The 230686-nt window shown below is 70.6% G+C and carries 202 protein-coding genes, 1 tRNA gene and 2 pseudogenes (2 of these 205 cut by a window edge); 123 read left to right on the forward strand and 82 right to left on the reverse strand.

Annotation, left to right across the window (positions count from 1 at the left end; translation table 11 throughout):
• The 3 genes in view from AMIS_RS07740 to AMIS_RS07750 are tightly spaced (at most 42 nt apart) and all read left to right on the forward strand, a layout consistent with a single transcriptional unit that may run on beyond the window.
• Positions 1-376 carry the 3' portion of a MinD/ParA family ATP-binding protein gene (locus tag AMIS_RS07740; RefSeq protein WP_014441654.1) on the forward strand. 1268 nt of this gene lie to the left of the window's left edge, so only the last 376 of its 1644 coding nucleotides appear in the window; the start codon falls outside the window, past its left edge; it ends in the stop codon at positions 374-376.
• 34 nt (positions 377-410) lie between these two features.
• Positions 411-3944, forward strand: a complete 3534-nt coding sequence (dnaE, locus tag AMIS_RS07745; protein WP_014441655.1) for a DNA polymerase III subunit alpha — start codon at positions 411-413, stop codon at positions 3942-3944.
• Positions 3945-3986: 42 nt separating this feature from the next.
• The gene (locus AMIS_RS07750) at positions 3987-4688 is read left to right on the forward strand and encodes a DUF2567 domain-containing protein (protein ID WP_157434766.1); all 702 of its coding nucleotides are present in this window, start codon (positions 3987-3989) and stop codon (positions 4686-4688) included.
• On the opposite strand, the gene AMIS_RS07755 is transcribed toward AMIS_RS07750, so the two are convergent.
• Positions 4620-5327: an LON peptidase substrate-binding domain-containing protein gene (locus AMIS_RS07755; protein WP_014441657.1), complete on the reverse strand. Its 708-nt coding sequence runs from the start codon at positions 5325-5327 to the stop codon at positions 4620-4622. The genes AMIS_RS07750 and AMIS_RS07755 overlap by 69 nt on opposite strands.
• Positions 5328-5435: 108 nt before the next feature.
• Here AMIS_RS07755 and hisD point away from each other — a divergent pair, with 108 nt between their 5' ends.
• The 7 genes from hisD to priA are packed head-to-tail and all read left to right on the forward strand — an operon-like array spanning position 5436 to position 10333.
• Positions 5436-6746 carry a histidinol dehydrogenase gene (gene hisD / locus AMIS_RS07760; protein WP_014441658.1) on the forward strand — a complete coding sequence of 437 codons (1311 nt, stop codon included), beginning with the start codon at positions 5436-5438 and terminating at the stop codon, positions 6744-6746.
• Positions 6743-7819 carry a histidinol-phosphate transaminase gene (locus AMIS_RS07765; RefSeq protein WP_014441659.1) on the forward strand — a complete coding sequence of 359 codons (1077 nt, stop codon included), beginning with the start codon at positions 6743-6745 and terminating at the stop codon, positions 7817-7819. The genes hisD and AMIS_RS07765 overlap by 4 nt, the downstream gene beginning before the upstream one ends.
• Positions 7816-8427 (forward strand): imidazoleglycerol-phosphate dehydratase HisB, encoded by a 612-nt coding sequence (gene hisB / locus AMIS_RS07770; RefSeq protein WP_014441660.1) that lies wholly within the window; start codon positions 7816-7818, stop codon positions 8425-8427. Before AMIS_RS07765 ends, hisB begins: the two co-directional genes overlap by 4 nt.
• Positions 8424-8585, forward strand: coding sequence for a hypothetical protein (locus AMIS_RS42345; protein ID WP_014441661.1), 162 nt, complete (start codon positions 8424-8426; stop codon positions 8583-8585). The genes hisB and AMIS_RS42345 overlap by 4 nt, the downstream gene beginning before the upstream one ends.
• A complete protein-coding gene (gene hisH / locus AMIS_RS07775) occupies positions 8586-9251 on the forward strand; it encodes an imidazole glycerol phosphate synthase subunit HisH (protein WP_014441662.1) in 666 nt (221 codons plus the stop codon).
• The gene (locus AMIS_RS07780; protein ID WP_014441663.1) at positions 9248-9568 is read left to right on the forward strand and encodes a hypothetical protein; all 321 of its coding nucleotides are present in this window, start codon (positions 9248-9250) and stop codon (positions 9566-9568) included. Before hisH ends, AMIS_RS07780 begins: the two co-directional genes overlap by 4 nt.
• Before the next feature lie 39 nt (positions 9569-9607).
• On the forward strand, positions 9608-10333 hold the full coding sequence (priA, locus tag AMIS_RS07785; RefSeq protein WP_014441664.1) for a bifunctional 1-(5-phosphoribosyl)-5-((5-phosphoribosylamino)methylideneamino)imidazole-4-carboxamide isomerase/phosphoribosylanthranilate isomerase PriA: 726 nt from the start codon (positions 9608-9610) through the stop codon (positions 10331-10333).
• Here the strand turns inward: priA and AMIS_RS07790 are convergent.
• Complete coding sequence (locus tag AMIS_RS07790; protein WP_041829613.1) at positions 10279-11220, reverse strand: LysR substrate-binding domain-containing protein; 942 nt, start codon at positions 11218-11220, stop codon at positions 10279-10281. The two genes, priA and AMIS_RS07790, sit on opposite strands and share 55 nt — an antisense overlap.
• 73 nt (positions 11221-11293) lie before the next feature.
• Here AMIS_RS07790 and AMIS_RS07795 point away from each other — a divergent pair, with 73 nt between their 5' ends.
• Both AMIS_RS07795 and hisF read left to right on the forward strand, forming a co-directional pair.
• Complete coding sequence (locus AMIS_RS07795) at positions 11294-12178, forward strand: EamA family transporter (RefSeq protein WP_014441666.1); 885 nt, start codon at positions 11294-11296, stop codon at positions 12176-12178.
• Positions 12175-12936 carry an imidazole glycerol phosphate synthase subunit HisF gene (gene hisF, locus AMIS_RS07800; protein WP_014441667.1) on the forward strand — a complete coding sequence of 254 codons (762 nt, stop codon included), beginning with the start codon at positions 12175-12177 and terminating at the stop codon, positions 12934-12936. Before AMIS_RS07795 ends, hisF begins: the two co-directional genes overlap by 4 nt.
• Positions 12937-13006: 70 nt before the next feature.
• Here the strand turns inward: hisF and AMIS_RS07805 are convergent, their stop codons facing one another.
• Both AMIS_RS07805 and yczE read right to left on the reverse strand, forming a co-directional pair.
• On the reverse strand, positions 13007-13435 hold the full coding sequence (locus tag AMIS_RS07805; RefSeq protein WP_014441668.1) for a hypothetical protein: 429 nt from the start codon (positions 13433-13435) through the stop codon (positions 13007-13009).
• A gap of 91 nt (positions 13436-13526) precedes the next feature.
• Positions 13527-14168 carry a membrane protein YczE gene (yczE, locus tag AMIS_RS07810; protein WP_014441669.1) on the reverse strand — a complete coding sequence of 214 codons (642 nt, stop codon included), beginning with the start codon at positions 14166-14168 and terminating at the stop codon, positions 13527-13529.
• A gap of 59 nt (positions 14169-14227) precedes the next feature.
• Between yczE and yczR the strand changes: the two genes are divergently transcribed.
• Positions 14228-15682 (forward strand): MocR-like transcription factor YczR, encoded by a 1455-nt coding sequence (yczR, locus tag AMIS_RS07815; RefSeq protein WP_014441670.1) that lies wholly within the window; start codon positions 14228-14230, stop codon positions 15680-15682.
• 75 nt (positions 15683-15757) lie between these two features.
• Here yczR and AMIS_RS07820 read toward each other — a convergent pair whose 3' ends face one another.
• On the reverse strand, positions 15758-17581 hold the full coding sequence (locus tag AMIS_RS07820) for an AMP-dependent synthetase/ligase (protein WP_014441671.1): 1824 nt from the start codon (positions 17579-17581) through the stop codon (positions 15758-15760).
• Positions 17582-17876: 295 nt separating this feature from the next.
• Positions 17877-18503, reverse strand: coding sequence for a TIGR03085 family metal-binding protein (locus AMIS_RS07825; RefSeq protein ID WP_014441672.1), 627 nt, complete (start codon positions 18501-18503; stop codon positions 17877-17879).
• A 113-nt stretch (positions 18504-18616) separates the two neighbouring features.
• Between AMIS_RS07825 and AMIS_RS07830 the strand changes: the two genes are divergently transcribed.
• Entirely contained in the window at positions 18617-20389 is a 1773-nt protein-coding gene (locus AMIS_RS07830) for an ABC transporter ATP-binding protein (protein WP_172666570.1), read from the forward strand.
• A complete protein-coding gene (locus AMIS_RS07835) occupies positions 20386-22146 on the forward strand; it encodes an ABC transporter ATP-binding protein (RefSeq protein ID WP_014441674.1) in 1761 nt (586 codons plus the stop codon). The genes AMIS_RS07830 and AMIS_RS07835 overlap by 4 nt, the downstream gene beginning before the upstream one ends.
• Positions 22147-22263: 117 nt before the next feature.
• Here the strand turns inward: AMIS_RS07835 and rpsD are convergent, their stop codons facing one another.
• Positions 22264-22872, reverse strand: coding sequence for a 30S ribosomal protein S4 (rpsD, locus tag AMIS_RS07840; protein WP_014441675.1), 609 nt, complete (start codon positions 22870-22872; stop codon positions 22264-22266).
• A 70-nt stretch (positions 22873-22942) separates the two neighbouring features.
• On the opposite strand from rpsD, the gene AMIS_RS07845 reads away from it, so the two are divergent.
• On the forward strand, positions 22943-23698 hold the full coding sequence (locus AMIS_RS07845; protein ID WP_014441676.1) for a DUF2470 domain-containing protein: 756 nt from the start codon (positions 22943-22945) through the stop codon (positions 23696-23698).
• Between the two features lie 191 nt (positions 23699-23889).
• On the opposite strand, the gene AMIS_RS42350 is transcribed toward AMIS_RS07845, so the two are convergent.
• Positions 23890-25758 (reverse strand): hypothetical protein, encoded by a 1869-nt coding sequence (locus AMIS_RS42350; RefSeq protein ID WP_157434767.1) that lies wholly within the window; start codon positions 25756-25758, stop codon positions 23890-23892.
• Between the two features lie 205 nt (positions 25759-25963).
• On the opposite strand from AMIS_RS42350, the gene hisI reads away from it, so the two are divergent.
• Genes hisI through AMIS_RS07865 form a run of 3 tightly spaced genes read left to right on the forward strand, consistent with a single transcriptional unit; the run spans position 25964 to position 28367 of the window.
• On the forward strand, positions 25964-26329 hold the full coding sequence (hisI, locus tag AMIS_RS07855) for a phosphoribosyl-AMP cyclohydrolase (protein WP_014441678.1): 366 nt from the start codon (positions 25964-25966) through the stop codon (positions 26327-26329).
• Positions 26326-27834 (forward strand): anthranilate synthase component I, encoded by a 1509-nt coding sequence (locus tag AMIS_RS07860; RefSeq protein WP_014441679.1) that lies wholly within the window; start codon positions 26326-26328, stop codon positions 27832-27834. Before hisI ends, AMIS_RS07860 begins: the two co-directional genes overlap by 4 nt.
• Complete coding sequence (locus AMIS_RS07865; RefSeq protein ID WP_014441680.1) at positions 27831-28367, forward strand: Trp biosynthesis-associated membrane protein; 537 nt, start codon at positions 27831-27833, stop codon at positions 28365-28367. Before AMIS_RS07860 ends, AMIS_RS07865 begins: the two co-directional genes overlap by 4 nt.
• 19 nt (positions 28368-28386) lie before the next feature.
• On the opposite strand, the gene AMIS_RS07870 is transcribed toward AMIS_RS07865, so the two are convergent.
• A complete protein-coding gene (locus AMIS_RS07870) occupies positions 28387-28656 on the reverse strand; it encodes a hypothetical protein (RefSeq protein WP_014441681.1) in 270 nt (89 codons plus the stop codon).
• Between the two features lie 335 nt (positions 28657-28991).
• On the opposite strand from AMIS_RS07870, the gene trpC reads away from it, so the two are divergent.
• From trpC to AMIS_RS07895, 5 genes are all read left to right on the forward strand, one after another.
• Positions 28992-29852: an indole-3-glycerol phosphate synthase TrpC gene (gene trpC, locus AMIS_RS07875; RefSeq protein WP_014441682.1), complete on the forward strand. Its 861-nt coding sequence runs from the start codon at positions 28992-28994 to the stop codon at positions 29850-29852.
• On the forward strand, positions 29849-31090 hold the full coding sequence (gene trpB, locus AMIS_RS07880) for a tryptophan synthase subunit beta (protein ID WP_014441683.1): 1242 nt from the start codon (positions 29849-29851) through the stop codon (positions 31088-31090). The genes trpC and trpB overlap by 4 nt, the downstream gene beginning before the upstream one ends.
• A 32-nt stretch (positions 31091-31122) precedes the next feature.
• Complete coding sequence (gene trpA / locus AMIS_RS07885; RefSeq protein WP_041829614.1) at positions 31123-31926, forward strand: tryptophan synthase subunit alpha; 804 nt, start codon at positions 31123-31125, stop codon at positions 31924-31926.
• Positions 31927-32016: 90 nt separating this feature from the next.
• Positions 32017-33132: a prolipoprotein diacylglyceryl transferase gene (gene lgt / locus AMIS_RS07890; RefSeq protein ID WP_014441685.1), complete on the forward strand. Its 1116-nt coding sequence runs from the start codon at positions 32017-32019 to the stop codon at positions 33130-33132.
• Between the two features lie 15 nt (positions 33133-33147).
• Positions 33148-33369 (forward strand): NAD(P)-binding protein, encoded by a 222-nt coding sequence (locus AMIS_RS07895; RefSeq protein WP_014441686.1) that lies wholly within the window; start codon positions 33148-33150, stop codon positions 33367-33369.
• Positions 33370-33640: 271 nt separating this feature from the next.
• Here AMIS_RS07895 and AMIS_RS07900 read toward each other — a convergent pair whose 3' ends face one another.
• Entirely contained in the window at positions 33641-34513 is an 873-nt protein-coding gene (locus AMIS_RS07900; RefSeq protein WP_014441687.1) for a GNAT family N-acetyltransferase, read from the reverse strand.
• A gap of 204 nt (positions 34514-34717) precedes the next feature.
• On the opposite strand from AMIS_RS07900, the gene gltB reads away from it, so the two are divergent.
• The 4 genes from gltB (at position 34718) to AMIS_RS07920 (ending at position 43362) form a co-directional block, all read left to right on the forward strand.
• The gene (gene gltB / locus AMIS_RS07905; RefSeq protein WP_083888588.1) at positions 34718-39247 is read left to right on the forward strand and encodes a glutamate synthase large subunit; all 4530 of its coding nucleotides are present in this window, start codon (positions 34718-34720) and stop codon (positions 39245-39247) included.
• On the forward strand, positions 39240-40709 hold the full coding sequence (locus AMIS_RS07910) for a glutamate synthase subunit beta (RefSeq protein ID WP_014441689.1): 1470 nt from the start codon (positions 39240-39242) through the stop codon (positions 40707-40709). The genes gltB and AMIS_RS07910 overlap by 8 nt, the downstream gene beginning before the upstream one ends.
• A 338-nt stretch (positions 40710-41047) precedes the next feature.
• Positions 41048-42487, forward strand: coding sequence for a pyruvate kinase (gene pyk, locus AMIS_RS07915; protein WP_014441690.1), 1440 nt, complete (start codon positions 41048-41050; stop codon positions 42485-42487).
• On the forward strand, positions 42484-43362 hold the full coding sequence (locus AMIS_RS07920; protein ID WP_014441691.1) for an acyl-CoA thioesterase: 879 nt from the start codon (positions 42484-42486) through the stop codon (positions 43360-43362). The genes pyk and AMIS_RS07920 overlap by 4 nt, the downstream gene beginning before the upstream one ends.
• 92 nt (positions 43363-43454) lie before the next feature.
• Here AMIS_RS07920 and AMIS_RS07925 read toward each other — a convergent pair whose 3' ends face one another.
• Both AMIS_RS07925 and AMIS_RS07930 read right to left on the reverse strand, forming a co-directional pair.
• A complete protein-coding gene (locus AMIS_RS07925; RefSeq protein WP_014441692.1) occupies positions 43455-44327 on the reverse strand; it encodes an HdeD family acid-resistance protein in 873 nt (290 codons plus the stop codon).
• A 283-nt stretch (positions 44328-44610) separates the two neighbouring features.
• Positions 44611-44687, reverse strand: a tRNA-Leu gene (locus AMIS_RS07930).
• Between the two features lie 144 nt (positions 44688-44831).
• Between AMIS_RS07930 and AMIS_RS07935 the strand changes: the two genes are divergently transcribed.
• The 5 genes from AMIS_RS07935 to AMIS_RS07955 all read left to right on the forward strand — a co-directional run bounded on the left by AMIS_RS07935 (position 44832) and on the right by AMIS_RS07955 (position 49730).
• Positions 44832-45446, forward strand: coding sequence for an ANTAR domain-containing response regulator (locus AMIS_RS07935; protein ID WP_014441693.1), 615 nt, complete (start codon positions 44832-44834; stop codon positions 45444-45446).
• A gap of 165 nt (positions 45447-45611) precedes the next feature.
• On the forward strand, positions 45612-46901 hold the full coding sequence (locus AMIS_RS07940; RefSeq protein ID WP_197537996.1) for a branched-chain amino acid ABC transporter permease: 1290 nt from the start codon (positions 45612-45614) through the stop codon (positions 46899-46901).
• A 10-nt stretch (positions 46902-46911) separates the two neighbouring features.
• The gene (locus tag AMIS_RS07945; protein WP_014441695.1) at positions 46912-47904 is read left to right on the forward strand and encodes a branched-chain amino acid ABC transporter permease; all 993 of its coding nucleotides are present in this window, start codon (positions 46912-46914) and stop codon (positions 47902-47904) included.
• Positions 47894-48955, forward strand: coding sequence for an ABC transporter ATP-binding protein (locus tag AMIS_RS07950; protein ID WP_014441696.1), 1062 nt, complete (start codon positions 47894-47896; stop codon positions 48953-48955). Before AMIS_RS07945 ends, AMIS_RS07950 begins: the two co-directional genes overlap by 11 nt.
• Positions 48948-49730: an ABC transporter ATP-binding protein gene (locus AMIS_RS07955; protein ID WP_014441697.1), complete on the forward strand. Its 783-nt coding sequence runs from the start codon at positions 48948-48950 to the stop codon at positions 49728-49730. The genes AMIS_RS07950 and AMIS_RS07955 overlap by 8 nt, the downstream gene beginning before the upstream one ends.
• Before the next feature lie 323 nt (positions 49731-50053).
• Here AMIS_RS07955 and AMIS_RS07960 read toward each other — a convergent pair whose 3' ends face one another.
• A complete protein-coding gene (locus tag AMIS_RS07960; protein ID WP_014441698.1) occupies positions 50054-51322 on the reverse strand; it encodes an ABC transporter substrate-binding protein in 1269 nt (422 codons plus the stop codon).
• Between the two features lie 211 nt (positions 51323-51533).
• Here AMIS_RS07960 and polA point away from each other — a divergent pair, with 211 nt between their 5' ends.
• Positions 51534-54227, forward strand: coding sequence for a DNA polymerase I (gene polA / locus AMIS_RS07965; RefSeq protein ID WP_014441699.1), 2694 nt, complete (start codon positions 51534-51536; stop codon positions 54225-54227).
• Between the two features lie 183 nt (positions 54228-54410).
• Entirely contained in the window at positions 54411-54704 is a 294-nt protein-coding gene (locus AMIS_RS07970) for an ArsR/SmtB family transcription factor (RefSeq protein ID WP_051042415.1), read from the forward strand.
• A 4-nt stretch (positions 54705-54708) separates the two neighbouring features.
• Here the strand turns inward: AMIS_RS07970 and AMIS_RS07975 are convergent, their stop codons facing one another.
• The 3 genes from AMIS_RS07975 to AMIS_RS07985 all read right to left on the reverse strand — a co-directional run bounded on the left by AMIS_RS07975 (position 54709) and on the right by AMIS_RS07985 (position 56444).
• Positions 54709-55029, reverse strand: a complete 321-nt coding sequence (locus tag AMIS_RS07975) for a DUF3140 domain-containing protein (RefSeq protein ID WP_041829617.1) — start codon at positions 55027-55029, stop codon at positions 54709-54711.
• Complete coding sequence (locus AMIS_RS07980) at positions 55022-55240, reverse strand: hypervirulence associated TUDOR domain-containing protein (protein WP_014441702.1); 219 nt, start codon at positions 55238-55240, stop codon at positions 55022-55024. Before AMIS_RS07980 ends, AMIS_RS07975 begins: the two co-directional genes overlap by 8 nt.
• A 406-nt stretch (positions 55241-55646) precedes the next feature.
• Positions 55647-56444 (reverse strand): class I SAM-dependent methyltransferase, encoded by a 798-nt coding sequence (locus AMIS_RS07985; RefSeq protein WP_014441703.1) that lies wholly within the window; start codon positions 56442-56444, stop codon positions 55647-55649.
• 345 nt (positions 56445-56789) lie between these two features.
• Between AMIS_RS07985 and rpsA the strand changes: the two genes are divergently transcribed.
• The 3 genes from rpsA to uvrB all read left to right on the forward strand — a co-directional run bounded on the left by rpsA (position 56790) and on the right by uvrB (position 62208).
• Positions 56790-58301: a 30S ribosomal protein S1 gene (gene rpsA / locus AMIS_RS07990; RefSeq protein WP_014441704.1), complete on the forward strand. Its 1512-nt coding sequence runs from the start codon at positions 56790-56792 to the stop codon at positions 58299-58301.
• A gap of 148 nt (positions 58302-58449) precedes the next feature.
• Entirely contained in the window at positions 58450-59634 is a 1185-nt protein-coding gene (gene coaE, locus AMIS_RS07995; RefSeq protein ID WP_014441705.1) for a dephospho-CoA kinase, read from the forward strand.
• 456 nt (positions 59635-60090) lie between these two features.
• Positions 60091-62208, forward strand: coding sequence for an excinuclease ABC subunit UvrB (gene uvrB / locus AMIS_RS08000; protein WP_014441706.1), 2118 nt, complete (start codon positions 60091-60093; stop codon positions 62206-62208).
• Between the two features lie 387 nt (positions 62209-62595).
• Here uvrB and AMIS_RS08005 read toward each other — a convergent pair whose 3' ends face one another.
• Positions 62596-62925 (reverse strand): antibiotic biosynthesis monooxygenase family protein, encoded by a 330-nt coding sequence (locus AMIS_RS08005; RefSeq protein WP_041830611.1) that lies wholly within the window; start codon positions 62923-62925, stop codon positions 62596-62598.
• A 637-nt stretch (positions 62926-63562) separates the two neighbouring features.
• On the opposite strand from AMIS_RS08005, the gene AMIS_RS08010 reads away from it, so the two are divergent.
• Positions 63563-64558 (forward strand): TerC family protein, encoded by a 996-nt coding sequence (locus AMIS_RS08010; RefSeq protein ID WP_014441708.1) that lies wholly within the window; start codon positions 63563-63565, stop codon positions 64556-64558.
• Positions 64559-64736: 178 nt separating this feature from the next.
• Here the strand turns inward: AMIS_RS08010 and typA are convergent, their stop codons facing one another.
• Positions 64737-66599: a translational GTPase TypA gene (gene typA, locus AMIS_RS08015; RefSeq protein ID WP_014441709.1), complete on the reverse strand. Its 1863-nt coding sequence runs from the start codon at positions 66597-66599 to the stop codon at positions 64737-64739.
• Positions 66600-66749: 150 nt separating this feature from the next.
• Between typA and AMIS_RS08020 the strand changes: the two genes are divergently transcribed.
• Complete coding sequence (locus AMIS_RS08020; protein ID WP_014441710.1) at positions 66750-67568, forward strand: lytic transglycosylase domain-containing protein; 819 nt, start codon at positions 66750-66752, stop codon at positions 67566-67568.
• A 184-nt stretch (positions 67569-67752) separates the two neighbouring features.
• Positions 67753-68175: an uL11 family ribosomal protein gene (locus tag AMIS_RS08025; protein ID WP_014441711.1), complete on the forward strand. Its 423-nt coding sequence runs from the start codon at positions 67753-67755 to the stop codon at positions 68173-68175.
• Positions 68176-68231: 56 nt separating this feature from the next.
• On the opposite strand, the gene AMIS_RS08030 is transcribed toward AMIS_RS08025, so the two are convergent.
• From AMIS_RS08030 to AMIS_RS08040, 3 genes are all read right to left on the reverse strand, one after another.
• Entirely contained in the window at positions 68232-68861 is a 630-nt protein-coding gene (locus AMIS_RS08030; protein ID WP_014441712.1) for a ClpP family protease, read from the reverse strand.
• Between the two features lie 239 nt (positions 68862-69100).
• Positions 69101-69493, reverse strand: coding sequence for a roadblock/LC7 domain-containing protein (locus tag AMIS_RS08035; RefSeq protein WP_014441713.1), 393 nt, complete (start codon positions 69491-69493; stop codon positions 69101-69103).
• Positions 69490-69831 carry a hypothetical protein gene (locus AMIS_RS08040; RefSeq protein WP_041829618.1) on the reverse strand — a complete coding sequence of 114 codons (342 nt, stop codon included), beginning with the start codon at positions 69829-69831 and terminating at the stop codon, positions 69490-69492. Before AMIS_RS08040 ends, AMIS_RS08035 begins: the two co-directional genes overlap by 4 nt.
• Before the next feature lie 380 nt (positions 69832-70211).
• Between AMIS_RS08040 and AMIS_RS08045 the strand changes: the two genes are divergently transcribed.
• Positions 70212-70721, forward strand: coding sequence for a SigE family RNA polymerase sigma factor (locus AMIS_RS08045; RefSeq protein ID WP_014441715.1), 510 nt, complete (start codon positions 70212-70214; stop codon positions 70719-70721).
• An 11-nt stretch (positions 70722-70732) separates the two neighbouring features.
• Positions 70733-71425 carry a hypothetical protein gene (locus AMIS_RS08050; RefSeq protein ID WP_041829619.1) on the forward strand — a complete coding sequence of 231 codons (693 nt, stop codon included), beginning with the start codon at positions 70733-70735 and terminating at the stop codon, positions 71423-71425.
• A gap of 65 nt (positions 71426-71490) precedes the next feature.
• Here AMIS_RS08050 and AMIS_RS08055 read toward each other — a convergent pair whose 3' ends face one another.
• Together AMIS_RS08055 and AMIS_RS08060 are read right to left on the reverse strand one after the other, a co-directional pair.
• A complete protein-coding gene (locus AMIS_RS08055; protein ID WP_014441717.1) occupies positions 71491-72087 on the reverse strand; it encodes an MBL fold metallo-hydrolase in 597 nt (198 codons plus the stop codon).
• The gene (locus AMIS_RS08060; RefSeq protein WP_014441718.1) at positions 72084-72785 is read right to left on the reverse strand and encodes a maleylpyruvate isomerase family mycothiol-dependent enzyme; all 702 of its coding nucleotides are present in this window, start codon (positions 72783-72785) and stop codon (positions 72084-72086) included. The genes AMIS_RS08055 and AMIS_RS08060 overlap by 4 nt, the downstream gene beginning before the upstream one ends.
• A 172-nt stretch (positions 72786-72957) precedes the next feature.
• Between AMIS_RS08060 and rsgA the strand changes: the two genes are divergently transcribed.
• The 13 genes and pseudogenes from rsgA (at position 72958) to AMIS_RS08125 (ending at position 89269) form a co-directional block, all read left to right on the forward strand.
• Positions 72958-73977: a ribosome small subunit-dependent GTPase A gene (gene rsgA, locus AMIS_RS08065; RefSeq protein ID WP_014441719.1), complete on the forward strand. Its 1020-nt coding sequence runs from the start codon at positions 72958-72960 to the stop codon at positions 73975-73977.
• Between the two features lie 261 nt (positions 73978-74238).
• Positions 74239-76044: a glycosyltransferase family protein gene (locus AMIS_RS08070; protein WP_231859257.1), complete on the forward strand. Its 1806-nt coding sequence runs from the start codon at positions 74239-74241 to the stop codon at positions 76042-76044.
• Between the two features lie 110 nt (positions 76045-76154).
• Positions 76155-79097 (forward strand): excinuclease ABC subunit UvrA, encoded by a 2943-nt coding sequence (gene uvrA / locus AMIS_RS08075; protein WP_014441721.1) that lies wholly within the window; start codon positions 76155-76157, stop codon positions 79095-79097.
• A 172-nt stretch (positions 79098-79269) separates the two neighbouring features.
• Positions 79270-79806, forward strand: a complete 537-nt coding sequence (locus tag AMIS_RS08080) for a Rieske (2Fe-2S) protein (RefSeq protein WP_014441722.1) — start codon at positions 79270-79272, stop codon at positions 79804-79806.
• A gap of 100 nt (positions 79807-79906) precedes the next feature.
• Positions 79907-81958: pseudogene (uvrC, locus tag AMIS_RS08085) on the forward strand (excinuclease ABC subunit UvrC); the annotation flags it as partial.
• 177 nt (positions 81959-82135) lie between these two features.
• A complete protein-coding gene (gene rapZ / locus AMIS_RS08090) occupies positions 82136-83050 on the forward strand; it encodes an RNase adapter RapZ (protein WP_014441724.1) in 915 nt (304 codons plus the stop codon).
• Positions 83047-84054 (forward strand): gluconeogenesis factor YvcK family protein, encoded by a 1008-nt coding sequence (locus tag AMIS_RS08095; RefSeq protein ID WP_014441725.1) that lies wholly within the window; start codon positions 83047-83049, stop codon positions 84052-84054. Before rapZ ends, AMIS_RS08095 begins: the two co-directional genes overlap by 4 nt.
• 65 nt (positions 84055-84119) lie before the next feature.
• Positions 84120-85100 carry a DNA-binding protein WhiA gene (gene whiA, locus AMIS_RS08100; RefSeq protein ID WP_014441726.1) on the forward strand — a complete coding sequence of 327 codons (981 nt, stop codon included), beginning with the start codon at positions 84120-84122 and terminating at the stop codon, positions 85098-85100.
• A 280-nt stretch (positions 85101-85380) separates the two neighbouring features.
• The gene (gene gap / locus AMIS_RS08105) at positions 85381-86382 is read left to right on the forward strand and encodes a type I glyceraldehyde-3-phosphate dehydrogenase (protein ID WP_014441727.1); all 1002 of its coding nucleotides are present in this window, start codon (positions 85381-85383) and stop codon (positions 86380-86382) included.
• A gap of 6 nt (positions 86383-86388) precedes the next feature.
• The gene (locus AMIS_RS08110) at positions 86389-87585 is read left to right on the forward strand and encodes a phosphoglycerate kinase (RefSeq protein WP_014441728.1); all 1197 of its coding nucleotides are present in this window, start codon (positions 86389-86391) and stop codon (positions 87583-87585) included.
• Positions 87585-88370, forward strand: a complete 786-nt coding sequence (tpiA, locus tag AMIS_RS08115; RefSeq protein ID WP_041829621.1) for a triose-phosphate isomerase — start codon at positions 87585-87587, stop codon at positions 88368-88370. The genes AMIS_RS08110 and tpiA overlap by 1 nt, the downstream gene beginning before the upstream one ends.
• 98 nt (positions 88371-88468) lie before the next feature.
• Entirely contained in the window at positions 88469-88720 is a 252-nt protein-coding gene (gene secG, locus AMIS_RS08120; RefSeq protein ID WP_041829622.1) for a preprotein translocase subunit SecG, read from the forward strand.
• 207 nt (positions 88721-88927) lie between these two features.
• Positions 88928-89269, forward strand: a complete 342-nt coding sequence (locus tag AMIS_RS08125) for an RNA polymerase-binding protein RbpA (protein ID WP_014441731.1) — start codon at positions 88928-88930, stop codon at positions 89267-89269.
• Positions 89270-89299: 30 nt separating this feature from the next.
• Here AMIS_RS08125 and AMIS_RS08130 read toward each other — a convergent pair whose 3' ends face one another.
• The 6 genes from AMIS_RS08130 to tkt form a co-directional block, all read right to left on the reverse strand.
• Positions 89300-89890 (reverse strand): GNAT family N-acetyltransferase, encoded by a 591-nt coding sequence (locus tag AMIS_RS08130; protein WP_014441732.1) that lies wholly within the window; start codon positions 89888-89890, stop codon positions 89300-89302.
• Between the two features lie 26 nt (positions 89891-89916).
• Positions 89917-90636: a 6-phosphogluconolactonase gene (gene pgl / locus AMIS_RS08135; RefSeq protein ID WP_014441733.1), complete on the reverse strand. Its 720-nt coding sequence runs from the start codon at positions 90634-90636 to the stop codon at positions 89917-89919.
• Positions 90637-90701: 65 nt separating this feature from the next.
• A complete protein-coding gene (locus AMIS_RS08140; protein WP_041830613.1) occupies positions 90702-91688 on the reverse strand; it encodes a glucose-6-phosphate dehydrogenase assembly protein OpcA in 987 nt (328 codons plus the stop codon).
• Between the two features lie 70 nt (positions 91689-91758).
• Positions 91759-93276 carry a glucose-6-phosphate dehydrogenase gene (zwf, locus tag AMIS_RS08145; protein WP_014441735.1) on the reverse strand — a complete coding sequence of 506 codons (1518 nt, stop codon included), beginning with the start codon at positions 93274-93276 and terminating at the stop codon, positions 91759-91761.
• Between the two features lie 75 nt (positions 93277-93351).
• Positions 93352-94464 carry a transaldolase gene (gene tal / locus AMIS_RS08150; RefSeq protein WP_014441736.1) on the reverse strand — a complete coding sequence of 371 codons (1113 nt, stop codon included), beginning with the start codon at positions 94462-94464 and terminating at the stop codon, positions 93352-93354.
• Positions 94465-94488: 24 nt separating this feature from the next.
• Complete coding sequence (gene tkt / locus AMIS_RS08155) at positions 94489-96603, reverse strand: transketolase (protein ID WP_014441737.1); 2115 nt, start codon at positions 96601-96603, stop codon at positions 94489-94491.
• Between the two features lie 258 nt (positions 96604-96861).
• On the opposite strand from tkt, the gene AMIS_RS08160 reads away from it, so the two are divergent.
• The 3 genes from AMIS_RS08160 to AMIS_RS08170 all read left to right on the forward strand — a co-directional run bounded on the left by AMIS_RS08160 (position 96862) and on the right by AMIS_RS08170 (position 99221).
• The gene (locus AMIS_RS08160; protein WP_041829623.1) at positions 96862-97812 is read left to right on the forward strand and encodes a heme o synthase; all 951 of its coding nucleotides are present in this window, start codon (positions 96862-96864) and stop codon (positions 97810-97812) included.
• 216 nt (positions 97813-98028) lie between these two features.
• Entirely contained in the window at positions 98029-98322 is a 294-nt protein-coding gene (locus AMIS_RS08165; RefSeq protein WP_014441739.1) for a hypothetical protein, read from the forward strand.
• Positions 98322-99221 carry an ATP-grasp domain-containing protein gene (locus AMIS_RS08170; RefSeq protein ID WP_014441740.1) on the forward strand — a complete coding sequence of 300 codons (900 nt, stop codon included), beginning with the start codon at positions 98322-98324 and terminating at the stop codon, positions 99219-99221. Before AMIS_RS08165 ends, AMIS_RS08170 begins: the two co-directional genes overlap by 1 nt.
• A 426-nt stretch (positions 99222-99647) precedes the next feature.
• On the opposite strand, the gene AMIS_RS08175 is transcribed toward AMIS_RS08170, so the two are convergent.
• Entirely contained in the window at positions 99648-100601 is a 954-nt protein-coding gene (locus AMIS_RS08175) for a COX15/CtaA family protein (RefSeq protein WP_041830615.1), read from the reverse strand.
• A gap of 175 nt (positions 100602-100776) precedes the next feature.
• Between AMIS_RS08175 and AMIS_RS08180 the strand changes: the two genes are divergently transcribed.
• The 9 genes from AMIS_RS08180 (at position 100777) to AMIS_RS08220 (ending at position 108240) form a co-directional block, all read left to right on the forward strand.
• Complete coding sequence (locus tag AMIS_RS08180; RefSeq protein ID WP_051042417.1) at positions 100777-101469, forward strand: helix-turn-helix transcriptional regulator; 693 nt, start codon at positions 100777-100779, stop codon at positions 101467-101469.
• Positions 101466-102887, forward strand: a complete 1422-nt coding sequence (sufB, locus tag AMIS_RS08185; protein WP_014441743.1) for a Fe-S cluster assembly protein SufB — start codon at positions 101466-101468, stop codon at positions 102885-102887. Before AMIS_RS08180 ends, sufB begins: the two co-directional genes overlap by 4 nt.
• A 40-nt stretch (positions 102888-102927) precedes the next feature.
• A complete protein-coding gene (gene sufD / locus AMIS_RS08190) occupies positions 102928-104055 on the forward strand; it encodes a Fe-S cluster assembly protein SufD (protein ID WP_014441744.1) in 1128 nt (375 codons plus the stop codon).
• The gene (locus AMIS_RS08195; RefSeq protein WP_014441745.1) at positions 104052-104384 is read left to right on the forward strand and encodes a non-heme iron oxygenase ferredoxin subunit; all 333 of its coding nucleotides are present in this window, start codon (positions 104052-104054) and stop codon (positions 104382-104384) included. The genes sufD and AMIS_RS08195 overlap by 4 nt, the downstream gene beginning before the upstream one ends.
• On the forward strand, positions 104381-105139 hold the full coding sequence (sufC, locus tag AMIS_RS08200; RefSeq protein ID WP_014441746.1) for a Fe-S cluster assembly ATPase SufC: 759 nt from the start codon (positions 104381-104383) through the stop codon (positions 105137-105139). The genes AMIS_RS08195 and sufC overlap by 4 nt, the downstream gene beginning before the upstream one ends.
• Positions 105140-105150: 11 nt before the next feature.
• Positions 105151-106380 (forward strand): cysteine desulfurase, encoded by a 1230-nt coding sequence (locus AMIS_RS08205; protein ID WP_014441747.1) that lies wholly within the window; start codon positions 105151-105153, stop codon positions 106378-106380.
• Complete coding sequence (gene sufU / locus AMIS_RS08210) at positions 106380-106835, forward strand: Fe-S cluster assembly sulfur transfer protein SufU (protein WP_014441748.1); 456 nt, start codon at positions 106380-106382, stop codon at positions 106833-106835. Before AMIS_RS08205 ends, sufU begins: the two co-directional genes overlap by 1 nt.
• Before the next feature lie 131 nt (positions 106836-106966).
• Positions 106967-107386: a metal-sulfur cluster assembly factor gene (locus tag AMIS_RS08215; protein WP_041830617.1), complete on the forward strand. Its 420-nt coding sequence runs from the start codon at positions 106967-106969 to the stop codon at positions 107384-107386.
• Between the two features lie 119 nt (positions 107387-107505).
• Positions 107506-108240 (forward strand): maleylpyruvate isomerase family mycothiol-dependent enzyme, encoded by a 735-nt coding sequence (locus AMIS_RS08220; protein ID WP_014441750.1) that lies wholly within the window; start codon positions 107506-107508, stop codon positions 108238-108240.
• Here the strand turns inward: AMIS_RS08220 and AMIS_RS08225 are convergent.
• From AMIS_RS08225 to AMIS_RS08235, 3 genes are all read right to left on the reverse strand, one after another.
• Positions 108237-109145: an alpha/beta fold hydrolase gene (locus tag AMIS_RS08225; RefSeq protein WP_014441751.1), complete on the reverse strand. Its 909-nt coding sequence runs from the start codon at positions 109143-109145 to the stop codon at positions 108237-108239. The genes AMIS_RS08220 and AMIS_RS08225 overlap by 4 nt on opposite strands.
• Positions 109146-109169: 24 nt before the next feature.
• Positions 109170-110468 (reverse strand): MFS transporter, encoded by a 1299-nt coding sequence (locus tag AMIS_RS08230; protein ID WP_014441752.1) that lies wholly within the window; start codon positions 110466-110468, stop codon positions 109170-109172.
• Between the two features lie 162 nt (positions 110469-110630).
• The gene (locus AMIS_RS08235) at positions 110631-111320 is read right to left on the reverse strand and encodes a histidine phosphatase family protein (RefSeq protein WP_014441753.1); all 690 of its coding nucleotides are present in this window, start codon (positions 111318-111320) and stop codon (positions 110631-110633) included.
• Between the two features lie 188 nt (positions 111321-111508).
• On the opposite strand from AMIS_RS08235, the gene AMIS_RS08240 reads away from it, so the two are divergent.
• Positions 111509-112111, forward strand: coding sequence for a LysE family transporter (locus AMIS_RS08240; RefSeq protein WP_014441754.1), 603 nt, complete (start codon positions 111509-111511; stop codon positions 112109-112111).
• A gap of 36 nt (positions 112112-112147) precedes the next feature.
• Here the strand turns inward: AMIS_RS08240 and AMIS_RS08245 are convergent, their stop codons facing one another.
• Positions 112148-112828: a DNA alkylation repair protein gene (locus AMIS_RS08245; protein ID WP_014441755.1), complete on the reverse strand. Its 681-nt coding sequence runs from the start codon at positions 112826-112828 to the stop codon at positions 112148-112150.
• 91 nt (positions 112829-112919) lie between these two features.
• Between AMIS_RS08245 and AMIS_RS08250 the strand changes: the two genes are divergently transcribed.
• The gene (locus AMIS_RS08250) at positions 112920-113552 is read left to right on the forward strand and encodes an acVLRF1 family peptidyl-tRNA hydrolase (RefSeq protein ID WP_014441756.1); all 633 of its coding nucleotides are present in this window, start codon (positions 112920-112922) and stop codon (positions 113550-113552) included.
• Here the strand turns inward: AMIS_RS08250 and ypfJ are convergent.
• Entirely contained in the window at positions 113549-114454 is a 906-nt protein-coding gene (gene ypfJ, locus AMIS_RS08255) for a KPN_02809 family neutral zinc metallopeptidase (RefSeq protein WP_014441757.1), read from the reverse strand. The two genes, AMIS_RS08250 and ypfJ, sit on opposite strands and share 4 nt — an antisense overlap.
• A gap of 202 nt (positions 114455-114656) precedes the next feature.
• On the opposite strand from ypfJ, the gene AMIS_RS08260 reads away from it, so the two are divergent.
• The 4 genes from AMIS_RS08260 to AMIS_RS08270 all read left to right on the forward strand — a co-directional run bounded on the left by AMIS_RS08260 (position 114657) and on the right by AMIS_RS08270 (position 119746).
• Positions 114657-116261 carry an ABC-F family ATP-binding cassette domain-containing protein gene (locus tag AMIS_RS08260; protein ID WP_014441758.1) on the forward strand — a complete coding sequence of 535 codons (1605 nt, stop codon included), beginning with the start codon at positions 114657-114659 and terminating at the stop codon, positions 116259-116261.
• Positions 116262-116708: 447 nt separating this feature from the next.
• Positions 116709-116936: a helix-turn-helix domain-containing protein gene (locus tag AMIS_RS41530; protein WP_014441759.1), complete on the forward strand. Its 228-nt coding sequence runs from the start codon at positions 116709-116711 to the stop codon at positions 116934-116936.
• Positions 116933-117721 carry an enoyl-CoA hydratase/isomerase family protein gene (locus AMIS_RS08265; protein ID WP_014441760.1) on the forward strand — a complete coding sequence of 263 codons (789 nt, stop codon included), beginning with the start codon at positions 116933-116935 and terminating at the stop codon, positions 117719-117721. The genes AMIS_RS41530 and AMIS_RS08265 overlap by 4 nt, the downstream gene beginning before the upstream one ends.
• Positions 117722-117817: 96 nt before the next feature.
• Complete coding sequence (locus tag AMIS_RS08270) at positions 117818-119746, forward strand: ABC transporter ATP-binding protein (RefSeq protein ID WP_014441761.1); 1929 nt, start codon at positions 117818-117820, stop codon at positions 119744-119746.
• A gap of 25 nt (positions 119747-119771) precedes the next feature.
• On the opposite strand, the gene mug is transcribed toward AMIS_RS08270, so the two are convergent.
• The 3 genes from mug to AMIS_RS08285 are packed head-to-tail and all read right to left on the reverse strand — an operon-like array spanning position 119772 to position 121818.
• The gene (mug, locus tag AMIS_RS08275) at positions 119772-120443 is read right to left on the reverse strand and encodes a G/U mismatch-specific DNA glycosylase (protein WP_014441762.1); all 672 of its coding nucleotides are present in this window, start codon (positions 120441-120443) and stop codon (positions 119772-119774) included.
• Complete coding sequence (locus tag AMIS_RS08280; protein WP_014441763.1) at positions 120440-121201, reverse strand: SDR family oxidoreductase; 762 nt, start codon at positions 121199-121201, stop codon at positions 120440-120442. The genes mug and AMIS_RS08280 overlap by 4 nt, the downstream gene beginning before the upstream one ends.
• A gap of 38 nt (positions 121202-121239) precedes the next feature.
• Entirely contained in the window at positions 121240-121818 is a 579-nt protein-coding gene (locus AMIS_RS08285) for a TetR/AcrR family transcriptional regulator (protein ID WP_014441764.1), read from the reverse strand.
• A gap of 163 nt (positions 121819-121981) precedes the next feature.
• Between AMIS_RS08285 and AMIS_RS08290 the strand changes: the two genes are divergently transcribed.
• Positions 121982-122629 carry an HAD family hydrolase gene (locus AMIS_RS08290; RefSeq protein ID WP_014441765.1) on the forward strand — a complete coding sequence of 216 codons (648 nt, stop codon included), beginning with the start codon at positions 121982-121984 and terminating at the stop codon, positions 122627-122629.
• Positions 122630-122778: 149 nt separating this feature from the next.
• Positions 122779-123678: a serine protein kinase RIO gene (locus AMIS_RS08295; RefSeq protein WP_386932747.1), complete on the forward strand. Its 900-nt coding sequence runs from the start codon at positions 122779-122781 to the stop codon at positions 123676-123678.
• A gap of 67 nt (positions 123679-123745) precedes the next feature.
• On the opposite strand, the gene AMIS_RS08300 is transcribed toward AMIS_RS08295, so the two are convergent.
• Positions 123746-123991 (reverse strand): DUF2630 family protein, encoded by a 246-nt coding sequence (locus tag AMIS_RS08300; RefSeq protein ID WP_014441767.1) that lies wholly within the window; start codon positions 123989-123991, stop codon positions 123746-123748.
• Positions 123992-124728: 737 nt separating this feature from the next.
• Between AMIS_RS08300 and AMIS_RS43610 the strand changes: the two genes are divergently transcribed.
• On the forward strand, positions 124729-125556 hold the full coding sequence (locus AMIS_RS43610) for a tetratricopeptide repeat protein (RefSeq protein ID WP_041829625.1): 828 nt from the start codon (positions 124729-124731) through the stop codon (positions 125554-125556).
• Between the two features lie 25 nt (positions 125557-125581).
• Here AMIS_RS43610 and acnA read toward each other — a convergent pair whose 3' ends face one another.
• Positions 125582-128359, reverse strand: a complete 2778-nt coding sequence (gene acnA / locus AMIS_RS08310) for an aconitate hydratase AcnA (protein WP_014441769.1) — start codon at positions 128357-128359, stop codon at positions 125582-125584.
• A 201-nt stretch (positions 128360-128560) separates the two neighbouring features.
• Between acnA and AMIS_RS08315 the strand changes: the two genes are divergently transcribed.
• The 3 genes from AMIS_RS08315 to AMIS_RS08325 are packed head-to-tail and all read left to right on the forward strand — an operon-like array spanning position 128561 to position 132726.
• Positions 128561-128950, forward strand: coding sequence for a hypothetical protein (locus AMIS_RS08315; protein WP_041829627.1), 390 nt, complete (start codon positions 128561-128563; stop codon positions 128948-128950).
• A gap of 24 nt (positions 128951-128974) precedes the next feature.
• Positions 128975-132169 carry a pullulanase-type alpha-1,6-glucosidase gene (gene pulA, locus AMIS_RS08320; protein ID WP_014441771.1) on the forward strand — a complete coding sequence of 1065 codons (3195 nt, stop codon included), beginning with the start codon at positions 128975-128977 and terminating at the stop codon, positions 132167-132169.
• Positions 132170-132222: 53 nt separating this feature from the next.
• On the forward strand, positions 132223-132726 hold the full coding sequence (locus AMIS_RS08325) for a hypothetical protein (RefSeq protein WP_041830620.1): 504 nt from the start codon (positions 132223-132225) through the stop codon (positions 132724-132726).
• Here AMIS_RS08325 and AMIS_RS08330 read toward each other — a convergent pair.
• The 4 genes from AMIS_RS08330 to AMIS_RS08345 form a co-directional block, all read right to left on the reverse strand.
• On the reverse strand, positions 132723-133682 hold the full coding sequence (locus tag AMIS_RS08330) for an alpha/beta hydrolase (protein ID WP_014441773.1): 960 nt from the start codon (positions 133680-133682) through the stop codon (positions 132723-132725). The genes AMIS_RS08325 and AMIS_RS08330 overlap by 4 nt on opposite strands.
• Positions 133683-133712: 30 nt before the next feature.
• Positions 133713-136421: an AfsR/SARP family transcriptional regulator gene (locus AMIS_RS08335; RefSeq protein ID WP_014441774.1), complete on the reverse strand. Its 2709-nt coding sequence runs from the start codon at positions 136419-136421 to the stop codon at positions 133713-133715.
• A 57-nt stretch (positions 136422-136478) separates the two neighbouring features.
• Positions 136479-137930, reverse strand: coding sequence for an aminopeptidase P family protein (locus tag AMIS_RS08340; RefSeq protein ID WP_014441775.1), 1452 nt, complete (start codon positions 137928-137930; stop codon positions 136479-136481).
• A 213-nt stretch (positions 137931-138143) separates the two neighbouring features.
• Entirely contained in the window at positions 138144-138791 is a 648-nt protein-coding gene (locus AMIS_RS08345) for a superoxide dismutase family protein (RefSeq protein WP_014441776.1), read from the reverse strand.
• Between the two features lie 166 nt (positions 138792-138957).
• Between AMIS_RS08345 and AMIS_RS08350 the strand changes: the two genes are divergently transcribed.
• Entirely contained in the window at positions 138958-139887 is a 930-nt protein-coding gene (locus AMIS_RS08350) for a carbohydrate kinase family protein (RefSeq protein ID WP_014441777.1), read from the forward strand.
• Positions 139888-139946: 59 nt separating this feature from the next.
• Here AMIS_RS08350 and AMIS_RS08355 read toward each other — a convergent pair whose 3' ends face one another.
• The 4 genes from AMIS_RS08355 to AMIS_RS41535 are packed head-to-tail and all read right to left on the reverse strand — an operon-like array spanning position 139947 to position 142507.
• A complete protein-coding gene (locus tag AMIS_RS08355) occupies positions 139947-140339 on the reverse strand; it encodes a thioesterase family protein (protein ID WP_014441778.1) in 393 nt (130 codons plus the stop codon).
• 9 nt (positions 140340-140348) lie between these two features.
• Positions 140349-141758, reverse strand: coding sequence for a PH domain-containing protein (locus AMIS_RS08360; RefSeq protein WP_014441779.1), 1410 nt, complete (start codon positions 141756-141758; stop codon positions 140349-140351).
• Positions 141755-142276 carry a PH domain-containing protein gene (locus AMIS_RS08365; protein WP_014441780.1) on the reverse strand — a complete coding sequence of 174 codons (522 nt, stop codon included), beginning with the start codon at positions 142274-142276 and terminating at the stop codon, positions 141755-141757. Before AMIS_RS08365 ends, AMIS_RS08360 begins: the two co-directional genes overlap by 4 nt.
• A 9-nt stretch (positions 142277-142285) precedes the next feature.
• Positions 142286-142507 (reverse strand): hypothetical protein, encoded by a 222-nt coding sequence (locus AMIS_RS41535; RefSeq protein WP_083888592.1) that lies wholly within the window; start codon positions 142505-142507, stop codon positions 142286-142288.
• Positions 142508-142833: 326 nt separating this feature from the next.
• Here AMIS_RS41535 and AMIS_RS08370 point away from each other — a divergent pair, with 326 nt between their 5' ends.
• From AMIS_RS08370 to AMIS_RS08380, 3 genes are read left to right on the forward strand one after another with little or no spacing between them, the layout of a single operon-like run.
• Positions 142834-144078: an AAA family ATPase gene (locus AMIS_RS08370; protein WP_014441781.1), complete on the forward strand. Its 1245-nt coding sequence runs from the start codon at positions 142834-142836 to the stop codon at positions 144076-144078.
• Entirely contained in the window at positions 144060-145085 is a 1026-nt protein-coding gene (locus AMIS_RS08375; RefSeq protein ID WP_041829628.1) for a DUF58 domain-containing protein, read from the forward strand. The genes AMIS_RS08370 and AMIS_RS08375 overlap by 19 nt, the downstream gene beginning before the upstream one ends.
• Positions 145082-146032, forward strand: a complete 951-nt coding sequence (locus AMIS_RS08380) for a VWA domain-containing protein (protein WP_014441783.1) — start codon at positions 145082-145084, stop codon at positions 146030-146032. The genes AMIS_RS08375 and AMIS_RS08380 overlap by 4 nt, the downstream gene beginning before the upstream one ends.
• A gap of 398 nt (positions 146033-146430) precedes the next feature.
• Here AMIS_RS08380 and AMIS_RS08385 read toward each other — a convergent pair whose 3' ends face one another.
• A complete protein-coding gene (locus AMIS_RS08385; RefSeq protein ID WP_014441784.1) occupies positions 146431-147078 on the reverse strand; it encodes a response regulator in 648 nt (215 codons plus the stop codon).
• Positions 147075-148283, reverse strand: coding sequence for a sensor histidine kinase (locus AMIS_RS08390; RefSeq protein WP_157434769.1), 1209 nt, complete (start codon positions 148281-148283; stop codon positions 147075-147077). Before AMIS_RS08390 ends, AMIS_RS08385 begins: the two co-directional genes overlap by 4 nt.
• A gap of 39 nt (positions 148284-148322) precedes the next feature.
• Between AMIS_RS08390 and AMIS_RS08395 the strand changes: the two genes are divergently transcribed.
• The 6 genes from AMIS_RS08395 to AMIS_RS08420 are packed head-to-tail and all read left to right on the forward strand — an operon-like array spanning position 148323 to position 152543.
• Positions 148323-149027: a beta-ketoacyl-ACP reductase gene (locus tag AMIS_RS08395; protein WP_014441786.1), complete on the forward strand. Its 705-nt coding sequence runs from the start codon at positions 148323-148325 to the stop codon at positions 149025-149027.
• Positions 149028-149054: 27 nt separating this feature from the next.
• Positions 149055-149822: an enoyl-ACP reductase FabI gene (gene fabI, locus AMIS_RS08400; protein ID WP_014441787.1), complete on the forward strand. Its 768-nt coding sequence runs from the start codon at positions 149055-149057 to the stop codon at positions 149820-149822.
• 20 nt (positions 149823-149842) lie between these two features.
• A complete protein-coding gene (locus AMIS_RS08405) occupies positions 149843-150874 on the forward strand; it encodes a ferrochelatase (RefSeq protein WP_041829629.1) in 1032 nt (343 codons plus the stop codon).
• Positions 150871-151650 (forward strand): HAD-IIA family hydrolase, encoded by a 780-nt coding sequence (locus AMIS_RS08410; protein ID WP_014441789.1) that lies wholly within the window; start codon positions 150871-150873, stop codon positions 151648-151650. Before AMIS_RS08405 ends, AMIS_RS08410 begins: the two co-directional genes overlap by 4 nt.
• Complete coding sequence (locus AMIS_RS08415; protein ID WP_014441790.1) at positions 151651-152139, forward strand: NUDIX domain-containing protein; 489 nt, start codon at positions 151651-151653, stop codon at positions 152137-152139. It begins immediately after the preceding gene.
• Complete coding sequence (locus tag AMIS_RS08420) at positions 152136-152543, forward strand: NUDIX hydrolase (RefSeq protein ID WP_014441791.1); 408 nt, start codon at positions 152136-152138, stop codon at positions 152541-152543. Before AMIS_RS08415 ends, AMIS_RS08420 begins: the two co-directional genes overlap by 4 nt.
• Positions 152544-152774: 231 nt before the next feature.
• On the opposite strand, the gene AMIS_RS43955 is transcribed toward AMIS_RS08420, so the two are convergent.
• Both AMIS_RS43955 and AMIS_RS08430 read right to left on the reverse strand, forming a co-directional pair.
• Positions 152775-153218, reverse strand: coding sequence for an NUDIX domain-containing protein (locus AMIS_RS43955; RefSeq protein WP_014441792.1), 444 nt, complete (start codon positions 153216-153218; stop codon positions 152775-152777).
• Positions 153219-153504: 286 nt separating this feature from the next.
• Entirely contained in the window at positions 153505-154287 is a 783-nt protein-coding gene (locus AMIS_RS08430; RefSeq protein ID WP_014441793.1) for a hypothetical protein, read from the reverse strand.
• 90 nt (positions 154288-154377) lie between these two features.
• On the opposite strand from AMIS_RS08430, the gene AMIS_RS08435 reads away from it, so the two are divergent.
• Entirely contained in the window at positions 154378-155181 is an 804-nt protein-coding gene (locus tag AMIS_RS08435; protein WP_041829630.1) for a DUF3097 domain-containing protein, read from the forward strand.
• On the opposite strand, the gene pdxR is transcribed toward AMIS_RS08435, so the two are convergent.
• Positions 155162-156565: a MocR-like pyridoxine biosynthesis transcription factor PdxR gene (gene pdxR / locus AMIS_RS08440; protein WP_014441795.1), complete on the reverse strand. Its 1404-nt coding sequence runs from the start codon at positions 156563-156565 to the stop codon at positions 155162-155164. The genes AMIS_RS08435 and pdxR overlap by 20 nt on opposite strands.
• Before the next feature lie 66 nt (positions 156566-156631).
• On the opposite strand from pdxR, the gene AMIS_RS08445 reads away from it, so the two are divergent.
• A complete protein-coding gene (locus tag AMIS_RS08445) occupies positions 156632-157678 on the forward strand; it encodes a DMT family transporter (RefSeq protein ID WP_014441796.1) in 1047 nt (348 codons plus the stop codon).
• On the opposite strand, the gene AMIS_RS08450 is transcribed toward AMIS_RS08445, so the two are convergent.
• Together AMIS_RS08450 and AMIS_RS08455 are read right to left on the reverse strand one after the other, a co-directional pair.
• Positions 157654-158760, reverse strand: coding sequence for an SPFH domain-containing protein (locus AMIS_RS08450; protein ID WP_014441797.1), 1107 nt, complete (start codon positions 158758-158760; stop codon positions 157654-157656). The two genes, AMIS_RS08445 and AMIS_RS08450, sit on opposite strands and share 25 nt — an antisense overlap.
• A 30-nt stretch (positions 158761-158790) precedes the next feature.
• Positions 158791-159240, reverse strand: a complete 450-nt coding sequence (locus AMIS_RS08455) for an NfeD family protein (RefSeq protein WP_014441798.1) — start codon at positions 159238-159240, stop codon at positions 158791-158793.
• A 110-nt stretch (positions 159241-159350) separates the two neighbouring features.
• Between AMIS_RS08455 and AMIS_RS08460 the strand changes: the two genes are divergently transcribed.
• Both AMIS_RS08460 and AMIS_RS08465 read left to right on the forward strand, forming a co-directional pair.
• The gene (locus AMIS_RS08460; RefSeq protein ID WP_014441799.1) at positions 159351-160655 is read left to right on the forward strand and encodes a serine hydrolase domain-containing protein; all 1305 of its coding nucleotides are present in this window, start codon (positions 159351-159353) and stop codon (positions 160653-160655) included.
• A 218-nt stretch (positions 160656-160873) separates the two neighbouring features.
• Positions 160874-161551 (forward strand): hypothetical protein, encoded by a 678-nt coding sequence (locus tag AMIS_RS08465; RefSeq protein WP_014441800.1) that lies wholly within the window; start codon positions 160874-160876, stop codon positions 161549-161551.
• Here the strand turns inward: AMIS_RS08465 and AMIS_RS40310 are convergent.
• Positions 161537-161866 (reverse strand): STAS domain-containing protein, encoded by a 330-nt coding sequence (locus tag AMIS_RS40310; RefSeq protein ID WP_014441801.1) that lies wholly within the window; start codon positions 161864-161866, stop codon positions 161537-161539. The two genes, AMIS_RS08465 and AMIS_RS40310, sit on opposite strands and share 15 nt — an antisense overlap.
• A gap of 242 nt (positions 161867-162108) precedes the next feature.
• Here AMIS_RS40310 and AMIS_RS08475 point away from each other — a divergent pair, with 242 nt between their 5' ends.
• Entirely contained in the window at positions 162109-162813 is a 705-nt protein-coding gene (locus AMIS_RS08475; RefSeq protein WP_014441802.1) for a response regulator transcription factor, read from the forward strand.
• Between the two features lie 246 nt (positions 162814-163059).
• Here the strand turns inward: AMIS_RS08475 and AMIS_RS08480 are convergent, their stop codons facing one another.
• Positions 163060-164832 (reverse strand): flavohemoprotein, encoded by a 1773-nt coding sequence (locus tag AMIS_RS08480; protein ID WP_014441803.1) that lies wholly within the window; start codon positions 164830-164832, stop codon positions 163060-163062.
• 117 nt (positions 164833-164949) lie between these two features.
• On the opposite strand from AMIS_RS08480, the gene AMIS_RS08485 reads away from it, so the two are divergent.
• The gene (locus AMIS_RS08485; protein WP_014441804.1) at positions 164950-165744 is read left to right on the forward strand and encodes a TrmH family RNA methyltransferase; all 795 of its coding nucleotides are present in this window, start codon (positions 164950-164952) and stop codon (positions 165742-165744) included.
• Positions 165745-165920: 176 nt separating this feature from the next.
• Here AMIS_RS08485 and AMIS_RS08490 read toward each other — a convergent pair whose 3' ends face one another.
• The 3 genes from AMIS_RS08490 to AMIS_RS43290 all read right to left on the reverse strand — a co-directional run bounded on the left by AMIS_RS08490 (position 165921) and on the right by AMIS_RS43290 (position 168708).
• Complete coding sequence (locus AMIS_RS08490) at positions 165921-166283, reverse strand: cupin domain-containing protein (RefSeq protein WP_014441805.1); 363 nt, start codon at positions 166281-166283, stop codon at positions 165921-165923.
• Positions 166284-166294: 11 nt separating this feature from the next.
• Positions 166295-167338, reverse strand: a complete 1044-nt coding sequence (locus tag AMIS_RS08495) for a serine hydrolase domain-containing protein (protein ID WP_014441806.1) — start codon at positions 167336-167338, stop codon at positions 166295-166297.
• 86 nt (positions 167339-167424) lie between these two features.
• Complete coding sequence (locus AMIS_RS43290; RefSeq protein ID WP_014441807.1) at positions 167425-168708, reverse strand: hypothetical protein; 1284 nt, start codon at positions 168706-168708, stop codon at positions 167425-167427.
• Positions 168709-168799: 91 nt separating this feature from the next.
• On the opposite strand from AMIS_RS43290, the gene murD reads away from it, so the two are divergent.
• From murD to metH, 10 genes are all read left to right on the forward strand, one after another.
• On the forward strand, positions 168800-170152 hold the full coding sequence (gene murD / locus AMIS_RS08505) for a UDP-N-acetylmuramoyl-L-alanine--D-glutamate ligase (protein ID WP_014441808.1): 1353 nt from the start codon (positions 168800-168802) through the stop codon (positions 170150-170152).
• A 764-nt stretch (positions 170153-170916) separates the two neighbouring features.
• Positions 170917-171891, forward strand: coding sequence for a MurR/RpiR family transcriptional regulator (locus tag AMIS_RS08510; RefSeq protein ID WP_014441809.1), 975 nt, complete (start codon positions 170917-170919; stop codon positions 171889-171891).
• 38 nt (positions 171892-171929) lie between these two features.
• A complete protein-coding gene (locus AMIS_RS08515; protein WP_014441810.1) occupies positions 171930-173243 on the forward strand; it encodes an extracellular solute-binding protein in 1314 nt (437 codons plus the stop codon).
• A gap of 56 nt (positions 173244-173299) precedes the next feature.
• Positions 173300-174277, forward strand: a complete 978-nt coding sequence (locus AMIS_RS08520) for a carbohydrate ABC transporter permease (protein ID WP_014441811.1) — start codon at positions 173300-173302, stop codon at positions 174275-174277.
• Complete coding sequence (locus tag AMIS_RS08525) at positions 174277-175134, forward strand: carbohydrate ABC transporter permease (protein ID WP_014441812.1); 858 nt, start codon at positions 174277-174279, stop codon at positions 175132-175134. The genes AMIS_RS08520 and AMIS_RS08525 overlap by 1 nt, the downstream gene beginning before the upstream one ends.
• 19 nt (positions 175135-175153) lie before the next feature.
• A complete protein-coding gene (gene ngcE / locus AMIS_RS08530; protein ID WP_014441813.1) occupies positions 175154-176590 on the forward strand; it encodes an N-acetylglucosamine/diacetylchitobiose ABC transporter substrate-binding protein in 1437 nt (478 codons plus the stop codon).
• Between the two features lie 20 nt (positions 176591-176610).
• Entirely contained in the window at positions 176611-177498 is an 888-nt protein-coding gene (locus AMIS_RS08535) for a carbohydrate ABC transporter permease (RefSeq protein ID WP_014441814.1), read from the forward strand.
• An 8-nt stretch (positions 177499-177506) separates the two neighbouring features.
• On the forward strand, positions 177507-178397 hold the full coding sequence (locus tag AMIS_RS08540; RefSeq protein ID WP_014441815.1) for a carbohydrate ABC transporter permease: 891 nt from the start codon (positions 177507-177509) through the stop codon (positions 178395-178397).
• A gap of 33 nt (positions 178398-178430) precedes the next feature.
• A complete protein-coding gene (locus AMIS_RS08545; protein ID WP_014441816.1) occupies positions 178431-180065 on the forward strand; it encodes a bifunctional 3'-5' exonuclease/DNA polymerase in 1635 nt (544 codons plus the stop codon).
• Between the two features lie 120 nt (positions 180066-180185).
• Positions 180186-183821 (forward strand): methionine synthase, encoded by a 3636-nt coding sequence (gene metH, locus AMIS_RS08550; protein ID WP_157434771.1) that lies wholly within the window; start codon positions 180186-180188, stop codon positions 183819-183821.
• A gap of 245 nt (positions 183822-184066) precedes the next feature.
• Here the strand turns inward: metH and AMIS_RS08555 are convergent, their stop codons facing one another.
• Both AMIS_RS08555 and AMIS_RS08560 read right to left on the reverse strand, forming a co-directional pair.
• Positions 184067-184888, reverse strand: coding sequence for a metal-dependent hydrolase (locus tag AMIS_RS08555; RefSeq protein WP_014441818.1), 822 nt, complete (start codon positions 184886-184888; stop codon positions 184067-184069).
• 110 nt (positions 184889-184998) lie between these two features.
• Positions 184999-185421: a DUF1707 domain-containing protein gene (locus tag AMIS_RS08560; RefSeq protein ID WP_014441819.1), complete on the reverse strand. Its 423-nt coding sequence runs from the start codon at positions 185419-185421 to the stop codon at positions 184999-185001.
• A 378-nt stretch (positions 185422-185799) separates the two neighbouring features.
• Here AMIS_RS08560 and AMIS_RS08565 point away from each other — a divergent pair, with 378 nt between their 5' ends.
• On the forward strand, positions 185800-187104 hold the full coding sequence (locus AMIS_RS08565; RefSeq protein WP_014441820.1) for a sensor histidine kinase: 1305 nt from the start codon (positions 185800-185802) through the stop codon (positions 187102-187104).
• Complete coding sequence (locus AMIS_RS08570; RefSeq protein ID WP_014441821.1) at positions 187101-187778, forward strand: response regulator; 678 nt, start codon at positions 187101-187103, stop codon at positions 187776-187778. The genes AMIS_RS08565 and AMIS_RS08570 overlap by 4 nt, the downstream gene beginning before the upstream one ends.
• Positions 187779-187784: 6 nt before the next feature.
• Here AMIS_RS08570 and AMIS_RS08575 read toward each other — a convergent pair whose 3' ends face one another.
• Both AMIS_RS08575 and AMIS_RS08580 read right to left on the reverse strand, forming a co-directional pair.
• Complete coding sequence (locus AMIS_RS08575) at positions 187785-188279, reverse strand: NUDIX hydrolase (RefSeq protein ID WP_014441822.1); 495 nt, start codon at positions 188277-188279, stop codon at positions 187785-187787.
• Between the two features lie 173 nt (positions 188280-188452).
• Entirely contained in the window at positions 188453-189838 is a 1386-nt protein-coding gene (locus AMIS_RS08580) for a GGDEF domain-containing protein (RefSeq protein WP_172666574.1), read from the reverse strand.
• A gap of 349 nt (positions 189839-190187) precedes the next feature.
• Between AMIS_RS08580 and AMIS_RS08585 the strand changes: the two genes are divergently transcribed.
• From AMIS_RS08585 to AMIS_RS08595, 3 genes are all read left to right on the forward strand, one after another.
• A complete protein-coding gene (locus AMIS_RS08585; RefSeq protein ID WP_014441824.1) occupies positions 190188-192800 on the forward strand; it encodes an MGH1-like glycoside hydrolase domain-containing protein in 2613 nt (870 codons plus the stop codon).
• Positions 192801-192874: 74 nt separating this feature from the next.
• Positions 192875-193408: a SigE family RNA polymerase sigma factor gene (locus AMIS_RS08590; protein ID WP_014441825.1), complete on the forward strand. Its 534-nt coding sequence runs from the start codon at positions 192875-192877 to the stop codon at positions 193406-193408.
• Positions 193395-194582, forward strand: coding sequence for a hypothetical protein (locus AMIS_RS08595; protein WP_041829632.1), 1188 nt, complete (start codon positions 193395-193397; stop codon positions 194580-194582). Before AMIS_RS08590 ends, AMIS_RS08595 begins: the two co-directional genes overlap by 14 nt.
• A 114-nt stretch (positions 194583-194696) precedes the next feature.
• Here AMIS_RS08595 and AMIS_RS08600 read toward each other — a convergent pair whose 3' ends face one another.
• The 4 genes from AMIS_RS08600 to AMIS_RS08615 all read right to left on the reverse strand — a co-directional run bounded on the left by AMIS_RS08600 (position 194697) and on the right by AMIS_RS08615 (position 199323).
• A complete protein-coding gene (locus tag AMIS_RS08600; protein WP_014441827.1) occupies positions 194697-194984 on the reverse strand; it encodes a hypothetical protein in 288 nt (95 codons plus the stop codon).
• A 277-nt stretch (positions 194985-195261) separates the two neighbouring features.
• Entirely contained in the window at positions 195262-196218 is a 957-nt protein-coding gene (locus tag AMIS_RS08605; RefSeq protein WP_014441828.1) for a type IV toxin-antitoxin system AbiEi family antitoxin domain-containing protein, read from the reverse strand.
• Between the two features lie 638 nt (positions 196219-196856).
• Entirely contained in the window at positions 196857-198842 is a 1986-nt protein-coding gene (locus tag AMIS_RS08610; protein ID WP_051041871.1) for a chorismate-binding protein, read from the reverse strand.
• Positions 198843-199092: 250 nt separating this feature from the next.
• Positions 199093-199323 (reverse strand): hypothetical protein, encoded by a 231-nt coding sequence (locus AMIS_RS08615; protein WP_041830627.1) that lies wholly within the window; start codon positions 199321-199323, stop codon positions 199093-199095.
• A gap of 185 nt (positions 199324-199508) precedes the next feature.
• On the opposite strand from AMIS_RS08615, the gene AMIS_RS08620 reads away from it, so the two are divergent.
• On the forward strand, positions 199509-199883 hold the full coding sequence (locus AMIS_RS08620; RefSeq protein WP_014441831.1) for a response regulator transcription factor: 375 nt from the start codon (positions 199509-199511) through the stop codon (positions 199881-199883).
• Positions 199884-199900: 17 nt separating this feature from the next.
• On the opposite strand, the gene AMIS_RS08625 is transcribed toward AMIS_RS08620, so the two are convergent.
• Positions 199901-202120 carry a glycoside hydrolase family 3 C-terminal domain-containing protein gene (locus AMIS_RS08625; RefSeq protein ID WP_014441832.1) on the reverse strand — a complete coding sequence of 740 codons (2220 nt, stop codon included), beginning with the start codon at positions 202118-202120 and terminating at the stop codon, positions 199901-199903.
• A 135-nt stretch (positions 202121-202255) separates the two neighbouring features.
• Between AMIS_RS08625 and AMIS_RS08630 the strand changes: the two genes are divergently transcribed.
• A complete protein-coding gene (locus AMIS_RS08630) occupies positions 202256-202870 on the forward strand; it encodes a TetR/AcrR family transcriptional regulator (protein ID WP_014441833.1) in 615 nt (204 codons plus the stop codon).
• Here AMIS_RS08630 and AMIS_RS08635 read toward each other — a convergent pair whose 3' ends face one another.
• Positions 202871-204121, reverse strand: a complete 1251-nt coding sequence (locus tag AMIS_RS08635) for an NYN domain-containing protein (protein WP_014441834.1) — start codon at positions 204119-204121, stop codon at positions 202871-202873. It abuts the gene before it with no gap.
• A 59-nt stretch (positions 204122-204180) separates the two neighbouring features.
• Positions 204181-204444: a GlsB/YeaQ/YmgE family stress response membrane protein gene (locus tag AMIS_RS08640; protein ID WP_014441835.1), complete on the reverse strand. Its 264-nt coding sequence runs from the start codon at positions 204442-204444 to the stop codon at positions 204181-204183.
• 201 nt (positions 204445-204645) lie between these two features.
• On the opposite strand from AMIS_RS08640, the gene AMIS_RS08645 reads away from it, so the two are divergent.
• Entirely contained in the window at positions 204646-205110 is a 465-nt protein-coding gene (locus AMIS_RS08645) for a hypothetical protein (protein ID WP_014441836.1), read from the forward strand.
• Here the strand turns inward: AMIS_RS08645 and AMIS_RS08650 are convergent.
• Positions 205107-207224 carry a sigma-70 family RNA polymerase sigma factor gene (locus AMIS_RS08650; protein ID WP_051041874.1) on the reverse strand — a complete coding sequence of 706 codons (2118 nt, stop codon included), beginning with the start codon at positions 207222-207224 and terminating at the stop codon, positions 205107-205109. The genes AMIS_RS08645 and AMIS_RS08650 overlap by 4 nt on opposite strands.
• A 201-nt stretch (positions 207225-207425) precedes the next feature.
• On the opposite strand from AMIS_RS08650, the gene AMIS_RS08655 reads away from it, so the two are divergent.
• A complete protein-coding gene (locus AMIS_RS08655) occupies positions 207426-208955 on the forward strand; it encodes a DNA polymerase IV (protein ID WP_014441838.1) in 1530 nt (509 codons plus the stop codon).
• A 230-nt stretch (positions 208956-209185) separates the two neighbouring features.
• On the opposite strand, the gene AMIS_RS08660 is transcribed toward AMIS_RS08655, so the two are convergent.
• Positions 209186-210940, reverse strand: coding sequence for an alpha-keto acid decarboxylase family protein (locus AMIS_RS08660; protein ID WP_014441839.1), 1755 nt, complete (start codon positions 210938-210940; stop codon positions 209186-209188).
• Between the two features lie 197 nt (positions 210941-211137).
• Here AMIS_RS08660 and ctaD point away from each other — a divergent pair, with 197 nt between their 5' ends.
• From ctaD to AMIS_RS44575, 3 genes are all read left to right on the forward strand, one after another.
• On the forward strand, positions 211138-212886 hold the full coding sequence (gene ctaD, locus AMIS_RS08665) for an aa3-type cytochrome oxidase subunit I (RefSeq protein ID WP_014441840.1): 1749 nt from the start codon (positions 211138-211140) through the stop codon (positions 212884-212886).
• A gap of 135 nt (positions 212887-213021) precedes the next feature.
• Positions 213022-214551, forward strand: coding sequence for a hypothetical protein (locus AMIS_RS43615; RefSeq protein WP_014441841.1), 1530 nt, complete (start codon positions 213022-213024; stop codon positions 214549-214551).
• A gap of 130 nt (positions 214552-214681) precedes the next feature.
• Positions 214682-215251, forward strand: coding sequence for a TetR/AcrR family transcriptional regulator (locus AMIS_RS44575; RefSeq protein WP_014441842.1), 570 nt, complete (start codon positions 214682-214684; stop codon positions 215249-215251).
• A gap of 208 nt (positions 215252-215459) precedes the next feature.
• Here AMIS_RS44575 and AMIS_RS43970 read toward each other — a convergent pair.
• Positions 215460-215840: pseudogene (locus tag AMIS_RS43970) on the reverse strand (GtrA family protein); the annotation flags it as partial.
• Between the two features lie 259 nt (positions 215841-216099).
• On the opposite strand from AMIS_RS43970, the gene AMIS_RS08680 reads away from it, so the two are divergent.
• Complete coding sequence (locus AMIS_RS08680) at positions 216100-217266, forward strand: M20 family metallopeptidase (RefSeq protein WP_014441844.1); 1167 nt, start codon at positions 216100-216102, stop codon at positions 217264-217266.
• 184 nt (positions 217267-217450) lie between these two features.
• On the opposite strand, the gene AMIS_RS08685 is transcribed toward AMIS_RS08680, so the two are convergent.
• The 6 genes from AMIS_RS08685 to AMIS_RS08710 are packed head-to-tail and all read right to left on the reverse strand — an operon-like array spanning position 217451 to position 223607.
• Positions 217451-218356 carry an NAD-dependent epimerase/dehydratase family protein gene (locus AMIS_RS08685; RefSeq protein ID WP_014441845.1) on the reverse strand — a complete coding sequence of 302 codons (906 nt, stop codon included), beginning with the start codon at positions 218354-218356 and terminating at the stop codon, positions 217451-217453.
• Positions 218353-219537 (reverse strand): cytochrome P450, encoded by a 1185-nt coding sequence (locus AMIS_RS08690; protein WP_014441846.1) that lies wholly within the window; start codon positions 219535-219537, stop codon positions 218353-218355. The genes AMIS_RS08685 and AMIS_RS08690 overlap by 4 nt, the downstream gene beginning before the upstream one ends.
• Entirely contained in the window at positions 219534-220310 is a 777-nt protein-coding gene (locus AMIS_RS08695) for a glycosyltransferase family A protein (RefSeq protein ID WP_231859258.1), read from the reverse strand. Before AMIS_RS08695 ends, AMIS_RS08690 begins: the two co-directional genes overlap by 4 nt.
• Positions 220311-220363: 53 nt before the next feature.
• Positions 220364-221899 carry a class I adenylate-forming enzyme family protein gene (locus tag AMIS_RS08700; protein ID WP_014441848.1) on the reverse strand — a complete coding sequence of 512 codons (1536 nt, stop codon included), beginning with the start codon at positions 221897-221899 and terminating at the stop codon, positions 220364-220366.
• Positions 221896-222630: a glycosyltransferase family 2 protein gene (locus AMIS_RS08705; RefSeq protein WP_014441849.1), complete on the reverse strand. Its 735-nt coding sequence runs from the start codon at positions 222628-222630 to the stop codon at positions 221896-221898. Before AMIS_RS08705 ends, AMIS_RS08700 begins: the two co-directional genes overlap by 4 nt.
• Positions 222627-223607 carry a 3-oxoacyl-ACP synthase III family protein gene (locus tag AMIS_RS08710; protein ID WP_014441850.1) on the reverse strand — a complete coding sequence of 327 codons (981 nt, stop codon included), beginning with the start codon at positions 223605-223607 and terminating at the stop codon, positions 222627-222629. The genes AMIS_RS08705 and AMIS_RS08710 overlap by 4 nt, the downstream gene beginning before the upstream one ends.
• Positions 223608-223740: 133 nt before the next feature.
• Between AMIS_RS08710 and AMIS_RS08715 the strand changes: the two genes are divergently transcribed.
• A complete protein-coding gene (locus tag AMIS_RS08715; protein WP_014441851.1) occupies positions 223741-225474 on the forward strand; it encodes a hybrid sensor histidine kinase/response regulator in 1734 nt (577 codons plus the stop codon).
• On the opposite strand, the gene AMIS_RS40320 is transcribed toward AMIS_RS08715, so the two are convergent.
• Positions 225438-227138 (reverse strand): serine/threonine-protein kinase, encoded by a 1701-nt coding sequence (locus tag AMIS_RS40320; RefSeq protein WP_051041879.1) that lies wholly within the window; start codon positions 227136-227138, stop codon positions 225438-225440. The genes AMIS_RS08715 and AMIS_RS40320 overlap by 37 nt on opposite strands.
• 380 nt (positions 227139-227518) lie before the next feature.
• Between AMIS_RS40320 and AMIS_RS08725 the strand changes: the two genes are divergently transcribed.
• From AMIS_RS08725 to AMIS_RS08740, 3 genes are all read left to right on the forward strand, one after another.
• Positions 227519-228625 carry a hypothetical protein gene (locus AMIS_RS08725; RefSeq protein WP_231859259.1) on the forward strand — a complete coding sequence of 369 codons (1107 nt, stop codon included), beginning with the start codon at positions 227519-227521 and terminating at the stop codon, positions 228623-228625.
• Positions 228615-229253 carry a class F sortase gene (locus tag AMIS_RS08730; protein ID WP_231859260.1) on the forward strand — a complete coding sequence of 213 codons (639 nt, stop codon included), beginning with the start codon at positions 228615-228617 and terminating at the stop codon, positions 229251-229253. The genes AMIS_RS08725 and AMIS_RS08730 overlap by 11 nt, the downstream gene beginning before the upstream one ends.
• A gap of 271 nt (positions 229254-229524) precedes the next feature.
• Complete coding sequence (locus AMIS_RS08740; protein ID WP_014441855.1) at positions 229525-230538, forward strand: hypothetical protein; 1014 nt, start codon at positions 229525-229527, stop codon at positions 230536-230538.
• On the opposite strand, the gene AMIS_RS40325 is transcribed toward AMIS_RS08740, so the two are convergent.
• Positions 230497-230686, reverse strand: partial view of a PAS domain S-box protein gene (locus tag AMIS_RS40325; protein WP_014441856.1) — the 3' portion only. 2585 nt of this gene lie beyond the right edge of the window; the window shows 190 of its 2775 coding nt (coding positions 2586-2775); the start codon falls outside the window, past its right edge; it ends in the stop codon at positions 230497-230499. The two genes, AMIS_RS08740 and AMIS_RS40325, sit on opposite strands and share 42 nt — an antisense overlap.

Genomic DNA, 230686 nt, shown 5'->3' on the forward strand with positions numbered 1-230686 from the left:
CGACACCGGCAACAACGTGGAAAGCGTGAACTGGCAGACGGTGATGCGCACCGCTGACCAGCTGGTGATCACCACGGTGCCCCGGGAGGACGCGGCGTTCACCGCCGACTGGATGCTGGACGTGCTCGAGGAGAGCGGGATGGGCGACATGGTGGCCAACGCCGTGACGTTGATCTCCTGCCCGTCGCCGGGTCACCTGCCGCTGCTCGAGGACTTCAAGAAGCATTTCGCCACGCGGACCCGTGCGGTCGCGGTCGTGCCCTACGACCCGGCGCTGGAGGTCGGCTCCTCGATCGAGTACGGGGATCTGCAAGCCGACACCCGACAGGCATGGCTTCGTGCCGCGGCGACGATGCTGGAGCCGTTCGCCGAGTAATATTCTCCGGCGGTCGACTTACAGGGGGGTCCGGGTGTCCGACTCGTTCGTGCATCTTCATGTTCACACTGAGTATTCGATGCTCGACGGGGCCGCCCGGATCAAGGACCTGCTGGCGGAGGCGAAACGGCTCGGCATGCCGGCGGCGGCGATCACCGACCACGGCAACATGCATGGCGCCTATGACTTCTACAAGCAGGCGAAATCCGCCGATCTGATCCCGGTGATCGGTGTCGAGGCGTATGTCGCTCCGGAGTCCCGGCTCACCAAGAGCCGGATCAAATGGGGTCGTCCGGAGCAAAAGAGCGACGACATCTCCGGTAACGGTGCGTACACGCACATGACCATGTGGGCGCGGAACGCGGTGGGCCTGAAGAACCTGTTCCGGCTCAACTCGCGGGGATCCATCGAGGGCCAGCTCGGCAAGTACCCGCGGATGGACTTCGACATCATCGCGGAGCACGCCGAAGGGATCATGGGCACCACCGGCTGCCCGTCCGGCGCGGTGCAGACCCGCCTGCGGCTGGGCCAGTTCGACGAGGCGCTCAAGTCCGCGGCGATGTACCAGGAGGCGCTCGGGAAGGACAACTACTTCCTGGAGATCATGGACCACGGTCTGTCGATCGAGAAGCGCGTCCGGGACGGCCTGCTGGAGATCGGCAGGAAGCTCGGCATCAAGCCGCTGGTGACAAACGACTCGCACTACGTCTACGAGTCCCAGTCCGAGGCGCACGACGTGCTGCTCTGCGTGCAGACCGGCAGCAACATCGCCGACCCGAACCGGTTCCGCTTCGACGGCAACGGCTACTTCGTGAAGTCGGCCGACCAGATGCGCGCGGTGGACTCCTCCGAGGCGTGGCAGGAGGGCTGCCGCAACACGCTGCTGGTGGCCGAGAAGGTGGACACCGACGGGATGTTCACGTTCAAGAACCTGATGCCCCGGTTCCCCATCCCGGACGGATTCACCGAGGAGGAGTACTTCCGGCACACGGCCTTCGAGGGCCTGCGCCGGCGCTTCCCGGACGGCATCCCGGACACCCATGTCAAGCAGGCGGAGTACGAGCTCGGCGTCATCATCCAGATGGGCTTCCCGGCGTACTTCCTGGTGGTCGCGGACTTCATCCAGTGGGCGAAGAACAACGGCATCGCGGTGGGACCGGGCCGTGGCTCGGCGGCCGGCTCGCTCGTCGCGTACGCGATGGGCATCACCGACCTCGACCCGCTGCCGCACGGCCTGATCTTCGAGCGGTTCCTCAACCCCGAGCGTGTCTCGATGCCCGATGTCGACATCGACTTCGACGAGCGCCGGCGCGGTGAGGTCATCCGGTACGTCACGGAGAAGTGGGGTGACGACAAGGTCGCCCAGATCGCCACGTTCGGAACGATCAAGGCGAAGGCTGCGATCAAGGACTCGGCTCGGGTCCTGGGGTACCCGTTCGCGGTCGGCGACAAGATCACCAAGGCGATGCCGCCGGACGTCATGGGCAAGGGCATCACGCTCGGCGGCATCTTCAACAAGGACGACAAGCGGTACAACGAAGCCGGTGAGATCCGCGGCCTCTACGAGACCGACCCGGACGTCAAGAAGGTCATCGACACCGCCCGCGGCATCGAGGGACTGATCCGGCAGACCGGTGTGCACGCCGCCGGCGTGATCATGTCGGCCGAGCCGATCATCGACCACATCCCGCTCATGCGCCGGGCCAGCGACGGCGTGATCATCACGCAGTTCGACTACCCGACCTGCGAGACGCTCGGCCTGCTGAAGATGGACTTCCTGGGCCTGCGGAACCTGACCATCCTCGACGACGCCGTGAAGAACATCGAGCTCAATCACGGCAACGGCCTCGACCTGCTGGCCCTGCCACTGGACGACAAGGCGGCGTACGACCTGCTGGCCCGCGGCGACACGCTCGGCGTCTTCCAGCTCGACGGCGGCCCGATGCGCTCGCTGCTGCGGCTGATGAAGCCGGACAACTTCGAGGACATCTCCGCGGTCCTGGCGCTGTACCGGCCGGGTCCGATGGGTGTCGACTCGCACACCAACTACGCGCTGCGCAAGAACAAGCTCCAGGAGATCACCCCGATCCACCCGGAGCTGGAGGAGCCGCTGCGGGAGATCCTGGAGCCGACCTACGGCCTGATCGTCTACCAGGAGCAGGTGCAGCGCGCCGCGCAGATCCTCGCCGGTTACACCCTCGGCCAGGCCGACCTGCTCCGCCGCGCGATGGGTAAGAAGAAGAAGGAGATCCTCGACAAGGAGTTCGTCCCGTTCCGCGACGGCTGCCGCGAGCACGGGTACTCCGACGAGGCGATCCAGGCGGTCTGGGACGTCCTGGTGCCGTTCGCCGGCTACGCGTTCAACAAGGCGCACTCCGCGGCGTACGGACTGGTCTCCTACTGGACGGCGTACCTGAAGGCGCACTACCCGGCCGAGTACATGGCCGGTCTGCTGACCAGTGTCGGCGACGACAAGGACAAGATGGCGGTCTACCTGGCCGAGTGCCGGCGGATGGGCATCCAGGTGCTGCCGCCGGACGTGAACCAGTCCGCCGGGCCGTTCACGCCGGTCGGCACCGACATCCGGTTCGGTCTCGGCGCGGTCCGCAACGTCGGCGGCAACGTGGTGGAGGCGATCGCCCGCTGCCGCAAGGAGAAGGGCGACTACGCCGACTTCTACGACTTCCTGTCCAAGGTCGATGCCGTCGCGTGCAACAAGCGGACCATCGAGTCCTTGATCAAGGCGGGCGCGTTCGACTCGATGGGGCACAGCCGCAAGGGTCTGCTCGCCGTGCATGCCGAGGCCATCGACGCGTACGCGGACGTCAAGCGCAACGAGGCGGCCGGCCAGTTCGACCTGTTCGGCGCGTTCGGCGACACCGACAGCGGGGTCTCGTCGACGGTGGCGATGCCGGTGATCGGCGACTCCGAGTGGGACAAGCGGGACAAGCTGGCGTTCGAGCGCGAGATGCTCGGCCTCTACGTCTCCGACCACCCGCTCGCCGGCCTGGAGGTGCTGCTGCAGAACGCGGCGGACACCAGCATCGCGGCGCTCAACGAGGAGGGCTCGGTCCCGGACGGCCAGGTCGTCACGCTCGCCGGCATCCTCACCGGCGTGCAGCGCCGGATCACCAAGCAGGGCCGGGCGTGGGCCTCGGCCACCCTGGAGGACCTGGCCGGCGGCGTCGAGGCGCTCTTCTTCCCGAACACGTACGAGCTGGTCGGGCAGTACATCGCCGAGGACGCGATCGTGGTGGTGAAGGGCCGGGTGGACCGGCGCGACGACACCCCGCGGATCATGGCGATGGACATGTCCATCCCGGACATCACCAGCAACCCGGACAGCAAGCCGGTCACCCTGACCATGCCGATCACCCGGTGCACGCCGCCGCTCGTGGACGAGCTGAAAGAGATCCTGATCAGTCACCCCGGGGACACCGAGGTGCACGTCCACCTGCAGAACGGCAGCCGTACCACGGTGATGCGCCTCGGTGGGGTACGGGTCGCGCCGACCCCGGCGCTGCGGGCCGACCTCAAGATGATCCTCGGCCCGTCCGCCGTCGCCTGAGCCGTCGCCTGAAGACCAGCGCTGATCTGGAAGGATCGTAGGGTGCAACCGAGTGACAGCGAACCGCCCTACGATCCCGGCACGCCGCCCTGGCGCCCGGCGCCGTGGTGGCGGGTGCAGCGCGGCAGCCGCCGTCCGGTGCGGCGGACCCTGACCGTCACGGTGGTCACGTTCGCCGTGATCGCCGCGCTGGGCGCGCCGCTCGGCCTGCTCTGGGCGTGGCTCGCCCCGGGCGTACCGGTGATCGACGCCGGTGACAACGGGATCGTGGTGAACGACCCGTCACCCGAGCAGTACATCGCGGCCGACGGCTGGTTCACGCTGCTCGGCCTCGCGTTCGGGGTGCTCGCCGCGCTCGGCGCCTGGCTGGTCCTGCGTCGCGACCGCGGGCCGTTTCTGCTGCTCGCGGTCACCGCCGGGACGTTCGTGGCGGGGTACGGCGTGGCGCCCCGGATCGGCGAGATGATCGGCCGGGACGCGTACGAGCAGTGGCGTGCCACGGCGGCGCAGGGCGCCAGTTACCTCTCGCCGCCGGAGGTGCACTCGCTCGGGCCGACGCTGGTCCCGGCGTTCGCGGCGGCGATCGTGCTCACGCTGCTGGCCGGCTGGTCGAACGACCCGGACCTGGACCAGCCAGGCGCCCAGCCCGGTTACGGCCCGAACCACCCGCCGTACTCAGTTGGGGCTGGCGGGCCGAGCGAGGTCGGAGAGCGGGACCGGGACGGCGCGGACCCGCGCCAGTAAGCCCGACTCGCGGTTGAGCAGCCGCAGCTCGGTGCGGAGCCGACTCGCCGTGTCCGGCGTGGCGAGCAGTAGCTGACGCTCCTCCACGGTCAGCTGGGCGGTCGCGGCGACCAGGTGGGACAGCACGGTCGGGTCGTCCGGCACCTGGTCGAGGACCTCGCTGTTCGGCCGCAGCAGCTCCAGGTACGCCCGGAAGGCGGTCAGCACCCGCGGCGCCAGCAGATGGGCGGACTCGTCCGCCTGGTCCTCGTCGGCCAGCCAGCGGACCCGGGCGCACAGGTACGGCTCGGGGCCCTGCTCGACGCCGAGCACGGTGAACCGGCGGCGTCCAACCGTCATGATGTCGAACCGGCCGTCCGGCAGCTCGGTGACGTGTCGCAGCTCGGCGGTGCAGCCCACCTCGTACAGATCCTCGGCACGCACCGGGGGCATCGCCGCCGCCGGACCGTCGCCGGGGTCGGGCGCCACCTCGCTGCCGTGCCGGAGGGTGACCACGCCGAACTCGTGCGGCTCATCCGAGGACTGGGCCACCAGCTCCCGGACGAGCGCGCGGTAACGCTCCTCGAAGATGTGCAGGGGCAGCACCAGGCCGGGAAAGAGCACCGTGCTCAGCGGGAAGACCGGCAGCCGATCGCTCACGCGTTCAGCCTAGTCGCCGACCCACCTTGGTCAACCCGGCGGATCCCAACGCCTGGGCCGGGGGCGTCGCCGTCGGGCATCGAGGTGGGTGCCGCCTAGACTGGACGGGTGCTGAATCGGATCGACCTGCGCGGCTCCTCCCGTGACCCGCGCGGCCTGCTGCCCCGTGCCCAGCTCGACGTCTCGGTTGCCGTCGAGCGGATCCGCCCGGTTGTCGAGGCGGTCCATGAGCATGGGTTCAGCGCGATCCGGGAGGCGACGGAGAAATTCGACGGCGTACGGCTGGATCGCCTGCGCGTTCCGGCCGAGGCGATCGCCGCCGCCGAGGAGACGCTCGACCCCGACGTGCGCGCCGCGCTGCTCGAGGCGATCAAGCGGGCCCGCAAGGTGCACCGTGACCAGCGTCGCACCGACACCACCACCACGGTGGTGCCGGGCGGCACGGTCACCGAGCGCTGGGTGCCGGTCCGCCGGGTCGGTCTCTACGTGCCGGGCGGCCTGGCCGTCTACCCGTCCACCGTGGTCATGAACGTGGTGCCCGCCCAGGAGGCCGGCGTCGAGGGCCTGGTGGTCGCCTCGCCGCCGCAGGTCGCCAACGGCGGCCTGCCGGACGCCCGGGTGCTGGCCGCCTGCGCGCTGCTCGGCGTGACCGAGGTCTACGCGGTCGGCGGCGCCCAGGCGATCGCCATGCTCGGTTACGGCGCCGACGGCGCCGACGCGGCCGACAGGTGCGCGCCGGTCGACGTGATCACCGGTCCCGGCAACATCTGGGTCACCGCCGCGAAGCGCCTGCTCCGCGGCGTGGTCGGGATCGACGCCGAGGCGGGCCCCACCGAGATCGCGATCCTCGCCGACGAGACCGCCGACCCGCGGCACGTCGCGGCCGACCTGATCAGCCAGGCCGAGCACGACCCGCTCGCCGCGAGCGTGCTGGTCACCGACTCGCCGGCCCTGGCCGACGCGGTCGAGGCGGAGCTCGCCGTGCAGGTGACGAAGACCAAGCACGACGAGAGGGTCCGCACGGCGCTGACCGGCGAGCAGTCCGGTGTGGTGCTGGTCGACGACCTGGAGCAGGGTCTGCGGGTCGTGGACGAGTACGCGGCGGAGCACCTGGAGATCCAGACGCGGGACGCCCGGGAGTGGGCCCTGCGGGTCCGCAACGCCGGTGCGATCTTCGTGGGCGCCTGGTCGCCGGTCTCGCTCGGTGACTACGCGGCCGGCTCGAACCACGTGCTGCCCACCGGCGGCTGCGCGCGGCACTCGTCCGGCCTGTCGGTGCAGTCGTTCCTGCGCGGCATCCACGTCGTGGAGTACGACGAGGCGGCCCTCAAGGACGTCGCCGGGCACGTGGTGGCCCTGTCCACCGCCGAGGACCTCCCCGCGCACGGGGACGCTGTGAAGGCCAGGTTCGCTCAGTGACCACTATCGACGATCTGCCGATCCGGGACGATCTGCGCGGGAAGTCGCCGTACGGCGCGCCGCAGCTCGACGTCGCGGTCCGGCTGAACACGAACGAGAACTCGTACCCGGTGCCGGACGACGTGGTGGAGGCGATCGGCAAGGCCGTGCAGGCCGAGCTGCGCGACCTCAACCGGTACCCGGACCGCGACGCGGTAGCGCTTCGCAGCGAGCTCGCCGGGTACCTCGGGCACGGCCTGAGCACGGCGAACGTGTGGGCCGCGAACGGCTCCAACGAGGTGCAGCAGCAGCTGCTGCAGGCGTTCGGCGGCCCCGGCCGCTCGGCGCTGGGCTTCGGCCCGTCGTACTCGATGCACCCGCTGCTGGCGCAGGGGACCGGCACCCGCTGGATCGGCGCGCTGCGCGACCCCGACTTCGGGCTCGCGCCGGAGCACGCGGTGGCCGAGATCGAGAAGCACGACCCGGACCTGGTCTTCGTCTGCTCGCCGAACAACCCGACCGGCACCGCGCTGGACCCGGCGGTGATCGACGCGATCCTGGCGACCGCGCGAGGCATGGTGATCGTCGACGAGGCGTACACCGAGTTCGCCCGACCCGGCACGCCGAGCGCGCTGACGCTGCTGCCCGGCCACCCGCGTCTGGTGGTGAGCCGCACGATGAGCAAGGCGTTCGGTTTCGCCGGAGGGCGGCTGGGATACCTCGCGGCCGACCCCGCCGTGGTCGACGCCGTGCAGCTGGTCCGGCTGCCCTACCACCTCTCCGCGATCAGCCAGGCCGCCGCACGTGCCGCTGTCGTGCACCGGGCGTCGCTGCTCGCCACGGTGGAACAGATCAAGGAGCAGCGCGACCGGATCGTGGACACCCTGCGCGCCCGTGGCGTGCGGGTCGCCGACTCGGACGCCAACTTCGTGCTGTTCGCCACCGGCGACGATCAGAAAGCCGCCTGGCAGGCGTTCCTCGATCGCGGTGTGCTGATCCGCGACGTGGGACTGCCGGGCTGGCTGCGGGTCACCGCCGGCACCGAATCCGAGACCACCGCTTTCCTGACCGCCGCCGAGGAGATCCTGTCGTGACCCGTGCCGCGCGTATCGAACGCGTCACCAACGAGACCAAGGTGCTGATCGAGATCGACCTCGACGGCACCGGCAAGGGCGACCTGAGCACCGGCGTGGGCTTCTACGACCACATGCTCAACCAGCTCGCCAAGCACGGTGGGTTCGACCTGCTGGTGCGTACCGAAGGCGATCTGGAGATCGACTCGCACCACACCATGGAGGACACCGCGATCGCGCTCGGCGAGGCGTTCGCGCAGGCGCTCGGCGACAAGCGGGGCATCCGGCGGTACGGGTCGGCCACCATCCCGATGGACGAGGTGCTGGTGCGGGCCGCCGTGGACCTCTCCGGCCGGCCCTACGTGGTGCACGACGAGCCGCTGCTCACGCCGTACATCGGGCCGGTCTACGCCACCAGCATGACCCGGCACATCTTCGAGGCGTTCGGCCACGCGGCGAAGGTGACGCTGCACGTGGACGTGCTGCGCGCCTGCCGCCCCGGCGGCCACCCGGACGCGCACCACGTGGTGGAGGCCGAGTTCAAGGCGTTCTCCCGGGCGCTGCGCGAAGCCGTGGAGATCGACCCCCGCAACGCCGGTTCGCTGCCGTCCACCAAGGGGGTGCTGTGATCTCGCTGGTCCTGTTCGCGATCGCCGGCATCCTGGTCGGCGGGGTGATCCAGCTGGTCAAGTCGGGCGCCACCCGGTTCAGCATCGGGCTGACCGGTGTGCTGGCGGCGCTCGCCACGGCCGGTGGGCTCGCCTGGTGGCCGATGGGGGACGCGTAAATGTCTGAGCCTTCCCGCAGCGGAAAACAGAATGCAACACCGCGAAAGAATGTCGTAATTCTCGACTACGGCTCGGGGAACCTGCGGTCGGCGGAGCGGGCGGTGGCTCGTACCGGTGCTGATGTGACAGTGACCAGCGATCTCGCCGCCGCCGCCGAGGCGGACGGCCTGGTGGTGCCCGGCGTGGGGGCCTACGCGGCCTGCATGGCCGGGATCGAGGCGCTGAACGCCGGACCGGTGATCGCGGAACGGGTCGCGGCCGGCCGCCCGGTGCTGGGCATCTGTGTCGGCATGCAGATCCTGTTCGACTCCGGCGTCGAGCACGGCGTGGAGTCCAAGGGGCTCGGGCTGCTGCCCGGCTCGGTCACGAAGCTCGCAGCCGAGCGGATCCCGCACATGGGCTGGAACACCGTCGAGGCGCCGCGGGACTCCCGGCTGCTGGCGGGTCTCGCCGGCGACGAACGGTTCTACTTCGTCCACTCGTACGCTGCTCAGGATCTTGATCGGCTGGTGGAAGCCGGCGCCGCGGTGACCACCGCGACCCACGACCTGCCGTTCGCCGCCGTGGTGGAAGCCGGTGCGCTCAGCGCCGCGCAGTTCCACCCGGAGAAGTCGTCGGATGCCGGCTACCTGCTGCTCCGCAACTGGGTCGCGGGCCTGGGGTGAGCAAGGAACGCGCGCGGCGGCGGGCCGAGAGGCTCGCCGTGCTGGAGAAGGAGAAGGCGGTCCGGGCGCGGAAGGTCGCCCGCCGCAGCCGTCTGCGGCAGGTCAAGCGTGACCTGACCCCGCGTTTCGGGCGCAACGGGCGGCTCTACCAGCGCAGCCGCCGCCAGCGGATCGGCATCGCGGTCGTGACGCTGCTGGCGATCGCCGCCGTCTGGACCTTCATCCCGGAACTGGCGCTCCGTGTCATCCTCACCGCACTGCTCGTCCTCGCCGTGCCGGCCCTCGTCGTCGTGGTGCTCGGCCGCCGTTCCGCATAGTCGTTTTTCGTAGTCGTTTTCTCGTAGGGAGAAACCCACGTGACCCTCCAATTGCTGCCCGCCGTTGACGTCGCCGACGGCCAGGCCGTCCGCCTGGTGCAGGGCGCCGCCGGTTCGGAAACCGCCTACGGCGACCCGCTCGAGGCCGCGCTGGCCTGGCAGAACGACGGCGCCGAGTGGATCCACCTGGTCGACCTGGACGCGGCCTTCGGCCGGGGCTCCAACGCCGAGCTGCTCGCCGACGTGGTGCGCCAGCTCGACGTGAAGGTGGAGCTCTCCGGTGGTATCCGCGACGACGAGTCGCTGACCCGCGCGCTCGCCACCGGCGCCACCCGGGTCAACATCGGCACGGCTGCGCTGGAGGACCCCGAGTGGTGTGACCGGATCTGCGCCGAGTACGGCGACCGGGTCGCGATCGGGCTGGACGTGCGGGGCCGTACCCTCGCTGCCCGGGGCTGGACCCGCGAGGGCGGCGACCTGTACGAGGTGCTCGCCCGCCTGGACAAGGCCGGCGCGTCGCGTTACGTGGTCACCGACATCACCAAGGACGGCACGATGCGCGGGCCGAACCTGGACCTGCTGCGTGAGGTCTGCGCCGCCACCGACAAGCCGGTGATCGCCAGCGGCGGCGTCTCCACTCTGGAGGACCTGCGGGCCCTCGCCACCCTGGAGTCGATCGGGGTGGAGGGCGTGATCGCCGGCAAGGCGCTCTACGCCGGCGCGTTCACGGTCCGCGAGGCGCTGACCGCCCTGGCCACTGTCTGATTGGTGGCCGCCTGATCCCAGGCGTCACGCAACGCCTCCTCGGCGGCCTTGATCGCAGGCCGGGCCGCCGAGGAGTCACGCCAGGCGATCACCACGCGCCGGGTGGGCAGCGGGGTGACCTCGACGACCCGGACGCCGTCGGGCAGGGCCGGGCGGGCCAGCCGGGGGATCAGGCCGACGCCGAGGCCGGCCGCGATCAGGGTCAGCTGGGTCTCGAACTCGCCGACCTGGAAGTCGGGGACCAGCCCGGGGAGTTTCCGGACCAGGTACTCGTAGCAGACGTCGCCGGCCCGGACGGCGATCCAGCGCTCGTGGCGAGCAGCCTCAAGGCTTATTTTTCCGCTTAACAGGTGATTCGTCGGCACGATGAGGTCGGCGTGGTCGGCGCCGATCTGGGTTTTCGTGACTGTGTCCGGATATTTCAGCCCCACCTCCGGCCAATCGTCCAGAACGGCCAGGTCCACGTGCCCCCGGCGGAGCAGTTCCAGCCCTTCGTGCGGGTTCACCTCGATCAAACCCGTGGTCAGCTGAGGATGATCGACGGCGAGCCGCCGCAGCGCATGCGGCATCAGCGCCCGGCACGCGGTGGCGAAGGCCGCCACGGTGAGCCGCCCGGTCACCGTGTCCCGGTGCGCGGCCAGCGCCGACTCGGCCTCGTGCACACTCGTCAGCACCCGCTCGGCGTGATCGGCGAGGACCCGGCCGGCGTCGGTGAGGCGCAGCCGCCGGCCGTCCTTCTCGACCAGGACCGCTCCGGTCTCGCGTTCGAGTTTCGCGATCTGCTGGGAGACGGCGGACGGCGTGCAGTGCAGAGCCTCACCCGCCGCGAGCACTGTGCCGTAACTCGCCACCGCGTGCAGCGCCCGTAGCCGGCCCAGGTCAATCATGTAGCGATGCTACATCGTCGGTGTAGGTTATTTTGCTGGTGCTTAACGGTTCTCCGGGTGAACGCTGGAGCGCATGAGACCGCGCCACCTCGCCCTCGCCGTCGCCGTCGCGGCGATCTGGGGCTTCAACTTCGTCGCCATCGACGCCGGGCTCGACCACTTCCCGCCGCTGATGTTCTCCGCCCTCCGCTTCGGTCTCGCGGCCTTCCCGGCGCTGCTCCTCGTCGGCCGCCCGCAGGTGCCGTGGCGCTGGGTCATCGCCGTCGCCCTGATCCTCGGCGTCACCAAGTTCTCGCTGCTCTTCGCCGGGATGGCGGCCGGGATGCCGGCCGGGCTCAGCTCGCTCGTCCTGCAGAGCCAGGCGATCTTCACGATGCTCTTCGCGGTGCTGTTCCTCCGCGAACGCCCGCGCCGGATCCAGATCGCCGGCCTCGCCGTCGCGGTCACCGGCGTCCTCGTCGTCGCCACCCGGATGGGCGCCAACCTCCCCGCGTTCCTGCTGGTCATCGGCGCGGCGGTGGCCTGGGGCCTGTCGAACGTCGCCACCCGCAAAGCCTCGCCGCCGGACAGCCTGCGCTTCATGGTCTGGGTCAGCGCGCTCGCCACCGGCCCGCTCGTCGTGCTCTCGCTGCTGATCGACGGCCCGTCCGCCGATCTTGCCGCGCTCCGCGCGATCAACACCGAGGCCCTGCTCTCACTGCTCTACATCGCGCTGGTCAGCACGCTCGCCGGCTTCGCCGGCTGGGGATTGCTGCTACGGGTGTACGGGGCAGCGACCGTCGCGCCGTTCTCGATGCTCGTCCCCTTCTTCGGGATCGCCTCCGCCGCCGTCTTCCTCGGCGAACCGGTCTACCTGGTCGACGTCCTCGGTGGGGTGCTCGTGGTCGGCGGTGTGCTTCTGGGACTGGTCCGGGGGGATCTCTTCTCCGGAAGACGCCTGGTTAGGGTGGAGGCATGACGGTCGCGGTTCGTGTGATTCCCTGCCTGGACGTGGATGCCGGCCGGGTGGTGAAAGGCGTCAACTTCGTCGACCTGCGGGACGCCGGTGACCCGGTGGAGCTGGCCGCCGCCTATGACGCCGCCGGCGCCGACGAGCTGACCTTCCTCGACGTGACCGCCTCCTCCGACGACCGGGGCACGATGCTCGACGTGGTGCGGCGCACCGCCGAGTCGGTCTTCATCCCGCTCACCGTGGGCGGCGGCGTCCGCTCGGTGGAGAACGTGGACGTGCTGCTGCGCGCCGGCGCCGACAAGGTGGGCGTGAACACCGCGGCGATCGCCCGTCCCGAGCTGATCCGGGAGATCGCCGAGCGGTTCGGCAACCAGGTGCTGGTGCTCTCGCTCGACGTGCGTCGCTCGCCGGACCAGCCGAGCGGCTGGGAGGTCACCACCCACGGCGGCCGCCGCAGCGCCGGTCTGGACGCGATCGAGTGGGCGGCTCGGGTGGCGTCGCTGGGCGCCGGCGAGATCCTGCTGAACTCGATGGACGCGGACGGCACCAAGGCCGGCTTCGACCTGGAGCTGATCGGCGCGGTCCGGGCCGTCGTCGACATCCCGGTGATCGCCAGTGGCGGCGCGGGCGCGGTCGGGCACTTCCCGCCGGCGGTGGACGCCGGGGCGGACGCGGTGCTGGCGGCGAGCGTGTTCCACTTCGGTGACCTGACGATCGGCGAGGTCAAGGGCGCTCTGCGCGAGGCCGGCAACCCGATCCGCTGACCGGTCGCGGCCCCCTCTGCGTGGGAGGCGGGTGGGCTGCGCGCCCCCCGTTCCACACGCTGCGATGGGGTCAGCGGCCGTCGGCGAGGCGCAGGCGGTACTCGCGGAGCGCGGCTGTGTAAGCCTGCTCGGTCAGGGACCAGTCGGTGTCGCCGGGGGCCGGGCCGCGGTTCAGCTGGGCCTGCAAGGTCATCACGGCTGAGGAGAGGCCGCTGAACGGTCGTGTGCGCCAAAGCTGCTCACCGGCCGGAGCGACCTCGATCAGGTCGTCGTCCACGGTGATCAGACCGGCGCCGGCCAGGCGGCGCACCGACTCCTCGATGTCCTCGCGGCTGGGCACGCTGTGGTGCAGGAAGTCGGCCGCCGCCAGCAGGTCGGCCAGGGTGGCCCCGGTGACCGGCAGGGCGGCGTGCATCGCCCGGTCGCGTTCCAAACGCTCGGCGATGACCGCGGAGACGAAGATCCAAGCGTCGTTCCAGTGCCAGTCGCCGACCCCCATGCCGCAATGATGCCGTGTGGTGGCCCGACCCGGAAGCGAATGTGTCCGGATGATCAACGCGCCGTGGACGGCGGCGGAAGTGGATCCATTGCTATGGGACCGGCATCGGGCGCACATCGGGGCCGGCGCCCGCCACGGCGTGGCCGGCACGGGGGCGCACGGTGAGCGCCGGCAGGAAGAGGTGGACCAGGGGACCGATCGTCACGGCGTACGCGATGGTCCCGATCCCTGCTGTTCCGCCGAGCAGGAAGCCGGCGCCGAGCACGCTCAGCTCGAGGCCGGTGCGGATCAGCCGCAGGGAGATCTTGGGAAAGCGGGCGGCGAGGCCGGTCATCAGCCCGTCGCGGGGTCCGGGGCCCATCCGGGAGCCGATGTAGAGGCCGGTGGCGAAACCGTTCAGCAGGATGCCGCCGACCAGGTAGCCGATCCGGGCCGGAAGCGCCTCGCCGGCCGGGAGCACCGCGAGGGCGGCGTCGGCGGAGAAGCCGACCACGACCAGGTTCGCGACGGTGCCGAAGCCGGGCCGCTGGCGCAGCGGGATCCAGAGCAGCAGCACCGGCACGCCGACCAGCAGCACGATCCAGCCGAAGCTGATCCCGGTCACCTCGGAGAGTCCCTGATGGAACACGTCCCAGGGGTTCAGCCCGAGGTTCGACTCGACCATGAGGGCCATCGACACCCCGTAGAGGAAGAGTCCGACGAACAGTTGCGGCACGCGCCGTAAGAGGTCCATGCTTGCCACTCTTAATGCCAATCCGGCTTTGTTAAAGTGCCAATCGAGCGGAGGTGGCTATGACAACGTCGGTACGAGGTGACCAATTGGCCCGGCTGCTGGGGCGGTGGCACTCGTTGCCCGGTCGCCGGCGCAGCCCTGACTACGCCGCGCTGGCCGGCGCGGTCCGCGGTCTGCTCGCCGACGGGCGGCTGGCCCTCGGCGTGCGGCTGCCGGCCGAGCGGGAGCTCGCCGAAGCGCTGGCGATCAGCCGCACCACGGTGTCCGCGGCGTACCGGGCTCTGCGCGAGACCGGCCACCTGACCAGCCGGCGCGGCGCGGGCAGCTGGACCACGCTGCCGCACGGCCACCGGGTCGCCACCTCCGGACTGTGGACGCCGGACGACGATCTCGACATGATCGATCTCGGCTGTGCCGCGTCGGCCGCCCCGGTCGAGCTCGTGCCGGCCGCCCGGGCCGCCGCCGACGACCTGCCGCGATACCTGGGCAGCGCGGGGTACCACCCGACCGGGTTGCCCGAGCTGCGGGCGGCGGTCGCCGAGGCGTACACGGCCCGGGGTGTGACCACCTCACCCGAGCAGATCATGATCACCAGCGGCACCCAGCAGGCCCTCGACCTGGTGCTGCGGCTCTCCGTGCCGGTGGGGTCGCCGGTGCTCGTGGAGACGCCGACGTACCCGAACGCGCTGGCCGCGCTCGCCGCCCGGCGTGCCCGGATCAGCACCCACGGCCTCGACATCGAGACCGGCTGGGACGGCGAGATGCTCCTCGGCGCCCTGCGGCAGACCAGGCCCCGGCTCGCGTACGTCATTCCCGAGTTCCACAATCCGACCGGTCACCTGATGCCTGCCGAGCTGCGGGAACGTCTCGTGGCCGGCGCACACGCGGCAGGCGCCGAACTGGTCGTTGACGAGTCCTTCGTCGACCTGCCGCTGGACGGTCAGGAGATGCCGCCGCCGGTCGCGGTCTTCGACAGGCACTCGCGCGTCACGTCGATCGGGGGGATGAGCAAGGCGTACTGGGGAGGGCTGCGGATCGGCTGGGTCCGCGCCTCGGCGCCGCTCGTGCAGCGGCTCGCCGCGATCCGGGTCGGCGTCGACATGGGCAGCCCGGTGCTGGAGCAGCTGGTCGCCGTCCACCTGCTCCGCGGTGCGCCGGAGATCGTGGCGGCCCGGCGCGCGCAGCTGCGATTCCGCCGGGACGCCGTGGTGACCGCGCTGCGCGAGATGCTGCCGGAGTGGCGGTTCGTGGTGCCGGCCGGCGGGGTGACGCTCTGGGCGGAGCTGGACGGGCCGATCTCCAGTGCTCTCTCCCGGGCCGCCGAGGATCTCGGAGTGCGGCTCGCGCCCGGCCCGCGGTTCGGGCTGGACGGGACGCTGGAACGGTTCCTGCGGGTGCCGTTCACGCTGGCGGCCGACGACCTGGTGGAGGCGGTCCGGCGGATCGCGGCGGTCCGGCACGACCTCGATCATGCGCCACGCCCGACCTGGCGCAGCCCCGTGGTGATCACCTGACCGGCCGTTCGGCGCGCCGGACGAGCGCACGGAAAACGGGGCCGGACAGATCCGGCCCCGTTGCGAATGTCCAGGTCAGAGCTGGGCGAGCGATCCCGCGTACATCTTGTCGATCTGCTCGGCGAAGTTGGTCTCCACGCTGCGCCGCTTGATCTTCATGGACGGGGTGACCTCGCCGGCCTCGATGCTGAGGTCGCGGGGGAGGATCGCGAACTTCTTGATCGTCTCCCAGCGGTTCAGCTTGCCGTTGAGCTCGGCGATGAAGCCCTCGACCAGTTTCTCGGTCTCCGGCGCGGCCACGATCTCCGGGTAGCTCTTGCCGGCGAGCGGGCCGCTCTGCGCCCACGCCGTGATCGCGTCCTCGTCGAGCGAGATCAGCATGGTGACGAAGTTGCGGTTCTGACCGATGACGATCGCCTGCGACGTGTACGGGCAGACCGCCTTGAACGCGCCCTCGATCGCCGAGGGGGCGATGAACTTGCCGCCGGACGTCTTGACCAGGTCCTTCTTCCGGTCCGTGATCTTCAGGTAGCCGTCGGCGTCGAGCTCGCCGATGTCACCGGTGCGCAGGAAGCCGTCCTCGGTGAACGCCTCGGCGGTGGCCTCCGGCAGGTTGTGGTAACCCCGCATGACCGGCGCGCCGCGCAGCAGCACCTCGCCGTCGGTGTCGATGCGCACCTCGAGGTCGCCGACCGGCTGGCCGACCGTCCCGATCTTGAGCTTGCCGCGGCGGTTCACCACGTTCGCCGCGCAGGCCTCGGTCATGCCGTAGCCCTCGAGGATCGGCAGGTTCGCCGCCGCGAAGAACTCCGAGATGTCCCGGCTCAGCGCCGCCGAGCCGCTGACCAGCACCCGCAGGTTGCCGCCGAGCTTCTGCTGGAGTTTCGAGAAGACCAGTTTCTCGGCGATCGAGTACTGCAGGGCCAGGCCCGCCGGGACCGGCTTGCCGGCCTGCTGCAGCGCGACCCTCTTCTTGCCGGTCGCGACCGCCCAGGCGAAGATCTTCGGCTTGAGGCCGCCGCCGGCCGTGCCGCTCGTGACGGTCTTGTTGTAGACCTTCTCGAAGATGCGGGGCGGGGCGCACATCAGCGTCGGCTTGATCACCGCGAGGAGGTCGATCAGCCGGTCCACCCGGCCGTCGACGTAGGTCGGGACGCCCACGTGCACGATGCCGCAGAGCAGCGTCTTGCCGAACGCGTGCGACATCGGCAGCCAGAGGTAGTGCAGGTCGTCCGGGGAGAAGAGGCCCAAGTCCTCCTGCGCCACCCCCTCCCAGGTCCAGCCCTTGTGCAGCAGCTCGACGCCCTTGGGGCGGCCGGTGGTGCCGGAGGTGTAGATCAGGGTGGCGACGTTGTCCGGGCTGAGCTGGGACACCACGTCGTCGATCAGCGACGGGTTCGCCCGCAGGGCCGCGGCGCCGAGCTCCTCGAGCTCGGCCAGGGTGATCTGCGGCGGGGTTGCGCCGGCGTCGGCGGGCCCCTCGATGATCACCACCTTGGTCACGGCCGTCTCCACGCCGGAGATCTTCAGCGCCTGCTTCGCGTTCTCCGCGATCAGCACCTTCGACCCGGAGTCGGAGACGATGAACTGGGTGTCCTCCGGCTCGGTGGTCGGGTAGACGGTGGTCGCGGCCGCGCCGGCCACGTTGATCCCGAGGTCGGCGAGGATCCACTCGAGCCGGGTGTTGGAGAGGATCGCGACCCGGTCCTCCAGGCCGACGCCCAGCTCGCGCAGACCGGCGCCGATGGCTCGGCAGCGGTCGCCGACCTGGCGCCAGGTCAGCCACTCGGGACCGGTGTCGGTCGCGTTCGGCTTCGCCAGCGCCCGGGCATCGGGGGTTTTCGCCACGCGCTGAAAGAGCATGTCCGGAATTGACCGGTAGGGAACCTCGAGAGCCATATCGGGCGCCGCCTTCGACCTGAACGGGGAGCTGGTAACGTCGGTGTTACCGCACAGTAATATGTGTCCGGCACCACGGCTAGACTGCGGGATCAACCAACTTCACCGGCGGAACGCCCTCTATCCTAGTCAGCCCCCATGTGAGGTCCAGAGCGCCGCCGGGCTCACAGCTGTTTGTCAGGGCGCGGTGACGCCGCCGGGATACGCGCTGTGACGAAGCCATGGATCACCGCGCCGGCCGCGATGGCGAGTCAGGCGAGCAGTGAGGCCGGCCCGGGTGGTCGGATCGACCTGTTCACACGCCCAGTTTCGCGGTGCGCAGCCGCTCGGCGACGGCCGGATCGCCCTCGACGGTCACCCGCGCGGCGCGCTGCCGCCCGAAGAAGAAGACCGCCAGCTCACCGGCGTCGCCGCGCACCGAGACCTGCGGGTTGTCGCCGGTCAGCGCGGGCGCGAGGCCGGTCGGCGTGATCTCGGCGGCGATGCCCAGCCGGCGCAGCGAGGCACGGGAGATGAGTTTCACGGTCCGCCACAGCGAGGCCTCGAACCCGGGCGTCAGGGCGCGCGGCTGCCAGCCCGGCGCAGCGCGGCGCACGTCCTCGTGGTGAATGAAGAACTCCAGCGTGTTGGCGAGCGGGTCGACCACCGGGTTGGTCATCAGCCCCCAGGACGGCGGGTTGCGCACCTGGTCGACGAGTTGCTCGTAGGGTAGGGCGGCACGGGACAGGCGGATCCTCTCCCCGTACCCGGCAAGGGGTTTGATCATCATGCCGGCCGAGGCGTCCGGCCGGCGCTCCCGGACGACGAGGTGGGCGGCCAGGTCGCGTGTGGTCCAGCCCTCGCAGAGCGTGGGCGCCTCCGGCCCCGTGCTGAGCATCAGGTCGGCGAGGAGGGCACGTTCCCGACGGGCATAGTTCGTCACCGGTCGATCCTAGTCGGTGTAACGCTGCACACAATGTAAACAAGTTGTTGATTCGGCAGGATGGACAGGTAAGGCCGGGAGCCCCGGCGAACACTTACCAGTCGGGTAGGACATTGAGCGGCAGGGCCAGCAATGACGTGCTGGGACGGGGACTGCGTGTGCTCGGCCAGGCGATCCGGACCGAGCCACGGCTCTTCGTGATCAGCTCGATCGGCAGCAGCGTCTTCGGTTTCTTGATCATTGCCAACTCGTACGTGGTCGGCTTCGTCACCGGCCACGTGATCGTGCCGGCGTTCGCGGCCGGGAGCGTGCGCACCGCCTCGCTCGCGCTTGTCGTGGCGCTCCTGGTGGGCATCAGCGGGCTGCGCGTGGCGAGCATCTTCGGCCGGCGTCTCGGCGCCGGATACATGCAGTTCCGGCTGCAGGCGCGGTATCGGCGGGCGGTGACCCGGCGCTATCTGTCGCTGCCGCCGGCCTGGCATCAGCGGCACGCCACCGGCACCCTGCTCTCCAACGCGAACTCCGACGTGGAGGCCTCCTTCGGGCCGATCGCGCCACTGCCGTTCGCGGTCGGCACGATCGTGATGATCTTCGGAGCGATGATCGCGCTCTTCCTCACCGACTGGGTGCTCGCGCTGGTCGGGGTCGCGCTCTTCCCGACCCTGTTCGCGCTGAACCTGGCCTACTCCCGGCGGATGTCGCCGCGGCAGATCCACGCCCAGCGGATGCGTGCCAAGGTCAGCGCGGTGGCGCACGAGAGCTTCGACGGCGCCCTGGTGGTCAAGACGATGGGCCGGGAGGCGGACGAGTCCCGCCGGTTCGGCGTCTTCGTCACCGAGCTGCGCGACGCGCTGATCTCGGTGGGCCGGCTGCGCGGCGTCTTCGACCCGCTGATGGACAGCCTGCCCAGCGTCGGCACGCTCGCCGTGCTGCTGATCGGCACGTGGCGGCTGCAGAGCGGGGCGATAAGCGTGTCCGAGCTGGTCAGCGTCGCGTTCCTTTTCACCGTTCTGGCGTTCCCGGTGCGCGCGATCGGGTGGGTGGTCGGCGAGCTGCCGCGCAGCGTGGCCGGATGGGAGAGGGTCCAGGCCGTCCTTTCGGCCGAGGGCGACCTTCGGTACGGGGATGCGACAGTCCCCGGCAGCGGCCCCGCCGAGCTCCGCTTCGAGCAGGTGAGTTACCGCTACGCCCAGGGCCCGGCCGTCCTGGAGGACGTGACGTTCACCGTCCCGCCCGGCAAGACCGTGGCCCTGGTCGGCGCGACCGGTTCCGGCAAGTCCACGATCGCCGCGCTCGCCATCCGCCTGGTCGACCCGGACTCCGGCAGCGTCGCCCTGGACGGGGTGAAACTGCCCGACCTGTCCGCCGCCGCCCTGGCCGGCGCGGCCGCGCTGGTACCGCAGATCCCGTTCGTCTTCGACGACACCGTGCGCGGCAACATCTCCCTGGACCGGCCCGGCGTCGACGACGACCGGGTGTGGCACGCGCTGCGGCTGGCGCAGGCCGACCGGTTCACCGCGGGCCTGCCGGACGGGCTGGACACCGAGGTCGGCGAACGTGGCACCTCGCTCTCCGGCGGGCAGCGGCAACGGCTCACCCTGGCCCGCGCGCTCGCTGGACGCCCGCGTCTGCTGGTCCTGGACGACGCGACGAGCGCGGTTGATCCGCGTGTGGAGGCCGCCGTGCTCGGCGCGCTGCGGGACGGGGACGCGGGCGCCTCGATCCTGGTCGTGGCGTACCGGCGGGCCACCATCGCCCTCGCCGACCAGGTGGTCTACCTGCACCAGGGCCGGGTGGTGGCGACCGGGACACATCGTGAGCTGATGGCGGCGCAGCCGGGTTACGCCGACCTGGTCACCGCGTACGAGAAGGCGGAGAACCGATGAGCGCCGACGGAACCGTCGCGACGATCAAGCGGGGGCTGGCGCTCTCCCCGGAGCTGCGCACCGGCATCGCCGGCACGATCGGTCTGGCGATGCTGCAGATGGCCGGCCGGGTGGCCGTGCCGATCGCCATCCAGCAGGGCATCGACCGGGGGATCAACGCGCCGGGCGGCCCGGACCCGGGCGTCGTGCTCACCGTGGTCCTGCTGACGCTCGTCGCGCTGATGATCTCCACGCTCTGCGGGTACCTGATGACCCGGCGGCTCTTCACGGTCAGCGAGACGGCGCTCGGCGCGCTGCGCTCCCGGACCTTCCGGCACATCCACGACCTGTCGATGCTGCACCAGCAGTCCGAGCGGCGCGGCTCGATGGTGTCCCGGGTGACGAGCGACGTCGACCAGATCTCCCAGTTCCTGCAGACCGGTGGCATCCAGTTGCTGCTCGCCAGCGGCCAGCTGATCGTCTCCACCGTGGTGATGGCGGTCTACTCCTGGCAGCTCACCATCGTGGTGCTGCTCGCGTTCGGCCCGGCGGTCGCGGTGATCCGGCTCTTCCAGAAGCGGCTCGCGTCCGTCTACGGCACGGTCCGCGAGCGCACCGGCGTGATGCTGGGCGCCGTCGCCGAGAGCGTGGTCGGCGCCACCGTGATCCGCTCCTACGGGGTGGCGGACCGCACCGGCCGGCGCCTGGACACCGCGATCGACGACCTGCGGGTGGCGCAGCAGAAGGCGCTCAAGACCAGCGTGACCAGCTTCTCCAGTGGTGAGATCGGCGCCGGGCTGGCGCTGGCCGGCGTGGTGGTGGCCGGCACGCTGCTCGGTGTGGACGGCGGCCTCACGGTGGGACAGCTCACCGCGTTCCTGTTCCTGGTGACGCTCTTCATCCAGCCGGTGCAGATCGCCACCGACATGCTGAACGAGGCGCAGAACGCGGTTGCGGGCTGGCGCCGGATCCTGGACGTGCTGGACGTCGAGCCGGACGTGGCCGACCCGGACGACCGGGGTGTGCCGCTGCCGGTGGGCCCGCTGTCGGTGCGGTTCGCCGACGTGTCGTTCCGCTACCCCGGTGGGCCGATCGTGCTCGCCGACGTCGATCTGGAGATTCCGGCCAGGACGAAGGTCGCGGTGGTGGGGGAGACGGGCAGCGGCAAGACCACGTTCGCGAAGCTGCTCACCCGCCTGATGGACCCCGCCGCGGGCGAGGTTCTGCTGGGCGGGACGCCGCTCACCTCGGTGCGGTTCTCGTCGCTGCGCTCGCGCGTGGTGATGGTGCCGCAGGACGGCTTCCTCTTCGACGCGACGGTGGCCGAGAACATCCGGTTCGCCGAGCCGGGCCTCTCCGACGATCAGCTGCGGGAGGCCTTCGGCGAGCTCGGGCTCGGCGATTGGCTCGCCGGCCTGCCGGCCGGGCTCGAAACCCCGGTGGGCGAGCGCGGCGAGGCGCTCAGCGTGGGGGAGCGGCAATTGGTGGCATTGGTACGGGCCTACGTCGCCGACCCGGATCTGCTGGTGCTCGACGAGGCGACCAGCGCGGTGGACCCGGCCACCGAGGTGCGGCTGCAGCACGCGCTTGACCTGGTCACCCGCGGGCGGACCACGGTGGCGATCGCGCACCGGTTGTCGACGGCTCAGGCCGCCGACGAGGTGATCGTCGTGGACGCGGGCCGCGTCGTGCAACGCGGCCCGCACTCACGCCTCGTCGCCGAGGATGGTTCGATCTACGCCAAGCTCTACGCCAGCTGGTTGGAACAGACGCGCTGACCGGTTGTTTCCCGGTGAGATGAGCGCGTCGCCCGCCGCGGCTGCCTCCGGCTTGTTGAACAGCCGGGGCAACCGCGGCGAGAAACCCGCCATCTCAGCGATTCGAGAGCCGCCTCATCAGCGGGCGTAGTACTCCACGACCAGCTGCTCGTCGCAGAGAACCGGGACCTCGGAGCGCTGCGGCGCCCGGACCACGGTGGTGCGCAGCTCCTCGAGGACCGTCGACAGGTACGGCGCGGTCGGCCCATCGATGTGGGTGCCGGTCGCGGCGATCTGGAACGGCGGCTTCGAGCGGCTGGTCTCCTTGACCTCGATGACCTGACCCGGCTTCAGCTTGTAGCCGGGGCGGTCCACCTTCTTGCCGTCCACGGTGAAGTGACCGTGCACGACCAGCTGGCGGGCCTGGTAGATGGTCCGGGTGAAGCCGGCGCGGAACACGGTCGCGTCGAGGCGGCGCTCGAGCAGCGTGACCATCGTCTCGCCGGTCTTGCCCTCGGCCTTGTGCGCGGCGTCGTACGCGGCCCGCATCTGGACCTCGCTGATGTTGTACTGGTGGCGAAGCCGCTGCTTCTCCAGGAGCCGGACCTGGTAGTCCGAGCTCTTCCGGCGTCCCCGGCCGTGCACGCCCGGCGGGAACGGACGACGCTCGAAGTACTTGACGCACTTACGCGTCAGCGGAATTCCGAGAGCTCGCGAGAGCTTCGCCTTGGGTCGAGAGTTGTTCAACAGAGATCTCCTGTTACGGTAAGCCTTGCCTAACTTAGGTAAGCCTAACCGGTGCCCGGAGGTGCTCGTCATGCAACCCAGTCCCGCCGAGATCGCGCGCACGCTTTCCGCCGGTCACCTGCCCGCCGTGGCCCACATCGCCTGCCGTCCCGGACCCGTTCCGGTCCGGCACGTGACAGACGCGCAGGGTCGCGTGCTTCTGCTAGTGCCCAGCGAGGGTACCCTCGCCGCCGCGCTTCGGCCACAGGACGGAAACGACGACACCGCGCTCGTCCTCGACATCCGGGACGTGCCGCCGATGGCGTCCTCTCCGACGCTGGGCCGGGTCTGGGTGTCCGGCTGGGCCGTGCAGCTCACCGGCGAGGACGCCCGGGCCGCGGCGCTCGACTACGCGGACACCGACGCCTGCGGTGACCTGCTCGACATCGGCGAGAGCCAGCTGCTCTACCGGATGGACGTCGCCGAGGTCCGGTACGAGCGCAACGAGAACCTCATCGAGATCGACCCGGAGGACTACGCCGAGGCGACGCCGGATCCGCTGCGGACCGTCGAGTTCGACCTCATCGCCGACCTCGCCGACCACCACGTCGAGGAGATGAGCGACTACGTGAAGAGGCAGCTCGGCCCGGCCGCCAAGCCCGGTGACGAGCCGCGGGTGGTGCGGATGGACAGGTACGGCTTCCTGGTCCGGATGGGCAAGAACCGCAGCGCCCGGCTGGCCTTCCCTCGCCCGGTCACCGACCGGCACGACCTGGCGCACCTGCTGCACCCGATCCTCTGCCGGCGTTGCACGTCGGACAGCGCCGCCGGCCACACGGCCGCCTAGCGCCCCCGGGCGCTCCCTGAGCGGGTGGGATCCCGCAGCCCCCTTCTGCCGCCGTCGGGCTGCGGGATCCCACCTTCGTGCTCTGCCGGCCGGTGCCGCGGACGGCAGAGCACACCAAACCACAGACGACGACGGGCGACACCTTCCGGTGCCGCCCGTCGTTGCCGTTCTCACACTGTTCTTACTCTTGTTCAGAGGGAGAGGATCCGCTCCAGGAACTCCCGGTAGTTGCGCATCGCCATCCGCATGCTCTCGGTGTCCGGCGTGCCGGTGCCGCGCAGCGGGTCCAGGTCGTCCCGCTCCGCGAGCAGCACCTCGGTGAGCTCGTTCACCGCGTCGGTGAGCAGGTCGTGCGCCCGGGTCAGAGCGTTGACCGGGTCGTCGACGAACTCCGCCTTCACCTCGTGCCAGGCCGCCCGGAAGTGCCGCGCCGCGTCCTCGTCCCAGACGGTACGAGTGACCTCGGCCTGGTAGGTGGGCGGCTCCTCGTCCGCAGTGGACCGGCGGCCGGTCCGGCGAATCGGTTCGACGTCCTCCAGGCTGGCCGAGCGGTGCGTCAGCGAGTGCCCGTCCTCCTCGGCGCCGCGGCGGGCGCCGCCCACGGAGAGGCCCGTCACACCGGAGTCCGGGAACGAGAACGAGGTGAACTCGGCCGGGGGCGGTGTCACCGAACCGGCGCCCGGTGCGGCCGGGGTCACCGATGCGACGCCGAACGCCTCACCGCCGGAGCGGCCCAGGCTGTAGCCGCTCGGGCCGAACCCGTACCCGCCGTCGGCGGCCGGCGGCAGCGCCACTGTCTCGCTGGCCCGGTCCGCCGCGAGGTCCGGCGGGGTACGCGTCGCCGGGATCTGCACGGTCGGGTACTGGATCGCCGCGGCGGTCGCGCTGGAGACCGGCGCGCCCGACGTGGGCGCCTCGGCGGCCGGCTCGGTCACCGTCTCCGGAGTCTCCGCGTGCGGCGCGCCGGAGACCGGCTCGAGCGGCGGGTGGTCCGGAGTGAACGCCTGCGCCGGCGGGTACGCGAACCCGGGCGAGACCGGAGCGCCGGAGACCGGCCCGGCAGCCGGGCTGCCCGAGGTCGGCGTGACGGGGTGGTTCGCGCTCGGCACCGTCGCCCAGCCGGCGGCAGCGGCGGGCTTCTCCTCGCCGGTGTCGCCGGAATCGCCGGGCGCCGCCTGGCCGTCCGGGCCCGACGCCTCGCCGGTTTGGGCGTAACCGGGCGCCCCTGCCCGTCCGTTCATGTCTTCACGTCCGTTCTCGTCGCTGGGCCCCGCCCTGTCGGCGGCGTCCTGATCGGCGTCCGGTGGCGTCTCCGCCGCCGGTTCGTCCGCCGGTGTCGCTCCGGACGGCTCGTCGCCGTCCGGTTTTTCAGCGACTAGAGAGTCGCCGGGATCGGCGACTTCCGCAACCGGAGCTTCCGCGGGCCGGTCCTCCGGGAGTTCCGGCGCGGGCTCCGGCGCGGGTGGTGGCTCGGCGGCGGCCGGGGTGCGGCCGCCGAACAGGAACCGCCCGGTCCCGCCGAGTCGGAACCCGCCGAAGGCGCCGTCCCGGTTCGGAGCGGGGTCACCGGCCTCCGGCTCCTGGGACTTTACGTCCTGAGCCGGCCCGGGCTGGTCGTCCGTGGGGACTGAGTGATCAGGATCGCGGGCCGGTGTGCCGGAGAACGGACGGCCACCGGCAGGAGAGCGCTGACCGGACCGCCGGGCCGCCCGGTTCAGTCCGAACGGGTCGGAGGAGGCAGCCGCAGGGACCTGTGCGAGAGGGCCCGGTGCGACCGGGGGGATCTGCGCGACCTGGGGGATCTGCGCGACCTGGGGAACCGGGGCGGTCGGCGGGATCGGCGCGGCCGGCCGCACGAAACCGGCGAGCAGGTCGGCCGGCGTCTCCGGGGGCTCCGGACCGCGGCGGGAGCCGAGCGCCACCATCTCCGCGTCCTCCCCGGCCGGGTACGCCGCCGGGGCCGGGCCGTCCGCATCGGGACGGACCTGCCAGAAGCGGGCGAGGCCGGGTGAGGGCCGGGTGTTGTCGGGGCTGGACGTCGGGTCCATTTCGGTTGTCACCACTCCCGTTCGCGAGTGCGCACCCACCGAAGGCTGTCGTCACGTGCGCAGACTCGCCCAGGGCGGCGGGTGCCGGGTAGTCAGGCACGTACCGCGCTTGGGCGACGGTACCGCTCCGCAAGGCCCAGCACACCCCCGGTTACCGGATCGTGGGCCCCCTGCGGGTCGTTACCGGCGCGCGAACGGATGGGGGAGAATCCAGTCCGTGCCCGTACCCGAAACAGAGACGACCCTCGACCCGGCGATCGCCGCCAGGCTCAAGCGCAACCCGGACGGACTCGTCGCCGCGATCGTGCAGGAGCACGGCACCGGCGACGTCCTGATGCTCGCCTGGATGGACGACGAGGCGCTGCGCCGCACGCTCGCCACCGGCCGCGCCACCTACTGGTCCCGCAGCCGGAACGAGTACTGGGTGAAGGGCGCCACCTCCGGCCACCACCAGCAGGTGCGGAAGGTGTCGCTGGACTGTGACGGCGACGCGCTGCTGCTCACCGTGGTGCAGACCGGCGCGGCCTGCCACACCGGCACGCACACGTGCTTCACCGACGACCTGGCTGTGGAGGAGTCATGACCAGCGGAGCCACCACACCCGGTGAGTCGGAGTTCCTGCGGAGCCGGAAACGGGTCGTGCCGGTCACCCGCAAGCTGCTCGCGGACGGTGAGACGCCGGTCGGCGTCTACACCAAGCTGGCCGGCGGGCCGGGCACCTTCCTGCTGGAGTCGGCGGAGCAGGGCGTCGCCTGGTCGCGGTACTCCTTCGTCGGTGTCCGCAGCGCCGCGACGCTGGTGGAGAAGGACGGTCAGGCGGCATGGCTCGGGACGCCTCCGGAAGGCGTACCGCTGGGGGGTGATCCGGTCGCGGCCCTGCGCGAGACGGTGGCCGCGCTGACCGGTGGGGCCGCGCCCGCGGAGGGTCTGCCCCCGCTCACCGGCGGCATGGTCGGCTATCTCAGCTACGACCTGGTCCGCCGGTTCGAGCGGCTCCCGGCCACCGCGTCCGACGACGTGCCGCTGCCCGAGATCGGCATGATGCTCGCCACCGATCTGGTGGTGCTCGACCACCACGAGGGGTCGGCGCTGCTGGTGGCGAACGCGGTGCTCGGCGAGGACGCCGACGACGCGGCCCGGCTCGCCGCCTACCACCAGGCGGTCGGCCGGCTGGACGCGATGACGACCGCGCTGTCCCGGCCCACCCCGCCGATGGTCTCCACGGTGGACCGGCAACCGGCCGGTGAGCCGGTCAGCCGGACCGGGCCGGGGGAGTACCAGAAGGCGGTGGAGACGGCGAAGGAGGCGATCCGGGCCGGCGAGTGCTTCCAGATCGTGGTGGCGCAGCGGTTCGAGCGGCCGACCGACGCGAACGCGCTCGACGTCTACCGGGTGCTGCGGGCCACCAACCCGAGCCCGTACATGTACCTGCTGCGCTTCGACGACTTCGACATCGTCGGCTCGTCGCCGGAGGCGCACCTCAAGGTCAGCGCGAACCGCACCGCGCTGTTGCACCCGATCGCCGGCACCCGCTGGCGGGGCGCCACCCCGGAGCAGGACGCCGCGCTCGCCGCCGAGCTGCTCGCCGACCCGAAGGAGCGGTCCGAGCACGTCATGCTCGTCGACCTGGGCCGCAACGACCTGGGCCGGGTCTGCGAGCCGGGGTCGGTCGAGGTGCCGGAGTTCGCCCGCATCGAGCGGTACAGCCACGTCATGCACATCGTCTCCACGGTCGTCGGCAAGCTGCGCGAGGACCGCACCGCCTTCGACGCGCTGGCCGCGACGTTCCCGGCCGGCACGCTCTCCGGGGCGCCGAAAGTGCGGGCCATGGAGATCATCGAGGAGCTGGAGCCGACCCGGCGCGGCCTCTACGGCGGCACGGTCGGCTACTTCGGATTCGCCGGTGACATGGACATGGCGATCGCGATCCGGACCGCGCTGCTCAAGGACGGCGTCGCCTACGTCGGCGCGGGCGCCGGCATCGTGGCCGACTCCGACCCGCCCGCCGAGGAGCAGGAGACCCGCAACAAGGCGGCCGCCGTGCTCGCCGCCATCGCCTCCGCCGAGACCCTGCGCGCGGCCCGATGACCACCCGCCGGACCCATCTCACCGCGATCGCCGCCTGCCTGGCCGGCGCCGGTCTCACCCTCTACGCCGTGACCCGGGTCTGGTCGGTCCAGGTCGAGCACCGGACCGGCCTCTCCGACCTGCGCACCGAGCAGACCGGCGCCGAGTCCCAGCCCTGGCTGATCGGGCTGGCGGTGGTCGCGCTGGCCGGGACCGGCGCGCTGCTCGCCACCCGGGGCAGGGTGCGGCGCGGGCTGGGCGTGCTGCTCGCGCTGATCGGCGTGGGCATCGTGGCCGGCGGCGTGCTGGCGCGCGTCACGCTGGACGCCGGTGAGGCCGGCGCCGCAGCCGCGATCTGGCCGGTGGCGTGCGTGCTGGGCGGCGCGGCCGTCGCGGCGGGCGGCGTGCTTGCCGCGCGGCACGGCCATCTCTGGTCGGCCATGTCAGCGAGGTACGAGCGGAGCAGCGCGCCCCCGCCGCAGCCGGATGTCTCGGCGGACAGCAGGACTCTGTGGGACGCGCTGGATCGAGGGGAAGATCCCACCGTTCGCTGAATCACCCATATGGGGTGTTTCAGCGGGCGGCGACCAGTTTCTGCGCGCGGGCGGCGCGCCGCGGGCTCGTCTTGATCATGGCGGCGACGGCGCGGCTGGTCTCGGCGCGAGCCTCGGCACGGGCGCGGTCGGCCTGGATGGCGGCCCACGCGTTGTCCCGCGCGGTGCGGACCTTCTCCGGGCCCACCACCACCTTCTGCACCTCGGTGACGACATCGGCCGCGAGCGCGACCAGGGTCCGGGAGACGGTGGCGAAACCCAAGGGCTGGGTGGGGGTCACAGTGGCCATGAGGTCGACTCCGCAATCATCGTCCGGCTGGCGGCAAACGCGTACGGGACGCACGGGCTGCCGGGACAAGTCTGCCCGAGTCACATGATGGTGGAGTCCTATTTCCGCACGGTGACGTCAGGGTCAACGCGCCGTGGTATCGGCCGTTCGGGGGAAGGGGCCCAGCGCAGCGGCTTGAGGACTTGCCGGAGGATGTGAGGGAGAAAACAGTTTCGCGGGGCAGCCTGGCATTATGCCCCAGCCCAATCCGTGAGGCGCGCCATACCCCGGCAGGGCGGGGGCGGCCGTCACCTCCTAGCATCGGGCCGAAGACACCCGGAGAGGGGAGTCATTACGTGACATCCGATCAGGCGGAAGCGGGCAGTGGCGGCCCCGCGAAAGCTCCGCAGAACGTTCTCGAGGAAATCCTCGCCGGTGTGCGTGAGGATGTAGCGGCGCGCCAGGAGCGCACGCCGCTGGAGAAGGTGCGTGAGCTCGCGGCGGCGGCTCCGCCCGCGATCGACGCGTACGCCGCGTTGCGCAAGCCCGGCGTGGCGGTGATCGCCGAGGTGAAGCGCTCGTCGCCGTCCAAGGGCACGCTCGCCGACATCCCGGACCCGGCCGAGCTGGCCGGGGAGTACGCGGCCGGCGGCGCGCGCTGCATCAGCGTGCTCACCGAGGGCCGCTGGTTCGGCGGCTCGCTGGACGACCTCGTCGCCGTGCGCAAGTCGGTCAAGATCCCGGTCCTGCGCAAGGACTTCGTGGTCTCCAGCTATCAGGTGCACGAGGCGCGGGCACACGGCGCCGACCTGGTGCTGCTGATCGTCGCGGCCCTCGAGCAGAACGTTCTGGTCGGCCTCCTGGAGCGCATCGAGTCGCTGGGCATGACCGCCCTCGTCGAGGTGCACAACGAGGAGGAGGCGGACCGGGCGCTGGAGGCGAACGCGAAGGTCATCGGGGTCAACGCCCGCGACCTGCGCACCCTCGAGGTGGACCGGTCGGTCTTCGAGCGCATCGCGCCGGGCCTGCCGAACAACGTGGTCAAGATCGCCGAGTCCGGCGTGCGCGGGCCGCACGACCTGATCCGGTACGCGTCCGCCGGCGCCGACGCGGTGCTGGTCGGCGAGGGCCTGGTCACCCAGAAGTCGCCGCGGGACGCGGTGGCCGAACTGGTGAACGCGGGCAACCACCCGGCGACGCCCCGGCCGGTCCGATGACCGCGCCCTCGCTTCCCGACCTGGCCGGTCACTTCGGGCGGTACGGCGGCCGGTTCGTGCCGGAAGCGCTGATCAAGGCGCTGGACGAGCTGGACGCGGCGTACCGCTCGGCGAAGGCGGACCCGGAGTTCCAGGCCCGGTTCCAGGACCTGCTGCTCAACTACGCCGGCGTGCCGTCCCTGCTGTACCGGGCGACCCGGCTCTCCGAGGCGCTCGGCGCGGAGATCCTGCTGAAGCGGGAGGACCTGAACCACACCGGCGCCCACAAGGTGCGCAACGTGCTGGGTCAGGCGCTGCTCGCCAAGCGGATGGGCAAGCCCCGGGTGATCGCCGAGACCGGCGCCGGCCAGCACGGTGTCGCGAGCGCCACGGCGGCCGCGCTGCTCGACCTCGAGTGCGTGGTCTACATGGGCGAGATGGACACCGAGCGGCAGGCGCTCAACGTGGCCCGGATGCGGATGCTCGGCGCCACCGTGGTCCCGGTGACGAACGGCTCGCGCACCCTGAAGGACGCGCTCAACGAGGCGCTCCGCGACTGGGTGACGACCGTCGACACCACCCACTACCTGCTCGGCACCGCGGCCGGGCCGCACCCGTTCCCGGAGCTGGTCCGCGACTTCGTCGGCGGCATCGGCGTCGAGGCGCGGGCGCAGTGCCTGGAGCTGACCGGCAGGCTGCCGGACGCCGTGGCGGCCTGTGTCGGCGGCGGCTCCAACGCCATCGGCATCTTCCACGCGTTCGTGCCCGATTCCTCGGTTCGCCTCTACGGCTTCGAGGCCGGCGGCGACGGCGTGGAGACCGGCCGGCACGCGGCGTCGATCACCGGTGGCTCGGTGGGCGTGCTGCACGGCAACCGGACGTACCTGCTGCAGGACGACGACGGGCAGACCATCGAGTCGCACTCGATCTCGGCGGGCCTGGACTACCCGGGCGTCGGCCCGGAGCATGCCTGGCTGCACGACACCGGGCGGGCGTCCTACGAGCCGGTCACCGATGCCGAGGCGATGGCGGCGTTCCAGCTGCTCTGCCGCACCGAGGGGATCATCCCGGCGATCGAGAGCTCACACGCCCTGGCCGGGGCCGCGAAGATCGCGCCGCGGCTGCGCGAGGAGCTGGGCCGGACCCCGACCATCGTGATCAACCTGTCCGGGCGCGGCGACAAGGACGTGCACACGGCCGGCGCCTACTTCGGCATCCTCGACCCGGTCGAGACGGTCGTCCCCGGGGAGAACACGTGAGTAGCTCTGCTAACCCCGCGGCGGAAAACCGAATGCAAAACCGTATTGGGGCGACCTTCGAGAAGGCGAAGTCCGAGAACCGCGCGGTGCTGGTCGGCTGCATGCCGGCCGGCTTCCCGACGGTCGACGACAGCATCGAGCAGATGATCGAGATGCACCGTGCGGGGTGCGACGTCATCGAGGTCGAGATGCCGTACTCGGACCCGGTCATGGACGGCCCGGTGATCCAGAAAGCGAGCGACATCGCGCTCGCCAACGGTGTCCGCACCAGGGACACCCTGAAGATCATCGACGCGGTCTCGTCGGCCGGCGCCACCGTGGTGCTGATGACCTACTGGAACCCGATCGAGAAGTACGGTGTCGACGCGTTCGCCCGTGACCTCGCGGCGGCCGGGGCCACCGGGCTGATCACGCCCGACCTGATCCCGGACGAGGCGGGCGAGTGGATCGACGCTTCAGATCAACACCACATCGACCGTACGTTCCTGGTCGCGCCGAGCTCGACCGACGAGCGCATCGCGATGACCCTCGCGAACTGCCGCGGTTTCGTCTACGCCACCGCGCTGATGGGCGTGACCGGCGCCCGTACCTCGGTCTCCTCCCAGGCTCCGGAGCTGGTGGCCCGGATCCGGGCGACCGATCCCTCGATGCCGATCGGGGTGGGTCTCGGTGTCGGCAACGGCGCACAGGCCGCCGAGGTGGCGGCGTTCGCCGACGGGGTGATCGTCGGCAGCGCGCTGATCCGCTGCGTGCTCGAGGCACCGGACCGCAAGACCGGGCTGGAGCGGCTTCGCGCCCTGAGCGCTGAACTGGCCGAAGGCGTACGCACCCGCTGAGAAAGCGCTGAGACGCCGGGCACGGCTTTATGAAATCGGAGCCCTGCCCGGCACTCATCTCTCAGTATCGCGGCGGTAGCGTGTGCACCCGTGAACATCGCCGCCATCCCCAGCCCGACGACGTCCGTGTGGCATCTCGGACCCTTCCCGCTTCGGGCCTACGCGCTGTGCATCATCGCCGGCATGGTCGTCGCCACGCTCCTGATGGAGAAGCGCCTGCGCAACCGTGGTGTGGCCCCGTGGACCTCGCTGGACATGGTCGTGTGGGCGGTGCCGTTCGGCATCATCGGCGCCCGGATCTACCACCTGATCACCTCGCCGCAGGACTACTTCGGCGCCGGTGGCGACCCGATCCGCGCCTTCTACATCTGGGAGGGCGGCCTCGGCATCTGGGGCGCGGTGGCCGGCGGCGCGCTCGGCGCCTGGATCGCGGCCCGGCAAATCGGCCTGCCGCTGAGCGTCTTCGCCGACGCGCTCGCCCCGGCGCTGCCGGTGGCCCAGGCGCTCGGCCGGATCGGCAACTGGTTCAACAACGAGCTCTACGGCAAGGTCACCACGCTGCCGTGGGGCCTCGAGATCCACGAGATGGACTCGGCCAACCCCGGCCACGCCACCGTGATCGACGGCGAGCCGGTCACCAAGCCGGAGCTCTATCACCCCACCTTCCTGTACGAGGCGATCTGGGACCTCGGCATCGCCGGTGTGGTGTGGCTGCTGGACCGGAAGTTCAAGTTCGGCCGTGGACGGGCGTTCGCGCTCTACGTGATGCTCTACACCGCCGGGCGCGCCTGGATCGAGATGCTGCGCACCGACGAGGCGAACCACTTCTTCGGCATCCGGCTCAACGTGTTCACCGCGATCATCCTGTTCCTGGCGGCGGCGGTGTACTTCGTGGTGGTGCGCGGCCCCCGGGAGTACGTGGTGCCGATCGACGCGCCGTCCTCCGCGGAGGCTGTCGCGGGGAATGCCTCGGAAGATGTCTCGCAGGTGGACGTCACGGCTGGTGGCGGTGCTGCCGCGAAGACGCCGACCGCGTATCAGGTGGTGGACGAGGAGCGGTTCCGGGAGTACCAGCGGACCGGGATCTTGGCGCCCGTCGCCGCGTCCTCTCCCACGGGATCTTCCGCGGAGTCAGCGTCAGGGTCGGAGTCCGGGTCGGAGTCGGAGTCGGTTCCGACCGCCTCCTCGCCGGACGACAAGAACTGACCACCGGCCCGCGTCATGCGTACGGCTGTGGTCGTCGGCGCGGCCATGTCCGGGCTCGCCGCAGCCGGGGCGCTCTCCCGGACCGGTTGGCGGGTCGTCGTCCTGGAACGCGCGGAACGGGTCGCGGCGCCCCGGGCCGCCGTCGTGCTCCGGCCCAACGGCCAGCGCGATCCGGACCGGCTTCGAGGTGACGACCGTGGCGGCCGGCCGGACCGGCGTCCCGCCGCCGAAACCTGAACCCGGCAGCGGACTGGTCCCCGCCGGACTGACGGCCGCGGCGGCGCGGCGGGGCTCCGTGGTGGTGTGCGGCCCGCGGCGACCCGTGGGGCTGGCGATGCCGGCGGGGCGGGAGATCAGATTGTGGGAACGCAAATCACTCGATCGGTGGTGCGGGCGGCAGCGCTGTGAGCGTTCACAATGATCATGAAGGTAAGGATCGAATATGGCCCGACTGCTTACCCCGTACCAGATGGTGGGAAGAGTGAGATAGTCGCCCGGGCCCGGAAGATCACAGGGACGCGGCCGCCGGTGACGCGATGCAGGCGGTGCCCACCCGGCGGAACCCGACGCGGGTGTAGAGGCGGGCCACGTCGTCGTCCCCGGCCGACAGCAGGACGAGATCGACCCCGGTCGCCAGCAGCCGGCCGGTGAGCGTGGCGGTGAGCTGCGACGCGTACCCCCGGTTGCGGGCCGACGGCAGGGTCGCGACGCCGACGATCTCCGCGACGTCGCCGACGCGCTGGCCGGTCGCGGTGGCGAGGATGCCGTCGTCGGGGGACTCGGCGACGGCTGTGATGTAGTCGCCGGTCTCGAACATGGCCCGCGCGTGCCGCACCGCCTCCTCGCTCGGCGCCTCGGCCGCGTCCCGCTCGGCGGGGCCGGCACCGTCGATGACCAGTGTGTTCTCCGCCATCTCCAGGGGCGCGCGGTAGGCCGGCGCGCCGAAGCCGAGGCGGGCGACGGCATGGGAGGCGCCCAGATCGGCGGCGAAGCTGGCGGCTGCCGGGTCCAGATAGCGGATCTTGGCGCCGCGGATCGGCAGGTCGGGGACGAGCGCCGCGGGGTCCAGCACCAGCAGGGGAGCCAGCAACACGTCCAGCCCGGCCGAACGGGCCACCGGGAGCAGGTCCGGCATGCTCTCGTGAACCCACTCGAAAGCCTCGGGAACGCCCAGGTCGCGCTGCCGGCGGCGGGTTTCGACGAGGTCTGCCGCCGAAGGGGTGTGCGAACCCGGCCGCGGACGGGCATAGTAGGGCCAGCCCTCTCCCTCGCGGACGAAGAGAGTCAGCGCACCGATCTCCTCGATCCGCGCCCAGGGGCGGGGCAAAGCGTCGTAGAACCGTTCGAGTCGGTCGAAGAGGCCGGAATCCACTGGCGCCATCGCGCGAGACTACCGGTCCCGGCACCGGCTGTGCTATTCAGTTCCTCCGCCTATCGGTGCGAGGTGTGACCAATCCGCATCTGGCGGAGATCAGTGTCTCTTAACGTAGACTCGAGAGACTTTGCAGGGCCGACGTCGTCCCGACCTCAGAATGAAACACCAGTGACGACAGGAGGCCCGGTGGCATATCCGCACCCCCAGGGGATGTACGACCCGGCGTACGAGCGTGATGCGTGTGGTGTGGCCTTTGTTGCCGACATTCACGGACGTCGCTCCCATGACGTGGTCGCCAAGGGCCTTTCGGCGCTTATTCGCCTGGACCACCGGGGCGCCCGTGGCGCCGAGCAGAACACCGGCGACGGCGCCGGCATCATGATCCAGGTTCCGGACGCGTACTTCCGCGCGGCCGCCGGCTTCGAGCTTCCTCCGGCCGGCGCCTACGCCGCCGGTCTGGTGTTCCTGCCGACGGACCCCGACGACGCGGCCCGGGCTATCAAGATCTTCGAGAAGTACGTGCTCGTCGAGGGCGGTGAGGTTCTCGGCTGGCGTGACGTCCCGGTGGACCCGTCCGACCTGGGCGCCACGGCCGAGGACGCGCGCCCGGCGATCCGCCAGGTGTTCCTCGCCGCGCACCGGCTCTCCACCTCGGCCGCCGGCCCCGCCGGTGAGCAGCTGTCCGGCATCGAGCTGGACCGGGTGGCGTTCTGCATCCGCAAGCAGGCCGAGCGGGAGACGTCGCAGCGTGGCATCGCGATGTACTTCCCGTCGCTCTCCTCGCGGACCATCACGTACAAGGGCATGCTCACGCCCGAGCAGCTGCCGGCGTTCTTCCCGGACCTGACCGACGACCGGGTCGACAGCGCGATCGCGCTGGTCCACTCCCGGTTCTCCACGAACACGTTCCCGTCGTGGCCGCTCGCCCACCCGTACCGGTTGATCGCCCACAACGGTGAGATCAACACGATCCGGGGCAACAAGAACTGGATGGCGGCCCGCGAGGCGCTGCTCTCCTCCCCGAACATCCCGGGCAACATCAAGCGGCTCTTCCCGATCAACTCGCCGGAGGCGTCCGACTCGGCGAGCTTCGACGAGGTGCTGGAGCTGCTGCACCTGGCCGGCCGCAGCCTGCCGCACGCCGTGCTGATGATGATTCCCGAGGCGTGGGAGAACGACCCGGAGATGGAGCCGGCGCGCCGCGCGTTCTACCGGTTCCACGCGAGCCTGATGGAGCCGTGGGACGGCCCGGCCGCCGTGGCGTTCACCGACGGCACGATCATCGGCGCGGTGCTGGACCGCAACGGTCTGCGCCCGGGTCGCTGGTGGCACACCGCCGACGGTCTCGTGGTGCTCGGCTCCGAGGCCGGCGTCATCGACGTCGACCCGGCTCGCGTGGTGGCGAAGGGCCGCCTGCAGCCCGGCAAGATGTTCCTGGTCGACACCGCGGCCGGTCGCATCGTGCACGACGCCGAGATCAAGGAGGAGCTGGCCGCCGCCGAGCCGTACGCGGACTGGCTGCACGCCGGCCTGATCGAGCTCGGCGACCTGCCGGCCCGCGAGCACGTGATCTACACCCACGACTCGGTGACCCGGCGGCAGCAGGTTTTCGGCTACTCCGAGGAGGAGCTGAAGATCCTGGTCGGCCCGATGGCGCGGACCGGCGCGGAGCCGCTCGGCTCGATGGGCACGGACACCCCGATCTCGCCGCTCTCCACCCGGCCGCGGCTGCTGTTCGACTACTTCCACCAGCTCTTCGCCCAGGTGACGAACCCGCCGCTGGACGCGATCCGCGAGGAGCTGGTGACCAGCCTCTCGATGACGATCGGCCCGGAGGCGAACCTGCTCGACCCGGGACCGGCCAGCTGCCGTCAGGTGGTCCTGCCGTACCCGGTGATCGACAACGACGAGCTGGCGAAGCTGCTCTCCATCGACGAGGACGGCGACCTGCCCGGCTTCAAGGCGGTGCGGGTCTCCGGCCTGTACCCGCTGCGGGACGGCGCGGCCGGTATCAAGGCCCGGCTCACGCAGATCTGCCGGCACGTCTCGGAGGCGATCGAGGACGGGGTGCGCATCCTCGTGCTCTCCGACCGCGACTCCAACGCCGATCTGGCGCCGATCCCGTCGCTCCTGCTCACCGCGGCGGTTCACCAGCATCTGGTACGGGAACAGACCCGTACCCAGGTGGCGCTCGTCGTCGAGTCCGGTGACTGCCGTGAGGTCCACCACGTGGCCACGCTGATCGGCTTCGGGGCGGCGGCGGTCAACCCGTACCTCGCCTTCGAGAGCGTGGACGACCTGATCGCGACAGGCGCGCTCGTCGGCGTGGAGCCGCGCACGGCGGTCCGCAACTACGTCAAGGCGCTCGGCAAGGGCGTCCTGAAGATCATGTCCAAGATGGGCATCTCGACGGTGTCGTCGTACTGCGGCGCCCAGGTGTTCGAGGCCGTCGGCCTGGACAACAAGGTGCTCCAGCGGTACTTCGCGGGCACGTCCGGGCGGATCGGCGGCGTCGGTCTGGCCGGCATCCACGCCGAGGTCAAGGCGCGGCACGAGAAGGCGTACCCGGCGAACCCGGCCGAGCGGGCGCACCGGCGTCTCGAGGTCGGCGGCGAGTACCAGTGGCGTCGCGAGGGTGAGCTGCACCTGTTCAACCCGGAGACCGTGTTCCTGCTGCAGCACGCGACGCGGTCCAAGCAGTACGACGTTTTCCGTAAATATACGGAAAAGGTGGACACGCTGGCCGCCGAGGCCGGACACCTTCGTGGTCTTTTCCGGTTCAAGTCGGACAGGCCCGCCATCAGCATCGACGACGTCGAGCCGGCGTCCGAGATCGTCAAGCGGTTCGCCACCGGCGCGATGAGCTACGGCTCGATCTCCGCCGAGTCGCACGAGACCCTGGCCATCGCGATGAACCGGATCGGCGGCAAGTCGAACACCGGTGAGGGCGGCGAGGACGTCGAGCGGCTGTACGACCCGGAGCGTCGTTCCGCGGTCAAGCAGATCGCTTCCGGCCGCTTCGGCGTGACGAGCGAATACCTCGTCAACGCGGACGACCTGCAGATCAAGATGGCGCAGGGCGCGAAGCCCGGCGAGGGCGGCCAGCTGCCCGGCAACAAGGTGTGGCCGTGGGTCGCCAAGACCCGGCACGCCACGCCGGGCGTCGGCCTGATCTCGCCGCCGCCGCACCACGACATCTACTCCATCGAGGACCTGGCCCAGCTGGTCCACGACCTCAAGATGGTGAACCCGGCCTCCCGGGTGCACGTGAAGCTGGTCAGCGAGATCGGTGTCGGCACCGTCGCGGCGGGTGTCGCGAAGCTGAAGGCCGACGTCATCCTGATCTCCGGCCACGACGGCGGCACCGGCGCGTCCCCGCTGAACTCGCTCAAGCACGCCGGCACCCCGTGGGAGCTCGGCCTGGCCGAGGCCCAGCAGACGCTGCTGCTGAACAAGCTGCGGGACCGGGTCACCGTGCAGGTCGACGGTCAGCTCAAGACCGGCCGGGACGTGGTGATCGCGGCGCTGCTCGGCGCCGAGGAGTTCGGTTTCGCGACGGCTCCGCTGATCGTCTCCGGCTGCATCATGATGCGGGTCTGTCACCTGGACACCTGTCCGGTCGGCATCGCCACGCAGAACCCGGTGCTGCGCGAGCGCTACACCGGCAAGCCGGAGTTCGTGGAGAACTTCTTCATGTTCCTCGCCGAGGAGGTCCGGGAGATCCTGGCCGAGCTCGGTTTCCGGAGCATCGACGAGGCGATCGGCCAGGCCGAGGTGCTCGACGTCGTTCCGGCGATCAACCACTGGAAGGCGAAGGGGCTGGACCTGGCGCCGGTGCTCTACGTGCCGGAGCTGCCCGAGGGCGCGTCCCGGCGCGGCATCGTGGCGCAGGACCACGGCCTGGAGAAGGCGCTGGACAACGAGCTGATCGCGCTGGCCCAGCCGGCTCTGATCAAGGGCACGCCGGTCCGCGCCGAGGTCGTCGTCCGTAACGACCAGCGCAGCGTCGGCGCGATGCTCGGCGGCGAGGTGAGCCGGCGGTACGGCGGTAACGGCCTGCCCGACGACACCATCTCGTTCACCCTGCGCGGCACCGGCGGCCAGTCGTTCGGCGCGTTCCTGCCGCGCGGCGTGACCCTGCGGCTGATCGGCGACACGAACGACTACGTGGCGAAGGGCCTCTCCGGCGGGCGGGTGATCGTGCGCCCGGCCGAGGACGCGTCGTTCGTCGCCGAGGAGAACACCATCGCCGGCAACACCATCCTGTACGGGGCCACCGGCGGCGAGGTGTTCCTGCGGGGACGGGTCGGCGAGCGGTTCGCCGTGCGCAACTCGGGCGGCCAGGCCGTCGTCGAGGGCGTCGGCGACCACGGCTGTGAGTACATGACCGGCGGTGTCGTGGTGGTGCTCGGTGCGACCGGGCGCAACTTCGCGGCCGGCATGAGCGGCGGCAAGGCGTTCGTGCTGGACCTGGACGCGTCGCTGGTCAACCCGGAGCTGGTGGACCTGGCGCCGCTGACCGCCGAGGAGCGCGACGTGCTGCGCTCGCTGGTGGAGAAGCACCACGCGGAGACCGACTCGTCGGTTGCCGGCAGGCTGCTGAAGGACTGGGCCGTCGCGGTGGAGCGATTCACCGCCGTCGTGCCGCGCGACTACAAGCGCGTGATGGAACTGATCAGGACCGCCGAAGCCGCCGGTCGCAATGTGGACGAGGCGGTCATGGGGGTTACCAGTGCCTGATCCGAACGGTTTCCTCCGCTACGAGCGGCAGCTGCCGAAGCGCCGCCCGGTCTCGCTGCGGATCATGGACTGGAAAGAGGTGTACCCGCCGGCGGGCGAGGAGCTCATCCGCGACCAGGCCACCCGCTGCATGGACTGCGGCATCCCGTTCTGCCACGACGGCTGCCCGCTCGGCAACCGGATCCCGGACTGGAACGACCTGGTCCGTACCGGGAACTGGGAGTCGGCGATCGAGTCGCTGCACGCCACCAACAACTTCCCGGAGTTCACCGGCCGGCTCTGCCCGGCGCCGTGCGAGGCGGCCTGCGTGCTGGGCATCGCCGACGACCCGGTGACCATCAAGCAGGTCGAGGTGGAGATCGCGAACCACGCCTTCGGGCGCGGTCTCGTGCCGCAGCCGGCCCCGGCGTCGTCCGGTAAGTCGGTCGCGGTGGTCGGTTCCGGTCCGGCCGGCCTGGCGGCCGCCCAGCAGCTGGCGCGAGCCGGTCACGCGGTCACGGTCTACGAGCGCGACGACCGCATCGGCGGCCTCCTCCGGTACGGGATCCCCGACTTCAAGATCGAGAAGGATGTCATCGACACCCGTCTCGCGCAGATGGAGGCCGAGGGCGTCGTCTTCCAGACCGGGGTGAACGTCGGCGCCGACGTCACCGCCGACGACCTGCGGGAGCGTTACGACGCGGTGCTGCTGGCCGCGGGCGCGCTGGCCGGCCGGGACACCCCGGACACGCCGGGCCGCCACCTCAAGGGCGTGCACCTCGCGATGGAGCACCTGGTCCCGGCGAACCGGATCGTCGCCGGCCTGCAGGACACCACGCCGATCGACGCCAAGGGCAAGCACGTGATCATCATCGGCGGCGGCGACACCGGCGCCGACTGCCTCGGTGTCGCGCACCGCCAGGGCGCCGCGTCGGTGACCCAGCTCGACCAGTACCCGCTGCCCCCGGAGGCGCGGACCGGCCTCAACGACCCGTGGCCGACCTGGCCGCTGATCCTGCGCAACTACGCCGCGCACGAGGAAGGTGGCGACCGCGTGTTCGGCGTGGCCGTGCAGGAATTCGTCGGCGACGCCGACGGCAACCTCACCGCCATCCGGATCGCGAACGTCCAGGTGCAGCGCATCGACGGCGTCCGCACGGTGGTCGTCGAGCCGGGTTCGGAGCGCGAGTTGCGCGCCGACCTGGTCCTTCTCGCCATCGGTTTCGAGGGTACGGAGGATCAGCCGCTCCTCGCCCAGTTCGGGCTCGAGCGCAACCGGCGCAACGTGCTGGACGCCAATCGGCAGTGGCAGACCGAGGCGGACGGCGTGTTCGTCGCCGGTGACATGCACAAGGGCGCTTCGCTGATCGTCTGGGCGATCGCCGAGGGCCGGGCCGCCGCCGCGGCGATCCACGATTACCTGGGCGCGGCCGGCGAACTGCCCGCTCCGGTGCGATCGGATTCGCGGCCGCTCTCGGTCTGAGCAATTCCGTCACGACGGCCCGCCGCATTTTCCGCGGCGGGCCGCCGTCATTTCCGGGGCCGCCGGGAAACGCCATTTTGCGCGCTCTCGAAGTAAATTCCGCGGGTGGTTACCGAGCGTTAAGGTGAGCGGCTGTCCGCCCGTACCCGGATGGGGGTCCGGCATGTGCCGACGGACGCCGGAAGCCGACCGATAAGCTGAACCCCGCGGTCGCCGACGCCCGCCGGACGACGCAGCTCACCCGTGTGGACGCGGGTTTGACCTCGCCGTCGACACCCGCAGTTCATGACGTTGCCGGGGGTCGGCCGCCGAGCCGACCGGGGAGAAGGACTAGCCTGATGGCCGTGACACGCCGCGTAAAGATCGTCTGCACGATGGGACCCGCCACCAAGTCGCCGGAGCGCATGCTCGGCCTTGTCGAGGCGGGCATGGACGTGGCCCGGATGAACTTCAGCCACGACACCCGTGAGAACCACAAGGAGATGTACGAGCTGGTCCGCTCCGCCGCGGAGCAGACCGGCCGTGCCGTCGCGATCCTCGCTGACCTCCAGGGCCCGAAGATCCGGCTGGGGAAGTTCGCCGATGGCCCGCACCGCTGGGAGACCGGCGACCGCGTCGTCATCACCAGCGACGACATCCTGGGCACGAAGGACCGCGTCTCCTGCACCTATACGAAGCTGCCGCAGGAGGTCAAGGCCGGTGACCGGCTCCTGATCGACGACGGCAAGGTCGCGGTCGAGGTGACCGGGGTCGAGGACGGCAAGGACATCCAGTGCCTGGTCACCGAGGGTGGCCCGGTCAGCAACAACAAGGGTGTCTCGCTGCCGAACGTCGCGGTCAGCGTCCCCGCGATGAGCGACAAGGACGAGCAGGACCTGCGGTTCGCGCTGAAGCTCGGCGTCGACCTGGTCGCGCTCTCGTTCGTCCGTTCGCCGGAGGACATCAAGCTGGTCCACGCGGTGATGGATGAGGAGGGCCGCCGGGTCCCGGTCATCGCCAAGGTGGAGAAGCCGGAGGCCGTCGAGCACCTCGAGGCCATCGTGCTCGCCTTCGACGGCGTCATGGTCGCCCGCGGTGACCTCGGCGTCGAGCTCCCGCTGGACCAGGTCCCGCTGGTGCAGAAGCGTGCCGTGCAGCTCTGCCGGGAGAACGCGAAGCCGGTCATCGTCGCGACCCAGATGCTCGACTCCATGATCGAGAACTCGCGCCCGACCCGCGCCGAGGCCTCCGACGTGGCGAACGCGGTGCTCGACGGCACCGACGCCGTGATGCTCTCCGGCGAGACCAGCGTCGGCAAGTACCCGGTGCTCACCGTCAGCACCATGGCGAAGATCGTCACCACCACCGAGGCCGGTGGCATGGGCGTCCCGCGTCTGCAGCACGACCCGCGGACCCACGGTGGCGCGCTGACCGTCGCCGCCTCGCAGATCGCCCGCAACATCGGCGCGAAGGCGCTTGTCGCGTTCTCGCAGACCGGCGACACCGTGCGCCGGCTCGCCCGCCTCCACTGCGACCTGCCGCTCTACGCGTTCACCCCGGTCTCCGAGGTGCGCAACACGATGGCCGTCAGCTGGGGTGTCGAGACCTTCCTGACCGACTTCGTCGAGCACACCGACGACATGTTCCGTCAGGTCGACGCCAAGATGCTGGGCCTCGGCCTGGCCAAGCCCGGCGACTACGTGGTCGTCGTGGCCGGCTCCCCGCCGAACGCGCCCGGCTCCACCAACACCCTGCGCGTGCACCAGCTCGGCTCGCTCGTCGACCCGGCCACGGTGTGACCTTGCCGATTCAGGGACAGGCCGCGGTCGACCAGCTTCTGGATCTGCTCGATCTGGAGCAGGTCGACCCGGCCACCTTCCGGGGCGAGAGCCCGCAGACCGGCGCCCAGCGCGTGTTCGGCGGACAGGTCGCCGGGCAGGCGCTGGTGGCGGCCGGCCGGACGGTGTCCCCGGACCGGCAGGTGCACTCCCTGCACGGCTACTTCGTCCGGGCCGGCGACCCGAGCGTCCCGATCACGTTCCACGTGGAGACCATCCGGGACGGGCGGTCGTTCTCGGTGCGCCGCTCGACCGCGAAGCAGCACGACAAGACGATCTTCTTCATGTCGGCGTCGTTCCAGATGCCGGAGGAAGGGCTCGACCACCACACCCCGCCGCCGACCGGCGTGCCGGCACCGGAGGACGTGCCCACCATGCGCGACTGGGTGGAGCGTTACCCGGAGCGGATGGGCATGTTCAAGTCCTCCCCGCAGGCCGTCGACGTCCGGTACCTCGGCGTGCCGGGCTGGGTGCCGCCGGGTGACCGCGAGGTCCAGCCCGAGCAGCGGGTGTGGATGCGGATCAACGGCAAGCTGCCGGACGACCCGCTGATCCACGCGTGCGCGCTGACGTACGCGTCGGACCTGTCCCTGCTCGACGCGGTGCTCTCCACGCACGGCGAGGTGTGGGGCCCGGGCGGAGTGATCGGCGCGAGCCTGGACCACGCGCTCTGGCTGCACCGGCCGTTCCGGGCCGACGAGTGGTTCCTCTACGACAGCGCGAGCCCGTCCGCCAGCGGGGCTCGCGGTCTGGCCAGTGGCCGGATGTTCACCCGGGACGGCCGGCACATCGCCAGCGCCGTCCAGGAGGGCCTGCTCCGCCGCGTCGGGGCTTGACCTCTCATCGGGGCACCCCGCCGGTCGTGGATCCCGGCCCGGCGACTGGCCGTCTGCGGATCCACCACCGGCGGGGCCGGGGAACAGAGTTCTCAGCCTGCTGTCTTGCCGTCGTCGCCGACCTTCCCGGCGGGCGCGATCTCGGTGGCGGTGACACCCTCCGCGGTGTCCGGGACCGCCGGCAGATCGGCCGGCTCGGCGTGCCGGGCACCGGCCCGCGGACCGGTGATGCCCGCCTGCAGCAGCATCGCGTCGAGGTCGGCCGTGGTGCGCAGCACATGGTCGTGGTACGTGGCGCCGGGGATCTCGCCGGTCCCGCCCCGGGGCGTCACCGCCGGGATGTCCGATGCGTCCTCGGCCCGATGCCGGGCCCGCGACGGCGTCGACTCGTAGTCGGTGCGGCCCGCGGTGTACCCGGTGAGGCCGGCCGAGCGTTCCGGCGGCAGCTCCAGGACGTTCTTGCGCATCGTGTGCGCGACCTCCCGCAGCCGCAGCGAGGTGACCAGGTCGGCCACGCCGCGCAGGACGGCCAGGGCGCCGAGCGTCACGATGATCAGATCGGCGGTCCGGGCGAACGGTCCGGCGGAGAAGTAGCCGAGGCCGGTCTCCAGCACGCCGATCGTGACGATCAGGCTCCACACCCGGTCCGAGCCGCGGGTCATGATCCCGACGGCGACGTCCACCGCGCCGCGGACCATGAGGTACCAGCCGACCAGTGAGGCCGGGGTCGCGTACGTGGAGTCGGGCGTGGTCATCAGCACGGCGCCGGTCGCGCCGAAGATCACGGTGAGGGCCGCGTTCAACCACCAGGTACGAGTGCCGGCCAGCGCGCGCAGCATCTCGCAGACCGCACCGAACAGGATCATCGGACCGGCCACCGCGGCGATGTCGATCGGTTCCAGGCGCATCACCGCCCAGCCGACCGCCAGCCACGCCGCGCCCGCGAACATCAGGAAGCCCCACATACTCCCGCGTGCGACGGTCAGAGGCGAAGATCCGGACCACAACATGAGGCCTCCCGCTGAAGCTGTCCCTGTCATGACAGCATCCAGTGCGAGCCGTGGCGCGGCGTTCGCTCAGATTCGCGGTACGGGGGTTCGCGGCCCGTCTCGAAGACCGGTTTTCCGGCCGTTGACAAGTCGGTTGTCGAAAAGGCGTTCTTATTGTTCCGGCCGGAATTCCGGTGAGCCCGCGCGGAACGGGACGCGGCTGATCGACCGGCGTCAGAGCGCCGCTGAAGTGCTGATTTGGTGCCCCCGGTGGGATTCGAACCCACACTGTATGGTGTTTGAGACCATCTTCTCTGCCAGTTGGAATACAGGGGCCAGCCACTCATCGTGGCACGACTGATCAGGACGTGAGATGGTCACGCCCGGATGAGTCCACGACAGCCTACCTACTAGGCTTAGGGAGGCGGTACCCGCATACCGGGGTGTCGCGACTTCGACGTTCTGGGAGTAGGGGTTTCCGTGGCCGACACGCAGGCTGGTGCCGAGCGCAAGCGGGTGCTCATCGCCGAGGACGAGGCCCTGATCCGGCTCGACCTCGCCGAGATGCTGGTCGAGGAGGGCTACGACGTGGTCGGCGAGGCCGGCGACGGCGAGACCGCGGTGCGCCTGGCCGAGGACCTCAAGCCGGACCTGGTCATCCTGGACATCAAGATGCCGATCATGGACGGCCTGGCCGCCGCCGAGCGGATCGCCGCCGGCCGGATCGCCCCGGTGGTCATGCTGACCGCTTTCAGTCAGCGGGAGCTGGTCGAGCGGGCCCGTGAGGCCGGCGCCATGGCGTACCTGGTGAAGCCGTTCCAGAAATCCGACCTGGTGCCCGCGATCGAGATCGCCCTCTCGCGGTACGCGGAGATCGCCGCCCTCGAGTCGGAGGTGGCCGGTCTGACCGATCGCCTGGAGACCCGCAAGTCGGTGGAGCGCGCCAAGGGCGAGCTCATGACGAAGTACGCGATGACCGAGCCGCAGGCTTTCAAGTGGATCCAGCGGACCGCGATGGATCACCGGATGACGATGCGCGAGGTCGCCGACCGGATCCTCAAGGAGTCCGAGGACGAGGCTCCGGCGGCTGGCTAGACAGCTGTCGAGCCACCACTGCCGGATTGGCACTTGACCAAAGATTGAGGCTTCGTAACGGCTCTGTTACGACCGGCTGCAGCGCTCCTGAGCAGGCTATGATCCCCGCCAGTCCTTCGCGAGACGTCTGGCGGGGATTTCTGCTGCTAAACACAAGGAGCATCGTTGCGTAGAGCCGTGATCATCTTCACGGCCGTTCTCGGTTTCCTGTTCACTTCCCTGGGTCTGGGCGCCACGAGTGCCCTCGCCGAGGGCGAGACGTTACAGGGCACTTTGGTCAATGCCGGCCAGCCAGTGGCGGGCGTCGTGATCAAGGTTGCGGACGAGGGCGGCTCTTCGGTCGGTGAGGCGACTTCCAAGGCTGACGGGAAGTGGTCGGTTCCGGTCCCTGGGGCGGGCACCTACAAGGTGGACCTCGACACCGCGACGCTCCCGCAGGGTGTCACCGTCACCACCGGCCGTTCCAGTCTCACATTGAGTGTCTTCGAGGGCGCCGCACGTAACGTGCTGTTCCCGCTCGGATCGGCGGCCGCACCCGGTGCCGAGGAGCAGGAGGAGGCCCCCGGGTCGTCGAACCTGTCCCGGGTTCTCGACCTCGTCTACACCGGTATCCATTTCGGCCTGATCATCGCGCTGGCCGCTCTCGGCCTCTCGCTGATCTTCGGCACCATGGGCCTGACCAACTTCGCCCACGGTGAGCTGGTCACCTTCGGCGCGCTCATGGCGTTCCTGTTCAACGTCTCGGCGAACCTCCCGCTGTGGTTGTCCGTCGTGGCGGCCGTGGTGCTGGGTGGCCTGTTCGGATGGCTGCAGGACCGCTTCTTCTGGGGCTGGCTGCGCGGCCGGCGGACCGGCCTGATCGGGATGATGATCATCTCGATCGGTGCGGCGCTGATGCTGCGCTACCTGTTCCTGTACTTCTTCGGCGGCCAGACCCGGCAGTACGCCGATTACGTCGCGCAGCCCGGTATCGACCTGGGTCTGATCGCCGTCGCGCCGAAGAACCTGATCATGGACGCGGTCGCGATCGTGGTGCTGATCGTCGTCTCGCTGGCGCTGGTCAAGACCCGCCTCGGCAAGGCGACCCGGGCCGTCTCGACGAACCCGTCGCTGGCCGCGGCGTCCGGCATCAACGTCGACGCCATCATCCGGCTGGTCTGGATGATCGGTGGTGCCCTCGCCGCGCTGAGCGGTGCGATGCTCGGCATCTTCCAGGGCGTGAACTACCAGATGGGGTTCCAGATCCTGCTGCTCGTCTTCGCCGCCGTCACCCTCGGCGGTCTCGGTACGGCGTTCGGCGCGCTGCTGGGTAGCCTGGTGATCGGCCTGGCCACGCAGCTGTCGACGCTGATCATCCCGTCCGAGCTGAAGAACGTCGGCGCGCTGGCCGTGCTCATCGTCATCATTCTGGTTCGGCCGCAGGGCATCCTGGGCCGTCGCGAGCGGATCGGCTGAGGGAGGCACGATGAGCTGGGACATCATTCTCGGCGTCTCCCTGGAGTCGCTGATCAACGCCACGATGATCGCCTACGCCTTGGCAGCGATCGGGCTGAATGTGCACTTCGGTTACACCGGCCTGCTGAACTTCGGCCAGTCCGCGTTCCTCGGCGTCGCCGCCTACGGCATGGCGATGATGGTGGCGACGTTCGGTCTGCCGTTCTGGGTCGGCGTCGCGGTCGGCCTGGCCGGTGCGGTGGTGCTGGCGCTGCTGCTCGGTATTCCGACGCTGCGGTTGCGGGCCGACTACCTGGCGATCGTGACGATCGCCGCGGCGGAGATCGTCCGCCTGCTCTTCCGCTCGGTGTCCCTCAGCGAGTGGACGGGTGGCTCCGACGGTCTGCAGGCGTTCTCGGACGACTTCTACGCCGTCAACCCGTACAGCTCCTCGCTGGACATCGGCACCATCATCAGCTTCGACGCTCGTGAGCTCTGGGTGATGACGGTCGGCTGGGTGCTGGTCGCGATCTCGTTGCTGATCGTCTTCCTGGCGATGCGCAGCCCCTGGGGCCGGGTCATCAAGGCGATCCGCGAGGACGAGGACGCGGTCCGCAGCCTCGGCAAGAACGTCGTGTCGTACAAGATGCAGTCGCTGATCCTCGGTGGCGTCCTCGGTTCGCTGGGCGGTTTCATCATCGCCCTGAAGAACGCGGCGATCCAGCCGGACACCTACGGCACCGAGTTCACGTTCTACATGTACACGATCGTGATCCTCGGCGGCGCGGCCCGCGTCTTCGGCCCGGTCGTCGGCTCGATGATCTTCTGGTTCCTGCTGACCTTCGTCAACGCCGTGCTGCCGCCGGCGATCGCGGAGGGTTACATCCCGTCCTGGCTGATGACCAGCACGCAGGCCGGTGCCGTCGGGTACATCCTGGTGGGCCTCGGCCTCATACTCTTGCTGATTTTCCGCCCGCAGGGCATCTTCGGCGACAAGAAGGAGGTCATGCTCGATGGCCGATGACGTCACCGTTCCGCCCGCCGCCGCGTCCGAGGCTTCGGTCGCACCCGGTGTGCTCCGGGCGCGCGAAGCGCTCAAGGACGTCCCGCACGAGCCCGGGGCGGCCAAGCCCGACCCGATCCTGGTCGCCGACTCGGTCGTCCGCCGCTTCGGTGGCCTGACCGCGGTCTCCGTCGACCACATCGAGATCCAGCGTGGTGCGATCACCGCGCTGATCGGCCCGAACGGCGCCGGCAAGACCACGTTCTTCAACCTGCTCACCGGCTTCGACCGTCCGGACGAGGGCGAGTGGAAGTTCAACGGGAGCCCGCTCGCCGGCGTGCCCGCGCACAAGGTCGCGAAGAAGGGCATGGTCCGCACCTTCCAGCTGACCAAGGCGCTGTCCCGGTTGTCGGTCATCGACAACATGCGCCTCGGCGGCACCGGGCAGAAGGGCGAGTCCTTCTGGCGCTCGCTCGTCCCCGGCCTGTGGAAGAAGCAGGAGCAGGAGATCACCGAGCGGGCCGACGACCTGCTCAAGCGGTTCAAGCTCGACGCCAAGCGGGCCGACTTCGCGGGCAGCCTCTCCGGCGGCCAGCGCAAGCTGCTCGAGATGGCGCGGGCCCTGATGGTGCAGCCCGACATGGTCATGCTGGACGAGCCGATGGCCGGTGTTAACCCGGCGCTGACGCAGTCCCTGCTGGGCCACGTGAAGAGCCTGCGCGAGGACGGCATGACCGTGCTCTTCGTCGAGCACGACATGGACATGGTCCGCGACATCAGCGACTGGGTGATCGTGATGGGCCAGGGCAAGGTGATCGCCGAGGGCACGCCGGACACGGTGATGGCCGACCCGCGGGTCATCGACGCCTACCTCGGCTCGCACCACGACGGCACCGAGCACGACTCGGCCGAGGTGGCGGCTGAGGTGCCCGGAGCGTCTTCCGTGGACGAGCCGGCCGCGGCTTCGTCACCGGCGGCGTCGGCTTCGCCCGCGGCCGCGCCGGCGACGGAGAAGGCTGTTTCGGACAAGCCGGCTTCGGACAAGCCTGAAGGAGGTAAGGCCGATGAGTGACGCAGTCTCGAGCAACGAGGTCGAGGGCCGCGACGAGCACCTGACCGCGGCCGAGGGCGCCCTGGTCCGCGTCGACGACGTGACCGCCGGGTACCTGCCCGGGGTCAACATCCTCAACGGCTGTGACCTCTACGCCAAGGAAGGCGAGCTGGTCGGCATCATCGGCCCCAACGGCGCCGGCAAGTCGACCCTGCTCAAGTCCCTCTTCGGCCTGGTGACGATCCGATCCGGCGAGGTCACCCTGCGCGGCGAGAAGATCACCAACGTCAAGGCGAACAAGCTCGTCGCCAAGGGCATCGGGTTCGTCCCGCAGACCAACAACGTCTTCGGCACGCTCACCATCGAAGAGAACCTCGAGATGGGTACGTTCCTGCGGCCGAAGCGCTTCAAGGAGCGTTTCGAGTTCGTGGCGGGGCTGTTCCCGGCCCTGGGAACCCGGCGCAAGCAGCGTGCCGGCTCCCTGTCCGGTGGCGAGCGTCAGATGGTCGCCATGGGGCGGGCGCTGATGATGGAGCCCAGCGTCCTGCTGCTCGACGAGCCGTCGGCGGGTCTGTCGCCGGCCATGCAGGACGAGGTCTTCTTCCGCACCAAGCAGATCAACGACACCGGCGTCACGGTCATCATGGTCGAGCAGAACGCGCGTCGCTGCCTGCAGATCTGCAACCGGGGCTACGTGCTGGACCAGGGCCGCAACGCCTACACGGCGTCCGGCCGCGACCTGATCCACGACCCGAAGGTGATCGAGCTGTACCTGGGCACCCTCGCCCGAGCCTGATCCCCTCACTGCACAGCGGAAGGCCCCGGGAACCGTGTGGTTCCCGGGGCCTTTCCCTGTCCCGGGGTGGTGACTTCACACGCGGCGTGCTGTTCGCCTCCACGTGGGACTGCGGGTGACGTTCACACGCCGGCGGCTTTCGCGTGGGACTCGGGGCGCGGAACAGGCCTGTGATCCACACGCGAGGGAGGGTGGGGAGCGCGGTCACCCCGTACCCCCGGAAGGGCGTCAGCGGCCCTCTCAGGCCGCGGCAGAAAGGGCGAGGGCCCGGCCAGACGGCCGGGCCCTCGCTGAGGTGTGGTGCTGACTACTGTGGACTTGCCTCAGCCGTCGATCTTGCCGTTCTGGTAGCTGACGTTCTTGTAGGTGTTGTCCGGGCCGTACTGGTAGATGCCGATCGTGGCCTCGGCCGGGTCACCGGCGTCGTTCCAGCTGATCGGGCCGCTCACGCCGTCGTAGTCGATGTCCTTGCCGGCGGCCAGAGCTTCCTTGCACTGCTGGAAGGTGGTGCACTTCTCGCCGTCCTTGCTCACCGCGGAGAGCTGCTTCGAGTAGTCACCCGGAGCGTCGCTCTTGGCGGCCTCGGCGGCCAGCGCGGTCAGGATCGCGGCGTCGTAGGACTCGGCGGCGTAGGAGAAGTCCTTCAGCGCCGGGTCGACCTCGAGCAGCTTCTTCTGGAAGTCCTCGCCCGCCTTGGCGCCCGGCAGGGTGCCCTTGGCGCCCTCGAAGGTCCCGTTCGGGAACTCGGAGCCGTAGTTGGAGAGGTTGCCGTCGACGAAGTACCACTTCTTGGACTTCGCGGTCAGACCGGCCTCGACCAGCTTGGGGACGATCTTCTTGGTCTCGTCGAAGCCGATCAGGATGATCGCCGACGGGTTGGCCTGCTTGATCTTGCCGATCTCGGCGGAGAAGTCGGCGGCCTTGGGGTCGTAGACCTCCTCGGCGACGACCTGGCCGCCACCGGACTCGATCGCGGCGCGGGCGCTCTTGGCGAGGCCGGTGCCGTACGCGTCCTGGAGCACCATCATGCCCACCGTCGCGTTGCCGTCGGCGACGACGAGGTCACCGAGGACGCGGCCCTGGAGCACGTCCGGCGGGGCGGTCCGGTAGTAGAGGCCCTTGTCGTTGTACGTGGTGAACTGGTCCGACGTGTTCGCCGGCGAGATCTGGACCACGCCCGCACCGGTGATCTTGTCGATCACGGAGAGGGAGACCGACGAGGAAGCGGCGCCGATGATGACGTCGGCCTTCTCGGCGAGCAGCTTGTTCACGGACTGGCTGGCGATGTCGGTCGTGGTGTCGCCGGAGTCGGTGTCGCTGACGACGACGTCCTTGCCGAGGACGCCACCAGCGGCGTTGATCTCCTTGGCGGCGAGGTCCACGCCGGCGAACTCGGGCGGGCCGAGGAACGCGAGCGAGCCGGTCTGCGGCAGCAGGGTGCCGATCTTCAGCACACCGTCGCCGGCAGCGGCCGCGGGGGCCGAGGAAGAGCCGCTCTCGGGCTCGTCACCGTCGTTCGAGCACGCGCCCAGGGCAAGGCAAGCGGCACCCAGCACGGCGACGCTGCGCCATGCGAAGTTGCGGCGAATCATCAATTCTCCTTTGTCCAGCGCGGTGGGCGCGTTGGTGGGCTCCCACTGCCATGACGCTGATGCTGAGGAAACTTAAAGGGCGGAGGACCGCTGCACTAGGGCTGGACGCGGGCTGCAACAGGACAGTTGCGTATCCGTAACCTTCCGCAAGTGTCAGACGATTGGGAGTGACGGCCGGGACTGTCGTACCCGGCGACTAGAGTTCACCGACGTGAGCGACGATGCCAAGACTCCCCGCCTGCTGCTGCTCGACGGCCACTCACTGGCCTACCGGGCCTATTTCGCGCTCCCGGTGGAGAACTTCAGCACCGCGACCGGCCAGCCGACGAACGCCGTCTTCGGCTTCACGTCGATGCTCATCAACATGCTGCGCGACGAGAAGCCGACGCACATAGTCGTCGCCTTCGACCTCAGCCGGCGCAGCTTCCGCACCGAGAAATACGCGGACTACAAGGCCGGCCGCTCCGAGACGCCGCAGCCGTTCCAGGGTCAGGTGAGCCTGATCAAGGAGGTGCTCGAGGCGCTGCGCATCCCGGTCGTGGAGAAGGAGAACTACGAGGCCGACGACGTCATCGCCACGCTCGCCACCCAGGCCCGCGAGTCGGGCATGGAGGTGGTCATCTCCACCGGCGACCGCGACGCGTTCCAGCTGGCCAACGAGCACGTCACGATCCTCTACCCGGTGCGCGGCGTCTCCGAGGTCTGGCGGATGACCCCGGAGGCGATCGAGGCGAAGTACTTCGTGCCCCCGGCCCGCTACCGCGACAAGGCGGCCCTGGTCGGCGAGACCAGCGACAACCTGAGCGGCGTGCCCGGCGTCGGCGACAAGACCGCGGCCAAGTGGATCAAGGAGTTCGACGGCCTGGACGGCATCATCGCCAACGTCGACAAGATCAAGGGCAAGGCCGGCGAGAGCCTGCGCGCGCACCTGGCCGACGTGATGCGCAACTACGACCTCAACCGGCTGGTCTGCGACCTGGAGCTGCCGCTGCGCCCGGAGGACGTGCGCTGGCACGGGTGGGACCGCGAGGCGGTGCACTCGGTCTTCGACGCGCTGGAGTTCCGGGTGCTTCGCGAGCGGCTCTACTCATACCTGGAGGCCGTCGAGCCGGAGGCCGAGTCCGGCTTCGACGTCGACGGCTCGATCCTGCCCACCGGCGGGGTGTCCGCCTGGCTGCGCGAGTTCGCCGGCACCGACCCGGTCGGCGTCGCGGTGATCGGCCGGTTCGGGCGGGGCGCCGGTGAGCTCACCGGCGTCGCGGTCGCCACCGGCAGCGGCCCGGCCGCCTGGTTCGACCCCTCCACGCTGGACGAGGACGACGAGCGCGCGGTCGCGGCCTGGCTGGCCGAGCCCAGCCGCCCCAAGGTGCTGCACGACGCGAAACCCGCCCTGCTCGCCTTCCAGGCGCACGGCTGGCAGCTGGCGGGCGTCACGACCGACACCGCGCTCGCGGCCTACCTGGCGAAACCCGACCAGCGGGCGTACGACCTGAACGACCTGGCCCTGCGCTACCTCAAGCGGGAGCTGCGCGTCGACGAGCCGTCCGACGGCCAGCTCACGCTGGACGGTCTCGGTGGTGACGACGGCGCCGGCGAGATGAACCTGATGCTGCGCGCCCGTGCCACCCTCGACCTGGCCGAGGTGCTCACCACCGAGCTGTCCCGCGACGGCGGCGAGTCGATGCGCCTGCTCGCCGACGTCGAGCAGCCGCTGTCGGTGGTGCTCGCCGCGATGGAGCGGCTCGGTATCGCCGCCGACACGGATTACCTGTCGGAGCTGGAGTCGCACTTCGCCGCCGAGGTGAAAGCGGCGCAGCAGGCGGCGCACGAGGTGGTCGGGCGGGAGTTCAACCTGGGCTCGCCCAAGCAGCTCCAGGAGATCCTCTTCGTCGAGCGCAACCTGCCCAAGACCAAGAAGATCAAGTCGGGTTACACCACCGACGCCGACGCGCTGCAGAGCCTGTTCGCGCAGACCGGCGACCCGGTCCTGGCCCACCTGCTGCGCCACCGTGACGTGGCGAAGCTGAAATCCACGGTGGACGGCCTGCTCAAGTCGGTCTCCGACGACGGGCGCATCCACACCACCTTCAACCAGACGGTCGCGGCCACCGGTCGTCTCTCGTCCACCGATCCGAACCTGCAGAACATTCCGATCCGTACCGAAGAGGGCCGGCGCATCCGCCGCGCGTTCGTGGTCGGCCCGGGCCTCGAGCAGCTGATGACCGCGGACTACAGCCAGATCGAGATGCGCATCATGGCGCACCTGTCCGGCGACGACGCGCTGATCGCCGCGTTCAACTCGGGTGCCGACTTCCACGCCGCCACCGCGTCGTCGGTCTTCCACGTCGGCCTGGACGAGGTCACTCCCGACCAGCGGCGCAAGATCAAAGCCATGAACTACGGCCTTGCGTACGGGTTGAGCGCCTTCGGCCTGTCGAACCAGCTCACCATCTCCACCGAGGAGGCGCGCGGCCTCATGGAGGAGTACTTCGAGCGGTTCGGCGGGGTGCGCGACTACCTGCAGGCCGTGGTCACCCAGGCCGGCAAGGACGGATACACCGCGACGATCCTGGGCCGCCGCCGCTACCTGCCGGACCTGCTCAGCGACAACCGGCAGCGCCGGGAGATGGCCCAGCGGATGGCGCTGAACGCGCCGATCCAGGGCTCCGCGGCGGACATCATCAAGATCGCGATGCTCCGGGTGGACGAGGCGCTGCGGGACTCCGGTCTCGCGTCCAAGATGCTGCTGCAGGTCCACGACGAGCTGGTGTTCGAGGTGGCGAACGGGGAGCGCGAGCAGCTGGAGGAGCTGGTCCGCCGCGAGATGGGCGGCGCGTACCCGCTCTCGGTGCCGCTGGAGGTGTCGGTCGGCGTCGGCCGCGACTGGAACGGAGCCGATCACTAACGGGTGTCTCGCCCCGCGCATCTTGCGGTGATCTGGGACCCTGGTCCGATGCCGAGTGGATCGATGTCGATGGAGATCGTCGCCCCGGAGGAGGCCAGGCCTTCGCAGAGAGCCGCCACGGAGGATGCTTCCCGCCCTTCCCTGGTGCTCTCGATCATCGCGAGGGCGGGCGGTGTCACGCTGATGCGCGGCCCGGTCGAGGCGGAGCGGGCGGGCGTGATCGCCGGCATGTTCAAGGCTCTCGGCGATCCGGTCCGCCTGCGCCTGCTCTCGATGATCGCCTCGGCGCCGGAGGGCGAGATCTGCGTGTGCGACCTGAGCGGCGAGTTCCCGCTCACCGGGCCGACGATCTCGCACCACCTGCGGATCCTGCGCGAGGCCGGCCTGGTCGACTGCGACAGACGCGGTACGTGGGTCTACTACCGCTCGGTGCCGGACACCCTCACTCTTCTGGCCGACGTGCTCGACGTCACGTGACGGCTCATTTGAGAGGGTCGTGACCCCAGTTCATCAGGGAGTACCGCCACGGTGTCTCGCGCACGTCCCCGTCCGGCCGCTGAGCGGTGTGCCGGTGGACGTACCCGACGACCTTGCGCATGTGCTCCTCGTCGCCGCCGGTCAGGTCGGCCTTCTTCTTCCCGAGGATCGCGACGATCTTCCGGCCGGAGTCGTGTCCGACCGACTCGGCCTTCGCCGACGACTTCTGCCCGACCTGCTGCGATTCGTCGGTGTCGAGCCATGTGCGCAGTTCGGCGGCGGTCATGTTGACCGCGTCGCGGAACTCGGCGTACACGTCAGTCATGCCGCAGCGCCCCCGGCTTGTGCACCGCGTCCCGGCCACTCTTGTCGCTCTTCACCCGATACTGGGGATCGTCCGGTGAAGCGGCGACGGTCCGGCCGGCGGCTTCGGTCCGTTTGGTGATCTTCTGCTGGACGGTGCCGTGGACGTCCTCGCCGTGACTCCGCCAGGTGACCTTGTCACCTTTTTTCAGGCTTTTCTCGCCATCAGTCATGCGTGTGGGGGTACCCGCGTCCCGGTCGAAGAAACGCCATGCCGCAGTAGTGCCACCCTCCGTGCGACCTCAGGCGCGTCTGCCGTTCGGGGATCGTGGAAGCGGCGTGGCCGGCTGGCGCTCAGTGTTCCCCAAACGGCCGCCGGGCAGCACTCAGCGCCAGCCGGACGGGACGAGCTGGCGCACAGTGCTGCCGCACGCCCTCCCGGCCAGCACTCGGGACCGGCCGGTCCGGCTGGTCGTCAGTGTTCGCCTGGCAGCGTTGGGTGCCGGCCGGTCCGGCTGGTCGTCAGTGTTCGCTTGACAGCGTTGGGTGCCGGCCGGTCCGGCTGGTCATCAGCGCTCTCGGGACAGCGCTGAGCACCAGCCGGCCCTCAGCGCCCACGCCGCAACCCCGCCCAACCCCTCAAGCAGGCAGATCACACACGAAGATCGCCGTCCCCGGGAACAGCCGCCCCCGCAGCGGGCTCCACTGCCCCCAGATCTGCTGATGCCCCTCCGGCCACTCCGGCTCGACCAGGTCACGCAGCACGAACCCGGCCCCCACCAGCTCCCGGATCCGGTCCCCAAGCGTCCGATGCTGCTCCAGATAGGTGACCCGCCCCTGCTCGTCACGCTCGACGTAGGGCGACCGGTCGAAATACGAGTTCCGCACGACGAGCCCGTCCTCGCCCGGCTCGTCCCAGAACGCCCACCGCATCGGATGCGTCACCGAGAACACCCAGCTCCCGCCCGGCCGCAGCACCCGGGCCACCTCCCGCATCGCGGCGGCCGAGTCGGCGACGAACGGGATGGCGCCGAACGCGGTGCAGACGATGTCGAACGCGTCGTCCGCGAACGGCAGGGCGAGCGCGTCCGCCTGGACGAGCGGCACGTGCACCCCGCTGCGCCCGGCTGCCTCGCTCGCGTGCCGCAGCATCCCGGCGGAGAGGTCGAGGGCGACGGGCGACGCGCCCTGCACGCGTAACCACCGGGAGGCCGCCGCGGCGCCGGCTCCGAGTTCCAGGATCTTCTTCCCGGGTACGGGTCCGAGCAGTCCCGCCTCCGCCTCGCGCAGCCGTTCCGGGCACCAGACGAAGTCGACGTCACCGAGGAAATTGCCGTGTTCGTCCTGGTAGTCGTCGGCATCGAGGTCCCACCAGGCGCGGTTCGCCCGGCGGGCTTCCGTCTCGGAAACGGTCTTCCTGGTGGCGATCTCTGTCACCCGGCAACCGTACGGCAGTCACCCGGCGGCCCTCCGGCAGGCGTGTCGGCTGTCACGATTCTGTCTAAATGGTGCATCCTGGCTGGTTCCGGGCGAGCAATGTGCCGCGGTCCTCAGGAGGGCTTGCAACCTGTGGTAATGCGCACGGTAAGCTAGTCGATGCGCTCGCGGATCGTGTGCCTCGGCAGGGAGCAGGTTCCGTGGTCGCCGGTCTCGGCATGATCGATTGCAAATGATCAGACTGCTCCACAGCTTGGTCGTCTCCCTCGGTCGTGTCGCTGCCGGCGGCAGTTCCGTCGAGCGCGAGAGACACCACGAATCCATCCGTTCGGAGCAACTGTCCACATGACGAGCAGCATCGAGGCCACCTCGAGCGCCAACAAGGTCACCGTCGACGATCTCGGATCCGAGGAAGCATTCCTCGCGGCCATCGACGAGACCATCAAGTACTTCAACGACGGCGACATTGTCGAAGGCACCGTCGTCAAGGTCGATCGGGACGAGGTCCTGCTCGACATCGGCTACAAGACCGAGGGTGTCATCCCCTCGCGCGAGTTGTCGATCAAGCATGACGTGGACCCCGCGGAAGTGGTGTCGGTTGGTGACCACATCGAAGCCCTCGTCCTCACCAAGGAGGACAAGGAGGGTCGTCTGATCCTCTCGAAGAAGCGCGCTCAGTACGAGCGTGCCTGGGGCACCATCGAGAAGATCAAGGAAGACGACGGCGTCGTCCGTGGTTCGGTCATCGAGGTCGTCAAGGGTGGTCTCATCCTCGACATCGGCCTCCGCGGCTTCCTCCCGGCCTCGCTGGTCGAGATGCGTCGCGTCCGTGACCTGCAGCCCTACGTCGGCCGTGAGCTCGAGGCGAAGATCATCGAGCTGGACAAGAACCGCAACAACGTGGTTCTGTCCCGCCGCGCCTGGCTCGAGCAGACGCAGTCCGAGGTTCGCACCGAGTTCCTCAACAAGCTGCAGAAGGGCCAGGTCCGCAAGGGCGTCGTGTCCTCCATCGTCAACTTCGGCGCCTTCGTGGACCTGGGTGGCGTGGACGGCCTGGTGCACGTCTCCGAGCTCTCCTGGAAGCACATCGACCACCCGTCCGAGGTCGTCGAGGTCGGCCAGGAGGTCGAGGTCGAGGTGCTCGACGTCGACCTGGACCGCGAGCGCGTCTCGCTGTCGCTGAAGGCGACCCAGGAAGACCCGTGGCGTCAGTTCGCCCGGACCCACGCGATCAACCAGATCGTGCCGGGTAAGGTCACCAAGCTCGTTCCGTTCGGTGCGTTCGTCCGCGTCGACGACGGCATCGAGGGCCTGGTCCACATCTCCGAGCTGGCCGAGCGTCACGTCGAGCTGCCCGAGCAGGTCGTCCAGGTCGGTTCGGACGTTCTGGTCAAGGTCATCGACATCGACCTCGAGCGTCGCCGGATCTCGCTGTCGCTCAAGCAGGCCAACGAGAACTTCGTGGAGGGCGAGGAGCACTTCGACCCCACCCTCTACGGCATGGCCGCGACGTACGACAACGAGGGCAACTACATCTACCCGGAGGGCTTCGACCCGGAGACGGGCGAGTGGCTCGAGGGCTTCGACAAGCAGCGCGAGACGTGGGAGAAGCAGTACGCCGACGCCCGCGAGCGCTGGGAGGCCCACACCAAGCAGGTCCAGGCGAGCCGCGAGGCCGACGCCGAGGCTGCGCTCAACCCGGCTCCGGCCGGCGGCGTGACCTCCTCGTCCTCGTCGACCTCCTCGTCCACGAGCTCGTCCGCCCCGGCGCGCTCGAACGAGGAGCCGGCCGGCACGCTGGCCACCGACGAGGCTCTCGCCGCTCTGCGCGAGAAGCTGGCCGGCGGCAAGAGCTGACCCAGCTGGTGACCGGAAGCTAGTTCGACCGGTACCGGTAATACCCGGAAAGGCCGTCCCGACTCAGGTCGGGGCGGCCTTTCGCTTTTCCCGATTCGTTGGTGTCCGGGCAGCGACGCCGATCAAGAGCACCGGGATACTGGTTCCCATGCTGAGGGTGGGTCTGACGGGTGGGATCGGGGCCGGCAAGAGCGCCGTGGCCCAGCGCTTCGCCGAGCGTGGCGCCGTGATCATCGATGCCGACGTGCTGTCCCGCGAGGTCGTCGAGGCCGGCACCGAGGGGCTCGCGGAGATCGTGGAGGCGTTCGGCGCCGGGGTGCTGACCGCGGAGGGCACGCTGGACCGGCCGGCTCTCGGGGCCAAGGTCTTCGGCGACGAGGCGGCCCGCCGGACACTCGAGAAGATCATCCATCCCCGGGTACGGGCGAGGACCGCCGAACTGACCCTCGGCGCTGCCCGGGACGCGATAGTGGTCAACGACGTGCCGCTCCTGGTCGAGGCGGGACTCGCTCCCTCGTACCATCTGGTGGTTGTCGTCCTGGCGGACCGTGACCTGCGCGTTCAGCGTCTGACGCAGCTGCGTGGCATGTCGGCGGCGGAAGCCGCCGCCCGGATCGGGGCGCAGACCGACGACGAGCACCGCCGTGCCACCGCCGACGCGATCGTGACGAACGACGCCGATCTCGCCACCCTGCACGCCCGTGTCGACGAGCTGTGGCGCGACCGGATCGTGGAGTTCGAGCGGAACCTGCGGATGGGCCGCTCGGCGCCGAGGAACCAGAATCTGCGGATCGTGCCGTTCGACCCGGAATGGCCGGCCCGGGCGGACCGGCTGATCGCCCGGATCCGGCACGGCCTCGGTGATCACATCGAGGTGCATCACATCGGATCCACGGCGGTGCCCGGCCTGCCCGCGAAAGGCGTCATCGACCTGATGCTGAGCGTCCGGACCTTGGACGAGGCGGACGCGCTCGCCGATCGGCTCGCGGAGATCGGCTTCCCGCGACGGCCGGGGGAGTGGTTCGACAATACTCGCAAAGTGCCCGGATCGACCTGGCCGAAGCGGTTGCACGGGTGCGCCGATCCGGGATATGAGGTGAATCTGCACGTGCGGGTGGCGGGGTCGCCGGGCTGGCGTTTCGCGCTGCTGATGCGGGATCACCTGCGCGCGGTGCCGGAGGCGCGAGACGCCTATGCCGCGGCCAGGGCCGCGTGGGCGGTGCGCTTCGAGGATCGGGCGGGGTACGCGGAAGCGAAGGAGCCGTGGTTCGCCCAGGAGGCCCAGGCCGCCGACGACTGGGCGCTGCAGACAGGCTGGCAGCCGCCGGTCTGACGGGTGTAGCCGCGGCGTGCAGCTTGTCGTGGCTGCGCGCCTTGCCCGCCGGGCGGCTTGGCTGGCGGGCGGCTTGTCGTGGCTGCGCGCCTTGGCTGCCAGGTGGCTTGGCTGGCGGGCGGCTTGGCTTCCGGGTGGCTCGCCTGCCGGGCGGCTTGGCTTCCGGGCGGCGGGGAATGGCTCTCGCGGCGGCCGGTCGGCGCATGGCACGACCCACCGAGGGTGCGCTGCCCGGAATCGCCGGGGCGCATCGACCACGGTGCGGCACAACGGACGTCGCGAGATGCCCGGTGCCCGCGGCCGCCGCGAGCGGCCTACCCCGCCAAGGGTAGGTGGCCGGTTCAACCCCGGACAGGGCAGCCGCCCGGGGTGAATGTGCACCATCGGCACGCCGCTTCGTTCTCGGCTGAACCGCGGCGGCCGGAAGTTGTCGTACCCCCGACGTACGGTGTGAACATGGCGCTCGACATCCCACGACTCGACGGCCGATTCGAGGTCGTCAGCGAATTCCAGCCCGCGGGTGACCAGCCCGCCGCGATCAACGAGCTCGAGCGGCGTGTCCGCCGCGGCGATCGCAACACCGTGCTGCTCGGCGCCACCGGCACGGGCAAGAGCGCCACGACGGCCTGGCTCATCGAGCGGCTCCAGCGTCCGGCGCTCGTGCTCGCGCCCAACAAGACGCTCTGCGCCCAGCTCGCCAAGGAGTTCCGCGAGCTGTTGCCGAACAACGCGGTGGAATACTTCGTCAGCTACTACGACTACTACCAGCCCGAGGCCTACATCGCGCAGACCGACACCTACATCGAGAAGGACTCGTCGGTCAACGAAGAGGTGGAGCGCCTGCGGCACTCGGCGACGATGTCGCTGCTGACCCGCCGTGACACGATCGTGGTCGCCACGGTCAGCGCGATCTACGGTCTGGGCACCCCACAGGAATATGTGGAGCGTGCCGTCCGGGTCAAGGTCGGTGGCGAGATCGACCGCGACAAGCTGCTGCGCCGCCTGGTCGACATTCAGTACACGCGGAACGACATGGCCTTCCAGCGCGGCACCTTCCGGGTCCGCGGGGACACGCTGGAGATCATCCCGGCGTATGAGGAACTCGCCGTCCGGGTCGAGCTCTTCGGTGACGAGGTGGAGAAGCTCTACTACCTGCACCCGCTCACCGGTGAGGTGGTCCGCGAGGTCGACGAGCTGATCATCTTCCCGGCGTCGCACTACATCGCCGGCCCGGAGCGGATGGAGCGGGCGATCCGCGACATCGAGGCCGAGCTGGCCGACCGGCTCGCCGAGTTCGAGCGGCAGGGCAAGCTGCTGGAGGCGCAGCGTCTCCGGATGCGGACCACCTACGACATCGAGATGATGCGGCAGGTCGGCTTCTGCAACGGCATCGAGAACTATTCGATGCACATGGACGGCCGCTCACCCGGCGAGCCGGCGTACACGTTGCTGGACTACTTCCCCGACGACTTCGTCACGGTCATCGACGAGTCGCACGTGACGATCCCGCAGATCGGCGGGATGTATGAGGGCGACGCCTCCCGCAAGCGCATCCTCATCGAGCACGGGTTCCGCCTGCCCAGCGCCGCCGACAACCGGCCGCTGCGGTTCGACGAGTTCCTCGAGCGGGTCGGCCAGATGGTGTTCCTGTCGGCGACTCCCGGCCCGTGGGAGATGGGGCAGGCCCAGGGCGAGTTCGTCGAGCAGGTGATCCGCCCGACCGGTCTGGTCGACCCGGAGGTCGTGGTGAAACCGACCAAGGGCCAGATCGACGACCTGATGCACGAGATCAAGCTGCGCACCGAGCGCGACGAGCGGGTCCTGGTCACCACGCTGACCAAGAAGATGGCCGAAGACCTCACCGACTACCTCCTGGAGAACGGCATCCGGGTGCGCTACCTGCACTCCGAGGTCGACACGCTGCGCCGCGTCGAGCTGCTGAAGGAGTTGCGCAAGGGCGACTACGACGTGCTGGTCGGCATCAACCTGCTCCGCGAGGGTCTCGACCTCCCCGAGGTCTCACTCGTCGCGATCCTCGACGCCGACAAGGAGGGCTTCCTCCGCAGCGGCCGCTCACTGATCCAGACCATCGGCCGCGCCGCCCGGAACGTCTCCGGCGAGGTCCACATGTATGCCGACAAGATCACCCCGTCGATGCGCGACGCGATCGACGAGACCGACCGCCGCCGCGCCAAGCAGATCGCCCACAACGAGGCCAACGGCATCAAACCGCAGGCCCTCCGCAAGAAGATCCACGACATCCTCGACGACATCTACCGCGAGGCCGAGGACACCGACTCCGCAGTCGCCGGCCCGATGGTCGGCGGCGGCGGCCGCCAGATGTCCCGCGGCAAGGCCCCGGTGCCCGAGACCCGTTCCAAGGCGCGAGCGGGCGCAGGCCCCGCCCGCGAGGGCATGGCACGCGCCGAGTTGGCCCAGCTCATCCAGGACCTGAGCGACCAGATGCTGGCAGCAGCCCGCGAGCTCCAGTTCGAGCTGGCCGCCCGAATCCGCGACGAGGTAGCCGAACTGAAAAAGGAACTCCGAGGCATGGACATGGCAGGAGTGAAGTAGAGAAACTCACGCCCCATGGCCCGGCGACCGGCGGCGGTCGGCGGCACCACAGGCGCAACCCGCGCCAACGAGGTGCCGCCAGCCGCCGGCCGCCGCCAGCCGCCAGCCGCCGGCCGCGCGAGGCGCCGCTCGAACGCTAGCGGCCTGGCCCGGCGCGGGCCGGCCGTCTCGCGCCGGGCGGCTCGGCCCGCGGCGCCCCGCTCGTTCCGACACCACTCCTGTCGCGACCTTGGCGAGGTGTGCTCCCGGTGGAGCCACGTTTCGCCAAGATCTGCCGGGAGCGAGGCGAGCGAGCGGCCTGCCCCCGAGGCGCGGTGCCGGCAAAGCCGCGGCTAGGCGCGATGCCTGCCAAGCCGCGGCGGTCGCTGCGGTTCGGGGCGACGGCGGTCAGTGGGAGAAGAAATTGTTGGTGGGGCTCAGCCCGGCCACGCCCACCTCACCGAAGAACTCCGACAACGGCGGCTGGGCGATGCATGCGGCGATCAGCGCCCGCCACTGGGCGAACCTCTCGGTCCGCCGGAAGCCCTGCTCCTGCGCCTCCATGCTGTCCCATTCCACCAGCAACAGGAACCGCGCCGCGGACTCCATCCCCTGTTTCACCCGCACCGACCGGCACCCCGGGACGCTGGCGAACATCGGGCGTGCGGCCTCGTAGGCGTTCAGGAAGTCGTCCTCCCGGCCGGGCAGAACGTCGATCAGCATGACTTCGAGAACCATGCGGCAAGCGTCCCATACGCGCCACATGGCTGGCTTACGAGGATGCTTCGGGAACTGTGAGGGTTCGCCCCAAAACAAACTGTCACCAGAGTTAGCCTGAACGAAAGCCGCAAACGAAAGAGCAAGCCGACTTGTCGGGGAAGAACCGCAAAAACCCCGAGACGCCCGCTTTAGGCCGCGAGTCCCCTCACTCTTGGGTCTCCCGGTGTGCCGATCCGGGACCTGATGCGCAACAATGGGTCCCGTGGGAGGGGAGTATTCCTCTGCTCCGGTCTCGTCAACACGGAACGCCGCCCCTCGGCGCGCCCGGGGCCGGCGGTCGCGGGTTCGCTCGCGGCGGAAGAGACCTCCGACAGTCGCACGTCGCTGCTTTCGCTCGGACGACGAGTCTCGCTTGACGAGTCTTGCTGACCGAGTCTCCGCAGACGAGCCCCGGGCTCGGGTGTCGGTGACCGGAACGTGTCACCGATTCTCCAGCACGAGACTCGCCGCTGAGGCCCGGTGTCGGGTTCCGGTCAGACGTGGCTCACTCACCCGAGCCCACGCGTCTCGATCTCGGAACTCGGGTAGGCATTCTTGTCATGAGATTCGGCCATGAGTGGGCGCAGCGACGACCCGTGTCTGCCGGAGGTACTCGTTGAACGTTCCTGTCTGGGTCTGGGTCGCCACCCTCGTCGCGCTGGTGGCCGTCCTCGCCGTTGATCTTCTGATCATCGGGCGCAGACCACATGAACCCAGCATGAAGGAAGCGGGTACGTGGGTCGGCTTCTACGTCGGCCTGGCGGTTCTCTTCGGCATCGGTGTCTGGGCGACCGCGGGCGGTCAGTACGCGGGCGAGTTCTACACCGGCTGGCTCACCGAGTACTCGCTGAGCGTCGACAACCTCTTCGTCTTCGTGATCATCATGGCCCGGTTCGCCGTGCCGAGGCATCTCCAGCAGAAGGTGCTGCTGATCGGCATCGTGCTGGCGCTGCTGATGCGTGGCGCGTTCATCGTCGCCGGCGCCGCCCTGATCGCGCAGTTCTCCTGGGTGTTCTACATCTTCGGCGCGTTCCTCGTCTACACCGCGATCACGCTGGTCAAGGGCGGGGAGAACGACGAGGAGGACTTCAAGGAGAACCTGCTGATCCGCTGGGCGAAGCGGGCGCTGCCGATCTCCTCGACGTTCGGTGACGGCCGGTTCAGCGTGGTCACCGAGACCGGCAAGCGGCTCTTCACCCCGATGCTGATCGTGACGATCGCAATCGGCACCACCGACCTGATCTTCGCGCTCGACTCGATCCCGGCGATCTTCGGCATCACCAAGGAGCCGTACCTCGTCTTCACCGCGAACGTGTTCGCGCTGATGGGTCTGCGCCAGCTCTTCTTCCTGCTCGGCGGCCTGCTGCAGCGCCTGGTCTACCTGAACATCGGGCTGGCCGTGGTGCTCGCCTTCATCGGCGTGAAACTCTTCCTCGAGGCCCTGCACACCAACACCCTGCCGTTCCTCAACGACGGCCACGGCTTCCACTGGGCCCCCGAGATCCCGATCTGGCTCTCTCTGCTGGTCATCCTCGGCACCCTGGGCATAGCCACCGTCGCCAGCCTGATCAAGTCCTCCCGCGACCGCAAAAGAGAACTGATCAACAACTAGGACATCACAACCCCGCTTGGGTACGGCCGGAGCACCGCACCCGAGAGGCATCCGAAACACGAACCGGGCCCGGGCGAGTCATTCGCCCGGGCCCGTGTCCGTTCCGCGGCTGCGGTGGCGGGAACGACGCGGCCCGCCCCGTTCTGCGAAGAAGCGGGGCGGGCCGGCGTACGTGGGATTACTGGTGCTTGCGGCGTGCCGCGGCGCGGCCGCGGGCGTTCTGGTCGAGCTCGACCTTGCGGATGCGGATCGCGTTGGGGGTGACCTCGACGCACTCGTCCTCGCGGCAGAACTCGAGGGACTGCTCCAGGGAGAGCTTGCGCGGCGGGATCACCTTCTCGGTGTTGTCCGCGCTCGCGGCCCGCATGTTGGTGAGCTTCTTCTCCTTGGTGATGTTGACGTCCATGTCGTCCTCGCGAGAGTTCTCGCCGACGATCATGCCCTCGTACACCTCGGTGCCCGGTTCGACGAAGAGCTGCCCGCGCTCCTGCAGGTTGATCATCGCGAAACCGGTGACGGCGCCGGCCCGGTCGGCGACGAGCGAGCCGTTCTGGCGGGTGCGCAGCTCGCCGAACCACGGCTCGTGACGCTCGTACAGGTGGTGCATGATGCCGGTGCCGCGCGTCTCGGTGAGGAACTCGGTCCGGAAGCCGATCAGGCCACGGGCCGGGACCAGCCACTCCATCCGGAGCCAGCCGGTGCCGTGGTTGATCAGCTCTTCCATCCGGCCCTTGCGGGTCGAGAGCAGCTGGGTGATGGCGCCCATGTACTCGTCGGGGGCGTCGATGGTGACCCGCTCGACCGGCTCGTGCACCTTGCCGTCGACGACCTTGGTGACCACCTGCGGCTTGCCGACGGTCAGCTCGTAGCCCTCGCGGCGCATCTGCTCGACCAGGATGGCCAGGGCCAGCTCACCGCGGCCCTGCACCTCCCAGGCGTCCGGGCGCTCGGTGTTGAGGATGCGGAGCGAGACGTTGCCGATCAGCTCCTTGTCGAGGCGGTCCTTCACCATGCGGGCGGTGACCTTGGCGCCCTTGACCTTGCCGACCAGCGGCGAGGTGTTGGTGCCGAGGACCATCGAGATGGCCGGCTCGTCGACGCTGATCAGCGGCAGCGGGACCGGGTTCTCGGCGTCGGCGAGGGTCTCGCCGATCATGATGTCGGAGATGCCCGCGATGGCGATGATGTCGCCGGGGCCGGCGCTCTCGGCCGGCTTGCGCTCCAGGCCCTCGGTGATCAGCAGCTCGGAGATGCGCACGTTGCTGATCGTGCCGTCGGTCTTGCACCAGGCGACGGTCTGGCCCTTGCGGATGGTGCCCTCGTGCACGCGGCACAGCGCGAGACGGCCGAGGAACGGCGACGCGTCGAGGTTGACGACGTGCGCCTGGAGCGGAGCGTCCTCGTGGTATTTCGGGGCCGGGATGGTGTCCAGGATCGTGCTGAACAGCACGTCGAGGTTGTCGCTGTCCTCCGGGACGGTGCCGTCCTTCGGCTGGGTCAGCGAGGCGATGCCGTCGCGGGCGCATGCGTAGACGATCGGGAACTCGATCTGGTGCTCGTCGGCGTCGAGGTCGAGGAAGAGTTCGTACGTCTCGTCGACGACCTCCTTGATCCGGGCGTCCGGCCGGTCCACCTTGTTGATGATCAGGATGATCGGCAGCTTGGCGGCGAGGGCCTTGCGCAGCACGAAACGGGTCTGCGGGAGCGGGCCCTCGGACGCGTCGACGAGCAGGGCGACGCCGTCGACCATGGTGAGGCCGCGCTCGACCTCACCGCCGAAGTCGGCGTGACCCGGCGTGTCGATGATGTTGATGATGACCGGCTCGCCCTCGGCGGGCTGGTAGCTGATCGCCGTGTTCTTGGCGAGAATGGTGATGCCCTTTTCCCGCTCCAGGTCCATGGAGTCCATGACGCGGTCGGCCATCTCGCCGCGCGCGTGGGACTGGCTGCCCTGGCGCAGCATGGCGTCGACCAGGGTGGTTTTGCCATGGTCGACGTGAGCGATGATGGCGACGTTGCGTAGGTCGGTGCGGGTCTGCATGGATCCCATTGTCCCCGGCTCAGGTTGCCGTTCGTGACACGGGGTCAAGTCCCAGAACTTGTGGTCTTCTGTCCTGTTTTCCGGCCTGTGTGAATGGTCGGACAACTGTTAACGTCCATCCTCGATGTCTGTCGGGGGAGGGCTTCATCAATGAACGCGCTGTTACGGACCAGGCTTTTCGCCGGTCTTGTGGTGCTTGTGGTGGCCGGTGGATGCGGTCTGGCGGGCGCCTCCGAGGAGGACAAGGCGGTCGCGCCGATCGCCGCGTCGTCGTCGGCTGCCGAGGTCACCGAGTCGCCGTCCCCGGCGCCCGAGCCGACCGAGGACCTGGTGGTGGAGGAGTCACCGTCCCCCTCGAAGAAGCCGGCCTCGAAGAAGCCGAAGCCGTCCAGGACGTCGGCCACGCCGACCGAGGATCCGAACAACTTCCAGCCGCCGGACTGCGCCGAGTTCGAGGGCAAGGAGGTCTCCAAGGCCAAGGCCAAGGCGGCGTTGAACGCGGCCGCGGCCAAGACGTACTGGCCGACCTCGGCGCCGAAGCTCAAGGTGCCCGCCGACCTGGTCCGGGCCGTGGCATGGCACGAGAGCGGCTGGACGTCGAACATCGTGAACTGCGACGGCGGCTTCGGCCTGATGCAGGTGATGCCGGACACCGAGTCGTTCATCAACCAGCGGTTCGAACAGTCCTACGACTCGCACGCCTACCGGCAGAACGCGGTGATCGGCGCGAACTACCTGGCCTGGCTGACCAAGGCCTTCGGTGATCAGTACTTCAAGGGCAACTACAGCCTGAGCGCCGCGAAGTGCAAGTCGGACAGCTCGCTCTGCCTGCTGAACATGGTCATCGCCGGCTACAACATGGGCCGCGGCTCGGTCGACGAGGGCTACGCGAACAAGGAACTGGTCAACCCGGAGTACGTCAGTGTGGTCCGTCACCTGATGCGTGACTGCTACTGCGACAAGTACTGACCAGCCCGGACGCGAGCTGCCCGAGCTCGCGAGCTACACTTGCTGGAGAACCCGAGACCCCTGCGTTCAGCCGTTTTGACCCTTGAGTCGGAGCAGTAGTAGGGTCTCGGGGTTGTCGTGTGTCGTTGATGCTGGCGAGCTGCGTTTGTCTCGGCCCGCAGCTCACCCTAAGGAGCCTTACCCGATGCCTCCCAAGAAGAAGACCCATGAGGTAACCCTCGCGCTTGAGGCGGGTAACGCCGCGATGGTCGACCTCGGTAAGATGCTCGGCCCGACCGGTGCCAACATGCGCGCTGTCAAGGTCGAGTACGACGAGGCCACTTCGAAGAACCGTGGCGAGATCATCCCGGTCATCGTCTCGGTCTACGAGGACCGCAGCCACACGCTGGCCTACAAGACGCCGCCGACCAGCTTCCTCATCAAGAAGAGCCTCGGTATCCCGTCCGGCGCGGCGAACCCGCTCACCACGACCGTCGGCACGCTCAGCGCCGCCCAGGTCAAGGAGATCGCGGAGCGCAAGCTGCCCGACCTCAACGCGAACGACCTCGACGCCGCCATCCAGATCGTCAAGGGCACTGCCCGGTCGATGGGTGTCAAGGTCGCCTGAAGCGCCTAGGAGAACGGGCCCCGGCTGATGCCGGGGCCCGTTCTTCGTTTTCAGGGTCATCGTGGCTTGGGCGTGATGACCTCGGTGATCAGCCCGTACTCGAGGGCCTCGGTGGCGCTGAGGGTCCGGCCGGTGGAGAGGTCGTCCTCGACCCGGCTGCGGGGCTGGCCGGTCACCTCGGCGAGCCGGACCACGACCTCCTCCAGCTCGCGCAGGTGCTGCCCGGCCGCGGCCGCCACCTCGTCGGCGGTGCCCGTCACGCCGGCGGCGCGGGGTTCAGCCAGTTTGAAGCGGGCATGACGGTACGCCGAGCGCTGGTCCGAGGCGGCGAGAACGGCCAGGACCGCGCCGCCCGCCTCGGAGGTGACGAGCGCCTGCACCGGAGCGGTCAGCGAGTCGATCACGTCGATGATGGAGAGCGCGGCGCTCAGGTCGCCGCCGGAGCTCGCCATGTGCAGGTGGATGGGGTCCGGACCGGCCGAGTCGAGGGTGAGCAGCGCCGCCACGGTCCCGGTCGCCACGTCCGGGGTGAGCTGACCGCGGATCATCACGATCCGCTGGTCGAAGAGGCGCTCCTCGAGCCAGCCGGGCAGGCCGGGGCCCGAGCCGGGCAGGTGCGGAGGTTGCCAGTCGGGCTGCGGGTGCGGCGGGAAACCCCACCGGTTCGGATCATGCCGGTTGTACACCGCTACCTCCAGTGCTCGGGGGTTCCCGTCAGCCTAGCCAGCGAGCGGAGGCATCGATGCCTGTTCCGCTCTTGGCCGAAACCGGGCTGAGAAGGGCCGAACACGAGGCCCGACGTGGGGCCGAGGCGGGCCGGGAACAAGGCCGAAGCGGGCCGAGGCGGGGCGAAGCAGGGGCCGCGGTGGGCCGGAGCGGGGTCGAGCGGCGCCCGCCCGCCGGCTGGGCCGGCGGGCGCCGACTGCTACACGCTGCGGATCTGCAGCAGGCCGGCGAGCCGGGCGGTGACCGGCCGGGCCTCCAGGTGCAGACGGGCGATGTTGAGCCCGCCGTCGCCGATCACGGCCAGCAGCGCCAGGTCGCCGATCGCGTAGACCGACAGGTACCCGTTCTGGTTGTGGATCGTGACGTCGGCGAAGCCGCCCTGGCCGAGGACCGCCCCGGTGGTGCGGCTGATGCCGTGCGCGCCGGCGGCGAGGGCCGCGACGTCGTGCGGCTCCGGGCCGGTCGTGTTGTCGTGCAGGATGAGCAGGCCGTCGACTCCGGCCACCACGCAGGCCAGCACGCCGGGCACCTGGTACCGCAGGCCGGCGAGCTCGGCGTAGACCGGCCGGTAGGGGTCGCCCGGGTGGGTCATACGTCCAGTTCCCGCTCGATCTTGCGCAGCTGGTGGCGAGCCAGGCCGAGGTTGGCGCGGCTCTTGTCCAGCGACACGTAGAGGAAGAACGCCTCGCCGTGGCGCTTGTTCTGCAGCAGGCGGATCAGGTGGTACTGGGTGTCGAGCGTGATCAGGATGTCCTCGATGCCGTCCTGGAGGCCGAGCATCTCCAGGGTGCGGACCTTGGCCCGGATCACGTCGGTGTTGCCGGCCGCGGCGATGTTCATGTCCATCGTCTGGCCGCCGCCGAGCACGCCCAGGGTGAGGCCGCTGGTGTAGTCGACCAGCGCCACACCGATGGCGCCCTCGATTCCCATCGCTTCCTTGAGGGCAGTCTCGATATTCACTGCTGGTGCTCCGTTTCACTTCCGAGAGGGGGACGCCGACATGATCGGCGGAGCCAACCCTTGCACGCGCAATTTGCTCAAACCCTGAACTAATGCCAGGTTCGGCCGAAGGGTGTTGATCTCCGTTCGGTCGACCCCCAGGGGGGTCGACCGAACGTCTCGGAACGCGTCGCGTCGACGGATGGACAGCCGAGACCGATGATCAGAACGGTGTGACCGCCGCCCTCGAACCGCGTCTGCCAGGTCACACACTCACGAGCGTGGTGCGACGCGGCACCGTATCCGGGTTTCGTGCAACCTGCGGCGCACGCGGGTCGTCAAGGAGGCGTGAGAGTGAGAGAGGGGCTCGTGTGAAGATCGAGCGTGACGAGCAATTCCACCGATTCGTGGTGACCCGGCGGGCGGCGCTGGTGCGTACGGCGACACTGCTCACAGCGGGCGACGCGCACCTGGCCGAGGATCTGGTCCAGTCCACGCTGACCAAGCTCTACGTTGCCTGGCCGGCGTTCCAGCGAGCCGACAACCCGGACGGTTACGTGCGGCGGACCCTGGTGAACGCGCTGACCGACGAGCGGCGGCGCTGGTGGCGGCGGCGGGAACGGTCGATGGCCGAGCTTCCCGACCGGCCCGCGGCGGAGATTCCCGGCGGGGACATCTCGGACGTGCTGCGCGCGGCCCTGAAGGAGCTGCCACCACGGATGCGGGCGGCATTGGTGTTCCGCTACTTCTACGACCTCGATGTCGCCGACACCGCCGACGCCCTCGGCTGCTCCGAGGGCACGGTGAAGAGCCAGACCGCCCGGGCCCTCGACCGGCTGCGTGCGGTCCTCGGCCAGAACCCGTCCCTAGTACTGCGCTGACAGGAGTTGTGATGACTGATCTCTACGAAGGGCTCAACCGGCTCGCCGGACCGGGTGCCGAGCCGACCCCCGAGCAGGTCGAGGCCGACCTGGCCCGGGGCCGCACCGCGCTGCGCCGCCGCCGGATCTTCCAGACCGGCGGGGCCTCCACGTTCGCCGTCGCGGCGGTGGCCGCGGCCGTCGCGTTCGCCACCGCCGGGACGCCGGCGACCGGCACCTCACCGCTCGCCGACGGGCCGGCCCCGGCGGTGAGCAGCATCGTGCCCACCAAGCTCGTCGCCTACCAGGGCGAGCAGCCGGAGGCGTTCGAGATCGACCGGGTGCCGGAGGGCTGGGTGCTGCAGAACTCCGACGAGGGCGGCCTGGTCCTGGCGCCGGAGGGGCCGCTCGCCGACCCGTCCACCGGCCCGGCCGGCGCGGCCAACAGCGACCCGCACAGCTTCGTCGGCAAGATCGCCGTGATGCTGCAGGACGCCGGCGCCCCGGCCGACCTGGGCGGCAAGAAGGTCGAGGTGGGCGGCAACCCGGGCGTGCTCACCAAGATGCTCGACCAGACCGACGGCTCGACGCTGTTCCTGAAGGTTCCGGACCGCGGTCACCTGGTGATCCAGGTCTGGGACAACCTCGGCTGGGGCGAGAAGCAGGTGCTCGAGTTCGCGGCCGGCATCCACGTCAACGAGAACGCCGCGAAGAGCGTCGGCTGATCAGCCGGCCGCGGTAGGAGGGGAGACCGGAGCAGTTGAGGTGCCCCGGTCTCCCGGTCTCATGTCTACCAGCCCCGCGCTCGCCACTCCGGCAGCTGCGGGCGCTCGGCCCCCAGCGTCGAGTCCTTGCCGTGCCCCGGATAGAACACCGTGTCGTCGCTGAACCGGTCGAAGATCTTGGCCGTCAGATCGTCCATGATCCGCTCGTGGTCCTCGGGCCGGACCGTCTTCCCGTGACCGCCCGGGAACAGGCTGTCCCCGGTGAACAGGTGCTTTCCCTGGTAGGAGAGCACGATCGAGCCCGGCGTGTGCCCGACGATGTGGATCACGTCGAGGGTGACGCCGCCGACCTGCACCACGTCACCGTCGCGCAGCGTGCCGGTCACGACCGGAATGCCGTCGGCGTCGTCCGCGTGCGCCAGCGAGGCCGCGCCGGTGGCCAGGGCGATCTCCTCCAGCGCCATCCAGTGGTCCTGGTGCCGGTGGGTGGTCACCACCGACCGCAGGCCGCCCGAGCCGATCAGCTCCAGCAGGGTCCCCGCGTCGTTCGCGGCGTCGATCAGAATCCGCTCGCCGCCGTGACTCAACAGGTACGCGTTGTTGTCCATCGGGCCGACCGACACCTGGGTCATGGTGAGGCCGCCGCCGAGATCGCTACTCATTTCCACCTCGCTGGCTGGGGTAGCTCGCCGTCCGGCGAGACGGTCAGGTCGGCGCCGTCGCCCCGGCCGGTCAGCCACGCCGCGAGCGATTTCGTCGGGCCGCCGACCACCGGACCGCTCCCGTCGCCGATCGTCAGCGCGTGCTCCAGGCCGAGCGGGCGCAGCACCATGGCGGGCGTGTCCCGCGGCGGGCTCGCCACGAGCTCCCGCAGCAGCCGCAGGGCGAACGCGTCCGACCACTCCAACGGCGTGTAGTCCCGCCCCAGGTCGACCCGGTGCACCTCGACCTCGCGCAGCCGGGCCCACGGCACCCAGGCCGCCGACTGGCCGATCCCCGGCAGCGGGAAGATCCAGGCCGCGGCCGGCATCGCGGCGGCCGCGTCGGCGAACCGCTCGTGCGCGGCCCGCAGGTCGGTCAGCTGCTCGGCGAGCGGGCGGCGGCAGCCCGCCTCGATGTCCCGGTCGCGGGCCTCGGCACTCGCGTACGCCGGTGTCTCCACCCCGGTACGCGCCCACACCAGCAGGTTCGTCAACGCGTCCGCGTTGCGCGCGAGATGCGTGAGGACGTGCCCGGCGGTCCACCCGGGCAGCGCGGACGGCGCCGCGATCACGCCGTCGTCCCAGCCGTCCGCCTCGCGCAGCAGCGCCTCGGTCGACTCTTCCACGTCGGTCATCAGGACCAGCGGATCCATGGTCACCCGACGACCCTATCGGAAATCGCTTTCGTCCCGGTCACGCTGACCGTACCGTCGGTGCCAGCCGCGTAGATCGATCGAATCCCGGCGGAGGAGGTGAGGAACGTGCACTGGGTCGGCGTCGCGTTTTTTCACCCGGGGGCCTTTGCTACCCCACTACCGTAAAGGGTTCACCATGTCGTACGACCTGTCCCAGCTGGGCTGGGACGAGACTTTCGCATCCGCCTACCGGCCGTTCGACCGCGCCGACGCGCTGCCGGGCCGGGTTCTGCGTGCCGACCGTGGCATCTGCACGGTGCTCACCGCCGACGGTCCGACCCGGGCCAGTCTGGGCGGTGGCGTCCTGATCGAGGGCGCCCGCGACCCGGCCGGCCTGCCCAGTTCCGGTGACTGGGTGGTGCTGCGCCAATGGCCGGACCGGCGCACCACCCTGGAGCTCGTGCTGCCCCGCCGCACCACGCTCATCCGCCGCACCGCCGACAAGGACTCCACCGGGCAGGTCCTGGCGGCCAACATGGACCTGGTGGCGGTCGTCGAACCGATCCATCCCGAGCCCGACGACTCCCGGGTCGAGCGCCTGCTCGCGCTGGCCTGGGAGTCCGGTGCCCGGCCGCTGCTCGTGCTGACCAAATGCGACACCACGCCGGACCCGGCCGCGGTGGCCCGCCAGCTCGCCGAGCTGGCGCCGGGCGTCGCGGTGCTGCCGGTCAGCGTCCGGTCCGGCGCCGGCGTCGGCGATCTGCGCTCCCATGTCGGTCCGGGCCGGACGCTGGCCCTGCTGGGCCGCTCCGGCGCCGGCAAGTCGACCCTGACGAACGCCCTGGCCGGCGCGGCCGTCATGCCGGTGCAGGCGATTCGTGACGCGGACGGCAAGGGCCGGCACACCACCGCGTACCGGAACCTGGTGATGCTGCCCGGCGGCGGTGCGGTGATCGACACCCCGGGCATCCGGGGCGTGGGCCTGCTGGACACGGCGGCCGGCCTGGATCGGGCCTTCGCCGACGTCACCGCGCTGGCCGCCCGTTGCCGGTTCGACGACTGCCGGCACGAGTCGGAGCCCGGCTGCGCGGTGCAGGAGGCGCTCGCCGCCGGGGAGCTGGCGGCCCGCCGGCTGGCGAGCTGGCGCAAGCTCCAGCACGAGGTCGCCGTGGAGAGCGGACGCCGATCGGCCCGGCTGGCGCGCCGCGCCCGATGACGCCGGCCCACGGAGGAAGCCCGGTGCGCCGCGCTCGGTGACGCCCGCCCACGGGGCAGGCCCGGCGCGCCGCGCCCGATGACGTCCGCCCACGGGGCAGGCCCGGCGCGTCGCGCTCGATGACGGCTCGGGCGTGCCCGGGGGTGAGGGCACGCCGGGGCCGGCGGCGGGTCGCGCCGGCGGAAGGGGCCGTCAGGTGTCGGCAGGCACGGGACGCCGCTGCGCCCGTACCCGAAAAAGGGCTCTGGCAGAATTGCCCCGGTGCGTGTGGCAGAAGAGATGACCGAGGAGCCGGTGGCGACCGTGGGGGAGGACCCCGCGCGGGCCGGATCATGGTGGCTCCGGCGGATCGATCTCTGGGTGCCGGCGGCCTTCCTGGCGCTGGCGATCGTGGTGCTGCTGCCGCTCTGGATCGACCCGAACGGGCGGGTGCTGGCCAGCAACGACGATGACCACGGGGTCTTCCTGTTCGTGCTGGCGCACGCCGAGCGGGTGGTGTTCGACGGGGCCGCGCCGTTCTTCACCGACCGGCTGAACGCGCCGGTCGGCGTGAACATGATGGCGAACACGTCGATCCTGGCGCTGAGCCTGCCGCTCGCTCCGGTCACGCACTTCCTCGGCGGTGGCGTGTCGGTCGCCCTGCTGATCACTCTCGGTCTCGCCGGCACCGCCTTCGCCTGGTACTGGGTGCTCTCCCGGCATCTGGTCCACAGCCGGGTCGCGGCGGCGATCGGCGGGGCGTTCTGCGGATTCGCGCCGACCATGGTGTCGCACGCGAACGGCCACGTGAACTTCGTCAACCAGTACCTGGTGCCGTTCATCGTGTGGCAGGTGCTGCGGCTGCGTGAGCCCGGCCGGGTCCGGCGCGGCGGGATCATCCTCGGTCTGCTGATCGTGGCGCAGTGCTTCATCAACGAGGAGACGCTGCTCTTCACGGCGCTCACGCTGGGCGTCTTCGTGGTGGCCTACGGGATCATGCGCCCGGATGTGGTCCGTGCCGTGTGGAAGCGGTTCCTGGGCGGTCTCGGGGTGGCCGCGGCGACCGCCGGAGCGCTGCTCGCCTACCCGCTCTGGTACCAGTTCTTCGCTCCCGGCAACTACCACGGTCAGCCGTTCGAACCGGACATGTACGTCACCGACCTGGCCTCGCTGGTCGGCTTCGCCCGCCAGTCGCTGGCCGGGAACGCCGCCCTGACCAGGGAGATGAGCGTCAGCGCGACCGAGGACAACACGTTCTTCGGCCCGATCGGCTTCGTCATGATCGTGGTGTCGGTGGTGATGCTGTGGCGCTCGGCCGCGGCCCGGGCCGCCGCGATCGCCGGGCTGGTGCTGCTGCTCATGTCGTTCGGTCCGGTGCTGAAGGTCTTCGGCCACGACACCGGGATCCCGCTGCCGTTCGGCCTGATCAGCCACGTGCCGGTGATCGACCTGGTGAGTGTGACGCGGTTCGCGATGGTGCCGGCGACGATCGCCGGGGTGCTGCTCGCGCTGGCCGTCGACAAGATCGGGACATATCCGGCCCGGAGGCGGCGGCTGTTCTGGATCGGCATGGTGCTCGCGCTCGTGCCGCTCATCCCCAAGCCGCTGCCCGTGGTCCAGGGCGACCCGCTGCCGGCGTTCCTCACCGAGGGCACCTACAAGCCGTACGTCACCGGCGGCCGCACCCTGATCACCGTCCCGCTCCCGGAGGTCACGACCGGGCGGACCGGGATGCGCTGGGCGACGCTGATGAACCTCGACTACGCCACGCCGCGCGGATACTTCATGGGTCCCGCCGACCCGCCGGACGATGACACCGGATCGTGGAACGCGCCCCGCCGGTTCACCTCCGACCTGCTGTGGCGGGTCCGGGAGTACGGCCAGGTGCCGGTCCTCACCGACGCCGACCGGGCGCGCATCACCGCGGACCTGGTCTACTGGCGTGCGGGGGTGGTGGTGCTGGTCCCCGGTGGCCGCAACCCGGCCGCGCAGCGTGCGGTGCTGGTGGACGCGCTCGGTGAGCCGCAGCTCGTCGGTGGTGTGGAGATCTGGGACATGAGAGGTCTCCCGGTTCCCCCGAAAGACTGACCGGGAATGTTCGCCATCTGCCAGGCGCTTCAACAGGGTCGCCAGAAAATGTCGTACCCCGCGGCTAGCATGGCTGGCTGACTTCAAACACCTGTACGGAGAGGCTGGCAGTGGCCGACCGACTGACTATTCGTGGCGCGCGCGAGCACAACCTGCGCGACGTCAACCTGGACCTGCCCCGCGACGCCATGATCGTCTTCACCGGGCTGTCCGGCTCGGGCAAGTCGAGCCTCGCCTTCGACACGATCTTCGCGGAGGGGCAGCGGCGTTACGTCGAGTCCCTGTCGTCGTACGCGAGGCAGTTCCTCGGCCAGATGGACAAGCCCGACGTCGATTTCATCGAGGGCCTGTCCCCGGCGGTGTCGATCGACCAGAAATCGACGAACCGCAACCCCCGCTCGACCGTCGGCACGATCACCGAGGTCTACGACTACCTGCGCCTGCTGTTCGCCCGGGCCGGCACGCCGCACTGTCCGGTCTGCGGTGAGCGGATCAGCAAGCAGACCCCGCAGCAGATCGTCGACCGGGTCCTCGCGATGGCGGAGGGCACCAAGTTCATGGTGCTCGCCCCGGTCGTCCGCGGCCGCAAGGGTGAATATGTCGACCTCTTCGCCGAGCTGCAGGCCAAGGGTTACGCGCGCGCCCGCGTCGACGGCACGGTGTATCCGCTGACCGAGCCGCCGAAGCTGAAGAAGCAGGAGAAACACACCATCGAGGTGGTGGTCGACCGGCTCAGCGTCAAGGCGTCGAGCAAGCAGCGGCTCACCGACTCGGTGGAGGCGGCGCTCGGCCTGGCCGGCGGCATCGTCCTGCTCGACTTCGTCGACCTGGCGGAGGACGACCCGGAGCGGGAGCGGCGCTTCTCCGAGCACCTGGCCTGCCCGAACGACCATCCTCTCGCGATCGAGGACCTGGAACCGCGGGTCTTCTCCTTCAACGCGCCCTACGGCGCCTGTCCCGAGTGCACCGGCCTCGGGACCAAGAAGGAGGTCGACCCCGAGCTGATCATCCCGGACGAGGAGGCCACCCTCCGGGGCGGCGCGATCCAGCCGTGGTCCGGCGGCACCACCCAGGAGTATTTCCTGCGCCTGCTGGAGGCCCTCGCCACCGCGGAGAACTTCAGCGTCGACACACCCTGGCGGGCGCTCTCCAGCCGGGTGCAGAAAACCATCCTGTACGGGGCGGAGGACCAGGTCCACGTCCGTTACCGGAACAAGTACGGTCGCGAGCGCTCCTACTACACCGGTTTCGAGGGCGTGATCCAGTGGATCGAGCGGCGCCACAACGACACCGAGAGCGACTGGTCGCGCGAGAAGTACGAGGGGTACATGCGCGACGTGCCCTGCAAGGTCTGCGGTGGCGCCCGGCTCAAGCCCGAGGTGCTCGCGGTGACCGTGGCCGGCAAGAGCATCGCCGAGGTCTGCAACCTCTCGGTCGGTGAGTGCGCCGAGCTGCTGGCCGGGCTGGAGCTCGACGACCGGCAGAAGATGATCGCCGAGCGGGTGCTCAAGGAGATCAACGCCCGGCTGCGGTTCCTGGTCGACGTCGGCCTGGACTACCTCTCGCTGGACCGCGGCGCCGGCACGCTCTCCGGCGGCGAGGCGCAGCGTATCCGGCTCGCCACCCAGATCGGCTCCGGCCTGGTCGGCGTGCTCTACGTGCTGGACGAACCGTCGATCGGCCTGCACCAGCGGGACAACCACCGGCTGATCGAGACGCTGGTCCGGCTGCGCAACCTGGGCAACACGCTGATCGTGGTGGAGCACGACGAGGACACCATCCGGACCGCCGACTGGATCGTCGACATCGGTCCGGGCGCCGGCGAGCACGGCGGCGAGATCGTGCACAGCGGCACGGTCGAGGGCCTGCTGGCGAACGAGAAATCGCCCACCGGGGCCTACCTGTCGGGCCGCAAGAGCATCCCGGTCCCGGCCGGCCGCCGCCCGCAGACGCCCGGTCGTGAGGTGGTCGTGCACGGCGCCCGCGAGCACAACCTGCGCAACCTGACGGTCCCGTTCCCGCTCGGCCAGTTCATCGCGGTCACCGGGGTGAGCGGCTCGGGCAAGTCGACGCTTGTCAACGACATCCTGCACACCGTGATGGCGAACCAGATCAACCGGGCGCGCCAGGTGCCGGGCCGGCACACCAAGGTCACCGGCCTGGAGAACGTGGACAAGGTCGTCGGCGTCGACCAGTCGCCGATCGGCCGGACCCCGCGCTCCAACCCGGCCACCTACACCGGCGTCTTCGACCACGTGCGCAAGCTCTTCGCCGAGACCGCGGAGGCGAAGGTCCGGGGGTACGGTCCGGGCCGCTTCTCGTTCAACGTGAAGGGCGGCCGCTGCGAGAACTGTTCCGGTGACGGCACGATCAAGATCGAGATGAACTTCCTGCCGGACGTCTACGTCCCGTGCGAGGTGTGCAAGGGCGCTCGGTACAACCGGGAGACCCTCGAGGTGCACTACAAGGGGAAGACCATCTCCGAGGTCCTGGAGATGCCGATCGAGGAGGCCGCGGAGTTCTTCTCGGCGCTGCCGGCGATCCACCGCCACCTGCGCACCCTGGTCGACGTCGGCCTGGGTTACGTGCGGCTCGGCCAGCCCGCCACGACGCTCTCCGGCGGCGAGGCGCAGCGCGTGAAACTCGCCTCCGAGCTGCAGAAACGCTCCACCGGGCGGACCGTCTATGTGCTCGACGAGCCGACCACCGGCCTGCACTTCGAGGACATCCGCAAGCTGCTGCTCGTGCTCAACGGCCTGGTCGACAAGGGCAACACGGTGATCACGATCGAGCACAACCTGGACGTCATCAAGACCGCCGACTGGCTGATCGACATGGGTCCGGAAGGCGGCAGCAAGGGCGGCGTCGTGGTCGCGACCGGCACACCGGAGGAGGTCGCCGAGGTGGCGGAGAGTCACACCGGGCAGTTCCTGCGGCAGGTCCTCAGCCTCTCCGGGAAAGCGGCCGGTTCCAAGGCGGCCACCAGCCGGGCGGCGAAGGCCAACGCCGTGCCGGCGGCCGGGCGTAAGACCCGCGCCAAGGCGACTGTTTAGGGATTTCTTAGACACCTCTCAGGGAAGCCGCCGGGTCGGGGAACTACTCTCGGCCGGGCGGCGCTGAGGGCGTGAATTCGGCGATGGCAATGAACTGATCAATAGCCCGGCCGCGTACCTAGGGGCGACTCCGCGTGATTGCCGAGCGGAAACCAGTACTGGAGGGCTACACATGACCGACGTGCAGACGAGGACCGAGGCCGAGACCACGCACCAGTGCGCGAGCACGGGCACGACCTCGACGCGGCGCTGCATCCTGGTCGGCGCCGGGGCGCTCGGTGCCACCGCGGTCCTGGCTGCCTGCGGCACCGACGGCACCGGCACCAACCCCAACGGCTCCGACTTCGACGCCAACCCGGCCCCGGCCGGGAGCACCGCGGCGGGCGCCGAGGGCGGCGGCGACAGCGGTGACACCGGCGGCGGCGCGGAGGTCCTGGTGGCGGCCTCCAAGGTGACCGTCGGCGGCGGTGTGATCACCGACAAGCTGGTCGTCACCCAGCCGACCGAGGGCACCTTCAAGGCGTTCAGCAAGGTCTGCACCCACCAGGGGTGCGAGGTCAGCGAGATCAAGGACGGGCAGATCATCTGCCGCTGCCACAACAGCTTCTTCTCGGTCAAGGACGGCGCTCCGACGTCGGGCCCGGCGCAGCAGCCGCTCGCCGAGACCAAGGTGGAGCTGGACGGCGACAACGTGGTCGTCTCGGCCTGATTCCGGGCCCTGGGCACAGGCCGGAGATCCGGCGCCGTGGCGGCGGCACCGGACCTCCGGTCGGGCAATTCTGTCAGTCCCAGGCACTACTGTTGGAGTTGTGCCAGACCCGTCCACTTATCGCCCGGCTCCGGGTACCATCCCGGACTCCCCGGGCGTCTACCGTTTCCGTGACCCGGCCGGCCGGGTGATCTATGTCGGCAAGGCGAAAAGCCTGCGTAACCGGCTCAACTCCTACTTCGCCGACGTCTGGTCGCTGCACGCGCGCACCCAGCAGATGGTCACCACCGCCGGCAGTGTGGATTGGGTCACGGTCGGCACCGAGGTCGAGGCGCTGCAGCTCGAGTTCTCCTGGATCAAGGAGTTCGACCCCCGCTTCAACGTGAAGTACCGGGACGACAAGTCGTACCCGTTTCTCGCCGTCACCCTGGACGAGGAGTTCCCCCGCCTGCAGGTCATGCGCGGGGCCAAGCGCAAGGGCGTGCGCTATTTCGGGCCGTACTCGCATGCCTGGGCCATCCGCGAGACGCTCGACCTGCTGCTGCGGGTCTTCCCGGCGCGGACCTGCTCGACCGGTGTCTTCAAACGGCACGGTCAGATCGGCCGGCCCTGCCTGCTGGGTTACATCGGCAAGTGCTCGGCCCCGTGCGTCGGCCAGGTCGACGCCGAGCAGCACCGCGCCATCGTGGACGACTTCTGCGACTTCATGGCGGGCCGCACCGACGCGTTCGTCAAACGGCTCGAGCGCGACATGATGCAGGCCTCCGAGGAGTTGGAGTTCGAGCGGGCGGCCCGGCTGCGCGACGACATCGCGGCTCTGCGCCGCGCCATGGAGAAACAGACGGTGGTGCTCGGCGACGGCACCGACGCCGACGTGGTCGCCTTCGCCGAGGACCCCCTGGAAGCGGCGGTGATGGTTTTCCATGTCCGCGACGGCCGGGTCCGTGGCCAGCGCGGCTGGGTGGTGGAGAAGGTCGAGGACCTCACCACCGGCGACCTGGTCCACCACTTCTGCACCCAGATGTACGGTGAGTCCTCCGGCGAGACCGACGTGCCCCGTGAGCTGCTCGTCCCGGCCCTGCCGGACGACGCGGACGCGCTCGCCGACTGGCTGACCGCCCGCCGCGGCAGCCGGGCCAGCCTGCGCGTGCCGCAGCGCGGTGACAAGAAATCGCTGATGGAGACCGTGGCGCGCAACGCGGCCGAGTCGCTGCAGCGGCACAAGCTGCGCCGGGCCGGCGACCTGACCACCCGTAACAAGGCGCTCGAGGAGATCGCCGAGGCGCTCGGGATGGACACCGTCCCGCTGCGCATCGAGTGCTTCGACGTGTCGCAGATCCAGGGCACCGACGTGGTCGCCTCGATGGTCGTCTTCGAGGACGGCCTGCCCCGCAAGAGTGAGTACCGGCGGTTCGCGGTCCGTGGCGCCACCGACGACCTGTCCGCGATGAGCGAGGTGCTGCGGCGGCGGTTCGCCCGGTTCAAGGCGGTTCCCGGCGCCGACGCGCCGCGCGACCAGCCGGAGTCGGACGTCGCCGACGACGCGGCGGACGCGAAACTGCACGGGCTCGAGCCGGAGGAGTCCGAGCCGCTGCCAGGCATCGATCCGCTGACCGGCAAGGCGCGCCGCTTCGCGTACCCTCCGCAGCTCGTCGTCGTGGACGGCGGCCAGCCGCAGGTGAACGCGGTGGCCGCGGTCTTCTCCGAGCTGGGCATCACCGACGTGGCACTCTGCGGCCTGGCGAAACGGCTGGAGGAGGTCTGGGTGCCCGGCGACGACTTCCCGGTCATCCTTCCGCGTACGTCGGAGTCGCTCTACCTGCTGCAGCGGGTCCGCGACGAGGCGCACCGCTTCGCGATCACGTTCCACCGGCAGCGCCGGTCGAAACGGATGACGGCGTCCGCGCTGGACGACATCGCCGGGCTGGGCGAGGTGCGGCGCAAGGCGTTGCTGCGGCACTTCGGGTCGTTGAAACGCCTGGCCGCGGCGACCCCGGAGGAGGTCGCCGAGGTGCCGGGCATCGGGCGGCGCACGGCGGAGACGGTGCTGGCGGCCCTCAATCCGGCGGCGACCCCGGCGGCCACCCCGGCGATCCCGGCGGTGACCCCGGCGATCCCGGCGGCCGACCCGGTGGTCATCCCGGACGCCCCGGCGGCCGACTCGGTAGCCGAACCGGCGGCCGACCCGGATCGGTAGCGGACAGGCTGTCCGGCGGTCGGCCCGGTAGGTGTCGGCCTAGGATGTTGTGTCCGCTTGGTTGTGGTGCGAGGCGCCCGGGCGAGGCGCTCAGGTGAGCGGCCGCCGCGGCGCTCGGCCGGGCGGAAATCGATGCAGGAACCGGCGCGGGAGGCGTGCGTGGACGAGATAGTGGAACCCGATGAGGCCGGTACCGACCTGGTGGTGGTCACCGGACTCTCCGGCGGTGGGCGCAGCACGGTGGCCCGCGCGCTGGAGAACGTCGGCTTCTACGTGGTCGACAACCTGCCGCAGGCCCTGATGCTGGAGATGGCGGAGCTGGCGTTCGCGGCCGGTGGCGCGGCCCGCCGTACCGCGATGGTGCTGGACGTCCGCAGCCGCGCGTTCTCCACCGACCTGGCCGGCGCGGTCCGTGAGCTCAAGGAGCGCGGCTTCTCGCCGCGCGTGGTGTTCGTGGACGCCGACGACGAGGTGCTGATCCGGCGGTTCGAGTCGGTGCGGCGCTCGCACCCGCTGCAGGGCGACGGGCGGCTCGCCGACGGGATCGCGGCCGAGCGCAAGCTGCTCGAGGAGGCCCGCGACCAGGCCGACGTGATCATCGATACCAGTCACCTGAACGTGAACCAGCTGCGCCGCCGGGTCGAGGAGCTGTTCAGCGGCGACGACTCGCGCCGGCTGCGGATCACGGTGCTGTCGTTCGGTTTCAAGTACGGCCTGCCGCCCGACGCCGACTACGTGCTGGACGCCCGGTTCCTGCCGAACCCGTTCTGGGTCCCCGAGCTGCGTGAGCACACCGGCCTGGAGGAGGGCGTGAGCAGTTACGTCCTGGGCCAGGAGGGCGCCGGCGAGTTCGTCGGGACGTACGCCGGGCTGATCGCGGCGACCGCGCCGGGCTTCGAGCGCGAGGGCAAGCGGTACCTGACCGTCGCCATCGGCTGCACCGGCGGCAAGCACCGCAGCGTCGCGATCGCCGAGGAGCTCACCGCGCGGCTGAACGGGATGCGTCTTTCCGCCCATACCTCGCACCGCGATCTGGGGCGCGAGTGACGGGGGCGACTCCGACCCGGGTGGTGGCGTTCGGCGGCGGGCACGGCTTGAGCGCCTCGCTGCGGGCGCTGCGGCGCTGTGCCCGGGACCTGGAGCTGGACATCACGGCGATAGTGACCGTGGGTGACGACGGCGGGTCCAGCGGCCGCCTGCGGGCAGAACGCGACGCGCTGCTGCCGCCGGGCGACCTGCGCCAGGCGCTCGCCGCGCTGGCCGACGACCACCCGACCACGCGGCGCACGGCGAGCCTGATGCAGCACCGGTTCGCCGCGATGCCGGCGCAGCGGCGGACGCCGGATGCCGAGCGGCGCGCCGACCGGTCGCCGGACGGCCTGGCCGGGCACGCCGTGGGCAACCTGCTGCTGCTCGGACTGATCGAGATGCTCGGCGACCCGGTGCTGGCCCTGGACCACGCCGCCCAGATGGTCGGCGCGCGCGGCCGGGTGCTGCCGATGGCGCTGCACGCGGTGGGCATCGAGGCGGACATGGTGGGACCGGCGGGCGAGGCGGTGACCGTGCGTGGTCAGCACGCGGTCGCGGTGGCGGACGGCCGGGTGACCGCGCTGCGGCTCCATCCGGCGAACCCGCCGGCCTGTCCGGAGGCGCTCGCCGCGGTCCGCGAGGCCGACTGGCTGATCTTCGGGCCGGGCTCCTGGTACACCAGCGTGCTGCCGCACCTGCTGGTCCCGGACCTGGCCGCGGCGATCGTGGCGAGCCCGGCCCGCCGGCTGGTCACGCTCAACCTCAGCGCGGACAAGGAGACGTCCGGGCTGTCCACCGCTGATCACCTCGCCGCGCTGCACTGGTACCTCCCCGAGCTCCGGGTCGACGCGGTGCTGGCGGACGCCAAGTGGGCGGGGGAACCGGAACCGGTCCGGGCCGCCGCGCAGGCGCTCGGAGCGGAGCTGGTCCTGGCCCCCGTCGCCGTTGCGGACGGCAGCCCACGGCATGATCCTGAGTCGTTGGGTGTTGCACTGGTGCCAGTATTGGGCTCCGCTCGTTAGTTACTGGCGTAGTGCGACACACACTGAGGCTCAGTTCAAGATCCGGCGCATGAGGTGACGAGACGATGGCGATGACGGCAGCGGTCAAGGACGAGCTGAGCCGGGTCGACGTGCCCAAGCCCTGCTGCCGGCGGGCCGAGATGGCGGCCCTGTTGCGGTTCGCCGGCGGCCTGCACATCGTGTCCGGGCGGGTCGTGGTCGAGGCCGAGCTGGACACCGGCGCGGTCGCGCGGCGCCTGCGGCGGGAGATCGCGGACGTGTACGGCTACCCGAGCGAGGTGCACGTGCTGGCCTCCGGCGGCCTGCGCAAGGGCAGCCACTACATCGTGCGGATCGTCAAGGACGGCGAGGTGCTGGCCCGGCAGACCGGTCTGCTGGACGTCCGCGGGCGTCCGGTGCGCGGCCTGCCGCAGCACGTGGTGAACGGCAACGTCTGCTGCTCGGTGGCGGCGTGGCGGGGCGCGTTCATGGCGCACGGCTCGCTCACCGAGCCGGGCCGCTCCAGCGCCCTGGAGATCACCTGCCCGGGCCCGGAGGCGGCGCTCGCCCTGCGCGGCGCGGCCCGGCGGATCGGGATCACCGCGAAGGAGCGCGAGGTCCGCGGGGTGGACCGTGTGGTGATCAAGGACGGCGACGCGATCGCGGCTCTGCTCACCCGGATCGGCGCGCACTCCAGCGTGCTGGCCTGGGAGGAGCGCCGGGTCCGGCGCGAGGTGCGCGCCACCGCGAACCGGCTGGCGAACTTCGACGACGCGAACCTGCGCCGGTCCGCGCGGGCGGCGGTCGCGGCCGCGGCCCGGGTCACCCGCGCCCTGGAGATCCTCGCCGACGACGCGCCGAACCACCTGACCTCGGCCGGCCGGCTGCGGCTGGAGCACCGGCAGGCCTCGCTGGAGGAGCTCGGCGCGCTCGCCGACCCGCCGCTGACCAAGGACGCGATCGCCGGTCGGATCCGGCGGCTGCTCGCGCTCGCTGACAAGCGTGCCCGTGATCTCGGCATTCCGGACACCGAAGCGGCCGTGACCCCGGAGATGATGGCCTGCTAGTGACTTTCGGCCCTCCGCGCGGGGTCCCGATTTAGATAACGTTCAGGTCGCGGCCCCGCTGCGTCACGAGTACCCGCCCTCGGATAGGGTCACTGGCGACGGCGACGGTGCCGGCAGTTCGGCCGAACCCCCGCTGTGACGTCGCCGACTCAGGTCGCGGCGCTCCACGCTTCTTCGGGCGCGGCGGCCGGGCGCCCTTGGACCGCAGCCCGCCACATGGCGGGCGTGCAGACCCTCCGCCGGTCGCAGAACCCGGCGGACCGAAACGAGGAGACCACCTGTGACCATCCGGGTTGGCATCAACGGCTTCGGCCGTATCGGTCGTAACTTCTTCCGGGCGGTTCTCGCGTCCGGCGCCGACATCGAGATCGTCGGCGTCAACGACCTGACCGACAACGCCACTCTCGCCCACCTGCTGAAGTACGACAGCATCCTGGGTCGTCTGGGCCACGAGGTGAAGGCGTCCGCCGACGAGATCACCGTCGGTGGCAAGTCGTTCAAGGCGTTCGCCGAGCGCGACCCGAACAACCTGCCGTGGGGCGACCTGGGCGCGGACGTCGTCATCGAGTCGACCGGCTTCTTCACCGACGCCACCAAGGCGAAGGCGCACATCGACAAGGGCGCCAAGAAGGTCATCATCTCGGCTCCGGCCAAGAACGAGGACATCACCATCGTCATGGGTGTCAACGACAACCTGTACGACGGTGCGAAGCACACGGTCATCTCGAACGCGTCCTGCACCACCAACTGCCTCGCCCCGATGGCGAAGGTCCTGAACGACACGATCGGGATCGAAAAGGGTCTGATGACCACGATCCACGCGTACACCCAGGACCAGAACCTGCAGGACGGCCCGCACAAGGACCTGCGTCGCGCCCGCGCCGCCGCTCTGAACATCGTGCCGACCTCGACCGGCGCCGCCAAGGCCGTCAGCCTGGTGCTGCCGGAGCTCAAGGGCAAGCTGGACGGCTTCGCGCTGCGGGTGCCGATCCCCACCGGCTCGGCCACCGACCTGACCTTCACCGCCGCCCGTGACACCACGGTCGAGGAGGTCAACGCCGCGATCAAGGCTGCCGCCGAGGGCCCGCTCAAGGGCATCCTGGTCTACACCGAGGACGACATCGTGTCGGCCGACATCGTGACCGACCCGGCGTCCTGCATCTTCGACGCCGGCCTCACCAAGGTCATCGGTGGCAACCAGGTCAAGGTCGTCGGCTGGTACGACAACGAGTGGGGCTACTCGAACCGCCTCGTCGACCTGGTCAAGCTGGTCGGGGCCTGATCTACCTTGAAGACTCTCGACGACTTGCTCGGCGAGGGTGTCTCGGGTCGGCGCGTCCTGGTGCGCGCCGACCTGAACGTCCCGTTCGACAAGAACAACCCGGGAGTTATCAGCGACGACGGCCGCGCCCGCGCGGTGCTGCCGACGCTGATCGCTCTGCGTGACGCGGGCGCCCGCGTCATCGTCATGTCGCACCTGGGCCGCCCGAAGGGCGAGCCGGACCCCAAGTTCACCCTCGCGCCGGTGGCCACGCGACTGGGCGAGCTGCTCGGCTCGCCGGTGGCCTTCGCCGAGGACACCGTCGGCGCCTCCGCTTCGGCCGCTGCCGAGGCTCTCGCCGACGGGCAGGTCCTCCTCCTGGAGAACCTGCGGTTCAACAAGGGCGAGACCTCGAAGGACGACGCCGAGCGCGGCGCCTTCGCCGACGAGCTGGCGAAGCTCGCGGACTTCTACGTCGATGACGCCTTCGGTGCGGTGCACCGCAAGCACGCGTCGGTGTACGACGTCGCCGCCCGTCTCCCGCACTACGCCGGCGGTCTCGTCCTCACCGAGGTCGACGTCCTCAAGAAGGTGTCGGAGAGCCCGGAGCAGCCCTACGTCGTCGTCCTCGGCGGCTCCAAGGTCTCCGACAAGCTCGCCGTCATCCAGGCGCTGCTGCCGAAGGTGGACAAGCTGCTCGTCGGTGGCGGCATGTGCTTCACCTTCCTCAAGGCCCAGGGGTACGAGGTGGGCAAGTCCCTCCTCGAGGACGAGATGGTCTCCGTCTGTGCCGACTTGCTGGCACAGGCCGACGGCCGGATCGTCCTGCCCGTCGACGTCGTCGCGGCCACCGAGTTCTCAGCGGATGCCACGCACGATGTCGTCGATGCCTCGGCCATCCCGGCCGACCGCCTCGGTCTCGACATCGGCCCTCGCTCGACGGCGCTGTTCGCCGACGCGATTGCCGGCGCCAAGACGGTCTTCTGGAACGGCCCGATGGGCGTCTTCGAGCTCGCCCCGTTCGCCGCCGGCACCCGCGGCGTCGCCGAGGCGATCACCAAGATCGACGGCTTCTCGGTCGTCGGCGGCGGTGACTCGGCCGCGGCGGTGCGCACCCTCGGCCTGGACGAGTCGGCGTTCGGCCACATCTCCACCGGCGGGGGCGCGTCCCTGGAGTACCTCGAAGGCAAGACGCTGCCGGGCGTCGCCGCACTGGAGAAGTGATGACGACCCGTAAGCCGATCATTGCCGGCAACTGGAAGATGAACCTCAACCACTTCGAGGCCATCCTCCTGGTCCGCAAGCTGGCCGAGCACCTGAACGCCGCGCAGCTCGACGCCGTCGAGACCGTGGTGCTGCCGCCCTTCACCGACCTGCGCAGCGTGCAGGCCGCGGTCGAGGACGACAAGCTGAACATCAAGTTCGGCGCTCAGGACGTCTCGCAGCACGTGTCCGGCGCGTACACCGGGGAGATCTCCGGCGGCATGCTGGCGAAGCTGGGCTGCTCCTACGTGGTGATCGGGCACTCCGAGCGCCGCGAGTACCACAACGAGACCGACGAGCTGATCAACGCGAAGATCAAGGCGGCCTTCGCGGCCGGCCTCACCCCGATCTTCTGCGTCGGCGAGGGTCTTTCGGTACGCGAGGAGTCCGCGCACGTGGGCCACTGCACGGCGCAGGTCGACGCGGGCCTGGACGGGCTCAAGGAAGACCAGATCAAGCAGATCGTCATCGCGTACGAGCCGGTCTGGGCGATCGGCACCGGCAAGACCGCGACGCCGGACGACGCTCAGGAGGTCTGCGGCGCGATCCGTGCGCGGCTCGCCGAGAAGTTCGGCGCCGACGTGGCCGACGCGGTCCGCATCCAGTACGGCGGCTCGGTCAAAGCAGGCAACATCGCCTCGATCATGGCGCAGCCGGACGTGGACGGCGCTCTGGTCGGCGGCGCGGCCCTGGACGCCGAGGGCTTCGCCTCGATCGTGCGCTTCCCGGAGCACGTGGCACGCTGACAGTCAGGAACAACGTGCGTGCCCGGCCGTAACAAACGGCCGGGCACCCGCTATTGTGGGACGGCTTGCTGTGCCCTTCGAGAGGAATGATCCCGACCATGCCGATCGCGTTCGCTTACACGTTGATCGTGTTGCTGATCATCACCAGCATTCTGCTGACCCTGCTGATCCTGCTGCACCGCGGCAAGGGCGGCGGCATGTCGAGCATGTTCGGTGGCGGCGTGACCTCGAGCCTGGCCGGTTCCTCGGTCGCCGAGAAGAACCTGGACCGGTACACCGTGCTGGTGGGCATCATCTGGTTCGCCTGCATCGTCGGGCTCGGCTTCTGGCTCAAGCTTCAGCTGGCATGACAGCACACGGGGCGCTGGCTTCCTGACTCGCGCCTTCAGTCGTACAATCTGCCGCGCGGCCGGTTTTTCCGGCCGCGCGGTTTTTTGTCCTCGCCGTCCGTTTTTCATCTGTTTGTTTCGGGTGATCTCTGTTTGCCTTGAGCGATCTCGAAACAAGACCCCCGCAGGGACGGCTCTCAGAGGCCCCTCGAGACAGGAGTGACGTCCGTGTCCAGTGGCAGCGCTATCCGCGGCAGCCGGGTCGGGTCCAGCCCGATGCGGCCCGACGAGCGCACCGAACCAGCACCGCGCCGGCAGATCACGTATTTCTGCGCGGCCGGTCACGACAGCCAGATCTGGTTCGCGGCCGAGGCCGCGACACCGGAGACGTGGGACTGCCCGCGCTGCGGGCAGCCGGCCGGCCTCGACGGGGCGAACCCGCCGGGCCGCTCGCGCGTCGAGCCGTACAAGTCGCATCTCGCGTATGTGAAGGAGCGCCGCAGCGAGGAGGACGCTCAGGCGATCCTCGCCGAGGCGCTCGCCAAGCTCCGCCAGCGACGCGGAGAGTGATCCTCGAGCCGGCCGCACGGGGGCGGCCGGCTACATAGCGGTGTCCCTGCCCAGGAAGAGGGCGCCGGTGTCCTGGGTCGGGATGTCGTGGAAGCCGAGCCGCTGGTAGAACGCGTAGGCGCCGTGGTTCTCCGGCGCCATGCCGAGGTGCACCCGCGGCACGCCCGCCGCGCGCAGGCCCGCCAGGAACGCCGCCATCAGGCCCCGGCCCAGCCCCTTGCCCTGCGCCTCGGGCAGCAGGTCGATGTGCAGGTGAGCAGGGTAACCGGCGAGCTCCGGCAGCAGCATCCGCTCCGGGTCGTGGTGCAGGCCGAGCATCACCTCGTCGCGCGGATCCCCGGCGGGCATCCGGTCCGCGGTGGCCGGCAGCCACTCGGTGCGGTACCACTCGACGAACGCGGGAGTGTCGGCCGTGCCCAGCACGTAGCCGACCACGTTGCCCTCCCCGTCGTCGACCACGTGCGCGTGCTGCGGCTCGTGCACCACGTAGGGCACCGCCCAGATGTCCCCGAGCAGACGGTCCGAGCTGTACAGTCCACGCGCGTCCTGGCCGGCCGCGCCGGTGCGGACACAGATGTCGTAGATCGATTCGAGGTCACTGGCCCGGTAACTGCGGATCATCACCGGGCCAGTGTAGGAACGCCGTCCTAGCGGATCTCGGCGGCCGCCGCGCGGTCCAGCAACCAGAGCGTCCGGCGTACGCCGGTAGCACTCGCCGCCGGCAGATGAGCGCCCGCGTGGACGGCCCCGATCGGCTTCGCCTTGTCCGGCCCGGCCGCGATGAGCCACACCTCGTCGGCGCTCTGGATCGTCGACAGCGTCAGCGTGACCCGGGTGGGCGGCGGCTTCGGGCTGTCGAAGACCGCCGCGGCCGACCCCTCCGCCTGCAGACCCGGGTGCCCGGGGAAGAGCGACGCCACGTGGCCGTCTTCGCCGACGCCGAGCATCAGCACGTCGAACCGGGGGAGAGGGCTGCCGAGCTCGTCGATGTACCGCGCGGCGGCCCCGATGGCGTCGTCGCCGTCCGGGCCGTCGGACGCCGGCATGGCGTGCACCCGGGACGGGTCCAGCGGCAGCTTGTCCAGCAGGGCCTCGCGGGCCTGCGTCTCGTTGCGGTCCGGGTCACCGGACGGCAGGAACCGCTCGTCGCCCCACCACAGGTCCACCCGGGACCAGTCGATGGCGGCCGACGCGGGCAGCTCGCGGACCGCGTGCAGCACCTTCGCGGCGACCCGGCCGCCGGTCAGCACCACGCTCGCCGTGCCGTGCACCGCCTGCGCGTCGATGATTTTGATGGCGAGCCGTGCCGCCACCGTCGACGCCAGGATGTCGGCGTCCGGCACCACCACGACCACGGTCTCACTCAATGGGGTCTCCTCGTTGAAAGGCCGCCCGCCGCGAGTGCGGCGAGCGGCCCGGTCGATCTGGGTGATCAGGCGGCGGCGCTTGCGGCCCGAGCCGCCAGCGCCGGGTCCTTCCAGACGTGGACGCGCATCGGATTGCGCTTGTCCAGGTCGGGAACCCCGGCCATGGCGCCCAGCGCGTCCGCGTAGATCTGGTCGGCGTCGAGCCGGCGCAGCTCCTCGGCGAGCTCGTCGCCGACCGGCCGCTTCGGCAGCGGCATGTACCGGTCCTCCTGGCCGGTCCGGCTGAACAGCGCCGTGCCCTCCTCGCGGGTGACCCGGACGAAGTCGCCGTTCGCGCACTGCAGCTCCACCGAGTGCATCCGGGGCGCCCGGTCGGTGTGCTCCAGCACCGGCTCGATGCCGAGGCGGGACTTGAGCCAGCCCAGCATCAGCCAGGCCGTCGGGTCGTGCTGCGGCGCGACGATCCGGGCACCGGTGACCCGCGCCTCGGCGGTGTCGAACGCGCCGGCCACCAGGGTGCGCCAGAGCGTGATCCGGGTCCAGGTCAGGTCGGTGTCGCCGGGCGCGTAGTCGATCGCCCGCTGGCGCAGCGCCGCCACCGGGTCGGGCGCCTGCGCGCTGTCGGTGATCCGCCGGTCGGCGACCACGCCCAGGAAGTCGTTGGCGATCATGTTCGGCGGCTCCTCGTGCCACCAGCTGACCACCGGGACGTCCGGGGCGAGCAGCGGCATCACGACCGACTCGGCGTGCAGCGCGAGACGGCCGTACATCCGCATGACGACCGCCTCGGCCGGGCCGAGACGCCCGCCCACGACGATCTCCGCGTCCAGGCGGCTGCGGCCCTCCAGGTCGGAGCGGACCACGATGAGCAGCCGGCACGGGTGCGCGGCCGCCGCGATGGTGGCCGCCGCCTCCGCCTCGCGGACCTTCTTCTCCTCGACCACCGAGATCAGGGTGAGCGCCAGTCCGGAGGCGACGCCGCCGGCGCTGCGCCGCTCGGCGGCCAGGGCCTTGACGACCTCGTTGCCGGTGGTGTCCCAAAGGCCGATCATGCTCGCCTCCACGCCCGGCCCTCGCGGGCCACCATCTCGTCCCTGTCGTCGAGGAGGTCCCCATTGGCGCTCATGCTCGCCTCCACGCCCGGCCCTCGCGGGCCAGCATCTCGTCTGAGGCCCGCGGGCCCCATTCACCGGCCCGGTACGGCTCCGGGGTGGTGCCGGCCCACGCGGCCTCCAGCGGGTCGATGACCCGCCACGACTGCTCGACCTCGGCCGCGTCCGGGAAGAGCGTGCGGTCGCCGATCAGCACGTCCAGCAGGAGCCGCTCGTACGCCTCCGGGCTGGACTCGGTGAACGCCTCGCCGTACTGGAAGTCCATCGCGATGTCGCGGACCTCCATGGCGGTGCCGGGCACCTTCGAGCCGAACTTCAGCACCACGCCCTCGTCCGGCTGCACCCGGATGACCAGCTGATTGTTGCCGAGCATCTCCACGTCGGCCGGGTCGAACGGCAGGTGCGGCGCCCGCTTGAAGAGGATCGCGATCTCGGTGACCCGCCGGGGCATCCGCTTGCCGACCCGCACGTAGAACGGGACGCCGGCCCAGCGCCGGTTCTGGATGCCGAGGCGCACCGCCGCGTAGGTCTCGGTGGTGGAGTTCGGCGGGATGTTCGCCTCCTCCAGGTAGCCCACGGCACGCTCGCCGGCCACCCAGCCGGGCAGGTACTGGCCGCGGACCGAGCCGTTGTGGATGTCGGCGGGCAGGCTGACCGCCTTGAGGACCTTCAGCTTCTCGGCCCGGATCTCGTGCGGGTCGAAGCTCGTCGGCTCCTCCATGCCGACCAGCGCGAGCAGCTGGAGGAGGTGGTTCTGCAGCACGTCGCGCGCGGCGCCGGAGGCGTCGTAGAACGCGGCCCGAGTGCCGATGCCGACGTCCTCGGCCATGGTGATCTGCACGCTGTCGACGTACTTGGAGTTCCAGACCGGCTCGAACAGGCTGTTCGCGAAGCGCAGCGCCAGGATGTTCTGGACCGTCTCCTTGCCGAGGTAGTGGTCGATCCGGAAGACCTCGTTCGGGTTGAACACGTCGTCCACGAGCTCGTTCAGAGAGACGGCGGAGGCGTAGTCGTGACCGAACGGCTTCTCCACCACGACCCGGCGCCAGCCGCCCAGCTTCGCGTTGTCCGCCAGCCCGGTGCGGTTGAGCTGGTTGAGCACCAGCGGGAACGCCGCCGGCGGGATCGAGAAGTAGAAGGCCGTGTTGCCGGTGATGCCGTTGCGCTCGCGAAGCTCGTCGAGGGTCTCGGAGAGCTTGTCGAAGTCGTTGTCGTCGTCGAACGAGCCGGGCACGAAGTGGAACTGGCTGTTGAGCCGTTGCCAGACGTCCTCCCGCCACGGCGTCCGGGCGCCCTTCTTGGCGGCGTTGTACGCCAGCGACTCGAAGTCGCCGTCCCCCCAGTCGGCCCGGGCGAAGCCCACGACCACGAAGCCGGGCGGCAGCAGACCGCGGTTGGCCAGGTCGTACACGGCCGGGATGAGCTTCTTTCGGGACAGGTCACCGGTGACCCCGAAGATCACCAGAGCGCAGGGCTCCGGAATCCGCGGAAGCCGACGGTCCTGTGCGGTACGCAGCGGATTACCCACGTTGCCATCCTGCCAGGTTTTCGGGAGTGGAGCGGCCTGTCGCGGGAGTCCCGCGACAGGCCGCAGATGGTGCGATCAGGCGCCGGTGCCGACCTTCAGCGACTTGGCGACGTGCTCCAGGAGCTCGTTCCAGCTCGCCTCGAACTTCTCCACGCCCTCGGCCTCCAGGACCTTGAAGACGTCGGCGAAGTCGATGCCGGCCGCGGTCAGGTCGTCGAAGACCTTGTGGGCGTCGGCGAAGTTGCCGCTGACGGTGTCACCGCGGGTGGTGCCGTGGTCCTCGAACGCGAAGATGACCGACTCCGGCATGGTGTTCACCGTGCCGGGCGCGATCAGCTCCTCGACGTAGATGGTGTCGAGGAAGTCGGGGTTCTTCGTGCCGGTCGAGGCCCACAGCGGACGCTGCGGGTGGGCGCCGGCGTCGGCCAGGGCCTTCCACCGGTCGCTGCCGAAGACCTCGGTGTACGCCTCGTACGCCAGGCGGGCGTTGGCGATGGCCGCCTTGCCCTTGAGCGCCTTGGCCGAGTCCGAGCCGATCTTGTCGAGCCGCTTGTCGATCTCGGTGTCCACGCGGGAGACGAAGAACGACGCGACCGAGCCGATCTTGCTGAGGTCGTGGCCGTTCGCCTTCGCCTGCTCCAGGCCGGCCAGGAACGCGTCCATGACCGCCCGGTAGCGCTCGACCGAGAAGATCAGCGTGACGTTGACGCTGATGCCCTCGGCCAGCACCGACGTGATGGCGGGCAGGCCCGCCAGCGTCGCCGGGATCTTGATGTAGAGGTTGGGGCGGTCCACCAGCCACCAGAGGGTCTTCGCCTCGGCGACCGTCGACTCGGTCTCGTGCGCCTTCCGCGGGTCCACCTCGATCGAGATCCGGCCGTCGACGCCGTTGGAGGCGTCGTAGGTCGGCCGGAACACGTCGGCGGCCCAGCGGACGTCCTTGGCGGTCATGAGGCGGATCGCCTCCTCGACGGTGACGCCCTGGACCGCGAGGTCACGGACCTGCGAGTCGTAGGCGTCGGCGTCGGAGAGCGCCTTCTGGAAGATGCTCGGGTTGGTGGTGACACCGACCACGTGCTGCTCGCGGCGCAGCTTGTCCAGCGAGCCGCTGGTGAGACGTACCCGAGAGAGATCGTCGAGCCACACCGCCACGCCCTGGGCGGAGAGCTCAGCCAGCCTGTCCGTCATTGCCTTGCTCCTTAAACAAACGTCTCAGTTGCCGGTCTTGTGGCCGGTGATCTCGCCGACCCTGGCGAGGGAGGCATTGGCCTTCGCGACGACGTTGTCCGCGGTGAAGCCGAACTGCTCGAACAGGATCTTCGCGGGGGCGCTGGCGCCGTAGTGCTCGATGCTGACGGCCTCGCCGGCGTCGCCGAGGATGCGGTCCCAGCTCATCCGGATGCCGGCCTCGACCGAGACACGGGCCTTCACTCCGCGCGGAAGAACCTGCTGCTGATATGCAACGTCCTGCTGGAAGAACCATTCCTGGCAGGGCATCGAGACGACCCGGGTCGGGGTGCCCTGGGCCTCCAGGCGCTCCTGCGCGGTGAGCGCGATGGAGACCTCGGAGCCGCTGGCGACCAGGATCACCTTGGGCTCGCCGGTGGACGCCTCGGAGAGGATGTAGCCACCCTTGAGCGTGCCCTCGGCCGACGCGTACTTGCTGCGGTCGATGGTGGGCAGGTTCTGCCGGGACAGCGCGAGCGCGGTCGGCCGGTCGGTGTGCTCCAGGGCGCCCCGCCACGCGTACGCGGTCTCGTTGGCGTCGGCCGGGCGGACCACGTCGAGACCGACGATCGCGCGCAGGGCGGTCAGCGTCTCGATCGGCTGGTGCGTCGGGCCGTCCTCGCCGAGACCGATCGAGTCGTGCGTCCACACGAAGACGACCGGCAGCTTCATCAGCGCGGAGAGGCGGACCGAGCCACGCATGTAGTCGCTGAAGACGAGGAAGGTGCCACCGTACGGCCGGGTGCCACCGTGGACCGCGATGCCGTTGAGGATCGAGCCCATGCCGTGCTCACGGATGCCGAAGTGCAGCGTGCGGCCGTACTCGTGGCCGGGGAACTCCTTGGTGGCGTACTCCGCCGGGATGAAGGACGGCTCGCCCTTCATCGTGGTGTTGTTGCTCTCCGCCAGGTCGGCGGAGCCGCCCCAGAGCTCGGGGAGCACCGGCGCGAGCGCCTCCAGGACCTTGCCGGACGCGGCGCGGGTGGCCAGGCCCTTCTCGTCCGCCGGGAACTCGGGCAGCGCGTTGTGCCAGCCCTCCGGCAGGGTGCGGGTGGCGAGACGGTCGAAGAGCGCCTTGCCCTCGGCGTTGCCGGCGGCCCAGGCGTCGAACGCCTTCTGCCACTCGGCGCGCGCCGCCTTGCCGCGCTCGACGACCTGCTGCGCGTGCTTCACGACCTCGTCGTCGATGGCGAACGGCTCGTTCGCGAAACCGAGGATCTCCTTGGTCGCGGCGATCTCGTCGGCGCCCAGCGCGGAGCCGTGGATCTTGCCGGTGTTCTGCTTCTTCGGCGCCGGCCAGCCGATGATCGTCTTGAGGACGATGAACGACGGCTTGTCGGTGACGGACTTGGCGGTCTGGATCGCGTTCCAGAGGGCTTCCACGTCCTCGTGGTACCCGTCCTCGCCACGCCAGTTGACGGTCTGGACGTGCCAGCCGTACGCCGCGTAGCGCGCGCCGACGTCCTCGGACTTCGCGATCCGGGTGTCGTCCTCGATGGAGATCTCGTTGTCGTCGTAGATCACCGTGAGGTTGCCGAGCTTCTGCACCGCCGCGATGGCGCTGGACTCGTGGCTGACACCCTCTTCGATGTCGCCGTCCGAGCAGAGCGCGTACACGTGGTGGTCGAACGGGGACTGGCCGGCGGCGGTGTCCGGGTCGAACAGACCGCGCTCGCGGCGGGCGGACATCGCCATGCCGACCGCGTTGCCGACGCCCTGGCCCAGCGGGCCGGTGGTGATCTCGACGCCGGGGGTGTGCCCGTACTCCGGGTGACCGGGCGTGAGCGAGTCCCACTGGCGCAGCGACTTCAGGTCATCCAGCGAGGTGCTGTAACCGTTGAGGTAGAGCTGGACGTAGAGGGTGAGGCTCGAGTGACCGCAGGACAGCACGAAGCGGTCCCGGCCCGCCCATTCCGGGTCCGTGGGGTCGTGCCGCATCACGCGGTTGAAGAGCAGGTAGGCGGCAGGCGCCAGGCTCATGGCGGTACCGGGGTGGCCGTTACCGGCCTTCTCCACGGCGTCCATGGCCAGGACCCGGGTGGTGTCCACCGCCTTGCGGTCGAGGTCGGACCAGTTGAGAGCGGGATCTGTGGCAGCCACGTCGGTTGTGCTCCTCGGGCAAAATAATGGAACCCTTTTCGGCTTGACCCTATCCAGTCGGGCTAAACACGTGCGCAGTGAACGCCCTAGACACATACGCTGTTGGCGGACACGCCGGATCAAGTGGTGTGACGGTATGCACCCGTACTGGGTGCCCCGAGCAGCGGAGACGGCTGCGCGTAGGCTGTCCGGGCGAGCCGCTGGGTGAATACCCGGCAACGGCCGCGAAATAAAGCCGATGCCGGAAGGTGGCTGTCCGTGAGCATGATCACCGAGCGTCCCGTCCGCCGACGGGGGCCCGGCGGGGCGAAGCGTGCGCCAGGTGTCGAGAATCGACGTGATCGGGCCGCTGTCCTGCGTGGTTACCTGGCGTTGACCAAGCCGGCGATCGTCGAGCTTCTCCTGGTCACCACCGTGCCGACGATGATGCTGGCGGCCGGAGGCTGGCCGAACTGGGTCACGTTCGCGGTGGTTCTGATCGGCGGCGCGCTGGCAGGCGGCGCGGCAAGCGCGCTGAACTGCTACATCGACCGCGACATCGATCAGCTGATGCGGCGGACGAAGCGGCGGCCGCTGCCGGCCCACGAGATCACCCCGCGTGCGGTGCTGATCTTCGGCCTCACCCTCGCCGTGATCTCGGTCGTGCTGATGGCCGTGTTCACGAACTGGCTGGCCACCGCGCTGACCGCCGCATCGATCTTCTACTACGACGTGATCTACACGATGTGGCTGAAGCGGCGGACCCCGGCGAACACGTTCTGGGGCGGCGTCTGCGGCGCGGCTCCGGTGATCATCGGCTGGGCCGCGGTCACCGGCACCATCAGCGCGATGGGCTGGGCGCTCTTCGCGGTCGTCTTCTTCTGGCAGATGCCGCACTTCTACGCGCTCGCCATCAAGTACAAGGACGACTACGCGCGGGCGGGCATCCCGATGCTGCCCGTGGTCCGGTCGATGAACCGGGTGAACTTCGAGATCGTCCTCTACACCGTGCTGACCCTGGCCGCCTCGTTCGTGGCGTGGCCGCTGGGTCTCGGGCCGATCTACGGCGTCACCGCGATCGTGATGGGCCTCGCCTTCCTCGCCGAGGCGGTCCGGCTGGCCTACGTGACGCGGGCCGGCGCCCCGGTGAACCCGATGCGGCTCTTCCACTTGTCGATCACGTACCTGACCGTGGTCTTCATGGCGGTCGCCGTCGATGGGTTGATCTAAGCGTCACGGCCCGTCGGTCCGTCGCACCGGATGTCCGGATTGTGATCACTTCCGACTACTGTCCGTCACTCTTTGGATTGACATCGTTGCGTCCGGCAATTCGGGCGAAACCCCCGCATAATGGTGCGCCAATTTTCGAAACCTGCTGGTAATTGGAGTCACAAAAGCCGACTGGAGTGCCCCGCGTGTCGTGGCTGACTGCTTAGGCTGCCCCCTATGGCAGAAGGTTCCGTTACGACACTGACCTCCGAGATCAAGTCTTTCGCCGCCGGGCACGGCGGCGCCAAGGCGGTGATCGAGTACGTCGGTAAGCGCGGCGCCCGCATCGTCCTCGTGGGTGAGGACGGCGAGTGGTCCGACCAGTTCGCCCAGGACACCGGTGTCGCCCGTGAGGCTTGCGAGCACGCCGGGGTCGCCGTGGAGAACGAGTGGGAGCGGGAGCTCCTGGAGCAGATGCGCCCGAGCAACGACCTGTGGCGTTCGATGGCGCGCCGGAGCATGGCCCGCTAGTGAGCACCCCGCTCGCCGACGACGGCACTGTGAGCCAGGTCGCCCTGGTGACGTGCGCGACCTTTCCTGACCTCTGGGACGACGACCACCCCCTGCGCGACGCGCTGCGTGAGCGCGGGGTGGTCGTCGAGGCCGTGCGGTGGGACGACGAGTCCGCGGACTGGTCCCGGTACGACCTCACGGTGATCCGCTCGCCGTGGGACTACGTGGCCCGCCGCGACGAGTTCGTGGCCTGGGCGCACCGCGTGCCCCGCCTGGCGAACCCGGCGGGCATCGTCGAGTGGAACACCGACAAGGTCTATCTGCGCGACCTCAGCGAGGCCGGCGTCCCGACCATCCCCACCGAGTTCGTCGCCCCCGGCGCGACGTGGACCCCGCCGTCCGAGGGGGAGTGGGTGGTCAAGCCGACGATCAGCGCCGGCAGCCAGGACACCGGACGGTACGCGTTGCCCGCGCAGCTCCCGCTCGCCGAGGCGCACGTGCGGCGGCTGCTGGACGCCGGTCGCACCGTGATGATCCAGCCGTACCTGACGGCCGTGGACACCGCGGGGGAGACCGCGGTCCTCTGCACCCCGGACGCGAGCGGTGAGCTGACGTTCAGCCACGCGATCCGGAAGGGGCCGATGCTGACCGGTCCCGACGACGGCAGCATCCAGCCGGGGGACGAGGAGATCAGCCCGCGTACGCCGTCGGCCGCCGAGCTGGAGGTGGCCTCCAAGGTTCTCGCCGCGATCCCGGGCGGCGCCTCGTCGCTGCTCTACGCTCGCGTCGACCTGATTCCCGGGCCGGACGGGACGCCCACGCTCATCGAGCTGGAGCTGACCGAGCCGAGCCTGTTCCTGCGCACGTCCCCGGCCGCGGCCGCCCGCCTGGCCGACGCGATCGTCGGCCGCCTCTAGCCCTCCGACGCGACACGCCCCGGCCGCCCCGGCAGCCGGGGCTTCGCCGTCCCCACCCCGCCGTGTGTGTGGGACGCTCCGAACCCGAACTCCCCGCGCTGTCGTGGGTCGGCGGGCGCGTGTGGAGCGGGGCGCGCTCCGAACCCGAAGCCCCACGCAGTGAGGTGTCCGGGGCTGGGCGCGTGACGCGGGGCGGGTGGGAAGCGCCCGGAAGGCCGCACCGGCAGGGTGCGGGCGCACGGACGCGGTTCGTGTGCCGGCGTCTCGGCGCCGGCCTGGTGGGAGCGGCGGGGGCGTGCGGGGTGGGGCTGGACCACTGACGTGTCCCGGCGGACGCGCTGCGGCCTGGGGACGGCAGGTGGTCGCGTGGCTTCTCGGGGACGGGTCGGGGTGGCGGGGGCGGGGTCGCCCGTACCCGATGGGGCTTCAGGAAGCGGGGACCGGCTCGGCCGGCTGGACCACCGCGGGGGTGGGCTGGTCGGTGGGGCGCGGGAGCTCGGGGCGGGTGCGCAGGGACCAGAGGACGGCGAGGGTGGCGGTCCAGGTCACGGCGGCGCCGAGCATGTGGGCGGCCACCAGGATCACCGGGAGATGGGTGAAGTACTGGACGAAGCCGATGATGCCCTGACCGAACTCGACCGCGATGAGGACGCCGGCGGCGCGGATCGTGGCGGGTGGCGCGTTCAGCGCGCGGAGGGCGAACCAGAGCGCGACGGAGAGGCCGATCAGCAGGAACACCAGGTCGGCGTGGACCTGGGAGATCGCGGCCGGATCGAGGCCGTTGCGCTTGGCGCCCTGGTCGCCGGCGTGCGGGCCGCTGCCGGTGACCACGACGCCGACGGCGATCACGGCGAAACTGACCAGCGCGGTGATCCAGGCGAGGTGGCGGATCGGCGTGGGGACCAGCGGGACCGGCCTGCCGTCGCCCTCGTCGACGCGGCGCCAGAGCGCGTAGCACCCGGCGATCAGCGCGATCGAGAGGATGAAGTGCAGCCCGACCACCCACGGGTTGAGCTTGGTGAGCACGGTGATGCCGCCGACCACGCCCTGACCGGGGACGCCGAGCGCGACCGCAATCGACAGGATGATCAGCGATTTGCGGCGCGGGCGGCTGACCAGCGCGGCGAAGAACGTCGCGAACGCGAGCGCCACCAGCACGAAGGTGAGCAGGCGGTTGCCGAACTCGATCACGCCGTGGACGCCCATCTCGGCGGTCGTCGTGTAGGAGTCGTCGGTGCATTTCGGCCACGTCGGGCAACCGAGGCCGGAACCGGTCAGGCGGACCGCCGCGCCGGTGACGATCAGTCCCGCGTTCGCCACCAGGGAGGCCAGGGCGAGCGGGCGCAGCGCGGACGCCAGGCGCTGCCCGGGGCGGGACAGCGAAGCGGACTCCAGGAGCGATCGGGAGGACTTCACGCGAGGGATCGTACGCGCGGGGCCCGACATGAATCTGGGCAGCTCCGATAACCGGTGTGGTGGATCACCGGGGTTTGGTTTGCGGGGCTCTGCCGAAATACGTAACGTTGGAGTAGTGAAAAACGAGGTGCTGATCCCGATGAGTGCGGTGGCCACGGCCACGGCCTCGGACGGTCGTACCCGTGACCGGGTGGCGCAGCTGCTCCTGGAGCGTGGCGCGGCGACCGCCGCCGAGCTCGGAGCGGAGCTGGGCCTGAGCCCGGCCGCCATCCGCAAGCACCTCGACGCCATGCTCGCCGAGCAGCTCGTCGAGGTCCGCGTCGCCAGGCTCGCCGGCCCCCGTGGTCGTGGCCGTCCGGCGAAGCGTTTCGTGCTGACCGCCGCCGCCCGGGAATCGTTCCCGCATCACTACGACGGCATCGCTACCGCCGCGCTGCGCTGGATCGTGGAGCAGCACGGGCCGGAGGCGCTGAGCGCCTTCGCCTCGGCGCAGGTGCAAGCCCTGGAAGAGCGCCTCAAGGCCGTCATCCTGGCGGCCGGGACCGACCCGATGGCACGGGCGGAGGCGCTCGCCGAGGCGCTGACCGCCGAGGGTTACGCTGCGAGCGCGACCGCGATCGCGTCCGGCGGGCAACTGTGCCAGCATCACTGCCCGGTGGCTCACGTGGCTGCCGAGTTTCCTCAGCTGTGCGACGCCGAGACCGAAGTCATCTCCCGGCTCATCGGCACCCACGTGCAGCGTCTCGCCACCATCGCGCACGGAGACGGGGTGTGCACCACGCACATCCCGGCCACGCAAACCACCGCAATCACGGTTAGGACAGATAAATGACTGACCAGATCGTCACTCAGGAAGAGCACCTCGCCGCTCTTGGTCGGTATGAATACGGCTGGGCCGACACCGACACCGCGGGCGCGACCGCCCAGCGCGGCCTGTCCGAAGCGGTGGTGCGCAACATCTCAGGCCTGAAGAACGAGCCGCAGTGGATGCTCGACCTGCGCCTCAAGGGCCTGCGCCTGTTCGACCGCAAGCCGATGCCGAACTGGGGCGCCGACCTCACCGGGATCGACTTCCAGAACATCAAGTACTTCGTGCGCTCCACCGAGAAGCAGGCCGCCACCTGGGACGACCTGCCCGAGGACATCAAGGCGACGTACGACAAGCTGGGCATCCCGGAGGCGGAGAAGCAGCGCCTCGTCGCCGGCGTCGCCGCGCAGTACGAGTCCGAGGTCGTCTACCACGCGATCCGTGAGGACCTGGAGGCGCAGGGCGTCCTCTTCCTGGACACCGACACCGCGCTGCGGGAGCACGAGGACATCTTCAAGGAGTACTTCGGCACCGTCATCCCGGTCGGCGACAACAAGTTCGCCGCGCTGAACACCAGCGTCTGGTCGGGTGGCTCGTTCATCTACGTGCCGAAGGGCGTCCACGTCGACATCCCGCTGCAGGCCTACTTCCGGATCAACACGGAGAACATGGGCCAGTTCGAGCGGACCCTGATCATCGCCGACGAGGGCAGCTACGTGCACTACGTCGAGGGCTGCACCGCGCCGATCTACTCGTCCGACTCGCTGCACTCCGCGGTCGTCGAGATCGTCGTGAAGAAGAACGCCCGGGTGCGGTACACGACCATCCAGAACTGGTCGAACAACGTGTACAACCTGGTCACCAAGCGCGCCACCTGCGAAGAGGGCGCGACCATGGAGTGGGTCGACGGCAACATCGGCTCCAAGGTGACGATGAAGTACCCGGCGGTCTACATGACCGGGGCGCACGCCAAGGGCGAGGTGCTCTCGATCGCGATGGCCGGCGAGGGTCAGCACCAGGACTCCGGCGCCAAGATGGTGCACGCCGCGCCGCACACCTCCTCGACGATCATCTCGAAGTCGATCGCCCGTGGCGGTGGCCGCACGTCGTACCGGGGTCTCGTGCAGGTGCTGGAGGGCTCGTCGAGCTCGAAGAGCACGGTCAAGTGCGACGCGCTCCTGGTCGACACGATCTCCCGCTCGGACACGTACCCGTACGTCGACATCCGCGAGGACGACGTGAACATGGGTCACGAGGCGACCGTCTCCAAGGTCAGCGAGGACCAGCTCTTCTACCTGATGAGCCGCGGTCTGACCGAGGACGAGGCGATGGCGATGATCGTGCGTGGCTTCATCGAGCCGATCGCCAAGGAGCTTCCGATGGAGTACGCGCTGGAGCTGAACCGCCTGATCGAGCTGCAGATGGAGGGAGCGGTCGGCTGACCGCCCGCCAATTCCTGAACAAGACTGCCTAAAGGACGAGATGACCACCGAAGCCATCGCCCCGCCGAGCACCAAGTCGCAGGTGCTGCGCTCCTTCGACGTCGCCGACTTCCCGGCCCTGAACGGGCTGGAGGAGGAGTGGCGCTTCACCCCGCTCAAGCGGCTCCGTGACCTGGCCAAGGCCACGTCCCTGACCGGTGTGGCGCCGTCGGTCGAGTTCTCCGGGCTCCCGGCCGGCGTGACGGTGTCGGCCGTCGACACCGTCGACGCCGTTCTCACCCCGTTCGACCGGATCAGCGCCCTCGCGTACGGCTCGGCCGCCGGCGTCACCCTGATCGAGGTGGCGGCCGAGGCCGAGCCCGCCGAGGCGGCGGTCATCCGGCTCGTCGGCAAGGGCGGGGACGCCGCGGCCGCGCGCACCTTCGTGAAGGTGGGCGCCTTCGCCAAGGCGACGATCGTGCTGGAGCAGACCGGCTCGGTCACGCTCGCCGACAACATCGAAGTGGTGATCGGCGACGGCGCGCAGCTGACGTTCGTGACCCTGGCCGAGTGGGACGCCGACGCGGTGCAGGCCCAGCACGTGAAGTTCCGGGTCGGCAAGGACGCCCGCGTCCAGCACCTGCAGGTGACCCTCGGTGGCGACCTGGTCCGGCAGTTCACGAGCGTGGAGTACGCCGGGCGCGGTGGCGAGGCCGAGCTGTTCGGCCTCTACTTCGCCGACGCCGGTCAGCACCAGGAGCACCGTCAGCTGGTGGACCACAGCGTGCCGGACTGCCGCAGCTACGTCGGTTACCGGGGGGCGCTGCAGGGCGCTTCGGCGCACACCGTCTGGGTCGGCGACGTGCTGATCCGGGCCGCTGCCACGGGCACCGACACGTACGAGATCAACCGGAACCTGGTGCTCACGGATGGGGCGCGGGCTGACTCCGTACCCAATCTGGAGATCGAGACCGGCGAGGTCGCCGGCGCCGGGCACGCGAGCGCGACCGGCCGCTTCGATGACGAGCAGCTGTTCTACCTGATGGCGCGCGGTATCCCGGAGGACGAGGCTCGCAAGCTGGTGGTGCGCGGGTTCTTCGCCGAGCTGATCAACAAGATTCCGGTCGAGGAGCTGCGCGAGCGGCTCGGCGACGCGATCGAGGCACGGCTGGCCGAGGCCGGGCAGTGACGTTCGAAAATGTCGGCCCGGCGTCCGACGTGGCGAAAGGCACCGCGCTCCAGGTGGAGGTCGACGGTGTCGAGGTCGCGATCGTGCACGCCGACGACGACAACTTCTATGCGGTACGTGACGAGTGCAGTCACGCATCCGTGGCCCTGTCCGAAGGGGAGGTGGACGGCTGCACGCTCGAGTGCTGGCTGCACGGCTCCCGCTTCGACCTGCGCACCGGTGAACCCTCCGGACCACCCGCCATTGATCCGGTGGCGGTCTACCCCGTCGAGATCCGCGACGGCGACATCTACGTTTCGACTACACCGAGTAATGGAGTAGAGCCGTGAGCACCCTGGAGATCCGCGACCTGCAGGTTTCGGTGAAGCTGCCCGAGGGCGAGCTGAAGCCGATCCTGGCCGGGGTCGACCTCACCGTGAAGTCCGGCGAGACCCACGCCATCATGGGGCCGAACGGCTCCGGCAAGTCGACGCTGGCGTACTCGATCGCCGGTCACCCGAAGTACGAGATCACCGGCGGTTCGGTCACCCTCGACGGCGTCGACGTGCTCGAGCTCAGCGTGGACGAGCGCGCGCGGGCCGGCCTCTTCCTCGCGATGCAGTACCCGGTCGAGGTTCCGGGTGTCTCGGTGGCGAACTTCCTGCGGACCGCGAAGACCGCGATCGACGGCGAGGCGCCGAAGCTGCGCACCTGGGCCGGCGAGCTCCGGGGCGCGATGGAGAAGCTGCAGATGGACCCGTCCTTCGCGCAGCGCAACGTGAACGAGGGCTTCTCCGGCGGTGAGAAGAAGCGTCACGAGATCATGCAGCTCGAGCTGATCAAGCCGAAGATGGCGATCCTCGACGAGACCGACTCCGGCCTCGACATCGACGCCCTGCGGATCGTCAGCGAGGGCGTGAACCGGGTCCGCGCGACCGGGGAGACCGGCTTCCTGCTGATCACCCACTACACCCGGATCCTGCGCTACATCCAGCCCGACTTCGTGCACGTCTTCGTCGGCGGCAAGATCGTCGAAGAGGGCGGCCCGGAGCTGGCCGAGCAGCTCGAGGCCGAGGGTTACGAGAAGTTCCTGGCCAAGGCCTGAGGGGTTTTCCGATGAGCTTCGACGTCGAGCAGGTCCGTAAGGACTTCCCGATCTTCGAGCGGGAGGTCAACGGCCACCCGCTCGTCTACCTGGACAGCGCCAACACCTCGCAGAAACCGGTGCAGGTGCTCGACGTCATGCGGGCGCACCAGGAGCGGTACAACGGCAACGTGTCCCGCTCGGTGCACACGCTCGGCACCGAGTCGACCGAGGCCTACGAGGGCGCACGGGCTCGCATCGCCGCCTTCATCGGCGCGGCGAGCCCGGACGAGGTGGTCTTCACCAAGAACTCCACCGAGGCCCTCAACCTGGTCGCGCACTCGGCCGGGCAGATGCTCAAGCTCGGGCCGGGCGACGAGATCGTGATCTCCGAGATGGAGCACCACTCGAACATCGTTCCGTGGCAGCTTCTCTGCGAGCGGACCGGCGCGACCCTGCGCTGGTTCGGGATCACCGACGAGGGGTGGCTGGACCAGTCATCTCTCGAGTCGTTGATCACGCCACGGACGAAGATCGTCTCAGTGGTGCACATGTCCAATGTGCTCGGGACGATCAACGACATCTCGGAGATCTCCGCCCGCGCTCGTGATGTTGGAGCGCTGCTGGTGCTGGACTGCTCGCAGTCCGTGCCGCACCTGCCCATCAACGTCCGGGAGCTCGGCGCCGACTTGATCGCGTTCACCGGGCACAAGATGCTCGGCCCGACCGGCATCGGCGTGCTCTGGGGCCGCTTCGATCTGCTGTCGCAGATGCCGCCGTTCCTCGGCGGCGGCTCTATGATCGAGACGGTCACCATGACGGGTACGACCTACGCCGCCCCGCCGGCCCGATTCGAAGCCGGCACGCCGCCGATCACCGAGGCGATCGGTCTCGGGGCAGCCGTGGACTATCTGTCCGAGCTGGGCATGGACGCTGTCCACCGGCACGAGCAGGCGATCACGGCGTACGCGCTTGATGCTCTGTCGGGTGTCACAGGTGTTCGGATCTTCGGACCGGCGACGCCCGAGGGTCGCGGCGGGACGGTGTCGTTCGGTGTCGACGGGGTACACCCTCATGACGTGGGACAGATCCTCGACGCTCTCGGTGTCGAGGTGCGGGTCGGCCACCACTGCGCGCGGCCGGTCTGCTCCCGCTTCAGCGTCCCGGCGATGACCCGGGCCTCGTTCTACCTCTACACGACCACGGACGAGATCGACGCCCTGGCGCGCGGTCTCGACCAGGTGCGGAAGGTGTTCGGCTGATGATGCTCGACGGTCTCTACCAGGAGATCATCCTCGACCACTACAAGAACCCGCACGGCCGGGGGCTGCGTGATCCTTTCGACGGGGAGGCGCATCACGTCAACCCGACGTGCGGGGACGAGATCACCGTGCGGGTCAACTCGGACCTGTCCGAGATCTCGTATGACGGGCTTGGTTGCTCCATCAGCCAAGCGTCGGCATCCGTGCTGCACGAACTGCTGCAAGGGAAGGACGCGGCTTCCGTTGCGGAGATCCACCACTCGTTCGTGGAGCTCATGCAGAGCCGTGGACAGATCGAGCCGGACGAGGAGGTGCTCGGCGACGGCATCGCGTTCGCCGGCGTCGCCAAGTTCCCGGCACGGGTGAAATGCGCTTTGCTGCCGTGGATGGCATTCAAGGACGCGGCGGTGCGCGCGGGCGTGGACGTGGGCGCGAGCCCGGAGGTGAAGGCATGACGGACAAGACTGATTCTGTTCAGACCATGGCGTCGGTGCCCGGCACCGCGACCGCGACCTCCTCGGACGAGGTCCCGGCGTGGCTCGAGGCCGAGCGTGCGGAGGCGGCCGAGGCCGGTTCGCCGGTCGAGGTGCCCGCGGTGAGCGTCTCGGAGGCGGCCTCCGCGGCCGACCCGGCTGCGGCGCCGGCGGCTGACCCGGCTGCGGCGCCGGCGGCTGAGGTGAAGAAGGCCACGACCGATGAGATCGAAGAGGCGATGAAGGATGTCGTCGACCCCGAACTCGGCATCAACGTGGTCGACCTTGGCCTGGTCTACGGCACCCACGTGGACGACGACAACGTGGTCACCCTCGACATGACGCTGACGTCCGCGGCCTGCCCGCTGACCGACGTGATCGAGGACCAGACCCGGCAGGCGCTGACCACCGGCCCCGGCGGTGGCCTGGTGCAGGACTTCCGGATCAACTGGGTGTGGCTGCCGCCGTGGGGCCCCGACAAGATCACTGACGACGGGCGGGAGCAGCTGCGCGCTCTCGGCTTCAACGTCTGATTCGCATCATCGAGGGAAGGGCGGCTTCGGCCGCCCTTTCCTGCTTTCCGGTACGCCCTTACGAGCGGTCCATGATCAGCCCGGGCGTTTGTGTCGTACACCGGTGGTAGAACCGGTTCATGGCATCGAGACCGCCCTTTCCCGAGCTGCTGTCCCTCGTCGAGTCCCGCTCGGCGGCGCTGCGAGAGGCCGCGGTCGACCTGACGGCCCGGGTGCCCGGCTGCCCGGGCTGGACCGTCCGTGACCTGGTCACCCACCTCGGCCGGGTGCAGCGTTTCTGGGCCTCCGCGGTCCGGGCCGGTGAGGCCGCCGGTCCGCCGGCCGTTCCCGGCGACCCGTCCGGCGAGCTCCTCACCTGGTTCGACGAGTCCACCCCGCTGCTGGTCGACGCGCTCCGGGCGGCCGGCCCCGGCGCGCCGAGCTGGGCGTGGTGGCCCTCCTCGGCGGCGCCGCTGAACGCCGGCGCGATCGCCCGTCACCAGGTGCAGGAGGCGGCGGTCCACGCCTTCGACGCGCAGGAGGCGATCGGCAAACCCGAGCCGCTGCCGGCCGCCGTCGCGGTCGACGGGGTGGGCGAGTTCCTCGAGGTCTGCCTCGGCTCCCGAGGGGCGTGGCCGCACCGCCCGGCGCGCGTCGAGCTCCAGGCCCTGGAGGGCCCGTCCTGGACCGTCGACCTGTCCCCGGCCGGCGTCACCGTGGACCCGGCGGCCAGCGGAGCCCCGGTGACCCGGATGCAGGGAAAGGCGAGTGATCTGGTGCTGGCGCTCTACCGCCGGATCGACCTGGCCGACGTGCGGGTGGACGGCGATCGTGAGGTGGCCGAGCAGATCCGCCAGTGGTGCGTCGTGGACTAGCGTGCCTCGTTCAGAAAACTGATCAGCAGGGGGTTGGTGAGGTCGGGGCGTTCGAGGCTGGGGAGGTGGCCGGCCCAGGGGAGTTCCTCGTGACGGGCGTGGGGGAGCCTGGTGGCGAGGTGGGCGGCGATCTCGTGGAAGTCGGGGAGGTCGTGGGCGCCGGACACCAGAAGAGCCGGGGCGGTGATCACGGCGAGATCCGGCTCGGTCGTCGCGGGCTCGGTCGTCGCGGGCTCGGTCGCCGCGGGCTCGGTCGTTGTCGGCGGCTCTGCGGGCTGTGCCTGCTCGGCGGCGGGTGCGTGCGGAGTGGACGCTTCGGCGGCGGGTGCGTGGGCGGTGGCTGCTTGGGCGGTGTCTGCTTGGGCGGTGGCTTCTGCTTCCTCGGCGGCCAGTTGGACGTCGAAGGCGTGACGTTGCATCCGCCGTACCAAATCTCGTTCTTCGTCGCCGGCCTCCGGGCCGAGCCAGAGATCGACGTTGAGCTCGGTGGCGCCGTCGATGTCGCCGGCCTCCAGCAGGGCGTCCTCCCGGTCACCGAAGGCGCGCAGGGCGGGACCGGGCTCGTGTCCGCGCAGGGCGGTGCAGAGCAGGATCAGGGCGGTGACCCGTTCCGGCCGGCGGGCGGCGAACTCCAGCGCGACCCGGCCGCCACCGGAGGCGCCGATCACGGCGGTCCGGGAGATGCCGAGCGTGTCCAGCAGGTCGGCGACGTCGGTGGCGTTGTCCCACTCGACGCCGGGCGGAATCGGAGAATCGCCGTATCCGCGCAGGTCACAGCGAATAACCCGGTAACCGGCGGCAGTCAGCGCCGGAATCTGCGGATCCCACATCCGGCGGTCGCCGACGGTGGAGTGAAGAAGGATGACCGCGGACCCGGAACCGGACACATCATGAGCGAGAGGCATCCGGCGACCCTAACCCTCACGGCGTCAGGCGGGGGCCACCGCCTTGGGGACCGGGTCGGTCCGGTCCAGGGCCTGCCACGCCGGGAAGACGAACGGGGCTGCCGTCACCGCCAGGTAACCGATCGCGGCCAGTAGCGCCGCCGTCCGCAGGCCCAGCACGTCGGTCGCCCAGCCGCCCAGCACGCCACCGAGCGGGATGCCCGCCCAGGACACCGAGATCAGCACGCTGATCACGCGGCCGTGCATGTGGACCGGGATGCGGCGGTACACGGCGGCCAGCAGGATCGGGTTCACCGTGGACATCAGCGCCCCGGAGATCGCCGCCGTGGCGAGCACGACCCACACCCGGTCGGTGAGAGCGAGGGCCAGCAGCTGCGCAGGCCCGCCGAGGAAGAAGCAGATCCCGAACGTGAGGCGCCGGGGTAATCGCGTCGCGAAGACCGTGTAGAGGATGTTGCCGGCGACCGCGCCGAGGCCGAACGCGGTGCCGACCACGCCGAGGGCGGCGGGTCCGTGCGGGCCGTCGCGGACCCACACCGGGATGAACACGGTGGCGTACGCCTGGTCGAACATGTTCGTGACGAAGAGCAGGGACATCACGCCGAGGATGAGCCGGTCGGCGCGGACGTATCGGAATCCGTTGCGCAGCGCGGCCGCGTACCCTTGCTCCTTCTGCTCGTCGCAGGCCGCCGCGTCCGCCGCGCCGACCCGGACGAGGGCGCCGATGAGCAGCGCCGCGACGCCGAAGGTGGCCGCGTCGAAGAGCAGCACGGTGGACGGGCCGAGCGCCGCGATCAGCAGCCCGGCCAGCGGGAGCCCGATCAGTGTCGAGGCGCGGGCGACGCCGTCGTAAAGGGTCGTTCCGCGTTCCGTGGAGACTCCGGCGGCAGCGATCGTACGGGGAAGAAGTGCTCTTTTCGCCGCGTCCCCGAAGCCTCGCAGCGCGCCGGCCAGGGCGATCAGCAGGATCAGGACGGTGAGAGAGGTGTCCTGGTAGAAGGCGAAGATCGGGATGCCGGCGACCGCGAGCACGCTGGCGGTGTCCGCGGCGACGGCCGTCGGTCGCGGGCCGACCCGGTCGACGATCGGGCCGCCGATGAGACCGGAGAGAACGTAGGGGAGCATCTCGGCGAAACCGGCAACCCCGGCGAGCAGCGCCGAATCGGTGCTGGTCAGGACGAGCCAGGGCAGGGCCACGAAGGTGATCCGGCTGCCGAGCATCGAGATGCCCTCGGCGGCGAGGAGGATGGCGAACTGGCGGTTGCTCGTCGGCGCGGGCCGCGGAAAGGGGCGCCTCAGCGGACCCGCGGAAATGACTGCCACTGGAAAACCACCTTTCCGCTGTCCGTCGGCGCCGGCTCGCCGGGATAGTCGGCGAGCCGGCGCCGGGAAGTTCTGCACGCGCTGGAAGTCGGCGACCGCGACGGCCCGCAGGGTGGACGGGGACTCGTCCGGTATGTCACTGCAAGACGAACGTCTATATCTTCACGCCGGTGGCAGGTGGTCGATCACGTTGTAGCGGTCCAGGACGAGGCGCCCCGACGAGCCGTCGAAGCGGCTGATCGACGCGTTGCGGACACTGCCGGACTCGGCCTCCACCGCGAGCACCCGATCCCAGTCCAGATCCTCGATGACGGCGCGCATCATCAGTACGACCGCGTCGTGGGCGACCACGACCACCCGCTTCCCGGCGTGATCACGGTTCAGGTCGTCGAGAAAGGACGACAGGCGGACGCGGATGTCGGCGAACGACTCGCCGCCCGGGGGCGCGTACTCGTACTCGCCGGCGTCCGCCCGCCGGGCCGCCTCGCCGGGGAAACGCGCCGCGACCGCCGCCCGGGTCAGCAACTCCAGCTCACCCATGAGCCGGTCGACGAGCCGGTCGTCGGTGCTCGGCTCCGGCAGATCGAGACCGGACTTCTCGGCTGCGATGCGCCACGTCTCCCGGGCCCGCAGGTACGGCGACGTGATCACCACCTGCGGCCGGTGTTCCTCGGGAAGCGCGGCGAGCCATTGACCGAGCGCCGCGGCCTGCTCCTCGCCGGCCGGGGTGAGCGGCACCTCGGCGTCCCGCCCGCTGATCTCGGTCTCCAGAAGGTCCTCCGCGTCCGCGGCGGGGAAGGCGACGTTGGCCAGGCTCTGCCCGTGCCGCACCAGAATCAGTTCAGCGACCATGATCGGACCCTATCGGTCACGTTCCGGAATCGAGAAGAAGCGTGACGTAATTCGATGGCGCGGGACGGCGCTGATCCTGAGACTGGCGACATGACCACACTGAGAATTGACGTCTGTGTCGCTGCGGCCGATCGGGCCGGGCGACAGCAGGCGGCCGTCCGGGGAACGGCGGTGTCACGGCAGCGGTCATGAGCGGGGCGTTCCTGGCCGGCGTGGTCGCCGGATACGGGATCGCCGTGCCGGTTGGCGCGATCGGGGTGCTGATCGCCGGGCTGAGCGCGCGAACATCGTTGCGGGTCGGCGCGGCCGCGGGTCTGGGGGCGGCGACGGCTGACGGCATCTACGCGTTGATCGCTGTCGCCGGTGGCGCGGCCGTCGCGGCGATGATCGAGCCGGTGGCTGTTCCGTTGCGGTGGGTGGGAGCGGTGGTGCTGCTCGCGCTGGCCGCGTGGACTGCTCGCGGTGCGTTCCGCACCGGCGCCGAGGACATTTCGGGGGTACGGTCGGCGACCGCTCTCCGGGCATATCTGGGAGTTCTGGGTCTTACGCTGCTGAACCCGGCCACGGTGATCTATTTTGCGGCGCTGGTGCTGGGCAGTGGGGGCGCCGGTGGCGGGGTGTGGTTCGTGGTGGGCGCTTTCCTCGCGTCGGCCAGTTGGCAACTGTTGATCGCTGGTGGTGGGTCGCTGGTGGGGCGTGTGCTGACTGGTCAACGTGGTCGTCTGATCACAGCGTTGACGTCCAGTCTGGTGATCGCGGTCCTGGCCGTGCACCTGCTGACTACAGGTTGACGTGTTGACCGGCGGCCTGCTGCGGTGGGCCGCTGGTCAGAGGTGCTTCATGGCCTCCCGGATCGACAGCGGGGAGAGCTGCTCCCGGTGGGCCGCCACGAATGTGCGCACGGCGTCCGGGTCGGTTCGGGCGTATTGGCGCAGCGCCCAGCCGATCGCCTTGCGGACGAAGAAGTCCGGATGACCCGCCTGTGCCACGCAATAACCGAACAGCCGCGACGTGTCCGTCAACTCGCCGTAGTGCAGTTGATGCAGTATCGCCGTCCGCACCAGCCACATGTTGTCAACACGTGACCACTCATCCATGCGCTCGGTCAACAGTGGATGGCGCGTGACGAGTCCGGCGACGACGTGTGTCGCGAGTGGATCAACCGTGTCCCACCACGACTTCGTCGTGATCAGCTCGGCGACGGTGTCGAGGAAGCCGGGGCCGGGCACCCGTACGTGCGCTGCCAGATGGTCGCAGGCGAACTGCTGGAACTCTCGCTCCGGGCGGGACCAGCACGCCAGCGCGATCGCCCGCAGATCATCGGCATCGGGTGCGGGCAGTCCGGCCAGCGCGGCGCGGGCCCGGGCGCGGCGGATCGGGGACGGCAGTCCGAGGAACGGGAATTGGTCGCGCATGTAGGCGGCCATCCCCGTCGCACGCCCCGGATCGCGGGCCGCCTCGAACTCGGACGTGAGGCGCTCCATCACGATCCCGGCAAGCTCGCTCATGCTCGCGATCCTGCCATCAACGGCGTCGGCATCCGCGACATATTCCGGCGGGGACGGGTCGCGGTGCGGCGAGAACCGTAGTCTGACAAGAATGGGTGAACGAGCGGCCGCGGGCGGCGGGAAATGGGTCGATGTCGCTCCGGAACGGCTGCCGCGGTGGCTGGAGAATTTCTCCACGCGCCATGGCCCGTACCGGGAAGAGGGTTTGACCCTGATCGCCGCGGACGGCGCGTCGGCGACGCTGAGCGCGCCCCCGGGCGCCGGCCCGGTCGTGACGGTGACCGATCTGGTGCTTCAAGCGCAGACGCCGCGACGGCTCGGTCTGCTGCTCGCGCGGAAAGGTGCGGTCGCCGTCGGCATCGCTGACGGTCCGGAACTGATCACGTCCAAGGTGGACACGCATTACGTGCAGGGGCGGACCGCGGCGGGTGGCTGGTCCCAGCAGCGCTTCGCGCGCCGCCGTGACAATCAGGCGAAAGCGGCTGCTGCGGACGGCGCCGGCATCGTCGAGCGTCTTCTTCTTCCCCAGGTACGGTCATTGGCCGCTCTCATTACCGGAGGGGATCGTTCCGCCGTCGACGCCATTCTGGCATTGCGACAGCTGGCTCCGGTCGCCGCATTGCGCGCCGGACGGGTCCTGGATGTGCCGGAGCCGCGGCATGCGGTACTGGTGTCCGCCGTAGCCGCGGCTCGCGCCGTGCCCGTTCTCGTCAGGGAGCCCTAGCTCACCGCGCCGGCCTTGAACGTGTCGCACTGCTTCGGGTCGCCGGACTCGTATCCGACCCGGAACCACTGCTGACGCTGCGCGGACGAGCCGTGGGTGAACTCCTCCGGGTTGATGTCGCCGCCGCCCCGCTTCTGCAGCGTGTCGTCACCGATCTGCCCGGCTGTCTGGATGCCTTCCTGGATGTCCTGGTCGGTCAGGCTCGTGAAGATCTTGTCGCCGTCCTTGTCGGTGGTGTTCGCGGCGGAGTGCGCCCACGCGCCGGCGTAGCAGTCGGCCTGGAGCTCCAGCTTCACCGACTCCTCGTTCTGCGAGGACGGGTCGCGCTCCTGCCGGCGGCGCATCTCCGCCTCGGTGCCGAGCACGTCCTGCACGTGGTGGCCGTACTCGTGGGCGAGCACGTAGGGCTGCGCGAACTCGCCGGGCGCGCCGAGCTGCTTCGCCAGCACCTGGTAGAAGCTGAGATCGATGTAGACCTTGTCGTCGGCGGGACAGTAGAACGGTCCGACACCGGAGTCCGCCGCGCCGCAGCCGGTGCTCACCCGGTTCGCGAAGATGTGCGTCACGGCGGGCTTGTACTGCTCGCCGAAGGACTGCGGGAGCGCGTCCTGCCAGTAGTCCTGGATCGAGGTGACGTAGAGCGCGTTGCGGCACTCGAGCTGCTGGAGCTTCTGCTCGCCGGTGCACGCGGACAGCGGTGTGCCGGAGGACGAGCCGCCGCCGTCCCCGCCCATCGTGTTGATCCCGAAGTATCCGCCGACCAGCGCGATCACCAGGGTGACCACGATGCCGGCCAGGCCGCCGCCACCGATGGGCAACCCGCCGATGCCGCCGCCACCGCCCGAGCCACGCCCGTCCTCGATCTGACTGGTGTCGATGTCGGCGCGTTCATTGAGTTCCATGTCGTCCTGCCTTCGCCACGGTTGTCCGGCAGGTACCCGTTGATCTTGTGAACTAATCGAGTGGGAGTGACACGTGGCAGCCCGGTAGTATGGCGCCGTGCTGCTCTGCGAAGGCTGACCTGCCCCGCGCCGACCCTCCACCCGGATGGCCGGCGCTTTATTGCGCCCTGAGTCAGCCCGAACACCCGAGAGCGAGAAGTTAATGATCACCGCCACCGGACTCGAACTCCGCGCCGGCGCGCGCATCCTGATCTCCCCGACCACCCTGCGGGTGCAGCCCGGAGACCGGATCGGCCTGGTCGGCCGCAACGGCGCGGGCAAGACCACGACGCTGAAGGTCCTGGCCGGCGAGGGGATTCCGTACGCGGGGACCGTCGAGCGGACCAGCGAGATCGGGTACCTCCCGCAGGACCCGCGGACCGGCGACCTGAACGTGACCGGCCGCGACCGGGTCCTCTCCGCCCGCGGCCTGGACAGCATCCTCGCCGAGATGCAGAAACTCGAGGTCGAACTCGAGGACAGCGCCGACGAGAAGCTGGTCCGGCGGTACGGCCACCTGGAGGACCAGTTCTCCGCCCTGGGCGGGTACGGCGCCGAGGCCGAGGCCGCCCGGATCTGCGCGAACCTGGGACTGCCCGACCGGGCGCTGGCGCAGACCATCGGCACCCTCTCCGGCGGTCAGCGCCGCCGGATCGAGCTGGCCCGGATCCTGTTCGCCAACTCCGGGCAGAACGGCAAGGGCATCCTGCTGCTCGACGAGCCGACCAACCACCTCGACCAGGACTCGATCGCCTGGCTGCGCGGTTACATGGCGCAGCACAAGGGCGGCCTCATCGTGATCAGTCACGACGTCGAGCTGCTCGAGGCCGCGGTCAACAAGGTGTGGTACCTGGACGCGAACCGCTCGGTCGTCGACATGTACAACATGGGCTGGAAGACGTACCTGGAGGCGCGGGAGACCGACGAGCGCCGCCGCCGCCGGGAGCGGGCCAACGCGGAGAAGAAGGCCGGCGCGCTGATGGCGCAGGCCGACAAGATGCGGGCGAAGGCGACGAAGACGGTCGCCGCGCAGAACATGGCGAAGCGCGCCGAGAAACTGCTCGGCGGCCTGGAGGAGACCCGGACGTCGGACAAGGTGGCGAAGGTCCGGTTCCCGAACCCGGCCCCGTGCGGCAAGACCCCGCTGACCGCGTCCGGCCTCTCGAAGTCGTACGGATCTCTGGAGATCTTCACGGACGTGGACGTGGCGGTGGACCGGGGATCCCGGGTCGCCATCCTCGGCCTCAACGGCGCCGGTAAGACCACGCTGCTGCGGATGCTCGGCGGCCTGCTGGAGCCGGACACCGGCGAAGTGCGCCCGGGCCACGGCCTGCGGCTGGGCTACTACGCCCAGGAGCACGAGACGCTGGACGTGGACCGGTCGATCCTCGATCACATGCGCAGCGCCGCCTCCGAGCAGACCGACACCGAGCTGCGGAAGATCCTGGGCGCGTTCCTCTTCTCCGGCGACGACGTCGACAAGCCGGCCGGTGTGCTCTCCGGTGGCGAGAAGACCCGGCTGGCCCTGGCCACGCTGGTCTGCTCCGGCGCGAACGTGCTGCTGCTCGACGAGCCGACGAACAACCTCGACCCGGTGAGCCGCGAGCAGGTGCTCGACGCGATCGCCAACTACCCGGGCGCGATCGTGCTCGTCACCCACGATGCCGGCTGCGTGCAGGCGCTCAAGCCGGACCGGGCGATCCTTCTGCCGGACGGCGACGAGGACGCCTGGAGCGACGATCTCCTGGAGCTCGTCGAGCTCGCGTGAGCGTTCACGTTCTGGATTTTTAGCGGGATCAACTGCATCGTCAGTTGTCAACTGGTGCCCACACAGACAGTGCGATGTTCGGGCGTTTGTGAACAGGTCGGGCGCGGCTCACGGTGAGCCCGACCCGTTTGACCGTCACCCTTCGGAGCGATCAACTCACCCTCCGGAGCGGTCATGGCTCCCACCTGGGAGTCGTCTCGATCGAGTGTTTCTGCAGGTGATCGATGGTCTTGGCGGGAGCGCCGGATGATCACGCGCGGACCGGAATTGCCGCACGGGCCGCTCGCAGCAAACTGTCTGACATTGATGCCTGTGGTAACCGTCAAGTTCCTGACAGTAATAAATGGGCACGTTCGCGAGCGCTAGATGCCTGGCGCATGATCGTTGGAGACGGTGTAATAGGTGGGACCGTATCTGACCGCACTGTCTGCGACGTGAGGATTCAAGATGGCAGCCACTGGCACAGCTACCAGTACTGAGAAGGGTCGTCGAATCGTCGGTAGCGAGCGGCAGTCGCTCGCCAAAGACCTGGTGAAGCGATACACCTCGGGTGAGAGCATCCGGGCACTGGCCGCTTCCACCGGAAGGTCCTACGGATTCGTCCACCGAGTGCTCACCGAATCGGGCGTGCAGTTGCGCCAGCGTGGCGGCGCCCGCCGCCGCAAGAAGGCGTGACAACCGGCAACGCCGCGCCGGTGACCGACGAGGTAGGCGTTCGCTACGAACAGGATGGGCCGGTTGCGACGGTGACGTTGTGCCGGCCCGCCGTTCTCAATGCCCAGACCCCGGCCATGTGGACGGAACTCGGCAACATTTCACGGAAATTACCGGGCGACGTACGCGTCGTCATTGTGCGAGCCGAGGGCCGCGCCTTTTCGGCGGGCCTGGATCTGTCGGTGGCACGCGGTGACGGCGATTCTTCACTGGGCCGGCTGGCACAGTTGTCCGCCGCCGAGTGTGCCGATCGGATTGCCGGCTTCCAGACCGCGTTCACGTGGTTGCGCAGCCCGTCCATTGTGACAATCGCGGCTGTTCAGGGACACGCGATCGGCGCCGGCTTCCAGCTCGCGCTGAACTGCGACATGCGTGTCATCGGCGACGACGCGCGGTTCTCGATGGCCGAGGTCGCCCTCGGCCTGGTGCCCGACCTGGGCGGCACGAAACGGCTCACCGAGCTGGTCGGGCCGTCCCGGGCGCTGGAGATCTGCGTGACCGGCCGCCGGATCACGGCGGACGAGGCGGACCGGATCGGCCTGGCCACCGCGGTGGTGCCACGGGCCGAACTGGACGCCGCGGTGTCCGATCTGGCCGCCGCGGTGCTCGCCGGGGACCGCGGTGCGGTCGCTGAGATCAAGGCTCTGCTCGCGGGCGCGCCCCAGCGGTCGTACGCGGAGCAGGACCGGGCGGAACGGGAGGCGCAGACGCGTCGCCTCGCCGATCTGCTGGGGTCCGGCGAGTGATCGAGCGGCAGGAATAGCGTCCTTACCTCCCGGGTTGTCGTACCCACGTGGCAGTCTCGGTGCTGCCCGTTCGAGCGACGCCCCGGGAGGTGACGCATGTCAATGCCCAGCTGGACCATGCTGCGCTCGATCCAGAATTCCGACCAGGTGAAACGACACCAGGTCAAACCCGGCACGGCACGCCGGATCACACAGTTCGCCCGCCCCTATCGGCGCGACATCACGGTCTTCCTGCTGACCGTCGTGGTCGCGGCCGGCATCGGGGTGGCCACGCCGCTGCTCGCCGGCCACGTGATCAATGCGATCACCGGTGGCGGGCCCCAGGCGGCCGGCACCGTGGTGCGGCTCGCCCTGCTGATCGCCGGCCTCGCCGTCGCCGACGCGCTGCTGTCGCTGGCGCAGAGGTGGTACTCGGCTCGCATCGGCGAGGGGATCATCCTCACGCTGCGGACCCGGGTCTTCGACCACGTGCAGCGGATGCCGTTGCAGTTCTTCACCCGTACCCAGACCGGTGCTCTGGTCAGCCGTCTGAACAACGACGTGGTCGGCGCGCAGCGGGCGTTCACCTCGACCCTGTCCGGGGTGCTCAGCAACGTCATCCAGCTGGTCCTGACCGCCGCCGTGATGTTCACGCTGTCCTGGCAGATCACCGTGCTGTCGCTGGTGCTGCTGCCGGTCTTCATCATCCCGGCGCGCCGGGTCGGCAGCCGGCTCGCCGAGATCACCCGGGAGTCCTACAACCTCGACGCCAAGATGAACGCGACGATGACCGAGCGGTTCAACGTCTCCGGGGCGCTGCTCGTCAAGCTGTTCGGCCGTCCCGATGTCGAGGCGACCCGGTTCGGTGAGCGTGCCGAGCGGGTCCGCGACATCGGTGTGCAGCAGGCCATGTACTCACGGACGTTCTTCGTGGCGATGCTGCTGGTGGCGTCCCTCGCGCAGGCCCTGACGTACGGGCTGGGCGGCTGGCTCGCGGTGCGCGGCCAGGTGTCGGCCGGCACCGTCGTGACCCTCGCGCTGCTGCTCACCCGGCTGTACGGTCCGCTCACCGCCCTCAGCAACGTCCGTGTCGACGTGATGAGCGCGCTTGTCTCCTTCGACCGGGTCTTCGAGGTGCTCGACCTCGCGCCCGGCATCGCCGAGAAACCCGGCGCCACGCCGATCCCGGCCGGGGCGGGCCGGATCGAGTTCCGGGACGTGCGCTTCCGCTACCCGAGCGCCGACGAGGTCTCGCTCGCCACCCTGGAGGACGTCGTCGCGCTCGACCGCCGGGAGAACGAGCTGGTCCTCGACGGCGTCGACTTCACCGTCGAGCCGGGCCGGATGGTCGCCCTGGTCGGGCCCTCCGGCGCCGGCAAGTCGACGACGTCGATGCTGCTCTCCCGGGTCTACGACGTCAGCGACGGGGCGGTGCTGATCGACGGGGTCGACGTGCGGGACGCGACGCTCGGTTCGCTGCGTGACACCATCGGCGTGGTCACCCAGGACTCGCACCTCTTCCACGAGACGATCGCCGAGAACCTGCGGTACGCGTCACCCGGCGCCACCGAGGAGCAGATGTGGGCGGCGCTGGAGGGCGCGCAGGTGGCCGACCTGGTCCGCGCGCTCCCGGACGGCCTGGACACGGTGGTGGGCGAGCGTGGCTACCGGTTCTCCGGCGGCGAGAAACAGCGCATCGCGATCGCCCGGATCCTGCTGAAACAGCCGTCGATCGTGGTGCTCGACGAGGCCACCGCGCATCTCGACAGCGAGTCCGAGGCGGCCGTGCAGCGGGCGCTCGCCGCGGCGCTGCGCGGCCGGACCGCCGTGGTGATCGCGCACCGGCTCTCCACGATCCGGGACGCGGACGAGATCCTGGTGCTCGACCACGGGCGGATCGTGGAGCGGGGGCGGCACACCGAGCTGATGACGGCCGGCGGGTTGTACTCGGAGCTGTACCGGACCCAGTTCGCGGCCACCTCCCCGGCCTATCCGGAGGAGGATGTGGAGGTGCTGACCGTTCCCGCGCGGGTGCCCGAGCTGTGACCGGGCCCGGTGACAACGGCGAACGTTAGGCGGTGGCCTCGTACAGCCGGCGGAACTCGGTGATCAGCGCGGGCAGCTGGAAGTGGGCGTTCAAGCCGCTCGGGTTCGGCAGCACCCACACCCCGACTCCGCCGATCTCGTCGGGCTGCGGGCCGAGCTTCGCCTTCGGGCGGCCGAACGCGGCGCGGTAAGCGGTCACGCCGAGGATTGCCAGGTGACGGGGGTGGTTACGGCGTACCCGATCGGTGAGAAGCGCGCCGCCCTCGATGAGCTCGGCCGGTGAGAGCTCGTCGGCGCGGGCCGTGGCCCGCGCGACGACGTTGGTGATGCCCAGGCCGAGCGCGGGCAGGAGGTGCTGCTCGGAGGGATGCAGCAGGCGATCGGTGAAGCCGGCGCCATGCAGGGCCGGCCAGAAACGGTTGCCGGGGCGGGCGAAGTGGTGGCCGGTCGCGGCGGAGTAAAGGCTCGGGTTGATGCCGGAGAACAGCACCCGCAGGCCGGGGCCGAGCAGGTCGGGAATGGTCCGGTCGGCCGCGGCGGCGACCTCTTCGGCGCTGGGCCTCGGAAAATCAGCGGAACCCGCCGAACGCGCCCGGGACGCCGAGCGCGCCCGCGGCGCCGGCGAGGGCTGCGGCGCCTGCAGGGCCGGCGAGGGCTGCGGCGCCGGCGGTTCGGGGGACTTCGCGGGCCGCGTCACAGTGCTCGGGTGGAGCCGCCGTCGACGGTCACCGCCACGCCCGTCACGTAGCTTGCCGCGGGGGAGAGCAGGAACGCGGCGACCCGTCCGTACTCCGCGGGCTCGCCGATCCGGCGCAGCGGGATCGTCGCGGACACCTCTGCCGTCGCCGCCGCCGGATCGTCCGCGGAGGCGAACAGCTCACGGCTGCGGTCGGTCATGAACCGGCCGGGCAGGATGCTGAGCACCCGGATGCCGCGCGGGCCGTACTCGTCGGCCATGTCCTTCGCGACCATGGCGAGTCCCGGACGCAGGCCGTTGGAGAGGCCCAGCCCGCCCAGCGGCGTCTTCACCGACGTGGAGAGGACCAGCCCGATCGCGCCGCCCTCGGGCATCGCCGAGGCGAACGTGCGGGCCGCCCGGACCGAGCCGAGGAACACCGTGTCGAACGCGTCCCGCCACTGGTCGTCGGTCATGCTCGCGGCCGTGCCCGGCGTCGGCCCGCCGACCGAGATCAGCGCGCCGTCCACCCGCCCGAACCGTTCCGTCGCCAGATCCACCAGCTCACGCGGGGCGGCCGGGTCACTGAGGTCGGCGGCCAGGCCGGCGGCGTGCTCCGATCCGCCCAGCTCGGCGACCGCGTCGGCGACCCGGTCGGAGTCCCGCGACGAGATCACCACCTTGGCGCCGTCGGCGACGAGGGCTTGCGCGGTGGCGAAGCCGAGTCCACGCGAGGCGCCGGTGAGGATGTAGACACGATCAGCCAGTCCGAGATCCATGCCCGAATCCTGCCACCCGGCCGATCACATCGACGACCTCAGTGCCTGCGGACGGCTTCCTCGACCAGATCCAGCACCCGCGCGAGCTCACCGGGCGGACGACCGGTGGCCAGGTGCAGCACCAGGCCGTCGTAAGCCAGCTCCAGGAACTGGGTCAACACCTCCACGGGTACGTCCTGACGGAGCACCCCGGCATCCCGCTGACGCTCCAGCCGCTCGCGGGTGGCGTCGGCGATCGCGGCGGACCGCTCGGACCAGCGCTTGGCGAACGCCGGATCGGTCCGCAGCCGGTGCGCCACCTCCAATTGGGTGCCGAGCCAGCCGGCCGTGTCGCCCTCGCTGTTGCCGGCGCGCTCGAGAAGGTCGCGCATCACCTGGACGAGACCGTTGCGGGTGACGGTCTCCACCATCGTGGCGGCGTCGTCCTCGGCCACGGCCAGGAAGAGCGACTCCTTGTCGCGAAAATGGTGGAAAATCGCCCCACGGGACATGCCGGTCGCCTCCTCCAGGCGGCGGACCGTGGCGCCCTCGTAGCCGAACCTGGCGAAGCAGGCGCGAGCCGCGCTCAGAATCTCGTGGCGACGCGCGTCTAGCTGGTCCTGACTCACCCTGGGCACGGGCTGATCGTGTCACGGGGCGGTGCGGTCTTGCAATCCGTACGTACGGCTTCTTAAGCGCGGCGGTCCCCTGATCGGATGATGCGAATTTCGTCATCCTGACAGGGTTTTGTTGACACTCCTGGACTGTTCGGTTCTGTGGCGTCTCACGTAAAGTGCCCGGGTGCCTCTAGTCTTCCTCGCTCTGGACGACACCCTGCTTGATCGCGGCGGTGCCTTCCGTCTGTGGGCGAAAGGCTTTCTGGACGAGATCGCCGCGCCGCACGAGGATCTGGACTGGCTGGTCTCCGTGGACGCCGACGGGCTGACCTCGCGATGGGACCTGGCCGATCTGATCAAGGACCGCTACCAGCTACGAGTGCCGGCCATCGATCTGGTCGACGAGCTGAACGCGGGGCCGCAGGTGTTCGAGCGGCTCGATCCGATGGTGGGGTGCGCACTCGAGATCGCCGGTGACGCGGGACTGATCCCGGTCGTCGTCACGAACGGGCCGGCCGAGCAGCAGGAGGCGCGGATCCGGCGGACCGGCCTGGACCGCTATGTCGCCGACTGGGTGATCTCGGAGCAGTGCGGGGTGAGCAAACCGAACCCGCGGATCTTCGCGCTCGCCGCCCAGCGGGTCCGGATGCGGCTCGCCGGGGCGTGGATCGTCGGCGACAGCCCGGAGGCGGACATCGGCGGCGCGGCCGCGATGGGGCTGCCGAGCGTGTGGCTGCATCGCGGGCGGGAGTGGGTGGACAACCGGTTCGCCCCGACGAAGGTGGTCGGCAACGTGATCCAGGGGATCTCGGCGATCATGGCGACCCGCTGAATTAAATAGGTTGCGCGGCGCCTGCTCTTCCTAGAGAGTCGTGCGCGGACGTTTTCGACGAGAGAGAAGGGGGTGGACTCCATGGCTGTCTTTGTGATGCCTGCTGTCCAGCTTTCCCAGTTCACTTCTTTCTCCGAGGAGACCCTCCAGTGCGCGAGCACTCGATGCGGCGTGGGCGCCGCAAGTTCGACGACGACGAACCAGACTTCCTGAAGCGCGGCCGGCTCGAGCCGGTCCTGCAAGAAGATCCCGACCTGCCCGAGATCGGCGACCGCTGGTCCACCTGGGACGGCGCTCTGCACGGCCCACAGCCCCGGCCCGACTGGGTGCTCACCGAGTACGGCGCGGTCGACACCGAACTCGGCATCCTGAAAACCGGCAAGGAAGCCGACGTCTTCCTGATCCGCCGGTTCAACCCCACCACCGGCGCCACGTCGATGATCGCCGCGAAGCGGTACCGGGACGGCGAGCACCGGCTGTTCCACCGTGACGCCGGATACCTGGAAGGCCGCCGGGTGCGGCGCTCCCGGGAGATGCGGGCCATGACGAACCGCACCGCGTTCGGCAAGGAGATGATCGCCGGGCAGTGGGCGGCCGCCGAGTTCGACGCGCTCGGCCGCCTCTGGCAGATCGGCCAGGAGAGTGGCCTGGTGTGCGTGCCCTATCCGGTCCAGCTCATCGGGACCGAGGTGATGCTGGAGTTCGTCGGTGACTGGGAGACCGGTGAAGCGGCGCCACGACTGGCACAGGTCCGGGCCGAACGTGACGAGCTGGCGGACCTGTGGCGGCAGATGACCGACGCGTTGTCCGTGCTGGCGCGTGCCCAGGTTGCTCATGGGGACCTGTCGCCGTACAACACGCTTGTCCACCGGGGACGGCTCGTGCTGATCGACCTGCCGCAGATCGTCGACGTGATCGCCAATCCGCGGGGCGGTGAGTTCATCGCCCGGGACGTCAACAACGTGGCCGCCTGGTTCCGGTCCCGCGGGCTCGATATCGACACCGAGTCGCTGATCGAGCGCCTGCTCTACGAGGCGGGCCTGCGCTGATGCGGGTCAGGCGTCCGGTTCCCGGCCCGCGGCCGCCGCGTCCACGGCGGCCGCGACCGGGGCCGCGTCACTGCAGGTAGTTCTCCACCTCGCTGACGGCGTGCGCCTGCTCGGCGTCCGGGTCGTTCCCGGCCGTGCGGGCGGCCCGCCGCCGGCGAAGCAGGTCCCAGCACTGATCAAGCGATTCCTCAAGGTCCTTGAGCCGGGCGTGCTCCTCGTCGGAGGAGATCTTGCCCGAGCTCAGCTGCTGGCGGAGCTCGTGCTCCTCCTCGACCAAGCCGTGGATCCGGCTCAGCACAGTCTTGTCATCCATTCCCGAAGCCTATTCACCCGAGGCCGGTTTCGGAGACTCCCACCTGCGTGTTCCCCGCCATGCCGCGCGGGGGCGCCCGGGCTGTGTGTGGAGTCGCCTCGCGGAGCGAACCCGAATTCCACACGCCGGATCAGCACTGAGCGCCGGCTGGTCCGGCTGGTCACCAGTGTTGTCGCGCTGAGCACCGGCTGGTCCGGCTGGTCGTGAGTGTTGTCGCGCTGGGTGCCGGCTGGTGCGAGGGCTGTTGGAACGGCTCGGTGACAGCGCTCGGAGCCAGCTCGCGCCGGTCGGCTGGCTTCCAGTGCTGTCCGAGGGCCGGCCGACGACACTGAGCGCCAGCCGGCCCGCGAAGTTCCACGATCCACGGCAGGCAGGCAGGCAGGCCGCGCGACGATCACGTGACGCATGGGCCCTGACATCACCTGCGATGTGATGTCAGGGGACTGAAGACGTGCAGAGCCCGCCTGAAGGCGGCACGCGGGTGGTGCAGTTCGGGGTGGGAGCGTGCCTCAGGTCGGCGCGTGCGGGTGGTGGCTGGGGTGGGACTGATAGGAGGAGGGCGCAAGCGCTCACTCAGGCCGCGCGGTGTGTGCTCGTGTTTCGGACGCGCCAGCGGCCGGCGAGGAACGCCGCGCCCTCGGCGGGAGCGACGGTCCGCACCCACCACCCCGCTGCGAGATGAACTTGATCTTGACCCCCGGTGGCGGGTAGTTGATCGGTGTTTTTAGATTTCTAGGGTGGGCTGGATACAGAAACTGCGGCAGGCTGCCGTCGACGGAGGTGGCGCGGGCACGCGCCGGGCTGTGGAGGCTGCTGAGGCGGCCGGGCGTGCGTTCCGGGATGGCGACGCGGCGGGGGCTGCCGAGCGCGGCGATGCGGCGGTGCGGATGCTGCGGAATTTGGTGGATCAGAGGGTACGGGCCGCGGAGCCCGTCCTGGTTCGGGCGCTGGACAAGCAGTCCGGCTATCTCGCCGCGCTGGGGCGGCAGGACGAGGCCGTGGCGCTCGCCGCGGAGGCCGCCGGACTGGCGCGCGCGGAGCCGGAGTGGGCGCAGCTGCTGGCCACGACGCTGGTGACCTATGCGACCCGGCTGGTGCGGGCGGGGCGGCTCGCCGAGGCGCTGGAGGCGGAACGGGAGGCCACCGGGATCGTGGAGGCGCTTCCGGAGCCGGTTCTGGCGCAGGGCATGTCGGATCTCGCGGCCGGGCTCGCCGAGGCGGGGGAGCACGCTGAGGCCGTGGTGATCAGTGAACGGGCGCTGGCGATGTGGCGGACCCTCGCCGGGCGTGCGGCGGGGCGTTCGGCCGGGCGTGACGAGAAGGCTGAGGAGCGTCTCGGGCAGTCGCTGAGCGAGCACGCCGACCGGCTGTCCGAACTGGGGCGCTGGGCGGACGCGGTGGAGCTGAGCGCGGAGTGCGTGGCCTACCGGCGGCAGACCGCTCAGGAGCAGCTCGCCGCGGACCTGCGGCGGCATGCGGTGTTCCTGGAGCGGGTCGGCCGGGACCTGGAGGCGATCGCGGCCGCCGAGGAGGCGCAACGGCGAAGCCCCGCCTCAGCGAACTGAGACGGGGCTTCGGTAGACCGATGGATCAGCTGCGGAGCATCTTGCGCAGCACGTACTGCAGGATGCCGCCGTTGCGGTAGTAGTCCGCCTCACCGGGGGTGTCGATCCGGACGACCGCGTCGAACTCGACGCCGGTGTCCGTGGTGACCTTCACGGTGCGCGGGGTGGTGCCGTTGTTGAGCTCCGTGACACCGCTGAACGAGAACGTCTCGGTGCCGGTGAGCCCGAGCGACTCGGCGGTCTGGCCCTGCGGGAACTGCAGCGGCAGCACGCCCATGCCGATCAGGTTGGAGCGGTGGATGCGCTCGTAGCTCTCGGCGATGACCGCGCGGACGCCGAGGAGCATGGTGCCCTTGGCCGCCCAGTCACGCGACGAGCCGGAGCCGTACTCCTTGCCGGCCAGGATGACCAGCGGGATGCCTGCCTCCTGGTACGCGACCGAGGCGTCGTAGATCGTGGTCTGCTCGCCGGTCAGGTGGTTGACCGTGAAGCCGCCCTCGACGCCCGGGACCAGCTGGTTGCGGAGCCGGATGTTCGCGAACGTGCCACGGATCATGACCTCGTGGTTGCCGCGGCGCGAGCCGTAGCTGTTGAACTCGGCGCGCGGGACGCCGTGCTCGGCGAGGTACTTGCCGGCCGGGGAGTCCACCTTGATCGAGCTGGCCGGCGAGATGTGGTCGGTGGTGACCGAGTCGCCGAGCTTCGCCAGGACGCGGGCGCCGCTGATGTCGTTCACCGGCGCCGGCTCGGCGGCCATGCCCTCGAAGTACGGGGGCTTCCGCACGTAGGTGGAGTCCTCGGCCCACGCGAACGTGTCACCGGTCGGCGTCGGCAGCGACTGCCACTGCTGGTCGCCGGCGAAGACGTCCTGGTACGCCGTGCTGAAGCCCTCGGCGCCGATCGCCTGCGCGATGACCTCGTCGATCTCCTGCGAGGACGGCCAGATGTCGTTGAGGTACACCGGCTTGCCGTCCGAGCCCGTGCCGAGCGGCTCGGTGGTGATGTCGATGTCCATCGAGCCGGCCAGGGCGTACGCCACGACCAGCGGCGGGGACGCCAGGTAGTTCATCTTGACGTCCGGGTTGATCCGGCCCTCGAAGTTCCGGTTGCCGGAGAGGACCGAGACCGCGGTCAGGTCGGCCTCGTTGATCGCCGCGGAGATCTCCTCGGGCAGCGGGCCGGAGTTGCCGATGCAGGTGGTGCAGCCGTAGCCGACCAGGTTGAAACCGATCTTGTCCAGGTACGGCGTGAGGCCGGACCGGTCGTAGTAGTCGGAGACGACCTTGGAGCCCGGGGCCAGGGTGGTCTTGACCCACGGCTTGCGGGTCAGGCCACGCTCGACGGCCTTCTTCGCGAGCAGCGCGGCGCCGATCATGACCTGCGGGTTCGAGGTGTTGGTGCAGGAGGTGATCGCGGCGATGACGACCGCGCCGTGGTCCAGCTCGTAGGTCACACCGTCGTCACCCTTGACCACGGTGGGCTTCGAGGTGCGGCCGGTGGCACCGAGCGCGGCGCTGAAGGCGTGCGGCTTGTCGGCCTCGTCCTCGACCCCGTTGGCGGGTGAGTCCGACGCCGGGAACGACTCCTCGCTGGCCTCGTCGGCGTGGCCGTGCGGCGCGGCGTAGTTCGGGAGGGCGTCGCGGAACGCGGCCTTGGCCTCGGAGAGGAGGACCCGGTCCTGCGGGCGCTTCGGGCCGGCGAGCGAGGGGACGATCGTCGACAGGTCGAGCTCGAGCTTCTCCGAGTAGTCCGGCTCGGCGTTCGGGTCGAGCCAGAGGCCCTGCCGCTTCGCGTACGCCTCCACCAGAGCCACCTGGGCGTCATCCCGGCCCGTGAGACGAAGGTAATCAATCGTCTGCTCGTCGATCGGGAAGATCGCGACGGTCGAGCCGTACTCCGGCGACATGTTGCCGATGGTCGCCCGGTTCGCCAGCGGGACGGCGCTCACGCCGGGGCCGTAGAACTCGACGAACTTGCTGACCACACCGTGCTTGCGCAGCATCTCGGTGATCGTGAGGACGAGGTCGGTGGCGGTGGTGCCGGCCGGCGCCTCGCCGGACAGCTTGAAGCCGACGACCCGCGGGATCAGCATGCTGACCGGCTGGCCGAGCATCGCGGCCTCGGCCTCGATGCCGCCGACGCCCCAGCCCAGCACGCCCAGGCCGTTGACCATCGTGGTGTGCGAGTCGGTGCCGACCACGGTGTCCGGGTACGCCTGGCCGTTGCGCTCCATGATCGTGCGGGCCAGGTACTCGATGTTGACCTGGTGCACGATACCGGTGCCGGGCGGGACGACCTTGAACTCGTTGAACGCGGTCTGGCCCCAGCGCAGGAACTGGTAGCGCTCGCGGTTGCGCTGGTACTCCAGCTCCACGTTGCGCTGGAACGCGTCCGCGCGGCCGAACAGGTCGGCGATGACCGAGTGGTCGATGACCAGCTCGGCCGGGGCGAGCGGGTTGACCTTGGTGGGGTCGCCGCCGAGGTCCTTGACGGCCTCGCGCATGGTGGCGAGGTCGACGACACAGGGAACGCCGGTGAAGTCCTGCATCAGCACCCGTGCCGGGGTGAACTGAATCTCGACACTCGGGTCGGCGTTCTGGTCCCAGCTGCCGAGCGCGTTGATGTGGTCGGCGGTGATGTTCGCGCCGTCCTCAGTGCGCAGCAGGTTCTCCAGGAGGATCTTCAAGGAGTAGGGCAGGCGTTCGTGCCCCTTCACCTTGTCGATCGTGAAAATCTCGTAGCTCGCGTCTCCGACGCGCAGCTCGCTCTTCGCACCAAAGGTGTCGAGGCTGGCCACCGTCATCTCCTTCACACCCAGCGACTGGAAGTCAAGTCTTTCGCACCGAAAGGGCGACCTTCGGGTTAGGTATGCCTAACTCTCGGTTCACGTCTTCTGGTAAACCGTACGTCCGTCTTGCTAGCCCTCGCAAGCGGGGTCCACCTGGTAGATCCTTGCAGTGAAAGCGAGGTTTGGTGTCGTCGATCGATGGGCATACGCGCCGACATGACGGCACCGGCGGAAACCGACGAGCTCACCGACTTCTTCGGTCGTTACGGCACGGCCCTCACGACGGGCGACGTCGCGGCGATCGCCCGCTGCCACGCGCTGCCGGGTCTGGTCGTGTCCGACTCGTACAGCTTCACGTTCAGCTCACCGGCCGCGGTGGCGTTGTCGTTCCTGGGCGCGGCCCCCGCGTACCGGGAGAACCGGATCGTCGCGGCGCACGCGCAGCTGCTCGCCGTCCAGCGGCTCTCCACCGCGCTGGCCCTGGTGTCGGTGGAGTGGGAGTACCTGGACGACCAGGGGAGCGCGGTTCCCGGCGAGCGGTACCGCTATCTGATCCGTACCGGCGCTGACGGACCCCTGATCACCACGGTCATAGCCACACGCTGAGCGTGGCGGTGCGACCATGGTCCGGTGACGACGATCGAGATCACTGCGACCGCGCCGCCCGTTGAAGGACGTACCCGTCCGCAATGGCTTCTCGTGCACTACCACCGGCCGGACGGCGACTACGCCGACTGGGCGCTGCACGCCTGGGGCGACGTGGCCGAGGAGATGGTCTACCCGTCCGGTGTGCCGTTCGCCGGCGAGGACTCCTACGGCCGGTTCGCCTGGGTCCGGCTCGCGGAGAACGCGCACGAGGTCGGCTTCCTGATCGTGCACCGTCACGGCGCGAAGGACGTGGACGTCGACCGCTGGGTCGACGTCTCGGAGAAGTCGGAGATCTGGCTCATCGCCGACGAGCGCCGCGTGCAGGAGGCGCCTCTTCCCGACACGACGGTGGAGAACACCGCGGTCATCCACTACCGGCGGCCGGACGGCGACTACAGCGGGTGGGGCCTGCACTGCTGGGAGGGGGTTCCGGCAAAATCCAAGACCCCCTGGGGTACGCCCATGCTCCCGTCCCGCTTCGACGCGTTCGGCGCGGTCTTCGAGGTCCCGGTGCGTCCCGACGCGGTCGGCCTGCGGTTCGTCCTGCATCGCGGCGAGCTCAAGGACCTCCCCGACGACCAGCGCCTGGACCTGACCGTCGCGCGTGAGCTGTGGGTGCTCGCCGGAGTGGCCGCCCCGGTCCGCCCCGATCTGGGCACGCTCGGCCCGGAACTGGACCCGGCCCGCGCCCTCGCGGTCTTCGTCGACCGGGGCACGATCGCGCTGCCCGACTGGTTCGCGTCGCGAGCGGCCACGCTGTCACTGAACGACCTCACCCTCGTACCCCGGCCCGGTGGTCTTTTCCAAGCGCAGAGCCGGCGCTTTCCGCACCTGCGCGCCTACCGCGCGTTCGCCCTGCGGGAGATGAGCGACGCCGCCCTCGGTGAGCTGCTGCGCGGGCGGCTGCTGGTGACCGGGCGCGATGCCGCCGGCGAGGTGGTGGCGCTGACCTCGGTGCAGCTCGCCGGGGTGCTGGACGACGTCTACGCCGAGGCGGCCGACGCCGATCTGGGCCTGACGTTCGACGACGAGCAGCGGCCGCAGCTGGCGGTCTGGGCGCCGACCGCGATCACGGTGGAGCTGGAGCTGTTCCGGGAGACCACCGACGAGCCGCGGATCCTGCCGATGGAGCGGGACCCGGTGACCGGCGTCTGGTCGGTCACCGGCAAGCGCAAGTGGCTCGGCCGGTACTACCGGTACCGGGTGGAGCTCTGGCATCCGGCCGCCCAGCGGGTCGTCACGACGAGCGTCACCGACCCGTACTCGATCTCGCTCGCCACCGACTCCACGCACAGCCAGCTGGTCGACCTCGACGACCCGGCGCTGCGGCCGTCCGGCTGGGACGAACTGGCGAAGCCGCCGGCCGTCGCGCCGGCCCGGATGCAGATCGCCGAGGTCTCGGTCCGCGACTTCTCGATCTTCGACGCCTCGGTGCCGGCCGGCGAGCGCGGGACGTTCCTGGCCTTCACCCGGGCCGGCTCGGACGGCATGCGGCATCTGCGCTCGCTCGCCGACGCCGGGCTCACTCACGCGCACCTGCTGCCGGTGAACGACTTCGCCACGGTGCCCGACCGCCGTGCCGACCAGGCGGTGCCGGTCTGCGACCTGGCGTCGTTCCCGCCGGACTCGGAGGAGCAGCAGCGCGCGGTCATGGCGGTGGCCGACACCGACGGTTACAACTGGGGGTACGACCCGTGGCACTGGACGACGCCGGAGGGTGGTTACGCCACCGACCCGGCCGGTCCGGCGCGGATCCTGGAGCTGCGCTCGGCGGTGGCGGCGCTCAACGCGGCGGGCCTGCGTGTGGTCCTCGATGTGGTCTACAACCACACGATGGGCGACGGGCTCGACCGGTTCAGCGTGCTCGACCGGATCGTGCCGGGGTACTACCACCGGCTGCTCGCCGACGGCAGCACCGCCGAGTCGACCTGCTGCCCGAACACCGCGACCGAGCACATGATGATGAGCAAGCTGGTCATCGACTCGCTCGTCACGTGGGCCTCGTCGTACAAGATCGACGGTTTCCGGTTCGACCTGATGGGACACCACCCGCGGGCCAACATCCTGGAGGCGCGGATCGCGCTGGACCGGCTCGGCGACCATGGCCGGGATATCTGCCTCTACGGCGAGGGGTGGAACTTCGGCGAGGTCGCGTACGACGCCCGCTTCGCCCAGGCCACCCAGGTCAACATGGCCGGGACGGGCGTCGGGACGTTCAACGACCGGCTGCGGGACGCGGTCCGCGGCGGCGGGTCGTTCGGCGACGACCCGGGGGTGCGGGGGTTCGCCACCGGGCTCGGAGCGGACACCCCGCTGTGGCTGCACGACCAGATCAAGGTCGGGCTCTCCGGCGCGCTCGCCACCTACCGGTTCGTCACGCACACCGGCGTCGAGCACAGCGGCGCGCAGATCGACTACAACGGCTCGCCGAGCGGATACGCGCACGACCCCGGCGAGGCGATCAACTATGTGGACGCGCACGACAACGAGATCCTCTACGACGCGATGGCGTTCAAGCTGCCCCGCGACCTGCCGGCGCTGGACCGGGCCCGGATGCAGGTGCTCGCGCTGTCGCTCGTCGTCCTCAGTCAGGGCGCCGGGTTCGTGGCCCTCGGCAGTGAGCGGTTGCGCTCCAAGTCGCTGGACCGGAACTCGTTCAACTCGGGGGACTGGTTCAACCAGATCCGCTGGGATCCCGGTCTCGGGAACGGCTTCGGGCTCGGCCTGCCCCCTTATCCCGATAATGGCGATAAATGGAATTTCGCCCGTCCGCTGCTCGCCGACCCCCGGCTGGTAATGCCGCCGGACGCGATCACCCTGGCCGCCGAGCGTTACCGGGAGCTGCTCCGGATCCGCCGCTCGTCGCCGGTCTTCGGGCTGCCCACCGCCGACGAGGTCCAGCGCCGCCTGACGTTCCCGCGCGGCGGCCCGGACGAGACCCCCGGCGTGATCGTGATGTGCCTCGACGGGACCGGCCTGGACCCGCGGTGGCGGACGGTCGTGGTGGTCTTCAACGCCACCGAGCACGACGTCGTCGAGGAACTGCCCGGCGTCACCGGGCTCCGGCTGCACCCCGAGCTGATCGAGTCGGCCGACCCGATCCTCCGCACGGCCCGGGCCGCCGGTTCCGGCCTGGTCGTGCCGACCCGGTCGGTCGCCGTGTTCGTCAACGACTAGATTCTCCGCCGGAGGGGTCCGCCGCGATCGGTGGCCGGAGAGCGGAGGTTGTGGTGCGGCTCGAGCGTGCACTGTGCGCGGTGGTCCTGGTGGCTCTGGTCGGCGGATGCACGTCCGACGACAAGGAGCCCACGTTCTCCGAGCCGGCGCAGTCGTCGTCGGCGGCGCCGGTCGGCAGCGCGCCGGCATGGACCGAGCCGGCCGCGTACTCGTACGTGCTGACCCGCGGCTGTGACCCGAACGCGCCGCTCGGCACGTACCGGGCGACCGTGAGCGGCGGCGCCGTGTCCACTGCTGAGCGGGTCGGCGCGCCCGCCGCGTCCCCGTCCGCGTCGGCCGAAGTGGACCTCGGTCCGGTCACCGGGCAGGAGGGCGAGGAGATCGAGGTGCCGACCCTCGGCCAGCTCACCGAGATGGCGCGGACCGCGACCGAGGACGGCGCCGAGGTGGCCACCGAGTACGACGCCACGGACGGTCACCCGGTGAAGGTGAGCATCAACGTGACGGACACCCCGGACGGCGCCGAGTGCTGGACCGTCTCCGACTACCAGGTCTAGTTCTTCTCCAGGGCGGCGCGCAGGAACTCGCCGCCCTGCGCGGTCGCGGCCTGCGCGGCGTTCGTCTCGCGCAGCGCGTTGAGCATCGCGAAGTCGTGGATGATGCCCTGGTAGCGCACGGCCGTCACCGGCACACCGGCCGCCCGTAGCTTCGCCGCGTACGCCTCGCCCTCGTCCCGCAGCACGTCCGCCTCGGCGACGATGACGAGCGCCGGCGGCAGCCCGCTCAGCTCCTCGGTGCTGGCCCGCAGCGGCGACGCGGTGATCTCGGCGCGGGCGGCGGGGTCGGTCGTGTACTGGTCCCAGAACCACACCATCGTGTCCCGGCGCAGCCAGTAGTTCTCGGCGAACCGGTGGTACGAGTCGGTGTCGAAGGAGGCGTCGGTGACCGGGTAGTAGAGCAGCTGGGCGAGGATCTCCGGCCCGGAGCGCTGCTTCGCCAGGATGGTCAGCGCCGCGGTCATGTTCCCGCCGACCGAGTCGCCGGCGACGGCGATCCGGGTGGCGTCCAGCTCGTGCTCGACGCCGTGCGTGGCGATCCACTCCAGCGCGGCGTAGACCTGCTCCAGCGCGACCGGGTACCGCACCTCGGGGGAGCGGTCGTACTCGACGAAGACGGTGGCCGCGCCGGACCGCACGGTCAGCTCCCGGACCAGCCGGTCGTGGGTGCCGGAGTCGCCGAAAACCCAGCCCGCGCCGTGCGTGTAGAGCAGCACCGGCAGCTGGCCGATCACACCGGCCGGCCGGTAGATCCGGATCCGCACCCCGCCGGTCGGGCCACCGGTGATCCACAGGTCCTCGACGTCCGCGTCCGGGCGGGGCACGTCGCCGGCCTGGGTGGCCTCGACCACCCGGCGGCCCTCGATCGGGCCCAGGTCGGGCAGGTACGGCGGGTGCGCGGTCGCCTCCACGAACGCCTTCGCGGCCGGCTCCAGCACGGGTTCGAAATTTCCCATGGCCACAGGTAACCGAACCGCAGTGCACGTTCAGTGCATCGCCGATGCACAAGCCTCCACACGGGCGATCACGGCGTCCACCGACGCGTCACCCCACACCACCCGGTAGATGTCCGAGTGCTGCGCGATGAGCTGCCGGAACGTGGCCACGACGGCCGCCGCCCGGTCCGAGTCGCCGAGCGCCCGGGTGGCCTCGGCGAGGATCGCGTTCGCGTGGAACGGCGTGAAGATCTCGGCCGGCGGGGTGCGGTCCAGGGCGATCCCGGCGAACCGCACCGCCGCCTCGTGGTCGCCACGGGCCAGATGGATCTCGGCGAGGGTGCCGGCCGTCTGGGCGGACATGTCGATGATGTCGGCCTGCACGGCCAGCTCGTGGCCCTCCAGCGCGACGTCGGCGGCGGTCGCCAGGTCACCCTGCGCCCGCAGCTCGGAGACGAGCGCGGAGAGCGCGAAGACCAGCACGCTCGGCTCGCCGCACAGCTCGGCCAGGTCGACCGCCTGCTTCGCGTGCATCAGCCGCTCTGACGCGGTCGAGTCGACCGACCACGCCATGTTGCGCCAGACCATCGCCTGCCCGGCCAGGTCGCCGCTCTCCTCGTACAGCTGGAGGGCTTTCTCCAGCCGGGTCCGGAAGAGCGCCGGGTCGGCGTCACGCAGGCCGATCGAGGTCTCCCGGAGCATGCCGGCCTCCAACGCCGGCTCGCCGAGGGCCTGCGCCGCCTTCAGCGCGCGCTCGGACTGCTCGGCGGAGTCGGCCGGCGGCTCCACCACCGAGCTGCGGGCGGCCCGCAGGTCGAGCACCATCTCGATGGCCTCGCGATGCCAGCGCCGGGTGAGCGCCAGGTCGATCACCGCGCGCAGCGTGGACTTCTCCCGGACGTACCACTCCAGGGCGGCGGCGAAGTCGGCCGGCCGCTCGATCGTCATGCCGGCCGACGGCGGGCCGAGGTAGGTGACCTGCGGCCGCCCGAACATCAGATACGAGTGCCGGGTGCTCCGCACATAGTGCTCGACCAGCCGTCTCTCCGCCTCCTGCCGCTCGTCGGAGGCCTCCAGCAGCTCGTCGGCGTACGCGTGCAGCAGGTCGTGCATCGTGTAGCGGCGGCCGTCGGTCTCGGTCAGCATGTTGGCCGCGCTCAGCTCGGCGAGCAGCGACCGCGCCTTGGGGCCGGCGCCGGAGATGCTGGCCGCCGCCGCGATCGAGATCTCCGGGCCGGGATGGACGGCGAGCAGCCGGAACAGGCGGGCCGCCGCCGGGCTGAGCGCCTCGTAGGACCAGGAGAACGTGGACCGCACGTCGTCGTCCGAGGACTCGCCGGTCGACAGCGCGTCCAGCTCCAGGTCCTCGGCGAAGTCACGCAGCCGCAGCTCCGGGCGTACCGCCGCGTGGGCCGCCGCGATCGCCAGCGCGAGCGGAAGTCCCGCGCAGAACCGCACCAGGTCCCGGCTCGCCGCCGGTTCGGCGGCGAGCCGCTGCTCACCGATCCGCTTCGCCAGCAGCTCGCGGGCGGCGGCGTCACCGAGCCGGCCGACCAGCACCGGCCGCGCGCCCTCCCGGGCGACCAGGCCGGTCAGCCGGTTGCGGCTGGTCACCACGACCAGGCAGCCGGGCGCGCCGGGCAGCAGCGGGCGGACCTGCTCGGAGTCGCGGGCGTTGTCCAGCAGGACGATCATCCGGCGGTCGGCCAGCGCGGACCGGAACCGGGCGGCCCGCGCGTCGAGCCCGGCGCCGCCGAGGGAGGCCAGCGAGACGCCGACCGATTCGAGGAGCGTGTTCAGCGCGTCGACCGGGTCGATGAGCCGGCCGCTCGGGTCGAAGCCGCGCAGGTTCAGGTAGAGCTGCCCGTCCGGGAAGCGCGGGGCGAGCCGGTGCGCCCAGTCCACCGCGACGGCGGTCTTCCCGACGCCGCCCATGCCGCTGAGGATCACGATCGCCGCGCCGCTGGCCTGGGCGTCCAGGGCCGCGGTCAGATCGTGGCGGGGCACGAACCCGGACACCCGGCGGGGCAGCTGCACCGGGCGGTGGCTGTCCGCCGGCGCGGGTTCCAGCGCCTCCAGGTGCGCGGCGCGCAGCTCCGGGCCGGGATCCGCACCCAGCTCCTCGGCGAGCCGGTGCCGCATGTCCTCGAAGAGCACCAGGGCCTCGGCGCCGCGCCCGGCCGCCGCCAGCAGCCGGATGATGCGGGCGTGCAGCACCTCGTGCAGGGGAGCGGACGCGGCGATCCGCTGGAGAATGGGCAGGCTGTCCGGCGTCGCCGTCTCGGCCGCGGTCACGGTGATCTGGATCCGCTCCCGCGCGACCGCTACGAAGAGCGGGTGTTCCAGCACCTCCGGGTCGAGACCGGCGAAGGCGGGCTCCTGCACCGTGCGCAGGGCCCGTTCCGGGGACTGCTCGCGGACCGCGAGCAGGTCGCAGGTCCGGGCGTCCACCAGCAGCCGGTATCCCTCCCCGGCCGGATGCACCCAGTGGCCGGGGGTGCGGCTCGGCAGGTCCGGCTCGAACAGCCGGCGAACCTGCCCGACCAGCCGGTGCAACTGGTTCACCGCGCTCTGCGACGGCTCGGCGCCCCAGATCAGGTCGATCAGCTCGGCCACCCCGACCACCCCGCCGCGGGCGGCGAGCAGCGCGGCCAGCAGCACCCGCTGCCGGGGCGGCCCGATGTCCACCTCGGTGTCGCCCCGCCACATGCGGAGCCCGCCGTAGGCACGCAGCCTGACGGCGGGCTCGGACGTGGTCATGCCCCTATGCTGCCCAGCTTCGTTTCGGAGCGACACGTCACATGAATCACATGAACCTCAGCCGGGCAGCCGGGGACCCGCCTCGCGCTGCGCCGCCAGCCACTGCTCGACCTCGCCGGACGAGCGCGGCAGGCCGTCCGACAGGTTCCGGCAGCCGTCCGCGGTGACCAGCACGTCGTCCTCGATCCGCACGCCGACGCCGCGCAGCTCGGCCGGAACCAGGTCGTCCTCGGCCTGGAAGTACAGACCCGGCTCGACGGTCAGCACGTAGCCTTCCTTGAGCTCGCCGTCCCGGTAGTTCTCCTTCCGGGCGTGCGCGCAGTCGTGCACGTCGATGCCGAGCATGTGACCGAACCCGTGCAGCGTCCACCGCCGGTAGACGGTGCTCTTCTCGCTCATCGCCTCGTCCACGCTGACCGGCAGCAGACCCAGGTCGTTGAGGCCCTCGGCGAGCACCCGCATGCAGGTCTGATGCACGTCCTTGAACTTCACGCCCGGCCGGATCGCGTCCATGCCGGCCTGCTGCGAGGCGTGCACGATGTCGTAGACCTGGCGCTGCAACGGGGTGAACGAGCCGTTCACCGGCACGGTCCGGGTCACGTCGGCGGTGTAGAGGTTGTCGCCCTCCACGCCCATGTCCATCAGCAGCAGCTCACCCGGCGTGGTCACGCCGGTGTTGCGCACCCAGTGCAGGATCGTCGCGTGCGGCCCGGAGCCGACGATCGAGCTGTAGCCGACGTCGTTGCCGTCGTGCCGGGCCCGCAGACCGAACACGCCCTCCAGCAGCCGCTCCTTGACCGGGCGGTCGGCCGGCAGGATGCGCGCCACGTCCTCGAAGCCGCGCACGGTGGCGTCGATCGCGGCCTGCAGCTGCGCGATCTCCCACTCGTCCTTGACCAGTTTCAGCTCCGAGATCACCCAGGCCAGCTCGCGGTCGCGCGGCTTGTCCCGGTTCGGCTCGTAGGCGAGCACCGCGCGGTCCACGTTCGCGTCGAGGCCGCGCAGCACCCGGGTCCGCCCGGGCGCCGAGTTCGCCAGCACCGGGCCGAGGTGACCCAGCGACGCGGTGTCCAGCCCCAGCTCCGCCGACTTCTCGCCGAGCGTGTGCGTGCGGCCGATCCACAGCTCGCCGTTGCGGTCCCGGAAGAACCGGTCGGTCTCCTTCGAGTTGCGCTCCCGGGTGAACAGGATCGCGTCGTGCCCCGACCCGCTCGGCCGCAACACCAGCACGCTGTCCGGGTCACGGTCGCCGGTCAGGTAGAAGAAGTCACTCCCCGGCCGGAACGCGTAGTCGGTGTCGTTGGCACGCACCTTCTCGTTGCCGCTCGGGATGATCAGGGTCTCGCCGGGGAACGCCTCGGAGAGCGCCGCCCGCCGCTTCGCATAGTTCGGCACCTCCGGCAGTGGCGCCACCGCGAGCGGGTCCTCCCGCCAGCCACTGCGCATGAACTGCAGAAACGCCTCCGGGAAATCCGGGTCGTGCGACTCCGTCTTGGCTTGCTCGGCCATCTGAGGATGCCTCCGTTCTCGCTGCCCCGACGGTACAACCCCGGCGGTGCGCACGGCAGGCGCGGTCGGTTGCGCTTCTTTCCCGGGTACGGGCTGCGCGCTCGCTGGAACCCGGGCATTTCGGAGCCGTTCCGCCCTCGATGGCAGAGCACAGGACCGTATGTGATCAGTCCGGGCCGGTCGCCCGGCCCGGCGCTCGGTCGCTTCTCCGGGTCAGCCCCGTCCGGCGCGTTCCGTGTAGACCGGCATCGGGTCCCGGGTCAGGCAGGCCAGCCGGGCGCCCGCCGTACCGGCCTCGCCGTGCCCGGTGTGCGTGGTGGTCCGCTCGTGCAGCACGAACGACCACGGTGGCCGCTTCTCGTCGAACCGCCACTTCTGCACACTGGTGGCCGTGCCCGCGCCCTCCGCGTCGGCGGTGAAGTCGAGCCAGATCTCGTTCTCCGGGTTCGCGTACTCCGGATCCGCCGACGGCTTGCCCGGTCCGGCAGCCGGGTCGATCCGGTTCTGGTAGTGCGGCCCCGCCTCGGCCGGGTTCGCCGTGCACGGGTTGGTGTGCAGGTGAGCCCCGTAGGCCCGGCCCGGGACCAGTCCGGTGAGGGCGGCCGTGACGCGTGCCCCGCTCTTGCTCTCCGCGACGGAGACCTCCGCGGTGGCCCCGACCGGGACGGCGGCCGTGTCGTAGGTGACGGCCGTGGACCCCTCCACCCACGTCTTGAAGGTCCCGGACGTGACGGGTCCCGGGATGAAGCCGGGGGCGGTGTCGCTGGTCTTCGTCATGCCGGTGGCGGCGGGGCTGGCCAGGGCGCTGGTGCAGGCCGCCAGAGCGAGCGGCGCAGCCAGAAGGAGCACTCGTAGATTCATCCCTAAATCCTCCCAAAGTTACCCACATAATTGGGACCAAGCCCTCACAGAGTCGTAAAACACCCACTCCGAAGGGCTGGGGGTGCGGAGCGCGGCCGAATTCCACACACTCCCCGTGACGACAGCCGCCGCCCCACGGGCGCGGGAATTTTGAGAGGGTGTCGATGTGGGTTACGCGATGGTGATGGGTGAGGCGCTGATCGATCTGCTCGAGGCGGAAGCCGGCCCCGACCTGATCTACCGCCAGGCGATCGGTGGCGCACCGCTCAACGTGGCGGTGGCGGTGTCCCGGCTCGGCGGCGACGTCGAGTTCGCCGGGTCGCTCGGCACCGACGTGCTCGGCGACCGGATCGCCGCGCTGCTGGCCGAGGCCGGCGTCGGCGGCCGGGGGATCCGGCGGGTCGCCGTGCCGACCACGCTGGCCGTCACCACGTTCGAGGGGGCCGAGCCGACGTTCACGTTCTACGGTGAGCCGCCTTCCTACGCGCTGCTCGGACCCGGCGACCTGGATCTCGGGCGGGTGGCCGGGGCGGACGTGCTCTACACCGGGTCGATCTGCCTGCTGCGGGAGCCGTTCCGGTCGGCGGCGCGGGCGGCCTGGGAGGTGACCGGGCCGGTGAAGGTGTTCGATCCGAACGTGCGGCCCACCCTGCTGCCGGACGACGCCGCCGTGGACGCCCTGCGTGAACTCGTCGAGGAGTTCTTCGCCACGGCCGACCTGGTGAAGCTCAGCTCGGCCGACGCCCTGGTGCTCTACCGGGAGCCGGACCCGGCGGCCGCCGCCCAGCGCATTCTCGCGCTCGGGGCGGACGCCGTGGTCGTGACCTGCGGTTCGAAGGGCGCCTACGTGGCAACCGCAGCCGGCGGCGGGATGCTCCCGGCCCCGAAGGTGTCCGCCGTGGACGCGACGGGCGCCGGCGACTCGGTGATGGGCGCGCTGATCAGCCGCCTGCTCGCCGAGGGCCGCCCGGCGGCGCGGGACGACTGGGAACGTCACGTCCGGTTCGCCCTCGGCGTGGCCGGCCTGGTCTGCGAACGGCAGGGCGGCGCCACCGCCATGCCCACCGAAGCCGAGCTGACCGCCCGCTGGACCTGATCAGCACCCCACCCGGGTCAGAGCCGGCCGGCCATCAAGCCGCCCACCCTGGGAGCGGCTCAGCGCTCCATCGCCCGCGCGATGAACCGCTGCCGATCCAGCAGCACCCGTTCCACCCGTACCTCCGCGACCAGCAGGTCTCCGTCGTGGACGGTCACCTCGAACAGCAGTTTCCGGCCGTCCACCTTGGTCAGCGTCGCCTGCGCGACGACCCGCCGCCCGAGTGGTGTCGCCGCCCGGTGCTCGATCTCGGCCCGGCTGCCGACGGTGGTGACGCCGCCGGGGATCTGCCGGGCGGTGGCGGCCACCGTGGCGGCCTCGGCGAGGGCGAGGATGCGGGGTGTGCCGAGCACCGGCACGTCGCCGGACCCGACGGCCTGCGCGGTGTCGGCGTCGGTGACCGTCAACTCGACCCGGGCGCTCATCCCCGGTGCGAACTCCGGAAACTCCATCCGTTCACCCTATGGCCTGCGGGCGCGGGCCGCGCGGGCCCGGATCGCCAGCTGTTCGGCGATGGCCCACGCTTCGGCGAGGTCCCGGTCGTGTGCCACCCCGGACCGCCCGCCGGCCGTGTCGGCGTAGACGGTGGCCAGTCCCAGCCGGCGCTGCAGCGGCCCCTGGACGACCCGCACGCTCTGCATCCGCGCGTACGGCACCAGGCTCAGCTCCCGGGTGACCCGCCCCTGGCGGGTGACGAAGACGTCCGGGGTCAGCCCGGCGCCGTAGAACCGCAGCCCGATCGGGTGCAGCCAGCGGGCCCGCAGCGGCGGCGGTGAGGTCGCGAGCGTGGCCAGGTCGACGCCGGGCAGCACTTCGGCGACCAGGGCGCGGGCGGTCTGGATGTCGCCGACCGGCATCAGCCGGTCGGAGGTCTTGTCGTCGCCGGCCTCCGGCCCGCTGTACCCGGCGATGTCCAGCCGCAGGTTCAGCCAGCGGGCCCGCCGCCACAGGAACGGCCAGATCACCCGCACGGTCTGCACGCGGTTCGGCGGCACCACCTGGTTGCGCGTCTCGGTGAGCCCGTAGTGCAGGACCAGCCGCCGGTCGTGGTCGCGGCTGAGCCGGAAGTCCCAGTCGCCGAGCACCCGCCGGATCGGCTGCAGCAGCACGCCGGCCATCGCGGTGACGGTGCTGGCGATGCCGATGAACGACCAGGAGTGCTGCATCACGAACTGGGTGATCACCCACGCGACGCCGATCGGCAGGAAGAACGCCTGCGGCGTCAGCAGCTGGCTGATCAGCAGGTCACGGTTGTGGACGCGGTAGAGGGGGGCCTCGGCGGGTGGCGCAGCGACGGCCCCGGCCGCCGGGTCCGTGCCGATGGCGCTTCCCGACTGGGTACGGCCGGAGAGCGCCAGCAGCCGTTCCCGCAGCGCTGCGGCCTCCCGGACGGTGAGGTACGCCAGGGGCGCCTCGGTCTTGCTGCCGCCGACGACTTCGAGACGGAGCTCGGCGAGCCCGGTGAGCTGCGCCAGCAGCGGACGTCGCAGCTCCACGGCCTGCAGCCGGTCGAGGGGGATGGCCCGGTTGCGCCGCCAGATCAACCCGTCGGTGATCCGCAGTTCCCGGCCGATCACCTGGTACCCGGTGCTCCACCAGCCGACCACGGAGAAGATCACCACGCCGACCGCCAGCGCTGCCACGATCATCGCGAAGTGGGTGGGTCCGACCCGGTTGAGGGTCTGCCAGGAGAGCGCCGCGACGATCACCACGAGGCTCTTGGCGCCGTGGAGCAGCGGGCTGAGCGGGTGCAGCCGCTGCCGTTTCTCCAGCCCCGCGCCGGGGTCGGGCGGCGCCGGCGGGTATCCCGGCGGCGGGGCGCCCTGCGGCCAGGCCGGCGGGACGGACGGTGGGAGTCCGGCGCTGCTCACAGGCCCTCGGCCCGGTCCTCGCCGAGGGCGGTCAGCCGGTCGCGCAGCCGGGACGCCTCTTGCGGCGGCAGTCCCGGAACCCGGGCGTCGCTGGCCGCCGAGGCGGTGTGCAGCTGCACGGTGGCCAGCCCGAACGCCCGCTCCAGCGGCCCCGCCGTGACATCGACGAACTGCATCCGCGCGTACGGCACGATCGACAGGTGGCGGATCAGCAGTCCGTGCCGGACCAGCAGGTCGTTGTCGCGCTCGGCGTATCCCCAGGCGCTGACCGCGCGGGCCTCGATCACCGCGCGCCAGAGGCCGAGCAGCACCACCGCGCCGATCCCGATCAGCCAGCCGGACTGGCGGCCGAAGAAATACGCGATCCCCAGTCCGGCGACCAGGACGGCGATCCAGGCGGCCAGCCCGATCAGCTGCACGACGATCAGCTTGGGGGAGACGGAACGCCACTCCACCGTGTCGGGCCACGGTTCGAGGGCATCGGGGGGATTGACGACGCTGCGGGGCGGCTCGCTCACACCTGAAGCCTAGGAGATGCTCGCATTTCCCGCCGCAGTGAAGGGCGTGACCTCGCGCAGGAAGCCCCGCGCATCGAGGAAGGACCCGAGCGTGGATCGATGATCACCGCAGGCCAGCCACGTCTTCCGGTATTCCGGCGTGTGGATTTTCGGATTGTTCCAGCGGAGCTGCCAGATCGCGTCCGCGCGACAACCTTTGGCGGAACACTGCGGGGAAAGAGCCTCGACCATTCCGGAGAACCTAACGGATGGGAGTTATAGCGCCGGGCGGCCACGGGGGAAGCCGCCCGGCGACAAGGGAAATGCTACACGCTTCATTTCCGCGCGTATCCACCCGGTGACCGTGCCCGATCCGGCGGATCGCGCAGAAAGATCAACACGTCTGGCCTCTTGCGCTCCGGCAGATGATGACTGCGAGGTGACGCCGCCGATGCATAGGCTGGTGTGCGCGCGGCCGGTATTTCTTAGGAACCTCCCAGCCGTGTGATGTTGTCTGTCGTGTAAGTCTTGAGCGTCGGCATCCACGCCGGCGCATCACGACCGCTTGTGGAGGACCGGTGGCGCAGCCGAGCACGTCCGAGACCGAGACCAGTCCCGACGCCGGGGCGCAGGCGTCGGCGCCGTCGGTCGTTCCCCCCGCGCAGGACGCGTCGCAGCTCGAGCGAGCCATGTTCGAGGTCAAGCGGGTGATCGTCGGCCAGGACCGGATGGTCGAGCGGATGTTCGTGGCCCTGCTGGCCCGCGGCCACTGCCTGCTCGAGGGCGTCCCCGGCGTGGCGAAGACGCTCGCCGTGGAGACCCTGGCCAAGGTGGTCGGCGGCACGTTCTCCCGGGTGCAGTTCACGCCCGACCTGGTCCCGGCCGACATCGTCGGCACCCGGATCTATCGGCAGTCGAGCGAGCGGTTCGACGTCGAGCTCGGCCCGGTCTTCGTCAACTTCCTGCTCGCCGACGAGATCAACCGGGCGCCCGCCAAGGTGCAGTCCGCGCTGCTCGAGGTGATGGCCGAGCATCAGGTGTCGATCGGCGGCAAGAGCCACCCGGTGCCCGACCCGTTCCTGGTGATGGCGACGCAGAACCCGATCGAGCAGGAGGGCGTCTACCCGCTGCCCGAGGCGCAGCGCGACCGCTTCCTCATGAAGATCCTGGTCGGCTACCCGACGGACACCGAGGAACGGGAGATCGTCTACCGGATGGGCGTGAGCGCGCCGGAGCCGAAACAGGTCTTCACCCCGGCCGACCTGCTCGCCCTGCAGCAGCGCGCCGACCAGGTGTTCGTGCACAACGCGCTCGTCGACTACACGGTCCGGCTGGTGCTGGCGACCCGCGCGCCGGCCCAGCACGGCATGCCCGACGTGGCCCAGCTGATCCAGTACGGCGCGAGCCCGCGCGCCTCGCTCGGCATCGTCCGGGCCACCCGGGCGCTCGCGCTGCTCCGCGGCCGTGACTACGCGCTGCCCCAGGACCTGCAGGACATCGCGCCGGACATCCTGCGGCACCGCCTGGTGCTCAGCTACGACGCGCTCGCCGACGACATCCCGGCCGACCACATCGTCGCCCGGATCATGCAGACCGTGCCGATGCCGTCGGTGGCGTCCCGGCAGGGCACGTCACCCCACCCGGGCCAGCCGAACCCGGGCCAGCCCCATCCGGGCCAGCCGATTCAGGGCCAGCCGCTCACCGGGCCGAACGGGCAGGGCGCCCCGCCGGCGCAGCCGATCAGCGGCGTCCCGGCGGCCGCGTTCGACACCCGCCAGCACTATCCGCAGGCCGGCGGCCCGGGCTGGCACGGACAGCCGTGACGGCCCCCGGCCTGTCACCCGTCACGCCGGACGAGTCGGCGCGGGCCGAGGCGGTCCTCGGCCGGCTGCAGCTGCTCGTCACCCGCAAGCTCGACGGCCTGCTCCAGGGCGACTACGTCGGCCTGCTGCCCGGTCCGGGCACCGAGGCCGGCGAGTCCCGGGAGTACCGGCCGGGCGACGACGTGCGCCGGATGGACTGGCCGGTCACGGCACGCACCACGACGCCGCACGTGCGCCGCACGGTGGCCGACCGGGAACTCGAGACGTGGATGGCGATCGACCTGTCGGCCAGCCTGGACTTCGGGACCGCGCGGTGGCTCAAGAGTGATCTGGTGATCGCCGCAGCGACCGCGATAACGCACCTCACCGCTCGCGGCGGCAATCGGATCGGCGCGGTGGTGGGGACGGGTCCGGGCGTACCGGAGAAGGGTCTGAGCGGCAGTTGGTGGCGCCGCAGGGCGGCGACGGCGCCCGGCCCCGCGCCCAGCCCGCCGATGATCCGGATGCCGGCGCGGCCGGGGCGCAAGGAGGCGCAGGGGCTGCTGCGCGCGATCGCCAGGACCCGGATCCGGCCCGGGCGCGCCGACCTGGGCCAGCTGATCGACATGCTGAACCGGCCGCCGCGCCGCCGTGGCGTCGCCGTGGTGATCTCCGACTTCCTGGCGCCGGTCGAGGGCTGGGCGCGGTCGATGCGCAAGCTGGGTGTCCGCCACGACGTGCTGGCGATCGAGGTGGTCGACCCGCGTGAGCTGGAACTGCCGGACGTCGGGGTGCTCACCCTGGCCGACCCGGAGACCGGCGAGCTGCACGAGGTGCAGACCGCCGACCCGAGACTGCGCCGGCGGTACGCGGAGGCCGCCTCGGAGCAGCGGGCCGCGATCGCCCGTGCCCTGCGTGCCGCGGGCAGCGCCCATCTTCGGCTGCGCACCGACACCGACTGGCTGCTCGACATGGTCCGCTTCGTGGCCGCTCAGCGCCACGCCCGTACCCGAGGGACCACACGATGATCCGTTTCCTGGAACCGTGGTGGCTGCTGACGCTGCTGCCGGTCCTCGCCATGGCCGGCCTCTACGTCTGGCGGCAGTTCCGCAAACGCAACTACGCGATGCGCTTCACCAACGTCGACCTGCTGCGCACGCTCGCGCCGAAGGGCCTGGGCTGGCGCCGGCACGTGTCGGCCGCCGCGTTCCTGCTGATGCTCGGCGCGCTCGCGGCGGCGACGGCCCGCCCGTCGGTCGACACCGAGCAGCCGCTGGAACGCGCCACGGTCATGCTCGCCATCGACGTCTCGCTCTCGATGCAGGCCGACGACGTGGCGCCGAGCCGGATCGAGGCGGCGCAGGAGGCGGCGAAAGCGTTCGTGAACGAGTTGCCGCCCAGCTACAACCTGGGGCTCGTCTCGTTCGCGAAGGCGGCGAACGTGCTGGTCTCGCCGACCAAGGACCGGTCCGCGGTGATCACCGCGATCGACGGGCTGACGCTCGCCGAGGCGACGGCGACAGGTGAGGCCGTGTTCACCTCGCTGGACGCGATCCGCTCGGTGCCGTCGGACGGCGCGGACGGCGCTCCGCCGGCCCGGATCGTGCTGCTCTCCGACGGATACCGGACGTCCGGGCGGTCGATCGAGGACGCGGCCACCGCGGCGTCCTCGGCGAACGTGCCGGTCTCCACGATCGCGTTCGGCACCGACACCGGTGTGGTGGACATCCGTGGCTCGGTGCAGCAGGTGCCGGTGGACCGGCTGTCGCTGCAGGAGCTGGCGGACAACACCAAGGGCCACTTCTACGAGGCCGCGTCGGTCAGCGAGCTGAAACAGGTCTACGAGGACATGGGCAGTTCGATCGGCCACCGGACCGAGCCACGGGAGGTGACCCAGTGGTACGCCGCGACCGGCCTGCTGTTCGGCCTGATCGGCGCGGGTCTCAGCCTCTTGTGGACGTCCCGGCTGCCCTGAGTCTCACGAGTTGTGCGCGAGCACGAAGAGCATGACCACCCATGCCGACAGCAGGGTGAAACCGAGGGGCGCGACGAGGTTCTTCACGGGAAACACCACACTTCCGCTGGTGACTGTGCGAGGCGGGTAACGCGCATGTCACGTGTCGCGGCCGAGCCCGGCACCCGGCGTCGTGGCGCACACGACGCGACCGGCCGGCCGTCGACACGGCGGGACCGGTGGGTGCGGGGTGGGAAAGCGTCTGGTCAGCGGTCAGAAACGCTGACGAGCGTCCCGGCCACGACTAGGAGGATCGCTATCTCGCACAGCGATCACCTCCATAGCTCGTTCTGGCCTGGGAACCGCCTGGGAGCGTACTCCTTAAGCGCCACTTAAGGAAATCGGGTCACCCGACCTGACTATTCCCCGGCGGCGACCAGGCCGGTCTCGTAAGCGAGCACGACCGCCTGGGCCCGGTCCCGCAGCCCCAGCTTGCCGAGGATCTTCCCGATGTGGGTCTTCACGGTCTGCTCGGCGACCACCAGGTCAGCGGCGATCTCCTGGTTGGAGCGCCCGCGCGCGATCAGCCGCAGCACGTCGGTCTCGCGCGGGGTGAGCGCGTTCAGCTCGACCGGCCGCGGCCTGTTCCGCGCCGGCCGGGCGGCGAACTCGGCGATCAGCCGCCGGGTCACCGACGGAGCCAGCAGCGCCTCACCGGACGCCACCACCCGCACCGCCGTGACCAGGTCATCCGCGGGCGCGTCCTTGAGCAGGAACCCGCTCGCGCCGGCCCGCAGCGCCTCGTAGACGTAGTCGTCGAGATCGAACGTGGTGAGAATCAGCACTTTCGGCCCGCCGGCCAGCCGCCGGGTCGCCTCCAGGCCGTCCATCACCGGCATCCGGACGTCCATCAGCACCACGTCGGGGCGCAGCTCACGGGCGGCGGTCACCGCGTCCGCGCCGTTCGCCGCGTCGCCGACGACCAGCAGGTCGGGCTGGGCCGCGAGCAGCGCACCGAAGCCCTGCCGGACCATCGCCTGGTCGTCCGCGATCAACACCTTGATCATGAGTTCTCCCTGGGTCGGGGGATTGTGGCGACGACCTGGAAGCCGCCCTGTCCGTCGGGTCCGGCGGTCAGCTCCCCGCCGAGCAGGGCGACGCGCTCGTGCATGCCGACCAGCCCGTGCCCGGTCCCCGCGGTGGCCTCGCGGGTCAGCTCGTTGTGCACGCGCAGCTCCAGGGCGCCGGGGCGGCCGCGAGCGCGGAGCCGGACCGGGCCGCCGGGCGCGTGCCGCGCCGCGTTGGCGAGCGCTTCCTGCACGATCCGGTACGCGGCCAGCCCCACCGCCTCGGGGAGGTCCGGCAGCTCGGGCAGCTCGGCGTCGACGGGCAGCCCCGAGCGCTGCGCGGTGGTGACGAGCTCGGTGATCCGGTCGTACCCCGGTTGTGGGGTTGTCAGTGCCTCTTGGCTGTCGGATCGCAGCACTCCGAGCAGGCGGCGCATGTCGGTCAGCGCCTCCCGGGCGGCCGCCGCGATCGTGGTGAGTTCCTGTTTCGCGGATTCCGGCAGATCGGCCACCCGGTACGGCGCGGTCTCCGCCTGCACCGCGATCATCGACATGTGATGCGCCACCACGTCGTGCATCTCCCGGGCGATCCGGGCGCGCTCCTCCAGCACCGCCCGCTTGGCCCGTTCCAGCTCGTTCAGCTCGGTCTGTTCCTCGAGCAGCTCGCGGGTGCTGCGACGGCGGGAGACGATGTCGCCGAGCGCGGCCACCGCGACGATCAGCACGGCGGCGCCCCAGGCGTTGGCGTCCGGCGCGTAGAGGAAGACCGGGACCAGCGTGATCGACACCGCCCAGATGGTCACCAGGGACGTGCTGGTGGCGGCGAGCCGGCCGATCACGACGAGCGTGCCGATGATCTGCACGGTGTTCCACGGCCAGGACTCCGCCGGATCGGAGTTGATCACCCCGGCGAACATCATCACCAGGGCGATCCGCCAGGCCAGGACCGGCCGGCGGTACGCCACCGCGACCGGCAGCACCGAGCCGATCGCAAGCAGGACGTCCAGCGCCACCGGCATTTCCCGGGTGGCCGCGAGGTAGCCGCCGGCGGTCCAGCCGAGACCGGCGAGACCGAGAAGGACCAGCGGCAGCCCCAGCCGGATCCATCGACGGCGCGCCGGTGGCCTGGGAATCTCCTGCTTGAACGTTAGGTAAGTCAGCGGCCCCGTCACGCCGCCGCGCGCGGAAGGGCCGTTAGTCTCCATTCCCAGCAGGTTATGACCACGTGTCGAAGGGGTGGGGTTGTGGCTCGGACCGTTCTGGTGACCGGAGGAAACCGCGGCATCGGCCTGGCCATCGCCCAGGCTTTCGCGAAGCAGGGCGACCGGGTCGCCGTGACGCATCGCGGGTCGGGCGCGCCGGAGGGCCTGTTCGGTGTGCAGTGCGACATCACCGACCCGGAGGCCGTGGACGCCGCGTTCACGTTCGTGGAGAACGAGCTGGGCCCGGTCGAGGTCCTCGTGGCGAACGCCGGCATCACCGATGACACGCTGCTGCTGCGGATGAGCGAGGAGCAGTTCGAGCGGGTCATCGACACCAACCTCAAGGGCTCGTTCCGGGTCGCCAAGCGGGCCAGCGGCAAGATGCTGCGCGCCAAGTGGGGCCGGATGATCTTCATTTCCTCGGTCGTGGGCCTGTACGGCGGTCCCGGTCAGGTGAACTACGCGGCGAGCAAGGCCGGCCTGGTCGGCATGGCCCGCAGCATCACCCGCGAGCTGGGCAGCCGCAACATCACCGCGAACGTGGTGGCCCCCGGCTTCATCGAGACCGAGATGACGGCCGTGCTGCCCGAGTCCCGCAAGGCAGAAATCATCAAGTCCGTCCCGGCCGGGCGCCTCGCGAGCGTGGACGAGGTCGCCGCCGCGGTGACCTTCCTGGCCAGCGACAGCGCGGCGTACATCTCGGGCGCCGTGCTGCCGGTCGACGGTGGCCTCGGAATGGGCCACTGACTTTTTCAGTCTCAGGAGAGAATTTTCGTGTCTGGACTTCTGGCCGGTAAGCGGCTGCTCATCACGGGTGTCATCACCGACGCCTCGATCGCGTTCTCGGCGGCGAAGGTCGCGCAGGAGGCCGGCGCCACCGTGGTGCTGACCGGCTTCGGCCGGCTCTCGCTGGTCGAGCGGATCGCCAAACGGCTGCCCGAACCGGCTCCGGTGATCGAGCTCGACGTGACGAACCCGGAGCACCTCGGCGGCCTGGCCGACAAGGTCCGCGAGCACGTCGACGGGCTGGACGGCGTGCTCCACTCGATCGGCTTCGCGCCGCAGAGCTGCCTCGGCGGCGGCTTCCTGGACGCGCCGTGGGAGGACGTGGCGACGGCGCTGCAGATCTCCACGTTCTCCTACAAGTCGCTCGCCATGGCGGCGCTGCCGCTGATGGGCCGGGGCGGCTCGGTCGTCGGCCTGACCTTCGACGCCACCCAGGCGTGGCCGGTCTACGACTGGATGGGCGTGGCGAAGGCCGGCCTGGAGTCCGCGAACCGCTACCTCGCGCTGCACCTCGGCGAGAAGGGCATCCGCAGCAACCTGGTCTCCGCCGGGCCGCTGCGCACGATGGCCGCCAAGTCGATCCCCGGCTTCGAGCAGTTCGAGGAGGCCTGGGCGGAGCGGTCCCCGCTGGGCTGGGACCTGACCGACCCGGAGCCGACCGCCCGGGCGATCTGCGCGCTGCTCTCCGACTGGTTCCCCGCGACGACTGGTGAGGTTGTGCACGTCGACGGGGGTTACCACGCGATCGGTGCGTGATCGGGTGGCAGGATGGTCGGGTGGTATACGACGCCTTCGTCCTGCTCTCCTTCGGCGGGCCCGAGAAGCCCGATGACGTGATGCCGTTCCTGCGCAACGTGGTGCGCGGGCGCGGAGTTCCGGACGAGCGCCTCGCCGAGGTGGCCGAGCACTATATGCACTTCGGCGGGGTCTCACCGATCAACCAGCAGTGCCGTGACCTGCTCGCCGCCATCGGCGACGAGTTCGGCCGGCACGGCATCGATCTGCCGCTCTACTGGGGCAACCGCAACTGGCAGCCGATGCTGGCCGACACCGTGGCGCAGATGCGCGACGACGGTGTCGAGACCGCGCTCGGGTTCGCCACCAGCGCGTACGGCGGTTACTCCTCCTGCAAGCAGTACTGGGAGGACATCGCCGCCGCCCGCAAGGCGGTCGGGCCGGGCGCCCCCAAGATCCTGAAGCTGCGGCAGTTCCACGACCACCCCGGTTTCGTCGAGCCGAACATCGAGTCGGTCCGGACCGCTCTCGCGTCCCTCGACGAGTCCCGGCGCGCCACCACCCGGCTGGTCTTCACCGCGCACTCCATCCCGGTCAGCATGGCGAAGACCGCCGGGCCGACGGGTGGCCGCTACAACGCCCAGCTGGAGGAGACGGCCCGGCTCGTGCACGCCGCGGCCGCCGCCGACCTGGAGTACGACCTGGTCTGGCAGAGCCGCTCCGGCCCGCCGCAGGTCCCGTGGCTCGAGCCGGACATCAACGACCACCTGGAGTCGCTCGCCGAGAAGGGCGTCACCGACGTGGTGGTCAGCCCGATCGGGTTCGTCTCCGACCACCTCGAGGTGATCTGGGACCTGGACAACGAGGCCAAGGACACCGCGGCCCGGCTCGGCCTCGGGTACGCGCGGGCCACCACCCCCGGCACCCACCCCCGGTTCGTCGCGATGATCCGCGAGCTGGTCCAGGAGCGGACCGCGGGAGCGTCCCACACGACGCTCGGTACGCTCCCGACCTGGGACGTCTGTCCCACCGACTGCTGCCCGCCCCCACAGCGACGAGGAGCCCCCTCATGACGGACCGCAAGCCCACCGAGAGCTGGCTCACCGACATGGACGGCGTGCTCGTCCACGAGGGTGTGCCGGTGCCCGGCGCGCCCGAGTTCGTGAACCGGATGAAGGAGTCGGGCAAGCCCTTCCTGATCCTCACCAACAACTCGATTTACACCCCGCGCGACCTGCAGGCCCGGCTCGTCCGGATGGGTTTCGACGTCCCCGAGCAGTCGATCTGGACGGCCGCGCTGGCGACCGCTCAGTTCCTCTCCGACCAGCGACCGGGCGGTACCGCGTACGTGATCGGCGAAGCCGGCCTGACCACGGCGATGCACGCCTCCGGGTACGTGCTGACCGAGTTCGAGCCGGACTACGTGGTGCTCGGCGAGACCCGCACCTACAGCTTCGAGGCGATCACCAAGGCGATCCGGCTGATCAACGGGGGCGCCAAGTTCATCTGCACCAACCCGGACGCCACCGGCCCGTCCAACGAGGGCCTTCTCCCGGCCGCCGGCTCGGTCGCCGCGATGATCTCCAAGGCGACAGGTGTGAAGCCGTACTTCGTCGGCAAGCCGAACCCGATGATGATGCGCTCGGCGCTGAACGCGATCGGCGCGCACAGCGAGACCACCGCGATGATCGGCGACCGGATGGACACCGACGTGCTGTGCGGTCTCGAAGCCGGGCTGGAGACCATCCTGGTGCTCACCGGGATCAGCAGCCGGATGGAGAGCGAGACGTACCCGTACCGGCCGTCGCGCATTGTGAACTCCGTCGCCGATCTGATCGACGAGATCTGAGTGCCCGCCTGGGAGGAGTCCTACCTGGGACAACTGCGGGAACTCGCCGGACCGGAACGGGTTTTGATAACCGTCGGCGCCCGTGCCGTCCTGCGTGACGGCGACGGCCGGGTGCTGCTGATCAAGCGAAGCGACAACGGGCGGTGGGCACTTCCGGCCGGGACCATGGAACTCGGCCAGACGCTGCAGGACTGCGCGATCCGCGAGGTCTTCGAGGAGACCGGGCTGACCGCGCACCGGGTCACGCCGTTCGCCGTCTACTCCGGCGGGCACGTGTCCACCAATGTGTACGGGCACCGGTACCAGCACATCTCGCTCGCGGTCCGGGTCGAGGAGTGGTCCGGCGAACTCCTCCGGGAGACCGACGAGACCACCGACGCCGCGTTCTATCCGCTCGACGCGCTTCCGGAGGGCAGCACCCACTCGGTGCACGCCACCCTGGAGGACCTGGCGCGCTTCGAGGCCGGCGCACCCTTCGTCCTCGCATGACGGTCTTCGCCGGGGTCGTCGCGGCCGCCTGGGTCTGTGTCCGGGACCGGCGCGTCCTCGTCGTGCGCGCGCACGGCTCGGACGCGTTCTACCTGCCCGGCGGCAAACCGGAGCCGGGGGAGACACACGCCGAGGCGGCCGCCCGGGAGGCCCTCGAAGAGGTCGGCATCCCGGTCGACCCGGCGCGGCTGCGGCCGTTCGCCACGATCGAGGCGCCGGCCCACAACCGGCCGCCGGGCACCCGGGTCCGCCTGGTGACGTTCGTCGCCGACGTGCCGGGCGAGCCGGCCCCGGCCAACGAGATAGCGGAGCTGGCGTGGTTCACCTCGGCGGACGAGGGCCGCTGCGCTCCGGCCATCAAGGTGTTGCTGGCCCGCCTGCACGAGTCCGACCTGATCGACTGACCCGCGCCGCCGCTGCCCCGCCGCCGCCCCGCTGCGCCGCCGCGCCGAGCCGTAGTCCACGCAGGTCATGACGCCGTTTCGCCTGCTTCCGCTACGGCTGGCGGTGGCGAGCCGTAGTTCATGCAGGTTATGGCGCGGTTTTGCCTGCGTCGGCTACGGCTGGTGGTCGTGAGCCGTAGTTCATGCAGGTCATCACGCGGTTTTACCTGCGCGGGCTACGGCTCGGGGTGCTCAGCGGTGCTGGGTGAAGAAGCGCTCGGCTATCGCCGTGTGGATGCTGAAGCCCAACTCGGTCGGGCCGTAGAGGACCTCGCGGCTCAGGGTCTCCCCGGCCGGCGGGGGCGGCGGCAGGACGGCGGCGCCGATCAGGGGTGGCAGCAGGCCGAAGATGAGGATCGTGCCGTCCGGGGCGCTGACGGTGTCGAAAAGGCGTACCAGGGAGGGGTCTCCCACCACGCCCGTCTCCTCACCCAGCTCGCGCACCGCCGCGGCCTGCCAGGTCTCGCCCAGCTCGATGAAGCCGCCCGGCAGGGCGAGCCGGCCCTCGGCCGGTGGGATCCCGCGCCGCACTACGAGCAGGCCGGCGCCGACGGGCTGGACCGCGACGGCGACCGGGCTGGGATTGCGGTAGGTCGTCTCGCCGCACGCGGTGCAGCGCCGTGGCCCGCCCGGCACCGACCCGGCGCTGGCAACGGACCCGGAATCGGCCCCAGCAGCCGACACAGAGGCGGTGCCGGGCGGAGCAGCTGACGCGAGCCCGCGGCCGGGGCCGGGCGCAGGGGCGGTGCCGGGTGGAGCAGCTGACGCGAGCCCGGCACCGGGGCCGAGAGCCGACGCGGAGGAGGCGCCGGGCCCAGCAGCGGCGCGGCGGGCAGAATCGGAACCGGCGGCGACGGCCGGGACCGCGGCGGGTGTGAAGCGGGCACCGCAGAACGTGCAGTGGGCGTGCCGGTCCGGCATGTTACGGCCGCAGCGGCGCGTTGCAGGCCGCCACCAGCGCCTGCCGGCAGGCCGCCGTCAAGGGCCGCAGCGCCGAGTCCCGGGCCTGGGCCTCGAAACCGTTCACCGCGCCGCCCGGCGCGTTCGTCTCGGCGAGCGCCAGCACCTGGTCGAGGACGCTGGCGCGGGCGAAGAGGCGGCGGGAGCGGGGGTCGAAGCCGGGCGGCAGGGTCGCGGTGCTCTCCGGGCGGCGCAGAGCCTGCAGGGCGCCGGCCAGCTCCGGTTTCCACTGGGCGACGTCGAGCCGGGTGAGCTGCGCGGTGGCCTCGCCGAGCGCGGCGGTCAGCTCGGCTTCGGCCTCGGCGGCGCCCATCTGGAAGACCGGGCGGTGCTCGGGTGCCGGCATGAACCGCCACAGCACCGTCTCGAACTCCACGCCGGACCCGGACGTGTGCCGGCGGACCTCGGGGATCACACCGAACTCGGGTGTCATCACCACCTCGCCGGCGAGCAGCGCGGCGCCGGTCAGCTCGCCCGGGCCGGGCAGGCCGCGTGGGTCGCCGGGCACCGGCAGGACCAGGCGGATGTCGTCGGGATGCAGTTTCGCGAGGGCCGGCAGCGCCTGTGCGAGCGGAATGTCGGTCCAGGTGCCGGGAGCGTCCGCGACCAGGTGCTCCTCGCCGTCGGCGATCTCGTCGGCGATCTCGTCGAACGGCACGAGGCCGGCGCGCCAGGCGCGCACCCAGGTCACGAACCTGGTGGACCGGCGGGCGGTACGGGTGGCCGCCCCAGCTACGGGTGACATGCGAGCAAGGGTACGTGCCGGTACGGAAGGTTGTCTCGGCTCGGAGCGTCACCGCCGGTGTGTTCGTGATCGCGGGTTACCGTGCGGGACATGTATGGGGAGGATGTGCTCGCGGGTGGCAGGCGTCGCCGCAAGCCGATACCGGAGGTGGACGCCGAGCCGGATCTGGTCGTCGAGGACGCCGATTCGGGGTTCTGCGGGGCGGTGGTCGGCTGGGAGCTCGGCGCCGTGGTGCTGGAGGACCGGTTCGGGAAGCGCCGGAACTTTCCGCTGACGCCGGGTGCGTTCCTGCTGGACGGCGTGACGGTGACGCTGCGCAAGCCGGTTGTCGTCAATCATCAGCGACGGCGAGTGACCGCCTCCGGCTCGATCGCCGTGGACGGCGTGAAGGCTCAGGTGGCCAAGGCCAGCCGGATCTGGGTGGAGGGCATCCACGACGCCGCTCTGGTCGAGCGGATCTGGGGTGACGACCTGCGGATCGAGGGCGTCGTGGTGGAGCCGCTGGACGGCATCGACGACCTGGCCGCCGAGGTCGCCGCGTTCCGGCCCGGTCCGCGGCGCAAGCTGGGCGTGCTCGTCGACCACCTGGTGCCGGGTTCCAAGGAGAGCCGGATCGTGGCCGCGGTGAAGGACCCGGACGTGCTGGTGACCGGCCACCCGTACATCGACATCTGGCAGGCGGTGAAGCCGGAGCGGGTGGGTCTGCGGGCCTGGCCGGTGATCCCGCCGGGCCGTCCGTGGAAGGAGGGCGTCTGCGAGGCCGTGGGGGTGCGCGAGCCGGCCGACATGTGGCGCCGGATCCTCGCGTCGGTGCACAGCTACAAGGACGTCGAGACACCCCTGATCAACTCGATGGAGCGGCTGATCGATTTCGTCACGGTGCTCGACGACTGAGCGCTCTGCCGATGCGTTCGGCGGCCTCGGCGAGGCGGTCCGGCGGGTGGGCGGCGTAACCGATGACGAGGCCCGGCGGACCAGGTCGCCGGCGGTGCCAGGAGAGCGGCTGGACCAGCACACCCTCCGCGGCTGCCGCCTCCGCCAGAACAGTGTCGGCGATATCCCCGTACCCGGGAAAAGTGATCAGAAGGTGCAGCCCGGCAGCGACACCGGCCACCCGCGCGCCGGGGAGGTGCGCGCGTAGCGCGGTGAGCAGCGCGTCCCGGCGGCGGCGCTGCCGGGTCCGGACCGCCCGTAGGTGCCGTTCGTAGTCGCCGGACGCCAGCAGTTCGGCGAGGACCAGCTGTGGCAGGGCCGGATTGCCCAGGTCACTGGCGTGCTTGGCGGCGAGCAGGTCGGGCTGCAGGCGGCGCGGCGCGATCAGCCAGCCCAGCCGCATCGCCGGGGCGAGAGACTTCGAGACACTTCCCAGGTACGCGACGCGGTCCGGCGCCGAGCCCTGCAGCGCGGCGACCGGCGCCCGGTCGTAGCGGTGCTCCGCGTCGTAGTCGTCCTCAACGATCAGTCCCGGCCACCGCAGGAGAGCCCGTCGGCGTTCCGGGCTGAGCACCACGCCGGTCGGGAACTGGTGCGCCGGAGTCAGCACCGCCGTCGTCAGACCGGTTGCGATCAGGTCGTCGACCCGCATGCCCTGCTCGTCGACGGGCACCCCGACGACGCGCGTCCCCCAGTAGGTGAGCTGGTCGGCGGCGCCTCGCGAGCCCGGGTCCTCGACGGCGAACGCGGATCCGGTCACCACCCGCGCGAGCAGGGCGAGACCTTGCGCGACGCCCGCGCAGACAAGCACGTCGTCCGCTTCGGCCCGCACCCCACGGGTACGCCCCAGCCAGCGCGCCAGTTCGACCCGGAGCCCGGGTACGCCGCCCGGGTCGCCGTATCCCAGATCAGCTCCGGTCACCCGGCTCAGCGCCGCCCGCTCCGCCCGTAGCCACGCGGCGCGCGGGAACGCGGACAGGTCGGGCACGCCGGGGGAGAGGTTGAGGTCGATGCCGTCCGGGGTGGAGAGCGGCAGCCGCAGGGTGTCCAGGGTGCGCCGGCGGTCACCGGCCGGGCGCTGACCCTGCTGCGTGCCGCGTCCGGTGACGACGGTGCCGGAACCGGTCCGGGCGGTGACCAGCCCCTCGTCGGTGAGCCGCTGGTACGCCTCCACGACCACGCCCCGGGAGACCCGCAGCTCGCCGGCGAGCAGCCGGGTGGGCGGCAGCCGGTCGCCGGGCGTGAGCCGCCCGCCGGTGATGGCCGCGCGCAGGCCGTCGGTGAGCCAGGCGGTCAGGCCCTTGGCCGGCGCGGTCTCCGGGCGCAGCTCGAGGAAGTCCGACATTGGTCCATGTTGGCAGGCGCGAATTGGCCCTCGAACCGGACCATCCCACCGCGCAGGATCGGGGGCGTGAAAGCGTTACCGATCCTCGCCGGCGCGACCGGCATGGTGTTCGTCGGCGGCAGCGTGGCTGTCTCCGGTCACCTCGCCGAAGCGCCGCTCTTCACCGTGCAGGCCCTCCGGTACGCGGTGGCTTGCCTCCTGCTGCTCGCCTGGTCCCGCCGGTCCGGCGCGGCTCCCTCGCCCGGCGCGGCTCCCTCGCCCGGCGCGGCTCCCTCGCCCGGCGCTGTTGCTTCGCCCGGCGCTGTTGCTTCGCCCGGTGCCGCTGCGGTGCCCGTAACGCGTGGCGGGCGGCTGTCCTGGCCGCGGGGCGCCGAGTGGCTCTGGCTGCTCGGGGTCACCGGGACCGGCCTGCTGCTCTTCAACGTCGCCCTGGTACGCGGCGCGGCCCACGCCGAACCGGCGGTGCTCGGCGTCGCGGTCGCCTGCGTGCCGGTCCTGCTCGCGGCCGGTGGCCCGCTGCTGGAGGGCCGCACTCCGGCGCTGCGGGTGCTCGCCGCGGCCGTGGTGGTGACGGCCGGCGCCGCTCTCGTCCAAGGTCTCGGCCGCGCCGACGCCACCGGGCTCGGCTGGGCGTTCGTGACGTTCGCCTGCGAGGCCGCGTTCACGCTGCTCGCCGTGCCGGTGCTGGGCCGGCACGGTCCGCTCGGCGTCTCGGTGCACACCACGTGGCTGGCGGCGGTGCTCTTCGGCGTGACCGGGCTGATCGTCGAAGGGCCGGGCGCGGTGTTCCGGCTGGGCGCGCCCGAACTGCTGGCCGGCGCCTACCTCGCGGTGGCGGTGACCGCGGTGGCGTTCCTGCTCTGGTACACCTGCGTGGCCCGGATCGGCGCCGGCCGGGCGGGCCTGCTCACCGGTGTCGCCCCGATCAGCGCGGCAGTGGCCGGGATGGCGCTGGGCGGTCCGGCCCCGCGCCCGCTGGTCTGGCTCGGCATGGCGACGGTCGCGGCCGGCCTGGCCCTCGGCCTGACCAGCCGCACCCCGTCACCCGCCGAGCGCGGCCGCCCCCTGAGCGCCCGCCCCGCCGGCCGTCAGTTCTTCTCCACCTCGGAATAGTCGGCACTGCCCAGGGCTGCCGACGGCGGCAGCTGGGCGGACGACGGCAGGGCGGACGGCGGGAGAGCGGCCGTCGACTCGGCCTCGGCTGCCTGGACCTCGGCGTTCACGCGCTGCGCCTCGGCTGCGGCGGCCTCGGCGGCGGCCTGTGCCTCGCGCTCGACGGCGCCGGAGTCCACGTCCGACGACGGGATGTCACCGGCCATGTTGGCCAGACCGCCGAGCGCGCCGCCGAGGCCCTCGAGCGCCTTGGTGAGCTCGGTCGGGACGATCCACACCTTGTTGGCGCTGCCGTTGGCGATCTGCGGGAGGGCCTGGAGGTACTGGTAGGCGAGCACCTTCTGGGACGGGTTGGCCTGGTGGATCGCGTCGAAGACGGTGCGGATCGCCTTGGCCTGGCCCTCGGCCTGCAGGATGCGGGCCTGCCGGTCACCGTCGGCGCGCAGCACCTGGGACTGCTTCTCGCCCTCGGCGGTGAGGATCGCCGCCTGCTTGTGACCCTCGGCGTTCAGGATCGTGGCGCGGCGCTCGCGCTCGGCGCGCATCTGCTTCTCCATCGAGTCGCGGATGCTTGGCGGCGGCTCGATCGCCTTGATCTCGACGCGGGTGACCTTGATGCCCCAGCGGCCGGTGGTCTCGTCGAGCACGCTGGAGAGGTGCTTGTTGATCTGGTCGCGGCTGGTCAGCGCGCGCTCCAGGTCGAGCGAGCCGATCACGTTGCGCAGCGTGGTGACGGTCAGTTGCTCTATGGCCTGGAGGAAGTTGGAGATCTCGTAGGTGGCCCGCACCGGGTCGACGACCTTGAAGTAGAGCACCGTGTCGATCGAGACGACCAGGTTGTCCGACGTGATCACCGGCTGCGGCGGGAACGAGACGACCTGCTCGCGCATGTCCACCTTGGTGCGCACCGCGTCGACGAAGGGCACCAGCAGGTTCAGGCCGGGCGAGAGGGTGCGCTTGTACTTGCCGAGCCGCTCGACGACGTCCATCCGCTGCTGGGGGACGATCCGCACGGACTTGACGAGGGTGGTCACCGCGAAGACCGCGATGACTATGACGAGCACCAGGATGATGGCTTCCATGACGCCTCTCAGGTTGTTCGAAGGGTGTTACTAGACGTCGGGGAGATCGTCGTGCCACACCAGGACGGTGGCGCCACGGAGCTTGACGACCGTGACCCGGTCGCCCGGCTGAAACGTCTCCGTGCCGTCGAACGAACGAGCCTGCCACAACTCGCCGTCGATCTTGATCATGCCCCTGGACGTGTCGACCTCGTCCACGACCACGCCGTGCGACCCCACGATCGCCTCCACGCCGAACGGGGTGTCACCCGTCTCGATCGACGGCCGGGCGTGGCGCATCACGATCGGCCGCACCGCCGCCACCGACAGGCCGGAGACCACCGCGAACACGATGACCTGGGCAAGCAGGGGCGCGCCGAGAGCCGCCGCGAGGGCGGCCGCCCCGGCGCCGGCGGCGAAGAAGATGATCAAAATGGTCGCGGTGAAGGCCTCGCCGATCACCAGCGCGATCGCGAGGACGATCCAGAGTACGGCTTCCACACCCCTGATCGTGGCACGTCCGCGCACCCTCGGCACATGACGATTTGGCGTAGCCGATTCGTCATCGAACAGTTAAACCCGTGAGTTCCCCCCACCGAGAGGCCCCCACCGTGTCGCTGCTTCCGGAGACCGCCCGCCGCGTCGACGAGATCGCTGCCCGCGCGCAGTCCAACGGCCGGGTGCCGTCGTTCGCCCTCGCCGTTCTCCGGGACCGTGCCGTCCTGCACTTCGCCGGCGCCGGTGAGCAGCCCCGGCCGGACCCGAAGACCCAGTACCGGCTCGGCTCGATCACCAAGACGATCACCGCGACGCTGGTGATGCAGCTGCGTGACGAGGGGTTCTTCGCCCTGGACGATCTGCTCTACCGGCACCTGCCGGGCACGCCGATCGGCGGGATCACGCTGCGCCAGCTGCTCGGGCACGTCTCCGGCCTGCAGCGCGAGCCGGACGGCCCGTGGTGGGAGCGCAGCGCCGGCGGTGACGTGGACCAGCTGCTGGCCGGTCTGACCTACGAGAAGCTGGCCGGCGCGCCGTTCCGCCGGCACCGGTATTCGAATCTCGCATACGGCCTGCTCGGCGCCGTGCTGGCGCGGGTCACCGGGCAGAGCTGGGCGGAGCTGGCGGCCAAGCGGGTGCTCGACCCGCTGGGGATGAAGCGGACCACGTACGCGCCGGTCGAGCCGTACGCCCGGGGGTACGTGGTGCACGCGCTCGGCGGAACCCTGCACGAGGAGCCGCGGCCGGACACCGGCGCGATGGCCCCGGCCGGTCAACTGTGGTCGACCGTCACGGACATGGCGAAGTGGGCCGGCTTCCTGGCCGACCCGGCGCCGGCGGTGCTGGCCCGGGAGACCGTGGACGAGATGTGCGCGCCGGTGGTGATCTCCGATCTGGAGTCGTGGACGGCGGGGCACGGGCTGGGGCCGCAGCTGTTCCGCGTCGGTGAGCGGGTCTACGTGGGGCACGGCGGTTCCATGCCGGGTTACGTCGCCCACCTGGTCGTGCACCGCCGCAGCCGGTACGGGGTGATCGCGTTCGCGAACGCCTACGGGCTGGCCGGGGACCACATCCGGGAGGTGTCGCTGCGGACGCTGACCACGGTGCTGGACGCGGAGCCGGCGCCGGTGTCCCCGTGGCGCCCGCCGGTCGCCCCGGCCGGCGAGGCGGCCGAGCTGTGCGGCCGCTGGTGGTGGATGGGCAGCGAGTACGAGGTGGTCCCGGATGGCGACGCGCTGGTCATGACGGGGCCGTACCACCGGACCCGTTTCGTCCGGGAGGCCCCGGACCGGTGGCGCGGGGTCGAGGGGAACAACGAGGGGGAGTTCCTGCGGGTGGTGCGAGCGCCGGACGGGCCGGTCGACGCGCTGGACATCGCCACGTTCGTCTATCGCCGGGACCCGGCGCACCTGGCCTGACGAACCGCGCATGAGCCGGCGGCGGGGTGCGGCCGCAAGGACCGCCTGGCCGGTCGCCGGCTTCTCGAGGACTGGGGTCGATGCGTACCGGATGGGCCTGACTTTTCGGGTTTTTTGGTGATTGAGCCCACACCTTTCCGGAGTTTGGCATGCTCGTCGCAGGACCGACCGGTGCCCCCGGCCGCTCGGCTCGTTGCCCAGGTAACGAAGGCGGAGCGATGAGCATCAGCCAACGTCAGACCGCGAGTGGACGCCCTCTGCGGGTCGCCCCGGCGTGGGTCGGCGCCCCGACACCGGCCGCCGGGACGGAGGCGGAGAACCACCCACTTCCGGTACGCGACGCGGTGTGGATCTGGTCGGTCCGCCGCTATGCCCGGTTGGCCCTGTGGGCGTTGCCGCTGGCCGCGGTGCTCTACGGGTGGCTGACGCTGGGAGTCGGCAGCACGCCGGGGCCGCTCGCGGTGCGGCTGATCGCCGGGTGGCTCGCCACGGTGGCGCTGATCGCGCTCGCCGGGCTGCTGGCCGCCTCCCGCACCCGCCGCTGCGCCCTGACCGGGCTGCTCTTCACGCTCGCAGGCTCGACGACCCTGGTGCCGCTCGCGGCGCTGCCCGAGGACGCGGTGGTGGCCAGCGCGCCGATCATGACGGGTCACGTGCCGGATTTCGTGGCGGCCGCCGGAGCGATCACCGGGATGGGGTTGCTGCTGCTCGGCTGGGCGGTATTCCGTTCGAAGCTGGTCAACCCGGCGGACGGGATCCTGATGATGCTCGCGGCCGTCGCCATCGGCTCGGAGTCGCTCACCGCGAAACCGATCCCCACGGTCGGCGCGTTGCTGCTGCTCGCCGCGGGGATGGGGCTGGCCTGGACCGGCGGGCGGCTGTTACCCCGGTCCTGACCGGGAGCCGACCACCGAGAAGACCCCGTCCAGGCGCATCGTGTGCAGGACGGTCTGCACGAACCGGGACGGCTCCGCCAGCGACAGTTGCGCGCCGTGCCGTTTCGCCTCCCGGTGGGCGCGGACCAGCAGACCCAGACCGGCCGAGTCGATGAGGTGGACGGCGTGCAGGTCGACCACCACGTCCCGCCCGGCGCCGGCCGCCGACATCAGCGCCGGCCGGATCTCCTCGGCCACGTCCCGGTCGAGGTCGGCCAGCGGGGTGACGACCAGGGCGTCCAGATCGTCGTCCTGCGCCACGGCATAGGTGTTCATCGCTCGTTCCTCGCGGTCGTCGCCACCGCGACCCGCCCGGCGCCGGCGACGAAACCGACGGCCACCGCGGTGACCAGGCTGACGGCCGTCATGTATACCTCCCGGAAATCACGGACACGCAGGAGACAAGCGTTGTCCGGCGCCTTGGCGATCCCGGCCCACGGTCATGACAGTTCGGTGACAAACCACTCGTCCCCGCCGCCAGAGGGGCCGCCGGGCGATCCGGGCGGCATCATGCGGATATGACCGCCGTGCTGCTGATCGAGGACGACGACCGGATCCGGCTGTCGCTGTCCATGGCCCTGGAGGATGAGGGGTACACCGCGTACACCTCGGCCACCGCCGAGGAGGGCCTCGCCGACTACCGCCGCAGGCCCGCCGACACGGTGCTGGTCGACCTCATGCTGCCGGGCATGGACGGCTTCGAGTGCATCCGGCAGCTGCGCCGGGAGACCGAGGTGCCGATCATCGTGATCAGCGCGCGGGACGACACGCACGACATCGTGGCCGCGCTGGAGGCGGGCGCCGACGACTACGTGGTCAAGCCGGTGGCGGTCAAGGAGCTGGCCGCGCGGCTGCGGGCGCTGCGGCGCCGGGCCCGGGTGGCCGCCGCCGCGGCCACCGCGCCGGTGGACACCGCGCCGGTGGCGACCGTGCTGACGTTCGGCGATCTGCAGGTCAGTCCGGATGCCGGCGAGGTACGGCTGAACGGCGACCCGGTCAAGGTGACCCGCACCGAGTTCCGGCTGCTGTGCGAGCTCGCCGCCCATCCCGGGCTGGTGCTCTCCCGTCAGCAGCTGCTGCAGCGGGTCTGGGGATACGAGTTCGGCGACGAGCGGGTGGTCGACGTGCACGTCGGCCGGCTGCGCCACAAGATCGAGGTGGACAACCGGGAACCCCGGCACCTGGTCACCGTGCGTGGCCTCGGGTACAAGCTGCAGCCGTGAAGCCGATCGGCCTGCGAACGCCCGTCCCGCAGGCGCTCATCGCCCGTCGGGCGTCGCCGTTCTGGATCGTGGAAACGCCGCTGCCGGTTCCCGCGTGGGTGAGGGCACACGCAACGGCACCGTGGGCCCGCGTCCCCGCCATAGCCGGGATGAACGCACACGCAACGCATCCGTGTGCCGTCACCCACGCCCGCGCGGGCTTCGGTGTGCCGCGGTCCCGGCTCGGCGACCCACGCGCGTACCCGATCATTCCGGAGGGTCGTGGTGGATCCGCGCCGGCGGCACCCCGAGATCCTCCAGCGCCGCCGTCGTCGCCGCGACCATCAGCGGCGGGCCGGCGAGGCAGACCTCGTGGCGGGACCACTCGCCGTAGGCCGCGACCGCGTCCGTGACCAGCCCGTACGCATACGGCCCGGGATTGCCCTCGGACACCACCGGAACCACCGTCGCCTTCGGGGCCTCATGGGCAATAGCGGACACGTCGTCGATGTCATACAGCTCGCTGAGCTCCCGCACGCCCCAGAACAGGACGACCGGGCGCGGGTCGGCGGTGGCGGCCACCTGGGCGAGCATCGCCTTCATCGGGGCTATCCCGGTGTCTCCGGCGATCATCAGGACGCCGCGGCCCGCTTCGGAGGGAAGTGCCAGGTCACCCTCGGCGCGGGTGAGCCGGATCCGATCGCCGGTGCGGGTTCCGTGCACGAGGGTGTGGCTCACGCCGGCCGCGGACTTGGCGCGGACGTGCAGTTCGAGGGTTTCGTCCCGGTGCGGGGCGCCGGCCAGCGAGTACGGCCGCCACACTCCGGGCAGCTGGTCGACTTCGACGCCGGCGTACTGGCCGGGGCGGTACGGCATGGGCAGAAACGGTCGCACCCGGATCACCGCGAGGTCCGGCCGGCGCAGTTCGTGGGCGAGCACCTCGGCGGTCCAGACGGTCGGCTGGTACGCGGCGAGCGTCCCCCCGTGCACGATCCACTCGTAGGTGTGCTGCCACGCCCATCGCCACGCCTGATCGAAGTCCTGCCGCCACCCGCCGGGCGCCATGCCGGCCCGCAGCGCCTCGGCGAGCGCCGCTCCGACGAGTTGCAGCTGGTTCCACTGCACGCCGCTCTCGGCGAGCGCGGCGCCGAGCTGCCCGCACCCGGTGACGACGGTGGGCGGATCGTCCAGATTGTGGGCTATCCAGGTGAGCGCCCGTGCCAGTTGGCGGCGCTGCGTGTCGGCCGTTCCGGGAACCGTCGCGAGCAGGTCCGGCTGGGCCTGGAGCAGGGCGTCCCACAGTCGTTCGGCCACCTCGGCGGTGCCGCCCGCGAACGTCAGGCTGGTGCTGAGCATCCGCTGGACGTCGCGCAGTTCGGCGTCGTCGGCCGGGTTCATGCCGTCGACTCCGGGGGCGTTGCGTTTCGGCGCAGGACCGTGCGGGCCGCCCCGGGACGGATATCCGTAGAGCGTCGGGTCGGCCGGGAACTCGGTGCCGGGCGGGCCGACCGGCCGGATCCCCTCGATGCCGGGGATCGGGGCGGCCGGTGTGGCGGGGCCGGCCGGGTTCACGCCGGTGATCGGGTTGATCCGGCCGGCGGCGGCGCCCCACACGCCTTTCGACGCTCCGGGGCGGCGTTTCGCGCCGAGACCGGACCGGCCGAGGGTGGCGCCGGGATCGCCGCGCCAGAGGATCTCCGGGTTGGCCCGGTCCGCCGGTCGCTGCGGGTCGGGCGGGGCGGGGCGGGCGGCCGCCGGGCGTCCCGAGGCCGATCGGCCCGACGGCGGGCGGCTGGCGGCGGGCGGGATCCGGCTCGGGTGCGGCGCCGGCGTGTCGGGGAAGCGGGACACGTCGTCCCCCGGATCCGCCGGTTCCGCCGGTTCGTGCGCCGGCTCGGTGCCGGCGGGAACGTCGGAGAGCGCCGCCGCGGTGTCCGCCGCCCCGGCCTCGGCGGCGTCCGGCGCGTTCTGGCGCAGTCGGATGGCTCGCAGCAGAGCGAGCAGATGCGGGTCGGAGCCCGGTCCCGAACCAGCCGACACTGGCAACCCCTCGGAGAAGTGAGCTACATCGCCTCCACCATATGCCGGATGTGCCGGAAATATCCGGCACGCAGGGGCCAGGGGCGGCCGCCCGAGCGCGGTAGGCACAATGCCTGGGTGCCACCACTGAGCATCACCAGCCCCGACGACCCGCGCATCGCCGACTACCGGGCACTTACCGACGTCGAACTGCGCACCAAGTGGGAACCCCCGAACGGGCTGTTCATCGCCGAAGGCGAGCTGGTCATCCAGCGTGCACTGCGAGCCGGGTACCGGATGCGCTCCGCCCTGGTCGACCAGAAACGCGCCGACCAGCTCACCGGCCTGCCCGCGGACGCCCCGCTCTACACCGCGCCCGCGCCCGTCCTCGAGTCGATCACCGGCTTCCACGTGCACCGGGGCATCCTGGCGTCGTTCCACCGCCGCGACCTCACGCCGCTCGGCGAGCTGCTGGCCGGAGCGAAACGCCTGGCCGTCCTGGAGGGCCTGAACACGCACACCAACCTGGGCGCCCTCTTCCGCAGCGCGGCCGCCCTCGGTATCGACGCGGTGGTCCTCTCACCCAACTGCGCTGACCCGCTCTACCGCCGGGCCGTGCGGGTCAGCATGGGTGAGGTGTTCGCCATCCCGTACGCCAAGTCGGAGAACTGGCCGGAGACCCTCGCCACGATCCGCGAAGCGGGCTTCACCCTGCTCGCCATGACCCCGGCCGACGACGCGGTCGCCCTGCAGGACCTGACACCGGCCCAGCGCGAACGCCCCGCCCTCCTCCTCGGCGCCGAAGGCCCCGGCCTCACCCCGCACGCCCTGCGCGCCAGCGACGTCCGCGTCGCCATCCCCATGCGCAACGGCGTCGACTCCCTCAACGTCGCCACCGCCGCGGCGATCGCCTTCTGGGAACTATGCCGATGATCGGGTACGGGCGACCCCGCCCCCAACCGCACTGAGACCGTCCCGCCCGTTCCGCGCGGCCACCGTCCGGCCGCCGGCCGCAGCGCGGCCGCCGGGACACGTCAGTGGTCCCGGTGCGAGCCGTCCCGCCCCCGATGAGGTCCCCGCCCGCGCCGCCGGGGCACGGGCGGGACGGGTCAGGGGACCGCGTAACCGGGGATGGACGGCCATCGGACGGTCAGCACCACCGATTCCTCGGCGGCCACCCACGAGTGATCCACGCCGCGCGCCCACACCACGTAATCGCCCTGCTTGTCGAGCACCACGGTCCGCTCCGGGAACTCCATGTGGAAGCAGCCGCTGATCAGCACGAGCAGCGCCGTCCGGTCCTCGCCGCGCACCCACTGCGCCCGCCGGTCGCCCTTCGGATGGCGGCCCCACTTGATCTCGACGTCCGTGCTGTGCCGCAGGTCGCCCTCGGGCTTGAAGTGGCCGAGCAGCCACCCCCGATCGGCGAGCGCGTCCGGGTCGGCGTTACCGACGTAGATCCCATCTGTCACGGTCGCCGACGCTACCGGGTGGCGCCGAGCACCGCCGCCACGAGCGGGCCGACCTCGCGGGCCGCCCCGCCGGGATAGGTGCAGCGCTGCCGGGTGTAGGCGATCACGAGGCCGCGGGACGGATCGGCCAGAGCGTGCGTGCCGGAGACGCCGCTGTGACCGAAAGCGGTCTCGCTGAGCCCCGGGTAGCGCAGGTGCTGGATCTCGAAGCCGAGGCCGAAGTGGTTGCGCTCGCCGGTGACTCGGTCGAAGCCGTCGGAGGTGCGCGCGGCGAACTCCGCGAGGGTGTGCCGGTCGACGAGCGGCGCCCGGCCGCCGGTGCCCCAGAGCGCTGCGGCGTACATCGCGGCCAGGCCTCGTGCGCTGGCCACGGCCGCGCCGGAGACCGGGCCGCGGGCGCGCACGACGGGCGTGTTGATCCACTCGACGATGTCGGTGGGCGGGTGGGCGTTCCGGTTGAACGCGACGGCGGTGAGGCTCCGGGGCGGGATGACCGTCGTGTCGGCGGCCGGCAGAACCGGGCGGTAGCGCGACTCGTCGGGCCCGCCGAGGAAGACGTCGACGCCGAACGGTGACCGGATCAGATCAAAGAACAACTTCTGCAGGGTACGGCCGGTGGCGTGCCACACGACTTCACCGAGGACCGCCCCGATCGTGAAGGCGTGGTACCCGTACGCCGTGCCGGGCTCCCAGTACGGCGCCTGGTGGAGCAGCCGGGCCGCCACCGCACGGTCGTCGAGGAGCTCGTCCGGGGTGAACCCGCCGTCGACGCCGATCAGCCCGGAGCGGTGGGCGAGCAGGTCCCGCAGCGTGAGGCGGGGGAGCGGGAACGCCGGCCAGTACTCGGCGACCCGGCGGTCCAGCTCCAGCACGCCGTCGTCCACGAGTCGCGCGATCACCAGGTAGACCGCGCCCTTGCCGGCCGAGAACACCCCGGTCAGCGCGTCACCGTCACCGGCCGCCGCGGTCCACAGGTCGACGACGAGCCGGCCGTCCACGTGGACGGCCAGCTGCGCGCCGGGATCCCCGGGCAACCCGGCGAGCACGTCGGCCACCGGGGCGAACGAGTCGTGGGCGTGTCCCCGTACCGCAATGGTGGCCGGCGCCGGACCGCGCCGGTCTCGCGTCGTGGGGTAGATGATCAGACCGCCTCGTCGAGGATCTTCCGGTAGGCCGGGGGAATGTGATTCGGGCCGCCCGGCGTGAAGACGGCGCTGTGTGACGCGTCGGCCCACGCGGAGGCGGGCACGGCGGCGCGCAGCGCGACGAGCACCGGGGCGTCGTCGGTCAGCAGAGAGAGCGCGACCAGGCACTCCTCGGCCTCGCCGACGCACTCGAACGGCTTGTGCGCGTCCACGCCGAGCAGTTCGAGGAAGCCGGGGACCTGGGCCGGGTCGGCGAACAGGTCGTGGCCGAAGATGTGCGCGAGTCGTTCGCGGGGCATGTGCGGAGCCATCGCCAGGTAAACGAACCGGCACTTCGGACAGTCACCGCACCAGCGTGCCGTCGGGTCGTGAAGTTTGAACGCCTTGTTACAACTGGTGACGACGTCATCATACGCTGTGTAACCGGCGAAGAGCTGGGCGATGTGCAGCTCGGAGAGCGTGCGGAGCAGCGAGAAGTACGGGTCGGCAAGCCCCGCGTACGCCGTGACGGCCGCCCGCAGCAGGCCCTCCGCGGTCGCGCCCTTGGACCACTGGTGGTTGACCTCGTGACCGTTCCAGATCAGGTTCGGGTCGGAGGCGGAGCGCTCGTTCGACATCACCACCGGACCGAGGCCGTGCCAGACCGCGGTGGCGATCGCGATCAGCGAGTTGATCGCGGTGACCGGGATGTGGCCGTTCAACGCGCCGGCCTTGTTCAGCTCGAACAGCCGGGGGTCGAGCTTGCGGCGGGCGGCTAGGGCGGGCAGGCCGGACGCGGCGTTGACGTTCTCGATCACCGGGTTCGGGTTCACCGAGAACGGCACCGGGTCGAGCCCGGCGGCGCGGAGGATCTCCAGCGTGACGATCGAGTCCTTGCCGCCGCCGACCGCGGAGAGCGGCCTTCCCGACATCTCCGAAATTTCGGCATCCGGGAGCGCGCCGGGCGTGTCGATCGTGAGCTCCAGCACGTGCGGCAGCTGGTTGCGGTACGCGTACTCCGCCAGCCCGTCGGTGTAGACCGCCGTGAAGAACGCGGTCACCGCCTCGGGCACGGCCTTCGGCGCCTCGATCCGCGGGGACGCGCCCACCTTGTAGTAGCTGACGCCGGCCACCACGTGCAGCAGGTCGAGAACCCGGTAGAACGCGTCCGGCACCTCCCGCCGGTGAGGCAGCGGAAACGTGATCGTCTCGGTGAAGCGCAGCGGCTCCGGCCCGTCGAGCAGGTAGTCGAACGCCGCCACCCCGGTCGTGGGATCGAACGTGTACGAGGGGAAGCGCATGACGTCGAACTGCACCCGGAAACTCCTGTCTTCTGGCCGACGGGCAATATTAGTTCGGTTCGACGAGACGTGATTCGGTTAGGGGAGAGACGTGCGCCTGGCAGACCTGCGTGGCCGCTCGGTGGCGGTCTGGGGCACCGGCCGCGAGGGCCGGGCCGCGGTGACCGCGATCGCGAAGCACGAGCCGTCCCGGCTGATCGCCGTCGACGACAGCGCGAACTACCTCGCCACGCCCTGGCAGGACGAGTTCGCGGCCCTCGCCCCGCTGGCCGGCGGTGAGCACGCGCAGGCCGCGCTCTACACGGCGGACGTCGTAGTGCGGTCACCCGGCGTGCCGCTGACCCACCCGTACCTGGCGGAACTGCGCGCCCGCGGCGTCACCGTGACCGGCGGCAGCGCGCTGTGGATGGCGGAGAACGCCGCCAAGACCGTCGGCGTGACCGGCAGCAAGGGCAAGAGCACGACGTCCAGCCTGATCAGCCACCTGCTCGCGGCGGTCGGCAAGCCCAACGCCTACGGTGGCAACATCGGCGTGCCGCTGCTCGATCTGCCCGAATCTGATCTGTACGTGCTGGAGCTCTCCAGTTACCAGTGCGCCGACCTGACCGACTCGCCGCGGGTCGCCGTGGTGACGTCGCTCTTCCCCGAGCACCTCGACTCGCACGGCAGTGAGCAGGCCTACTACCGGGACAAATTGAACCTTCTCCGGTACGGGCCCGAGCTGATCGTGGTCAACGCGGAGGACACCCGGCTCCGTGACGAGATCCGCGGGCTGACCGATGCCGGCGGGTTCCCGCCGGTGCCGGCCGCCGCCGAGGACTCCCGGTTCCGGGTCGAGGACGGGGTTGTCTACTGCAGTGACGAGCCGCTGTTCGCGCGGTCGGCGCTGGAGCTGAAGGGCCGGCACAACGAGCGGAACCTGTGCGTGGCGCTCGCGGTGCTCGACGGGATGGGTGTGGACGTGCTGGGGTTGCGGGACGAGCTGGAGGCGGCTGTCCGGTCGTTCCGGGGCTTGCCGCATCGGCTCACCGAGATCGAGGACCCGTCCGGCGTGACGTTCGTGGACGACACGCTGTCGACGAGCCCGTACTCGGCGATGCACGCGATCGAGGCGTACGAGGATCGGCCACTCACCGTGCTGGTCGGTGGTACGGATCGCGGGTTGGACTACGCGCCGTTACGTTCTTTCCTGGAGTCCCGCACACTCACCGTGATCGGCTTGCCGGACAGTGGGGCACGCATCATCTCGGAGATTTCGGATTTGTCGGGCGTAAGGACGATGCTGGCGGAGGATCTGGTGGACGCGGTGCGCCTGGCGCGCGAGGTCACCCCGGTCGGCGGGGTGGTGCTGCTGTCCCCGGCGGCGCCGAGTTACGGCCGCTTCCGCAACTTCGAACACCGCTCCGAAGTCTTCACCCAGGCAGTCCACGACACCGCCAAGTAGCTCCCACCGCGTAGGGCGGCGCCACCCGCGCCGCGCCGCTGTGCGCCCGCCCCGTCCCGCCCGCCCCGCCCCGCCCGCCCCGTCCCGCCCGCCCCGCACCGCCTCGTTGTGTGCCCGCATCGCATGGCGCCGGGCCGCCCGCTGCGTTGCGCGCACCGCGCCGCGGTGCCTGCTGCGCCGCCCGCGCCGCGTCGCCTCGTGGTGCGCCGCGCCGCCCTCGATGTGCCGCCCGCATCGCGCAGCCTCCTGGGCGCGCGATCTTGGCGAGTTGTGCCCGTGAGCTGACCGCGATCTGCCTAGATCTGCGTGGCTGGGGGTGCCGCGCGGGCGGCGACTCGGCCGGCGGCGGGGTGAAGGGCTGAGGAAGCGCCTGGCCGGGGCCGGCTTCGCGGGGCGTTGTCGTGGCTTCTGGGTGGGCGTTCGACCTCGTACGGAAAATTTTTTGATCTTGTTTCCGGAGTAACGGCGAGGTTTCGCCGCGTCACGGAGATTGACCGAACGGACTAGTCCGCGTCAATCGAACGGGCAGGCCGAGAGAGCCGTTCGCCCGAGGACAAAACGGGCGTTAATGGTGCATGTGATGGCGGACACATCGTAAGGGTTATTTGCTGATTGATGGACGTCATCCGCCCTCCGCGAAACATCAGTTCATTACCGCAGCTCAGGTAACGGTTTGAAAACTTCACCCAACCGCTTGACATGAAGGGTCGGTTAGTAAGAACTTTTACCGCGACAGTAAACAGTCCTTCCTGAAAGGGTGTCCGATGGCTGAGCCGGAGATGGACGGCACCGCGTCAACCGCGGTCGCCGACTCGCTGGTTCGCGGCCAGACCACCCTCAACGGGAGTCATGGGCCGCGGGAAATGCCTGCTGAGGGCGTGCTTCTGCGCGTTCGCACGCTGCTGCCGGAGTTCACCGGCGCGCTGCAGCGGGTGGCCGAGCAGGTGCTCACCGACCCGGCCGCGGCCTCGCGGGCGACGATCGTGGAGCTCGCCGAGCGCAGCGGCACCTCGCCCGCGACGATCACCCGGTTCTGCCGGGCGGTCGGCTTCGACGGGTACGCGGATCTTCGTCTCGGCATCGCGGCGGAGACCGGCCGGGCGCGCTCGGCCGGCTGGACCGTGGACATCGGCCGCGAGATCCAGCCGAACGATCCGCTGGAGCGGGTCCTCGGTCAGATCATGGCGGCCGACACGCGGGCCATGCACGACACCGCCTCGCTGCTGGATCTGGGTGAGGTGGAGCGGGCCGCGGTGGCAATCGCCGCCGCGCCGCGGGTGAACATCTTCGGCGCCAGCGGAAGCGCGCTGGTCGGCGAGGAGATGCAGTTCAGTCTGCACCGCATCGGCATCCCGGTGTGGGCCTGGACCGACGTGCACAACGGTCTGGCCAGCGCCGCGTTGTCCCGGCCCGGCGACGTCGCGCTCGGCATCTCGCACAGTGGCGAGACCGGCGAGACGATCGAGCTGCTCGCGGAAGCGAACAGCCGGGGCGCCACCACGATCGCGCTCACCAGCTTCCCGCGCTCACCGCTGGCCGAGCTCGCCGACATCGTCCTGCTCACCGCCACCCAGGCGACGACCTTCCGGCCGGACGCGCTCAGCGCGCGGCACCCGCAACTGGTCGTCCTCGATCTGCTCTATGTCGCCGTCGCGCAGCGGACACACGAGCGTTCGCACGCCGCGTTCCAGCGCACCGCCAAGGCGGTGCACGGGCACAAGGCAGCGCAAGAGAGCTGAACCTCTTTCTCAAAAATTGAATCCCCTCGGGAGGAAAAGTGAAGCGCAAGATTGCGGTTGCCGCGGCCCTCGCCGCGACGCTGCTCGGCGTCGCCGCCTGTGGAAGCAGCGGAAGCGACGACGAGGCCGCCACCTCGGCGACCGGCGCCGTGGACGGCAAGGGCAAGACCCTCAAGGTCTGGCTCATGGTCGACGCCGAGACCGCGTGGAAGGGTGTGGTCGAGGACGCCAGCAAGCGGTTCACCGAGGCCACCGGCGCTCAGGTGAACGTCGAGTACCAGCAGTGGGCCAACCACCTCACCAAGCTGGACGCGACGCTGGCCGGCACCGACGTCCCGGACGTGGTCGAGCTCGGCAACACCGAGTTCTCCAAGTACGTGTTCAACGGCGGCTTCGCCGAGCTCAACAAGGGTGACTTCGAGAACTCCGACACCTGGCTGACCGGCCTCTCCGGCGCGTGCGAGCTGGACGGCAAGACGTTCTGCGTTCCGTACTACGCCGGTGCGCGCGTGCTGATCTACCGCACCGACCTGTTCAAGAGCGCGGGCATCGCCGACGCGCCGAAGACCTACGCGGACTTCCTCTCGGCCGCGGAGAAACTGCAGACCGCGAACGCGAAGGACAACAAGTTCAGCGCGTTCTACATGCCGGGCCAGTACTGGTACGCCGCGATGTCCTGGGTGAAGTCGAAGGGTGGCGAGATCGCCACCAAGGACGGCGACAAGTGGGTCGGCCAGCTCTCCTCGCCGGCTTCGCAGCAGGGCCTGCAGGAGTGGGTCGACGTCACCAAGAAGTACTCGAAGGCTGACGTCACCAAGAACGAGAACGAGCAGGCCGGCATCTTCGCGCAGGGCTCGGCCGGCATGTTCTACGGCAACGGCTGGGAGCAGGGCGTGGCCGAGGAGGTCCGCAAGGACCCGAACGACCCGAACTCGCCGCTGGTCCCGACCAAGGTCAAGGGCAAGCTGGCCGCCGCGCCGATGCCGGAGATCCCCTCCTTCCTCGGTGGCTCGAACCTCGGCGTGACCCAGAAGAGCGCCAACAAGGAGCTCGCCGCCCAGTGGATCAAGGCCTTCACCGACAGCAAGTCGATGGAGGGCCTGATCAAGGCCAACGCGCTGCCGAACTCGACCGCGCTGCTGGACAAGGCCGCCGAGAACCCGGCGATCAAGAACCCGGCGCTGGCCGCGAAGTCCAGCTGGTTCCCGCCGAACGCCGAGAAGTGGGCCGACGTCGAGAAGGCCAGCATCCTGCAGACCATGCTGACCGACATCCTGACCGGTAAGAAGACGGTCGCCGACGGCGCCAAGTGGGCCGACGAGCAGATCAACGCCACGCTCAACGAGGCCTGATTCGCTGTGCCGCCCGCGGTCGAGGCCGCGGGCGGCACGCCCAGGAGGGATCACTGATGTACGCCGTCGACACCCCGCCCCGGACGTCGGATCCGGCGCCGCAGCCGGCGCCGAAGAAGGTCAACCGGGTTCGCCGCCGCAGCCAGCGGGAGGCTCGGACAGCATGGCTGCTCTCCCTGCCCACCCTGCTGATCCTGGCCGGACTGCTGGCCTACCCGCTCTACCGCATGATCCTTCTGTCCTTCCAGAACATGCGGCTGCGGGAACTGATCACCGGCCTGACCCCGCCGTGGGCCGGCTTCGACCAGTACACGAAGGCGCTGACCGACAGCGTCTTCTGGGGTGTCGTGGCGCGTACCGCGGTCTTCACCGTCGTCTCGGTCACCATCTCGGTGCTGCTCGGCCTCGGCGTCGCGCTGCTCATGCGCCGGGTGCACAGCAAGGTCCGGCTGTTCATGATGATCGCGATGATGTTCGTCTGGGCGCTGCCGGCCCTGGTCGCGGCGCAGGCGTTCCGCTGGATCACCGACTCGGACTTCGGCATCCTGAACTACCTGATCGACAAGATCCCCGGAGTGGACTTCGCGAACCACAGCTGGTTCGTGAACCCGTGGGAGGGCTGGGCGGTCATCACCACGCTGGTGGTCTGGGCCGGCATCCCGTTCCTGGCGATCTCGCTGAGCGCCGGGCTCACCCAAGTCCCGAAGGAGCTGCTCGAAGCGGCCACGGTGGACGGCGCCTCGGCCTGGCAGTCGCTGCGCAGCATCACGCTGCCGATCCTGAAGCCGCTGCTCACCATCGTCACGACGCTCTCGGTGATCTGGAACTTCGGGCTTTTCACCCAGAACTGGGCGCTGCGTGACGGGCACCCGGAGCCGGTCTATCAGACACTGGCGACGTACTCGTACACGCAGGCGTTCGGCCAGTCCCGGTACAGCTACGGCTCGGCGATCTCGGTGATCACCGTGCTGCTGATGCTCGGCGTGATGGCTTTCTACATCCGCCAGATGTTCAAGATCGGAGAGGTGGACTGATGGCTCGCCACGACGAAGGCGTCGTCACCGTCGGACGCAGCCGGACCGGCACGATCGCGGCGAACACCGTCGGCATCATCTTCGGCCTGTTGATGCTCTTCCCGGTGTACTGGGTGCTGAACACCGCGTTCAAGCCGGAGTCCGAGGTCAAGAGCTTCACGCCGACCTTCCTGCCGATCCACCCGACCCTGGACAACTTCAAGTCGGCGCTGGGGGAGGAGCTCTTCCTGCCCGCCATGGTCAACGGCTTGATCATCACGGCCATGGCGGTCGCCGCGGCGCTCGTGGTCGGCTTCCTGGCGGCGCTCGCGATCGCCCGGTTCGCGTTCTACGGACGGAAGGCGATCATCCTGGTCGTCCTGGCCGTCCAGCTGGTGCCGTTCCTCGCGCTGCTCATCCCGCTGTTCCTGATGCTCCAGCGGGCGGAGCTCACCAACACGCTGCCCGGCGTCGCGCTGGTCTATCTGGTGCTGCTGCTGCCGTACACGGTGTGGACCCTGCGGGGTTTCATCTCCGGCATCCCCCGGGAGCTGGACGAGGCGGCGATGATCGACGGCTGCACCCGGGCCCAGGTGTTCTGGCGGATCATCCTGCCGCTCACCGGTCCCGGTTTGGTGGCAACCTCGGTCTACGGGTTCATTCAGGCGTGGAACGAGTTCATCATCATCAACACGCTGAACAGCCCGGAGAAGCAGAACCTGATGGCCTGGCTGCTCTACAACCAGACCGAACGCGGTACCGCCTGGGGTCCCCTCATGGCCGGTGCGATCATCACATCGATCCCCGTGGTGATCTTCTTCCTGCTCATCCAGCGCAACATCGCCACCGGTCTGACCGCCGGCGCGGTCAAAGGTTGATTCTGTGAAAGGGACAAAGATGTCTGAGATAACGTCCTCCGATTTGGACCGTCGTACCCTGCTGCGCCGCGCCGCCGCGGTCGGCCTGGCCGCGACCCCCGCGGTCGGGATGCTGAGCGCGTGTGTCGGCGGCGGGACCGAGGAGGACGCTCCCGAGCAGGCCACCGGCGAGAAGTCGGCGGACAACCCGCTGGGTGTCGACCCGAAGGCCGGCATCGAGGTCCTGATCTTCGACGGCGGTCTCGGCACCAAGTACGCGACCGACGTGGACATCCCGCTGTACAACAAGAAGTGGCCGGACTCCAAGGTGACGTACTCCGCCACCCAGGAGGTCGCCACTGTCGTCCAGCCGCGGATCAACGCCGGCGACGCGCCCGACATGATCAACAACTCGGGCTCGAAGCTGATGGACTTCGGCGCGGTCGTCAACGCCGGCCAGGCGCAGGACCTCACCGAGCTGTTCGCCGCGCCGTCCTGGGACGTCGCCGGCAAGACCGTCGCCGAGACCCTCGTGCCGGGCGCGATCGAGCAGGGCACCTACAACGGCAAGCCGTACGCGGTGAACTACGCGTACACGGTCTACGGCCTCTGGCACAACAAGGCGCTGTTCGCCAAGAACGGCTGGACTCCGCCGGAGACCTGGGCCGACTTCACCGCGTTGCTCGACAGGATCAAGGCGGCGGGCATCACGCCGTACGGCTACGCCGGCGCGAACGCGGCGTACTACCAGGTCCGGGCGATCCTGACCAGCGCCGGCAAGATCGGTGGCGAGCAGGTCCTCAAGGACATCGACAACCTGAAGCCGGGCGCCTGGACGAACGACGCCGTGGTCAAGGCCGCCGCCGCGTGGGCCGAGGTCGGCAAGAACTACATCGACAAGAGCTTCCTCGGCCTCAAGCACACCGAGGTGCAGCTCCGGCAGAACCAGGACAAGCTGGCGTTCTACCCGTGCGGGTCCTGGTTGGAGAACGAGCAGGCCAAGGACACCCCGCCGGGCTTCGAGTACGCGCTCGCCGCGTACCCGAGCGTGACCACCTCCGACGCGCTCCCGGCGTCCGCCCTCAACGCCGCGGCCGGTGAGATCTACTTCGCTGCCGCCAAGAGCAAGAACCCGCGCGGCGGCATGGAGTACCTGCGCGCGATGCTCGCCAAGGAGGCGGCGCTGGGCTTCACCAAGCTCACCAAGTCGCTCACCGTGGTGGCGGGCGCGGCCGACGGCGTGACCATCTCGCCCGGTCTGACCAGCGCGAACGATGCCGTCGGCAAGGCCGGCAAGGACATCTTCATGGGTTACCTGTTCGACACCTGGTACAAGAAGCTCGACGACGAGTCGCGCGTCGCCACGAACGACCTGATGTTCAAGGACTACGACGCGCAGAAGTTCGCCGAGCGGATGGAGAAGGCGGCCCAGGCCGTCGCGTCCGACGCGTCGGTCACCAAGTTCACCCGCTCCTAGTTCTTTCTCCGAGGAGAGCCATGCGGCACGGCAAGTACCCCTTCATCATCGGCTTCCTTGCCGTGCCGGTGGCGCTCTACGGCACCTTCGTGGTCGCGGCATACATCCAGACGTTCCAGCTGGCGTTCACCAGCTGGTCCGGTCTGGGGCCGATCACGTACAACGGTTTCGACAACTTCGAGCGGCTGTGGAACGACGACCTGTTCTGGCGGTCCGTCGGGCACAACCTCTACCTGCTGATCCTGTTGCCGATCATCACGATTGCGATCGCGCTGGTCTTCGCGTTCCTGCTGAACGAGGGCGGCGGGATGCACCGGGGCGTACGGGGCTCCAAGTTCTACCGGGTGATCTTCTTCTTCCCGCAGCTGATGGCCCTCGCCATCGTCGCGGTGATCTTCGGCCGGGTGTTCTCCACGGACGAGAGCGGCATGCTCAACGGCCTGTTCCCGGACTCCTGGTCGCCGTGGCTCTTCCTGGCCGACGAGCGGTGGGCGCTGACCTGCATCCTCGCCGTGATGGTCTGGCAGGCGGTCGGCTTCTACGTGGTCCTCTTCTCGGCCGGCATGGGTTCGATCGAGCGGGAGGTCTACGAGGCCGCGGCGCTGGACGGCGCGAGCCGGATCAGTGTGTTCTTCAAGATCACGATTCCGCTGCTCTGGGGCACCCTGCAGGTCGCGTGGGTCTACCTCGGCATCGCGGCGTTCGACGCGTTCGCCCTGGTCAACATCATGTCGGTGGACCGCGGTGGCCCGGACGGCGCGACCTCGGTGCTGTCGATGATGATCTACCGGAACGCCTTCGAGTACTCGCAGGCCGGGTACGCGTCGGCGATCGGGGTGGCGCTCTTCTTCCTTACTCTGACCTTCGCCGCGTTGACCCTGCGGGTCACCCGGCGGGAAGCGCACTGAGGTTCACGATGACGACTACCGCTGCTCCCGCCGTGGCTCGCCCGATCGAGACCAAGAAGCGCGAGGTCAACGCGCTCAACGGTCTCGCGCACATCGCCCTTTTCGCGTGGGCGATCGCGACGGCCGGTCCGCTGATCTGGGTGCTCCTCGCCTCGTTCAAGAGCAACACCGAAATCTTCCTGGGTCAGCCGTTCGCGCTTCCGTCGTCGTTCTCGTTCGGCACCTACGTGAACGCCTGGAGCGAGGCGCACATCGGGCGTTACTTCCTGAACAGCGTCTTCGTGGTCGCGATCAGCACGGCCGGGACGATGCTCTTCGGCTCGATGGCGGCCTACGTGCTGGCCCGCTACCGATTCCGCGGCAACCGCTTCCTCTACTACCTGTTCGTCTCCGGCCTGGCGTTCCCCACGTTCATGGCGATCACCCCGCTCTTCTTCATCCTGAAGAACCTCGGGCTGATCAACACGTTCACCGGTCTGATCCTGGTGTACATCGCGTACTCGCTGCCGTTCACCGTCTTCTTCCTGGCCGCGTTCTTCAAGGCGCTGCCGCACGAGATCGACGAGGCGGCGACCGTCGACGGCGCGTCACACACCCGCAAGTTCTTCCAGATCATGATGCCGATGGCGAAGTCCGGCCTGATCAGCATCACGATCTTCAACATCGTCGGGCAGTGGAACCAGTACCTCCTGCCGGTCGCGATCATGCAGGGCGCGGGTGCCGACTCGAAGTGGGTGCTCACCCAGGGCATCGCGAACATCAGCGTGCAGGCCGGTTACCACGCCGAGTGGTCCACGCTCTTCGCGGCGCTGACCCTGTCGATCCTGCCGATGATCGTGGTCTATGCGATCTTCCAGCGGCAGATCCAGGCCGGCCTCACCGCCGGCGCCGTGAAGTGAGAAGTTGTCGTACCGCGGGCGCAGAATGGCGGCGTGCTGGTAGCGGTACTCCCTGACGGTCGGCTGCAGGACCTGCGTGCCGACGGCGGGCCGGCCGGACCACCTCACCAGGTGGCCGACCTGCCCGCGACCATTGCTGCCCGGGAGGCCGCGGACCAGCCACGCTGGGTCTGGGCCTCCACCGCCGACATCTATCCGGCGCTGCTGCGCGCCGGTGTCCGGGTGGCCCGCTGCCACGATCTGGAGCTCACCGAGGCCCTGCTGCTCGGGCATGCGGGGCGCTGGGGCGAGCCACGGGGGGTCGCCGCGGCGCTCGCCCGCATCCGCGGCCTCCCGGCGCCCCCCGATCCACCACGTCCCGACGCCGAGCCGCCGGGTTTCGCCCAGGCCGCCCTCTTCGAGACCGCCTCGGCCCCGATCGTCGAGATTCAAGACCTCCTCGAGGTGTACGGGGTTCAGCAGCGCCGGATCACCGAGACCGATCACCCCGGCCGGTTCCGGATGCTCGTCGCCGCCGAGTCGGCCGGCGCGCTCACGGCTGCCGAGATGGGGCACACCGGGCTGCCGTGGCGTGCCGACATCCACGACGAGCTGTTGCGTGAGCTGCTCGGCGCGCCGCAGCCGGTCGGCCCGCCCCGGCGCCTCGCCGAGCTGACCGCCGAGATCAACGCGGCGTTCGGGGTGCGCGGCCTGCACCCGGACTCGCCGGCCGAGGTGGTCAAGGCGTTCGCCCGGGCCGGCATCCACGTGCCGAACACGCGTCGCTGGGTGCTGCGTGGCATCGATCATCCGGCGGTCGAGCCGCTGCTGGAGTTCAAGGAGCTCTACCGCATCTGGACCGCGCACGGCTGGTCCTGGTGCGACGCCTGGGTGCGCGACGGCCGCTTCCGCCCGGAGTATGTGGCGGGCGGCGTGGTCTCCGGCCGCTGGGCGACCCGCGGCGGCGGCGCGCTGCAGGTCCCCAAGGTCGTCCGCCGGGCCGTGGTGGCCGATCCGGGCTGGGAGTTCGTGGTCGCCGACGCCGGCCAGTTGGAGCCCCGCGTCCTGGCCGCCGTCTCCGGTGACTCCCGGCTGGCCCGGGCGGCGGCCGCCGGCGACCTCTACGCCGCGCTCGCCGCCGACTCGTTCGGCGGCGACCGGGCGAAAGCCAAGATCGCCCTGCTCGGTGCGATGTACGGGCAGACCGGCGGCGACGCGATCCCGGCGCTCGCAGTGTTGCGGCGGCACTATCCGGTGGCCTTCGACTATGTCGAGGCGGCCGCCCGGACCGGCGAGAACGGTGGTCTCGTCCGCTCCTGGCTGGGGCGGACCTGTCCACCCGCTCACGTGGCTCGCGATGCCGGCTTGGAGCCGCCGGAGGACGTCGCCCCGCCGCCCGGTCGAGCCCGTGGGCGATTCACCCGGAATTTCGTGATTCAAGCGACCGCCGCGGAGTGGGCGCTCGTGGTGCTGGCCCTGCTCCGGACCGCCTTGTCGGACATGTCAGCCGAACTGGTGCTTTTCGTGCACGACGAGGTGGTGGTGCACTGCCCCGCCTCATCCTCCGCCGCCGTGGTCGAGGCGGTGCAGGAGTGCGCCGCCCGGGCCGGCCGGATGCTCTTCGGCGACACGTCGGTCCGTTTTCCTCTGGACGTCTCAGTGGTTGGTGCCTACGCCGACGCCAAGTGAAGAAGTGGGTATCGTGGAGTCTCCGGCCGAGAGGCGCTGCAGCGGGCCACCCGTCACGCTCGACCGGTGATCCACCCCGAAACAAGGGCGCCTCCGACTTTCCTCGGAGGTGTGTACCCCGTGACTTCCACCGTCACCACGCTGCGCGAGCTGCTCGCTGAGCGGATCCTGGTGCTCGACGGCGCCTGGGGCACGATGCTGCAGGGCGCCAAGCTCACCCCGGCCGACTACCGCAACGAGCTGATCCCGGCGGACCACCCCAAGGACGTCACGGGCGACCCCGACCTGCTGATCCTCACCCGGCCGGACGTGATCCTCGACGTTCACCGGCAGTACCTCGCGGCCGGCGCGGACATCACCACCACCAACACGTTCACCGCGACCAGCATCGCCCAGGCCGACTACGGCCTGGAGCACCTGGTCCGCGAGATGAACGTGCAGGGCGCCCGGCTGGCCCGGCAGGCCGCCGACGAGGCCACCGCACGGGACGGCAAGCCCCGTTTCGTCGCCGGCTCGGTCGGCCCGCTCAACGTGACGCTCTCGCTCTCGCCGAAGGTGGACGATCCGGCGTACCGGGCGGTCACGTTCGACAAGGTCAAGGCGACCTACGCGGAGCAGATCGCGGCGCTCGCCGAGGGTGGCGTCGACCTGCTCCTGGTCGAGACGATCTTCGACACGCTCAACGCGAAGGCGGCCATCGCGGCTGCCCACGAGGTCGCTCCGGAGCTCCCCCTCTGGATCTCCGTGACGATTGTCGACCTGTCCGGGCGTACCCTGTCGGGCCAGACGGTCGAAGCTTTCTGGCGCTCGATCGAGCGCGCGAAACCGCTGGTCGTCGGCGTGAACTGCTCGCTCGGCGCGACCGAGATGCGCCCGCACGTCACCGACCTCGCCCGGCTCTCCGACGTCTATGTCGCCTCCCACCCGAACGCCGGCCTGCCGAACGCGTTCGGCGGCTACGACGAGACCCCGGCCGAGACCAGCGCCCTGGTCGCCGGATTCGCCTCCGACGGCCTGGTCAACATCGTCGGCGGCTGCTGCGGCACCACCCCGGCGCACATCGGCGCGATCGCCACCGCCGTGGCCGGCATGACACCCCGGGTGATCGACCCGCCCGCCCCGACCACCCGGTTCTCCGGCCTGGAGCCGTTCGAGATCGGCCCGGACACCGGCTTCGTGATGATCGGCGAGCGGACCAACGTCACCGGCTCCGCGAAGTTCCGCCGGCTCATCGAGGCGGGCGACCACCAGGCCGCCGTCGACGTGGCCCTGGAGCAGGTCCGCGGCGGCGCCAACCTGCTCGACGTCAACATGGACGCCGACCTGCTCGACAGCGAGCAGGCGATGACCACGTTCCTCAACCTGATCGCGACCGAGCCCGAGGTGGCCCGGATCCCGATCATGATCGACAGCTCGAAGTGGAGCGTGCTGGAGGCCGGCCTCAAGTGCGTCCAGGGCAAGGGCGTGGTCAACTCGATCAGCCTCAAGGAAGGCGTCGACCAGTTCCTGACGCAGGCGCGCCGGATCCGGGACTTCGGCGCGGGCGTCGTCGTGATGGCCTTCGACGAGCATGGCCAGGCGGACACCGCCGACCGTAAGGTCGCGATCTGCGCGCGGGCCTACGACCTGCTGGTCGAGGACGGGTTCGACCCCAACGACATCATCTTCGACCCGAACGTGCTCGCCGTCGCGACAGGCATCGCGGAGCACAACGGCTATGCGAAGGCGTTCATCGACGCTCTGCCCCGGATCAAGGAGCGCTGCCCCGGCGCCCGTACCAGTGGGGGCATCTCGAACCTGTCCTTCGCCTTCCGCGGCAACGACGTGGTGCGCGAGGCCATGCACTCGGCGTTCCTGTTCCACGCGGTCAAGGCCGGCCTGGACATGGGCATCGTCAACGCCGGCCAGCTCGCCGTCTACCAGGACATCCCCGCCGACCTGCTGGAACTCGTCGAGGACGTGCTCTTCGACCGCCGCGAGGACGCCACCGACCGGCTCGTCACCTTCGCCTCCACGGTCACCGGCAGCGGCGCCAAGCGGGAGGTCGACCTCTCCTGGCGCGAGGCCCCGGTCGGCGAGCGGCTCACGCACGCCCTGGTGCACGGCATCGTCGACTTCATCGAGGAGGACACCGAGGAGGCCCGTCAGGAGCTGCCCCGGCCGCTCGAGGTGATCGAGGGTCCGCTGATGGACGGCATGAAGGTGGTCGGCGACCTCTTCGGCTCCGGGCGGATGTTCCTGCCCCAGGTGGTCAAGAGCGCCCGTGTGATGAAGCGGTCGGTCGCCTACCTGGAGCCGTTCATGGAGGCCGAGAAGGAGCAGGCACGTCTCGAGGGCCGGATCGATCCGGGCCGCGGCCAGGGCAAGGTCGTGCTCGCCACGGTCAAGGGCGACGTGCACGACATCGGCAAGAACATCGTCGGCGTCGTGCTGGGCTGCAACAACTACGACGTGATCGACCTCGGCGTGATGGTCCCCGCCGCGAAGATCCTGGAGACCGCGGTCGCCGAGAACGCCGACGTGATCGGGCTGTCCGGCCTGATCACCCCGTCGCTCGACGAGATGGTCGCGGTCGGCGCCGAGATGCAGCGCCGCGGGATGAACCTGCCGCTGCTCATCGGCGGCGCGACCACGTCGAAGCAGCACACCGCGGTGCGGATCGCCCCGGCGTACGAAGGCTCCACGATCCACGTGCTCGACGCCTCCCGGGTCGTCGGCGTGGTCTCCAACCTGCTCGACCCGGCCCGGGCCAAGACCCTCGACGAGGACAACCGGATCGAGCAGGAACGGCTGCGGGTCCAGCACGAGCAGCGGCACTCCCAGCCGCTGCTCACCCTCGCGGCCGCGCGGGCCAACCGCGAGGTGGTCGACTTCAGCGATCTGCCCACACCGGCCTTCACCGGGGTACGGGAGGTAGCGCCGCCGATCGCCGAACTGCGCCGCATGATCGACTGGCAGTTCCTGTTCCTGGCCTGGGAACTCAAGGGCAAATACCCGGCGATCCTCGACCAGCCCGTCGCCCGTGAACTGTTCGACGACGCCAACACGATGCTCGACCAGATCATCGCCGACGGTTCGTTCCAGGCCCGCGGACGGTACGGTTTCTGGCCCGCCCACGCCGACGGCGACGACATCATCCTGGAGAACGGCTACTCGTTCCCGATGCTGCGTCAGCAGACCGAGAAACCGGCCGGCCGCGCGAACCGCTGCCTCGCCGACTACATCGCCCCGGCCGGCGCCGGCTCGCGTGATCACCTGGGCGGTTTCGCGGTCGCCATCCACGGCGCCGACGAGCTGGCCCGCCGCTACGAGGCCGAGCACGACGACTACCGCGCCATCATGGTGAAGGCCCTCGCCGACCGTCTCGCCGAGGCGTTCGCCGAGTACCTGCACCTGAAGGCCCGCCGCGAGTGGTTCGAGCCGGACGCCGACCCGAAACTCGAGGACCTGCACGCCGAACGTTTCCGCGGCATCCGCCCGGCCCTGGGCTACCCGGCGTGCCCCGACCACAGCGAAAAGAAGGACCTCTTCAAGCTGCTCGGCACCGACGCGATCGGCGTGAACCTGACCGAGTCCTACGCCATGACCCCGGCAGCGGCGGTGAGTGGCCTGATCTTCGCCCACCCCGAAGCCCGTTATTTCACCGTCGGCCGCCTGGCCAAGGACCAGATCGAGGACTACGCCACCCGCCGCGACGTCCCGGTGGCCGAGGTGGAGCGCTGGCTCCGCCCCAACCTCGCCTACAACATCGACTGACCGTCACCCGTCACCCGTCACCCGTCACCTGGCGACGTGGCGGACCGCACTCGCAGGTCCGCCACGTCCGGCCCGGCGATGTCCGGTCGGTGTTCCAGGTATTCCGGCAGCCGATCGTCCCAGCGCGGCGTCAACGACGTGGGCCGGTGGACCGGGTGGCCAGCCGCTGGGTCAGCGGCTTGGCCGCCTGCTCGGTCAACGGCTTGGGCCGCCTGCTCGGTCAGCGGCTTGGGCCGCATGCTCGGTTAGCGGCTGGCCCAGACGTCGAGGTTGAGGCGCTCGAGGACGCCGGGGACGAAGAGGCCGGCTATGGAGAGCAGCGAGATCACGGTGAAGGCCGTGCGCAGGACGATGACCTCGACCTTGCCGCCGACCTTGACCGCCATGCTGTTCGGGATGCCGATCATGCGCCACATGCGACGGTTGATCGGAATCGGCCAGAGGATGGGGACGCCGTTCTTCGTGATCATGTCGCCGAGGATGTGGACCACACATCCGACGGCCACCGCTAGACCGAGTAGCGGATAGCCCCGATCGCCGGGCAGGTTCGCCGCGGTGAACCAGGCGATGACCGCCGAGGAGAGCGTGACGATGACCCAGCCGGCGCGCTCGGCCCACTCGTCGAAGAGGCCCCGCAGCGCCAAACCGGCCATGAAGAAGACGATGCCGACGACCGCCCACTTCCCGTAGCTGGACGCCAGTGCCGTGGTGCCCCACCCGATCAGCGCGCAGAACGGCAGCGTGTGGGTGAACGTGCGGTGCCCGTTGTCGCGCCGCGGGTCACGGCTCAGCTTCGTCGCCGTGTAGACGCCGAGAGAGAACTTCTCGACCACCTCGGCGACGAAGAGCGAGGCGACGCCGAACGTGCGGGCAACCGTCGCGCCGCCCTGATTGCGGGTGACCTTTCCGGACATGTCCAGGTCGGGCAGGAGCGCGCCACCGGCACAGACCGCCGTTCCGACCGCGACCTCGAGCGGTGTCTGGCTGACCCCGGCGAACTGGGCGAGCGCCCAGGAACCCGCCAGCCAGGCTGCCGCGCCCGAGAGCGCGTGCGACGGACCCATCATGTGTTTCGTCCCTCCCCGAACAAACTCGGCCACTGTGGCAGAGAGCGGGACGAAGATCAACGACCGTCGCGGCCATGTCGGGGTGGGGTCGGCCACCCGACAATCGGGTGTCAGCCGCAGCTGCCGTGGGCGTAGCTGTAGTGGAATCGATAGCGGCCGTAGCGTGCGTGCCGCATCAGCCCTATGACCAGGAACGCCAGCGGGATGACCGGCCAGAAGAAGTGGGCTCCGGAGAGCAGCCACAGGCCAGTGAGGACACCCGCGATGATCAGAATGAGACTGGCGTGCCGCCACAGTGAGCGGCGTGTCGCCGCGAGGGCCTGAGGAGTGCGGGCCAGAGCGCCACGGCCACCGTCGGGGAGATCCGTGGTGAGGGGTGCGAGCTCGTCGCGATATTTCGCGGCGTAGGCGGCCGCGAGCCGTTCCTCGCCCTCGGCCAGATCGAGGCGTCCCTCCGCCATCGCGGCGCGCAGGATCTCGGCGACGTGGTCGCGTTCCGTGTCGGAGGTGCGGAACCGGGTCCCGGGTTGCATGGGTCTCCTCCTTGGTGGGTTGCTGTTCTGCCCACCAGAGTCCTCGTCGTGGCGCTCCGGCGCGTCGCCCCGCGGGAGCATCCTGAGGGAGTGCTCGGGACGGCCGGACCCCATCCGGCGTACTCCCCGGGGAGTAGGCCGAGGGGGCGATGTGGGCCTGTCGGCGTATCCGCCGTTCGCCCTCGGCGACGATGCCCCGCCGGTGCGCGGTGCCGTAGGTTCGGCGGCATGAGGCATCCCGGCAGGCGATCGTGGCAGCGCGAGGCTGCACGCGCTGAGCACGACGGGCTCGATGAGCGGCCGTCGTGGGCGGCGCGGCGCGAGTTCGCCGGCCGTCCGCCATGGGGTCGCCGGCCGCCATGGGCTCGGCGCAGGCATGTGGGCTGGCCGCCCGGCGCTGTGGCCGGGGCGCTGCTCTTCCAGGTGCTCGGTGTCCGCAACGTCGAGGTGCACACCGATCTCCTCGCGCTGGTCTACGCGCTGTCGCTGATCGGGCCACTCGCTCTCCTCTGGCGCCGGCGCGCGCCGCTCGCGGTCTTCGCGGTGGCGGTCTCCGCGTCGATCGGGATCGCGACGGTCGCCGCGCCGCACTGGACTTATGCGGTTGCCCCGCTCGTCGCGTTGTTCTGCCTCTCCGGGGCGGGCCGTCACCGGACCGCTTTCGTGGCGGCCGGCGTCGCCTTCGCGGCCTATCTGGCGGTCATGTTCGCGCTTCTGGAGCCGCTCGGTCTCCCGGGCGACCCGCCCCGCCTGCGGCAGGCGTTGCTGCTGGCGGGCGGGCTCGCCGGTGCGGTCGTGACCGGTGCGGCGGCCCGGGGCTATGCCGAGCAGGCCGCTGCCATGGAGAGGTTCCGGGCCGAGCAGGAGCGGGCCGAGGAGGAGCAGGCCCGGGCCCGTGCCGAGCAGGAGCGCCGGCAGGCCTCCGAGGAGCGGCTGCGGATCGCCAGCGAGCTGCACGACGTGCTCGGTCATCACCTGTCGCTGATCAACGTGCAGGCCGGTGTCGGGCTGCACCTGATGGACAGCCGGCCGGAGCAGGCCCGGGAGGCGCTGGCGGCGATCAAGACGGCGAGCTCGGAGGCGCTACGGGAGGTGCGGTCGGTGCTCGACGCGTTGCGCACCGAGGGCGAGGCGGCGCCCCGGCAGCCCGCGCTCGGCCTGAACCGGCTCGGCGAGCTCACCGCGGACGCCGGGATCCCGGTGCGGACCGAGGTCATGGGCGAGCCGCGCGAGCTTCCCGCCGAGGTGGATCGGGCCGCCTACCGGATCGTTCAGGAGGCGCTGACGAATGTGCGGCGCCACGCAGGGCCGAAACCGGATGCAACGGTCTCCATCGGTTACCTGCCGTCGTACCTTCATTTGTCGATCAGAAACGATGGGCCCGTGGTGCGCGCATCGGAGGGAGAGGCCGTGGCCGGCAGCGGGCAGGGGAGTGGCATCGCCGGGATGCGAGCGCGTGCGGAGAGTCTCGGCGGTCGGCTGGAGGCGGGTCCTCCGGCGGGCGGCGGCTTCCTGGTGTCGGTGATGCTGCCGGCGCCGCACATGTCTCCCGAGCCGGGCGGCCCCCTCCCGCCGGATGAGCCTTTCCCGCCGGACGAGCCTTTTCCCGGGGACGAGCCCTTCCCGGAGGACGAGTCTTTCGCCACGGGGTCCGGTCGGGATGCGGCGGGTGAGGCGCGGTGATCTCGGTGGTGCTGGCGGACGACCAGGCGCTGGTGCGGGCCGGGTTCCGGGCGTTGCTCGACGCGGAGCCGGACATCGCGGTGGTCGGTGAGGCCGCCGACGGGGTTCAGGCGGTCGAGCTGGTCCGGAGCAAGCGGCCGGACGTGGTGCTCATGGACATCAGGATGCCCGGCGTCGACGGACTCGAAGCGACCCGCCGGATCGCCGCGGACGCCGAGCTGGCCGGGACGCGGGTGGTCATCCTGACGACGTTCGAGCTGGATGAGTACGTTTTCGAGGCGCTGCGCACCGGCGCGTCGGGGTTCCTGGTGAAGGACACCGAACCGGTCGAACTGCTGCGGGCGGTGCGCGTGGTGGCGGCCGGGGAAGCGCTGCTGTCGCCGAGTGTGACGCGGCGGGTCATCGGCGGGTTCATGGCGGGGACCGGGCGCGGTCCGACGCCGGAGCCGTCGTCCCAGCTGGAGCAGTTGACCGAGCGAGAGAAGGAGGTGATGGTCCTGGTCGCTGAGGGCCTGACGAACGACGAGATCGCCGGACGCTTGATGATCAGCCCGGCGACCGCGAAGACACACGTGAGCCGGACGATGATCAAGCTGGGCGCACGTGACCGGGTGCAGCTGGTGGTGCTGGCCTACGAGTTCGGCCTGATCCGCCCCGGCTGGCTGACCGGCTGACCGTTGTCACCAGCCGGGGATCATGCCTTCGCCCGGTCCGGCGAACCAGGCTGGGGCCTCCTCGGCCAGGGCCGTGCGGATGCGGTGGTGGGCGTAGGGGTTGAGCTCCGGCATGGCGTCCAGCGGGAACCAGCCGACCTGCAGGGACTCGGAGTCGTTCACGCGGGCCTCGCCGCCGACCGCTCGGCAGCGGAACCAGGTGTTGACCATCTGGCACTCGTCGCCGTTCGGGTAGGTGACCTCGTGCAGGGCGATTCCGGCCAGGCGCTCGATCTTCACCTGGACGGCGGTCTCCTCCTCGACCTCGCGGATCACGGCGTCGGCGGGTTGTTCGCCGGGGTCCATGATTCCGGCGATCAGAGTCCACCGGGCGGTGTCGCTGCGCTGGTGGAGCAGGATCTCGCCGCGATCGTTGAAGACGACAGCGGTCACCGTCGGGAACATGATGAGGCCGGTGCCGACCTTGGCGCGCAGGTCGGTCACATAGTCGGAAGCAGGCACGCGGAAAACCCTAGTGCCGCCGCGCCAGCCGGTCCGGCACGCCGCACCGCCGCCAGCTGGTCTGGCACGGCACACGCGCCGCGCCAGCTGGTCCGGCACGGCGCACCGCCGCGCCAGCCGGTCCGGCACGGCGCACCGCCGAACCCGCCTGCCACGGGGCGGCTGGGGTGGGGTCAGCTGGCGGCTAGGACTGAGCGGTTTCGGCCGGCGGCCTTGGCCTCGTACAGGGCTGCGTCGGCTACCCTCAGCAGCTCCTCCGGGTCGGTGCCGGTGGCGGCTCCGACCGAGACCGTCACGGCCAGCAGCATGTCGTCGTCGGCCTTCACCGGTAGGCCCGCCACGGCGGTGCGGATGCGTTCGGCGAACGCGCGCAGGGCCGCGGGGCTTGTGTGCGGGGCCAGCACCACGAACTCCTCGCCGCCGTACCGTCCGACCACCGAGCCGGCCCGGGCGTTGGCGGCCAGGCGGTCGGCCACCTCGCGCAGGATGCGGTCGCCGGCCGGGTGACCGTAGGTGTCGTTCACTCGCTTGAAGTGGTCGACGTCGATGACGAGCAGACCCGCTTCGTACCCGTTACGGGAGGCTCGGCGGCACTCCACCGCGAGTGTCTCCTCGAACGCCCGGCGGGTGCGCAGGCCGGTGAGGCCGTCCGTGACCGCGGCCTGGCGCTGGCTCGTGATCAGGCCGGCCATCCGGGCCAGGACCAGCAGGAACATGACGGCGCAGGAGGCGCTCGCCAGCGGGACGCTGAGATCCTCGCCGCGGAGGTGTTCGATCATCTGCACGGCGGGGGCCATCAGCACGGCGATGGCGAGCAGGACCAGGCGGCCCGGCGACGCGTCGGGGATGGCGGTCGCGGTGCGCTGGTCGAACGTACGGATGCCGGGATGCAGCGCGGCCATGGCGAGCAGCCCGAGCGAGGCCATCCACACGGTGTCCAGCCAGGCCGCCGACGTGGCTTCGCCGGTGACCACGCCGAGCACCGCGTAGAGCAGGTCGGCGCCGAACATCAGGACCAGGCTGGTGATCATCAGGTAGAGGACCGGGCCGCGGGTGCCGGCGCCCATCACCAGGCGGATCGCCAAGATCAAGAGCATCAGATCCAGGACCGGATACGCCGATTCGGTCAACTTGGCAGCGAGCGGCAACTCGGAGTCCGAGGTGAGCGGGTTGACCAGGTAGACCCAGGTCAGCAGCCCGGCGCTGCAGGCGATGATCAGCGCGTCCACCCCGCTCGGCAGGTCCCAGCCGGGAGCGCGCCGCCGGATGAAGATGAGGATCGCGGTCACCGCGAGCGCGTAGTAGACGAAGTACACGACGTCGGCGGGTGTCGGCTCGAGGAAGTCGCCGAGCCAGTCGTCGAAGACGGTCATGCCGTCGCCGACGGCGTAGAGCAGCTGCGCCGCGGCCAGGATCAGCCAGCCCGCCAGATGCGGCGGCCGATGCCGGATCGTGCCGACCACGATGAGGATCGGTGTGCCGATGCTGACGAACATGTACGGGGCGTTCATCAGCAGAAAGTGGTGGTCCGCCCGGCCCAGCCAGATCCGGGCCACCATGCACGCGACCATGACGACGAGCCAACCGTACAACCACCCGACACCGGACGGGGAACGCCGCCGGTCCGACACCTCATCACCCTGCACCTGGCAAGCATTCTCAGGCCGGGTTGTTTTTCGGGTGCGAACCGGGAAGTACCCGGTTGCCGTTGGTCAGTCCGGCGGATCCGTAGGTGTGGCGTAGCCCCCGGTACCGTCGGGTACGAGCCATTCGTCGTCGCATCGAGCGCCGGCCCGGGGTCCGGAAGATGACGGGGCGCACAGCGGGCAACGCAAACGCTCCTCGCTTGACACATGGACTGTGACAGTCTCAGTGTGATCGACTCCGGGGCAGAATGAGGGTTGAGGGGTGAGAACGGACGTGTCGGAGCGCGACCGCCTGGCGCAGGCCGACTCCGGTGAGCAGCCGTGGCGCGCGTGGGGTCCCTACCTGGCCGAGCGGGCCTGGGGCACGGTCCGTGAGGACTACAGCGAGCACGGCACCGCCTGGGATTACTTCCCGCACGACCATGCGCGCTCCCGGGCGTACCGGTGGAACGAGGACGGCATGGCCGGACTCTGTGACGACCGGCAGACGTTCGCCTTCGCTCTCGCCCTCTGGAACGGCAAGGACCCGATCCTCAAGGAGCGGATGTTCGGTCTCGGCGGCGACGGCGGCAACCACGGCGAGGACGCCAAGGACTACTGGTGGTACCAGGACTCGACGCCGACCCACTCGTGGATGCGCTGGCGCTACCACTACCCGCAGGAGGAGTTCCCCTACGACCAGCTGGTCCGGGTGAACGGGCAGCGCTCCCGCAACGAGGGGGAGTACGAGCTCGTCGACACCGGGATCTTCGACCACGACCGGTTCTGGGCGGTGACCGTCGACTACGCGAAGGCGTCGACGCATGACGTCTGCATCGCGATCACGGTCTCGAACCGAGGGCCGGAAGCGGCGACCCTGCACGTCCTGCCGACACTCTGGTTCCGTAACACCTGGTCGTGGGGCATGCCGAACCGGACCGCGCCGGTGATCGAGGGGACGCCGGGGCGGCTGGCCGGGACGCACAAGTCGCTGGGCGACCTGACCCTGGTGGGCGAGGGCGCACCGGCGGCGCTGATGTGCGACAACGAGACGAACTCGCAGCGTCTGTGGGGACTGCCGGGCCGCAGCCCGTACCCCAAGGACGGTATTAATGACTTTTTGCTGCACGGCATGCCGACGGTGAATCCGGCGGGCCTGGGCACCAAGGGCGCACTGCACTATGAGCTGACGTTACGGCCGGGGGAAACACGGACAATTCGCCTGAGGCTCACTCAGGGGGATGCCGTGGGTGATCTTGGAGCCGACTGGGACACGGTCATGCGGGCCCGGCACGGCGAGGCCGACGACTTCTTCGACGAGGTGATCCCGTCCGCCGCCTCCGACGAGGAGAAATCCGTCGCCCGGCAGGCGATCGCCGGGCTCATGTGGGGCAAGCAGTTCTACCACTTCGACGTGAAGCAGTGGCTGGTCGGCGACCCCGCCAACTCGCCACCGCCACCGGGCCGGCGCTACGGGCGCAACAACGGCTGGTGGCACATGAACAGCTTCGACGTGATCAGCATGCCGGACCCGTGGGAGTACCCCTGGTACGCGGCCTGGGACCTGGCCTTCCACTGCGTCAGCATCGCCCGCGTCGACCCCGGTTTCGCGAAGTCCCAGCTGCTGTTGCTGCTCCGCGAGTGGTACATGCACCCCAACGGCCAGATCCCGGCGTACGAGTGGTCGTTCGGTGACGTGAACCCGCCGGTGCACGCCTGGGCGGCGCTGCGGGTCTTCGAGATCGACGGGTCGAAGGACCACGACTTCCTGTCCCGGGTCATGCACAAGCTGCTGCTCAACTTCACGTGGTGGGTGAACCGCAAGGACGTCGGCGGCAACAACGTCTTCGAGGGCGGCTTCCTCGGCCTGGACAACGTCGGCCCGTTCGACAGGTCCGCCGCGCTGCCGGTCGCCGGTGTGCTGGAACAGTCCGACGGCACGGGCTGGATGGCGATGTACGCCCTCAACCTGCTCGACATGGCGATCATCCTGGCGCTGCACGACGCCGCGTACGAGGACATGGCCACCAAGTTCTTCGAGCACTTCACGTACATCGCGGAGGCCGCGTACCGGCAGGGCCTCTGGGACGACGAGGACAGCTTCTTCTACGACGTGCTGCGGCTGCCCGACGGCCACAAGGTGCCGCTCAAGGCCCGGTCGATCGTCGGCCTGCTGCCGCTCGCGGCCACCACCCGGCTCACCTCGAAGACACTGAACCGGCTACCGAGCGTCAACTCTCGGGTGCGCTGGATGCTGCACACCCAGCGCGATTACGGCGACGTGATCAGCGCCCGGCGTCTGGGCGGCGCCGACCGCCGGCAGCAGCGGCTGCTGAGCATGGTGGGTCAGGACCAGCTTCTCCGGATCCTGGCGCGTCTGCTCGATCCCGAGGAGTTTCTTTCCGAGTACGGGTTACGTACGCTCTCCCGCTCCCACCTGGAGAAACCGTTCACCGTCTCGCTGGGCGGCTCCGACTTCACCGTCGGCTACGAGCCGGCCGAGAGCACCAGCGGCCTGTTCGGTGGCAACTCGAACTGGCGCGGGCCGATCTGGATGCCCGTGAACTATCTGCTGGTCCAGGCCCTCCGGGAGTTCGCCGAGTTCTACGGTGATGACCTGAAGGCGGAGTACCCGACCGGCTCGCACGTGAAGGTGCCACTCGGCGCGATCGCCGATGATCTCTCGCGACGACTGATCGCGCTGTTCCTGCCCGATGAGTCCGGAAAAAGGCCGATCTATGGGGCGACCGAGCTCTTCCAGACCCATCCGGACTGGAAGGATCTCGTCGTCTTCCCGGAGTACTTCCACGGGGACAACGGAGCCGGGCTGGGCGCCTGGCACCAGACCGGATGGACGGCCCTGGTCGTCGATCTGATCTTCGAACTGCATCGGTAGAAATTTTTCGCTTCGGCGTGCAACCTTCTCGACGGCTGCCACCGTTCCACACCCGTCGAAGGAGGTAGCCGATCTTGAACGCCGAGGAAGAGGAAGGGTTCCGCCAGTTCGTCGCCGCCCAGCTCGGGCCGCTGCGCAAATTGGCGTACCTGACTTGCGGCAACTGGCACACGGCTGAGGACGCCGTGGCCACCGCCCTGGCAAAGCTCTACCCGCGCTGGCGCAAGCTCGACCGGCCGGACCTGTACGCCAAGACCATGGTGTACCGGGCCGCCGTCGACGAGACACGCCGGCCATGGCGCCGGGAACGCTCCGCGGGCGACGAAATGCCGGACATCGCGCAGCGTGACCCGGCTGCGGCAACCGACGAGCGCCTCCGGGTTCAGGTCGCTCTGCGCGCCGTGCCCCGCAAGCAGCGCGCCGCTCTGATCCTCCGGTACTACCTCGGGCTCAGCCTCGAGGAGACCGCCGGGGTGCTGGGAATCTCCGTCGGCACCGCCAAGAGCCAGACATCGCGCGGTCTCAGCCGCCTGCGCGAGGTGCTGGCCGCCGAGAGAATCGACCTTCAGGTCGCGAACATCGAGGAGTTGACCCGTGCGGTTGCATGAGGTGGTGGATCTGGCGACGTCCGACGCTCCGCCGGACCGGAACACGATCGACGAGATCGTCGGCAAGGGTCGTCGTGTGCAGCGCCGCCGCCGGGCCGGTTTCGCGGGCGCGGGCGCGGCCCTCGCGGTGGTCGCGGTGAGCGCCGCGGTCGCCCTTCCTTCCCTTTCCCGGGGTACGGGGGAGACAGTCGCCCCGCCCGCCGCCGCTCCGGCCGTCAACGCCGCGCCGGTGGCGAACTGGCAGTTCCCGGACGACCCGTTCACGTTCACGTTCGACGCGTTCGAGGTCGGCCGCTGGAAGGTGGCGGCGCCGATCGTCGCGTCGACGTCGTACCAGATCGCGTCGGTGTACCTCGACGGCCGGAAGACCAACGACCGTTCGGTCACCGACGAGGAAGCCGCCGAGATGGCGAAGAACCTCGAGCTCAGGAAGCAGGGCAAGGCGCGCGCCGGGGAGCCGGAGAAGATCATCTACGCGTACCTGGTGCTCTACCGGCCCGGCGCGTTCGACCCGGCCAAGCTCTCCGGGGCGAAGCAGCTCACCGTGGACGGCAAGAAGGCGTACCAGACCTTTGGTCCCGGCCACGGTGGGATGGCCCAGCGGGCGCTGGCGTGGGAGTACGCCGACAACGCGTACGCGGTGCTGGAGACCCACTCGAACGGTGACGACGACCCGTCCGCCGAGGAGATGCAGAAGATCGTCAGCGGTCTGAAGCCGTCCGCCAAGCCGGCCAAGGCGACACTGCCGTTCACGCTCGACTACGTGCCGGCCGGATACCAGCCGGTAGAGCTCGGCGTGCATGCCATGTCCGGCCTCAACGGCATCGCGGCGGCCCGCGAGGGCGACTACGGCGGCGCGATCTTCTCGAACAAGCCGCCGGCCACGACCGGTCTGATCGAGCCGTACGGTGGCGTCGACGGGGCGAACCTGCCGAACAGCTTCGAGATCTTCGTGGTGCCGGCCGAGAACTCGAACCAGACCACCGGCACCACCGAAATCAAGTGCGGCAACGGGTTCTGCACGCACCGCAGCCCGGACGGCAAGGTGAGCATCCAGGTCGCGAGCGAGGGTCGTCTGTCGGACGCCGAGATGACGAAGGTCCTGAAGGGCCTGAAGCTGGCCGACGTGAAGGACGACTCCACCTGGACGGATGCCGCTACAGCTCTGTCGTAGGTCGCGGGGGTGAGACGGCCGGGTCGCTTGTCAGCGGCCCGGCCGTTTCGGTGGTCTGATCTGTCTGCTGCGGCTGTTGTTCTACCGCGGCTTTGTTTCACCGCGGCTTTTGTTCTACTGCAGCTGGCGGGTGTCCGCGCGGGCGACGATCGCCTCGGCGACGTGGCGCAGCTGCTCGTCGTCCGGGTGGAAGCCGGCGGCGATGTCGGGGTGCAGGCCTGCCTTCGCCTGTTCGAGCAGCATGCCGGTGACCTGCTCGACGCTCTCCCCGGCGTACTGTTGCTCGATCTTGACGGTGGCGGCGTGAAGGGCGGAGGTGAGCTGGTCCTCGAGCGGACCGCGAAGCTTTTCCTCCACCGGGTTGAGTGAACGCGGATCCAGGGTGACGTGCGGCTCAGCCAAGGCTCTCTCTCCTCGCCGGTCGTGCTCTTCGCCGGTCGTGCAACGCCGTGCGGATTGCCCGCCGGCCGGCGCCGGCAAACCCGCCCGAGGTCAGCGGTGTCCCGGTGTCACCTCGAAGAATGACCGGCGCTGCGGGTTCGCGTCCGGATCTCGGGGCCTCAGCCTTTCCAGCGCCGCGCCGATGGTCCTCGGCGGCCAGGCTGTGGGGTGCCGGGCTTCGCTCCAGCCTGCGGCGGTCAGGCGGCTGGGTGCCGGGCTTCGCGCCAGCCTGCGGCGGTCAGGCGGCTCGGGGCCGAGCTTCGCTCCAGCCTGCGGCGGTCAGCGCGGCGCGGACGTCGGCGACCACCTCGTCCGGGCGGTGCCGGACCGCCCAGCCCGGAAAGCGGAGCAGCCGCACCCCACTGATCGCCACCTCGTTGCCGGATCGCATGTCGGCATACCAACCCCGTACCTCCATGTGTTGCGACCCGTCGATCTCCACGTGCACATCCCACGGCTCGAAGAACACATCCCGGTACCGCCTCCGCCCCGCCCGATCCGTCCGCACCGCCTGCCGAGCCGGCTCCGGCAACCCGGCCCGCCGACACAGCCGCACGAACTCCACCTCGTACGCCGACTCGGAACCCCCACCCGCGTCCGCGAGAGCCGCCGCGATCACCCGCCGCCGCCGGACCCGCCGCCGAGCCCGCAACGCGACCCCCGCCTCGTCCACCCCGGCAACCCGCTGCTGAACCGCAGCCGCAACCAGTGTGATCGCCGCCGTATCCGTCAGTGCCCACTGCGCCGCGTCAATCAGAGAGCGGCCGGGCGTGGTGCACGGCACCGCGCCGGTCCGGCAGACATCGGCGTCGGAGAGGTAGCGACTGCGATGCACGACGACGTTCCACGGCGGATCCTTGTCGGTCAACCGAGCCGGAAGGATGACGTGAATGGGACCGGCGTCGCCAGGTGACCCAGGCGTCTTCAGGCCGAGAACTCGCAGGGCGGTCACGCCGGCGAGAAGCGCAGGACGGCCGTTGCCAACGGCGAGGCTGGCGATCCACCACTGCTCTATCTCGGTCACGGGGCCGGTGTGGGTGAGGTAGACGCCGAGATGCATGCGCTGCCAGCGCCCCGACTCGACGCGGTGCCAGATGGCGCTTTCGCTGAGGTGCCGGCGGGCCTGTCGCCAGGAGATCACGCCGTGCTGGCGCTGCAGGATGCGTGCGATCGGAGCGCCGTGAGCTGTGGTCATGGCCTCAGCATCCCGAGTTCGTGCGGCCCTGGGTCGCCCTGTGGACAGCGCGGCAGGTCCGGTGAGCGCCTGTGGATAACCGTCGACGGGACGATGCGTGGACGAGAGCACACGCTGCGGACCCGCAGCGTGGATGGGGTCGCACACTAGTCCCGGTCAGCGTCGATGAAGTCGCACATTGCCGTTGCATGTGCCCTCACCGCTGCTATGGCGTTGATGAAGTCGCACCGATCGGCTCCGTGTGCCCTGGCCTCCGCTCAGCGAGGCTGAAAGCCCACCGTGGCCCCTCACCCGGCCCAGGGCTCACCGTGTGCGCCCGTCCGGGGTTGAGGAGGGCTCACCGTGTGCGCCCGTCCAGGGTTGAGGAGAGACCACCGTGTGCGCCCGTCCGGGGACGATGCGGGCTCACGGTCGCGCCCGTCCGGGGGCGATGAGGGCTCACGGTGACCCCGGGGGCGGTCTATCGCTCACCGTGTGTCGGGGTCTTGGCGGAGGCTCACCGTGTGCCCGGGTCGCGGGCCGCTGAGGGCTCACCGTGGGCGTGCGTCCGGGGGCGGTGAGGGCACACTGTGGGCCCGGGTGGGGCCGGTGGCCCAAGGTGAGGCTCTCGATCGCCTTGGACCACCGGCACTCTTTCGCTACCCGTTCACGACCGGGCTAACCACGTCGGACAGCAATGGGGTCAACAAGTCGCGCAGGACGTCGATGCCGTCGCGGCTCAGCACCGACTCCGGGTGGAACTGGACCCCGGCGAAGCGGGCGCCCCGCAACGCGTGGATCAGGCCGTCCGCCGGGTCGCAGGCCAGCTCGACGTCACCCTGCGGCGACGCCACCACCCGCCGGGCCGCGCCGAACCCCGCCAGCGCCGGTGAAACGGAACCGTCCTGCCCGGCGGGAGTCGACCCGGGCTGGCCGTGGGCGGCGGGGGTGGACCCGGGCTGGCCGTGGGCGGCGGGGGTGGACCCGGGCTGGGCGTGGGCGCCGGGCGTGGTGTGCGCGGCGGCGAGCGGGCCCCGGTGCGGGGACGGGACGGGCGGGGCGGTGGCGGCGAAGCTGGAGTAGAAACCGACCCGCCGCTGGGCGCCGAACAGGTCGATGTCGCGGGCCAGGCCCTGGTAGGGCGAATCCCGCCGGACCAGCGGCAACCCCAGCGCCGACGCCAGCACCTGCTGACCCAGGCAGACGGCGAAGAGCGGGCGGCCGGCGGCCAGCAGGGAGCGGACCAGCGCGTGCAGGGCCGCCATCTTCGGGTCGGCGGTGTCGGCCGGGTCGCCGGGGCCGGGACCCACCACGACGAGGTCGGCCGGGGGCGCCGGCGCGGACCAGGGGACAACGGTGACGGACAGGCCGAGCGCCTTCAGCTGGTGGGCGAGCATCGCGGTGAACGTGTCCTCACCGTCGACGATCACGGCGGTCCGGCCGGTCAGCGCGGGCACCTCCAGGGCGCCGGGCTGCCGGGAGTCGAGCCAGAAGCGGGCCAGATCGGTGTTGCGGGCGGCCAGCAACCGCTCGGCTTCCGGGGACTGCGCGGATTCCCGTACCGAAGGGGAAGCGGATGTGAAGGCACCCAGAATGCCCGCCGCCTTGGTGTGGGTCTCGGCGATTTCGCCGGCGGCCGTGGAATGCCGGACCAGTGTGGCGCCGACCGGAATGCGCAGGGTGCCGTCGGGGGCGATTTCCGCGGTACGGATCAGAATGGGCGCGTCGAGTGTCTGCCGGCCGGCGGAATCGTGGTCGAGCAGAGCCAGTACCCCGGCGTAATAGCGGCGGCCGCGCTGTTCGTGGCGGGCGATGACGCGGCAGGCGTTCTCGATGGGGCTGCCGGTGACGGTGGGCGCGAACATGGTTTCGCGGAGCACGTCGCGCACGTCGAGGGAACCGCGGCCGGCAAGCAGGTATTCGGTGTGGGTGAGGTGGGCCATCTCCTTGAGGAACGGGCCGGCGACCTGGCCGCCGTGTTCGGCGACGGTGGCCATCATTTTGAGTTCCTCGTCGAGGACCATGTAGAGCTCTTCGATTTCTTTGGGGTCGCGCAGGAAATCGAGGATGTCGCCGGAGCCGTTGCGGAACGTGCCGCTGATCGGGTTCATCATGACGATCCCGTCGGCGACGCTGACATGCCGTTCCGGGGTGGCGCCGACGAGCGTACGAGTGCCGGTGTGCACCAGGAACGTCCAGTAGGTTCCCTGCTCGGAGGCGAGCAGCCGGCCGAACGCGGCCCGTGCCGCCTCGACCGGATCGCCGTCGACGGTGCCGGTCCAGGTGCGGTGAATGACGAAGTTGGCGCCCTCGCCGTGGCCGATCTCGTCGCGCAGAACGCGTTCCACGATCGTGCCGTATTCGTCGTCGCTGATGTCGAATCCGCCGTCGCGCACGGTCAGGTCGCCGGGCGGGAAAGCGTCGAGCGGTTGTCTTTCGATCGAGTCGACGAGAAGGCATTCGAGCGGTGTCCCGTCGTCGACGCAGTCGAAACCGCGTTCGGCGATCTGGCGGAACGGAATCACCGCGAGAACGGGCCGGCCCGGTTCGAGAGGGATCGCGGCGAGCGTTTCCGCCGTCACGACGGTTCCGGTCAGCACTTCGACGTGGTCGGCGCCGTCGCGGTGGAGCAGAGCGAATGGCATGTGGTCCTCGTTTCTCGGCGAGGGCCGCCGGTCGAGGATCGGCACATGCGAAACGGCCGCCTCGAGTGAGGCGGCCGCGGTGTGCTGTGAAGCGCGCGGGAAGTGGGCCGCCGGTCAGGCGGGCCACCACATCATTTGTGCGCGCATGGCGGAGAGCTTACGGCCTGACGCGCCCGACGCGCCAGGCCCGCCGTGCCGGGCGTGTCAGGCCTGCCGTGCCGGGCGCGCCAGGCCTGCCGTGCCGGGCGTGTCAGGCGAAAGCCATCTGCACGGCTCCCCGCGCCCACCGCATCCGGCCGATGGCGCAGTCCGGGTGCTCGCCGAACTCCTGTGCCACCCGCTCGGCACAGCCTGATTCCCCGAGCCGGTCGACCGTGGCGGTGACCGCCGCCCGGATCAGCTCCGGAGTCGGCTGCTGTGAGCGCTGCACGTCCGAGGCGAAGAGCGCTTCGGAACGTACGTCGTCGATAATCGCGTTCATCGGGTCCTCCCAGCCGTTCATCAGCGCGATGTGTCGTCCCGTACAGGACATCGCCCTGGGGATGCATTGGCGGGGCTCCTCGGTTGCCGCCGGGTTGCGCTGGGGCTTTTCGGTGCGAGGCGTTCGGCTCCGGGGCCGGAATTAACGCGATATCGTCCGGTAAAAGGGTCGAGGGGGGAACTGCCGTGACGACGGTCCTGGTGGCCGACGATGATGCCGACATCCGCGATCTGGTGGCGTTCAAGCTGGAACAGGCGGGACTCGAGGTCATCACGGTCGGAGACGGGCAGGCCGCCGTCGAAACCGCACGGGCGCATCACCCGACCCTGGCGGTGCTCGATGTCTCGATGCCGGGGCTGTCCGGCATCGACGTCTGCCGGACGCTGCGTGCCGAGCCCGGCACCGCCGACATGCTGATCATCATGTTGACCGCTCGGGTGCAGGAGCAGGACGTCGAGGGCGGGTTCAGCGCCGGCGCCGACGATTACGTGACGAAACCGTTCAGCCCGCGGGAACTGGTTTCCCGGATCCAGGCGCTGCTGACCCGCGCCCGCGCCTGAATCCGGGAGACGTCGCTCTAGTCGTTCGCCTCGGACACCAGCTTGTCCAGCTGACCGGCCCGCAACGGGCTGCCCGGGAATGTCGCCATGCGGCTCAGCGGCAGGCTGCCCAGCATCATCATCATGGCCGGGTCGGCGGTCAGAGCCGCCATCTGGCCTCCCTCGGTGCCCGCATCGGCGGTCGCGGCGGCGAACGCGGCGCCCAGCAACTCGGCACCGCGCGGGTCGGCGAACCACTCACCCACGCTGGACTCCGCGGTCAGCGGCACCCGAGCCGCGTCGGCGGGCACCTCCAGCGTCACCTCGGAGCGGATGTCGCGGGAGGAGGCACCGACGGCCACGTGGTAGGTGCCGCCCTCGACGACCCAGCGGCCCAGGCGGGTCTCCCAGTAGGCCAGGTCCTCCCGATCGATGGTGAGCACGACCTCGGTGGTCTCGCCGGCCGGGATCTCGACGGAGGCGAACGCCTTCAGCTCGCGCGGCGCGCGGCGCACCCGGGAACCGGGGAGCGACACGTAGACCTGGACGACCTCACGCCCGTCACGGCGACCCGTGTTGGTGACCGGGACGCGCACCTCGACGCCCGTCGCGGTGGCGGTGGCCGTGGCCGCGCCGTAGCCGAAGGTCGTGTACGACAGACCGAAACCGAACGGGTACGCCACCGCCTGCTCGCGGGCGTCGAATCCCCGGTAACCCACGTGGATGCCCTCGCCGTACCGCACGTGGCCGTGCTCGCCGGGGAAGTCCAGGTAGGAGGGGTGGTCGGACAGCTTCAGCGGGATCGTCTCGGCGAGCCGGCCGGACGGGTTGACCCGGCCGAACAGCACGTCGGCGAGGGCGCTGCCACCGGCCTGGCCCAGCAGCCAGCCCTCCACCAGGGCCGGGACCGACTCGTCCCACGGCTTGGTGGCCAGGACCGCGCCGTTGGACAGCACCACGACCGTGCGCGGGTTGGCGGCGGCGACCCGCTCGATCAGCGCGAGGTGCGCCGCCGGGAGGTCGAGCGAGTCACGGTCGGCGCCCTCGGTCTCGTGCACGGTGCCGACGAAGACCACGGCGATGTCGGCGGCCTGCGCGGTGGCGGCGGCCTCGGCCAGGAGCGCCTCGTCGGGCTCGGCGCCCTCGACCGTGTAACCCGGCGCGAACGTCACGCCCGCGCTGGTGGCGGCCTGGATCTGGGTGAGCGCGTCGTCCAGCTGGGTCGGCGTGATCTGCGAGCTGCCGCCGCCCTGGTAACGCGGGGTGCGGGCGAACTCGCCGATCACCGCGATCGACACGCCCGAGCCGGGCAGCGGGAGCAGGTCGCCCTCGTTCTTCAGCAGCACGATCGCCCGGCCGGCGATCTCCCGGGCCAGGGCGTGGTGCGCGGCAGCGTCATACCCACCGGCGGGCCGTTGCCCGGCCTTCTCCACCAGCGCGCGTACGCGTTCGGCGGACGCCCGCAGCAGACCCGGCTCGAGCCGTCCCTCCTCCACGGCGTCACGCAGCGTGGCGTCGCCCGCGGCATCCGGCCCCGGCATGGTCAGGTCGAGCCCGGCCGCGATGGCCTTCACCCGGTCCACCACGGCGCCCCAGTCCGACACGACCAGGCCCTCGAAGCCCCACTCGTCGCGCAGGACCTCGGTGAGCAGCCAGCGGTTCTCGCTCGCGTACACCCCGTTGATCTTGTTGTAGGCGCACATCACGGTCCACGGCTGGGACCGGGTGACGACCCGCTGGAAGGCGCGAAGGTACATCTCGCGGAGCGTGCGCTCGTCGACGTCGGCGCTGATCCGCATCCGGTCGGTCTCCTGGCTGTTGACCGCGAAGTGCTTGAGCGACGCGCCGACGCCCCGGCTCTGCAGGCCGCGCACCCACTCGGTGGCGAGCACGCCGGTGAGGATCGGGTCCTCCGAGAAGTACTCGAAGTTGCGGCCGCCGAGCGGGCTGCGCTTCAGGTTGACCCCGGGGCCGAGCAGCACCGCGACGTCCTGCGCGCGGCACTCGTCGCCGAGCGCCTCACCCATCCGGCGCAGCAGCTCCGGGTCCCAGGTGGAGGCGCTGGCGACGGCGGGCGGGAAACAGGTGGCCGGGACGCCGGCGAGCAGGTCGCCGCCGGCGGCCTGCATGCGGACGCCGTGCGGGCCGTCGGTCAGGGTGACGGCGGGCAGACCGGCGGACTCGACCGCGCTGGTGTGCCAGAAGTCGCCGCCGCTGGTGACGGCCGCCTGCTCGGCGGTGCTGAGCTCGGAAGACATGAGACAAGGCTCCCTTGGAGAGAGGCGGACCCGCCGGGAAAGAGGCTTACCTAGTACCTACTAAGTAATTAACTGAGAGGAAACATAGCCCCGCCCCGACCGGCCCGGCAAGGGTTTGCTGATAGGAAAGACGCTGTGAAAACCCAGCCCATCCGCCGTGAGCGGGCCCGGCTGCCGGCCGCCGAGCGGCGCCGGCAGATCATCGAGGTCACCACCCGCCTGATCGCCGAGCGCGGTTTCTGGGGGCTGTCGATGCAGGACGTGGCGGACGGCTGCACGCTGACCGTGCCGGGCCTGCTGCACCACGTCGGCTCCAAGGACAACCTGCTGGTCGCGGTCCTGGAGCACCGGGACGAGACGGACACCCGCACCCTCGCCGCCGAGCTCGGGGTGACCGCCGAGGAGCTGTGGACCGAGGGCCCCGGCGTCACCCTGCGGCAGGTCTGCTCGGCGCTGGTCCGGCGCAACGCGGCACAGCCGGAGATCGTCCGGCTGTTCGCGGTGCTGGAGGCGGAGTCGCTGGCGCCCGGCCACCCGGCCTACCGGTACTTCAAGCTGCGGCAGCGGCGCACCCTGGACATGCTCTCCCGGATCGCGCCGGGCGGCGGTGACGCGGACCGGTGGGCGCTGGCCGGCCAGGTGATCGCGATGATGGACGGCCTGCAGATCCAGTGGCTGCGCGACCCGGCCGCGATCGACCTGGTCGAGTCCTGGGAGGCGGCTGCCGACCGGCTCTTCACGGGACTGTGATCAGGCCGTACCCGATGAATCCGCTCCCAGCCAGGCGCGCACTTCCGCGGCCTCCTCGTCGGTGAGCGCGATCGACGCGGCCTCGGCCCGGTTCAGCACGTTGTCCGCGAACGCGGTGGCGATCTCCTCGGCGACCGGCGGCGGCTGGCGGTAGAGCGGCGCCCCGCCGAACGCGGTGCCCCGGGTGACGAAGGCGATCGAGGCGCGGCTGACGTCGACGCCCTGCTCGGCCAGGCGGTCACGGGCCCAGCGGGTCGCCTCGGTCAGGTTGAAGTGGTGCTCGGCGGCGTAGTCGGCAAGCGCCCGGTAGACCGCCGGCCACATCTCCTTGGGCAGGCGGGGCAGGCTGAGCAGCGCGCTGAGGCGGCCCACCGGCTCGGGCGCGGGGCCGGATCCGCCGGACGACTCGGGCGGGTCGTGGCGGCTCTCGTCCCAGACGAAGTGGTTGGAGAACTTGGCGTGCGCGAGGCCCAGGCTCTCCAGGCCCCGGACGAACCCGCCGAACCCGAACCAGTTCGTCTCGTCGACGCTCGGGCCCAGCTGGCGGCGCAGGTCGTGGGCGAGCGAGGCGAGGTTGAGCGGGGCGGTGGCGGCGTCGTAACGCCAGCGGACCAGGTCGCGGAACTGCTCGTAGGAGACCGGCGTCTCGGCGACCTCCGCGCCCGAGCTGCCCTCCGGCGGCTCCTCGTCGGTCTCCACCGGCTCGCCCTGCACCAGTTCGAGCAGCTCCTGGCTGGTGATCAGACGGTCGGCGACGGCGACGAACGCCTCGGCGGCGTCCGACGGCGAGACGATCGTGGTACGCCGGTCGGACCGTCGCAGCCGGACCAGCAGCGGTGTCATGTCCGAGTCGCCGGACGCGATCACGAATTCCTCGTAGACCACCGGATCGGCCAGGGCGTCGACCGCGTCCACCACCATCCGGATGTCCGCGGCGTTCTTCGTGTGCGTGAGCCTCGGGCAGTCGATCACCTCGAAGCCGGCGTTGACGAAGAACGGGCGGAACTGGGAGTAGTAGAGGCGGGGCTGGCCGGCCTCGGGGTCCGGGTTCGGCACCCAGCCGCCCGGGTTCATGTAGCAGCGGACCACCAGCCAGCGGCGTGGTCCGTCCACGGTGAGTGACGCGGTCAGCCGGGCCAGCCAGGCGGCCGGCTCCTTGGCGAACCTGATGGCCACGTCCGGGTCCTGTTTGATCAGGCCGCTGAACACGTTGTCGAAATCGAGGTAAAGAGCCGCACGCACCCGGGCCATGTCCGTGAACCTACCGTGCCGGGCCGGCTGATGTGCTGGCCCGGCACGGTTTGCCGGTGTCAGCGGCGTGCACGGAGGCCCGCGACCAGCGACACGCCGAGCGCGGCGAGGCCGACCTGCAGCGCCAGCTCGATCCAGTCGACGCCACGGGTGTCGTCGACGCCGATCGCGGCGGCGAGGAACGTGCCGATCAGGGCGGCGACCACGCCGATCGCCAGCGTGAGCCAGATCGAGATGTTCTGCTTGCCGGGCAGCACCAGCCGGCCGAGCGCGCCGATGATGAGTCCGATGATGATGGCGGTGAAGAAGCCGGTCACTTCCACTGCAAGCTCCTCGGGTGGGGTGTTGTACGCCCTCGGTGTTCCCGCCTGATCGCCGTTCCCAAACCGGTTCAGTACGGGATCACGGGCGCCACTACAGCATGACTCTGCTCCGCCACTCTCCGAAACGCACACAGTGGGCGATCCGGGTCCGCCGCGCCGTCGTTGACTGGCCGCGGGCCCGGACACGATCGGAGGCGGCCGGTGCGACTCGGCGAGGTGCTCGACGTCATCGAACGGCTGCTGACCGGGAGTGGTCACCCGGAGATCGCGGCGGTCACCCGGTACGGCGCCGACGCGGTGGCCGGCGGACCGTCCCCGGCGGGCGTCCGGGTGCGGTACACGAGCGGCGCGGAAGCGTACCTGTGGGGTGCGATCTGGCCGGGGGAGAACGTCCTGCCGACGCCGGACGTGCTGCCGTGGCCGGCCCGCGCGGACCGGATCGCGGTGTTCACCGCCCGGTTGCTGGACGCGGCCCGGCCCGCGGCGCTGAGCGAGTGGCACGTGGTGGCGCTGGACGGTCTCGGCCCGCCGGACGCGCGGGGCAAGGCGCCCCGGGGGCTGCGGATCGTGGCGGCCGACGGCACCTCGGTGCTGTTGCGGGCCACCGCCGCGGGGGCGCCCATGCCGGAGCCGGCCGAGGATCCGTACCCGGACTGGACGGTCTAGGAGCCGGACATCGAGGCGCCCTTGCCGTTTCCGGTCACCAGGTAGTCGGTGGCGGGCAGGCCGCCGGAGCTCGTCCGTGCGCCGTCGGTGCCGCCCGGGTCGGTGGACTCGAACGAGGTGCCCGGCTCCTGCCAGCTGTTGCCGTCCGCCTTGGCCCCCGAGGACAGCGAGACCTCGCCCTGATCGTTCTCCGCCGCCACGTTGCGCCGCAGCACGGCCGGCGCGGTGGTCATCGCGAAACCGAGCCCGGTGTTGCGGAACGCGGTGTTGTTGCTCAGCTCGATCGCCGCGACGCTGCCCTCGTCGACGAAGCCGTGACCGTTGTTGCCCCAGGACGCGCTGTGCCGGACCCGGTGCGCGCCGGTGGCGGCAGGGCTGCCGCCGCCGAGCGCGAAGCCGTTCGCGCCGTTCCCGAACGACCAGGTGTACTCGACGCCGACCGCGCCGTTGAAGGCGCCCAGGTTGACGCCGTCGCCGCCGTTGGCGAACGCCCGGTTGCCGCGCAGCAGGTTGCCGCCGCCGTCGCCGAACTGGACGGCCAGGCCGGAACCCCGGTTGTCGTAGAAGTCGCTGTCCAGCACCTGGTTGTCCCTCGTGCCGGCGTCGCGCAGCATCAGCCCGGCGCTCCCGCTGCCGTGGATCACGAGACGCTGGAAGACCCCACCGACACAGGAGCGGCAGACGTACGCCTGATCGGGCGCCCCGGAGATCTCCAGGTCCCGGACCGTCCAGTAGGACGCCTCCTGGGTGATCGCCCACTTGCCGGCCGGGATCGCGGACGCGTCGATCACCGGCCGCTCGCCGCGGTAGCCGGTGAGCGTGACCCGCTGCGCGGCAGTACCGCTCGTAGTAATCGTTATCGGACTCGTCAGCCGGTACGTGCCGCCCCGCAACGCGATCGTCTGCCCCGGCTTCACCACCGCGACCGCCTTGCCGATCGTCGCGAACGGACGACCGATGCTGCCGTCACCGCCGTCGTCGCCGCCCGGTGCCACGTAGATGTCGGCCCGGGTGGCGGCCGGCGGGTTCGCCTTCGCCGAGGACGAGGCGGACGGCGCGGCGGAGGCACTCGGGCTCGCCGCCGCGGACGGCCGGACCGTGACCGGGACCTGCGCCGACGGGGCGGACGGGGGCGGCGCGACCGCCACCGGGGCGTCCGGCTCGGCCGGCTCGTGCAGGACCGCGTAGGCGAAGCCGCCACCGGCCGCCACGGTCACCGCGGTCGCGATCACCAGGGCCTTCTGCTGCACCAGCGCGGTGACGTTCGCGACCATGCTGAGCGCGGCCGGCTGGACCGCGGCGCCCCCGCCGTGCAGGGCGCCCTGGACCGCCGCGGTGAGGGCGGCCGGCACCGGCAGCAGCGTGACACCGAGCAGCAGACGCTCCGGCGAGACCATGCCGGCCTGGTGGACGTGGCACTTCGGGCAGTCGCGCACGTGCCGGGCCAGGCGTTTGCGCCACAGCGAGCCGGTGCTGCCGTCCCAGAACCGGATGGTGTCCGCCAGCTCCGGGCACATCGGACGGGCTCGCAACGCGCGGACCACGCCGCGGGCCAGGTCGAGCTGCGTCTTCATCCGCTGCACCCGGACCGCGGCGTGTTTCGGCTTCACCGCGAGCGCGGCGGCCAGCTCGGCGCGGCTCAGATCGCCCCGGGCCTCCTGCCACCAGAGCGCGAGCAGCTCCCGGTCGCTCTCCTCGAGCCAGCGGCCGGCCTCGGCGAGCTCCCGGCGCTGGTCGGCGACGACCAGCTCGGCGGTGGTCCGCTCGGCGAAGTCGCCGAGCGGGTCGGGCACGTCGACCGGCTCTGTGTGGCGGCGGGCCAGGGTCATCTTCCGGGTGCGCAGATACATCTGGACCCGGCGGTACGCGATGGCGATCAACCATGATCGAAAACGGTCAGGATCGCGGAGGGAGCGCAGACTGCGAATGGCCTGGAGCATGGTGTCCTGCACCAGGTCGTCGACGTCCGGGTGCCCGTTCAGCGCGCGGCCGATGATGTTGTAGATCAGCGGCAGGTGCCCGGTGATCAACTGGTCGAGGGCGCCGACGCTGCCGCCCTGCGCGGCGCGGACCAGATCACTGTCGGGCGCGGTCGCAATCTGACTCTCCGTCACGATCCGCTCTTCTCTGCTGGTCCCCGGCCTCGGTGTGGTCACACGCTGTTACATCGCTCGATCGAGCCGTATCGTGGCACAGGATTTCCGGCGCTGTAAAGTTCGCTTTTCCGGGAAAACCGTTATCCCGCAGGTCGTCCCGCATCTACGACGATGTGAGCGTTCCCAGTTGTTGTCGTACCCCCGGCATAGGCTGCGGTCGTGAGGGGCGAGCCGAGCATCCTGCACGTCGACCTGGACGCGATGTTCGCCGCCGTCGAGCAGCGCGACAAGGTGTCGCTGCGGGGCAGACCCGTGGTCGTCGGCGGCGTGGCGGGCCGAGGCGTGGTGTCCACCGCGTCCTACGAGGCACGGGCCTTCGGCGTGCGTTCGGCCATGCCGATGGCGCAGGCCAGGAGACGCTGCCCACCGGGTACGGCGTACCTGTCACCCCGCTTCGCGGCCTACAAGCGGACCAGCCAGGTGGTGATGGCGTTGCTCGCTGAGGTGACACCGCTGGTCGAGCAGGTGAGCATCGACGAGGCGTACCTCGATCTCACCGCCGGCGACCACGACCTGACGCCCCATGGGGTCACCGAGCTGGGGCTCCGCCTCAAACGTGACATCGCGGACGCCACCGGCGGCGTCACCGGCTCGATCGGCGCCGCCTCCTCCAAGCTGCTCGCCAAGATCGGCTCCGAGCTGCGCAAACCCGACGGCCTGACGGTGGTCACGCCCGGCGAGGAGCTCACGGTTCTGCACCCCCTCCCGGTGGGTGCGCTGGGCGGTGTCGGTCCGGCAACCGAGCAAAGGCTTCACCGCGCGGGGGTACGGTCGGTCGGCGACCTCGCGAGAATCCCCCTCGACGACCTCGTCGACTGGTTCGGCGTGGCGCACGGCAACGGGCTGTTCCGGCTGGCCCGCGCCGAGGACAACCGTCCCGTGGTGAGCGAGCGGGAGGCCAAGTCGGTGTCCGCCGAGGAGACGTTCGACGTCGACCTGGCCGACCCGGCCCGCCTCAACCGGGAGCTCGACCTGCTCGCCGCCCGGGTGGCCGGCCGGCTCAAGGCCGGCGGCCTGACCGGCCGGACCGTCAACATCAAGGTCCGCCATCCCGACTTCACGACCGTGACCAGGGCGGTCACCCGCGACCAGCCGACCGACGACGGCCGCCTCGTGGCCCAGATGGCCCGCCGCCTGCTGGCCGAGGTCGACACGTCGGGCGGGGTGCGGCTGCTCGGGGTGGGCGTGTCGACGCTTGCGGACTTCGCCCAGGACGACCTCTTCTCGACGGGCCTGCTCGACGGCTTCTTTACGTCGCTGCCCGAGCACTTCGCGGGCCCGGCGTCATCGCCTGAGCACTTCGCGGGCCCGGCGTCATCGCCCGAGCCCGTGATGAGCGCGGCCGGCGAGCCGGACCTTGGAGCGGCGGCGGTGGCTCTCGCCGGCGGTGATGCGGAGGCTGCTTCGGGCGATGAGTCCACTTCCGGCGATGGGTCCGCTTCCGGGGTCACGCCCGCCGTGGGTGTGGCTGCACCCGCCACGGGTGTGGCGCCGATTCCGGTGTGGCGGCCGGGCCAGGACGTGCTGCACGACGAGCACGGGGCCGGCTGGGTGTGGGGCAGCGGGCTGGGCCGGGTGACGGTCCGCTTCGAGGGACCGCACACCCCGCCCGGCCCGGTGCGCACCTTCGCCGTCGACGACCTCCGCCTCCACCCCGCCGACCCACCGGATTGGCGGCTCGCCCCCTGACCCGGCGCGGCCGCGCGACTCGCCCTCTGACCCGGCGCGGCCGCGCGACCCGCGGCTTGGCCCGGCGCGGCCGCGCGACCCGCGGCTTGGCCCGGCGCGGCTTCGTGGCCCGCGGCCTGGGCCGGCGCGGCTTCGTGGCCCGCGGCCTGGGCCGGCACGGCTTCGTGGCCCGCGGCCTGGGCCGGCGCGGCCTTTCCAGCCCGGGCAGGGGCGGCGAAAGGCCGGAGGGGTCAGCTGGGGGCGGTGGCTCGTTCGGCGAGGCGGCGGAGCAGGGGTGGGGTGTCGAAGGCGTCCAGCTCCACCTCGATGAAGACCGGGCGGTTCGACTCGGACGCTGCGGTCAGCGCCTTGGCCAGCTCGGTGCCGGTGGCCGCGTGGTGATAATCGGTGTCCGGGCCGGCGAAGGCCGCCACCACGGCACGCCAGTTCCAGTCGGCGACGTCGTTGTAACCGGCGTTCGGGCTCTGCAGCGCGCGCTCGATGGTGTACCCGCGGTTGTTCAGCAGCAGGATGATCGGGCGCAGACCGGCCGCGACGATCGTGCTCAGCTCCTGGATGGTCATCTGCGCGGCGCCGTCACCGATCACCAGGACGGGCCGGCGGTCCGGGTCGGCGAGGCCCTGGCCGAGGACGGCGGGGAGCGCCCAGCCGATCGAGTTCCAGATGGGCTGGCCCAGGAAGACGGTGTCGCCGGGCAGCCGGAGTGCCAGCGCTCCCCAGTAGGAGGTGCCGGTGTCGGCCACGAGAGCGTGCCCGGCGGGGAGCCAGGCCTGCATCCCGGCCCAGAAGGCGTCCTGCGTCAGGACGCGCGACATTTCGGAAATGTCGCCTGCGGTGGGCGCGGTGAGGTCGGTAGCGGTGGAGGCGGTGAGGTCGACAGCGGAGGGCGCCGGCGGGGTGATGGACGCGGCGAGGCCGGTGGGCTCGGCGCGGGTAGTGGGCGCCGCGAGGCGGGCGGGCGCGGGGAAGGTGGTGAGGACCTCGGCGAGGGTGGTCATCGCGTCGGGGAAGAGGACGTTGTCGAAGCGGGTCGTGCCCACCAGCGCCGCCGTCGACAGCAGCTGGACCGTGCGGGCGTCCGGGCGGCGGTGGGTGAAGAAGCCGGTCAGCTCGGCGGTCAGGGCCGTGCCGAGGTGCAGCACCACGTCGGCTGAGTCGATCAGCGACGCCGCCGGGCCGTCGAGCATGCTGCCCGCGTAGAGCCCGAGGTTCCCCTCGACGCTCTCGTCGATCACGCCTTTCGCGGAGAGCTGAGCGGCGACCGGGATGCCGGAGCGGGTCGTCATGTCGGTGACGAGCGTGCTCAGGCCGTACCGGGAGACCAGCTGGCCCACCAGCATGATCGGGCGTACCGCGGGGGTGAGGAGATCGCGCACCGCGGTGCGGAAGCGTTCGACGGCGGCCGGATCGGACGCGGGGGTGAGGGGCTCGCGCAGGGGCGCCGCCGGGATCCGGTGCAGCGCGAGGTCCTGCGGGATGCTGAGGTAGACCGGCTTGCGGTGGGTGAGCGCGGCGAGCAGGACCCGGTCGATCTGCGCGCCCGCGTCGGTCGCGGTCACCATCGCTTGAGCGACGGTCACTTCGGCGTACGCCCGGGCGAAGTGCCGGAAATCCCCGTCGGCGATGGTGTGATGCACGAGCGCGCCGCCCGCCACCGTCGTGGTGCGCGGCGAGCCGACGACGTGCACGACGGGCGAGTCCTCGGCGGCGCTCCCGGCCACCGCGTTGATCGCCGAGAGCTCGCCCACCCCGTACGTGGTGAAAAGCGCGCTCAGGCCGCGCCGCCGCGCATAGGCGTCCGCCGCGTAGCCCGCGCCCAGCTCGTTGGGCGAACCGACCCAGCGCAGGCCTTCGACGAATGCCAGGCCGTCGAGGAGGTTGAGGTTGAAGTCGCCGGGTACGCCGAACAGGTGCTCCACTCCGGCGTGACGGAGGCGGAGTCCGAGGTACTCGGCAACGGTGACGGTCCCATCCAGGTCGATCATGGCGAATAGCGTCCGCACGGCGGGCAGGATGCACAACCGAAGCGCGAAACAGTGGACAAGTTGTGCAATCGAAAGATCATTTAGTGTCGCGCGGTTGTGCGAATGGTGCACGGCGCGGGGGTTGATCCATATCGCCGAATATGGGCGGGTTGGCAAGGCGGGGGCCGGGGAGTAGGAACAGGCAGGGAGGGCTTTCGATGACCGCTGTTGCGCCTCGCCCCGTGCAGACCCGGCCGTGGCCGGTCCGGCGTCAGATCCGGGGTTCCTGGCTGGCTCGCACCATCCGCACCACCGACGCGAAGCAGATCGGGATCATGTACCTGGTCACGTCCTTCGCCTATTTCGTGGTGGGCGGCCTGATGGCGCTGATCATGCGTGCCGAGCTGGCCCGGCCCGGCATGCAGGTGCTCTCCCCGGAGCAGTACAACCAGCTCTTCACCATGCACGGCACGATCATGCTGCTGCTCTTCGCGACGCCGATCGTCTTCGCGTTCGCGAACTTCGTGGTCCCGATCCAGATCGGCGCGCCCGACGTGGCGTTCCCCCGGCTGAACGCGTTCGCCTACTGGCTCTACCTGTTCGGCGGGCTGATCGCGGTGGGCGGTTTCCTGGTGCCGGGCGGCGCGGCCGACTTCGGCTGGACGGCGTACACGCCGCTGAGCGGCGGGCAGCACTCGCCGGGCGTGGGCGGCAACATGTGGGTGGTCGGCCTGGCCATCTCCGGCCTCGGGACGATCCTCGGCGCGGTCAACATGATCACCACGATCATCTGCCTGCGGGCGCCCGGCATGACCATGTTCCGGATGCCGATCATGACGTGGAACATCCTGCTCACCAGCGTGCTGGTGGTGCTGGTCTTCCCGTTCCTGGCCGCCACGCTGTTCGCGCTCGCCGCCGACCGGGTCCTCGGGGCGCAGGTCTTCAACGTGAACACCGGCGGGCCGATGCTCTGGCAGCACCTGTTCTGGTTCTTCGGCCATCCCGAGGTCTACATCATCGCGCTGCCGTTCTTCGGCATCATCACCGAGGTCGTCCCGGTCTTCAGCCGCAAGCCGGTCTTCGGCTACAAGACGCTTGTCGCCGCGACCGTCCTGATCACGATGCTCTCGATGAGTGTCTGGGCGCACCACATGTTCGCCACCGGTCAGGTACTGTTGCCGTTCTTCAGCCTGCTCAGCTACCTGATCGCGATCCCGACCGGGATGAAGTTCTTCGTCTGGATCGGCACCATGTGGCGGGGGCAGCTCACCTTCGAGTCGCCGATGCTGTTCGCCGTCGGGTTCATGGTGACGTTCCTGCTCGGCGGCCTGACCGGGGTGCTGCTCGCCTCGCCGCCGCTCGACTTCCATGTGCACGACAGCTACTTCGTGGTGGCCCACTTCCACTACGTGCTGTTCGGGACGATCGTGTTCGCGGTCTTCTCCGGGATCTATTTCTGGTTCCCGAAGATGTTCGGCCGGATGCTCGACGAGCGGCTCGCCAAGGTTCACTTCTGGCTGACCTTCATCGGCTTCCACGCGACGTTCCTGGTGCAGCACTGGCTGGGCAGCAAGGGCATGCCCCGGCGGTATGCGGACTATCTGGAGTCCGACGGCTTCACGTTCCTGAACATGTTCTCCACGATCGGCGCGTTCGTCCTGGGTATCGCCACGCTGCCGTTCCTCTACAACGTGTGGAAGTCGTACAAGGCCGGTCCGGTGGCGACCGCGGACGACCCGTGGGGCTACGGCAACTCGCTCGAATGGGCGACCTCGAGCCCGCCGCCGCTGCGCAACTTCGACCGGATGCCCCGGATCCGTTCCGAGCGGCCGGCGTTCGACCTCAAGTTCCCGCAGCTTGCCGCGGGTAAGCAGTCGGAAGCGGGTCCGCCGGAGGGTGGGGCTCGGCCGCTGACCGAGGAATCCACCGGTGGCGCGAGCTATCCCGAGGACCGATCGGATCGTTGATTCGAACGGTGATGCGGTGGTCTATCCCTTTTGCCGGTATGCGCTCATAGTGAGTTGTCCATGAGCCTCCCGTAGCTCACAAAGGGTGCATCGCGATGAGAGATCGGACATCTTCCCCACCCGGAAGGCAGACACATGCCGATCGCTCGTCGCCCCATCCCGCTGCCCCGCCGACGGCGCGCGGCGGAGACCGCAACAGCCGCCGTCGTGGCCGCACTCGTCGTACCGGCGGTGCCCGCCGCGGCGGTGACGACCGACTGCCGGACCGCCGCGTTCACCGCCCGCACACAGGCCGACCTCGCCAAGATCGCCGTGCTGGACCCCGGTCCGCTGCACCGTGACCTGCCCGCGCTCGCCGATGTCCGGCTCGGCTCCTCGCGCGGCGAGGCCGACAGCGGCGCCAAGCTGCACAAGGCCGTCGCCACCGCCCGGTACGCCGACGCGAAACTGCTCGGCATCTCCACCGGGCAGGCGTCCGCCATCGCCACGGCGCCACGGAGCAAGGGACCGGCCAGCGTCGACCTCGCCACCGTCGGCGTGGCGGGGCTCGGCGTCGTCAAGTCGGGCACCGCCACGGCGGAGGCCACCTGGGAGGACGGGTACCGGTGCGGCAAGACCGGGCCGCTCACCCGCTCGGCCACGATGCTCGCCGGGCTGTCCGTTCTCGGTGGCAAGCACGGCGCACCGGTCCTGCACGCCGTCGACGACGCGACGCACCTGTCCCGGAAGACCAGCCTGCTGCGGGCCGGGCCGAGCGGCTCCACGCAGAGCGCCACGGATCTCGTCCGGATCAAAGGCGGTCAGGTCGGCGTGCGCGCCGGCGCCGGCGCTGCCCTGGGAGACCTGAGCCTCTTCGCCGGCACGCCGCACGAGATCGGCATCAAGGTGGTCAACCAGGCGACGCTCGAGGTGGTCGCCGCCGCCGATCAGCACAAGTCCCGGGTCGACTACAAGCCTGCCGTGCTCAAGGTCAGCTCCGGCGGCAAGCAGGTCAACGTGCTGCAGGACGCCGGCGCTGACCTGTCGCTCGGGGTGGACGGCTCGCTGAGCCTGCCCGGCGGGCACCACGAGAAGTCCGGGATCGGGGTACGGGTCTCCGTCGGCGAGGCCACTTCGGACATCGGCAAGCGCACCGTCAGCGCTGAGGCGGCTACGGTGCGCGTCGAGGTGACCGTGGGCAAGGCGCGTCTGCTCGATGTGGCGCTCGGATACCTTTCGGTCAGCGCCTGTGCGCCGGGCGGAGGCTCGTCGTCTGATGACCACGGCGATGACCGTGACCGGGGCGACCACGGACCGGGGTCCTCGCCGTCCTCGCCGGGTGGTTCGTCCTCTGGTGACTCGTCCTCTGGCGGGTCTTCTTCCGGCGGGTCTTCTTCGGGCGGCTCCTCTTCCGGGGGCTCTTCCTCCGAGGGTCCGCAGGGTTCGGCGCCGGCCGACTCGGCCTCGGCTTCGCCTTCGGGCTCGGCCTCGGCTTCGCCGTCGGTTTCGGTCAAGCCGGTCGCCCTGGGCGAGCCCCTTCCGGCCAACGGGGGTACGGGTGGCGGAGCTCTCGCGCTGACCGGCACCAACGTGGCCGTGCTGGTGATCGGGGGAGCCGCGCTGGTGCTGTTCGGGGTGGGGGCGCTGATGCTGGGCCGCCGGCGCCGGAGCGTCTCGGGGAGCTGATCAGCTTCGCCGCGGTGATGTGATGCGACTCGGCCGGTCCGGTTCTCCGGGCCGGCCGGGTCGTTCGGCCCATGATCACTAGACCGGGCGGCCATCCGGCGGATTTGGGGCGCCGACCTAAACTGGGATCGTGCAGCCGCAGAACATCCCGTCCCGCGACTCGATCCATCGGGCGGCGGCCGAGTTGTTCGTCCGCGACGGCTACTCGGGCACCACGGTGCGCGGCATCGCGGCGGCGGCCGGGTGCGACCCGGCGCTGGTGATCCGCCACTTCGGATCCAAAGAGGGCCTCTTCCTCGCCACCGTCTCGGTCTCCAGCGAGCTGCCCCGGATCCTCGCCGGACCGATCGAGTCGATCGGGCGGGAGCTGGTCCGCTTCGTCCTGGACGCGTCGGACCGCCCGGTCGCTGGGATCTACCGGGCGATGCTGACCGCTTCTGATCGGCCCGAGATCAAGCAGCGGCTGCGGTCGTCGATGCACGATGTCTTCGTCGCCCCGCTCGCCGACCGGATCGGCGGCGCCTTCCCGGAACTGCGTGCCCGTCTCGTGGCGGCGCAGTTCGCGGGTCTGATCAACGCGTACTGGCTGGTCGCTGATCCGGTGCTGAGCCGCGCCGACCGGCCGGCGATCGTCGCGCTGTACGGAGACGCGATCCAGCGGCTGCTAGACAGTGACGACCCCGTCGCCGGAGAAGCCTGAGTCCCAGTCGGTGGCGCCGGGCAGGCTCACACCCGCCGGTCGCGCCGTCGCCGATCAGCTTGACGGCGACGGAGGCTGATTGGCCATCTTCTGCCGAAATTTCGGGAATGTCGGTCTGGTGCGGGCTCGATGACCGGGGCGCGCGGCCGGCGGCGTGGGGAATTGCGGCGTCCCTCGGCTGGTGGCGATGCTGGGCGAAGACCCAGCCGCGCAGCAGGACGTAGCGGAGGCCGCCGATCAGGCTCCCGGTGAGGGCCAGGATCAGCGCCTCCTCCAGGGAGGTCGGGTGCGGCCCGGCGATGCCGGTGAACCATGGCGCGACGACCAGGTTCGCCAGGTAGACGGCGACCGAGGTGAGGCCGGCTTCCCAGTGCAGCCGGCCGATCGCCGAGGTGGTGACGTTGAAGGTGACCCGGCGGTGCGCCTCGGTGTTCAGGGGCGTGATCGCTAGGAGCGCGATCCAGCTGGCCCACGTCGCCGGGGCGATGCCGCGCACGCCGACGTAGACGAGGGTCTGCAGCACCGTGCTGAGGGCACCCACCAGCATGAACCAGAGGAGCTGGCGGGGCAGGGTGGCGAGCCGTGGCATGACTAAGCGCTTTCGGACAGCAATGGTTACCGTCGTAGTGTCAACATTGTTGACGGCCCCCGTCAACTATGTTGACGGCGTGACGAGGCTTACCCGTACCCCTGGGTCGTGATCTTTTGACTGTGATGTTTGCGCAGCTCAGAGGTGGTTCCTGGTCGGGTGGCGGGACGCGGGCGTGGCCACACTGCAACCTGTCCGTGATCGGACAGGCGGCGGATCCGCAGCGGGGGTACATACCTCTGCGGCGAGAGGAGCGCGGATGAGCGCGGGCAGGTGGTACGGCGTCGCGGGCGCAGCCGTCGGCGAGTGGCGGGACCGGCTGGTCGCTCTCAGTCACAGCCTCCACGACGAGCCGGAGGTGGCCTTCGCTGAGCACGCCTCGGCGGCCAAGCTCGCTGAGCTGATGCGGTCAGCGGGGTTCAAGGTCACCGAGGGCGTCTGCGCGTTGCCGACCGCGCTCACCGCGGAGTACGGCGACGGCGACCTGACCGTCGGACTGTGCGCGGAGTACGACGCGCTGCCCGGAATCGGTCATGGCTGCGGGCACAACGTGATCTGCGCGATCGCGGCCGGCGCGGCGATCGGGCTCAAGGCCGTCGTCGATCGGTACGGGTTCCGCGTCAAGCTGCTCGGCACTCCGGCCGAGGAGATCGGCGGTGGGAAACAGTTGATGGTGGAGCGCGGCGCGTTCGATGACGTGACCGTCGCGATGATGGCGCATCCCGGGCCGATCGACACCGCCGGGGTGCGGGACAGCACGCAGGCGTGCACGCGGTTCGAGGTGACCTATCGCGGACGGCCGGCGCACGCGGCGGGCGCGCCCTGGGACGGTGTGAACGCCGCTGACGCGGCGACCGTGGCGCAGGTGGCGATCGGCCTGCTCCGGCAGCAGGTGCCTCCCCGCAGCCGGATCGCCGGATTCGTCCGCAGCGGTGGCGCGGTCACCAACATCATCCCGGAGGTGAGCGTGCTCGACTACGAGGTGCGCGCGCCCGATATCGATCAGCTCGACGCGCTGCGGCGGAGGGTGCGGGACTGCTTCACGGCGGGGGCGACGGCGACCGGGGCGGAAGTGTCGTTCCGGCAGGCCGGGCCGGACTACGCGGACCTGCGCAACGATCCGTGGCTGATGGAGACGTACGGTGCCCACCTCGCGGACTTCGGGCGGACCGCCGTGGTGCTGCCGCTGGGGGCGAACAGCGCGTCCACCGACATGGGCAATGTCAGTCACGTGGTGCCGTCGATCCACCCGATGATCGCGCTGCGCGGTGCCGAGGCGATGCCGCACACGCACGAGTTCACGGTGGCGGCGCGGACGACTGCTGCCGACGAGGCGGTGATCGACGGCGCGAATCTGCTGGCCCGGACAGCGATCGATCTGGCCCGCAACTCCACCCGCCGAGCAATGTACGTCTCAGCGCGCTGACCGTGCCGCCCATCGCGCCACCGTCCTCCCACGCCACCGTCCTCCCGCGCCACCGTCCTCCCGCGCCACCGTCCTCCCGCGCCACCGTCCTCCCACGCCACCGTCCTCCCACGCCACCGTCCTCCCGCGCCACCGTCCTCCCGCGCCGGCGCGGGACAGCCGGCTCGCCCGTCGCGAGCCCGCGCTACGGGCGGGTGGACAGGTAGTCGGCGAAGGTCCGGGACGGGGCCCACCCCTGCGCGCCGGCCTTCTCCGTGTTCAGCACCACGCTCGTAGTGAGCTGCTCCACCGCGTACCGGGAAATGGTCGTCTCTCGCCGCGTCAGGCGCGCGACCAGGCCGGACACCGCGGCGGCCGCGTGGAATGCCGGAATCGGCAGGTGCTGGACCGGGACGCCGCAGGCCGCGCTGACGATGGCGTCGCGCCGGTAGACCGGCTCGTCCGCGATGTTGTAGGCGCCCGGTTTCCAGGCGCGGGCGGTCAGGCAGGCGTCGGCGAGGTTCTCGACGGCCGTCAGACTGAGCGGAATGTCCGGTCCGGGGAGCAGCGCGCGACCGCCGCGAACCGCTCGGCTCAGGCGGGGAAGCAGGTGCGGGTCGCCCGGGCCGTAGACGGCGCGCGGGCGCAGCACCACCGCGCCCGCCTGCAGCGCGAGACGTTCGCCGGCCGCCTTGGTGCGACCATAAGCGGTCAGGCCGCCGAGCGGATGATCCTCGCGGACGGGTTCGGAGCCCACCGGGGCGTAGACGCTCGCGCTGCTCACCCATACCACCGTTCGTGCGCCGGCGGATGCCAGCAGACGGGCGGTGCCGTCGACGTTCACGGCGTGGAAGGCCGCCTCGGCGGCGCGACCGGGCGGTGGGTCACCCACCGCTGCCGCGAGGTGCAGCACGAGATCGGTTCCGGTCAGATCCGGTGCGGTACGGGTGGCGTCCCAGTACCGGTGCTCCCCGACGGGACCGGGTCGCCGCCCCAGGCAGACCACCGTGGCGCCGGCTGCGGCGGCCGCGCGTGCGACGACACCACCGCAGAAGCCGCTGGCGCCGGTCACGGCGACGCGGAGCCCACGCAAAGAGGGCCGGAGCGTCATCGAGTGGGGGCCAGGATCAGCGACGACCAGCCGGGGAGGGCGCTTCGGCGGTCCGGACGGGCGCTGATCACCTTCGGGCGGTACGGGGCGAGCGCGGCAAGGGTGTCGGCCATCTGGACGCGGGCCAGGCGGGCGCCGGGGCAGGCGTGCGGTCCGGCGCCGAAGACCAGCTGCGCCACCTGGGGTGGTGCGGGCCCGACGGGATCGGGGTCGGTGCGGTGGGCGTCCACGGCGTGCCGGGCGATCAGGATCAGACGGTCACCGGCGTGCACCGGGCAGCCGGCGATCGTGCCGGAAGCGGCGGCAACCCGGGGGAGCAGCGGTGTCGGGGTGGTCGCCCGGAGCAGTTCGGTGACCAGGGCGTCGAGGTCGGTCTCCGCGTAGGGCCAGAACCCGGCGTCGGCACACCAGGCCGCCGCGCGGGGCAGCGCCGCCACCGTGGTGTTGATCGCGGCGACGGCGAGCATCGCGGCAAGCCCGCTGTCGTCCTCGCGCCGGTCGGGTGCACCGCCGTGGCCGGCCGAGATCACGTCGTTGAGGTGGGCGGCCGCCGCCGCGGCGGCTCTGCGGGTGCCGGGCCGACGTGGGCCGGGGAGGTGTTCGCGGGCTCCGGCCGCTGCGGCGTCGCGTGCGGCCGCGGCCAGGTCGCGGCCGGAGACGTCCAGGTTCAGCATCGTGGCCGTCGTCGTGCCGGCCAGGTCCGCGGCGACGTCGACGAGGTTGATCGGGTGGCCGGCCGCCAGCGGGGCGATCCGCTCGGCCAGCAGTCTCGTCCAGATCGGACGGAGTTTCTCGACGCCGTCCGCGCTCAGGGCGTCGGCCAGGCCGCGGCGCGACGAACGGTGGTCGTCGCCCTCCTGGTCGAAGAGCAGACCGCCGCCGGTCAGCCGGCCCGCGGCGCCGCCGGTGGTGCCCTCGGCGGTGCGATCCAGGGGTACCCGGAGAAGGCCGTCGAGGTAGCCGGCCCGGGAGTGGGCGAGGACGGTGCCGCCCAGGCGGACAGCCGGTCGGCGTCGGGTCGCGGCGAGCAGAGCGAACAGCACCGGATGGCTCGTGAGGTAGACGCGCCGGTCACGCCGCCGCGCCCGGCGCATCCCGGCACGGCCCGCAGTCGCGGTCGCATCCACGGCCGCGTGGCCGCACGCGGGGGAAGGCGCCCGGGGAGGGGACGGGTCCGTCATCGGATGTGCACCTCGGCCGGTGTGGCGGGACGCCAGCGCCGGTCCCAGTGCCAGAGCAGGGTGCGCTTCGGGCCCCACGCCCGCAACCTGCGCAGGCTCGACTCGACGACCAGGTCCTCGGCGCGGACGATGCGGTCGGTGTGGCGGCGGGCGCGGTTCAGCAGCGTCACGTCCTCGGAACCCTCCTCCAGTGCCTCCCGTGCCGTGCCGCCGCAGCTCAGGTAGAGCCACGACGACATCGCGAGATTGTGGCCGTGGACCAGGACGTACGGCGAGCGGAACTCGGCGGAGCGGTGCGCGCTGCGGTACCGGCCGTAGAGGGCGGCCAGCCGGACGGCCGCCGGATAGAGGGTGCGTTCGGCCCACGACGGGTGCTCGTCGCGGCGGGGGACGCTGCGGCCGCAGACCATTTCGGCTCCGCCGTCCAGGTACGCCCGTGCCGTCGCCACCCAGTCCGGTGCGGGCCGGCAGTCGGCGTCGGTGCGGGCCAGCTGGGTGGCGCCGGTGGCGATGGCGTGCCGGAATCCGGTGTCGGCGGCTGTTCCGGCGCCGGGGACGGGTTCGGGGACGACGTCGATCGGGAACGGCGCCGTGGCGGCGAAACGAGTCACGACCGCGGTGGTGTCGTCAGTGGACGCGTTGTCGGCGATCACCAGGCGGAAGCGTGTGTCGGACTGGGCGGCGAGCGCCTCCAGCACGCCGGTGATCGACGCGGACTCGTTGAACGCGGGGATGACGACCGCGAACCGCATGGTCGCTCTGCCTTCCGTCACGTCGGCGGGGTCGAACCGGACGGGGCGCGACGGTTCGGGTGCGGTTGGGGAGTTCATGCGCGTACCCCCGGGGGAAAGCCGGCGGCAAGCCGCGCCGCCGCGGCCCGGTCGGGTTTGCGGGAACGGCCGGCCAGGGGAACGGGCGTGAAGATCACGCGGTCGGGGGTGGCCGCGCCCATCCGGCGCAGGGGCTCGCGGAGGGCGGCGCGGACCGATGACTCGTCGGTGCCGGGACTGATTTCGATCAGGGCTACCAGGTGTTCGTCGCCGTCGTCGGCGGGGATGCCGACCAGCACGGCGAGGGAGACGCCGGGCACGTGGAGGGCGGGTTCGTAGAGGCCGGGATAGATGTTCTCGGCGCGGCGCAGGATCATGTCCTTGGTGCGTCCGGCGAGGACCACGCGGCGGCCGGTGAGGTGCGCTATGTCGCCGGTATCGACCCATTCGTGCGGTTCGTTCCCGAGGTAGCGGTCGCACACGCCGGAGCCGGCCAGCAGAAGCTGCCCGGTGCCGGCAGGGTCGGCCGACGAGGGGGAAGACGTCGGCGGCGGAGAAACGCCGGGTGACGGGGGAAAAGGGGAAGCGCCGGGTGGCAGGAGCTGGGCGCGGACGCCGGGCAGCAACTCTCCGACCAGGTCACCGGGCTCGTCGAACGCCGCCTTCTCGGTCGCCTCGACCGCAGCGGCGGGAAAGACCTCGGTCAGCGCGTAAACGCACCACGCCTCGTCCGCCCCCGCCGCCCGGACCCGGCTGAGCAGCTGCGCGGAGACCGGCGCCGATCCACTGTAGACCCGCCCGGTGAGCGGAACCCCGGCGTCGAGCGCGGACCGCAACTGCGGCGGTGTCAGATATGTCGCCTGCGGGCGCAGCTCCCGGACCTGCTTCGCCAGCGCCCTCGCACGCCGCGCCGGCAACGCGACCGGCGCCCCCGCCGCCAGCGCCGGCAGCATCACGAAGAACGTCCCGCCGAGGATGGGCAGATGCGGACGAGGGCGCACCAGCTCGGTCACGGCGCCGAGCCCCGCGGCCAGACCGGCGCGGGTGTGCACGACGGCTCGGGGGCTGCTCGTCGTCCCGGACGTGAAGATCATGACCGCGTCCCCGTCGCCCTCGTAAGCCGGTGGCGGAGCGCCCTTCACCAGCTCCAACGCGGGCGCGTTGCCGGGCAGGCGCCGCCCCACGGTCACGGTGGGCCCCAGCGACGTGAGGTCCGGAAGGGCGAGCCCCGCGCGGCGGGCGAGCGGCGCCGCCCACGACGCGACCGCTTGCGCGGCTGCGTCCGCGACGATCAGTTTCGGCCTCGCGCGCGCCAGGCGCGCGGTGAGCACGTCCGGTCCGGCGTGCGGGTCCAGGACCGCCACCCGCAGACCCATCCGGTACGCGGCCAGCAGCGTCGCCAGAACCCGCGGCCCGGGTCGCACCGCCACCCCGAGGGTGTCGCCGGCCCGCAGCCCTCGCGCGTGCAGCGATGTCGCATAACGATCACGCAGTTCGGCCAGCTCGCCACGGCTCACCCGGCCCCGCCCGGTGATCAGCGCCGGGGTGTCGTCGCCGGGACGCAGACCGGCGTTCAGCTCGTCGATGGTCATCGCGGATCCGGGGTGAGCGGGCCGCTGCCGCGGTCGAGGTACCACTTCGCGGTCCGCAGCACGCCGTAGGCCCGGATCCGCCGGGTCGAGTTCTCCACCACCATGGTCCGGCTGCGGACGATCGACGCCGTGGTGCTGCGGACCCGGTTCAGGAACAGCCGGTCGGTCGGCGAGGGCCGCCGGGGCATCCCGCCGCACTCCTCGTAGAGCGCCGCGGTGATCGCCATGTTGTTGCCGGCGTGCATCCGGTACGGCGCCAGGTAGCCGCTGCTCCGGTGTGCCGGGCGCAGCCGGCCGAAGAGCGCCGCGAGGCCGACCAGCCCGGCGAAGAAGGCCCGCCCGGCCGGACCGTGCTCGTCGCGGCGGGCGGTGATCCGGCCGCACACCATGCCGGCGCCACCGTCCAGCGCGGCCCGGGCGGCGGCCACCCATCCGGGCCGGGGCAGGCAGTCCGCGTCGGTCCGCGCGATCCGGGTCGCGCCGGCCGCGATGGCGTGCCGGAACCCGGTGTCGACCGCGCTGCCGACCCCCTTCTCCGGCTCGGTGATCACGTGGACCCGAAACGGCGCGCAGGACTGGAACGCGCGTACCGCGTCCGCCGTGCCGTCGGCCGAGCCGTTGTCGACGACCAGCAGCGTGAAATCGGTGTCGGTCTGCGCCGCGAGCGCGTAGAGGGTGGCGCTGATCCGGGCCGCCTCGTTGTAGGCGGGCACGACCACCCAGAGGCTCACGATCGCTCCCAGACCATGGTCATCACGCTGACGCCGCCGCCGAGCCCGACGAACAGCACGCGGTCGCCCGGGGCCAGTGAGGGGTGGATCCGGGCCAGCTGGACACCGAGGGTGGCGCTGGCCATGTTGCCCAGGCCGGTCACGGTGATCTCCAGCTTGTCCCGTGGCACGCCGGTGACCTCGACGAATCGGTCCAGGTAGGGAAGCGTCACCTGGTGGACCAGGATCTTGGCGTAATCGGCGTGCTCCAGGCCGGTGCGGCTGCGGACCCGGTCCAGGATGCCGGCGCCGACCTTTTCGAAGACGCTGCGCAGGCGGTGCCCGTCGCCGGTGAAGTAGGTGTGCTCGTCCCCGCGCGGATGCCGGGAGCCGCCGCCCGGGATCCCGCCGGCCGTCCAGTGCTCGGAGTGCGTCTCGGTGTCGATGTCCAGGATGCCGCCGCGGCCGACCGGCTCCACCACGACTGCCGCTCCGGCGTCGCCGAACGTGTACCCGGCGAACGACCGGCGCGCGTCGGCCAGGCCGGTGGCCGGGCGCATCGCCCGGGTCGGGGTCTCGCCGGTGACCACCAGGGCCCGCCGGGCCCGGCCGGCCAGGATCATCGACCGGGCCAGGTCGATGCCGTTGACGAAGCTGTTGCAGGCGTTCGTGACGTCGAGCGCGTGCGCCCGGCTGCCCAGCGCGGCCTGCACGATGTGCGCGGTGGCCGGCTCGACCATGTCCCGGCTGGCCGAGGCGAACAGCAGCAGGTCGACGTCGAGCGGATCCAGATCGGCGTCGGCGAGGGCGGCCCGGGCGGCGTGCAGGGCGAGCGTGGAGGCGTACTCGTCGGCGGCCGCGATCCGCCGCCGCTCGATGCCGGTGAGACGGGCGAAGAGGCCGCGCCCGAGCCGCGCCGACACCCGTTCCTGCAGCTCGGCGGTGGTGACCTCGTGCTCCGGCAGGTGCGCGCCCACCCCGGTTATGCCGACCCGCATCTGGTGCGCCAACCCCCGTCCGTCGTTCCTCAGCCGGCCGTCAGCTGATCAAAGGGGGTTTATTGTGCGGTCCCGCGGGGAAGAACGTCCATTCGGCCCTCAGGCCTTGCGAGGTTTGTCCGATAAGACGACCATGCCGGAACAGCTCGTCTGGATCTGGGCGCTGGCCTGGTGGAACGTCCTCACCTGCGCGGCAGGTGTGTGGTACTGGACGGTTCACCGGCGGCGCCGGGCCCGCGTGCGCGGCGCCGGGGCCTCCGCCGATCCGCGCGATGAGCAGCGGGTCGCCGAGGCGGACGCCCGGGAGCAGGCGGCGCGGGCGATGCTCGAAGCGGTGGTCGAGCACACCGCCGACGGGATCATCGGGGTGTCGCTGGGCGGCGTGGTGACGGCGTGGAACGCCGGCGCGGAACGGATCTTCGGATGGTCCGCCGAGGAGATCGTCGGCAGGCCGGTGACGGTGCTCGCCGACCCGGCCGCGCTCGCCGAGCAGCACGACATCGCGCAGCGGATCGCCGGCGGTGAGCGGGGCATCCACTACGAGTCACGGCGGTACGCGAAGGACGGCACCCCGGTCGAGGCGTCGTTCAGCGTGGCGCCGATCCACGACCACCACGGCGAGATCTCCGGGGCGGCGATCGTGGTCCGCGACGTGACCGCGGCCAAGGCGGCGGCGGAACGGCAGAGGGCCGTCGAGGAGCGCACCCACCAGGCGCAACGGCTGGAGGCGCTGGGCAAGCTGGCCGGCGGGGTGGCGCACGACTTCAACAACATCCTCGCGATCATCGTGAACTACACCGACTTCGCGGCGGAGGAGGCGGCCGGCAACCCGGCGCTGGAGACCGACCTCCGGCACGTCCGCAACGCCGCCGACCGGGCCATCAACCTGACCCGGCAGCTGCTCACCTTCACCCGCGGCGACACCATCCAGCCGCAGGATGTCGACCTGAACGCGGCCCTCGCCGAGGTGCAGGCGATGCTCGGGCGCACCATCGGCGAGCACATCAACCTGATCACGGTGCCGTCGAAGGAGCCGATCACCGTGCACGCCGATCCCGGGCAGCTCCAGCAGATCCTGCTCAATCTGGCGATCAACGCGCGGGACGCGATGCCCGACGGCGGCACCCTGGTTCTGGAGGCGAACGCGGCGTCCCTGGACGGCGACGAGATCAACATGCAGCCGCCGCTGCCCGCCGGAACCTATGCCCGCCTGCTGGTCAGCGACACCGGGGAGGGCATGTCACCGGAGACCGCGGCGCGCATCTTCGAGCCCTTCTACACCACCAAACCCCAGGGCAAGGGTACGGGCCTCGGCCTCTCCACCGTCTACGGAATCGTCACCGAGGCCGGCGGGAGCCTGAACGTCTACTCCGAGCTCGGTGTCGGCACGACCTTCCGGATCTACCTGCCGATGGTGGCCGTGCCGGAGCGGGCCGGGCCCGTCACGCTCCGCCCGGAACCGGCCGGCGGCGGGGGCCGTACCGTGCTGGTCGTCGAGGACGAGCCGGTGCTGGCCCGGGTGGTGGCCCGGATCCTGACCGGCGGCGGTTACCACGTGCTGACCGCGACCGGCACCGACGAGGCGCTCGCGCTGTTCCGGCAGCACGACTGTGACGCGATGCTGACCGACGTGATCATGCCGGAGACGTCCGGCCGGCGGCTCGCCGACATCGTCCACGAGTCCCGGCCGGATCTGCCGGTGCTCTACATGTCCGGGTACAGCAACGGGCTGCTCGGCACGACGCACGTGCTGGACGATGACATCGCGTTCATCGAGAAGCCGTTCACCGCGCATGACCTGCTGCTCAAGCTAGGCGAGGTGCTGCTCGATCACCCTTTGAAGGTGGACAGCACCACGGTGAGCTGAGGCAAGGCGCCGATCCAGGCGTCCCGCGCGGTGCGCCATTCGATCAGGTACGCCTCCGCGCCGCTCTCCACCACCCGGCGCAGTCCCCGCATCACCACCGCGTCGGGGCTCACGAACGTGTACTCCCAGACCGCGCCGCCGGCCGACGGCAGCGCCTCGATCCGCAGCCGCCGGTACGCCGGGAACGCGATGTCCCGCTCCTCGGCGAGCAGGCCGGCCACCACGTCGCGGGTCGAGCCCTGCCATCGGCTGATCCGCAGGCTGGCCTCGCCGAGCGGGTCGGCGAACGAGACCACGCCGTCGGCGAGCGGATTCGGTTTCCAGCCGTTCGGCACCGCGACCCGGAAGCCGCTCGGATCGGTCCACCAGCCGAAGTCCTCGGGCAGCACGGTCGCGGCCGGTGACGAGGGCGGCGGGGAATGGGCGCTGCCGGTGTCCCGGTGGGTGCTCGCCGCGACGGTGGTGAGCAGGGCCAGCAGAAGGATCACCACGACGGCGGCGGAGAGGCGGTGCCGCAGCGCGGGGCGGGACGGCTCGGCCGGCTCGTCGACGGACCGGCCGAGCCGCTCGGCCACGGCCGGCCCGGGGCTGTCGGCGAGCGCCGGGTCTCCGGTGGGTGACTGGGTCACGGCGGGCGCCGGGTCCAGGGCGGGGGACTGGGTCACGGCGGGCGCCGGGCCCGGGGTGGGGGACTGGGTCGCGGCGGGCGCCGGGTCTCCGGTGGGGGGCGGGCTCACGGCGGCGGCCCGTTCGGCGGCGGTCGGCTCGTGGGTGGGCTCGGGCAGGCCGCGGCGCAGCCACCGCGGCGGCCACCAGCGCGTGCCGGACCGGGGGCGTCGCGTCCCGGCCACCTTGCGCAGCCGCGCCTCCAGCTCGGTGACGCTCAGCCGGGTGGACGGGTCACGGCGGAGCAGGCCGGCCAGGATCGGGGCGAGCGGGCCGGCCAGGCTGGGCGGGTCCGGTTCGGTGTCGGCGAGGGCGCGCAGCACCTCGGTCGTGCTGGACCGCTGGTACGGCGGGCGGCCCTCCACCGCGTGGTAGAGCGTGGCGCCGAGTGACCACAGGTCGGACGCGACGGTCGAGGAGTGCTCGAAGAGCCGCTCCGGCGCGATGTATTTCGGGGAGCCGAGCACCACGCCGGTGTCGGTGAGCGCCTTGATCCCGGCGGTGGTCACCGCAGGACCGAAATCGGTCAGCACGATCCGGCCGTCGTCGCCGATGAGAACGTTCCCCGGCTTGACGTCCTGGTGCAGAACGCCGGCGTCGTTCGCGGCGACCAGCGCGGCCAGGACGGCGAGCCCGATCCCGGCCACCCGGGCCGGTGGCAGCGGGCCCTCGGACTCGATGATCTCCTGCAGTGAGCGGGACGGGACGTACTCCATGACGATCCACGGGCCGGCCGCGTCGGGGCAGACCTCGAAGGTGTGGATCAGGTTCGGATGGCGGACCCGGGCAGCGGCCCGGGCCTCGGGAAACACCCACTCGCGGATCACGTCGCGCTGTGCCGGGGTCAGGCCCTCGGGAAGTGTGCACTGCTTGATGGCCACCTGGAACGGGACACCGGCCCGGTCGTCGGTGGCGAGCCAGACGTGGCTCATCCCACCGTTCGCGAGCGGACGGACGACGCGGTAGCGGCCGGCGACGACCTCTCCCACCGGAACCATGCCGTCCCCTCGGTTGTGGACGTTCACAGGAGCGCTGTCGACGCTACTGGACGGAAGTGGTTGTACGACTGTCGGATTTCTGGTGATGCGTGATGATAGCTATCACTCGACTGAAGTGATGGGCGGGCGTAAGGTCTGCCACCAGGTGACCCTCGGCAATCTTCCGGTTATTCACTGTAATCAAAGTCGGGCATCGCGAGAAGTGGCTGGGGTGGGAGATCATGCGCGCAACGGGGCGGATGCTGCAACGGCTGGCCGTCCCGATCTTTTGCGCCGCCCTGCTCACCGGTGGCTCCACTGTTCGGAGCGGACACCCCCCGTTGACGGAAAATTCAACAGTGCACGTCCACCATGTGAGACAGTCGGCTGCTGACCTGGCAGTGCGATTGCAGGCCCTCTTCGGTCAGCACTCGGTGCTCGCCGCCGACGCGATGCGCAGCCGGCTTCGCGGCGACGACGACTTCGTCCAGGCCGCGGATGCCGCGCTCGGCCGCAATACGGACGCCATGACCGATCTGATGGGCCAGCTGTTCGGATCGGACATGGTGGGCGAGTTCGGTCCTCTGTGGTCCGGTCACGTGGTGGAGCTGGTCGCCTACGCGAGCGCCGTCGCCGGACGCGACGACTCCACCCGCGAGGACGCCCGGGTGGAGCTCGTGGATTACGAGCGGAGGCTGAGCGAATACCTGGCCGGACTCTCGGACGGCCGGCTCGACCCGCCGGCCGTCCACCACGCGCTCGCCGCGCACATCGAGCACCTCACCGAGCAGGCGGACGCGTACGCGGCGGGGGACTACGCCACGGCGGACCGGATCTACCGGGAGGCCTACCGCCACCTCTACGACGTCGGGCTCGTCCTCGCCGACGGGCTGCTGCCGGCCCGCGACCGCGCCGAGCTGCGCGAACCGGTGTGGCGGCTGCGGTCCCAGCTCGGCCGGGTGCTGGCCGAGCACGTGGTGCTGGTCGAGCACGTGACCCGGGCGGCGGTGGCGAACACGCCGGACTTCGACGCGGCGGCCGCGATGATCAACGGAAACACCCGGGACCTGGTGGCGGCGATGTCGGCGCTGTTCGGGGCGGACGTCGCCGGGGACTTCGGCGACATCTGGGGCGATCACATCGAGTCGCTCGTGGCCTACAGCGGGGCGCTCGCGGCGGGAGACCGGAGCGCGCAGGCGCGGGCCAAGAACGAGCTTCAGGGGTACGAGCGGAGAATCGCCGCGTTCTTGAGCGCCGCCACCGGTGACCGGTTGACGTCCGCGCGGCTCGCCACCGCGTTCGCCGGGCACGACGGGATGCTGCTGCGGCACGCGGACGCCTTCGCGGCACGGGACTACGCGACGGCGCACGACATCGCCTACGCCGTCTACGAGCACGGGTTCGACCTCGCGCGGGAGCTGGCGGACGCGTTCGGGGAGACGGTCGCGGCCGCGCTGCCACGGGGCGGGGCGCAGACCGGGTACGGCGGGCTGGCCGTTGGCGGATAGCGCGGGGTCCGCCGGCATCGCCGCGGGTTCGCGTGCCCGGTGGCGGTGGGGGAGCGTCTGCGCGTACCTCAGTGTGCTGGTGATCGTGGTGGCGCCGGAGGCGCCGCGCGCGCAGGGACCACCGCCGGTGATCGCGCGGGAACCTGTCCGGGCTGACCGGTTCCGGTCGGAGAGCGGGACCGCCCGCGTCGCCGAACCGGTCCGGCTGCGGATTCCGGAGCTCGGCGTGCGCAGCTCGCTGCAGCGGCTCGGGGTGCAGGCCGACGGGACGATCGCGGTGCCCGAGGACCCCGGCGTGGCCGGCTGGTACGCGGACGGGCCACGCCCCGGACAGGCCGGTCCCGCGGTTGTTCTCGGACATGTCGACTCGCGATCCGGGCCGGGGGTCTTCGCCCGCCTGGCCGGGGTGGCGGCCGGGACATCGGTGCTGGTGGATCGCGCCGACGGGACGACTGTGACGTTCCGGATCAGCGGGGTGTCACGTGTCTCCAAAGAGGAGTTCCCGACCGCGCTCGTCTATGCGCCGACGCTCGACGCGGCGCTGCGATTGGTGACCTGTGGTGGTGAATTCGACGAGGGCCGGGGGAGCTATCGGGACAATGTCATCGTCTATGCCGAGCTGGTCTGAACGGCGATGCGCGGCCCTCGCGGCGGTCGTTCTGCTCGCCCTGCCCGCCGCCGTTCCGGCGTCTTCTGCGGCCGCTGCGTCAGCGTCTGTTCCGGCTTCTGTTCCGGCTCCTTCTCCGGCCTTTTCTTCGGCGCCTCTTCCGGCCGCGGCACCTCTTTCGGCCGCGGCGCCTGTTTCGGCCGCGGCACCTCTTCCGGCCGTGGCGCCTTTTTCAGTCGTGGCGCCTTTTTCGGCTGCGGCGCCGGCGCCTGTTCCGCTTCCGGTCGCCGGGGTGTTCGCCGATGAGTCGTCGACGACGCTCGTCGTGGACCTCGGTGCCGCCGGGCCCGGCGCGGTCACCGTCACGTGGAACGGCGTCCGGCAGGCCGCCCGTATCGAACCGGTGCTCTCCCCGCAGCTCGCGGTGACGTTCGTGGTGGACGCCTCGGCGGCCGGGGCAGCGGCTCTGCCCGGCTGGCTCAGCGCCGACGCCCGGTTCGCGCTCGGGCTGCCGGCCGGCGCCCGGGCCGCCGTCGTCGCCGACCGTGCGCCCGCCGCGGTGGTCGCCGCGCCGCAGGACGGGCCGTCCGGGATCGTGCGGGCGCTCGGCACGATCCGGGCCGGCGGGGAACGCGACACGCAGCGGTCGCTGTCATTGGCGCTGACGCAGTTCCCGGACGCCGGAAATGGTCACCACGTGGTTCTGCTCTGCACCGATGGCATGGACGCGGGTGAATTGCCGGCGGAATCCGTGGCGGCCCGGTTCCGGGAGGCCGGCGCGATTCTCGTGGTGGTCGGCCGGGGAGCGTATTGGGCGGCGGCGACCGCCGGAACCGGCGGATTCCTCGCGCCGGCCGGTGATCCGGGGGTGGCGCCGGCGTTGGACCAGGTGGAGGAAGTGCTGGCCGGGCGTTACCTGGTGCGGTTCCCGACACCGTCCGGGGCAGGCGACGTGGTGGTGACTGTGGACGGTGGGCCGGTGGTGTATCGGGGGTCCGCGTTCGTCGAGTCGCCCGAACCCGGCACGCGGTGGTGGTGGAGCGCGCTGCCGGTCGCCGCCGTCATGATCGCGGCGATGCTGGTGGGACGGCTGCGGCGGCGCTCGATCGCGGCCGACCCGGTGAATCCGGCGGCTGCCGTGTCGCCTGCTGCCGTGCCGCCTGCCGCTGTGCCGCCGGTGGCAGGGGCGTCGGCGGTGGGGCTTGCGGCGGTGGCGTCGATGCGGCCGGCGCCTCGGGGGCGTGCGCCGGTGATCCCGCGGGCCTCACGCCGGCCCGGCGGGGTCGGCTTCGAGGATGAAGAATGATCCGCCCGCGGGATTCGGCTCGTGGTGGACGTCGCCGTTGTTGGCGCGGGCCAGGCTGCGGACGATGTAGAGCCCCAGGCCGGTTCCGCGGACGGTGCGGGCGTCGCGGTCGGCGCGGGCGAGACGGTCGAAGAGGCGCGGGCAGAAA

The sequence above is a fragment of the Actinoplanes missouriensis 431 genome (assembly GCF_000284295.1).
Taxonomy (GTDB): Bacteria; Actinomycetota; Actinomycetes; order Mycobacteriales; family Micromonosporaceae; genus Actinoplanes; species Actinoplanes missouriensis.

Excerpts from the sequence above, each read along its gene's own strand:
- hisH (WP_014441662.1), top strand. The coding sequence starts at position 8,586 with ATGTCTGAGCCTTCCCGCAGCGGAAAACAGAATGCAACACCGCGAAAG.
- AMIS_RS07790 (WP_041829613.1), bottom strand. The coding sequence starts at position 11,220 with ATGATTGACCTGGGCCGGCTACGGGCGCTGCACGCGGTGGCGAGTTAC.
- AMIS_RS07795 (WP_014441666.1), top strand. The coding sequence starts at position 11,294 with ATGAGACCGCGCCACCTCGCCCTCGCCGTCGCCGTCGCGGCGATCTGG.
- hisF (WP_014441667.1), top strand. The coding sequence starts at position 12,175 with ATGACGGTCGCGGTTCGTGTGATTCCCTGCCTGGACGTGGATGCCGGC.
- AMIS_RS07805 (WP_014441668.1), bottom strand. The coding sequence starts at position 13,435 with ATGGGGGTCGGCGACTGGCACTGGAACGACGCTTGGATCTTCGTCTCC.
- yczE (WP_014441669.1), bottom strand. The coding sequence starts at position 14,168 with ATGGACCTCTTACGGCGCGTGCCGCAACTGTTCGTCGGACTCTTCCTC.
- yczR (WP_014441670.1), top strand. The coding sequence starts at position 14,228 with ATGACAACGTCGGTACGAGGTGACCAATTGGCCCGGCTGCTGGGGCGG.
- AMIS_RS07820 (WP_014441671.1), bottom strand. The coding sequence starts at position 17,581 with ATGGCTCTCGAGGTTCCCTACCGGTCAATTCCGGACATGCTCTTTCAG.
- AMIS_RS07835 (WP_014441674.1), top strand. The coding sequence starts at position 20,386 with ATGAGCGCCGACGGAACCGTCGCGACGATCAAGCGGGGGCTGGCGCTC.
- AMIS_RS07845 (WP_014441676.1), top strand. The coding sequence starts at position 22,943 with ATGCAACCCAGTCCCGCCGAGATCGCGCGCACGCTTTCCGCCGGTCAC.
- AMIS_RS07860 (WP_014441679.1), top strand. The coding sequence starts at position 26,326 with ATGACCAGCGGAGCCACCACACCCGGTGAGTCGGAGTTCCTGCGGAGC.
- AMIS_RS07865 (WP_014441680.1), top strand. The coding sequence starts at position 27,831 with ATGACCACCCGCCGGACCCATCTCACCGCGATCGCCGCCTGCCTGGCC.
- AMIS_RS07870 (WP_014441681.1), bottom strand. The coding sequence starts at position 28,656 with ATGGCCACTGTGACCCCCACCCAGCCCTTGGGTTTCGCCACCGTCTCC.
- trpB (WP_014441683.1), top strand. The coding sequence starts at position 29,849 with ATGACCGCGCCCTCGCTTCCCGACCTGGCCGGTCACTTCGGGCGGTAC.
- trpA (WP_041829614.1), top strand. The coding sequence starts at position 31,123 with ATGCAAAACCGTATTGGGGCGACCTTCGAGAAGGCGAAGTCCGAGAAC.
- AMIS_RS07895 (WP_014441686.1), top strand. The coding sequence starts at position 33,148 with ATGCGTACGGCTGTGGTCGTCGGCGCGGCCATGTCCGGGCTCGCCGCA.
- AMIS_RS07900 (WP_014441687.1), bottom strand. The coding sequence starts at position 34,513 with ATGGCGCCAGTGGATTCCGGCCTCTTCGACCGACTCGAACGGTTCTAC.
- gltB (WP_083888588.1), top strand. The coding sequence starts at position 34,718 with ATGTACGACCCGGCGTACGAGCGTGATGCGTGTGGTGTGGCCTTTGTT.
- pyk (WP_014441690.1), top strand. The coding sequence starts at position 41,048 with ATGGCCGTGACACGCCGCGTAAAGATCGTCTGCACGATGGGACCCGCC.
- AMIS_RS07925 (WP_014441692.1), bottom strand. The coding sequence starts at position 44,327 with ATGTGGGGCTTCCTGATGTTCGCGGGCGCGGCGTGGCTGGCGGTCGGC.
- AMIS_RS07945 (WP_014441695.1), top strand. The coding sequence starts at position 46,912 with ATGAGCTGGGACATCATTCTCGGCGTCTCCCTGGAGTCGCTGATCAAC.
- AMIS_RS07950 (WP_014441696.1), top strand. The coding sequence starts at position 47,894 with ATGGCCGATGACGTCACCGTTCCGCCCGCCGCCGCGTCCGAGGCTTCG.
- AMIS_RS07955 (WP_014441697.1), top strand. The coding sequence starts at position 48,948 with ATGAGTGACGCAGTCTCGAGCAACGAGGTCGAGGGCCGCGACGAGCAC.
- AMIS_RS07960 (WP_014441698.1), bottom strand. The coding sequence starts at position 51,322 with ATGATTCGCCGCAACTTCGCATGGCGCAGCGTCGCCGTGCTGGGTGCC.
- AMIS_RS07970 (WP_051042415.1), top strand. The coding sequence starts at position 54,411 with ATGCGCGGCCCGGTCGAGGCGGAGCGGGCGGGCGTGATCGCCGGCATG.
- AMIS_RS07975 (WP_041829617.1), bottom strand. The coding sequence starts at position 55,029 with ATGACTGACGTGTACGCCGAGTTCCGCGACGCGGTCAACATGACCGCC.
- AMIS_RS07980 (WP_014441702.1), bottom strand. The coding sequence starts at position 55,240 with ATGACTGATGGCGAGAAAAGCCTGAAAAAAGGTGACAAGGTCACCTGG.
- rpsA (WP_014441704.1), top strand. The coding sequence starts at position 56,790 with ATGACGAGCAGCATCGAGGCCACCTCGAGCGCCAACAAGGTCACCGTC.
- coaE (WP_014441705.1), top strand. The coding sequence starts at position 58,450 with ATGCTGAGGGTGGGTCTGACGGGTGGGATCGGGGCCGGCAAGAGCGCC.
- uvrB (WP_014441706.1), top strand. The coding sequence starts at position 60,091 with ATGGCGCTCGACATCCCACGACTCGACGGCCGATTCGAGGTCGTCAGC.
- AMIS_RS08005 (WP_041830611.1), bottom strand. The coding sequence starts at position 62,925 with ATGGTTCTCGAAGTCATGCTGATCGACGTTCTGCCCGGCCGGGAGGAC.
- typA (WP_014441709.1), bottom strand. The coding sequence starts at position 66,599 with ATGCAGACCCGCACCGACCTACGCAACGTCGCCATCATCGCTCACGTC.
- AMIS_RS08020 (WP_014441710.1), top strand. The coding sequence starts at position 66,750 with ATGAACGCGCTGTTACGGACCAGGCTTTTCGCCGGTCTTGTGGTGCTT.
- AMIS_RS08025 (WP_014441711.1), top strand. The coding sequence starts at position 67,753 with ATGCCTCCCAAGAAGAAGACCCATGAGGTAACCCTCGCGCTTGAGGCG.
- AMIS_RS08035 (WP_014441713.1), bottom strand. The coding sequence starts at position 69,493 with ATGACCCACCCGGGCGACCCCTACCGGCCGGTCTACGCCGAGCTCGCC.
- AMIS_RS08040 (WP_041829618.1), bottom strand. The coding sequence starts at position 69,831 with ATGGGAATCGAGGGCGCCATCGGTGTGGCGCTGGTCGACTACACCAGC.
- AMIS_RS08050 (WP_041829619.1), top strand. The coding sequence starts at position 70,733 with ATGACTGATCTCTACGAAGGGCTCAACCGGCTCGCCGGACCGGGTGCC.
- AMIS_RS08055 (WP_014441717.1), bottom strand. The coding sequence starts at position 72,087 with ATGAGTAGCGATCTCGGCGGCGGCCTCACCATGACCCAGGTGTCGGTC.
- rsgA (WP_014441719.1), top strand. The coding sequence starts at position 72,958 with ATGTCGTACGACCTGTCCCAGCTGGGCTGGGACGAGACTTTCGCATCC.
- AMIS_RS08080 (WP_014441722.1), top strand. The coding sequence starts at position 79,270 with ATGACCGACGTGCAGACGAGGACCGAGGCCGAGACCACGCACCAGTGC.
- rapZ (WP_014441724.1), top strand. The coding sequence starts at position 82,136 with ATGCAGGAACCGGCGCGGGAGGCGTGCGTGGACGAGATAGTGGAACCC.
- whiA (WP_014441726.1), top strand. The coding sequence starts at position 84,120 with ATGGCGATGACGGCAGCGGTCAAGGACGAGCTGAGCCGGGTCGACGTG.
- tpiA (WP_041829621.1), top strand. The coding sequence starts at position 87,585 with ATGACGACCCGTAAGCCGATCATTGCCGGCAACTGGAAGATGAACCTC.
- secG (WP_041829622.1), top strand. The coding sequence starts at position 88,469 with ATGCCGATCGCGTTCGCTTACACGTTGATCGTGTTGCTGATCATCACC.
- AMIS_RS08130 (WP_014441732.1), bottom strand. The coding sequence starts at position 89,890 with ATGATCCGCAGTTACCGGGCCAGTGACCTCGAATCGATCTACGACATC.
- AMIS_RS08140 (WP_041830613.1), bottom strand. The coding sequence starts at position 91,688 with ATGATCGGCCTTTGGGACACCACCGGCAACGAGGTCGTCAAGGCCCTG.
- tal (WP_014441736.1), bottom strand. The coding sequence starts at position 94,464 with ATGACGGACAGGCTGGCTGAGCTCTCCGCCCAGGGCGTGGCGGTGTGG.
- AMIS_RS08165 (WP_014441739.1), top strand. The coding sequence starts at position 98,029 with ATGGCAGAAGGTTCCGTTACGACACTGACCTCCGAGATCAAGTCTTTC.
- AMIS_RS08180 (WP_051042417.1), top strand. The coding sequence starts at position 100,777 with ATGAGTGCGGTGGCCACGGCCACGGCCTCGGACGGTCGTACCCGTGAC.
- sufB (WP_014441743.1), top strand. The coding sequence starts at position 101,466 with ATGACTGACCAGATCGTCACTCAGGAAGAGCACCTCGCCGCTCTTGGT.
- sufD (WP_014441744.1), top strand. The coding sequence starts at position 102,928 with ATGACCACCGAAGCCATCGCCCCGCCGAGCACCAAGTCGCAGGTGCTG.
- AMIS_RS08205 (WP_014441747.1), top strand. The coding sequence starts at position 105,151 with ATGAGCTTCGACGTCGAGCAGGTCCGTAAGGACTTCCCGATCTTCGAG.
- sufU (WP_014441748.1), top strand. The coding sequence starts at position 106,380 with ATGATGCTCGACGGTCTCTACCAGGAGATCATCCTCGACCACTACAAG.
- AMIS_RS08220 (WP_014441750.1), top strand. The coding sequence starts at position 107,506 with ATGGCATCGAGACCGCCCTTTCCCGAGCTGCTGTCCCTCGTCGAGTCC.
- AMIS_RS08225 (WP_014441751.1), bottom strand. The coding sequence starts at position 109,145 with ATGCCTCTCGCTCATGATGTGTCCGGTTCCGGGTCCGCGGTCATCCTT.
- AMIS_RS08235 (WP_014441753.1), bottom strand. The coding sequence starts at position 111,320 with ATGGTCGCTGAACTGATTCTGGTGCGGCACGGGCAGAGCCTGGCCAAC.
- AMIS_RS08240 (WP_014441754.1), top strand. The coding sequence starts at position 111,509 with ATGAGCGGGGCGTTCCTGGCCGGCGTGGTCGCCGGATACGGGATCGCC.
- AMIS_RS08245 (WP_014441755.1), bottom strand. The coding sequence starts at position 112,828 with ATGAGCGAGCTTGCCGGGATCGTGATGGAGCGCCTCACGTCCGAGTTC.
- AMIS_RS08250 (WP_014441756.1), top strand. The coding sequence starts at position 112,920 with ATGGGTGAACGAGCGGCCGCGGGCGGCGGGAAATGGGTCGATGTCGCT.
- ypfJ (WP_014441757.1), bottom strand. The coding sequence starts at position 114,454 with ATGGAACTCAATGAACGCGCCGACATCGACACCAGTCAGATCGAGGAC.
- AMIS_RS08260 (WP_014441758.1), top strand. The coding sequence starts at position 114,657 with ATGATCACCGCCACCGGACTCGAACTCCGCGCCGGCGCGCGCATCCTG.
- AMIS_RS41530 (WP_014441759.1), top strand. The coding sequence starts at position 116,709 with ATGGCAGCCACTGGCACAGCTACCAGTACTGAGAAGGGTCGTCGAATC.
- AMIS_RS08270 (WP_014441761.1), top strand. The coding sequence starts at position 117,818 with ATGTCAATGCCCAGCTGGACCATGCTGCGCTCGATCCAGAATTCCGAC.
- AMIS_RS08280 (WP_014441763.1), bottom strand. The coding sequence starts at position 121,201 with ATGGATCTCGGACTGGCTGATCGTGTCTACATCCTCACCGGCGCCTCG.
- AMIS_RS08300 (WP_014441767.1), bottom strand. The coding sequence starts at position 123,991 with ATGGATGACAAGACTGTGCTGAGCCGGATCCACGGCTTGGTCGAGGAG.
- acnA (WP_014441769.1), bottom strand. The coding sequence starts at position 128,359 with ATGACGGTGGCCAGCCTCGACACCTTTGGTGCGAAGAGCGAGCTGCGC.
- AMIS_RS08315 (WP_041829627.1), top strand. The coding sequence starts at position 128,561 with ATGACGGCACCGGCGGAAACCGACGAGCTCACCGACTTCTTCGGTCGT.
- AMIS_RS08330 (WP_014441773.1), bottom strand. The coding sequence starts at position 133,682 with ATGGGAAATTTCGAACCCGTGCTGGAGCCGGCCGCGAAGGCGTTCGTG.
- AMIS_RS08335 (WP_014441774.1), bottom strand. The coding sequence starts at position 136,421 with ATGACCACGTCCGAGCCCGCCGTCAGGCTGCGTGCCTACGGCGGGCTC.
- AMIS_RS08340 (WP_014441775.1), bottom strand. The coding sequence starts at position 137,930 with ATGGCCGAGCAAGCCAAGACGGAGTCGCACGACCCGGATTTCCCGGAG.
- AMIS_RS08345 (WP_014441776.1), bottom strand. The coding sequence starts at position 138,791 with ATGAATCTACGAGTGCTCCTTCTGGCTGCGCCGCTCGCTCTGGCGGCC.
- AMIS_RS08355 (WP_014441778.1), bottom strand. The coding sequence starts at position 140,339 with ATGGAGTTTCCGGAGTTCGCACCGGGGATGAGCGCCCGGGTCGAGTTG.
- AMIS_RS41535 (WP_083888592.1), bottom strand. The coding sequence starts at position 142,507 with ATGGTCGAGGCTCTTTCCCCGCAGTGTTCCGCCAAAGGTTGTCGCGCG.
- AMIS_RS08380 (WP_014441783.1), top strand. The coding sequence starts at position 145,082 with ATGATCCGTTTCCTGGAACCGTGGTGGCTGCTGACGCTGCTGCCGGTC.
- AMIS_RS08385 (WP_014441784.1), bottom strand. The coding sequence starts at position 147,078 with ATGATCAAGGTGTTGATCGCGGACGACCAGGCGATGGTCCGGCAGGGC.
- AMIS_RS08390 (WP_157434769.1), bottom strand. The coding sequence starts at position 148,283 with ATGGAGACTAACGGCCCTTCCGCGCGCGGCGGCGTGACGGGGCCGCTG.
- AMIS_RS08410 (WP_014441789.1), top strand. The coding sequence starts at position 150,871 with ATGACGGACCGCAAGCCCACCGAGAGCTGGCTCACCGACATGGACGGC.
- AMIS_RS08420 (WP_014441791.1), top strand. The coding sequence starts at position 152,136 with ATGACGGTCTTCGCCGGGGTCGTCGCGGCCGCCTGGGTCTGTGTCCGG.
- AMIS_RS08430 (WP_014441793.1), bottom strand. The coding sequence starts at position 154,287 with ATGTCACCCGTAGCTGGGGCGGCCACCCGTACCGCCCGCCGGTCCACC.
- AMIS_RS08435 (WP_041829630.1), top strand. The coding sequence starts at position 154,378 with ATGTATGGGGAGGATGTGCTCGCGGGTGGCAGGCGTCGCCGCAAGCCG.
- pdxR (WP_014441795.1), bottom strand. The coding sequence starts at position 156,565 with ATGTCGGACTTCCTCGAGCTGCGCCCGGAGACCGCGCCGGCCAAGGGC.
- AMIS_RS08450 (WP_014441797.1), bottom strand. The coding sequence starts at position 158,760 with ATGGAAGCCATCATCCTGGTGCTCGTCATAGTCATCGCGGTCTTCGCG.
- AMIS_RS08465 (WP_014441800.1), top strand. The coding sequence starts at position 160,874 with ATGAGCATCAGCCAACGTCAGACCGCGAGTGGACGCCCTCTGCGGGTC.
- AMIS_RS40310 (WP_014441801.1), bottom strand. The coding sequence starts at position 161,866 with ATGAACACCTATGCCGTGGCGCAGGACGACGATCTGGACGCCCTGGTC.
- AMIS_RS08475 (WP_014441802.1), top strand. The coding sequence starts at position 162,109 with ATGACCGCCGTGCTGCTGATCGAGGACGACGACCGGATCCGGCTGTCG.
- AMIS_RS43290 (WP_014441807.1), bottom strand. The coding sequence starts at position 168,708 with ATGCGCTTCCCCTCGTACACGTTCGATCCCACGACCGGGGTGGCGGCG.
- AMIS_RS08510 (WP_014441809.1), top strand. The coding sequence starts at position 170,917 with ATGGCTGAGCCGGAGATGGACGGCACCGCGTCAACCGCGGTCGCCGAC.
- AMIS_RS08520 (WP_014441811.1), top strand. The coding sequence starts at position 173,300 with ATGTACGCCGTCGACACCCCGCCCCGGACGTCGGATCCGGCGCCGCAG.
- AMIS_RS08525 (WP_014441812.1), top strand. The coding sequence starts at position 174,277 with ATGGCTCGCCACGACGAAGGCGTCGTCACCGTCGGACGCAGCCGGACC.
- ngcE (WP_014441813.1), top strand. The coding sequence starts at position 175,154 with ATGTCTGAGATAACGTCCTCCGATTTGGACCGTCGTACCCTGCTGCGC.
- AMIS_RS08535 (WP_014441814.1), top strand. The coding sequence starts at position 176,611 with ATGCGGCACGGCAAGTACCCCTTCATCATCGGCTTCCTTGCCGTGCCG.
- AMIS_RS08540 (WP_014441815.1), top strand. The coding sequence starts at position 177,507 with ATGACGACTACCGCTGCTCCCGCCGTGGCTCGCCCGATCGAGACCAAG.
- AMIS_RS08555 (WP_014441818.1), bottom strand. The coding sequence starts at position 184,888 with ATGATGGGTCCGTCGCACGCGCTCTCGGGCGCGGCAGCCTGGCTGGCG.
- AMIS_RS08560 (WP_014441819.1), bottom strand. The coding sequence starts at position 185,421 with ATGCAACCCGGGACCCGGTTCCGCACCTCCGACACGGAACGCGACCAC.
- AMIS_RS08580 (WP_172666574.1), bottom strand. The coding sequence starts at position 189,838 with ATGGTGGCCCGGATCTGGCTGGGCCGGGCGGACCACCACTTTCTGCTG.
- AMIS_RS08605 (WP_014441828.1), bottom strand. The coding sequence starts at position 196,218 with ATGACCACAGCTCACGGCGCTCCGATCGCACGCATCCTGCAGCGCCAG.
- AMIS_RS08610 (WP_051041871.1), bottom strand. The coding sequence starts at position 198,842 with ATGCCATTCGCTCTGCTCCACCGCGACGGCGCCGACCACGTCGAAGTG.
- AMIS_RS08615 (WP_041830627.1), bottom strand. The coding sequence starts at position 199,323 with ATGAACGCGATTATCGACGACGTACGTTCCGAAGCGCTCTTCGCCTCG.
- AMIS_RS08625 (WP_014441832.1), bottom strand. The coding sequence starts at position 202,120 with ATGTCTTCCGAGCTCAGCACCGCCGAGCAGGCGGCCGTCACCAGCGGC.
- AMIS_RS08635 (WP_014441834.1), bottom strand. The coding sequence starts at position 204,121 with ATGGCCCGGGTGCGTGCGGCTCTTTACCTCGATTTCGACAACGTGTTC.
- AMIS_RS08660 (WP_014441839.1), bottom strand. The coding sequence starts at position 210,940 with ATGATCGACCTGGATGGGACCGTCACCGTTGCCGAGTACCTCGGACTC.
- ctaD (WP_014441840.1), top strand. The coding sequence starts at position 211,138 with ATGACCGCTGTTGCGCCTCGCCCCGTGCAGACCCGGCCGTGGCCGGTC.
- AMIS_RS43615 (WP_014441841.1), top strand. The coding sequence starts at position 213,022 with ATGCCGATCGCTCGTCGCCCCATCCCGCTGCCCCGCCGACGGCGCGCG.
- AMIS_RS08680 (WP_014441844.1), top strand. The coding sequence starts at position 216,100 with ATGAGCGCGGGCAGGTGGTACGGCGTCGCGGGCGCAGCCGTCGGCGAG.
- AMIS_RS08685 (WP_014441845.1), bottom strand. The coding sequence starts at position 218,356 with ATGACGCTCCGGCCCTCTTTGCGTGGGCTCCGCGTCGCCGTGACCGGC.
- AMIS_RS08690 (WP_014441846.1), bottom strand. The coding sequence starts at position 219,537 with ATGACGGACCCGTCCCCTCCCCGGGCGCCTTCCCCCGCGTGCGGCCAC.
- AMIS_RS08700 (WP_014441848.1), bottom strand. The coding sequence starts at position 221,899 with ATGACCATCGACGAGCTGAACGCCGGTCTGCGTCCCGGCGACGACACC.
- AMIS_RS08710 (WP_014441850.1), bottom strand. The coding sequence starts at position 223,607 with ATGCGGGTCGGCATAACCGGGGTGGGCGCGCACCTGCCGGAGCACGAG.
- AMIS_RS08715 (WP_014441851.1), top strand. The coding sequence starts at position 223,741 with ATGCCGGAACAGCTCGTCTGGATCTGGGCGCTGGCCTGGTGGAACGTC.
- AMIS_RS40320 (WP_051041879.1), bottom strand. The coding sequence starts at position 227,138 with ATGGTTCCGGTGGGAGAGGTCGTCGCCGGCCGCTACCGCGTCGTCCGT.